The organism is Robbsia sp. KACC 23696 (genome assembly GCF_039852015.1).
Classification (GTDB): domain Bacteria; phylum Pseudomonadota; class Gammaproteobacteria; order Burkholderiales; family Burkholderiaceae; genus Robbsia.
Genome location: NZ_CP156626.1, coordinates 3,343,787 through 3,518,780, shown reverse-complemented (window position 1 = coordinate 3,518,780; position 174,994 = coordinate 3,343,787). Strand labels below are relative to the sequence as shown.

General features: G+C 62.0%; 149 protein-coding genes, 8 tRNA genes, 6 rRNA genes and 4 pseudogenes. 115 read left to right on the top strand and 52 right to left on the bottom strand.

Translation table 11 applies throughout. The annotated features are described in order from the left end of the window. Positions 1-542: 542 nt before the first annotated feature. The 8 genes and pseudogenes from rpmH to fetB all read left to right on the top strand — a co-directional run bounded on the left by rpmH (position 543) and on the right by fetB (position 7,450). Positions 543-677 carry a 50S ribosomal protein L34 gene (rpmH, locus tag ABEG21_RS14880; RefSeq protein ID WP_091908010.1) on the top strand — a complete coding sequence of 45 codons (135 nt, stop codon included), beginning with the start codon at positions 543-545 and terminating at the stop codon, positions 675-677. A gap of 13 nt (positions 678-690) precedes the next feature. Next, a complete protein-coding gene (locus ABEG21_RS14875) occupies positions 691-1,233 on the top strand; it encodes a ribonuclease P protein component (protein ID WP_347555270.1) in 543 nt (180 codons plus the stop codon). Between the two features lie 5 nt (positions 1,234-1,238). Beyond that, a complete protein-coding gene (yidD, locus tag ABEG21_RS14870; protein WP_347555269.1) occupies positions 1,239-1,607 on the top strand; it encodes a membrane protein insertion efficiency factor YidD in 369 nt (122 codons plus the stop codon). A 124-nt stretch (positions 1,608-1,731) separates the two neighbouring features. After that, a pseudogene (gene yidC / locus ABEG21_RS14865) lies at positions 1,732-3,408 on the top strand (membrane protein insertase YidC); the annotation flags it as partial. Positions 3,409-3,720: 312 nt separating this feature from the next. Next, entirely contained in the window at positions 3,721-5,154 is a 1,434-nt protein-coding gene (gene mnmE / locus ABEG21_RS14860; RefSeq protein ID WP_347555268.1) for a tRNA uridine-5-carboxymethylaminomethyl(34) synthesis GTPase MnmE, read from the top strand. A 284-nt stretch (positions 5,155-5,438) separates the two neighbouring features. Then, positions 5,439-5,843 carry a hypothetical protein gene (locus ABEG21_RS14855; RefSeq protein WP_347555267.1) on the top strand — a complete coding sequence of 135 codons (405 nt, stop codon included), beginning with the start codon at positions 5,439-5,441 and terminating at the stop codon, positions 5,841-5,843. 43 nt (positions 5,844-5,886) lie between these two features. Beyond that, positions 5,887-6,579, top strand: a complete 693-nt coding sequence (locus ABEG21_RS14850) for an ATP-binding cassette domain-containing protein (protein WP_347555266.1) — start codon at positions 5,887-5,889, stop codon at positions 6,577-6,579. A gap of 31 nt (positions 6,580-6,610) precedes the next feature. After that, positions 6,611-7,450: an iron export ABC transporter permease subunit FetB gene (gene fetB, locus ABEG21_RS14845; protein ID WP_347555265.1), complete on the top strand. Its 840-nt coding sequence runs from the start codon at positions 6,611-6,613 to the stop codon at positions 7,448-7,450. A gap of 96 nt (positions 7,451-7,546) precedes the next feature. Here fetB and ABEG21_RS14840 read toward each other — a convergent pair whose 3' ends face one another. After that, positions 7,547-8,839, bottom strand: a complete 1,293-nt coding sequence (locus ABEG21_RS14840) for an MFS transporter (protein WP_347555264.1) — start codon at positions 8,837-8,839, stop codon at positions 7,547-7,549. Between the two features lie 227 nt (positions 8,840-9,066). Between ABEG21_RS14840 and ABEG21_RS14835 the strand changes: the two genes are divergently transcribed. Further along, positions 9,067-10,260: a glycosyltransferase gene (locus ABEG21_RS14835; RefSeq protein WP_347555263.1), complete on the top strand. Its 1,194-nt coding sequence runs from the start codon at positions 9,067-9,069 to the stop codon at positions 10,258-10,260. 202 nt (positions 10,261-10,462) lie between these two features. After that, positions 10,463-10,753, top strand: a complete 291-nt coding sequence (locus ABEG21_RS14830; protein WP_347555262.1) for a hypothetical protein — start codon at positions 10,463-10,465, stop codon at positions 10,751-10,753. A gap of 106 nt (positions 10,754-10,859) precedes the next feature. Here ABEG21_RS14830 and ABEG21_RS14825 read toward each other — a convergent pair whose 3' ends face one another. Then, complete coding sequence (locus tag ABEG21_RS14825) at positions 10,860-11,150, bottom strand: PsiF family protein (RefSeq protein ID WP_347556824.1); 291 nt, start codon at positions 11,148-11,150, stop codon at positions 10,860-10,862. A gap of 406 nt (positions 11,151-11,556) precedes the next feature. Between ABEG21_RS14825 and ABEG21_RS14820 the strand changes: the two genes are divergently transcribed. From ABEG21_RS14820 to ABEG21_RS14810, 3 genes are all read left to right on the top strand, one after another. Beyond that, a complete protein-coding gene (locus ABEG21_RS14820; protein ID WP_347555261.1) occupies positions 11,557-12,327 on the top strand; it encodes a hypothetical protein in 771 nt (256 codons plus the stop codon). Between the two features lie 148 nt (positions 12,328-12,475). Continuing rightward, positions 12,476-14,734, top strand: a complete 2,259-nt coding sequence (locus ABEG21_RS14815; RefSeq protein WP_347555260.1) for a site-specific recombinase — start codon at positions 12,476-12,478, stop codon at positions 14,732-14,734. A 185-nt stretch (positions 14,735-14,919) separates the two neighbouring features. Beyond that, a complete protein-coding gene (locus ABEG21_RS14810) occupies positions 14,920-15,945 on the top strand; it encodes a LysR family transcriptional regulator (protein WP_347555259.1) in 1,026 nt (341 codons plus the stop codon). A 184-nt stretch (positions 15,946-16,129) separates the two neighbouring features. On the opposite strand, the gene ABEG21_RS14805 is transcribed toward ABEG21_RS14810, so the two are convergent. Next, the gene (locus tag ABEG21_RS14805; RefSeq protein WP_347555258.1) at positions 16,130-16,378 is read right to left on the bottom strand and encodes a hypothetical protein; all 249 of its coding nucleotides are present in this window, start codon (positions 16,376-16,378) and stop codon (positions 16,130-16,132) included. A gap of 210 nt (positions 16,379-16,588) precedes the next feature. After that, positions 16,589-17,605, bottom strand: coding sequence for a bile acid:sodium symporter family protein (locus ABEG21_RS14800; RefSeq protein ID WP_347555257.1), 1,017 nt, complete (start codon positions 17,603-17,605; stop codon positions 16,589-16,591). A gap of 603 nt (positions 17,606-18,208) precedes the next feature. Between ABEG21_RS14800 and ABEG21_RS14795 the strand changes: the two genes are divergently transcribed. Continuing rightward, positions 18,209-18,733 carry a hypothetical protein gene (locus ABEG21_RS14795; RefSeq protein WP_347555256.1) on the top strand — a complete coding sequence of 175 codons (525 nt, stop codon included), beginning with the start codon at positions 18,209-18,211 and terminating at the stop codon, positions 18,731-18,733. A 50-nt stretch (positions 18,734-18,783) separates the two neighbouring features. On the opposite strand, the gene ABEG21_RS14790 is transcribed toward ABEG21_RS14795, so the two are convergent. From ABEG21_RS14790 to can, 5 genes are all read right to left on the bottom strand, one after another. After that, a complete protein-coding gene (locus tag ABEG21_RS14790) occupies positions 18,784-19,740 on the bottom strand; it encodes a nitronate monooxygenase family protein (protein ID WP_347555255.1) in 957 nt (318 codons plus the stop codon). A 353-nt stretch (positions 19,741-20,093) separates the two neighbouring features. Beyond that, positions 20,094-20,549 carry a MaoC family dehydratase gene (locus ABEG21_RS14785; protein WP_347555254.1) on the bottom strand — a complete coding sequence of 152 codons (456 nt, stop codon included), beginning with the start codon at positions 20,547-20,549 and terminating at the stop codon, positions 20,094-20,096. A 327-nt stretch (positions 20,550-20,876) separates the two neighbouring features. Next, positions 20,877-21,398 carry a YbaK/EbsC family protein gene (locus ABEG21_RS14780; protein WP_347556823.1) on the bottom strand — a complete coding sequence of 174 codons (522 nt, stop codon included), beginning with the start codon at positions 21,396-21,398 and terminating at the stop codon, positions 20,877-20,879. A 276-nt stretch (positions 21,399-21,674) separates the two neighbouring features. Then, a complete protein-coding gene (locus ABEG21_RS14775; protein WP_347555253.1) occupies positions 21,675-23,255 on the bottom strand; it encodes a CocE/NonD family hydrolase in 1,581 nt (526 codons plus the stop codon). Positions 23,256-23,280: 25 nt separating this feature from the next. Then, positions 23,281-24,150: a carbonate dehydratase gene (gene can / locus ABEG21_RS14770; protein ID WP_347555252.1), complete on the bottom strand. Its 870-nt coding sequence runs from the start codon at positions 24,148-24,150 to the stop codon at positions 23,281-23,283. A gap of 182 nt (positions 24,151-24,332) precedes the next feature. Here can and ABEG21_RS14765 point away from each other — a divergent pair, with 182 nt between their 5' ends. After that, entirely contained in the window at positions 24,333-25,448 is a 1,116-nt protein-coding gene (locus tag ABEG21_RS14765) for an MBL fold metallo-hydrolase (RefSeq protein ID WP_347555251.1), read from the top strand. A 147-nt stretch (positions 25,449-25,595) separates the two neighbouring features. Here the strand turns inward: ABEG21_RS14765 and ABEG21_RS14760 are convergent, their stop codons facing one another. From ABEG21_RS14760 to argS, 5 genes are all read right to left on the bottom strand, one after another. Continuing rightward, positions 25,596-27,197: an ABC transporter substrate-binding protein gene (locus ABEG21_RS14760; protein WP_347555250.1), complete on the bottom strand. Its 1,602-nt coding sequence runs from the start codon at positions 27,195-27,197 to the stop codon at positions 25,596-25,598. Between the two features lie 184 nt (positions 27,198-27,381). Next, positions 27,382-28,386, bottom strand: a complete 1,005-nt coding sequence (locus tag ABEG21_RS14755; RefSeq protein WP_347555249.1) for an SDR family oxidoreductase — start codon at positions 28,384-28,386, stop codon at positions 27,382-27,384. A 67-nt stretch (positions 28,387-28,453) separates the two neighbouring features. Then, positions 28,454-29,089 (bottom strand): thiol:disulfide interchange protein DsbA/DsbL, encoded by a 636-nt coding sequence (locus ABEG21_RS14750; protein WP_347555248.1) that lies wholly within the window; start codon positions 29,087-29,089, stop codon positions 28,454-28,456. 198 nt (positions 29,090-29,287) lie between these two features. Further along, positions 29,288-29,989 carry an SPOR domain-containing protein gene (locus ABEG21_RS14745; RefSeq protein WP_347555247.1) on the bottom strand — a complete coding sequence of 234 codons (702 nt, stop codon included), beginning with the start codon at positions 29,987-29,989 and terminating at the stop codon, positions 29,288-29,290. 81 nt (positions 29,990-30,070) lie between these two features. Next, the gene (argS, locus tag ABEG21_RS14740) at positions 30,071-31,900 is read right to left on the bottom strand and encodes an arginine--tRNA ligase (protein WP_347555246.1); all 1,830 of its coding nucleotides are present in this window, start codon (positions 31,898-31,900) and stop codon (positions 30,071-30,073) included. 281 nt (positions 31,901-32,181) lie between these two features. Here argS and ABEG21_RS14735 point away from each other — a divergent pair, with 281 nt between their 5' ends. Further along, a complete protein-coding gene (locus ABEG21_RS14735; protein ID WP_347555245.1) occupies positions 32,182-32,505 on the top strand; it encodes a DUF1840 domain-containing protein in 324 nt (107 codons plus the stop codon). A 78-nt stretch (positions 32,506-32,583) separates the two neighbouring features. Here the strand turns inward: ABEG21_RS14735 and metH are convergent, their stop codons facing one another. From metH to ABEG21_RS14715, 4 genes are all read right to left on the bottom strand, one after another. Beyond that, on the bottom strand, positions 32,584-35,319 hold the full coding sequence (metH, locus tag ABEG21_RS14730) for a methionine synthase (RefSeq protein ID WP_347555244.1): 2,736 nt from the start codon (positions 35,317-35,319) through the stop codon (positions 32,584-32,586). Between the two features lie 92 nt (positions 35,320-35,411). Then, positions 35,412-36,521, bottom strand: coding sequence for a homocysteine S-methyltransferase family protein (locus tag ABEG21_RS14725; RefSeq protein ID WP_347555243.1), 1,110 nt, complete (start codon positions 36,519-36,521; stop codon positions 35,412-35,414). Positions 36,522-36,803: 282 nt separating this feature from the next. Then, positions 36,804-37,058, bottom strand: coding sequence for a DUF3567 domain-containing protein (locus tag ABEG21_RS14720; protein WP_347555242.1), 255 nt, complete (start codon positions 37,056-37,058; stop codon positions 36,804-36,806). 390 nt (positions 37,059-37,448) lie between these two features. Beyond that, a complete protein-coding gene (locus ABEG21_RS14715) occupies positions 37,449-39,059 on the bottom strand; it encodes a DUF3108 domain-containing protein (RefSeq protein ID WP_347555241.1) in 1,611 nt (536 codons plus the stop codon). Positions 39,060-39,146: 87 nt separating this feature from the next. On the opposite strand from ABEG21_RS14715, the gene ABEG21_RS14710 reads away from it, so the two are divergent. Continuing rightward, positions 39,147-40,097, top strand: coding sequence for a fumarylacetoacetate hydrolase (locus ABEG21_RS14710; RefSeq protein WP_347555240.1), 951 nt, complete (start codon positions 39,147-39,149; stop codon positions 40,095-40,097). Between the two features lie 255 nt (positions 40,098-40,352). After that, a complete protein-coding gene (locus ABEG21_RS14705) occupies positions 40,353-41,519 on the top strand; it encodes a PhaM family polyhydroxyalkanoate granule multifunctional regulatory protein (protein ID WP_347555239.1) in 1,167 nt (388 codons plus the stop codon). Between the two features lie 32 nt (positions 41,520-41,551). Here the strand turns inward: ABEG21_RS14705 and ABEG21_RS14700 are convergent, their stop codons facing one another. Further along, positions 41,552-42,094 (bottom strand): chalcone isomerase family protein, encoded by a 543-nt coding sequence (locus ABEG21_RS14700; RefSeq protein ID WP_347555238.1) that lies wholly within the window; start codon positions 42,092-42,094, stop codon positions 41,552-41,554. Positions 42,095-42,465: 371 nt separating this feature from the next. Here ABEG21_RS14700 and ABEG21_RS14695 point away from each other — a divergent pair, with 371 nt between their 5' ends. Both ABEG21_RS14695 and rfaE2 read left to right on the top strand, forming a co-directional pair. Further along, positions 42,466-43,350 (top strand): ferritin-like domain-containing protein, encoded by an 885-nt coding sequence (locus ABEG21_RS14695; RefSeq protein WP_347555237.1) that lies wholly within the window; start codon positions 42,466-42,468, stop codon positions 43,348-43,350. Between the two features lie 17 nt (positions 43,351-43,367). Next, the gene (gene rfaE2 / locus ABEG21_RS14690) at positions 43,368-43,904 is read left to right on the top strand and encodes a D-glycero-beta-D-manno-heptose 1-phosphate adenylyltransferase (protein ID WP_347555236.1); all 537 of its coding nucleotides are present in this window, start codon (positions 43,368-43,370) and stop codon (positions 43,902-43,904) included. 49 nt (positions 43,905-43,953) lie between these two features. Here the strand turns inward: rfaE2 and ABEG21_RS14685 are convergent, their stop codons facing one another. After that, a complete protein-coding gene (locus ABEG21_RS14685) occupies positions 43,954-45,948 on the bottom strand; it encodes a biotin--[acetyl-CoA-carboxylase] ligase (RefSeq protein WP_347555234.1) in 1,995 nt (664 codons plus the stop codon). Positions 45,949-46,120: 172 nt separating this feature from the next. On the opposite strand from ABEG21_RS14685, the gene ABEG21_RS14680 reads away from it, so the two are divergent. From ABEG21_RS14680 to ABEG21_RS14640, 9 genes are all read left to right on the top strand, one after another. Then, on the top strand, positions 46,121-47,323 hold the full coding sequence (locus ABEG21_RS14680; protein ID WP_347555233.1) for an ABC transporter permease: 1,203 nt from the start codon (positions 46,121-46,123) through the stop codon (positions 47,321-47,323). A gap of 10 nt (positions 47,324-47,333) precedes the next feature. Continuing rightward, entirely contained in the window at positions 47,334-48,191 is an 858-nt protein-coding gene (locus ABEG21_RS14675) for an ATP-binding cassette domain-containing protein (protein WP_347555232.1), read from the top strand. 30 nt (positions 48,192-48,221) lie between these two features. Further along, complete coding sequence (locus ABEG21_RS14670; RefSeq protein WP_347555231.1) at positions 48,222-49,412, top strand: MlaD family protein; 1,191 nt, start codon at positions 48,222-48,224, stop codon at positions 49,410-49,412. Continuing rightward, positions 49,409-50,302, top strand: a complete 894-nt coding sequence (locus tag ABEG21_RS14665; protein ID WP_347555230.1) for an ABC-type transport auxiliary lipoprotein family protein — start codon at positions 49,409-49,411, stop codon at positions 50,300-50,302. Before ABEG21_RS14670 ends, ABEG21_RS14665 begins: the two co-directional genes overlap by 4 nt. Positions 50,303-50,399: 97 nt before the next feature. Further along, complete coding sequence (locus ABEG21_RS14660) at positions 50,400-51,629, top strand: VanZ family protein (protein ID WP_347555229.1); 1,230 nt, start codon at positions 50,400-50,402, stop codon at positions 51,627-51,629. A gap of 100 nt (positions 51,630-51,729) precedes the next feature. After that, positions 51,730-52,083, top strand: coding sequence for a (2Fe-2S) ferredoxin domain-containing protein (locus tag ABEG21_RS14655; protein ID WP_347555228.1), 354 nt, complete (start codon positions 51,730-51,732; stop codon positions 52,081-52,083). 55 nt (positions 52,084-52,138) lie between these two features. Continuing rightward, on the top strand, positions 52,139-52,810 hold the full coding sequence (locus tag ABEG21_RS14650) for a CocE/NonD family hydrolase (protein WP_347555227.1): 672 nt from the start codon (positions 52,139-52,141) through the stop codon (positions 52,808-52,810). Positions 52,811-52,908: 98 nt separating this feature from the next. Beyond that, entirely contained in the window at positions 52,909-54,096 is a 1,188-nt protein-coding gene (locus ABEG21_RS14645; RefSeq protein ID WP_347555226.1) for a D-alanyl-D-alanine carboxypeptidase family protein, read from the top strand. A gap of 111 nt (positions 54,097-54,207) precedes the next feature. Then, on the top strand, positions 54,208-54,528 hold the full coding sequence (locus ABEG21_RS14640; protein WP_347555225.1) for a DUF493 family protein: 321 nt from the start codon (positions 54,208-54,210) through the stop codon (positions 54,526-54,528). Here ABEG21_RS14640 and ABEG21_RS14635 read toward each other — a convergent pair. After that, a complete protein-coding gene (locus ABEG21_RS14635; protein ID WP_347555224.1) occupies positions 54,512-55,486 on the bottom strand; it encodes a transcriptional regulator GcvA in 975 nt (324 codons plus the stop codon). The two genes, ABEG21_RS14640 and ABEG21_RS14635, sit on opposite strands and share 17 nt — an antisense overlap. 130 nt (positions 55,487-55,616) lie before the next feature. Between ABEG21_RS14635 and ABEG21_RS14630 the strand changes: the two genes are divergently transcribed. From ABEG21_RS14630 to lipA, 3 genes are all read left to right on the top strand, one after another. Continuing rightward, positions 55,617-55,937 carry a DUF2917 domain-containing protein gene (locus ABEG21_RS14630; RefSeq protein ID WP_347555223.1) on the top strand — a complete coding sequence of 107 codons (321 nt, stop codon included), beginning with the start codon at positions 55,617-55,619 and terminating at the stop codon, positions 55,935-55,937. Positions 55,938-56,005: 68 nt separating this feature from the next. Next, on the top strand, positions 56,006-56,686 hold the full coding sequence (gene lipB, locus ABEG21_RS14625) for a lipoyl(octanoyl) transferase LipB (protein ID WP_347556822.1): 681 nt from the start codon (positions 56,006-56,008) through the stop codon (positions 56,684-56,686). A 1-nt stretch (position 56,687) separates the two neighbouring features. Beyond that, positions 56,688-57,719 (top strand): lipoyl synthase, encoded by a 1,032-nt coding sequence (gene lipA / locus ABEG21_RS14620; protein ID WP_347555222.1) that lies wholly within the window; start codon positions 56,688-56,690, stop codon positions 57,717-57,719. 80 nt (positions 57,720-57,799) lie between these two features. Here the strand turns inward: lipA and ABEG21_RS14615 are convergent, their stop codons facing one another. After that, the gene (locus tag ABEG21_RS14615; RefSeq protein ID WP_347555221.1) at positions 57,800-58,669 is read right to left on the bottom strand and encodes a DUF3658 domain-containing protein; all 870 of its coding nucleotides are present in this window, start codon (positions 58,667-58,669) and stop codon (positions 57,800-57,802) included. Positions 58,670-58,885: 216 nt separating this feature from the next. Here ABEG21_RS14615 and cobU point away from each other — a divergent pair, with 216 nt between their 5' ends. Both cobU and ABEG21_RS14605 read left to right on the top strand, forming a co-directional pair. Then, entirely contained in the window at positions 58,886-59,545 is a 660-nt protein-coding gene (gene cobU / locus ABEG21_RS14610) for a bifunctional adenosylcobinamide kinase/adenosylcobinamide-phosphate guanylyltransferase (protein ID WP_347555220.1), read from the top strand. 95 nt (positions 59,546-59,640) lie between these two features. Continuing rightward, positions 59,641-60,636 carry a cobalamin-binding protein gene (locus tag ABEG21_RS14605; protein ID WP_347555219.1) on the top strand — a complete coding sequence of 332 codons (996 nt, stop codon included), beginning with the start codon at positions 59,641-59,643 and terminating at the stop codon, positions 60,634-60,636. Between the two features lie 82 nt (positions 60,637-60,718). On the opposite strand, the gene ABEG21_RS14600 is transcribed toward ABEG21_RS14605, so the two are convergent. The 3 genes from ABEG21_RS14600 to cobT are packed head-to-tail and all read right to left on the bottom strand — an operon-like array spanning position 60,719 to position 63,710. Continuing rightward, the gene (locus ABEG21_RS14600; protein WP_347555218.1) at positions 60,719-61,597 is read right to left on the bottom strand and encodes a histidine phosphatase family protein; all 879 of its coding nucleotides are present in this window, start codon (positions 61,595-61,597) and stop codon (positions 60,719-60,721) included. Beyond that, entirely contained in the window at positions 61,582-62,541 is a 960-nt protein-coding gene (locus ABEG21_RS14595) for an adenosylcobinamide-GDP ribazoletransferase (protein ID WP_347555217.1), read from the bottom strand. Before ABEG21_RS14595 ends, ABEG21_RS14600 begins: the two co-directional genes overlap by 16 nt. Continuing rightward, on the bottom strand, positions 62,538-63,710 hold the full coding sequence (cobT, locus tag ABEG21_RS14590; RefSeq protein WP_347555216.1) for a nicotinate-nucleotide--dimethylbenzimidazole phosphoribosyltransferase: 1,173 nt from the start codon (positions 63,708-63,710) through the stop codon (positions 62,538-62,540). The genes ABEG21_RS14595 and cobT overlap by 4 nt, the downstream gene beginning before the upstream one ends. A gap of 209 nt (positions 63,711-63,919) precedes the next feature. Between cobT and ABEG21_RS14585 the strand changes: the two genes are divergently transcribed. The 6 genes from ABEG21_RS14585 (at position 63,920) to rrf (ABEG21_RS14560) (ending at position 69,951) form a co-directional block, all read left to right on the top strand. After that, positions 63,920-64,300 carry a hypothetical protein gene (locus ABEG21_RS14585; RefSeq protein WP_347555215.1) on the top strand — a complete coding sequence of 127 codons (381 nt, stop codon included), beginning with the start codon at positions 63,920-63,922 and terminating at the stop codon, positions 64,298-64,300. A gap of 333 nt (positions 64,301-64,633) precedes the next feature. Continuing rightward, positions 64,634-66,164, top strand: a 16S ribosomal RNA gene (locus tag ABEG21_RS14580). Positions 66,165-66,227: 63 nt separating this feature from the next. After that, positions 66,228-66,304, top strand: a tRNA-Ile gene (locus tag ABEG21_RS14575). A 71-nt stretch (positions 66,305-66,375) separates the two neighbouring features. Continuing rightward, a tRNA-Ala gene (locus tag ABEG21_RS14570) sits at positions 66,376-66,451 on the top strand. Positions 66,452-66,778: 327 nt separating this feature from the next. After that, positions 66,779-69,661: ribosomal RNA gene (locus tag ABEG21_RS14565) — 23S ribosomal RNA — on the top strand. 176 nt (positions 69,662-69,837) lie between these two features. Next, a 5S ribosomal RNA gene (gene rrf, locus ABEG21_RS14560) occupies positions 69,838-69,951 on the top strand. Together the 16S, 23S and 5S rRNA genes with 2 tRNA genes alongside form the textbook arrangement of a ribosomal RNA operon. Before the next feature lie 251 nt (positions 69,952-70,202). Here the strand turns inward: rrf (ABEG21_RS14560) and ABEG21_RS14555 are convergent. The 3 genes from ABEG21_RS14555 to ABEG21_RS14545 all read right to left on the bottom strand — a co-directional run bounded on the left by ABEG21_RS14555 (position 70,203) and on the right by ABEG21_RS14545 (position 72,843). Then, positions 70,203-70,733 carry a hypothetical protein gene (locus ABEG21_RS14555; RefSeq protein WP_347555214.1) on the bottom strand — a complete coding sequence of 177 codons (531 nt, stop codon included), beginning with the start codon at positions 70,731-70,733 and terminating at the stop codon, positions 70,203-70,205. 225 nt (positions 70,734-70,958) lie between these two features. Next, a complete protein-coding gene (locus ABEG21_RS14550) occupies positions 70,959-71,615 on the bottom strand; it encodes a DsbA family oxidoreductase (protein ID WP_347555213.1) in 657 nt (218 codons plus the stop codon). Positions 71,616-71,847: 232 nt separating this feature from the next. Then, a complete protein-coding gene (locus tag ABEG21_RS14545; protein WP_347555212.1) occupies positions 71,848-72,843 on the bottom strand; it encodes a YadA-like family protein in 996 nt (331 codons plus the stop codon). A 558-nt stretch (positions 72,844-73,401) separates the two neighbouring features. On the opposite strand from ABEG21_RS14545, the gene ABEG21_RS14540 reads away from it, so the two are divergent. From ABEG21_RS14540 to ABEG21_RS14525, 4 genes and pseudogenes are all read left to right on the top strand, one after another. Next, positions 73,402-74,643, top strand: a complete 1,242-nt coding sequence (locus ABEG21_RS14540) for an MFS transporter (RefSeq protein WP_347556821.1) — start codon at positions 73,402-73,404, stop codon at positions 74,641-74,643. 48 nt (positions 74,644-74,691) lie between these two features. After that, the gene (locus ABEG21_RS14535; RefSeq protein WP_347555211.1) at positions 74,692-75,093 is read left to right on the top strand and encodes a DUF423 domain-containing protein; all 402 of its coding nucleotides are present in this window, start codon (positions 74,692-74,694) and stop codon (positions 75,091-75,093) included. Between the two features lie 21 nt (positions 75,094-75,114). Next, positions 75,115-76,296 (top strand): annotated as a pseudogene (locus ABEG21_RS14530) (monovalent cation:proton antiporter-2 (CPA2) family protein); the annotation flags it as partial. A gap of 54 nt (positions 76,297-76,350) precedes the next feature. After that, a complete protein-coding gene (locus ABEG21_RS14525) occupies positions 76,351-77,337 on the top strand; it encodes an NAD(P)-binding protein (RefSeq protein ID WP_347556820.1) in 987 nt (328 codons plus the stop codon). A 131-nt stretch (positions 77,338-77,468) separates the two neighbouring features. Here ABEG21_RS14525 and pxpA read toward each other — a convergent pair whose 3' ends face one another. From pxpA to pxpB, 3 genes and pseudogenes are all read right to left on the bottom strand, one after another. Beyond that, on the bottom strand, positions 77,469-78,203 hold the full coding sequence (gene pxpA, locus ABEG21_RS14520; RefSeq protein ID WP_347556819.1) for a 5-oxoprolinase subunit PxpA: 735 nt from the start codon (positions 78,201-78,203) through the stop codon (positions 77,469-77,471). A gap of 469 nt (positions 78,204-78,672) precedes the next feature. Next, positions 78,673-79,701: pseudogene (locus tag ABEG21_RS14515) on the bottom strand (biotin-dependent carboxyltransferase family protein); the annotation flags it as partial. Further along, the gene (gene pxpB, locus ABEG21_RS14510) at positions 79,698-80,354 is read right to left on the bottom strand and encodes a 5-oxoprolinase subunit PxpB (RefSeq protein ID WP_347555210.1); all 657 of its coding nucleotides are present in this window, start codon (positions 80,352-80,354) and stop codon (positions 79,698-79,700) included. The pseudogene ABEG21_RS14515 and the gene pxpB, both read right to left, overlap by 4 nt. Positions 80,355-80,590: 236 nt before the next feature. Between pxpB and ABEG21_RS14505 the strand changes: the two genes are divergently transcribed. Next, complete coding sequence (locus ABEG21_RS14505) at positions 80,591-81,103, top strand: winged helix DNA-binding protein (protein ID WP_347555209.1); 513 nt, start codon at positions 80,591-80,593, stop codon at positions 81,101-81,103. Positions 81,104-81,365: 262 nt separating this feature from the next. Here the strand turns inward: ABEG21_RS14505 and leuA are convergent, their stop codons facing one another. After that, entirely contained in the window at positions 81,366-83,087 is a 1,722-nt protein-coding gene (gene leuA / locus ABEG21_RS14500) for a 2-isopropylmalate synthase (RefSeq protein ID WP_347555208.1), read from the bottom strand. Between the two features lie 451 nt (positions 83,088-83,538). After that, positions 83,539-85,053 (bottom strand): MFS transporter, encoded by a 1,515-nt coding sequence (locus tag ABEG21_RS14495; RefSeq protein ID WP_347555207.1) that lies wholly within the window; start codon positions 85,051-85,053, stop codon positions 83,539-83,541. 365 nt (positions 85,054-85,418) lie between these two features. On the opposite strand from ABEG21_RS14495, the gene ABEG21_RS14490 reads away from it, so the two are divergent. Continuing rightward, positions 85,419-86,681, top strand: coding sequence for an Hsp70 family protein (locus ABEG21_RS14490; RefSeq protein ID WP_347555206.1), 1,263 nt, complete (start codon positions 85,419-85,421; stop codon positions 86,679-86,681). Positions 86,682-86,841: 160 nt separating this feature from the next. Here the strand turns inward: ABEG21_RS14490 and ABEG21_RS14485 are convergent, their stop codons facing one another. The 5 genes from ABEG21_RS14485 to hemA all read right to left on the bottom strand — a co-directional run bounded on the left by ABEG21_RS14485 (position 86,842) and on the right by hemA (position 91,565). Then, on the bottom strand, positions 86,842-87,045 hold the full coding sequence (locus ABEG21_RS14485) for a cold-shock protein (protein WP_347555205.1): 204 nt from the start codon (positions 87,043-87,045) through the stop codon (positions 86,842-86,844). Positions 87,046-87,465: 420 nt separating this feature from the next. Continuing rightward, positions 87,466-87,777 (bottom strand): Grx4 family monothiol glutaredoxin, encoded by a 312-nt coding sequence (gene grxD, locus ABEG21_RS14480; RefSeq protein ID WP_347555204.1) that lies wholly within the window; start codon positions 87,775-87,777, stop codon positions 87,466-87,468. A gap of 174 nt (positions 87,778-87,951) precedes the next feature. Further along, positions 87,952-88,845 carry a peptide chain release factor N(5)-glutamine methyltransferase gene (prmC, locus tag ABEG21_RS14475; protein ID WP_347556818.1) on the bottom strand — a complete coding sequence of 298 codons (894 nt, stop codon included), beginning with the start codon at positions 88,843-88,845 and terminating at the stop codon, positions 87,952-87,954. 35 nt (positions 88,846-88,880) lie between these two features. After that, positions 88,881-89,966, bottom strand: coding sequence for a peptide chain release factor 1 (gene prfA / locus ABEG21_RS14470; protein WP_347555203.1), 1,086 nt, complete (start codon positions 89,964-89,966; stop codon positions 88,881-88,883). Between the two features lie 279 nt (positions 89,967-90,245). Further along, positions 90,246-91,565, bottom strand: coding sequence for a glutamyl-tRNA reductase (gene hemA / locus ABEG21_RS14465; RefSeq protein ID WP_347555202.1), 1,320 nt, complete (start codon positions 91,563-91,565; stop codon positions 90,246-90,248). 297 nt (positions 91,566-91,862) lie between these two features. Between hemA and ABEG21_RS14460 the strand changes: the two genes are divergently transcribed. Beyond that, a complete protein-coding gene (locus ABEG21_RS14460; RefSeq protein ID WP_347555201.1) occupies positions 91,863-92,129 on the top strand; it encodes a hypothetical protein in 267 nt (88 codons plus the stop codon). Positions 92,130-92,145: 16 nt separating this feature from the next. Beyond that, the gene (locus ABEG21_RS14455; RefSeq protein ID WP_347555200.1) at positions 92,146-94,113 is read left to right on the top strand and encodes an aminopeptidase P family protein; all 1,968 of its coding nucleotides are present in this window, start codon (positions 92,146-92,148) and stop codon (positions 94,111-94,113) included. Positions 94,114-94,173: 60 nt separating this feature from the next. Here ABEG21_RS14455 and ABEG21_RS14450 read toward each other — a convergent pair whose 3' ends face one another. Together ABEG21_RS14450 and ettA are read right to left on the bottom strand one after the other, a co-directional pair. Continuing rightward, the gene (locus ABEG21_RS14450; protein WP_347555199.1) at positions 94,174-95,472 is read right to left on the bottom strand and encodes a DUF748 domain-containing protein; all 1,299 of its coding nucleotides are present in this window, start codon (positions 95,470-95,472) and stop codon (positions 94,174-94,176) included. A 124-nt stretch (positions 95,473-95,596) separates the two neighbouring features. Continuing rightward, the gene (gene ettA, locus ABEG21_RS14445; RefSeq protein ID WP_347555198.1) at positions 95,597-97,264 is read right to left on the bottom strand and encodes an energy-dependent translational throttle protein EttA; all 1,668 of its coding nucleotides are present in this window, start codon (positions 97,262-97,264) and stop codon (positions 95,597-95,599) included. Between the two features lie 303 nt (positions 97,265-97,567). On the opposite strand from ettA, the gene ABEG21_RS14440 reads away from it, so the two are divergent. Next, a complete protein-coding gene (locus ABEG21_RS14440; RefSeq protein WP_347555197.1) occupies positions 97,568-98,263 on the top strand; it encodes an outer membrane beta-barrel protein in 696 nt (231 codons plus the stop codon). A gap of 39 nt (positions 98,264-98,302) precedes the next feature. On the opposite strand, the gene ABEG21_RS14435 is transcribed toward ABEG21_RS14440, so the two are convergent. Beyond that, positions 98,303-98,551 carry a hypothetical protein gene (locus ABEG21_RS14435; protein ID WP_347555196.1) on the bottom strand — a complete coding sequence of 83 codons (249 nt, stop codon included), beginning with the start codon at positions 98,549-98,551 and terminating at the stop codon, positions 98,303-98,305. 347 nt (positions 98,552-98,898) lie between these two features. Between ABEG21_RS14435 and ABEG21_RS14430 the strand changes: the two genes are divergently transcribed. Together ABEG21_RS14430 and ABEG21_RS14425 are read left to right on the top strand one after the other, a co-directional pair. Next, the gene (locus ABEG21_RS14430; protein WP_347555195.1) at positions 98,899-100,869 is read left to right on the top strand and encodes a glycosyltransferase family 9 protein; all 1,971 of its coding nucleotides are present in this window, start codon (positions 98,899-98,901) and stop codon (positions 100,867-100,869) included. 13 nt (positions 100,870-100,882) lie between these two features. Further along, positions 100,883-101,551 carry a DUF2939 domain-containing protein gene (locus ABEG21_RS14425; protein ID WP_347555194.1) on the top strand — a complete coding sequence of 223 codons (669 nt, stop codon included), beginning with the start codon at positions 100,883-100,885 and terminating at the stop codon, positions 101,549-101,551. A 51-nt stretch (positions 101,552-101,602) separates the two neighbouring features. Here ABEG21_RS14425 and ychF read toward each other — a convergent pair whose 3' ends face one another. Then, positions 101,603-102,697, bottom strand: a complete 1,095-nt coding sequence (gene ychF, locus ABEG21_RS14420; RefSeq protein WP_347555193.1) for a redox-regulated ATPase YchF — start codon at positions 102,695-102,697, stop codon at positions 101,603-101,605. Between the two features lie 215 nt (positions 102,698-102,912). Here ychF and ABEG21_RS14415 point away from each other — a divergent pair, with 215 nt between their 5' ends. From ABEG21_RS14415 to ABEG21_RS14405, 3 genes and pseudogenes are all read left to right on the top strand, one after another. Next, the gene (locus ABEG21_RS14415; RefSeq protein ID WP_347555192.1) at positions 102,913-104,133 is read left to right on the top strand and encodes a UbiH/UbiF family hydroxylase; all 1,221 of its coding nucleotides are present in this window, start codon (positions 102,913-102,915) and stop codon (positions 104,131-104,133) included. Positions 104,134-104,199: 66 nt separating this feature from the next. Beyond that, complete coding sequence (locus ABEG21_RS14410; RefSeq protein ID WP_347555191.1) at positions 104,200-104,973, top strand: DsbC family protein; 774 nt, start codon at positions 104,200-104,202, stop codon at positions 104,971-104,973. 102 nt (positions 104,974-105,075) lie between these two features. Continuing rightward, positions 105,076-106,881: pseudogene (locus tag ABEG21_RS14405) on the top strand (PDZ domain-containing protein); the annotation flags it as partial. A gap of 150 nt (positions 106,882-107,031) precedes the next feature. Here the strand turns inward: ABEG21_RS14405 and ABEG21_RS14400 are convergent. Continuing rightward, entirely contained in the window at positions 107,032-108,252 is a 1,221-nt protein-coding gene (locus tag ABEG21_RS14400) for a LysR family transcriptional regulator (protein WP_347555190.1), read from the bottom strand. A gap of 211 nt (positions 108,253-108,463) precedes the next feature. On the opposite strand from ABEG21_RS14400, the gene ABEG21_RS14395 reads away from it, so the two are divergent. Next, on the top strand, positions 108,464-109,063 hold the full coding sequence (locus ABEG21_RS14395) for an NAD(P)H-dependent oxidoreductase (protein WP_347555189.1): 600 nt from the start codon (positions 108,464-108,466) through the stop codon (positions 109,061-109,063). 86 nt (positions 109,064-109,149) lie between these two features. On the opposite strand, the gene ABEG21_RS14390 is transcribed toward ABEG21_RS14395, so the two are convergent. The 8 genes from ABEG21_RS14390 to rpe all read right to left on the bottom strand — a co-directional run bounded on the left by ABEG21_RS14390 (position 109,150) and on the right by rpe (position 116,806). Then, complete coding sequence (locus ABEG21_RS14390) at positions 109,150-109,899, bottom strand: uracil-DNA glycosylase (RefSeq protein WP_347555188.1); 750 nt, start codon at positions 109,897-109,899, stop codon at positions 109,150-109,152. Further along, complete coding sequence (locus tag ABEG21_RS14385; RefSeq protein WP_347555187.1) at positions 109,896-110,660, bottom strand: CYTH domain-containing protein; 765 nt, start codon at positions 110,658-110,660, stop codon at positions 109,896-109,898. The genes ABEG21_RS14390 and ABEG21_RS14385 overlap by 4 nt, the downstream gene beginning before the upstream one ends. 16 nt (positions 110,661-110,676) lie before the next feature. Beyond that, positions 110,677-111,483, bottom strand: a complete 807-nt coding sequence (gene trpC / locus ABEG21_RS14380) for an indole-3-glycerol phosphate synthase TrpC (protein ID WP_347555186.1) — start codon at positions 111,481-111,483, stop codon at positions 110,677-110,679. A gap of 7 nt (positions 111,484-111,490) precedes the next feature. Continuing rightward, the gene (gene trpD, locus ABEG21_RS14375; RefSeq protein ID WP_347555185.1) at positions 111,491-112,543 is read right to left on the bottom strand and encodes an anthranilate phosphoribosyltransferase; all 1,053 of its coding nucleotides are present in this window, start codon (positions 112,541-112,543) and stop codon (positions 111,491-111,493) included. A gap of 78 nt (positions 112,544-112,621) precedes the next feature. Beyond that, the gene (locus ABEG21_RS14370) at positions 112,622-113,185 is read right to left on the bottom strand and encodes an aminodeoxychorismate/anthranilate synthase component II (RefSeq protein ID WP_347555184.1); all 564 of its coding nucleotides are present in this window, start codon (positions 113,183-113,185) and stop codon (positions 112,622-112,624) included. A gap of 1 nt (position 113,186) precedes the next feature. Beyond that, positions 113,187-114,683, bottom strand: a complete 1,497-nt coding sequence (gene trpE / locus ABEG21_RS14365) for an anthranilate synthase component I (protein ID WP_347555183.1) — start codon at positions 114,681-114,683, stop codon at positions 113,187-113,189. Between the two features lie 652 nt (positions 114,684-115,335). Further along, positions 115,336-116,112, bottom strand: a complete 777-nt coding sequence (gph, locus tag ABEG21_RS14360) for a phosphoglycolate phosphatase (RefSeq protein WP_347555182.1) — start codon at positions 116,110-116,112, stop codon at positions 115,336-115,338. Next, positions 116,099-116,806, bottom strand: a complete 708-nt coding sequence (rpe, locus tag ABEG21_RS14355; protein ID WP_347555181.1) for a ribulose-phosphate 3-epimerase — start codon at positions 116,804-116,806, stop codon at positions 116,099-116,101. Before rpe ends, gph begins: the two co-directional genes overlap by 14 nt. A gap of 450 nt (positions 116,807-117,256) precedes the next feature. Here rpe and apaG point away from each other — a divergent pair, with 450 nt between their 5' ends. From apaG to ABEG21_RS14165, 38 genes are all read left to right on the top strand, one after another. After that, complete coding sequence (apaG, locus tag ABEG21_RS14350) at positions 117,257-117,631, top strand: Co2+/Mg2+ efflux protein ApaG (RefSeq protein ID WP_347556817.1); 375 nt, start codon at positions 117,257-117,259, stop codon at positions 117,629-117,631. A 17-nt stretch (positions 117,632-117,648) separates the two neighbouring features. Next, positions 117,649-118,830, top strand: a complete 1,182-nt coding sequence (locus ABEG21_RS14345) for an MltA domain-containing protein (RefSeq protein WP_347555180.1) — start codon at positions 117,649-117,651, stop codon at positions 118,828-118,830. Further along, positions 118,806-119,126, top strand: a complete 321-nt coding sequence (locus tag ABEG21_RS14340) for a hypothetical protein (protein ID WP_347555179.1) — start codon at positions 118,806-118,808, stop codon at positions 119,124-119,126. Before ABEG21_RS14345 ends, ABEG21_RS14340 begins: the two co-directional genes overlap by 25 nt. Before the next feature lie 333 nt (positions 119,127-119,459). Then, positions 119,460-120,990, top strand: a 16S ribosomal RNA gene (locus ABEG21_RS14335). Between the two features lie 63 nt (positions 120,991-121,053). Further along, positions 121,054-121,130: transfer RNA gene (locus ABEG21_RS14330), tRNA-Ile, on the top strand. Positions 121,131-121,201: 71 nt separating this feature from the next. After that, positions 121,202-121,277: transfer RNA gene (locus ABEG21_RS14325), tRNA-Ala, on the top strand. Between the two features lie 327 nt (positions 121,278-121,604). After that, a 23S ribosomal RNA gene (locus tag ABEG21_RS14320) occupies positions 121,605-124,487 on the top strand. Between the two features lie 176 nt (positions 124,488-124,663). Next, positions 124,664-124,777, top strand: a 5S ribosomal RNA gene (gene rrf, locus ABEG21_RS14315). Between the two features lie 1,180 nt (positions 124,778-125,957). Next, positions 125,958-126,413, top strand: a complete 456-nt coding sequence (locus tag ABEG21_RS14310; protein WP_347555178.1) for a hypothetical protein — start codon at positions 125,958-125,960, stop codon at positions 126,411-126,413. An 82-nt stretch (positions 126,414-126,495) separates the two neighbouring features. Further along, positions 126,496-127,086, top strand: coding sequence for a hypothetical protein (locus ABEG21_RS14305; RefSeq protein WP_347555177.1), 591 nt, complete (start codon positions 126,496-126,498; stop codon positions 127,084-127,086). Between the two features lie 4 nt (positions 127,087-127,090). Continuing rightward, a complete protein-coding gene (locus ABEG21_RS14300) occupies positions 127,091-127,939 on the top strand; it encodes a hypothetical protein (protein ID WP_347555176.1) in 849 nt (282 codons plus the stop codon). A 27-nt stretch (positions 127,940-127,966) separates the two neighbouring features. Continuing rightward, a complete protein-coding gene (locus ABEG21_RS14295; RefSeq protein WP_347556816.1) occupies positions 127,967-129,271 on the top strand; it encodes an FAD-binding oxidoreductase in 1,305 nt (434 codons plus the stop codon). Positions 129,272-129,418: 147 nt separating this feature from the next. Next, positions 129,419-130,279, top strand: coding sequence for a 2OG-Fe(II) oxygenase (locus ABEG21_RS14290; protein WP_347555175.1), 861 nt, complete (start codon positions 129,419-129,421; stop codon positions 130,277-130,279). 163 nt (positions 130,280-130,442) lie between these two features. After that, positions 130,443-130,528, top strand: a tRNA-Tyr gene (locus tag ABEG21_RS14285). Positions 130,529-130,662: 134 nt separating this feature from the next. Continuing rightward, positions 130,663-130,736 (top strand) — tRNA-Gly (locus ABEG21_RS14280). 39 nt (positions 130,737-130,775) lie between these two features. After that, positions 130,776-130,850: transfer RNA gene (locus ABEG21_RS14275), tRNA-Thr, on the top strand. A 68-nt stretch (positions 130,851-130,918) separates the two neighbouring features. Then, positions 130,919-132,109: an elongation factor Tu gene (gene tuf / locus ABEG21_RS14270; RefSeq protein ID WP_347555160.1), complete on the top strand. Its 1,191-nt coding sequence runs from the start codon at positions 130,919-130,921 to the stop codon at positions 132,107-132,109. A gap of 130 nt (positions 132,110-132,239) precedes the next feature. Further along, positions 132,240-132,315, top strand: a tRNA-Trp gene (locus ABEG21_RS14265). A gap of 42 nt (positions 132,316-132,357) precedes the next feature. Further along, positions 132,358-132,738 (top strand): preprotein translocase subunit SecE, encoded by a 381-nt coding sequence (gene secE / locus ABEG21_RS14260; protein WP_347555174.1) that lies wholly within the window; start codon positions 132,358-132,360, stop codon positions 132,736-132,738. Position 132,739: 1 nt separating this feature from the next. Further along, a complete protein-coding gene (gene nusG, locus ABEG21_RS14255; protein WP_347555173.1) occupies positions 132,740-133,318 on the top strand; it encodes a transcription termination/antitermination protein NusG in 579 nt (192 codons plus the stop codon). A gap of 205 nt (positions 133,319-133,523) precedes the next feature. Beyond that, positions 133,524-133,955 (top strand): 50S ribosomal protein L11, encoded by a 432-nt coding sequence (rplK, locus tag ABEG21_RS14250; protein ID WP_347555172.1) that lies wholly within the window; start codon positions 133,524-133,526, stop codon positions 133,953-133,955. Further along, positions 133,956-134,654, top strand: a complete 699-nt coding sequence (gene rplA / locus ABEG21_RS14245; protein ID WP_347555171.1) for a 50S ribosomal protein L1 — start codon at positions 133,956-133,958, stop codon at positions 134,652-134,654. A gap of 248 nt (positions 134,655-134,902) precedes the next feature. After that, on the top strand, positions 134,903-135,511 hold the full coding sequence (gene rplJ / locus ABEG21_RS14240) for a 50S ribosomal protein L10 (RefSeq protein ID WP_347555170.1): 609 nt from the start codon (positions 134,903-134,905) through the stop codon (positions 135,509-135,511). 126 nt (positions 135,512-135,637) lie between these two features. Further along, positions 135,638-136,012, top strand: coding sequence for a 50S ribosomal protein L7/L12 (gene rplL / locus ABEG21_RS14235; RefSeq protein WP_347555169.1), 375 nt, complete (start codon positions 135,638-135,640; stop codon positions 136,010-136,012). A gap of 506 nt (positions 136,013-136,518) precedes the next feature. After that, entirely contained in the window at positions 136,519-140,625 is a 4,107-nt protein-coding gene (rpoB, locus tag ABEG21_RS14230) for a DNA-directed RNA polymerase subunit beta (RefSeq protein ID WP_347555168.1), read from the top strand. A gap of 20 nt (positions 140,626-140,645) precedes the next feature. Continuing rightward, positions 140,646-144,896, top strand: coding sequence for a DNA-directed RNA polymerase subunit beta' (gene rpoC / locus ABEG21_RS14225; RefSeq protein WP_347555167.1), 4,251 nt, complete (start codon positions 140,646-140,648; stop codon positions 144,894-144,896). A 222-nt stretch (positions 144,897-145,118) separates the two neighbouring features. Further along, entirely contained in the window at positions 145,119-146,069 is a 951-nt protein-coding gene (locus tag ABEG21_RS14220) for a cation transporter (protein WP_347555166.1), read from the top strand. Positions 146,070-146,232: 163 nt separating this feature from the next. Then, on the top strand, positions 146,233-147,177 hold the full coding sequence (locus tag ABEG21_RS14215) for a cation transporter (RefSeq protein WP_347555165.1): 945 nt from the start codon (positions 146,233-146,235) through the stop codon (positions 147,175-147,177). A gap of 4 nt (positions 147,178-147,181) precedes the next feature. Further along, entirely contained in the window at positions 147,182-147,517 is a 336-nt protein-coding gene (locus ABEG21_RS14210; RefSeq protein WP_347555164.1) for a hypothetical protein, read from the top strand. An 81-nt stretch (positions 147,518-147,598) separates the two neighbouring features. Further along, positions 147,599-149,443 carry a DNA helicase RecQ gene (recQ, locus tag ABEG21_RS14205; RefSeq protein ID WP_347555163.1) on the top strand — a complete coding sequence of 615 codons (1,845 nt, stop codon included), beginning with the start codon at positions 147,599-147,601 and terminating at the stop codon, positions 149,441-149,443. 247 nt (positions 149,444-149,690) lie between these two features. Continuing rightward, positions 149,691-151,349: an amidase family protein gene (locus ABEG21_RS14200; RefSeq protein ID WP_347555162.1), complete on the top strand. Its 1,659-nt coding sequence runs from the start codon at positions 149,691-149,693 to the stop codon at positions 151,347-151,349. A gap of 163 nt (positions 151,350-151,512) precedes the next feature. Further along, positions 151,513-151,890, top strand: coding sequence for a 30S ribosomal protein S12 (gene rpsL / locus ABEG21_RS14195; RefSeq protein WP_024906040.1), 378 nt, complete (start codon positions 151,513-151,515; stop codon positions 151,888-151,890). Positions 151,891-152,120: 230 nt separating this feature from the next. Continuing rightward, positions 152,121-152,591 carry a 30S ribosomal protein S7 gene (gene rpsG / locus ABEG21_RS14190; RefSeq protein WP_024906039.1) on the top strand — a complete coding sequence of 157 codons (471 nt, stop codon included), beginning with the start codon at positions 152,121-152,123 and terminating at the stop codon, positions 152,589-152,591. Positions 152,592-152,784: 193 nt separating this feature from the next. Beyond that, positions 152,785-154,887: an elongation factor G gene (gene fusA / locus ABEG21_RS14185; protein ID WP_347555161.1), complete on the top strand. Its 2,103-nt coding sequence runs from the start codon at positions 152,785-152,787 to the stop codon at positions 154,885-154,887. A 125-nt stretch (positions 154,888-155,012) separates the two neighbouring features. After that, the gene (tuf, locus tag ABEG21_RS14180; RefSeq protein WP_347555160.1) at positions 155,013-156,203 is read left to right on the top strand and encodes an elongation factor Tu; all 1,191 of its coding nucleotides are present in this window, start codon (positions 155,013-155,015) and stop codon (positions 156,201-156,203) included. A gap of 252 nt (positions 156,204-156,455) precedes the next feature. After that, positions 156,456-156,773, top strand: coding sequence for a 30S ribosomal protein S10 (gene rpsJ / locus ABEG21_RS14175; protein WP_347555159.1), 318 nt, complete (start codon positions 156,456-156,458; stop codon positions 156,771-156,773). Positions 156,774-157,325: 552 nt separating this feature from the next. After that, complete coding sequence (locus ABEG21_RS14170) at positions 157,326-158,960, top strand: hypothetical protein (RefSeq protein ID WP_347555158.1); 1,635 nt, start codon at positions 157,326-157,328, stop codon at positions 158,958-158,960. A gap of 462 nt (positions 158,961-159,422) precedes the next feature. Further along, the gene (locus tag ABEG21_RS14165; protein WP_347555157.1) at positions 159,423-161,291 is read left to right on the top strand and encodes a hypothetical protein; all 1,869 of its coding nucleotides are present in this window, start codon (positions 159,423-159,425) and stop codon (positions 161,289-161,291) included. Here the strand turns inward: ABEG21_RS14165 and ABEG21_RS14160 are convergent. Then, on the bottom strand, positions 161,288-162,049 hold the full coding sequence (locus tag ABEG21_RS14160) for a hypothetical protein (protein ID WP_347555156.1): 762 nt from the start codon (positions 162,047-162,049) through the stop codon (positions 161,288-161,290). The two genes, ABEG21_RS14165 and ABEG21_RS14160, sit on opposite strands and share 4 nt — an antisense overlap. A 329-nt stretch (positions 162,050-162,378) precedes the next feature. Here ABEG21_RS14160 and ABEG21_RS14155 point away from each other — a divergent pair, with 329 nt between their 5' ends. From ABEG21_RS14155 to secY, 22 genes are all read left to right on the top strand, one after another. Continuing rightward, entirely contained in the window at positions 162,379-163,986 is a 1,608-nt protein-coding gene (locus ABEG21_RS14155; protein ID WP_347555155.1) for an NAD(P)/FAD-dependent oxidoreductase, read from the top strand. Between the two features lie 326 nt (positions 163,987-164,312). Beyond that, the gene (gene rplC / locus ABEG21_RS14150; RefSeq protein ID WP_347555154.1) at positions 164,313-164,975 is read left to right on the top strand and encodes a 50S ribosomal protein L3; all 663 of its coding nucleotides are present in this window, start codon (positions 164,313-164,315) and stop codon (positions 164,973-164,975) included. A gap of 2 nt (positions 164,976-164,977) precedes the next feature. Further along, positions 164,978-165,598 (top strand): 50S ribosomal protein L4, encoded by a 621-nt coding sequence (rplD, locus tag ABEG21_RS14145; RefSeq protein ID WP_347555153.1) that lies wholly within the window; start codon positions 164,978-164,980, stop codon positions 165,596-165,598. Further along, positions 165,595-165,912 (top strand): 50S ribosomal protein L23, encoded by a 318-nt coding sequence (gene rplW, locus ABEG21_RS14140; RefSeq protein ID WP_347555152.1) that lies wholly within the window; start codon positions 165,595-165,597, stop codon positions 165,910-165,912. Before rplD ends, rplW begins: the two co-directional genes overlap by 4 nt. A 2-nt stretch (positions 165,913-165,914) precedes the next feature. Beyond that, entirely contained in the window at positions 165,915-166,745 is an 831-nt protein-coding gene (gene rplB / locus ABEG21_RS14135) for a 50S ribosomal protein L2 (RefSeq protein WP_347555151.1), read from the top strand. A 9-nt stretch (positions 166,746-166,754) separates the two neighbouring features. Further along, complete coding sequence (rpsS, locus tag ABEG21_RS14130) at positions 166,755-167,030, top strand: 30S ribosomal protein S19 (protein ID WP_024902004.1); 276 nt, start codon at positions 166,755-166,757, stop codon at positions 167,028-167,030. 12 nt (positions 167,031-167,042) lie between these two features. Further along, positions 167,043-167,372 carry a 50S ribosomal protein L22 gene (gene rplV / locus ABEG21_RS14125; protein ID WP_347555150.1) on the top strand — a complete coding sequence of 110 codons (330 nt, stop codon included), beginning with the start codon at positions 167,043-167,045 and terminating at the stop codon, positions 167,370-167,372. Between the two features lie 10 nt (positions 167,373-167,382). Beyond that, positions 167,383-168,159: a 30S ribosomal protein S3 gene (gene rpsC, locus ABEG21_RS14120; RefSeq protein WP_347555148.1), complete on the top strand. Its 777-nt coding sequence runs from the start codon at positions 167,383-167,385 to the stop codon at positions 168,157-168,159. A 2-nt stretch (positions 168,160-168,161) separates the two neighbouring features. After that, positions 168,162-168,578 (top strand): 50S ribosomal protein L16, encoded by a 417-nt coding sequence (gene rplP, locus ABEG21_RS14115; RefSeq protein ID WP_347555147.1) that lies wholly within the window; start codon positions 168,162-168,164, stop codon positions 168,576-168,578. Between the two features lie 13 nt (positions 168,579-168,591). Further along, the gene (rpmC, locus tag ABEG21_RS14110; protein WP_024902000.1) at positions 168,592-168,786 is read left to right on the top strand and encodes a 50S ribosomal protein L29; all 195 of its coding nucleotides are present in this window, start codon (positions 168,592-168,594) and stop codon (positions 168,784-168,786) included. Continuing rightward, positions 168,783-169,055, top strand: coding sequence for a 30S ribosomal protein S17 (rpsQ, locus tag ABEG21_RS14105; RefSeq protein WP_347555146.1), 273 nt, complete (start codon positions 168,783-168,785; stop codon positions 169,053-169,055). Before rpmC ends, rpsQ begins: the two co-directional genes overlap by 4 nt. A 407-nt stretch (positions 169,056-169,462) precedes the next feature. Next, on the top strand, positions 169,463-169,831 hold the full coding sequence (gene rplN, locus ABEG21_RS14100; RefSeq protein WP_347555145.1) for a 50S ribosomal protein L14: 369 nt from the start codon (positions 169,463-169,465) through the stop codon (positions 169,829-169,831). A gap of 9 nt (positions 169,832-169,840) precedes the next feature. Then, the gene (gene rplX, locus ABEG21_RS14095) at positions 169,841-170,149 is read left to right on the top strand and encodes a 50S ribosomal protein L24 (RefSeq protein ID WP_024901997.1); all 309 of its coding nucleotides are present in this window, start codon (positions 169,841-169,843) and stop codon (positions 170,147-170,149) included. 15 nt (positions 170,150-170,164) lie between these two features. Beyond that, positions 170,165-170,704 (top strand): 50S ribosomal protein L5, encoded by a 540-nt coding sequence (gene rplE, locus ABEG21_RS14090; protein ID WP_347555144.1) that lies wholly within the window; start codon positions 170,165-170,167, stop codon positions 170,702-170,704. Positions 170,705-170,711: 7 nt separating this feature from the next. Further along, a complete protein-coding gene (rpsN, locus tag ABEG21_RS14085; RefSeq protein WP_347555143.1) occupies positions 170,712-171,017 on the top strand; it encodes a 30S ribosomal protein S14 in 306 nt (101 codons plus the stop codon). A 13-nt stretch (positions 171,018-171,030) separates the two neighbouring features. Beyond that, positions 171,031-171,426 (top strand): 30S ribosomal protein S8, encoded by a 396-nt coding sequence (gene rpsH / locus ABEG21_RS14080; protein ID WP_347555142.1) that lies wholly within the window; start codon positions 171,031-171,033, stop codon positions 171,424-171,426. Positions 171,427-171,442: 16 nt separating this feature from the next. Next, a complete protein-coding gene (gene rplF / locus ABEG21_RS14075; RefSeq protein WP_347555141.1) occupies positions 171,443-171,976 on the top strand; it encodes a 50S ribosomal protein L6 in 534 nt (177 codons plus the stop codon). A 10-nt stretch (positions 171,977-171,986) separates the two neighbouring features. After that, positions 171,987-172,352: a 50S ribosomal protein L18 gene (gene rplR / locus ABEG21_RS14070; RefSeq protein WP_347555140.1), complete on the top strand. Its 366-nt coding sequence runs from the start codon at positions 171,987-171,989 to the stop codon at positions 172,350-172,352. A 9-nt stretch (positions 172,353-172,361) separates the two neighbouring features. After that, positions 172,362-172,877, top strand: coding sequence for a 30S ribosomal protein S5 (gene rpsE, locus ABEG21_RS14065; RefSeq protein WP_347555139.1), 516 nt, complete (start codon positions 172,362-172,364; stop codon positions 172,875-172,877). A gap of 11 nt (positions 172,878-172,888) precedes the next feature. Further along, positions 172,889-173,074: a 50S ribosomal protein L30 gene (gene rpmD / locus ABEG21_RS14060; protein ID WP_347555138.1), complete on the top strand. Its 186-nt coding sequence runs from the start codon at positions 172,889-172,891 to the stop codon at positions 173,072-173,074. A 14-nt stretch (positions 173,075-173,088) separates the two neighbouring features. Further along, positions 173,089-173,523, top strand: coding sequence for a 50S ribosomal protein L15 (gene rplO, locus ABEG21_RS14055; RefSeq protein WP_347555137.1), 435 nt, complete (start codon positions 173,089-173,091; stop codon positions 173,521-173,523). A 134-nt stretch (positions 173,524-173,657) separates the two neighbouring features. Continuing rightward, positions 173,658-174,986 (top strand): preprotein translocase subunit SecY, encoded by a 1,329-nt coding sequence (gene secY / locus ABEG21_RS14050; RefSeq protein ID WP_347555136.1) that lies wholly within the window; start codon positions 173,658-173,660, stop codon positions 174,984-174,986. The last annotated feature ends 8 nt before the right edge of the window (positions 174,987-174,994 follow it).

Below are 174,994 nucleotides of genomic sequence, written 5' to 3'. Positions count from 1 at the left end.
CGAAGGCTTCGGTCGACGACCGGCGCGAATGCGACGCCCGCCATCCCGGTGGCGCTTCACGGGATGACAGGAGGGGCACGGCGAGGGACGCCAGACGACGCTGCCCGGCCGGAGCCGGCAACGCCGCGATGTCAAAAGGATGCAGTGCAAACGCCACGCCGTCGCACCTTTCAGGAGCGACGCGCGTCGGCGGTTGTGTCTGGGATGGTGGATTTTACGCTAAACGAAAGCCGCGTGAGTGAGTAAAAGACCCTATCGAAGGGACTTATCCACAATCTATCCACTGCGCATCCTACCATAAACGATTGACACGTTTGCAAAATCCCGATCTAATAGCTGGTTCCGCAAAACCGATTCCCTGGTACTGTCGTTGCGGCGAGCGTCATCGTGGCTGTTTTCAGGCCGATGCGCCGTCTCGATGCACATGACCGCTGGTGTGCTGCGCCCGTGCTTCGGTCGTTCTTCGGTCGACATCGAAGGCGTCTGGCTGGGCATGAATAGACAGGAATGGGCACGGCAACCCCTGTGATAACGAGATCGACATGAAACGTACATACCAACCTTCCGTGACGCGCCGTAAGCGCACCCATGGCTTCCGCGTTCGCATGAAGACCGTTGGCGGCCGCAAGGTCATCAACGCTCGCCGTGCGAAGGGTCGCAAGCGCCTCGCAGTATAAGCGAGTGCCAGGCGTGCCCTCGCAACATGAGGGCGATGCGCGCAGCCGGTCCGCCGGCGCGGCAGATGAAGCGGTCCGGGAGAGCAATGCCTGCTTTCCGCGGGCCGTTCGTCTATTAAAGGCCGATGAATTTGCCGCGTTGTTCAAGATGCGGCCCGTTCGTCGTTCCCCGCATTTCGTCGTCTACCTTCGCGCCCGCGAACCGCAGGCGCCGGGGCGGTTCGGCGTCGTGTTGGGCAAAAAGTTCGCGCCACGGGCAGCGACGCGCAATATGGCGCGCCGCACGCTGCGCGAGACGTTTCGGCTGCGTCGCCCGGAGTTCGTTGGTTGGGATGTGCTGGTGCGCTTGCACCAGCGTTTCGATCGGCAACAGTTTCCGGGCGCGGCTCCGCCGGCGCTGAAGCGACTGTGCCGTGCCGAGGTGCAGGCACTGTTCGATGCGGTGCTGCAGCAGGCCGCGCGACAACAGCGTCGTGCTTCGTCCGGCGCGCCATCGCAGCGTGGCGTCGCGCCAACAGCGACGCCGGCTTCCACCGAGGCGTCGCAGCAAGGATGAGCACCATGGCGGACGATGATCTGGCAAGTGCGTGGTCACGTGTGCTTCGCGTGGCCGGATCCGCTGTCCGCCTCGTTTTGCTGGGCTTGCTGCGCTTCTACAAGCTGGGTATCAGCCCGTTGTTGGGCAACCGCTGTCGATTTTATCCGTCCTGCTCGGATTACGCGAAAGACGCAATCCAGTATCATGGCGCCGCACGCGGCTCATATCTGGCGTTTCGCCGGGTCTGCCGCTGCCATCCGTTTTCCGCGGGCGGCCTCGATCCGGTGCCGCCCGCGCCCGGTCAGCGTGGGAATCCCCATGCTGATGCCGAAACCGATGCCGGACAGTCCGCCAGGCCGGACCGTTCCAGCGATTCGGGCGCGGAACGGTGATGGACATAAAAAGTTGTTGTCGCCGCGGCCCGTCCGCGGATGACGTTGCAGGATTGCACGCCCGCTGCCGCGTGGCTGACATCGTGCCGCGAGGTGCGAACGAGTTGAGGGTTAGAGACCAGGCATGGATATAAAACGTACCATTTTGTGGGTGATCTTCGCCGTATCGGCGGTATTGCTCGTCGACAATTGGCAGCGGTCGCACGGTCATCCGTCGATGTTCGATCCTGGCGCGACGCAGCTCGAGCACCCGGCGGCCACGGCCGCCAATGGCGCGAGCGACGCGACCAAGTCCGACGTGCCGAATGCCGGTGGCGTGGCGGTAGGTTCGCCGGCCGGCGCGGCGCCGGGCACGCAGACGGCCACGCAAGGCCAGAAGATCCATTTCAAGACCGATCTCTACGACGGCGAAATCGATACGCAGGGTGGCACCTTGTCGCTGTTGAAGCTCGTCAAGGAAGGCGACGGCAAGCAGCCCGACCTGTTCGTGACGCTGTTCGACCAGACCAAGGACCACACCTATCTGGCGCGTACGGGGCTGATCGGCGGCGATTTCCCGAACCACAACTCGGTCTTCACGCTGGCATCGTCGGACAACACGACGATGGGCGCCGACGGCAAGTTGCAGTTGCGCTTCGAGTCGCCGGTTGTCGGTGGCGTGCGTTTGATCAAGACCTACACGTTCACGCGTGGCAGCTACGTGATCAACGTCGACCAGCGCGTGGAAAACACCGGCACCGCGCCGGTGAGCCCGACGCTGTACATGGAGCTGGTGCGTGACGATCAAGCGGTGGAAACGCCACGCTTCTCGCACACCTTCATCGGACCGGCCGTGTACTCGTCGGAGCATCATTTCCAGAAGATCAGCTTCAGCGACATCGACAAGAACAAGGCCGATTTCACGCCGTCGTCGAACAACGGCTGGATCGCGATGGTGCAGCATTACTTCGCATCGGCCTGGATTCCGCCGGAAACGGCGCAGCGCGACATCTACGTCAACAAGTTCGACAACAAGCTGTATCGCGTGGGTGTGAAGGTGCCGGTCGGCACGATCGCCCCGGGCGCGTCGGCCGACGTGGATTCGCGTCTGTTCGCTGGCCCGGAAGAAGAGCGGATGTTGGAGAAGGTCGCGCCTGGCCTGGATCTGGTCAAGGACTACGGCATGGTGACGATCATCGCCAAGCCCTTGTTCTGGCTGCTGGAAAAGATCCACTCCTTCGTCGGGAACTGGGGCTGGTCGATCATTCTGCTGACGCTGTTGATCAAGGCCGTGTTCTTCCCGCTGTCGGCTGCAAGCTACAAGTCGATGGCGCGGATGAAGGAAGTCTCGCCCCGCATGACGGCGTTGCGTGAACGCTTCAAGGGCGATCCGCAGAAGCTGAATGCGGCGATGATGGAGATGTACAAGACCGAGAAGATCAATCCGGTGGGCGGTTGCCTCCCGGTGGTGATCCAGATCCCGGTGTTCATCTCGCTGTACTGGGTGCTGTTGTCGTCGGTGGAAATGCGTGGCGCGCCGTGGCTCGGCTGGATTCAGGATTTGTCGCAACCCGACCGGTTCTACATTCTGCCGGTGTTGATGGCGGCGTCCATGTTCCTGCAGACGCGTCTGAACCCGACGCCGCCGGATCCGATGCAAGCGAAGATGATGATGTTCATGCCGCTGGCGTTCTCGGTCATGTTCTTCTTCTTCCCGTCGGGCCTGGTGCTGTACTACGTGGTCAACAACCTGTTGTCGATCAGCCAGCAGTACTACATCACCCGCGTGATGGGTGGGCGAGCGAAGGCGGCCAAGGCGGCGAAGGCCACCACGGTCAAAGCCACGCCAGTCGTGACGCGCGAAGCGGCAAACGACGCGAAGCCGAAGAAGGACTAAGCAGGACGGTGTGCAAGCAGGGCGTGCGGTGTATCCGAAAGGACCCGGCCGGCGCCCGACAGAGGGGCAAGACAGGGGGCCGCTTCGACGGCCGGCCTGTCGAATCGATACGGCGGGGTGGCGCGAGTCATCCCGCCGTATTGTTTTTCCGGGCTGGCTTTCGCATCGTGGGCTGATTAAGCTGGGGGGGCGTGGGTGCGACCGCGCGGGCTGTTTGTTGAAAGGAGCAAATCTGACATGCATGCATCCGATCGGGATCCGATTGTTGCCATCGCCACCGCGTCCGGTCGGGGCGGGATCGGCGTCGTCCGTGCGTCGTTCGGCATGGGCGAGGCGGCCGCGCAGGCAGCGCGCGCGGTGCTTCTTGCGGTCTCGGGTCAAGTGCCTGCGCCGCGGCATGCGGCTTATCTGCCCTTTCTCGACGCGGCGGGCCAGGCGATCGATCGGGGCATCGTGCTGCATTTTCCGGCGCCGCACTCGTACACCGGCGATCACGTGGTGGAGTGGCAGGGGCACGGCGGACCTATCGTGATGCAACTGTTGTTGCAGCGCGTGTTGGAAGCGGGGATCGCGCAGGGGATGCGACTTGCCGAGCCTGGCGAATTTACGCGGCGCGCGTTTTTGAACGACAAGCTGGACCTCGCGCAGGCGGAAGCGGTGGCCGATTTGATCGAGGCCTCGACCGAAGCGGCTGCGCGGTCGGCCGGACGATCGTTGGAGGGTGTTTTCTCGCAAGCGATTCATGCCTTGGTCGAGGACGTGATCACGTTGCGGATGCTGGTGGAAGCGACGCTGGATTTCCCCGAGGAAGAGATCGATTTCCTGGAGGCGGCCGATGCGCGCGGGAAGTTGACATCGATTCGCGCCAAGCTGCGGCAGATCCAGATCGATGCGAAGCAGGGCGCGCTATTACGGGATGGCTTGCAGGTGGTGCTGGCGGGCCAGCCGAACGTCGGCAAGTCGTCGTTGCTGAATGCCTTGGCGGGGGCCGAGTTGGCGATCGTCACACCGATTGCCGGCACGACGCGCGACAAGGTCCAGCAGACGATTCAGATCGACGGAATTCCGCTGAACATCATCGACACGGCCGGTTTGCGCGAGACGCAGGACGAGGTCGAGCGGATCGGCATCGCGCGCTCATGGGAGGAGATCGGCCGCGCCGATGTGGTGCTGCATTTATTGGATGCGGCCGAGGCGTTGGGGCCGGAGGATCAGGCGATCGCGCAGCGCTTTCCGATGAAGGTACCGGTGATCCGCGTCTTGAACAAGACGGACCTGACGAACGAGCCTGCCGGAACGCGTGTGCTGGATGCAGGGATGGGAACCGAAGGCGAGGCCGTCGCGCTCGATCGGCAAGTGCGGGAGATTCGCCTGTCCGCGAAGCGGGGCGATGGGATCGATCTGCTGCGCCAGGCATTGCTGGCGGTGACCGGTGCGCAAGCGGGTTCGCAGAGCGTGTATATCGCACGGGAGCGCCATTTGATCGCGCTGCACGCGGCGTCGGGGCATCTGGCGGAAGCGGCGGCGCATGCGGATTGCGCGGCGCAGTCGCTGGATCTGTTCGCCGAGGAGTTGCGGCTGGCGCAGGAAAGGCTGAATTCGATCACCGGCGAGTTCAGCAGCGATGATTTGCTGGGCGTGATCTTCAGTCGGTTTTGTATTGGGAAATAGTGCTCGTCAGAATCTCATCCTGGGCCAAACGTTTCGCGTTCTTCAGGGAATCGTGTAACCCATTGGCAGCGAAGTTAACCGAGGGCGCGTTCCCTTTGGCATCGTTACCCCTCGTCGGTATAAGCTAGCCCAGCACCGAGATTTTTCGACTATGGCGGAGGGAGCGTCGCGGTTACTACGGTCACGCTCCCAATCAGGATCTCCACCCCCCCTTGAAAGCAAACCTTAACTCACGCGGAAGCCGGTTCCCTTAGAATAGCGTTCAAGGCGCTCCAGGACTTCTCATGACCACCCGCATCACATCCCAAGTGTTCCCGCATCGTGCGGTGTTCGCAAAAACCGTCGCCACCGCGCTGGCAACGGCCGGCACGGCATTGCTCACGTTCGCGACCCCGGTCGCTCACGCCGAGCCGGTGTTGACGAACAACTGCCCGGCCGTCGGCGATTTGTCGGCCCAGATGGCCGGCTGGCGCAATCGCGGCAAGACGCAGGACCAGGCACTCGCCCAGGTCGACAAGTACTACAGCGATCCGGCCGACCGGCAAATGCTGCATCGGGTCGTCGAGCTCGTCTATCTGGATCCGCACAAGCGTCTGGTGCCGGAGCAGGTGAGCGTGCAGATCACCTCGCAATGCCTGACACAGCAGGCCGATCAAGAGAAAGCCGCGAAGCAGGCAACGCACCCCTGATCAGCGTCTAAAAAAAGCGCCTCAGCTAAAGGCGCCCGGATCGATGACCACGCTCGTAGAAACCCACGACCTTTGCGTACGGCTGCGGGCCTATCCCGCCTTGCACGCCGGCGACACCGTACAGCCGATGGATCGCCTGCAGCTGGCGATCTCCGCGGGCGACCATATCGCGTTGCAAGGACCGTCGGGCACTGGCAAAAGTGTCCTGCTACGCACGCTCGCCTTGTTGGATGCGCCGGTGCGCGGCGCGGTGCGCTATCGCGGCGCAGCCATCGCAGCGTCCGCCGTGCCGCGTTATCGCCGTGCCGTCGCCTATCTCCCGCAGCGGCCCACGCTCTCGGGCGACACAGTGCGCGATGCGTTGCAATGGCCCTATACGTTTGCCGCCCATCGCGACCATCGTTACGAGGAGTCCGCCGCCGTGGCGTTGACGGAGCAGGCAGGCAAGCCCGCCGACTTCCTCGACAGCGCCACGGCGACGCTGTCCGGTGGAGAGTCGCAAGTGGCCGCGTTGATTCGTGCGCTTTTGCTCGATCCCGACGTGTTGCTGCTCGACGAACCCACCGCAGCGCTCGATCCCCATAGCGCGCAGATCATCGAGTCCTTGGTGGCGCAATGGGCCAATGCACCCGCGCAGTCGTCTGGTCGCGAACCGCGCGCCTATGTCTGGATCAGCCACGACCCTGCGCAGGCATCGCGCGTCGGCAAACAACAATGGAATCTGGTGCCCGCGTGAAAACGAGACCCTTGACCGACGAGGCTTCCTGATGGACCACGCCGGCTATATCGCCTTGAACGGCTGGCAGTTAGCCGCTGCGGCAGCGCTCGTGCTGGTCAATGGCGCGCTGTCCTTTGCGCTGAAGCTCGATCTGGGCAAATCCCTGTTGATCGCATCGGTGCGCGCGGTTGCGCAACTGCTACTGATCGGCCTGGTGCTCGGCACGGTATTCCGCTTTAGTCATTGGTATGCGGTCGTGCCCGTGATGTTGGTGATGACCAGCATCGCGGCGTTTGCCGCGAACGGTCGCAGCAAGATCGCGTATCCCGGGCGTCTGATGGACAGCTTCATCTCGGTCGCGGTTGGCGGCTGGCTGATCACGATGTTCAGCCTGAGTCTGGTGATGCGCGTGCATCCCTGGTACGACCCGCGCTATGCGATCCCGACCTTGGGGATGGTGCTCGGCACGACGCTGACGGCGGTGGCGCTGGGCATGGAGCGCATTACCGACGCTTTCGCGAACGGCCGCGCCGCGATCGAAGCCCAATTGGCGCTGGGCGCTTCGCGTTGGGAAGCGGCCGCCGAGCCGATTCGCAAGGCGTTGACGGCGGCGATGATTCCGGTGATCAATCAGATGTCGGTGGTCGGCGTCGTCAGCCTGCCGGGCATGATGACCGGGCAGATCCTGGCCGGCGAGGCACCGGGCAATGCGGTGCGTTATCAGATCGTCGTGATGTTCTCGATCGCGGCGGCGTCGGCGATCGGCAGCGGGCTGGCGGTTTTCTTGGCCTATCGGCGCTTGTTCAGCCGCGACCATCGCTTCCTGTTCGAACGCCTCACGACGACCAAGCCCAAGGCCAAGACGCTGATAAAACGCGCCGCCAAATAAATAAACCAGGCGCCGATAAGCGCCTGGTTTATTTAGAGATAGCGGAACGGTGCACCGGACACGCGTATCCGCATGCGCGCACTTGCTATGCCTCCCCTACGCGCCGCCTGCCTTCCTCGCGGGTCCGCGACCGCCACGCCGATACAGCGAGACGCAAAGGGCGCCCCCGCCAATCGCGCCCAGACCGGCGACCAGGTAGATCTCGGAATAGCCCAGGTGGGTGGCGATCAGGCCGGCGATCGGGCCGGTGATACAGAACGCCACATCCAGAAAGACCGAATACGCGGACAACGCCGCACCGCGGCTGGCGGGCGGCACCAAGGCGACTGCCTCGACGGCGAGCGCCGGGAAGATCAGCGAAAAACCAAGGCCGGCCAAACCGGCGCCGATCAAGGCCACGTGCGGCGTCCATGCCAGCCACACCAGCAGCAAGCCCACGGCCTCCACTGCAAACGACACGATCGCCACGCGGAAACCGCCATACGACCGGATCGTATTGGAGAACAACAGGCGGCTACTGACGAACATGATGCCGAACACGCTCAGCGTCAGTTCCGCATGCGGCCAGCGCTGCGAGGCGTAGTACAACGTGATGAACGTCGACAAGGAGCCGAATCCAACCGAGCCGAGTGCGAGGCCGAGCCCGTGTGGCACGACGCGCGTAAACACGCTGAAGAAGGACATGCGTTCGCCGACGACGACCGCCGCATCCGGCGTCCGTTGCGCGAGGAAATAGCCGCCCACCGCCACGACGGTGATCAAGATGCTCAAGGACCAGAGCCCCATCGCACCATCGAGCAAGACGCCGAGCGGCGCCCCGACCGCCAATGCCCCATAGGTCGCCACGCCGTTCCACGAGATGACCTTGGCATTGTTCGACTGTCCGACGCGACCGATGCCCCACAACGTGGCGCCGGTCGAGCCGAAGCTTTCCGCCGCGCCCAGCAACATCCGTCCGATCATCATCGCGATCAGGCTATACAGCGGCCAGCGCGCGAGCAGGGCCGCCAGCAGCAACAGCACGCCGCTCGCGGCACATCCCACCATGCCGATTTGCACCGTCCGTCGCGCGCCGATCGAATCCACGACACGGCCTGCCGATGGACGGGTAATAAAGGTACCGATGTATTGAATGCTGATCGCGAAACCGGCGATGACGGAGCTGAACGCCAGATTGTTGTGCACGAAGCCGGGGATCACGGCCATCGGCACGCCGATCGAGAAATACACGATGAAAGTGAAGACGGCACAGGACAAAATTTGCAGCGTCAACGGCAGGCCGGACTTCGGGGGAGCGGACGCCTTGGGCGTCTGCGAAGGGGGCGACGCTTGCGGTGCGGGCGCTGCTGCCGGCGAGGGAGTCTGCTGCGCGGTAGAAGGTTCGGGCATTGTCTTTCGGGAGCGGGCAATCATCATACTTTTGAGGCGAGCGACAATTATCCGCTCAAAAGTGCAGACGGGATTTCGATTCCACAAAAAAACCGCACCTTTTTAGTGGTTTTGCGGGTTTTTACCCGACATTGACCATTGCCGCAGAACCGGTCCGCATCGGTTAAGCTTGTCACCGGCCGCGCGCCGGTCTTGGCGCGGACCGTACGAGAGAGAAAAGGAGTGGCATGACGGTGGCAACGATAGTGCCCGCATTGCTGGCGGGTGTGACGCTGGTGATCTGGGCCGTGCTGCGCTACGGGCGCGGCGGATTTTGGCAGGTCACGCTGCCGCGAAATAGCCGCGATCTGCCGGCCGACCAGGACTGGCCCGCTGTCGTGGCGATTGTCCCGGCACGCAATGAGGCGGACGTGATCGGCGAAGCGGTGACGTCGCTGTTGAAACAGGACTACCCGGGCACGCTGCGTGTCGTATTGATCGACGATCATAGCGACGACGGCACCGCCGACGTCGCCCGTGCCGCCGCGGCCGCGCTGGGTGAAGAGGCGGTCGCGCGCTTGCAGATCGTGGGCGCCAGAGATCTGCCGCGTGGTTGGAGCGGCAAGGTGTGGGCGCAGTCCGAAGGCATTGCGGCGTCTCACGCTTTCGCGCCCGGTGCCGAATGGGTCTGGCTGACCGATGCCGACATCGCGCATCCGGCGCATGGCCTGCGCGACTTGGTCGTGCGCGGCGAACAGGGCAAGCGCGACATGGTCTCGCTGATGGTACGGTTGCGATGCCACTCCTTCCCGGAGCGGATGCTGATCCCGGCCTTTGTCTTCTTTTTCGCCAAGCTCTATCCGTTCCGCTGGATTGCCGACGACGCCCGCGCGACGGCCGGCGCGGCGGGCGGCTGTATCCTGCTGCGCCATAGTGCATTGGCGCGAATCGGCGGCATGGCGGCGATCAAGGGCGCGCTGATCGACGATTGCGCGCTCGCCGCCGCGGTCAAGCGTTCGGGCGGCGCTGTCCGATTGGACCTGGCGGACGCGGCACGCTCGATCCGGCCGTATGACGGCTGGAACGACATCTGGAATATGATCGCGCGGACGGCCTACACCCAGTTGCACTATTCTCCCTGGATGCTGGCTGGCGCGACGCTGGGCATGGTGCTGACCTATATCGCGCCGCCGGTGCTGGCGATCGCCGGTCTGTCGCAGGGGCAGCCCTGGGGATTTGCCGCGCTGGCAGCTTGGCTGATGATGGTGCGCTGCTATGGACCGATGCTGCGGTACTACAAGCAATCGGAGATCTGGGCGATCGCATTGCCCCTGGTCGCTTGCTTCTATATGGCGGCCACCTTGGATTCGGGGCGGCGTCATATGCTGGGCCGCGGCGGTCACTGGAAGGGCCGCGCGCAGTCGAGCAATGTGACGGACTGAGGAAAGCGGGGCTAACGGACCGTCGGGGCGTGGCATGCCGGGGAACGTCGCTTCGCATGCGGCGACAGAGCAGATAGTCGCCGTGGCGACGACGCGGTAGGCTTATATGCGGACGTGCAGTCAGGCCGAAAATACAAAGCAGGCAAGCGGGGCGCATGACCGATGCGACTCCCGCACAACAAGAGGTCTTACAACGATGGCAATGACAAATACGCGAACGATGCCGGGTGTGGCAAAGGCGCGCGCCGCGGCGATCGCGGCGCTGGCGGTGCTGACGATCAGTGGTTTGGGGGCATGCAGTTCCGCGCCGCCGCTGTTCACGAACGATGGGCGTCCCACGCAACAGATCAGTTGCAACGGTGGCAGCTTTACGGAGTGTCAACGGCGCGCGCAAGTGGCCTGTGGCGACGGCGGCTATGACACGTTGAGCCAGCGCTCGGGCGATCAAAATACGATGGTCATCGCCTGCAAGCAGATCAAGCGCAGCTACTGAACGATTCCGGCAGCCCAACGCAGAGAGGAAGGGGGGGCGTCGGCGCAATGCCGACGCCTAAACGAGTGCTTCGCCATCGCGCCAACCGCGCGGGATGGCCCCCGTCTTAGTGCGCGCTCAGGCAATCCTTCATATAGGCTTTGCGGGCATCGCCGGTCTTGCCCGTGGCACTGGCGTTGCAGCTTTTCATCTTGTCCTGCTGCGTCTGCTTCGGTGCTGCGGGCGACTTCGACGACAGGCAGCTTTTCATGAACGCCTTGCGTTGATCGCCTTTCATGGCGCCGTCCGACGCTTGCTTGTTACACGACGTCATCTTGTTCTGTTGCGAATTCTGCGCAAAGGCCGCCGGCGCGGTACTGGCCAGGCCGAACGCCAAGCTCAGGCCCAATGCCGCCATGGCGATCGCGTGGCGCGATCCGGCGCGGCGTTGCGCGGCGTTATCGGACGAAAACAGTGCATCGTGACGGTGCAGTTTCATGCTGGCTCTCTCCTGGGGATGGGGGTTCGACAACGGTTTGCGAGCATGATACGCCCGCCATATGTCCGCCGGGTAGGCGGGATTGCGTTGAATACGCCGCGCTCGGCGGGCCTATCCACCCGTGGTTCGCTCGCTGCGTCGGCACAGCGCATCGGCGCGGCACGAACGTTGCGCTATGTCAGCATCGTGACAATTGTCAGCTATAAATTCGCGTGCGAACGGTGCGGTCTGCTACCATTTGGTGGGATGCCGCGCCTGTGCGCCTGCTCCCCTGTTTGAACTCGCAGCGAGGCCTTACGGCCTGGCTAAGCTGAACCGCACTCCCATGTCTGTCGTCCATTCCCGCCAAGCCGATACGCCGTTTCCAGCGAGCTCGCGCCCGTCCGGTGCGCGCGGAGCGTCGTTGTCGTGCGCGCGTCGAATGGCTGCGGTGGCCGGCCCGCTCGCCTGCGTCGCCGGGCTGAGCGGCTTGCTGGCGACGTCGGTCGATGCGGCGGCGGCGGAGAGCCGCGCCTCCACGCGATCGCACCCTATCGTCACGCACAAGGCGATGAAGCCATCCCATTCGGGCAAAATCGCGGCTCGGCGCCACGAGACGGTCGAGCATGAAAACGCCCATCGACACACCGCCTCGGCCGCCGCACATCATCCCGCTCGCGAATCCGCCGGCGGCGACAGTGCCGCGACATCGGCCGCGGCGTCGAAGCTGCCCTCCGGAAGCCTGCCGGTCCACGATGCCGTGTCGATCTGCATGGCCTCCTTGAATCGGGATATGCGGCATAACAAGCGTTACGATCGCCTGATCCAGCTCGACCGCTACGTGATCCGTGCCCGCGTCCAGCACGACGATGCCGTGTTCAGCCCGGTGCAACCGGTGCCGGTGGACACGACGGTGATGATCAACGGCTCCGCGCGCGTGCGCGGACAGTGGCAATGGCAGTCGGTCGTTACCCGCTGTGGTCTGCATCATGGCAAGGTCGTCGCCACCTCGATCGAGCCGCGCACCGCACCGGCGCCACTGCCGCCGGGCGAAGAGCGCGAGCGCCGTCCCGGCGTCAATTACGTCGAGCGCACCACGCCGACGCGCCGCGCCTGAGCCGACGGCGCAATGGCGCGTCGGAACCCGCCCGCAACTATCGGTAGAATCCCTAGGTAGCTGACCGCGCATTCGCCTTGAGGATGCCTCGTTTTCACGGGGCGCCAAGGCGGCGCGTGTCATGTCGCTTTGGAGAGTTTGCCGCACCATGCCCCGTTCTTTTTTTCGTCCTTTCGCGTTCTTCCGGCAGTGGCGCGCCGCCCGCCACGAACGCCAATTATTCGAGTTGCTGTCCCATGCCGAGTGGGACGCGCCGCTGGGCGCGCGCAATCAATGGCTGATCGATCTCGTGCGCTGGGTGCGCCGCGCTACGCCGTCGCCTGCTGCCTCGGCGTCTCCATCCGCGTTAGCCCCCGCCCCAGCCGAGCGTTCACCCGACGCAGGCAGCCAAGCGAGCGCCGACGACGATACGATCCGCGGCTGGCCGCAGCACGCACGACTGCGTTTCCTATTGCGTACGCTCGCTCAGCGCCCGGACTGGCGTCAAAACGTCTCGCGCCTGTTGCGGGCGACGCTTGCCGAAGGCGATGCGATTTCGATGTTGTGCGATACCGGGATGCCGACGCACTCCGGGTTCTGGGGCGCCTTGACCGAACGCATCGGCGCATCCTGGATTCCACCGGCGCCGAATACGCGCGACCTGGCGGCGCTCGTCATCTTGATGTTCGGCGACGATCATCCGGCCCGTCAGGCGCGACGCATGCGCAAGGCGGCCGCTGCCCGGCAACCGGCCGCGCCCTGGCATTGGCGCGGCCGCTGGGGCCGACGCGACGATCTCACGGCCTCGCGTCTGGACGACGCGGCGTGGATCGATGCGTTGCCGCCCGAATTGCTGCAGGGCCTCGCTGACTTGTTGCACACCGAGGAGGCACGGGAGGACGAGACGGCGCGCATCGCCTACGCCGATTCACTGCTGGCCGCGATGCATAACCTTTGTTATCAGGTCGGCTCCACCGGCTTGTCGCCCGCCGTGCGTTCCCGTTTGAGCGAGGTCCGGATTCGTGCCTTGCCCTTCTATCAACTGGGGCCGGCCATGCAAGCGGTGGAAGCGGCGGCCGCCGACGGTCAATCGACCGCCTCGACGCTGCTGCTGCAGGAAGTGAACGTGCTGCGGGCGCTGCTCGACGATTGCCATTCGGCGATCACCGAACTCTACGCCCACCTCGATGCCAACGGCGTCAGCGTCGAAGTGGTCTATCAGGTCGAGCGTATGCGTTCGCGTCTGGTCAGACTCGAGCGATTGCTGGATGCCTGGCTTGCGGAAAATCCGCTGGTCGCCCAGGCGAGCCTCTTCGCGGATCTGGTGCGGGCGGTGCGGGCACGCCAGAGTGTCGGCCACCTGATTCGGGTCAACTTCGCTTTGCTGGCGCGCAAGATGATCGAGAGCTGTGCACAGACAGGCGATCACTACATCGCGCGCGATCGTGCCGAGTATCGGAAGATGCTGTGGATGGCGAGCGGCGGCGGTGCGATCACGATGTTCACGGTCTATATCAAATTCTTCGTCACCGGCGCGCATTGGGCGCCGATGGTCGAGGGCATTCTGGCCGGCTTGAACTATGCGATCAGCTTCGTGCTGATGCACTTCCTGCACTTCACGCTGGCGACCAAGCAGCCGGCGATGACGGCACCGGCGATCGCCGCGCGCCTGGAAGAGACGGGGACGCCAGAAGGACGAGATGCCTTTGCGATCGATGTCATCGCGCTGATGCGCACGCAGGCCGCGGCGGTCTTCGGCAATCTGGCGCTGGTGTTCCCGCTGTGCCTGCTGGCGCAGTTGGGATGGGCGCACCTGACGCATGGCGGACAACTGATTTCGCCGGCGAAGGCCGAAGCCACGCTGAAGTCGTTTTCCCTGCTCGGCCCGACGCCGATCTATGCGGCGATGACCGGCGTGTTGCTCTGGTTATCGGGTCTGATCGCGGGATGGGCGGAGAACTGGTTTGCCCTGCATCGGATGGCGGATGTGCTGTATTACAACCGTCGTTTGCGCTCGTTGGCGGGTGAACGGGGTGCGGCGCGTATCGCCGGATTTTGGCGTCGGAATTTCTCGGGTATTGTGAGTAATCTTTCGCTAGGGATGATGCTCGGCGTCGTTCCGGCGATCCTGGGTGCGTTTGCCTTGCCGTTCGAAGTGCGGCACGTCACCTTGTCGACGGGCTCGATCGCGGCGGCGATCGGCGTGCTGGGCCCGAAGGTGCTGCATGACCCGGCGTTGTGGTGGGCGGTGGCCGGTACGGCGGTGATGGCGGTGCTCAACGTGGCTGTCAGCTTTATCCTCGCGTTCCAGATGGCGTTGCGTTCGCGGACCAGCCTTCCTGTGGACAAGGGCGAAATCTATCGGGCGGTGACACGGCACTTGGTGCGTCGGCCTTGGTCGCTGTTTTTCCCGCCAGCGGCGTCTTGAAAAGGGGGTAGGTCACTCGGTGTCGTTCTAGATGGCTGACGCGTTGCAATCGGTAAGCGCCGCGATCGTAAAGATGGTAATTTGCTGAAAGATTATCCGTAGCAACCGCGTCCAGGGCGTGGCTGGACTCGTCTTGGCGACAGACGAGGCGCTCTGGTGACCAAGCCTAACAACAAGAACCGAGCATGGACCTGATTCACGCAATGCGCGTTTTCGCACGCGTAGCCGATGCGCAAAGTTTCACGCGCGCGGCGGAGCAACTCGATGTCTCGGTGCCCGTGGTGACACGGAGCATCGCGGCATTGGAGCAGCATCTGGGGGTAAGGCTATTCCAGCGGACGACACGGCGCGTCTCGCTGACCGATACCGGCCAATCCTATCTGGAAGGATGCCGTGCGGTATTGATGCAGATCGAGGATATCGAGACAACGGTCGCGCGGACATCGAGCGAAACGCGCGGCAGCCTGCGCGTTGTTGCCTCCACGGGCTTTGCGCTGATCTGGTTGGCGCCGGTTTTCGCGGCTTTCCAAAAGCGCTTTCCCGGTATTGCCCTGCAGGTGTCGTTGATGGATCGCCCGGTCGATATCGTCGAAGAGGGCTTCGACGTCGGGCTCGTGATGGATCATATGGTGAAGTCCGAGACGCTGATCATGCGGGAGCTGGCGGCCTTGCCCCGTATCCCCGTCGCGTCGCCGGCCTATCTGGCCCGTGCCGGAACACCGCGTACCCCGCAGGAACTCGAAGCACACGCCTTTCTCGCGCCCAGCAGCGATATGCGCAGCCACCAGTGGACATTTGGTGATGGCAAGGAAACCTGGCGCGTGCATCTGACGCCAACCTTATCGGCAAATTCCGGTATGTTTCTGCACGCCTTGACGCTGGAGGGCATGGGTTTCTCGATCCTGCCGCAGAGTCTTGTCGAGCGTGACTTGCGCAGTGGCGCGCTGCAAAGACTGGTGGCGCCGACGACTGTCGAAGACGGAGGCCTTTCGGTCTTTCTCGTCTATCCCAGCCGACGTTATATCAATCGCCGCGTCAGAACGTTCATCGATCACATCGCTGAAAGTTTCAGCCATTCTCACGACACCGGCGGCCTGCAAAGCGCTATTCGTGGCGATGCCAGGCGTGCCGATGCCGATTCTGACGAAGAGGTAGATCTCGAAGACGATGACGCGCGTACACTGACGGAGCGGCCCGGCCCCAGCAGGTAGCATCGGCCTCGCGTATTTTTGAGATATTTTCCGGTGGCGTCGTGCTAGGTGTCATGCAAAAAGCCCCGATCGCACGAACACGCGTGCAATCGGGGCTTGTCGTTTCCACCATAAGTCGCCGCCACGACTGTCACACGGCGGCGGTGATGCGGAACGCGTGCAACGAAGGGGCTTCTCTGAAGCGTTAACCGCCAAAATACGTATTACAGAAGCTGTTCGGGCCGACGCAACGGCCGCCATAGCTGCTGCTATATCCGTTCGACGTCGTCGTGCTCGGGGAGTTGCCATAGACCTGCGCGCGGGAGTAGGTCTGCGGCGCCGCATTGCCTTGCTGATACATCTGCTCTTGCGCCTGTGCTTGCGGGGCGATCGACAGCGCACCGAGCGAAGCGGCTGCGGTCAAGGAGGCGAGGATCAGTTTCGTGCTTTTCATGAGGTGACTCCTGTCAACGCGATACCCATGCGGGTATCTTGATTTCAGTCATCGAAGGACGGCATGGGAACATCTGGCGCACTTCGTCGGCACCGTTCCCGCGTGCAAAACACGGCACACGGTCCCAAGCCGTATCGCTTGGCACGGATGCCGAATCGGCATCGCGTGTTCCCCTTTCCATTAGCAGGCGGCGTGCCTGCTACGGCAGCGTTATTTCACCGCGGCCGTCGTAGCGGCGGTGCCTTCGTCGTCCAGCGACAGGTCGCGCGCGCCAAAGCGCTGTGCCAGCACCGAGCAGATCATCAACTGGATCTGATGAAAGAGCATCAGCGGCAATACGATCGTACCGGCGCCACCGGCTGCGCCGGCGAACAGCACTTTCGCCATGGGAATGCCGGCCGCCAGGCTCTTTTTCGAGCCGCAGAACATGATCGTGATCTGGTCGGCCTTTGAAAATCCCATCTTGCGCGAGGCGAGGGTCGTCAGACCCAATGCGATGCCCAGCAGTACCAGATTCACCACGACCAGACCACCGATGGCGATGGCCGGAATCTGGTGCCACAAGCCACCGATCACGGCCGCGCTGAAAGCGCTATAGACGGTCAGAATGATCGAGCTGTTATCCACCAGCTTCAGCATCGCGCGGTTGCGGCCGACCCAATCGCCGATCCAGGTCCGCGCGATCTGACCCGCGACAAACGGCACCAGCAGCTCCAGCACGATGCTGCCGATCATGTGCAGCGCATTGCCGCCGCCGCCGTGCGTCTGGAGAATCAGCCCCGCGAGCAGCGGTGTGATGAAAATCCCGAGCACGCTGGACGCCGATGCGGCGCAGACGGCCGCAGGGACGTTGCCCTTTGCAATCGAGGTCAATGCGATGGACGACTGCACCGTCGAGGGCAACATGCTCGTGTACATCACGCCCACATACAGCGCCGGCGTGACCAGCGGCAGCAATACCGGCTTCAGAACGATCGCGAGCAAGGGAAACATGACGAAGGTGCTGCACAGAATGCATAAGTGCAGGCGCCAGTGCGTCATCGCGGCGACCAAGGCTTCGCGCGACAGTTTCGCGCCGTGCAGGAAGAACAGCAGCACGATCGCGGCGGTGGTCAGGTTGCTGAAAATCGGCGCAAAAATACCGCGAGCAGGCAAGAAGCTGGCGAACACGACGGTAGCAACGAGCGACAGCGTGAAATTGTCGGGTAGAAAACGAGGGCGAGCCATGATGTGGAGGGCAGACGAGTAAAGGCGTATTGAAACGCGTGCCGATTAAAATGACAAATTCATTTTTTTGCTCGATTGATGCGATTTTCTACTAAATTCGACGGCGCGGCGCTAGCTGTTGTACGGAAGACGCGCCAAAGGGCGGTGTTACATGCAGTTACAACCGGGCGGCCACACTAACATCTTGAGGCTCGACATCGCTGGGGCGCCCGCTTACATTGAGATCACGTGTCAGGTTGGCTTAATAAACCTGTCATGGTTTTCGGATATTGATGTGCGGGTCGGCGTAGGCGATTCAGACATGCTGTACATGTCCTTGGTCGTAAAAGCGTCGACCTCCGCCAGCCGCCGCCGACGCGGTTGAGTCGGGCTCTCGGTTCAGTTTCAGTATGCCTGGTTATCAAGCCGAAGGCTGAGCCGGTTGTCCGGATGGAAGGCGGTGTAGGCGTGGCAGTGCGCGCGCCTCGCACGCAGTAAATGATTATTTTGAGGTCGGCTTCATTATCGCAGTTTGCTATGCCCACCGCACTTCGCCGCTCGAAATCACTTCCAGCCTTACTCGCTGTATTTGTCGCGCTTGTCGTTATTGCTACGGCTGCCGCGATGTTGATCGGACAGGTGACGCCGGCGCATCGTTCGCAGACGGGCAGTGACAGTGCCGACGATGTGACGGCGGATGTAGGGCGGGCATCGCGTGTCGCCGTGGTGACCTCGCTTCAGCCGAGGCCGACCGCGACGGACGCCACATCGCGCGCCGCGCAGCCCGACAATGGCGCGGCGACGAATGCGGCCGCCGCCTCGCTTTCCACAACCGACATCGCTTCGAATCCGGATCTGAGCGCGGACCCGTCTGCGTCAGCATCGGCGTCGGGCGCGGGCCTGGCCGATGGGAAGCCGGTCGATGCCGGTGCGGCACGTCATCCTCATATGCACGCGGCCGTACACCGGCCGGTACCGCCGGTCGATGCAATGCGGGTGGGCGGGACGTTGCGTGCCGATATCGCGCGCTACAACGCCGAGCGTCGCTCAGGCGGTCGCCCGGCGGTGTTGCGTGCGGCCAGCGTGCCGAACGTCCATTCACTCTGGGACGAAGTGCCGGGCCCGATGTCGGATGTCTATCGGAACTGATCGCGGTTTCGCGCATCGGCTCCGGTCCTCCGCTTCTTCTCGCAGCGCGTCTATTCGCCGATGCCCACCAATCGATCCAAGGTCTGACGGTATTCGGTCGCCATTCGCGTGACTAGCTCCTGCACGGGCGGAATATCGCCGATGGCGGTCACGCCCTGACCGGCGCCCCAGATGTCTTTCCACGCCTTGCCCTGCTCGTTGGACAGGCGCAATGAACCTGGCCCGGCCTGCGTGTCGGCAGGATCGATTCCGGCGCGAACAAGACTGTCCTGAAGGTAGTTGCCGAGTACGCCGGTAACGCGGTCCGTATAGACGATATCGTCGGTCGAGGCCGCGACGATCGCCTGCTTGTATTCGGCTGCCGCGTGCGCCTCCTGCGTGGCGATGAATCGGGTACCGACATAGGCCATATCCGCGCCCATGGCGCGTGCCGCGACAACGGCCCCCCCTGTAGCGATCGCACCCGACAGCACGATCAGCCCGTCCGCATAGAACTTCCGGATCTCGGCCACCAATGAGAAGGGCGACAGCCGGCCGGCATGGCCGCCCGCGCCGCTGGCCACCACGATTAGCCCATCGACGCCCGCGGCCAGCGCTTTCTCCGCATGTTTCGCATGGATCACGTCGTGCAATACGATACCGCCATAGCCATGCACGGCATCGACCAGCTCGCGCGGCGGTGCGCCCAGACTGGTGATCAGGATCTTCACTTTGTGCGCGATGCAGACGGCGGCATCCTCCGCCTGACGTGGATTGGTCTTATGGATTATCAGATTGACCGCGAACGGCGCGCTGGCCTTCACGCCCGGATAGGGTGTGAGCGTTTCCGATTCGATACGCGTTAGCCAGGCGTCCAACTCGGGCTGCGGACGTGCATTCAGTGCAGGAAAGGACCCGACGACGCCCGCACGGCATTGGGCGATGACGAGTTCCGGATAACTGACCGTGAACATCGGCGCACCGATGAGCGGCAATCGCAGGTTCTGCAACAACAAGGGAATGGCCATGACTGCGCTCTCCGTGACCGGTCGTGCCATGTAAATCGATTGCATGAAGCGCGGCGTTCGATGCTGCGATACGCCGGGCAAGACGCGAGATCCGATCTCACACAAAAAGCACGATCGTGCGTTTAATGGGCGTTCGCAGTATAGCGCCGTCGTGGCGGGGTGTCGAAGAGGTCTTGCTCGAATACGGACAGGTCGCGCCGCGAAAAGTGGGGAACTTTTCGCGTATCGTCCGGTCGGAGATGATATCGCATGCTGCGATGACGCTGATCACGTCGAAGATTACGCCGTTCCACTTGGAGCGGCTTTTTTTTGCCTGCGCATCGCGTCATACGCGGTCGATGAGACCGCTTTGATCAGGGGGAGCCGGTGCTATTGCCGAGTTCCGCCGATCGCGGTTTGATCAGGACCTTCGCGGTTGCGCTCAACACCAATTGTTCGCGTTGGTTCATGACCGTGCCTTCCAGCGTGGTCAGGTCGCCGTTCATCTCGTTTTTCCAGAATGCATCCACCACGGTCCAGGTCATCGTCAGCGTATCGCCGGCAATGACGGGGCGCTGCACTTTGATCGAGAAATCCTGTAGCAGCGGCTGCGCGAACTTGGCGAAGTGCGAGTTGATCGCCGCGAGAAAATAGGCCGTGGTTTGCGAACCGGAAGCCAGGATATGGGGAAAGCCGGCGGCCTTGGCCGTCGCTTCGTCGTGATGCAGCGGATGCATGTCGTCGACATGCTCCGCATACAAGCGGATGTCTTGCGGCGCGAGACGCTGGACCTTCGAAAAAGCGTCGCCGATCATGACAATACGTGACATAAGAAGCAGACCTCGATCTGAGTATCGGGAGACCAGGCTAGGGGCAACGCACGCTGGGAAAACCGGCATCCCTGCATTCCATTCTGCGCCGCCGATATCAAACTGGCCAACGAAAATTGGCTAGGCGTTTCACGATCGATCATACGGTTGAGGCAGGAACGCGACAGTCATACGGTATGCCCTGTTTCCGCCGCGTTCCATTGCCGATGCAAAAGCCCTGCACGCGCGATGGGTGATGCATCGAAGACGCAGCGCGTCGTGGCTTGCCTCTTAGACAGGCTGGCGCGCGAAAGCGGATAGCCTGACGGCAGGGTCGTCCGTCGCGGCTTACCGACGTTCGGCGACGTCGATTACCGGTGCGCCGGTCCAGCGCGCCAACGCGGCGCCGTCGAGCTTGAAGACCGCATGCGGGTGACCTGCCGCCGCCCAGATCGTGTCCAGGGCCATCAGATCGGCATCGATCAGCGTCAAGGGCGCTACGACATGACCGATCGGACAGACGCCGCCGATGGCATAGCCGGTGGCATCGCGGACGAATCGGGCATCGGCGCGACCGATCGCGCCGACCTGCGCGGTGACCTTGCTTTCGTCGACTCGATTGATGCCACTCGCGATGACCAATACCGGACGGTCGTCTTCGATGCGTCGGAAGATGATGGACTTGGCGATATTGGCGACTTCGCAACCGAGTGCCGCGGCGGCTTCCGCCGATGTCCGTCCAGTCTGCGGCAACATCACCACCGGATGCGGATGAGACAGCTCTGCGAGCAGCGCCGCCACGCGTTGCGCGGAGGCCGGTAGCGCGCCCGTGTCGGACGCGCCCGCGACAGGCGCGACCGACGTGACAATCGGTGTTTCGGTCGCGCCGCTGGCCAGGATGCTGCGCTGCTTCGTCGGTTCCGCGTTGGAAAGATCGGCCGGTGCGGTGGTCCGGTTGCTGGCCTGTTGCGCTTCCGTGGCCGCCAGCGTCTGGGTACGGCTATCCGTCATTGTGTCTCCTGCCCTGCACACTGCTGTCGTTCGAACTGTCCTCATTGTAGGCGCTAGCGCAGGAGGGCGCAGTAACGCCAATATTGGCAGGGTGATTCCACGGCATCGCCATCGCTTACCGGCGGAGCGGACGCATCAGTGACCGTCGCCGGCCGCGTCGGACGGTTGCCAGACGACGGCATCGTCGATCGCATACAGGCGACAGCGCGTGTCGCTATTGCGCTGGCAGTTGTCCAGGGCAACGCTGATCGGGTCGTCGCCGCCTTCGGCCCAGGACCATGCCCCGGCCGACGAAACCGCGAAGGCGCGGGTCGGGAATTGTTTGAGGAAGGTGCGATAGCCGGTTCGGCCATCCTCATCGAGATAGGGCACGGCATCGGCGTCGTCGAGCGCGGCGAAGTGGCTTGGCGGCGGCTGTTGGACGGCCGGCGCGCGCTCGCGGACGGTATCGGGCAAGCCGATCTGTACGAGGAAACGGTCGACGCTGGGCCACCAGATCGCCACCCCGTCGCGATCGCCGACGAGGCGGTGTGCATTGTCCTTGTAGTCGCCGAAGTCGACGTACTGGATCTTGCCGCCGGCCTCGCGATACGCATCGCGCATTCGCAGGGCCAGGCTGGTCGACCAGTTCCGATCATTGTCACCGTACAACCAAAGCGAAGGCAGCGACCCCGGCTCCCCATAGGCGCGGAAAGCGCCGACGAGGGACTGCTGCCAGGTCGGACATTGCTCCTGCCGCAGTCCGCCCGAGAAATTGATCAGCCCGCGCACCCCGGGGGCAGGATGCATCCCATAGGCCATTGTCGCGAGGCCACCCAATGAGGCGCCCACGACCAGCACACGGCTTGTATCGGCGTCGGGGCGCGTGTGCAGCCAATCGACGGTTGCCGCGACGTCCCGCGCCTGGCTTTCGCCAATCCCTTCGAGGTTGCAGATCTCTTCGGTATAGGTGCCATCCGATTCGGCGAAGCCTTCCCGGTTCGGCACCACGACCAGATAGCCGCGGCGGACGAATTCGCGCGCAAAGGACAGCGGCCGTGCACGCGGTTGTTCGCGCGGATCGACCGGCTCCTTGCCGTGATTGAAGACCACCACCGGGAATGGCCCCTCGCCCTCCGGTTTAAACACCGTCGTTTCGAGCGTCTTTCCGGTATCGCCGACGGGAACGCGAACGACGGCCTCGTTCATGCCGGGTGGCAGCAGCGGCAGCAGCGTTGTCGGGCTGTCGGCATCGGCGACGGCGTTCGGCACGCTGGCCTCGCCGGCCGGTGAGGAGGCTTCCATCGGTACGCTCGCCGCATGGGGCGGGATGGGCGTCATTTCCGGAGCCGGACCGGAGGGCGCGACTGCCGCGCCGGGCCGCCGCACGCCCGCCGCGCTCCGTCCTCGCTCGAAACCGCGTGGCACGGGTCGCAATATCGATCGGAGCGTCGGCATGGTCGTCGACGCCGGCAGCGATTGCTGGGCCTGGGCGAGCAAGGCAATCGGCGGCGTGGGATAGGCTGGCTGGGCCGGCACATCGAATGGCGTCGCATCCGCAGGCGACATTGCTTCCGATCCCGGCTCCGACGTAGCGGCCCGCGCGATACCGGACGCGAGCAACAGGACCGCCAGCGGCAGCAAGGCGCGCGCGACCGTCGGTATCGTCGCCGTTCTCGATGCCGACAGCGCGCCGGCCCGCGATGCAGACCGGCCCTGGGACATATCGGTGCTCATCCGGGAAGCCCTGCTCTGCGGCGCATCACTCCTGGCCGGCGGGCAGGCCCGCGAAATCGACCGATTCGGCCGGACCGCTGCCCAGTCCGCCGATCGTGTGGATGCAGGCATCGTAGTGGGACGCCAGGTCGGCGGGCGACGAGACCGTCATGCCGAGATCGCGCAGACGACCGTCGTGGACGCCATACGTCCAACCGTGCATCGTCAAGGATTGCCCGCGCTGCCAGGCATCCAGCACGATATTCGTATTGCAGACGTGGACGACCTGTTCCAGCGTATTCAGTTCGACGAGCCGACGGTGCCGCGCCGCGCCGATCGGCCAGCGCTCGAGAAGCGCCGCATGCTTGTCGCGCACGTCCTGCACATGCCTTAGCCAGTTGTCGGCCAGGCCGACACGCGCGCCGGTCATCGCGGCTCGCACGCCGGAGCAGCCATAGTGCCCCACGACGACGATATGCCGGATCTTCAGCACATCGACCGCAAACTGGATGACCGACAGGCAATTCAAGTCCGACGGCACGACGACATTGGCGATATTGCGATGCACGAAGACTTCGCCGGGCGGCAAACCGATGATCTCATTGGCAGGCACGCGCGAATCCGAGCAACCGATCCAGAGCAGGTCGGGCGACTGCTGGTCGGCCAGACGGGTAAAGTAGCCCGGGTCGGTCGAGATCATCCGATCGACCCATTCCCGATTGTTCTGGAACAGTGCCGCCAGCGAGGCGTCCGGATTGACCGCGGTGCCGTCATCGGCGACGCAGCAGGCCGGCGTGACGGGAGTAGGCGACGCGGTCGGCACGGTCGTCTGCGTCGCCGTCGTGGGCGCGGCGGCGTCCGGTGTATTGGGACGGCCGGCGGCATCGTTGGCGGCGTCGGGGCGGCGATCTGTCATAGTGTTTCCTGTGCCGCACGATCAAGTGTTAAGGGTAGGGCGTCGACAAATTGTAACGTCATTGGAGACGCTTGCCGATGGCCGCGGGACCGGTCCGATAGACGTCCCGGGCACCGGTCGTTCGGCGGGGCGGCCGGCTTCATCGTCTACAATGCCACAGCAACCTCACACTTCCCTGACGAATGAAACCCAGCGAACGCGAACTAGACTATTGTTTTGGCGATACGCTGCCGGCACCCGGCACGGCTTTCGCGGTGGCACCCGGCATCCATTGGGTTCGGATGCCGCTGCCTTTTGCGCTGGACCATATCAATCTCTGGGTCATCGCCGACCCCTTCGATCCGCGCGATGGTAGGGCGCGCGACGAGGGCGCGACGGACGCCGCGCCGGGCTGGACGATCATCGATGCCGGTATCGGCGGTAACGTCACGCAGGGCTATTGGGAAAGCATTTTCGACAGCCTGCTCGATGGCAAGCCGGTCCACCGCGTGCTGTGCACCCATTTCCATCCGGACCATTTCGGCTCGGCGGACTGGCTCTGCGAGGGCGGGGCCAAGGCGCGCTGGCAAGCACGGCTGTGGATGACGGTGGGCGAATATGCGACGGGCCGTTTGTTGGCGCAGACCGACACCAGCACCGGCAGCGGCGGCGTGGCGGCGGCCGACCATATGCGTCGCCACGGTTTCGACGACGCGGTGGCGCTCGAACAGATTGCGCACCGCGCGGCCTATTATCCGACGCTGGTACCTTCGGTGCCGCCGCGATTCCGTCGCATCCGGGAACACGAGCAGGTCCTGATGAATGGCGTTGATTGGCGCGTGATCATCGGCCAGGGGCATTCCCCCGAGCACGCGGCCTTGTACAGCGATCGGCGCAATATCCTGATTGCCGGAGATATGGTGTTGCCGCGCATCTCGACCAATGTGTCGGTGTTCGATACGGAGCCGGAAGGCGATCCGCTCGGCGACTTCCTGACGTCGCTGACACGCTACGATGATCTGCCGGCCGATACCCTCGTACTGCCGTCGCACGGCAAGCCGTTTCGCGGTCTGCATCCGCGTCTGCGACAACTGCGCGAGCATCATAAGGCGCGCCTGGAAGAAGTCGTGCAGGCCTGCGCGGAGGCGCCGCGCAGTGCCGCCGATATCGTGCCGATCATGTTCCCACGGGAATTGGACACGCACCAGATGACCTTCGCGCTGGGGGAGGCGCTGGCCCATTTGCACTATCTGTGGCTGCGCGGCGAATTGCGTCGCGATGTGGATGCGAACGACGTCTATCGTTTCACGACAGGCTAGAGCCGCAAGCGATACGGGCGCCGGCGAGCGGCGCCTGAAGGGAAAATCACCAACCAGGGAAAATCACCAACCAATCAGCACCGGAGGCAAACCCCGGCGCTGGTCTCGGGCAGCGATGCGGCGTTTCGCGCGCATCGCTGCGACGGATCAGTTCACGCTGACCGTATCGAAGTGCACGCGACCGAAGGGGCTGACCTGATAGCCGCTGACATCGCTGCGGGTGATGGCCGATGCCACCGGATGGCCGAGCGGGATCCACAGTGCTTCGTCGTGGATCTTTTTCTGTGCGTCGACATACAGCTTGGTGCGAGCGGCGAGGTTATCGGTCTTCTTCGCGTCGGCGATATCCTTCTCCAACCCGGCATCGCAGTAGCGGGCGAAGTTGATGCCCGACTGCACCGAGGCGCAACCGAACTGCGGCGTCAGGAAGTTATCCGGATCGCCGTTATCGCCAGCCCAGCCCATGAACAGCAGATCGTGCTGACCTTGCTTGGCGTCACGGATCAGCTCACCCCATTCCACCACCTTGACCTCGGCCTTCACGCCGATCTTTGCCAGATCGGCCTGCAGCAGTTCCGCGCCTACCTTCGGGTTCGGGTTCAGCACGCTGCCGGTGGGGCGCGTCCAGATCGTCGTCGAAAAGCCGTTCGGATAACCCGCTTCGGCGAGCAACTGCTTGGCCTTCGCGATGTCATGCGGATAGGCCTTCAGCTGCTTGTCATAGCTCCACGTGTTCGGCGGATAGGGACCGACAGCCGGCGTGGCCGTATCGTCGAAAACGGTCTTCAGATAGGTCGGGCGATCGAAGGCCATGTTCAACGCTTGCCGCACCTTCGGATTGTCCAGCGGCTTATGCTGCGTGTTCAATGCAACGAAAGCGGTCATGAAGGCCGGCGTCTGCACCACTTTCAGCGCGTGGTCCTTGGCGGCGTCCTGCACATCCTGCGGCTTCGGCGACAGCGCGATCTGACATTCGCCCGCCTTGACCTTCTGCGCGCGCACCGCGGCGTCCGGCGTGATCGAATAGATCAGGCGGTCGATCTTCGGCTTCGTGCCCCAGTACGACTTGTTCACGTCGTAACGGATCACCGCGTCCTTCGTGTAGTTGCGCAACTGGAACGGGCCGGTACCCACCGGCTTCTCGTTCATCTGCGCCGTCTGATTGGCCTTCAGCAACTGGTCCGCATATTCGGCGGAATAGATCGAGGCGAAGCCCATCGTCAGCACCGACAGGAATACGGCGTCCGGTTGGTTCAAGGTAAAGCGCACCGTATGGTCGTCGACCTTGTCGACGGACTTGACCAGCTTATCCAGGCCCATCGAGTGCGCATGCGGGAAACCGCTGGCGCCGGCGACCTTGTGCCAAGGATTGCTGTCGTCGAGCATCCGGGTAAAGGAGAAGACGACGTCGTCGGCATCGAATGCGCGCGTCGGTTTGAACCAATCGGTGGTCTGGAAGGCGACGTTCGACCGCAGATGGAAGGTATAGGTCAGTCCATCCGCGCTCACGTTCCAACTGGTGGCGAGCGCCGGCACCACCTTGTGCTGCGTTTCATCGTATTTGACCAGCCCGTCGAAAACCACGTCCGCCGATGCGTTCGTGGTGGTCAATGCATTGAACTGGACGACATCGAAGCCGTCGGGACTGGCTTCCGTACAGACGGTCAGCGGTTTCGCCGATGCCGCCGCAGGCAGGATCAACGCAGCGGCCAGCAATGCGGCGGGCGCGGCATACGAGAAAAAACGCATACAGACTCCAGGCGGGTAGATAAACGTAACAGTATTCAACCGGACCCGTTTTCGATGCGGCGTGACGCCCCTGCATCGTGCCTCGGCGCGATCGTCAAAACGATACTTGCGCTGGCAATACGGGATTCTCGGAGCTTATTGTCTTACGATTTTATCCATACCGTGAAAGATTATCTCCTTCGGTCTAATGTCCTGGCGGTGGATTGGACGGCGGTGTGGCGGCGGGCGATGCGTCCGTCGAGCCAGTCGAACAGGTCGACGACGCCGCGCCGGGTGGTGCGGGCGGCCGTGGCTGACGGGGTTTGTGCGGGGCGCGGGCGAACAGCGCGTCATAAAGCCAGCGCGGCATGACGTGCAGGATCATCGCCACCAAGCGCATCGGCCAGGGCAGAACGGTGAAGCGGCGCTTTGCAAGCATCGCGTCGACGGCGCCGCGAGCAAAGGCGTCCGGCGCCATCAGAAACGGCATCGGATAGGGATTGCCGTCGGTCATCGGCGTCCGGATATAGCCGGGCGCGATCGTCACCACCGCCACGCCGGCCCGTCGGCACTCGACGCGCAGACTTTCCAGATAGCGTAGGGCCGCCGCCTTCGACGCACTGTAGGCGCCGGCGCCCGGTAAACCGCGCACGCCGGCGACGCTGGCAATGCCGACGAGTGTGCCCTTGCGCGCCAGCCGCATCTTGCTGACGAACGGCTCGAACGTCGCCACCATGCCGAGATAGTTGACGGCCATCACGCGGGCGAACGCATCCAGGTCTCCCATCCCGGTAATCGATCCCTGGCTGATGCCGGCGTTGGCGATGACGAGGTCCGGCAGGCCGAAGCGGGCGATGAAGTCGTCGGCGGCATTCCGTAGTGCCTCGGTGTCCGTCACGTCGAGCACATAGGGCACGACCTGGACGTGCGGATGCGCCTGTGCGAACGCGTCGAGGAGGTCGGCACGACGCGCGACGAGGGCAAGCACCGTTGTCGCGTCAGCCCGGAGGGGGGGAGACGATGGCGTGGCAAACGAGGGAGATGAAGCAGACGAAGCGGCGGCAGCGGTCGGTGAGGCCGACACGGATGCATGCGCGGAAGGGTCGCGCGATACGGCGGGAGCGATGGGTGCAGCGTGGGCGCGGCGAGCGAATTCCTCGGCCAGCGCCCATCCCAACCCGCTCGAAGCGCCGGTGAGGAAGACTTTCATGGGCTAGCGGATCCAGTGAAACGATCCGCGCAAGCTTACCCTTTTCCGAGCAGGTCAGACCGGATGATTACAGCTTCTTTGCACGGATCTGCGCGTCGATCCAATCCATCACCTTGATCGTGCCGTTGAGGCTTTGGGTCTGGGCCGGCGACGTCACGTACTTGCCTTGGATCACGACGGTCGGCACGCCATCGATCTGGTAGTTGTTCATCATGTCCGTGTCACGCTTCAGCGCCGACTGGACCGAGAACGAGTTGTACGTGGCCAGATACTTCTTCGGGTCCACGCCCTGCGTCGCCAGGAACTTCGCCTGCGTTTCCGGCGTCAGCAGATAGTCCTTCTTCACGTGGATCTCGTTGAAGATCTTCGGCGTCAGATCCGGCTCGACGCCCATCGCGACCAGGGTGTGGTACATCAACGAGTGCGGCTTGAACTGATCGCTGAAGGCCACCGGGATACGCTTGAAGACAACGTCGTCGCCCTTCGCCTTCGCCCACTTCTCGATTTCCGGTTCGAATGCGAAGCAATGCGGGCAGCCGTACCAGAAGAATTCAGTGACTTCGATCTTGCCGGCAGGCACATCCACGGGCTGCGGCTTGGACAGTACCGAGTAGTCCTTGTTCAGCACCGGGGTGTCCGCTGCATGCGCGGCAGTGGCGATCAGCCCGACCGACAGAAACAACGCGCCAAGAAGTCTTTTCATCTGAGTCCAGTTCCAAGTTCATGAAGGAAAGGCGACGTCCGTCCCGGACGGGCCGTCAATGCGATGTCGGCGAGTATAGCCAGCGACGCTTAAACGTGCCTGAAACCGCCTTGTACGCTGCGCGCAAGGGCGGACCCGGGACAATCGCTCCACGGCAGCACACGCCGCCAAGGCCGCCGATATCGGCGGCCGGCGTGATTACTGCGCGCTGAAACGGAAGACCGTCGTGTCGAAACCCTGATTCGTCAGCGCGTGGCGGACCTTGTTCGCCTGATCCAGCGTCGAGAACGGACCCACACGCACACGGTAGTAGGTCGTCGATCCACTGACGCCCTTTGATACCGATGCTTCCTGTCCGAGCATCGCCAGATTGGCGCGTTGCTGCTGCGCGGCATCGGCGGTGCGATAGGCGCCTACCTGGAGCATATAACCGGATCCCGGCTGCGCGGGCGTGGCCGATTGCTGTGGCGTGGCGGGCTGCGATGGGGTGGCCGGTGTCGCTGGCGTGGCGGGTGTCGCGGGCTTCGGCGGCTCGCTACCCCAGACGGTCGGCGACTGCTGCGTGGGCGCCGGGCCGGCCGGCGCGGAGGCGGGCGCCGACGGCGAGTTCGGCATTTCGACGATCTTCGGCTCGTCCAGCAGGCCCGTCGACGGGTTGGCCGGTTGGCCCGGTGCCGTATTGGGCGGTGTCGGTTCGGCTGCCGACGGTGTCGGGGCCGTCGCGCTGGCGCCTTGCGCCGGCTGGTTCTTTGCCACGAACGGCGTGGGCGAGCGCGTGATGTAGAGCGCGACCACCACGGCGATCGCCAGACCCACGATCAGACCCAGTATGACGCCCAGGAGAGTGCCGCCGTGCTGCTTGGTCGTTTTCGAGGACGACCGACGTTGCTTGCTTGCCATCTGATATCCCTACAGTGTTGAGCTGGCGGGCCGCTGTACCAAAACGCGCGTGGCGTCGGGACAGCGACTCACCCCGTTCGATTACATCTTCTGCGGTGCCGATACGCCGAGCACCGCGAGGCCCTTGGCCAGAACCGTGCGCGTTGCCGCGAGCAGCGCCAGACGCGCGTGTTTCACCGTCACATCGTCCACCAGCACGCGATCCGTGTTGTAGAACGAATGGAAATCGCCGGCGAGGTCGCGCAGGTAGAAAGCCAGCGCGTGCGGCGCCAGGTCTGCCGCGGCTCGGCTCAGCATATCCGGATATTCGGCCAGGCGTTGCAGCAGATCCTTCGCGCGGTCGCTGTTCAACGGCGCCAGATCGGCCGGCGACAATGCGCTCAAGGCCGCCAGATCGCCGCCGGACTCGGTCCATGTCGTCAGGATCGAGCTGATCCGGGCGTGCGCGTACTGCACGTAATACACCGGGTTCTCGTCATTCTGCTTCAGCGCGAGGTCCACGTCGAATACGAATTCGGTGTCCGCCTTGCGCGAGATCAAGAAGAAGCGGACCGCATCGCGGCCGCGACGGATCACGTCCGCGTCCGTCGTGATGCCGGCGCCGCTCTTGTCGGCGTCGATGCTGACGCCGCCCGACCATTCGATCAGGTCGCGCACGGTCACATAGCTGCCCGCGCGTTTCGAGATCTTCACTTCCTGGCCGTTGCGCATCACGGTGACCATCTTGTGCAGCACATAGTCCGGATAGCCTTGCGGGATGCCGATCGACAGCGCCTGCAGGCCGGCCCGGACGCGTGCGATCGTGCCGTGGTGATCCGAGCCCTGGATATTGATGACCTTCGTGAATCCGCGCTCCCACTTTGCTTCGTGATAGGCGACGTCGGGCAGGAAGTAAGTGTACGTGCCGTCGGTCTTGCGCATCACGCGGTCTTTGTCGTCGCCGTAGTCGGTCGTGCGCAGCCACAGCGCGTCGCCTTCCTCGAACGTCTTGCCGCTGTCGATCAGGCGCTTCACCGTGCGGTCGACACGGCCGTCCGCGTACAGCGACGATTCGAGGTAGTAGTGGTTGAACGAGACGCCGAACGCCTGCAGATCGATGTCCTGCTCATGGCGCAGATAGGCCACGGCAAAACGACGAATCGCGTCCAGGTTGTCGATCTCGCCAACACCCTTGACCGGCTCGCCGTCCTTGGCCGCCACGGTGGCGCCGGCCAGATAGTCGCGCGCGATATCGCCGATATAGTCGCCGTTGTACGCCGACTCCGGCCACTCGGCATCGCCCGGCTTGAAGCCGCGGGCGCGTGCCTGCACCGACAGCGCCAACGTTTGAATCTGCACGCCGGCGTCGTTGTAGTAGAACTCGCGCCAGACATCCCAGCCCTGCGTTTGCATCAGATTCGCCAGCGCATCGCCCAGTGCGGCCTGACGACCATGGCCCACGTGCAGCGGCCCGGTCGGATTCGCCGAAACGAATTCGAGCAGCACGTGCTCGCCGGCGTGCGCGCCGCTGTTGCCGAACGTGTCCGGCGCCTGCAGGACGGCGGTCACCACGGCCTGACGTGCGCTGTCGGCCAGACGGAAATTAATGAAGCCCGGGCCGGCGACGTCGGCGCTGCTCAGCAGCTCGGCCGCGCGCGGGTCCGCCATGACCGCGGCGACGATCCGTTCGGCCAGTTGCCGGGGATTGCTGCGCAAGGGCTTGGCGATCTGCATCGCCACATTGCAGGCGACATCGCCATGTGCCGCCGATTTCGGTCGTTCGAGCACGATGGCCGGGGCCTGGAAGGCGACAGCAGCGCCTTCCGTACCGTCGGCGGCCGCTGCGGCAGCGGCATGGGCGGCGTCGGTGCCGACGCTCGTCGTCGCTTGCGACAGCATGTTTTGAAGCAGAAGTGAGTGTTCGGGCAACATTGTTCGAGTCCTGTGAAGCCGGGCAGCGCGGAGCGTTTTACGGCATTCGCGTTACGGAATATAACGGCGGGCGGGCGGTTCCCGACCTCGCGGGCGCAACGTTTACGTAACGGTTACGGCAAAGACAGCGCTTGGATGCGAGATTTTAGCAGGTGCTATGATGGGTTCCAGGCGCTTCCTGTTCAAGGATGCCGGGGGCGGGATCAACCATGGTCTGAAAAGGCATGGACCAAGGACAGGAAAGCGGTAGTCGAGAAAAGAAAGAATGATGGAGATGAACCATGTTGATAGCTTTCAAATCCCCTGCAGCGCCGGAATTGCTGATGACCGAAACGCTGGCGCAGTATCTGGTCGGTCTGCTCGGTAAGCCTTTGGGCGTACGCGGCGTCATCCACCATGACGAAATGGAAAACGCCATCACGCGCCTGGAATCGGCGATTGCCGTCGACAAGGCCAAGCATGCTGCGCATGAATCGCACTACGCCACGGCGAGCGGCGATCCGCTGCATCACGACGCGGTCCACCTCGCGCAGCGCGCGTTTCCGCTGCTGGACATGATGCGCCACGCGCAGAAGCAAAAAGCCGATATCCTCTGGGGTGTCTGAAGTGTCTGAAAAAAAAGCGGCCTGCGGGCCGCTTTTTTTTATCGCAGTCACCGCAAGCGTCGCGCGATCCGGCGCGGCTTAAGGCAGCAGCGGCGCCAACGCGCGTCGCGCGTCGATATCGGACAGGCCCATGCGCGCGGCAAAGTCGGCCACTTGATCTTCGCCGATCTTGCCCACCGAGAAATACGTGCTCTCCGGATGGGCCAGATAGAAACCGGACACGCTTGCCGCCGGCAGCATGGCCAGCGATTCCGTTAGGCTCATGCCGATGTCCTCGCAATGCATGACGTCGAACATCGCGCGTTTCACCAGGTGGTCCGGGCAGGCCGGATAGCCGGGTGCCGGACGGATCCCTTGATACTTCTCACGGATCAGGTCGTCGTTCGACAGCGTTTCCTGCGCGGCATAGCCCCACAACTCCTTCCGTACGCGCTCGTGCAGATGCTCCGCGAACGCTTCAGCGAAGCGGTCGGCGAGGGCTTTCAACATGATGCTGCTGTAGTCGTCGTGCGCCGCCTCGAATGCTTTCTCGCGCGCCTCAACGCCCAATCCCGCCGTCACCGCGAACAGGCCGATATAGTCGGCCTTGCCGCTGTCCTTCGGCGCGATGAAGTCTGCCAGGCAGCGATTGGGGCGACGTACGCCGTCGACGACAGGCCGCTCGCTTTGCTGGCGCAGACCGCGCCAGGTCAGCGCCACTTCGGTGCGCGTCTCGTCGGTATAGATTTCGATGTCGTCGTCGTGTACGACGTTCGCCGGCAGCAGCATCACGATGCCGTTGGCCGTCAGCCAGCGGTTCTGGATGATCTTCGCCAGCATCGCCTTGCCGTCCGCCATCACCTTGCGCGCGGCGTCGCCGACCACGGCGTCGTCGAGGATCGCGGGATAGGGGCCGGCCAGATCCCAGGTCTGGAAGAAGGGACCCCAATCGATGTATTCGGCGAGCTTCGACAGGTCGTAGTTATTGATGACGCGACGGCCGATGAAGCTCGGCGTCGTCGGCGTGTACTGCGACCAATCGAGCTTGAGCCGGTTCTCGCGCGCCTGCTCCAGCGTCACCATCGGCGTCGCCTTGCGGTTCGCGTGTTGCTGGCGCACGCGCTCGTAGTCGGTTCGAAGGTTTTCGATATAAGCCTTGGCGCCTTCGTCGGACAGCAGGCTCGACGCGACCGATACCGAACGCGACGCATCGGGTACATACACCACCGGACCGTCGTAGAAAGGCGCGATCTTCACGGCAGTGTGGACGCGTGAGGTCGTCGCGCCGCCGATCAACAGCGGCGTCTGCCGGTCGCGGAAATAGTCGTCACGCTGCATCTCGGCGGCCACATAGGCCATTTCTTCCAGGCTCGGCGTGATCAGGCCGGACAGGCCGATGATATCGGCGTTCTCTTCCTTGGCCTTTTTCAGGATATCGGCGCAGGACACCATCACGCCCATATTGACCACTTCGAAGTTATTGCACTGGAGCACGACGGAGACGATGTTCTTGCCGATGTCGTGTACATCGCCCTTGACCGTCGCAATGACGATCTTGCCCTTTGCGCGAACGTCGGCGCCGCTGGCGGCCATCCGGGCTTTTTCTTCCTCGATGAAGGGGATCAGATGCGCGACGGCCTGTTTCATCACGCGCGCGGACTTCACCACCTGCGGCAGGAACATCTTGCCGGCGCCGAACAGGTCGCCAACCACATTCATGCCGTCCATCAGCGGCCCTTCGATCACCTGGATCGGACGGCCGCCGGCGTCGGCGATCTGCTGACGCGCTTCCTCGGTATCTTCGACGATGAAGGTCGTGTTGCCCTGTACCAGCGCGTACGCCAACCGCTCGGCCACCGGTTGCCGGCGCCATTCCAGGTTCTCTTCCTTCTTCGCGGCACCGCCGCCCTTGAAGCGGTCGGCGATTTCGAGCAGGCGCTCGGTGCCGTCTTCGCGTCGGTTCAACACGACGTCTTCGACGCGCTCGCGCAACTCCGGGTCCAGATTCGCGTAGACGCCCAACTGGCCGGCGTTGACGATGCCCATGTCCATGCCCGCGGCAATCGCGTGGTACAGGAACACCGTGTGGATCGCTTCACGCACCGCGTCATTGCCGCGGAACGAGAACGACACGTTCGAGACGCCGCCGCTGACCTTGGCGTAGGGCAGATTCTGCTTGATCCAACGCGTGGCTTCGATGAAGTCGACCGCGTAGTTGTTGTGCTCCTCGATGCCCGTGGCCACCGCGAAAATGTTCGGATCGAAGATGATGTCTTCCGGATCGAAACCGGCATCCTCGACCAGCACCTGATAACTGCGTGCGCAGATCTCGGTCTTGCGCGCAAAGGTGTCGGCCTGGCCCTTCTCGTCGAAGGCCATCACGACCGCGGCGGCGCCATAGCGGCGCACCAGACGGGCGTGATGCAGGAAGGCTTCCTTGCCCTCCTTCAAGGAGATCGAGTTGACGATCGGCTTGCCCTGCACGCACTTCAGGCCCGCCTCGATGACTTCCCACTTCGACGAGTCGATCATGATCGGCACCCGCGCGATGTCGGGTTCCGATGCGATCAGATTCAGAAAGCGGACCATCGCCGCCTTCGAATCCAGCATCGCCTCGTCCATATTGATGTCGATGACCTGGGCGCCGTTCTCGACCTGATGCCGCGCGACCGCGAGCGCCTCGTCGTATTGCTCGTTCAGGATCATCCGCGCGAAAGCGCGCGAGCCGGTCACATTGGTGCGTTCGCCGACGTTGACGAACAGCGCGCCGGCGCCGATGTTGAAGGGTTCGAGGCCGGACAGGCGCATCGGGCGAGCGATCGGGGTGTCGGACATACGGGTGCGGTCGGTCGTTTATCAGGTTCAGCGCGCGGCAGGGATGCCGACGCGACAGGGAATGCGTTTCAGGAGCTCAGACGAACCCAACCTCAGGCGGCGACGTCCTCGTCGCGATGCTGGTATTGCGAGGGCCAGCGTCGCGGCCCCACCTGGCTCAAGGCCTGGGCGATCGCGGCGATATGGTCCGGCGTCGTGCCGCAGCAGCCGCCGGCGATATTCACCAGACCCGATGTCGCGAACTCCTTCACGAGGCGCGACGTGACATCCGGCGTCTCGTCGAAGCCCGTGTCGCTCATCGGATTCGGCAGGCCGGCGTTCGGGTAGCAGGACACGCCGCAATCGCACAGCTTCGCCAGTTCGGCGATATACGGGCGCATCAAGGTCGCGCCCAATGCGCAATTCAGCCCGAACGTGAAAGGACGGGCATGTCGCAGCGAATTCCAGAATGCTTCGACCGTTTGGCCGGAGAGGATGCGCCCGGACGCGTCGGTCACCGTTCCCGAGATCATGATCGGCAGGCGCTCGCCGCTATCCTCGAAGAGTTGGTCCAGCGCGAACAACGCGGCCTTCGCATTTAGCGTATCGAAGATGGTCTCCACCAGGAATAGATCGGAGCCGCCCTCCATCAACGCCTTCGCCTGCTCGTAATACGACTGCCGCAGCTCCTCGAAAGAGACATTGCGCGCGCCCGGATCGTTGACATCCGGCGATATGCTGGCGGTCTTCGGCGTCGGTCCGATGGCGCCGGCGACAAAGCGCGGCTTGTCCGGCGTCGACGCCGCGTCGCACGCTTCCCGCGCCAGCTTGGCCGAGGCCAGATTCATTTCATACGCCAGCGCGTCCATCTTGTAGTCGTCCTGCGCGACGCGCGTCGCGCCGAACGTGTTCGTCTCGATAATGTCGGCGCCGGCAGCCAGGTACTGGTCGTGGATTTCGCGGATCACCTGCGGCTGCGTCAGCGACAACAATTCGTTGTTGCCTTTGACGTCCTGCGTGATATCGGCGAAACGCGTGCCCCGATAAGCGGCCTCGTCCAGCTTATAGCGCTGGATCATCGTTCCCATCGCACCGTCGAGAATTAGGATGCGCTGCGCCAGTAACGCGGGCAGTTGCGCGCCCCGCGTATAGGCGCGAACGGGCGCAATGGCAGCGGAGGGGGCCGACGCGACGGGGGAGGAAACCGTAGTGGACGAGGACATAGTGGCAGCTGGATGCGGTTCGTGGCACGGCGCGATCGCGCGCGCTGGCCCGCGTGGGCGGGAAGAGGCGACCGGGACCGGCACATTTACCAAAGACACGATTCTAGCCGATCGGCGACCTGCCGGTTCGGCTGACGCGTCCTGCAACGCCTAAACGTCATATGGCCCGCGAATGCGCGGCGCATCGATGTGCAGGCGAGGCGGGGGGAAGTGGATGCGCCGTAGACAGCCTACGGCGATGGGGCCCGGGCCCGCTGCGGCCCGGGTTGCAGGACGGTGGCCCTAGTGCAGGATGACGGGGTGCAGCATCAAGCTGTCGAAACGGCCCAGGAACTCGTCGACTTCTTCCAGAGATGGCTCCTGCTCGATCAGCTTTTGGACATGCTCGCGGAACTGCATGGCGAGAATGCCGTCGATATACCACTCACGCTGTAGATTTTTGTCGACGATCTCATAGCCGCCAGCGGTCAGGCGTGCTTCGCCTTCGGCCGCAAATTCGACGACGCAATAGTTCGGGCTGTTGTAGATCATTTGCATGGCGACACTCCAGTGAGTCCTGCTCCAGACGAACAGCCGATGTCGCGGATGCCAGGCGGTCGGGCGGGCAGGCAGGCCATGCCGTAAAACAGGCGGGAGAGCGTCGATGGCGCCGGGACGATGGCACCGCTCCTGCGGAGAAGCTCGGTATGGACAAGCGTTGCATCGTCAAACGTATCAAGGACGGCCAGCGTTTGCGTCCTTGGGCATCCGGTTCCAGATTGGCTGATTTCTCACGAATCGTAAAGTGCGCGATCACCGATGCGGGGTGCGATATGTTGCGCTCGCGCATCGGCCGATCCGTCGAGGCGTCCGGCTAGGGAACGTAGATGGGGCAGTGCCTACGGAAATCAAGCAGGCTGTTGCAAGGGGCGTGCCCGGGGGCTGACCTCAGGGGCCGTCCTGGTGCGCCGAAACCGCGGCCGTGGCGGCATCGCGGTCGTCGACGGCGTCATGCGTTGCGTCCGACGCCGCGTCGTTGCCCGCGGCGGGCGACCCAGCGGGCGACAGGCGCGCGTGAAAAACCAGCTCGATCTGCGTGCCGTTGGGTTCGGTTTGCATGATTCGCACCGGAATCCAGTTCATCGAGGGCGCGAGCCAGACGTCGATACGGCGCTTGTCGCCGGGTTTGCGGGGCAGGCGCATGAAGTGCAGCGTCGCGACCTGCCGGTTGCCGAGCAGCGTCTGATCGGGGCCGATCGTCTGAATCGGCCAGGTCTCGGCGCTGTTGCTGTCGATGACATCGAACGCCCGGGTCACGCCGGGCGTGTAGCGTGACGGGTCGGCGCGCACCAGGCTTGCAAGCTGAAAGATCATACTGAATCGATCCTGCGTGCCGGCAGCCAGCGGCACGTCGTTCGGACTCCGAGTGAACGACACATGCGGTGCGCCGCCGTCGCGGACGAATCGCGAGACCGACTCGCCGCGCCTGCCGCGTGTCTCGGTATACGTGTCCGGGGCGATGCCGTAGTCGTCGATATGGCCCTCGCTGTGATAGCTGAAGGTGCCGATAAAAGGCACCGGCATCGAGACGAGCAGCGAGTAGTGTTGGCCGTCGGTGCGCCAGTGCAGGGTGCCGCTCTGGTTTTGCGCGCCGTTGTAGAAGGTGTCGTAGACCAGGTCGCTGGACGGCATCAGCGCGAATCGCACGCCTTTCTGCGCGGCACCGGGCGTGGTGTTGCCGGGCGGTACGCCTGCCGGGGCCGGCGCGCCTCCCGGCGCACTGGCGGTGCGCGATGCGGCCGTGCCTGCTGTTGCCGCAGTGGCCGCCGCCGAGGCCGCCGCTGCGCCACGCGCGCCCTCCTGTGCGCTCGACGTTGCGCTTCCGGGCGACGCAGGCGCCGCCTGGGCGCTCGCGGACGCGGCGGTGACGCCTGCAGCCAAGGCAAGTCGTGCAGCGCTGGCTTCGATGTCCTCCGCCGATCGCGGACTGTGGGCAACGCTGGAGTCTGAGGGAGCGGCGGCCGCGGCGCCATGCGCGGGCGCACCGTCTGCATCGGCATTCACCGCATGGGCGCGGCCGGCATGCTTGCTCGGGCGTACCGGGCCGCTCGACGGGTGGGGTGCCTGGGCGCTCTGCGCAACAGCAGCGTTTTGCGGCGGGGGGGGAGCGATCAACAAAGGCTGAAACGCCTCTCTCTCGCGCGGTTTCTCGGTGTCCTCCGCAGGGTTCTCTGCGGAATGGCGCGCGTCCGCATGTTTGCCGTCGCGCGCGATTCGCGTCGTCTGGAGCAGGGCGACCACTGCGTGCGCCTTCGCGGCCGGTTCGAGGCCGTGGGACGCGCCGAGGAAGCCGGAAAGCACCGCCCCCGCGACAGCAAGATGCGCGATGGCGGCCGCCGCGATGACCATCGCCGCCCGCCGCCGTCGTCGGCGCAGGCCACGATGTAACGCGGCCCAGGCACCACGTTCGTCGTCGCGCCTCGTGGCGCGCGAGGCGGCCTTGCCGGCAGGGGGGATCGAAGGAGAAGGGGCGTCACGCATGGCCGCATTGTCGCGCATTGCGCGTTCCTATGTGCGATGCGGCGCGCGGTACCGGGCGAGTCACGTAAAATGGCGCTCCGCCCTGCCTTACTTTTCCGGTCATAGATGAAGCTCGCCACATTGAAGGATGGCACCCGCGACGGTCAGTTGATCGTGGTGTCCCGGGATTTGCAAACCGCGGCGATCGCCGATGCAATCGCGCCAACCTTGCAGCGCGTGCTGGAGGACTGGCATTTTTACGCGCCGCAGCTGCGGACGCTGTATGAGTCGCTGAACGGCGGTCGCGTGCGCCGGTCGTTCAAATTCGATGCCAAGGCCTGCATGGCGCCGTTGCCGCGCGCTTGGCGCTGTATCGACGCCACGCATCCGGTGAAAGAGGCGGTCGGCGGCGAGTGGTTTGCCATCCGCCGTGCGGATGTATTGGGCGGTGCGCGAGAGGACATTCTGGTTGCCGACGACACGCGGCAGTTGACCTTGCGCAGCGGGGTGGCGGCGCTGTTGAGCGACGTCGCGCCGGGCGCGGTGCCGATGGAGGCCGTCGCGTCGGTACGTTTGCTCACGCTCTTCGCCTCGTTCCGCGCGCCCGCCTCGGATGCCGCGGCGGTCATGGACGCGTTCGACGAGCGACCGGTTCCGGGGGCATTCGATGCCACCGCCTACGAGGCGCTCGCATTTGCGGCGCTAGCCGTTACGCCCGATGTATTCGGCGACGATTGGCATCACGGCGTGCTGCGCCGACGCGTCGACGTCAAACTGAACGGCCAGCGGCTGAGCGACGGCGGCGCGTCCGCGAAGGACGACGTCCCGGGCAGCGAGACAGCGCGCCTGCGCGCCGACATCGGCGGTTTCGCGACGGTGAACGCCTTGCTGGCACGGACGCAGGGGATCAGCGCCGGTACGATCGTATTGGGCGCGCCAGGCTATGCCGGTCCGGATACGCGGCTGCTGTCGGTGGGCGATCGCATCGCCATCGACCTGCGCGATGACCGTGGCACGACGTATTGCGGTCCGATCGAGACCAGCCTCTCGCCCCGCGGCGAAGCGACCGCCGACTGAAGACGCTCGCGCCGCGCATCGGTGCGATGTGCGCCGTTGTCCGTTAATACCCGCGGCACCGCCACAGCGCCGCGGCGCCGCTGTAAGATGGATTCATGTACAAGCAGGCGGTGCGGGCCGAGGTCGGTCGAAACCCTGCCGACACACGCCAGGGTGCGCCGTCGCCGTCGCGATGGCTGTCCCGTGTGCCGCTCGAATGACTCGGATCGTTCCAGGTCCACGCGAGGCCGCACCGCCGTTTAGCGGAGAGAAGCGATGTCTGAACAAGGCGGACCTGAAGCGTGGCAGAAGTTGTGGTCGATGTGGATGCCCTCGGCCACCGACGCGCCAGGCGGTGCGATGCCGGGTGCCGATGCCGGCAGTCTCTGGCCACAGGGCGCGGCATCGCCTTTCCCGCCAATGCCGGCGGGTTTCCCGGACGCTTTATCCGGCGCCTTCCCCGGCGCCTTTCCGCAGTCCCTCGCCGGGGCGATACCCGGATTGCCGACGGGCTTCCCCGGATTCCCTGGCGCACCCGGTAGCGCGCCAGGCGCCGCCGCCGCCTTTCCTTTCGGCGGTCTAAACGCTTGGGGGCCGATGGCCGCGCTTGCCGCGATGACGCCGGGCGCTGCAGGCATGCCGGGGACTGCAGCGGGTGCCTCTACCCCCTCGGACCCACTGGCCGCCGTGTTCAACGCGCCGTTTGCCGGGCTGTCCCCGTCCTTGTCGATGATGTCCGAGATGATCGCGCCGCTGACGCAGGTGGACGAACTCGATAAACGCATCGCCGACCTGCGCGCGGTCGAGCATTGGCTGAAATTGAATTTGCAGATGTTGCAATCCACCACGCAAGCGCTGGAAGTGCAGCGCGCGACCCTGGCCACCTTGCGTGCCTTCGGCGCGGCGAGCGCGGCAGTCGGCGAGGCGGCGGCAAAATCGATGCGGGAGGGCCCTGGTGCCTCCGGCGCGGCGTCGACGAGCGATGCTTCAGCCGAGGCCGCTGGCGAAGCAATGGCGGCGAGCCTGGGCGCGGGCATGGCGGCGGTGCCGGCGCTCGATCCGCAGCGCTGGTGGGCTATGTTGAACGATCAGTTCCAGCAAATGGCCGCCGCGGCGGCGTCGGTCGCGCCGTCCGATGGCAAGACGACGGCGCCGGCTGGTACGGCACCGGCTCAGGCAACGCGGACGCCAGCGAGCGCTTCGGAGGCGGGCGCAGCGTCGACTGCGAAGCGAGGAGAGGCGGCACCGTCCCGCTCGGCCGCGGGCCGGACGTCCACGACGGCAAAGCAGCCGACGAAGCCGGTCTCAAAACGGGCGGCGCCGCGTCCGGCAACGGTGTCGAAGACCGCGAAGGGCGCGTCGTCGAGCACGGCCTCCGGGGGCCGTGCCACCGGCGCGCGGGCAAGCGTCGGGCGGAAGCCGCGCGCGTCGACCGACGCGTGACATCGCGAGGCGCCGGGCGTGCGACCCGGCAGTCAGCCCGCGCCTTTCAGGAGCCGCGCCCGTAGATCGGGCATCGTCGTCGTGCTGTCGAGCCAGATGCCGAAGAATGCCCGGCAGAAATCGTTGCCGGCGATCAGTCCGACCGGATTGCCGTTGAGGAAGAATCGCGTGCCTTCGCGGGGGTGAAAGACGGCCGTCAGATGCTGGCTGGCCTGAACGGACGGCAGAAACTGCGCAAGCTGCTTGTGCCAGGCGCGGATCTGGGCACCGGTCGCGATCCCCTCGTCGGCCATTTGACCGGTGAAGGCGCTGGCGATCTCGGCGCCGCTGAGGGCGCTTTTATATTCCAGGTCCAGGGCGAAGGATTCGCGCGACAAATCGTCGGCCGAAAACGTGCCCAGATCGACGAAAAGTTTGATGCCATACGCAGGACGCCCGTACCGTCGCATCACCGCGCTGCCGTACAGGCGGGCGGCCGCCACCTGGTCCGGCACGAATTCGAGCGGATCGTAGGCCCAGGCCGGTTTGGGCGACAGGAGGCCCGCGCCACTGCATGTTAGAACGATCGCCGCCACGGCAATGTGGACCGTGCGGCGAGGAAAGATGTGGGAAGGCGCTGAAAACAAGCGCAATGTAGTGGCGGAAAACGTCGCGCCGACTCGACAGCATGTCCCTATCGATTTGACGATATTCGGTTTTTTGATCCTGCGCATGAGAAGATGAGAATCAGGTGGTTGCCTGGTCGAGGGCAAAAGTCCGCATGTTATGATGCGGCCCGACAGTTGTAAGCTACGCTCCGTGCGCCGCCTTAAGCGGGCGCGATGACCGGCCGTCTGGTGGATTGGCCGCGTTTGAGGTCATTGGGGTGGGGCTTGCAGCCCGTCCGTCCGCCGCGTACGCCGGTGCCGAACGTCGTCGTGGCCTATCCGATGAGGTTAGAGGAAAAATGAACGGTATGCTTTACCCCGAACTCTACAGATCGCTTGAGTCGGTTCGCTGGGATATGGATAAGGATATCCCCTGGGATAAGTTCGACGCGTCGATGCTGTCGGACGAACAAGCGAAAACGGTCAAGATGAACGCGATCACCGAGTGGTCCGCGTTGCCTGCCACCGAAATGTTCCTGCGCGACAATCGTCACGACAGTGACTTTTCGGCGTTCATGAGCGTCTGGTTCTTCGAGGAACAGAAGCATTCGCTGGTTCTGATGGAGTACCTGCGCCGGTTCCGTCCTGAAATGGTGCCCAGCGAGAAGGAACTGCACGAAGTGCGCTTTCCGTTCGACCCGGCGCCGCCGCTCGAAACGCTGATGCTGCATTTCTGCGGGGAAATTCGCCTGAACCATTGGTATCGTCGTGCTGCCGAATGGCACACCGAGCCCGTCATCAAGGCGATCTACGAAACGATCTCGCGTGACGAAGCACGTCATGGTGGTGCGTATCTGCGCTACATGAAGCGTGCGCTGGCCCAAACCGGTGACGTCGCGCGTGCCGCGTTCGCAAAGATCGGCGTCTTGATGGCGTCCGCGCGTCGCACGGAAAAGCCGCTGCATCCGACCAATCTGCACGTGAATCAGGATCTGTTCCCGCGCGATACGGTGCAGTCGCGCCTGCCGGACCCGGATTGGCTCGAGCATTGGCTGGATGAGCAGATCAAGTTCGATGCCGTCTGGGAAACCAAGGTCGTCGAGCGGATCCTGCACAATCTGTCGATTCTGTTCGAGCGCCCGTTTGCGTCGGTCCAGGAACTGAACCGCTACCGCAAGGAAGTGGTTCAGCGCATGCAAGCCGCCACCGGCGGCGAAGCGGCTCCCGCGCCAGCAGGCGCTTGAGCAAGGGGCCGGCTACCATGAGCGAGTCGTCCCTGTCCGGTGCGGCGACGTCGCCCACCGGCTCGCCGTCCCATGCGCCTGGCTTCGAGCGCAAGATCGTGACGCTTGAAACGCTGCTCGCGCGGCGTGCGGACCTGCCAGAGCCGGTCGTGTTCACGAATGGCGTGTTCGATATCCTGCATCGGGGACATGTCACGTATCTGGCGCGTGCTCGGGCACTGGGCGCCTTCCTGATCGTCGGCGTGAACAGCGACGCGTCGGTGCGGACGCTCGGGAAAGGAGACGATCGTCCGATCAACGCCGAGGCGGACCGCATGGCCCTGCTGGCTGCGTTGGTCGATGTCGACGCCGTCATCGGTTTCAGCGAATCGACGCCGGTCGAACTGATCCGCGCCTTGCGTCCCGACGTGTTGGTGAAGGGCGGCGACTACGACATGGACGCGCTGCCCGAATCGGCATTGGTACGTGGCTGGGGCGGCCGTGCATTGGCGATCCCTTTCGAGCATCAGCGCTCGACCACCGCTTTGCTTCGCAAGGTGCGCGCCGCTTCCTGAGCGGTGCCCCGGCGTCTCGACGCTACACCGTGACGCCGGGGCGTCGTCCTTAGCCCGCTTCCGGGCTTTGGGCGATGCGTGACAGGCCGTGCAGAACCAGGTCGTCATGTCGCGTGACCGCGACCGGCAGCGCCGGCACGATCTCATTGGCGGCACCGCCTGCGACGATGCAACGACGCGGCGCCTCTTCGTCTTTTGTGGCATCGCACCAATTGCGCCATGCCGAGAGGATCATTCCCGCCTGCGCCTGACGACACCCTTCGATAATGGCTTCGCGCGTCGTGCGTCCGAACGCCGTGTCCTTGCCGGCATGCGCTTGCGCATCGTTGAGCATCGGCAATTGCGCGGTGTTTTGACCGAGCGATTGCAGCATCACACGCCAACCGGGTGCAATCCAGCCGCCGACGAATTCTCCTGCGGCGGTGATCGTATCGATCGTCGTCGCAGTGCCGAATGTGGCGATCAGCAACGCTTCCCCGGGATAGGCCGCGCGCGCGGCGATCATGCCGGCCCATCGATCACTTCCCAAGCGCTCTGCTTCCAGGTAACCGTTGACCAAGCCGCACTGTGTCCGCTGCGCGCGAATCACATGTCGCGGGGCCGCGGGCCATAAAGCGTCGCATTCCGCGGCGATCAGGGCCGCGATGCTCTCGCCGGCAACATTCGATATCCAGATTTCATCGGGCGGCGTCAAGATACGCCACGCCGCGCGCAGATCCCGGAGCGGTGGACTGATCGACGCAGCGGCGTTGCTTGTCAAGTCGCCGGCGTCATGCGCGTTGCGGGCTGAGACGCCACTGCTTCCCGCCTTCGCGGCATCTGCCGCCCCTGTTGCGTCCTCGGCATCGGCCTTGTCTGCCGTGCCCTGTGCCAGCCATTTGCCTGCGGCATCGGTCAGCGTCCATTTGAGCCGGCTATTGCCCGAATCGATCAGCAAGCGATGGCGCACATGGGTGTTGTCGGCGAGGCGCAGTGAGACATCGCCGGCTTGCACCGGAATCCATGTCGCGCGTGCTGCCGACGTGTCGTCCGACGAATCGAATTGGGATCGCGCATCGGGCGCCAGTGGCTTGCCGTGCGCACTGTCGTCATCGGGCGTCCCTGACGACGGGGCGATCAGCAGTTGGCCGCGCGGATCGACGCCCGCCGCCATGCCGCTGAGTTTTTCCACGCCCCCATCCAGGATACGGACTGCTCGTCCAGCGAAGCGATGCACCCGCCACCACGCGTCCCGCATCGGTTCGAATCCGGCGGCCGAAAATGCCGACAGCGTGCGGGACAGCGCCGCGGTGATGGCGCAGAGGACGGCACCCCGCCAAACATCGTGTCGAGCCGCACTGTCGTCCTCGTGCCGAGCGGGGTCCGGTTCCGGCAACAGCATCGCGAGGCAGGCCGGCGGCAAGCCGGGCGGCGCTGCCGTAACGGTGTTGCCGGCCACGCTCGCGCCGCGGTTCTTCGCCACGGCCGACGGTGCCACTGGCGTGCCGCGCAGATTCAGGCCGATGCCGATCACGACGGCGCAGGCGTGCGGGCCGTGGCCACTCGTCTCGATCAAGACGCCGCCGAGCTTGGCGTCGTCCAGGAGGATATCGTTCGGCCATTTCAGACCAATACGTTCGGCCTTCTCCGGCGTGATGCCCGGCAGTGTCCGCAAGCCTTCGACGATCCCCAATCCGACGGCCAGACTCAATCCGGACAGCGCGTCCAGGGAGCAGGGCAACACGACGGCAATCGAAAACAGCAGTCCTTCGCCCGGAACGGTGCGCCATGGCCGACCTTGACGTCCCCGTCCGGCCGTTTGCTCGTCCGCCACGCGCACTACCGGGGGAAAGGTCGCGCTGGCCGTCGCCCAGTCGAGCGGGCCCTGCAGCGCACGCAACGACGCCTTGATCGGCTGGCCATCCGGCGGCGCGCCGGCCCAGCGCGTCAGCAGGTCGGCATTGGTCGAACCGGTGCGGTCGACATAGTCCAGCTGCCAGTTGTCGGGAAGCCGGGCCGCGACGTCGCGGCTGTCCAGGGCACCATAGGGGCGGGTCGTATTCATTCGCGCATTGTAGCGTTGTGCGCGTCGATGTCCTGGCTGCCCCCTTACCTGAATCACGGGCGGTAATGGAAAATGGCTAGCGCATTGCGACGGTGGGCCGTCGTAGTGCGCCCGCACTCGATACAATGGAAGCCGATGCCGTGGATGTATGGAGATGCAGTGTGGAGATGCCGTGCCTTTGAATCTGGATGCGCCCCCTTCGCTGACGGTCGACGAGGACCCTTCGGCGCAGCCGGGACGGGCGGGGCCTCTCGACGCCGATGCATTGGCTGCCGAGCCGCGTTTGCGCGGCGTGTCGGGCCGTACCGCACGCCTTTCCGGGCAATGGACGGCGCTCGCGCTCGCTTCGGACCGTGATCACGCGGGCGCATTGCTGCGCCGTGCGCGCGAGCGGCCCTTGGCCGCCTGGGATCTGACCGCGATCGATCGCCTGGACCACGCCGGCGGGCAATTGCTTTGGCGTACCTGGGGTCGAAAACTACCGGATGCCGTCGCGCTGACGGATACGCAACGCGGCATCTTCGATCGCATCGCCCTGCTCGACGCGCAACCGCACGAGCCGCCCGAGGAAGCACCGCGGATCGATCCGATCACGCGTTTCGGACTCGCGATTTTCGGTTTCAGCGCCCATCTGCGCAGCGGCATCACGCTGTTTGGCGGCTTCGTGCAAGACCTCGGCACGGTGATCGCGCATCCGTCGCGGATGCCGTGGCGTGCCTTGTCGGCGCAAATTTTCGTGATGGGCGCGCAGGCGCTGGGCATTACCGCGTTGGTCGCGTTTCTGATCGGCATCGTGCTCGGTTATCTGTCTGCGCAGCAGCTCTCGGCATTCGGCGCGAACGCCTTTATCGTCAATATCCTGGGCCTGTCGATCATTCGCGAACTCGGTCCCGTGCTGGCGGCGATTCTGGTCGCGGGGCGGTCCGGCTCGGCGATCACCGCGCAACTAGGCGTGATGCGTCTGACCGAAGAGCTGGATGCGATGCGGGTGATGGGCATATCGCACGGCATCCGTCTGGTGCTGCCTCGCGTGTTGGCGTTGGCCATCGCCATGCCCTTGCTGATCATGTGGACCGATGCCATCGCGTTGATGGGCGGCATGGTGGCGGCGCGCTTTGGCCTCGGTATCGACTTTGCGCTGTTCCTGCAGAACTTGCGGCATGCGGTGCCGATCGTCAATTTCTGGATCGGATTGGGCAAGGGCGTCGTCTTCGGCACGCTGATTGCGTTGACGGCCTGCCACTTCGGCTTCCGGATCAAGGCCAATTCACAGAGTCTCGGTGCCGGCACGACTTCGTCGGTGGTCAGCGCCATCACGGTCGTGATCTTTGCCGATGCCGTGTTTGCGATCGCTTTCCAGGGGATCGGGTTATGAGAATCGGTCTATGACGCGCAGTGCTTTCGAGAAATCGGCGCGAACGGCCCCGCGTCCGCCGGTCGGCGAGCCCGTGATCGAGATCCGCGACCTCTGTACGCGCTTTGATGAGACGGTGGTGCACGACATGGTCGACATGACGGTCAATCGTGGTGAGATCGTGTCCTTGGTAGGGGGCTCCGGCTCAGGCAAGACCACCTTGGTCCGGCAGATGCTCGGCCTCGAACGTCCCACTAGCGGCGCGGTCCGGGTATTCGGCGAGGATCCGGCTCGACCGGCATCGGGCAGCCGGATGATGCGCAATCGATCGGGCATGCTATTTCAACGCGGAGCCCTGTTCTCGTCGCTCAGCGTGTTCGACAACGTCGCGCAGCCGATCCGTGAATTTGGGCGCATTCCGGACGACCTGCTGCGCGACGTCGTCATGTTGAAGTTGGAAATGGTCGGACTGTCGTTCCGACACGCCAACAAGCTGCCGTCCGAATTGTCCGGCGGCATGATCAAGCGCGTCGGGATCGCGCGGGCGCTGGCGCTCGAACCGGAGCTGTTGTATCTGGACGAGCCGACCGCGGGACTCGATCCCACCGCATCGGATGGTTTCGTCGACTTGATCGCCAGTCTGCATCGGGCGCTCGGTCTGACGGTGGTGATGGTGACGCATGACCTCGACACGATGGTGTCGTTGTCGACGCGCGTGGCGGTGCTGGCGGATCGGCATATCATCGCCGCCGCGCCGGTGGAGGAGGTGGCCGGCGTCGCGCACCCTTTCATCGAAGAGTATTTTCTGGGCGAGCGCGGTAGGCGAGCGCTGGCGGCGCTGCCGCCCGAGCGACGCGCGTTGCTCCCGGATGGCGCACACTGGGACTAAATACGCCGCAAGGCGAAGAGTGGAGTTGGCATGGAAAACAAGTCGCACGCGTTTGCGACCGGGCTGTTCACGATCCTGTTGGGGGCGGCGATCATCGTCACGCTGCTGTGGTTGCGGCGCGATACGACCGAGCGCGTTCCGTACGATGTCGTCACGCATGGCGCAGTCACCGGGCTGGCTGCAAACGCGCCGGTGCGCTATCGCGGCCTGCTCGTCGGCCGCGTGCAGCGGATCGGTTTCGATCCGTCCGGTAATGGCGATATCGATATCCGGATCATGGTCGATGCGAAAACCCCGATCACGCATGCCACCGAAGCCTCGCTCGGCCTGCAGGGGGTGACCGGTCTCGCGTTCGTGCAGCTCAGCGAGCGCAGCGACGACGCACTATCGGGCGGTACGACCGGTACGGCGGCGAGCGGCACGTCGGGCACGTCGAACGCCGCGGGCGTGGCGGTTTCAGCGGCAACGACGGACGCCACCGCTGCCGCGACGCCCCTCGATCACAGCCCCATGTCGACCTCGGCGGATCATGTGGCGCGCATTCCGATGCGTGCCGGACTGATCGAACAGTTGGAGCATCGCGGGCAGGCCTTGTTGACGCAGATGGCGAAGATCAGCGATAACCTGGGCCGCTGGACCAATGACGGCACGCGGATGCAATTCATGGAGACGATGGCCAGCATCCGGCATGCCGCCAACCATGTCGATGCGCTGGCCTTGCACGCCGATCCGGTCGTGCAGAAGCTGCCGCAGACGATGGCGCATCTCGATCAGACGGTGCAATCGGCCAATCGATTGATGACCACGCTGAATCGCCCGGACGGCCCGTTGATCGGCAATCTGAACCGTATCGGCACGGCCGCGCAGCGCACCGGCGACGCGCTCGCCGATATATCGGCGAAGGTCCGCTACGACACGCTGCCGCGTTTGGACGCGCTGTCCGACAACGTCCGCGTGGCGAGTCGCAGTATCAGCCGGGCGGCGGATCTCGTTGCCGATCACCCGCGCAGCCTGTTGTTCGGCACGCCTGCACCAAGACCGGGCCCGGGCGAGGCCGGATTCGGCTGGCCATCGGCGTCGCGCGGCCATGCCGACGCGCCCCCGCATCACACCGACGACAGCAACGGCTCGGCCGCCGATCCAGGCATCGACCCGGGATCGCACGACGCCGACGCGCAAGACGCCTTGCGCGCCATCGCGCCAAAAGGAGAGGGAGAATGAGGGGCAGTCTGTATCTCGGTCTATCGACCGCAGCGATGTCGCGCCGCACGGTGGGCGTCGTATGCCTCGTCGGCAGCGCCATGATGTTGGCCGCTTGCTCGACGCCCAAGCCGATGGTCAGCAGCCGCATGGCGCGGTATGACCTCGGCCCGTCCGCCGCGCTGCCGATGCCGCAAGGCGACGCCGCGTCCGGCGTGCAGACACAAGCGCCCACGTCGGTTCCGGCCACGCCCTCGCCGGGCCGTCCGCTGCTGAAGCTGTCGCCGGTTGCCGCGTCCGCGTCGCTCGACGACGATCGGATTCGCTACCGCCTCGACTATGCCGACATTCGCGAAGCGCGGACCTATGCCAACAGTCGTTGGGCCGGCACGCCCTCGCAGCTGCTGACGGAACGTCTGCGGGAGCGTCTGGCGCCCCGCGCGGAAATGCTGCAAGGCGGCGATCCGGAGCGTGCGCCCCAACTGCGGATCGAGCTGATCGATTTCTCGCAGCGCTTCGTTTCCGCGCGTCATGGTGTCGGCGTTGTCAGCGTGCGGGCATCGCTGCGTGCTCCCTGGCCCGATGCGGTGACGACCGATGGGGGCGACGCCGCGAACGGTGGCGGCGCCTCCGAGAAAGCCGCCGTTGGCGCGTCGCGCACTCAGCCGGCGCGTACCGGACTCGCCGCCACGCTTCGCGGGGCGATGATGGGGACGTCGACGCACGGTGGCGCGGCAAACCAGTGGATCGCGCAGCGTGAGTTCACCGTCAGCGTCGTCTGTCCGACGCCGGACGCGGCCGGCGCCGCTGCCGCGATCGCCGATGCCAGCGATCGGCTGGCCGGCGAACTTGGCAACTGGGTCATCACCGCATTGCAGGCGCATCCGACGGCGCGCGAACAGGTACAGTGACGGCTGGCACGCTAGCGCGCCCACTTAGCCCTTTCGTCACCGAACCGTCCGTCGCATGTCGCGCCTTCCTCCTCCATCGCCTCGTCCGCCCCGACCCGTGCGGACCAGCAAGCCGGTCACCGCGAAACCGCCGGTGGTGTCGCCCGAGCACCTGGCGGACAAGCCATGGCGCCGGCGCGCATCGCCATTGGCGCGGCAGGCGCTGGCGTGGTGGATCGCGCTGGTGGTCTACGGCAGTCTCTATCCGATGTCCGGGTGGACCGATATCGGCGTCGGGCCGTTCGCCTATCTGGCCGCGCCGATCCCTCGCTGGCTGACCTTGTTCGACCTCGTAACGAATGTGCTGGGCTATGTGCCCCTGGGCGTGTTCGTCGTTCTGGCCGTCTATCCCCGGCTGCGGGGCGCCTCCGCGATCCTCGTCGCGCTGCTCGCCGGCATCCTGCTCTCGGGCACGATGGAGGCGGTGCAGACCTATCTACCGACGCGGGTGGCATCGAACCTGGACCTGGCGACCAATGCGCTCGGCGCGCTGATCGGCGGCTTTATCACGGTGCCGTTCGTCGGCGCGTTGCTGGACCGGGGCTGGTTGCGTCGCAAACGCTTCCAATGGTTCGAGCGTCACGCGGGAAAGGCCATCGCCTTGCTGCTGCTCTGGCCGGTGGCGCAGATGTATCCGCAGCCCTTCCTGTTCGGCATCGGTGACTGGCCTCGTCGCATTTGGGATTTGGCCGACCCGACGACCACGGGCGCCATCCTCGATTTCATTCCTGGATTGAATGCGCTCGCCGATGCCTTGCCCGATACGCTGGCGTCCTGGACCGATTCGCATGTCTGGGAAGCCATCATCACGACGCTCGGGGTACTCGGCGCCGGCGCTTTCGCCTCGCTGCCGATCCGCGCGACCGCACCCCGACACCGCTTGATCTACGCGATGCTCTGCAGCGCGGTCATCATCAAGACGGTCGTCAACGGCCTGCAATCAGCGGGGGACTGGCGTAATTGGTTCGATTGGATGACCGACGGGGCGGTCGCCGGACTGCTGGCTGGCGGCTTGATCTTGCCGGTGATATTGCGGTTTGGCATGCGCATTCGGGCGGTCTGTGCGTTCATCGCGCTGCTGCTATCCCTGCTTCTGGTCAATCTGCTGCCCTTGAATCCGTACTGGCCGGGCGTGCAGATCGGCTGGCAGCAAGGGCAATACCGCCATTTGAACGATCTCGCGCAATGGCTGTCGGGCGTCTGGCCCTATGCGGCGCTCCTCTGGCTGGCCGCGTCGGCCGAGCGCGCCTGGCTTTCAGGCCAGGCCCGGCGTCGGCGGCCACGCTGATCTGTCGGCGCAGATCGCTATAATGAATTGCATCGTGGACCGGCCAGCACCGGTTCCGCTTCCTCGCAAAACCGTCTTTAGCCAAAGCAGGCCGATCACCATGTCCGAATCCTCTTCCGCGGCGTCGTCTTTCTACAAGCATCATGTCTTTTTCTGCCTGAACCAGCGTGCCGAAGGCGCCTCGCGGCCCAGTTGCGCCGGTTGCGGCGCGGCCGAGATGCAGCAACACGCGAAGAAACGCATCAAATCCCTCGGTCTCGCCGGCGAGGGGCAAGTCCGGATCAACCAGGCCGGTTGCCTGGACCGATGCGAACTCGGTCCGGTGCTGGTCGTGTATCCGTCGGCGACCTGGTACACCTATGTCGACGCGTCGGATATCGACGAAATCATCGACAGCCATCTGGTGGGAGGCAAGGTCGTCGAACGACTGCTCGTCGATCAACCAGCCGCATGAGCATCCCCACGTATCAGCCTAAAAAAATGCAAAGCAGCACAGGAGGCGCGACAGCGTGCAACGTTATCTGATCGACGGCCCGACCGGGCGTCTTGAAATTGCGATCGAGGAAGCCGATGCGCGAACGGACGGCACTGCCGCCGCGCCGCGCGGGCTGGCCTTCGTGGCCCATCCCCATCCACTGTTCCAGGGCACGATGGACAACAAAGTGGCCACAACGCTGGCGCGGACCTTTGTCCAACTGGGCTATCGAACCGCGCGGTTGAATTTCCGCGGTGTCGGCGACAGCGAAGGGACGCATGACAAGGGCATTGGCGAGCAGGACGACATGCTGGCCTTGATCGCGCATCTGCGCGCCGGGGGCCAACACGCCGATGCCGATACCTCAGCCGCGGCAGCGGCCTTGCCGATCGTGCTGGCGGGATTTTCTTTCGGTGCCTTTGTCGCGAGCGCGGTCGCGAAGACGCTGGCGGAGCGCGAGCCGGATCTCGTCATCCAGCGCCTGGTGGCGGTGGGCACGCCGGCCGGAAACTGGGATGTCCCGACGGTGCGCGACGACACGATCGCGATCCACGGCGAGCTGGATGAAACGATCCCGCTCGCCAATGTATTCGAGTGGGCGCGTCCCCAGGAGTTGCCGATCACGGTGATCCCGGGAGCGGACCACTTTTTCCATCGCAAGCTGCATATCCTGAAGCGCTTGGTTACCGAATCGTGGCGCGTATAATACTTGCGGTCGCCCGAAATCCCCGTCTTGCGACCGCCTTGCTTGCGGCTTACGCCCGGCTCTCCTAACTGTTGCTTTCAGCCTTTCTCGACTCTTCTATGCGTTTCCCCGCTTTTGCTCCCCGTGCCGTCCTGATCGCGGCACTTGGGATTGCCGTACCGTCGTTACCGCTTATCGCGCATGCTCAGGTTGCGCCGCCCGCCGTGCAGGCGAACGCCTGGTTGCTGGTGGATGCCACCAGCAACCAGATCCTTGCATCGAGCAATGCCGATCAGCGCGTCGAACCGGCGTCGCTGACGAAGCTGCTGACCACCTACATCGTGTTTCAGGCGCTGAAGGACAAGCGCATCACGCTGGAACAGACCGTGATCCCAAGCGAGGCGGTCCGAACTGTCGGCACCGACGAATCGCGAATGTTCATCGAAGCCGGCAAGCCGGTGTCGGTCAACGACCTGCTGCACGGCATGGTCACGCAATCCGGCAATGACGCGGCCATCGCGCTCTCCGAGCTGATCGGTGGCAGCCAGTCTGGTTTCGTGACGATGATGAACGCGGAAGCGGCCAAGCTGGGCATGAAGCACAGCCATTTCGCCGATGTGAACGGCATGCCCAATCCGGACCACTACACGTCGGCCGGCGACCTGGCGCTGGTCGCCACGCACCTGATCCGTGACTTCCCCGAGTACTACCCGATCTTCTCGGAGCGGGAGTTCACGTATAACCACATTCGTCAGCCGAACCGGAACCGCCTGTTGTGGCTGGATCCGACCGTCGATGGTCTGAAAACCGGGCATACGAAGGCGGCCGGTTATTGCCTGATCGCCTCGGCCAAGCGGCCGTTGGACGGCACCCCGGGCGCGAGCCGTCGTCTCGTGACGGTCATGATGGGTGAGCCGAAGGAAGCGCTGCGCGTCACCGACAGCCTGAAGATGCTGAACTACGGCTATCAGGCGTATGACGGCGTGCGCCTGTACGCCGCCAATCAGACGATCCAGACGGCGCGTGTGTGGCAAGGCCAGGCGCATGACGTGAAGATCGGCGTGAAGTCGGATCAATACATCACGGTGCCGAGCGGAACGAAGGACAAGATCAAGCCGATGTTGGTGCTGAACGATCCGATCGTCGCCCCGATCGCCGACGGCCAGCAACTGGGCGTCGTGAAGATCATGGCCGACGGCAAGGAACTGACGGAGTTCCCGGTGGTCGCCCTGTCCGGCGTGCCGCAGGCGGGCTTTGCCGGCCGCATGTGGGATATGCTGATGATGAAGTTCCAGAGCAAGAAGTAATCATCGTGGCGCGGGCCTGACGCCGGCCTGCATCGTTCGCGCCGCACGCGGTGCCGACGGATGCGGATGGGGCGTGCGCCAGGCTGCAGCCGATAAAGACGGAGAAACTAGATGAGCGACGCAGAGAAGGACACCGCGCCGGTCCAGCAGAAAAACAGCGCGAGCGAAGACGGCAAGGAAGAAATCTTCGAATTCCCCTGTGATTTCCCGTTGAAGGTCATGGGACTCGCCAGCGCGGAATTCCAGGAAACCATCACGAAGGTCGTCGAGCAGTTCGATCCGACACTGGATCGCTCGCGTATCGAAGTCCGACCGTCGAGCAGCGGCAACTACACCGGCCTGACGTTGAATATTCACGCGCAGAGTCGCGCGCAACTCGACGACATCTACCGCGCGGTCACCGCGCATCCGATGGTCAAGTTTGTGTTGTAGTCTGGCTCGACGTCTGAACCGACGTTTGCACGACCGCTGCGCCTAGCGGCACGGGGGCCGGAGTGGCTTCCGGGTCTCGGACCTCGTCGCGCAGCCAGGTCAGAAACGCCGCGACGCGCGGCGTGCTTTTCAATGAGGGCGGGCACACGACCGAAGTGATCGCCCCGTCGCTCGCATCGACATCGAACAGCCGCACCAGGCGGCCGTCACGCAGATCGTCCAGCGCCAGCGACGAACGGACCAGCGCGATGCCCTGGCCGCGAATCGCGGCATCCAGCAAATGGCTCGAATCCAGATAGCGCGGTCCGTGTTGCGGCTCGGGCACATCATGCATGCCTGCGGCATCGAACCAGAGCCGCCATGGCTCGTCGCCGGACGATTGCAATAGCCTGTACGACAGGATGTCGCGCGGGTGGGTCGGCAGGCGGCCGCCTTTCAGCAGCGGGCTGCAGGCCGGAAAATACACGTCGCGGATCAGCGTTTCCGTATACAGGCCGGGATAAGGCCCCTTCCCGTGCCGTAGGCCGATATCGACCTCGCCACGCGAGAAATCGGCGTATTCGCCCGACGCCCGCACTTCGATATCGATATCCGGATGCCGTTCGATGAAGCGGCCGATCCGCGGCATCAGCCAGCGCGAGGCCAATGAGGGCAACACACTGACGACCAAGCGCTGGCCGCGGCCGCCATTCCGGACGTTGGCGGTCGCCTCGATCAGGTTGCGCAGCGCATCGCGCACCTGCAACGCGTAGCGTTCCCCGGCCTCGGTCAGCACCACGCGCTTGCCGGTGCGTGCAAACAGGGTTGTTTGAAGCTCTTCTTCGAGCCCGCGGATCTGATGACTGACCGCGCCGTGGGTTACATACAACTCATCGGCCGCCTTCGAAAAACTTTGATGGCGTGCTGCGGCCTCGAAAGCCCGTAGCGCGGTCAGGTTTGGCAGGCGATGAGCATCCAACGGTGAAAATTCCTCACATGGAGTAGCTGAATTTATCGTTTTTCCTCGTCTCAGACAATTCTTATTATGCAATCACAGTCAAGTCAGGGTAAGTCCTGGCGCGGTGCACGATCAAATACGAGGCGTAACGATGAAAACCTTGAAGAAGCTGGCGGTTCAGACCCTATTCGCCGTACCGGCGGGACAGGCGCAATTGTGGGAAGTCGCAACGCGGGGCCGTGTCGCGGCGCGCGCCGGCCGGATCTGGGTCACACGGGAAGGCGATCCGGCAGACTACTGGCTTGAGCAAGGGCTCACATTACAAGTCGCGGCCGGAGATCGCTTGTGGGTAGCCGTGGACGGCGACCGTGAAGCGTGCCTGTCGCTATCGAGCGACAGTGCCGACCCGCGTTGGAATCGTCGTTTGTTGAGCCTGTTCTCGCCGAGCGCATCGCACGGCCAGGCTGCCTGACGGACGACGTTGGCCGCAATACCGCAGTGGGGGGCTGGGTTTTCGAATTCCAGTACACTGGCGCCATGATGACGACGCTCCCGGTTTCCCCCGATCCGACGGCACAGACGCACAACGGCATTGCCGTCCTGTGGCGCGGCGAGATTGACTACGCAAGCTGTTTCGACGCGATGCGCGCCTTTACGGATAGCCGCACCGCCGAGACGCCCGACGCGATGTGGCTGGTTGCCCACCCGCCGGTCTACACGCTGGGCCTAGCCGGCGATCCCGCGCATCTGTTGCGCCGGGACGCCACGATTCCGCTCGTCAAGACCGATCGGGGCGGCCAGATTACCTATCACGGGCCGGGCCAGGTCATCGCCTATCTGCTGATCGACCTGCGCCGCCGTGGCCTGATGGTCAAGGAATATGTGCGCCGCATCGAGCAGGCCGTCATCGACACGCTGGCGGCGTATAATCTGCCGAGCGAACGTCATCCGGGCGCGCCGGGCATCTATCTGGCGGACGGGCCCCTGGCGGGCGCGAAAATCGCCGCACTCGGGCTGAAGATCCGGCAGGGGTGCAGCTACCATGGGGTCAGTCTGAATGTCGGAATGGACTTGCGTCCTTTCGACGATATCAATCCGTGCGGTTACGCTGGGTTGAAGACCACCGATATGGCCAGCGTGGGCGTGCAGGCCGAGTGGCGCGATGTTGCCGCCCGTCTTGCCGACTGCCTGGCGGCGAATCTCCCCGAACGGAATCCTTGAGATGAGCACAGTTCAAAACGGCGCTGAAACAGTGCCGAACGGCGGAACGGCCGCCGCAAACGTTGTGACGGCTGCCGCCGCGACGCCCGTGTACGATGCCACGCAGAAGCAAAAAGCGCAGGCAAAAACCTCGCGTATCCCGATCAAGGTCATTCCGATCGAGAAGTTGAAGAAGCCCGAGTGGATCCGGGTGAAAGCCGCTACCGGCAGTTCGCGCTTCAATGAGATCAAGCAGATCCTGCGCGAGCATCAATTGCACACGGTGTGCGAGGAAGCCAGTTGCCCGAATATCGGCGAATGCTTCGGTAAGGGCACGGCCACCTTCATGATCATGGGCGACAAGTGCACGCGGCGTTGCCCGTTCTGCGACGTCGGTCATGGCCGCCCGGATCCGCTCGATGTCAACGAGCCGGCAAACCTCGCCCGGACGATCGCGGCGCTGAAGTTGCGCTATGTCGTGATCACCAGCGTGGACCGTGACGACCTGCGTGACGGCGGTGCCGCGCATTTCGTCGAATGCATCGAGCAGACACGGGCCTTGTCGCCGGCGACGCGCATCGAGATTCTGACGCCGGACTTCCGCGGTCGCCTGGACCGCGCATTGGGCATCTTGAATGCCGCACCGCCGGACGTGATGAACCACAATCTCGAAACGGTGCCGCGTCTGTATAAGGAAGCGCGGCCGGGTTCCGATTACGCGCACTCGCTCAAGCTGCTGAAGGATTTCAAGGCGCTCCACCCGGAAGTCCAGACGAAGTCGGGCCTGATGGTCGGCCTGGGCGAGACCGAGGAAGAGATCCTGCAGGTCATGCGGGATATGCGCGAGCATAATGTCGACATGTTGACCATCGGTCAGTATCTGCAGCCGTCGGAGCACCATCTGCCGGTTCGCGAATACGTCCATCCGGATACCTTCAAGCGCTATGAAGCGGCGGCCTACGAAATGGGCTTCAGCCATGCCGCGGTCGGGGCGATGGTCCGTTCGAGCTACCACGCCGATGTGCAGGCGCACGAAGCCGGTCTGGTCTTCTGACGGAACGCTTCAGTGTCGCGCGACAGCCAGCGCGCAGGCGCGCTTGCCGTCACCCACGGGTCCGGCGCTGCCCGTTTTTTTTAGACGCAGCGCCGGACCCGTGTTGCTTTTACGAGCACCGGATCGTCGTCGAGCGCGAGCCGGCCATTGACCGCCAGCTCCCGGCAGCGCCAGCCGACAATCGCGTCGCTGGCGGAAAAACAGGCATGGCGGCGTACACGCGCCGCAACCTCGAGGTACGGTGTCCACGCGACGCCGGCCTCTTCGAGAATCACCGCATCGATCTCGGCGAACGTGCCGCTGATGAAAGTATTGTCGCGCCAGCGACGCACCTCGTTATCCAGTGACTTCAATTCCTGCCATTCGAGCGCCAGCCGGCTGATGCGCAATATCGAGATGGGGGCAATTGCGCGCAGGCCGGTATTGACCCGCGTCAACGCGGCGGCGTGGGCTGCAGCGATGATCTCGCTATCGCGCGCAACGTCGTCGGGCGGGTTCTCGTTCTCGTTCGAGGATCCGTGCGAGCCGTGCTCGGGAAGCTCGCCGATGGGATGGTCCACCGGGATCGCCATTTCATTGATGCGTTGTGGCATCGTCCGCAGCCGGTAGGCAATGCGGCGCAACAGCAGTTGATCGGCCGCATGCCGTGTGTGCCACAGCACCACTTCGTGTGCGTCGTCGATGACCAGTTTCCGCAGCGTGTTGTCGTTGATCGCGAACGCATCGCTGATTGTTTGCGAGATGCCGCGCTCGCCCGCCCCCAGGACCTTTTGCCAGAAACCGATCCGTGCGGCCGCGGAATCGTCGATCTGACGAAGCGGGCCGACGGTCAGGTCGTCATGGAGGACGACGATCGTGTCGTCGCGCCGATCCGCATTGCCCGGCAGCGCGAGCGCCTCGTCGAGCAAGGTGGCGGCGCGGTCGCCGTTGACTATATGGGTGAACACCATTGCACTTGTCTGCCTTGCTTACGTTGCACATTCCTGCCTGTCGGCCACGCCGGAGCGATGCTTTGCTTATCCTGGCGACATCGATCGGTCGGGCGGACGGCCCCGGGCGTTCGGCGTTGTCGCTCTAGTCTAGGCGATCATGCGCTATCGGACGATGACAGCACGGCGATCGCCGTGAATGCTAGAGTGCTCGGCATGAAGAAAAAAGGATACGCCATGTCTGTCAGTCCGGTTTCGCACACGTCGCATGATGCCGTCTGCCGCGATAGCGGCGCGAGCGCTGCGAACGCGACGGGGCGGCCACGCACGACGTTCGTGTTGGGCGGCGCCCGCTCGGGCAAGAGCCGCTTCGCCGAGGAAGTGATCGCCACGCTGGCGGCGACTTCGGATGCGATCACCTACATCGCGACATCGGCGGTGGTGCCGGGCGATGCCGCGTTTGCGGAGCGCATTGCCTTGCATCGTGCGCGTCGGCCCGCCGCGTGGGGCCTGATCGAGGCCGACCATGATCTGGCTGGCGCTTTGCGCGCTGCCGACACGGGCCCGGACGCGATTGTCTTGATCGATTGCCTTACCTTGTGGCTGACCCGCCTGCTCTGTCCGATGGACGCCGACGCCCCGCGCGCGGACTGGCAGACGTGCCTGAGCGATTTTCATGATGCGCTGACGCAAAGCCGCGGCAGGATCGTGCTCGTCAGCAATGAAATTGGTCTGGGTGTCATCCCGATGGGGGCGTTAACGCGGTTGTTCGTCGACGAGATGGGGCGCTTGAATCAACGGGTTGCCGCAGCATGCGATCGCGTCGTGTTGACGGTTGCCGGTCTACCGCTCGAACTGAAGGGAGGCGCGGTGCACTCGCCGGCGACAAATCGATGAAGTGGCGAGCGTCGACGCGAGTCCCGCGCCGCTTGCGCGCGCGTCTTCAGCGATTGCCCGTTTCGCCGTCGACCGTCTTGCCGTCGAGGGCGACCGTGCCCCGCAGCCCTGGCGGCGGGCGGGCGGCACGATATGCCGCGCTGCTGACCGTATGGGCGCTCCCCGCTTATGCGCAGCCGGCGCCGCTCCACGAAAGTGCTCGATCGGACCGTGCCCCCGACACCGTCGCGGCCTGCGCGGCGACTGATCGTTGGTGCGTCCGCGACGACGGCGGTCAGATCGTCCGGCTGCCGCATGCGGCGCACCGCGTCGTCAGCCTCGCGCCGCATATTACCGAGTTGGTGTACGCGGCTGGCGGCGGGAGCGCCCTCGTGGGCGTGGTCAACTACAGTGACTATCCTGCGGCGGCCCGCACGCTGCCGAGCGTCGGCAGCTATATGTCGGCCGATGTCGAGCGCATCGCTGCATTGCATCCGGATCTGGTGCTGGCGTGGGGCCAGGGCCGGCCGCAACCGCAGTGGGCGGCCCTGGCGGCGTTGGGGATACCGGTCTATATCGATGCGCCGGCGCGCGTCGACAATATCGGCGCGTCACTACGGCGTCTGGGGGTGTTATTCGGCACATCGCCGCAAGCCGATCGGGAAGCGACGCGCCTCGATACCGGCTTCGCTGCATTGCGCGCGGAATATGCGGAGCGGCCGCGCGTCGCCGTGTTCTATCAAGTATGGTCGCATCCGTTGATGACCTTGAGCGGACGTCAGATCACCAGCGACGTCATTGCCCTATGCGGCGGCCGCAATGTGTTTGCAGACCTTCCCGGGCTGGCGCCGACGATCTCGACGGAAGCCGTTATCGCGGCGGCGCCGCAGGCCATCGTCACGCCGGCGCTGGGCGCGACGCATCGCGCAGACGCGTCGGCGATGGCGAATGCGAATAGCTGGAAAGCGTGGCCATCGTTACCGGCTGTGGCGGCTGGCAATCTGTTTTCGATCGATGGTGATTTGATCAGTCGCCCCGGCCCCCGTCTCTTGGAAGGCGCGCGCCTGTTATGCGACGATCTGGATCAGGCGCGGCGGCGGCTCGCGCAGTAAACGCAAGGCGTCGCGTCGCGCGTCCGATCGCGGCGGATGGCAGCGGCACGCCTGCGCAAGGCTATCGGATCGCGTCAGTGCGTCAGCCGTTCCATTGGCGCAGGGTCCATGCGGCCGATAGCCGTGCCCCCGGTGTCCGGCGCGCGGCGGATGCGGCGTGGGCCGCCGATGCCTCGGTCGCGCTTGCGAACGCGTGTGAACGCCTGTCACGTCGCAGCGTGACGATGCCCCCGAAGTCCAACGGCCATTGCAGCGTCGCCATCAACGGCATGCCGAGCGCCAGTGCGGTCAGGAGACGGATCGGCCCGGCATGCCCGATGACCACAACGCACGCTCGCGTCGTATCGTCGTCACAGGCGGGTGCGGCAGCGGTCTGGCTGTCGAACTGCAAGGACAGATCATGCAGCCAGGACCCGCAGCGCTCGGCCAGCATGTGGGCGCTTTCGCCGTGATGGGGCCGCTCATGCAGGACATCGGCGGCCCAGCGGTCGATCTGATCACGCGGGATGTCATCCCAGCGCTGCATTTCCCACTGTCCGAAGTCGATTTCCGAGAGTCTCGGATCGATGACCGGCGCGGCGGGGAAGCGCGCGTGCTCGGCTGGGCGCGCTTCGGATCGGGTTGCGGTGCCGGTGTCTGTGACTGCGCCGCTTCCGGTGCCCGTGCCGGTGTTTGTGTCCGCGCCGGTTAGCGCGTGCGCGACGTCGGCGCACCGTCGCAATGGGCTGGCGAAGCACGCAAGCACGGGCCCGCGTTGCTGAAAGTGCTGCTTGATCGATGCGACCGTTCGCGTCAGCGAATCCATGCCGGGTGCCGCAATCGAAGGCGCCCGTCTATCTGCCTCGGCGGCGAGGTCGGTCACCTGCGTCCCAACATCGCGGCGCAGCGCCAGGTCGGTCTGCCCGTAGCAGACGCCCGATGGCACGTCGACGGGGGGGTGGCGAATTAGGACGAGATCCATCCAAGCACCACCAGATAAATACCGACTTCGAATAATTGCTGCGCAAGACCCAGGCAGTCGCCGGTGTAGCCGCCAATTCGACGCTGCCACCAACGGCCGAGCATCCAATGGACGGCGGCGCCCGCGCCGATCAGCACCAGGCCGAGGCCGATGCCGTGCCAGAACAGACCGGGCAGTCCGAGCAGCAGTGCGATTGCCACGCCGTCACGCGTCGACGTGTCGCGCGACCCCGCACCGCCGTTGCGCTGAAAAGGACGCGCCTTTGCGTCGCTAGTGGCGTCTTGTATGGTGTCGCCGGATGACGCCGCCTGTGCCGCGTGGGAATCGTTTGCCGATCTCGGTTGCCCACCGGACTCGACCTCGGCTGCGCCGTTCGCGTTCGCGGCGCCAGTGGCCGCTTCGACGGGGGATCGGGCGTAATCGAGCGTTGCCGTAAAGACGATGGCGCCGGCGCGGCTGGCGGCGTGGGCGATGATCATCCAGGCACAGACGACGCCGGGTCCCCCTATGGTGAGCCCGAGCAAAGCCTGCCATTTCAGGGTCAATGTGACGATTAGTCCGACGGCGCCGAACACGCCGATCCGCGAATCCTTCAGGATGCGCAAGACGTCGGCACGGCGGTAAGCGCCACCGAACGCATCGCAGCAATCGGCCAAGCCGTCCTCGTGCAGCGCGCCGGTCGCGAGCAAGGTCGCTGCCATCGACAGCAATAGGGCGACCGATAGCGGCCAGAAGTGGCTGCCGATAGCGAACACCAGCGCACCGAGCGCGCCGACGACGGCGCCCACGAGGGGAAAGTAGCGCCCGGAACGCGCCAGCCTGGCATCGGAATACCCGACGCCGTGCGGTACTGGAAAGCGCGTGAAATAGCCGAACGCGATCGCGATCGTCTGGACTTCCTCGCGCCAGGCGGGATGGGCGCGTTTCTCCGGCGAGTCGGTCATGCCGTGCGGTCGTCGACGCCTGCCGACGCGAAGCTCGCCATATCGCAAAGCATCGCGCATGCCGCGCGGAGCAGCGGCACTGCCAGCGCAGCGCCGGTGCCTTCGCCCAATCGCAAGCCGAGGTGCAGCAGCGGCCGCGCGCTGAAATGGTCGAGCATGGCCTGATGGCCTCGTTCTTCCGAGCGATGCGCAAACACGCAATACTGGCGCGTCGCCGGCGCCAGCGCGCAGGCGGCCAGCAAGGCGGACGACACCACGAAGCCATCGACAACGATGGTCATGCGCCGCGACGCCGCGGCGAGGAAGGCACCGGTCATGGCCGCCACCTCGAAACCGCCGAAGGTCGCGAGCGTGTGTGCCGCCCGTTCGATCGGATCGGCGGTGCCGTCGAGGGTGTCGCGGTGACGATCGATCGCGCCCGCGAGCACGGCGCGCTTGTGTGCCAGCCCCGCCTCGTCGAGTCCGGTGCCGCGACCGACACAATCCGCAAGCGCTGCCCCGGTAAAGCGCTGCATCAGGCAGGCGGCCGACGAGGTATTGGCGATTCCCATTTCACCGAAGGCGATCGTGTTGCACCCCCGGGCCGCATGCCTTTCGACCACGGCAGCGCCGACGTGCATCGCGCGGCGCAATTGGTCGAGGGTCATCGCTGGCGTGCTTGAGAAATCTGCGGTGCCTGGTGCCACGGGATCCCGCTTCAATAGCGTCCGAGCGGGTTCGGCATGGGTATCGAGGCCTTCCGGCAGTGCATGCGCGATCCCGACATCGACGATTTCGCATTGCACATCCGACGCCTGACAGAACGCGTTGATCGCCGCACCGCCGGTCACGAAGTTGGCGACCATCTGGGCGGTCACCGACTGCGGATACGGACTGACGCCGCGCGTAGCAATGCCGTGATCTGCGGCAAAGACGATCAGGGCGGGCGATTGCACGCGAGGCGTGTCGCTGCCCTGGATCAAGGCGAGGTCCATCGCGAGCGACTCGATCTCGCCGAGACTCCCGGGCGGCTTCGTCTTGTGATCGATGATCGACTGCACGTGAGCGCGTCGGCTTTGATCGACGGGGTGGACCTGCAATAGCCGATCGAGCGTCGCGGCGAATGAATCGGTGGAAACGGGGGGGAATGAGGCAGCGCGATCCGAGGCGCCGGAGGGTTCTTTCGACATAGTGAGGGAATGCGTGAGGAGTCTATCGTCGGGCACGCGATGTGCGCGACATACGGCGCGAGGGCGTACAGCCTGATACGCACCGCGTTGCCATTGCGTGGCACCGTACCGTCGGTCTGAGCGGGCTCGGACCGGGCATTGGAGAGGATTCTCTCATATGCCTGTGAGCGGGAGCGCATAGGGGATTCGCACCGTAAGGCGGCACGACGATGGCAGCTTCTCTATATATAGGATCGCGGCGCTCTACACAGCCGCTTCGAGCGCGGCGATACGAGGCGCGGCAGAAGTCGCTAGCCGGCAATTTTTGCGAAAGTGTGAAAATGTTGAAAAAGGGCTTGCGCGATTCCTGGGGGCGATCTATTATTCGCCTCCCCGCTGCAAACAACGCAGCGCAAGCAGCGAAGCGGCGGGGGGTGGTGGCAAGAAAGGTGCTTGTTTTTAAGGGTGCTTTCTTATTGCCAGGAAGTAGCGGTGGCTTTGTTCTTGGGTGTGTTTCTGAGGGTGAAGTGGTCGAGCAGCTTTTTGCCGATTGGGATGTTTCTTGGGTGGATCTAGAAATATCGCAAACGAGTCTGCAAAAAAGTGCTTGACGAAGCGAGGAGTGCGGTACATAATCTCGCTTCTGTTCTGCAGCAAAGCAACGCTGCGAACGACGAAGCAAAGTAGTATAGCAGTAATCGACGGGTCGCCTAGTGCGAGGAAATGTCCAGCCAGTCGTTAAACGGTTCTTTAAAAATTTACAGCCGATAAGTGTGGGCGCTTGATGGAGTTGCAGGTCCGGTGATTCGTCACGGGATTCAAGCAAAAGTATCAAGAGCTCGCACAAGAGAAGAAAGTAAGTCGTACGAACTTCGGTTTGTACTTCTTGTTGATTCTTGAGTTGAGCGACCTATTCGGAAGAATAGAAAACAGTAACAGAGATTAAACTTAAGAGTTTGATCCTGGCTCAGATTGAACGCTGGCGGCATGCCTTACACATGCAAGTCGAACGGTAACAGGGAGCTTGCTCCGCTGACGAGTGGCGAACGGGTGAGTAATACATCGGAACGTGTCCTGTAGTGGGGGATAGCCCGGCGAAAGCCGGATTAATACCGCATACGATCTACGGATGAAAGCGGGGGATCTTCGGACCTCGCGCTATAGGGGCGGCCGATGGCAGATTAGCTAGTTGGTGGGGTAAAGGCCTACCAAGGCGACGATCTGTAGCTGGTCTGAGAGGACGACCAGCCACACTGGGACTGAGACACGGCCCAGACTCCTACGGGAGGCAGCAGTGGGGAATTTTGGACAATGGGCGAAAGCCTGATCCAGCAATGCCGCGTGTGTGAAGAAGGCCTTCGGGTTGTAAAGCACTTTTGTTCGGGAAGAAAAGGACTGGGCTAATATCCTGGTCTGATGACGGTACCGGAAGAATAAGCACCGGCTAACTACGTGCCAGCAGCCGCGGTAATACGTAGGGTGCAAGCGTTAATCGGAATTACTGGGCGTAAAGCGTGCGCAGGCGGTTTGTTAAGACAGATGTGAAATCCCCGGGCTCAACCTGGGAACTGCATTTGTGACTGGCAAGCTAGAGTCTGGCAGAGGGGGGTGGAATTCCGCGTGTAGCAGTGAAATGCGTAGATATGCGGAGGAACACCGATGGCGAAGGCAGCCCCCTGGGCCAACACTGACGCTCATGCACGAAAGCGTGGGGAGCAAACAGGATTAGATACCCTGGTAGTCCACGCCCTAAACGATGTCAACTAGTTGTTGGGGATTCATTTCCTTAGTAACGTAGCTAACGCGTGAAGTTGACCGCCTGGGGAGTACGGTCGCAAGATTAAAACTCAAAGGAATTGACGGGGACCCGCACAAGCGGTGGATGATGTGGATTAATTCGATGCAACGCGAAAAACCTTACCTACCCTTGACATGGTCGGAACCCCTGAGAGATTAGGGGGTGCTCGAAAGAGAACCGATACACAGGTGCTGCATGGCTGTCGTCAGCTCGTGTCGTGAGATGTTGGGTTAAGTCCCGCAACGAGCGCAACCCTTGTCCTTAGTTGCTACGCAAGGGCACTCTAAGGAGACTGCCGGTGACAAACCGGAGGAAGGTGGGGATGACGTCAAGTCCTCATGGCCCTTATGGGTAGGGCTTCACACGTCATACAATGGTCGGTACAGAGGGTTGCCAAGCCGCGAGGTGGAGCTAATCCCAGAAAACCGATCGTAGTCCGGATTGCACTCTGCAACTCGAGTGCATGAAGTTGGAATCGCTAGTAATCGCGGATCAGCATGCCGCGGTGAATACGTTCCCGGGTCTTGTACACACCGCCCGTCACACCATGGGAGCGGGTTTCACCAGAAGTAGGTAGCTTAACCGCAAGGAGGGCGCTTACCACGGTGGGATTCGTGACTGGGGTGAAGTCGTAACAAGGTAGCCGTATCGGAAGGTGCGGCTGGATCACCTCCTTTCTCGAGCTTAACGCAACGTAAGTTAAGCGCTCACGCTTATCGGCTGTCATACGACAGGCTGTAGGGTCTGTAGCTCAGTCGGTTAGAGCACCGTCTTGATAAGGCGGGGGTCGTTGGTTCGAATCCAACCAGACCCACCATCTAGTCTTTGGTTGCTCGGGCTCGACTGTAGTTCCAGCAGCTGGAGAGATGTACCTACAGTAGCAATATTGGGGGCTTAGCTCAGCTGGGAGAGCATCTGCTTTGCAAGCAGAGGGTCAACGGTTCGATCCCGTTAGCCTCCACCAAACCTTAAGCTAAAAGATATTTGGCGATGTTGCGGTTGAACATCGATGAGTGTGTTTTAGCTTAGGCTTGGCCTAACACTGACTTGGTAGAGATACCAAAATCGGCTGTCGTTCTTTAACAATTTGGAAGAAGTTCAATTCAATCGTGATGCGATGCACATTAGAGATGGTGTGTGTGGTGTCACAAAATTTGGGTTGAGATTGTATCGAGAAGTATCTCAAAGCAGTGTGTCTTGAGAGAGGCACACAAGAATTTGGAATACGGCACAAATACCGATACTCACCTATAGCGCGACGTGTGCAGCGATGCAGACGTACTCGTTATAGGGTCAAGCGAATAAGTGCATGTGGTGGATGCCTTGGCGATTACAGGCGATGAAGGACGCGGTAGCCTGCGAAAAGCTTCGGGGAGCTGGCAAACAAGCTTTGATCCGGAGATGTCCGAATGGGGAAACCCACTCCTAATGGAGTACCCATGACTGAATACATAGGTCATGTGGGGCGAACGCAGTGAACTGAAACATCTAAGTAGCTGCAGGAAAAGAAATCAACCGAGATTCCCAAAGTAGTGGCGAGCGAAATGGGAAGAGCCTTGTACCTTTTAGCATGACAGTTAGCAGAACGCTCTGGAAAGTGCGGCCGTAGCAGGTGATAGCCCTGTATGCGAAAACTGATGTGTGGAACTAGGGGTACGACAAGTAGGGCGGGACACGTGAAATCCTGTCTGAATATGGGGGGACCATCCTCCAAGGCTAAATACTCGTAATCGACCGATAGTGAACCAGTACCGTGAGGGAAAGGCGAAAAGAACCCCGGGAGGGGAGTGAAATAGATCCTGAAACCGCATGCATACAAACAGTAGGAGCCTCCTTGTGGGGTGACTGCGTACCTTTTGTATAATGGGTCAGCGACTTACGTTCAGTAGCAAGCTTAACCGACTAGGGAAGGCGTAGCGAAAGCGAGTCCGAATAGGGCGCTTTAGTTGCTGGGCGTAGACCCGAAACCAGACGATCTATCCATGGCCAGGATGAAGGTGCGGTAACACGTACTGGAGGTCCGAACCCACTAATGTTGAAAAATTAGGGGATGAGCTGTGGATAGGGGTGAAAGGCTAAACAAGTCTGGAAATAGCTGGTTCTCTCCGAAAACTATTTAGGTAGTGCCTCGTGTATCACCTTCGGGGGTAGAGCACTGTAATGATTGTTGGGTCCATTGCGGATTACTTCGTCATAGCAAACTCCGAATACCGAAGAGTGCAATCACGGGAGACAGACATCGGGTGCTAACGTCCGGTGTCAAGAGGGAAACAACCCAGACCGCCAGCTAAGGTCCCCAAATATAGCTAAGTGGGAAACGAAGTGGGAAGGCTAAAACAGTCAGGAGGTTGGCTTAGAAGCAGCCATCCTTTAAAGAAAGCGTAATAGCTCACTGATCGAGTCGTCCTGCGCGGAAGATGTAACGGGGCTAAGCTATATACCGAAGCTGCGGATGCACAATTTATTGTGCATGGTAGGAGAGCGTTCTGTAAGCCTGTGAAGGTGTCTTGAGAAGGATGCTGGAGGTATCAGAAGTGCGAATGCTGACATGAGTAGCGATAAAGGGGGTGAAAAGCCCCCTCGCCGTAAGCCCAAGGTTTCCTACGCAACGTTCATCGGCGTAGGGTGAGTCGGCCCCTAAGGCGAGGCAGAAATGCGTAGCTGATGGGAAGCAGGTTAATATTCCTGCACCATTGTTAAATGCGATGGGGGGACGGATCGCGGAAGGTTGTCCGGGTGTTGGAAGTCCCGGTCCTTGTATTGGAGAAGGCGCTTAGGCAAATCCGGGCGCGGAATTCAAGGGTACGAGGCGAGCGCTTAGGCGCGAAGCAATTGGAAGTGGTCCCAAGAAAAGCCTCTAAGCTTCAGTTTAACAAGACCGTACCGCAAACCGACACAGGTGGGCGAGATGAGTATTCTAAGGCGCTTGAGAGAACTCGGGAGAAGGAACTCGGCAAATTGGTACCGTAACTTCGGGATAAGGTACGCCCTTGTAGCTTGACTGGCCTGCGCCAGGAGGGTGAAGGGGTTGCAATAAACTGGTGGCTGCGACTGTTTAATAAAAACACAGCACTCTGCAAACACGAAAGTGGACGTATAGGGTGTGACGCCTGCCCGGTGCCGGAAGATTAAATGATGGGGTGCAAGCTCTTGATTGAAGTCCCGGTAAACGGCGGCCGTAACTATAACGGTCCTAAGGTAGCGAAATTCCTTGTCGGGTAAGTTCCGACCTGCACGAATGGCGTAACGATGGCCACACTGTCTCCTCCCGAGACTCAGCGAAGTTGAAGTGTTTGTGATGATGCAATCTCCCCGCGGCTAGACGGAAAGACCCCATGAACCTTTACTGTAGCTTTGCATTGGATTGTGAACAAATCTGTGTAGGATAGGTGGGAGGCTATGAAGACGGGACGCCAGTTCTGTTGGAGCCAACCTTGAAATACCACCCTGGTTTGTTTGCGGTTCTAACCTTGGTCCCTGAATCGGGATTGGGAACAGTGCATGGTAGGCAGTTTGACTGGGGCGGTCTCCTCCCAAAGTGTAACGGAGGAGTACGAAGGTACGCTAAGTACGGTCGGAAATCGTGCTCATAGTGCAATGGCATAAGCGTGCTTAACTGCGAGACCCACAAGTCGAGCAGGTGCGAAAGCAGGTCATAGTGATCCGGTGGTTCTGTATGGAAGGGCCATCGCTCAACGGATAAAAGGTACTCTGGGGATAACAGGCTGATACCGCCCAAGAGTTCATATCGACGGCGGTGTTTGGCACCTCGATGTCGGCTCATCTCATCCTGGGGCTGTAGCCGGTCCCAAGGGTATGGCTGTTCGCCATTTAAAGAGGTACGTGAGCTGGGTTTAAAACGTCGTGAGACAGTTTGGTCCCTATCTGCCGTGGGCGTTGGATATTTGAAGGGGGCTGCTCCTAGTACGAGAGGACCGGAGTGGACGAACCTCTGGTGTACCGGTTGTCACGCCAGTGGCATCGCCGGGTAGCTATGTTCGGAAGAGATAACCGCTGAAAGCATCTAAGCGGGAAACTCGCCTTAAGATGAGATATCCCTGGGAACTTGATTCCCCTGTAGGGTCGTTCGAGACCAGGACGTTGATAGGCTGGGTGTGTACGGACAGTAATGTCCTTAGCTAACCAGTACTAATTGCCCGTGAGGCTTGATCCTATAACCAGTACGTTTGGACGTGAGACGGCACATGTGAAGTGTGACGCAGCCAGACGCGCTAGGTGAGATTATCGGTGAATGTGCCCGATACACGCTCAACCCAAGAGTCGTACCGAGATGAACTTCTTCCAGATTGGTGTTGTTGAGCTTTAAACGTCAGCAGCACAACCCCTTTGCCTGATGACCATAGCGAGTCGGTCCCACCCCTTCCCATCCCGAACAGGACCGTGAAACGACTCCACGCCAATGATAGTGCGGATTGCCCGTGTGAAAGTAGGTAATCGTCAGGCTCCCTACGCTGTAACCAGACGCCCCGTGACACCTTAACCCGTGCACGGGGCGTTTGGCTTTGTACTACGCCACACGCCACCACCTTACCCGCCTCGCGCGACCCGACGTCAGCGCAGCGCGCGGCGCTTACGGCGCGTGTTTAGCCTATACCCCAGCACCCACCTCCGAAAAGCAAAGCCAAAAGCAAAAGCAACAACCAAAACCAAAGCAAAAAACGACAGGCCCGGCAAGCCGGGCCTGTCGGTCCATCTCAATACCCGCCTCGACCTAAGAATTGGGTGCCGATGGCGCATTTACCGCAGTCCTGGCAGCTCTTTGCCGCATCGAGAAAGGCATTTCGATCGCTTTCCGACAGCGCGGCGAGTTTCCCCGGATCGACGCCATGCTGTGTGATGACCTGGGGCGTGACCGAACCGGCGCGCATGGCTTTTTCATAAAGGCCGCGGCAACTGCTATCGATATAGCAAAAGCCGTCGTGAACGGCGACATATTTGCTGTCGTCACCCATATCCTTCATGGCCTGCTTACATCCGACGGTGGCAGACGACAAGAAGCTGTTCATCTGGCAAGTGCCGCTTTTGCAGCTTAAACCGGACGCACAGGTCGCAACGATGCCGCTGTCTTCCCCGCACGCGCCGCCCAATTGCCGCGTCACTTCTTTCTTTGCCTGCACCGCGCCGGCGCATAGCGTCAGTGCGCTCGTTAACACGAGCAGTATCCACTTTTTCATATCGCAGTCCTCAATAAAGAGATGTCGTTGGCGCGAAAGAAGCGGTGGCACGTCCCTTGAGAATGACCGTCTCCTGTCCCGCCAGATCATCTGATCATGGTTCGGTCGATTGAAGTGCTTACGGGAATTGGCGTGAGGCCAGCGGAAGATCGCCGCGGGTCGTGCCGACGGGGCGTGCTCCCGAATGCCGCGAGAAGAAGCGCCCGTCAGCGACGGCGCTGTAGCTAGGGGACAAGACTGTCAGCGCGCGTTGCATCACGTGGCAGTCGAAATCGGTCAGTCCCCTGGAAAACCGTCCGGGAAGAGGCGATGCACCGCGGCTTCGAAATGCTCGATTGGCGCGGCGCCGCGCAAGGCGATGGGGGGAGGCGGCGCTTCCTGGTCGGGCGCGGCGTCACGCGACAACACGATGAAAGGCACGCTCGTGATGCCTAACTGCTTGGCGAAGTCCTCGTCTTCCTGCACCGATGCCGCAAAGCGGTCCTCCCGCAACGCTTCGTCCAATGCCTCAGGGTCCAGGCCGACCGTGCTGCCGATATCGATCAGCACATCGGTATCGCCAATGTCCAGGCTGTCTTCGAAGTAGGCCTTGAACAGCGCCTGATGCATGACATCGAAGGCGCCGGCTTCTTGCGAGAACCGTGCGGCTTCGAGCGCCTTGCGGCTGCGCGTATTGATCGATGGCAAACGCATCGTCAGCATGCGTTCTGTCGCCATCGGATAGATATTGTCTTCCCAGCTATCGATCACGCTTTCGTCATCTGCCTCGGGAATCGCAACAGGCTCCGGGCGCAGTTCGAAGGCATGCCAGCGCACTTCCACTGAATCGCCGTAGATCTCACGGAATTCGTTCAGGACGGGCAATTCGAGATAGCAGAAAGGACAGACATAGTCGGACCAGACGTCGAGGTAGAGAGTCGCTCCGCGAGCCATGGGGGTTTTCTCGGCAAAAAGCGCGTGCTGGGCGCACGCGCAAATGAAAGGCAAGGGAAAAATACGGACCCGTCGTCGGCCGACTTCTTACGTGCGGAACCCGATTGGACAGTTTACGTATTTGCGCACGGTCGTGCGCGCGCGTTTGAATCGACGCGCCAGTCCTTAATGGTAGCGCGTTGTTGCTTCCTGTTGCCAGTTTTGCCGATGGATTGGACCGACGCCGCGCGGTTTAGAACTCGTAGCCTACGTGCGCACGGAAGGCGGGATCCCCGCGAGACGTGACCGCGACGGCAGCGTGCACGAGCCAGGCGCCGCAACGGCTACGATAGGTCGCGCCGGCTGCAAAAGCCGAGCGACCGAGGTAGGACGCCCCGCCCGCTGCGACGATGACCTTACCGGGTTCGCGCGGCGTTAAATTCGGCATGGCCATCGCGGCCGCAATACCGGCATAGGCACGGTTTTCCACGCGATCGATCGCCTTGTGCGTCAAGCTGAACCGACTATCCATTTCGGTTCGCAGATTTGCCAGTTGCTCGGTGTGTGCCGTGGCGGCTTGAAAAATGCCCCCCTTCATTGCGGCCAGCTCGGGATCTGACGGGTGGAGACGCATGTAGGGCGCAGCGGCAAGATCGTCTGCCGATGTGCAAGGGAGGGCAGGCGCTGGGATCGACGTATCGCGCCGCGCCGGAGCCGAGGCCTCTACAGTGGCGTCCGCGCCCGTTGCTGAGTGCGTTGCGGCAGTCGTCTCGGGAACAGTCGTTTCCAGCGCAGTCGTCACGCCCGAACCGGATCTTGCACCATTTGTCGTCTTTTTGATGCGCGGCGCGGAGGCGCGTTCCTTTTCAGGGGGCGGACTATAAGGCTCTGCCACTCTGGTGTCTTCGGGCAGTTTTTTGACCGGCAGTGCCGCTGCCTCACCGGTATGCTGCTCAATGAGCATCTGCCGGACCCTGTTGTGCCTCGGATCGTTTTTCACCGCCGTCTTGCCCCAGTCAAAATCCTTTCCTCTTTGGCTCGGCGAAACGAAACTCGAAACATCCTCCGCCGTTTTTGTTTGTCTCGATCGTTCTGGTGTCTTCGGAGGATAGTCTAGCTTCGATGTGGGCAGGACGATGCCCGCGGTCGGCCTCGTTGGCAATCTTGGCGGGGCTTTCCTTGTCCCTTTGGCCATCGGTGCGTCCGGGTTCTCGCTGGCGTTGAGCTCCGCCATCAAATTACGGTTCACGGGAGGCGTCGTTACCGTAACGGACGGCACTGATGTACCAAAGGTCGCGCCAGATGGCTGCGCAAACGACAGCGCGGAAAAGCCGAGCGTCAGTACACAAACAGTACCGCGCAATATAAAAGGATGAAATGAACTGGGCATCTTGGAGAGAACGGCAGCGGTGTCAGGGAGTGGCCGGCGCGGCGAGACAACGCCTGGCGCGAATAGGGCTGTAGGAGCTGAGAACGTCATGGTCTTAGCCTCGCCAGACCGTCGCGATGCGTGTCGTCGTAACGAGATCCGAAGGAACAATAGCGACATTCGTCTCATGCCTCATCGGCGCACGCGAACATCCGACCTGTGCAAAGAAGTGGGCGCGGAGAAGGGCGCGGTATCATAGGGCCGCGCGATGATCTCGGCCCCTTTCCTGCGTGTCAGACGGGGCAAAACCCGCCGGCCGTCAGGCCGCTACCCTCGTTTCCGGAAGCTCGATTCATGTCCGATCACTCTCCGCCTCCCGACGCTGCATCCCGCCACTCAGACGCGCCGCGCATCGGCCGTTTGCATTACGGCTGGATCATGATGGGTGTCACCTTTCTCGTGCTCCTCGCCGGTGCCGGCGTGCGGGCAACGCCCGGGGTACTGATTCGGCCATTGGAAAGCGCTTTCGGTTGGAGTACCGGGCAGATTTCCTTCGCGATTTCCATCAATCTCGTGCTCTACGGCTTGATGGGGCCGTTCGCGGCAGCATTGATGCAAACCATCGGCGTGCGACGCGTGGCCTGCATCGCCTTGGCCTTGCTGGCCAGTGGCGCTTTTCTGAGCCTGACGATGTCCTCGACGGCGATGTTGACGCTGACGTGGGGCTTGATGGTCGGGACCGGTTCGGGCATGGCGGCGCTGACGCTGGGCGCCACCGTCGCCAACCGCTGGTTTATAAAACATCGCGGCCTTGCGATGGGGCTAATGACCGCCAGTTCGGCCACCGGCCAATTGGTGTTCCTGCCGCTGATGGCGGCCTTGGTGACAAGCTATGGTTGGCGCGGCGCGGTATGGACATCCGGAATCGGCGCCCTGGTCATGCTGCCCCTGGCATGGATCGCCATGCGCGAGTCGCCCGCGGCGCTAGGCTTGGCGCCTATCGGCGGTCATCTGCCTGCGGAGGGTGCGCCGGCCGGCCCAACGCCTGCCCGCGTCAATCCGTTTGCGAATGCACTGAATGCGCTGCGCGAAGGGATGCGACACAAGGGCTTCTGGCTGTTGGCCGGCAGTTTCTTCATCTGCGGCGCCAGCACCAACGGGTTTATCGGCACGCATTTCATCTCGATGTGCCTTGATCACGGTATCTCGGAGGTACACAGCGCCAGTCTGCTGGCGACGATGGGCATCTTCGACTTGATGGGCACCACCGCGTCCGGCTGGCTCAGCGACCGCTTCGACAATCGCAAGCTGCTTTTCTGGTACTACGGACTGCGCGGTCTGTCCTTGCTGTTTTTACCGTTTGCATTTGGTTTCGATTTTTACGGCTTGCCGATTTTCGCCGTCTTCTACGGCCTCGATTGGATCGCGACCGTGCCGCCGACCGTGCGCCTGACGACCGATATCTTCGGGCGGGAGCGCGGGCCGATCGTGTTCGGCTGGATTGTTGCCGGACATCAGATCGGTGCCGCGTTCGCGACCCTTGCGGCCGGTATGATGCGCGCATCGCTCGGCAATTATCAATTGGCCACGTATTGTTCCGGCACCTTGTGCATACTGGGCGCAGTGCTCGTTCTGCGCGTCCGCAACCGCGCTAAGACACTCGGTCCTGCCGCGGCTTGATCGCGGGATGCAATTCGATTCACGATTCATTGCACAGAAGATGAAACCATGAAGGACCGGCAGTTACTGGTGGCAGGTGCCGTCAATATGTTTATCGCGGTCGCCGCCGGCGCGTTCGGCGCGCACGGTTTGCGCAGTATCGTCTCGCCGCTGATGTTGAGCGTCTGGGAGACGGGCGTCACCTATCACCTGATTCACGCAATGGCTTTGCTATTGATTGCCCTGGCGATGCCGCGTCTTGGCGAAAAGGCGTTATCGTGGTGCGGCACCTTGATGCTGGCCGGTATCGTGCTGTTCAGCGGCAGCCTGTACCTGCTGGTATTGACGGGCGCTCGCTGGGTCGGCGTCATCACGCCCATCGGCGGGGTTGCGTTCCTGGCCGCCTGGGCGTCGTTCGCCTGGGCCGCCTGGCGTGCGCCGGAACGCAATCTGCAAATACGCGACGATTGATTTTTTCCATAAGGACAGCCGATGCCCCATGCCACGCCGCTGATTGCGACCATCGTCGCCGGCCTTTGTATCGCCTTCGTCTTCGGCGCGATCGCGAATCGTTTCAAGATTCCGCCGCTCGCGGGATATCTGCTCGCGGGCATCATCGTCGGGCCGTTCACGCCGGGCTATGTGGCCGACCAGCATATCGCGCCGGAATTGGCCGAGATCGGTGTGATTCTGTTGATGTTCGGCGTCGGCTTGCATTTCTCGCTGAAGGACCTGTTGGCGGTCAAGCGTATCGCCGTTCCCGGCGCCTTGGTCCAGATCGCTTTCGCCACCCTGCTGGGATGGGGCGCGGCGCGGGTATTCGGCTGGAGTAGCGGTGCCGGCATCGTTTTCGGCTTGTCCCTGTCGGTCGCCAGTACCGTCGTGCTATTGCGCGCCTTGCAGGATCTCCGTCTGCTCGATACCGATCAAGGGCGCATTGCCGTCGGTTGGTTGATCGTCGAGGATTTGGTGATGGTCCTTGCGCTGGTCTTGCTGCCGCCCTTGGCGGGGTTGCTGGGCGGCAGCGACGATAGCGTCGCCGGCCAGACCGCCCAGGCGGCGTCCACCGGTTCGCTGCTGTGGACCTTGGCCCTGACGTTGGCAAAGGTCGTCGCCTTCATCGCCGTGATGCTGGTCGTGGGGCGCCGTGTGATTCCCTGGGTCCTGAGCCAGATCGTGAAAACCGGCTCGAAAGAGCTCTTCACGCTCGGCGTGCTGGCCATTGCGCTGGGCGTGGCATTCGGCTCCGCGTCTATCTTCGGTGTGTCGTTCGCCTTGGGCGCCTTTTTCGCCGGGATGATCCTGGGCGAGTCCGAGATGAGTCATGACGCCGCCGAGGATATCCTGCCCTTGCGCGACGCCTTCTCGGTGCTGTTCTTCGTGTCGGTCGGCATGCTGTTCGACTTCCACGTGCTGATCGAACGGCCCATCCAGGTGCTGGTCACCTGCCTGATCATCATCGTCGGCAAATCGCTGGCTGCCCTCGGAATCGTCAAGCTGTTCAAGCGCTCGACGGAAACCGCGTTCACGATCGCCGCCAGTCTCGCTCAAATCGGTGAGTTTTCGTTCATCCTGGCCGGCCTGGGCGTCAGCCTGCATCTGTTGCCCGAAAGCGGGCGCGATCTCGTTCTCGCCGGCGCCATCCTGTCGATCATCCTGAATCCGTTCGTCTTCGTGGTGGCACGCCGCCTGACTGCCTGGGGCGGCCGCGCGGCGCCGATTGAACGGATGGCCGGCGTGCCGATGGACATGCCGCGCGACGAGCGCGAGGGCGCCGATGCAGTCGGGGGGGCGACAAGTCGCACGGCCAGCCGTCCGGCGAACCGAACCGCAACGGAAACCGGTGCGACATCGGGGGATACGGTGACCGCCGTATCGTCCGATGTCTATGCGGCCAGTGCGCTTGGCATGGTGTCGACGGAGTGGATTGATGACGCCGGCGTGCACTCCGGTGATCATGCCGCACGCGCCGCGTCGGCGGCGGATGCCCAGGCGGCATCGAATGCCGGGCGTCGCGGGCTGGATCTGCATGCGGCAACCGATGCGAGCGGTACGGCGGTGAATCGGGCAAGCAATACGCAAACCGACATCGCCGGCGGCCACCTGAGCGGCGTGCCGGTGGATCAGCAGGGGACGCTCCCGTTCGGTATGACGGACGAGCGCGGTGTAGGAATGGGCGCCGGCGACGTGCGGGGCCAAGTCGGTGCGCGCGACGACGCATTGATCGACACCGAAGCGGGGGGCACCGCCGCCGCCGGTGGGGCGATCGATGCAAGCGCGCAGGACGGATTGCCGGATGCACGGGGCGTGGACGTGATCGTCGTCGGATACGGACGCGTGGGACGAGAGGTCGTGCGCACACTGACGGCCAGTGGCCCGCGTAATATCGTCGTCATCGAAGACCGGCCGGATATGCATGCCCGTCTGCGCGACGTGCATGTACGCAGCGTCTGCGGCAACGCGGTCCAAGCGGATGTGCTGCTACGAGCCGGTCTGGCTGACGCCCGCCATTTGATCGTCGCGATTCCGAATGCATTCGAGGCGGCCGAGGTGATTCGCCAGGCGCGCCATCTGGCGCCGAATGTCCGGATTCTTGCGCGCGCCGGCAATACCGCCGAGGTGCAACATCTCGAGGCGCATGGCGCGCATGCGGTCGTTATCGAGAAACACGAGATCGCGCGAGGACTGGCGCGGGAGCTGTACGACGTGGCGTGAAGCTGTATCGATTCGCGGCGTGCCTCGCGGCCGATCGGCCGGGGCGTGTCACGCACACACGCACACACGCGCACACGCAAGCCGCTGCGCATGCATCCCAAGCGCTTCCGCACCCGGGACGGCAGGATTTCTTAAGCGGCCACTTTGATCTGCTGCGCGTCCAGCGCCTTGCGGATGCGCTGTGCGAACGCCACCGCATGCGCCCCGTCACCATGCAGACAGAGCGTTTCCGCGTTCAAATCGCACCACTGACCATCGATTGACTGGACGCGTCGGTTGACGATCATGTCGAGGATGCGCGTGATCATCGTGTCCTCGTCTTCGATCAATGCCCCGGGTGTGCCCCGCGGAACCAGCGCGCCGTTGGATTGATAGCCGCGGTCCGCGAAGGCTTCCTCGGTCGTACGCATGCCGGCTTCCCGTGCCGCGGCGACCAGCGCACCACCGGCCAGACCGACGATGACGACGTTCGGATCGAACTCGCGGATGGTCGAGACGACTAGGCGAGCCAGTTCCGGATCGCGTGCGGCCTGGTTGTAAAGCGCACCGTGCGGCTTCACGTGCACGATCTTGCCGCCTTCTTCGTGGACGATCCCGCGCAGCGTTTGCAGTTGTTCCAGCAGCGATTCCCGCAGATCGGTCGGGATCTGCGCCATTTCGGTACGCCCGAAGTTCGCGCGGTCCGCAAAGCTGGGATGGGCGCCGATCGAGACGCCTTTGGCGACGGCCCACCGGGCACACGCACGCATCGTATCGGCATCGCCGGCATGTCCGCCGCATGCGATATTGGCGGAGCTGACGAGCGCCAGCAATGCTTCGTCGTTGTCGCAACCTTCTCCGAGGTCCGCGTTCAAGTCGATAGTCAATTCGGTATTCATGGTCGAACTCAAAATGAGAGGAGACGCCGCGTGAAAGGCCGTTACGACGCGGCAGACTGAGACCTGGCGTGGATGCCGCGTCGCCCTTCGGCAATGGGCGCGCGACGCGGCATCGTGCGAGGACTTACTCGTGGAGCACGCCGGACAACAGCGTCGATACCAGTTCCGACAGGGGCAATTCGGCATCGTCGTCCGATAACGCCATGATCCGCTCGCCAATATTGCCGAGCGCCGGCGCATCGGGCGGCGGCAGTGCGTCCGCGCCCTTTTTATCTTTCTTGTCCTTGCCGCCGGTTTTCATCGGCTTTGCCGCGCTGTCGGCTGTGGGATTCGAAGGGGCGGCTGCCGCGACCGTCGGCGTCAGGCTGGGCGATGGCGTCGCCGTCTTCACGGCGGCGGGCGGCTGCGCTGCCACGACCGGCGCGCGTTTGGTTTCGCGTTGCACCGGACGTTGGGCGATCGCGATATCGACTTGCGACAGATAGCGCAGCACGGCACGTTGCGCTTCCAGCGCGTCTTCCCGCGTGCATTCCACGAATCGGATCGTCGTATTCAGGCGCGCCTGCGCAAGGAGCCAGAGGTCGGCGGTGATGACGGCGCCGATCTTCGGATAGCCGCCGGCCGTTTGCGCATCGCCCATCAGCAAAATCGGCTGTCCGTTCGGCGGCACCTGGATCGTCCCTGGCAGCACCGCGTGCGACAGGAGGTCGATCCCGGTCGCTTCGGCCGTGCGTGCCAATGTCGGCCCCGACAGCCGATATCCCATCCGATTGCTATTCGGTGTGATGGTCCATTCGGCTTGCCACAAGGCGTGCTGCGCCGCCGTGTCGAACATCGCGTATTCGCTCGATCGGATCACGCGGACGACCATCGGCTCGGCGCCGTTGCCGCGCGCGGTCTTGGCGTCGCTGTTGGCCGGGGGTAAGGCGCCCGCATAGGCGAGGCGGCACCACGCCGGTGACTTCACGCCGAATGCGGGTCGGGCGGACAGCGTTGCCATGACGTCGCTGGACGTCGCGACCTCGCCGATCGACAGCTTGTCGCCTTCGGCCAGCGCGCGGCCTTCGGCGCCACCGAATACGGATTTCAGATCGGTACTGCGCGAGCCCAGCAAGGCGGGCACATCCAGACCGCCGGCGACCGCCAGATAGGCGCGCATCGCTTGTGTCGAGGTCTGTAACGACAATGTCTGCCCTGCCGCGACAGGCACGCTCCACCACGCGTGAATCGGCGTGCCGTCGAGCGTGGCGCCGCAGTCGGCGCCCGTCAGCGCGATACGGGCCGCCCGGTGGAACGTCACGCTGAAGGGCAGGCCGACGGTGATTTCGATCGCCGCTGCATCGTCGTCATTGCCGACCAGGCGGTTTGCGACGCGCAGAGCCAGTTGATCGAGCGCGCCCGCACTGATCACGCCCAAATGCCGCGAGCCGGTGCGCCCCAGGTCTTGGACCGAGCTCAACAATCCCGCTTTAAGAATCTCGATCATGCCGTCACGCTCGCTAAGGTGAAACGAATCTGGTCGCCGGGCTGCATCAGGCTCGACGGTTCACGGGTCGGATCGAACAACACGACATCGGAATGGCCGATCAGGTTCCAGCCGCCCGGCGATTCGCTCGGATAGATGCCGGTCTGCTCGCCGCCGATCGCGACCGATCCTGCCGGGACCTTCATGCGCGGCTCCGCGCGGCGCGGCGTGTGCAAGGCGGCATCCAAGCCGCCCAGGTAGGAGAAGCCGGCTTGAAAGCCCAGGAAGTAGACGGTGTAGAGGCCGGCCGCGTGCCGCCGCGCGAAGGCGTCGGCGGACATGCCCTTGGCGTCTGCTATTTCCGCGAGGTCGGGACCCGCCGTGCCGCCGTAATGCACCGGGATCTCGATCACCCGGGATTCGGTCATCGTATCGGCGGTGGGCGCTTGCCAAGCCGCCAGCAGTTGCGCCTGCAGCGCGTGCGGGTCGGCCCGCAACGGATCGAAGACGAGTGTCAGGTTATTCATGCCCGGCACCACGTCGATGACGTGATCCCAGCGGCGTGCGGCGAGGGCGAGCGCCCAAATGCGCTTCTGACACGCAAGCGAGGCGGGCGGCGGACAGTCGAGGACAAGCGCACTGTCGCCGAACCACTGAATTCGATGATCGGACATGGGGCAGGGCTGGGGCTGGCTATGTGCGGCTCGCGGACTGGAACAGCCTCCCGCAAGGACGCAACGAGGTTATCGATGGAGTAATTCTACAATGACAATAAAATGTCGATAAATTATCTTTGTTTTTGCGTTTTTGACTCGGTGTATCCTATCGATATCGCCCCGTATTGGTGTTTTTTTGGTGACATCCGGGTCTGCCCTGATGGACGTTCCACCTCTTTTTTTGCTGAGCGCATATGCCCAACTCGAATACGCCCATCGTTTCCTCGGTGCACTTGCTGTCGCCGGTCAGCGCCGAATTATCGGAACTCGAATACGGGCTGATCATGACGAGCAACGCGTTCAATAAGTGGATGTCGCGCTGCATGGCTGCAGCCGGTGTCGACGATATGACCGCGCTGGAGGTCTCGCTGCTGCACCATGTGAATCATCGCGAGCGCAAGAAGAAGCTGGCGGACATTTGCTTCGTCCTGAACATCGAAGATACGCATGTGGCGAGCTACAGCTTGAAAAAGCTGGTGAGTCGCGGCTACGTGACGACGGAGAAGAGTGGCAAGGAGGTGTTGTTCTCCACCACCGAGGAAGGGCGGGAGCTGTGCGCGAAATACCGCGGTATCCGCGAGACGTGCCTGATGTCGACGTTGCCCGAGTCGGGGCTGACCAATCAACAGATCAGCGAGGCGGCGCAATTACTGCGCAATGTGTCCGGTATCTACGATACCGCGGCGCGTGTCGCCGCTTCGCTGTAAACGAAAAATGCGACGCCGTTGCCCGTCGGCGCCGATCACTCGGCGGCCTCTACAGGGCAGGGCATCGCGGGGAAACCTCCGGTCCGATGAAGGGCATGGCCTCGATAAGGCATGCCGCCGACAGGCGCTCCTGACGCCGTGTTGAGATGTCGCATACGGTCCGCCGTATTCTGCACGCGCGGATGGCCGGATCGGCCGGACGACGATATCGTCCGCACCGTCATTCAGGGTAAAACCAAGATTTTGCCGATGCGTGATCGAATCAGGCGGTGACGGCGGCGGCTGCCTTGTTCTTTGCAAGGGCGGCAAAGAACGTTGCGCGAACGGCATCATCGGCGCGCGCATAGGTGCGGTTGATGCCGCTGATCGCGGAGCGGATCGACGCCGTGGTCAGGTTCACGTTGATGCCGACACCGAAGACGCTGCCCGGCACGCCGTCGCAGGTCATTTCGGCGAACGCGACGGCCGTGGCATCCGCGCCCTGACCGGTGGCACGCTCTTCATAGTGTTGAATCCGGACCGGCGTTTGCAATGCGTGCATCAAGGCGTCCAGCGGACCGTTACCTGCGCCATTCAGCACATGCGTCTCACCGGCGATCTTGACCGTCAGCGTAATGGTTTCCTGCTCGCCCTGATCGTCCAGATGATGCTTCACATATTCGATCGGCGTCGTCACGCGGATGTATTCCTGCTGGAACGCTTCCCACAGGTTTTCCGCGGTGACTTCGCTGCCGTTCGCGTCGGTGATCTTCTGGACCGCACTGCTGAATTCCACCTGCAAACGACGCGGCATGGCCAGGCCATAGCGGTTTTCCAGCAGGTAGGCGATACCGCCCTTGCCGGACTGACTGTTCACGCGGATGACCGAATCGTAGGTGCGGCCGACATCGCTCGGATCGATCGGCAAGTACGGCACTTCCCACAGGCTGTCCGCTTTCTGTACTTCAAAGCCCTTTTTGATCGCATCCTGGTGCGAGCCGGAGAATGCGGTGAAGACCAGGTCGCCGACGTAGGGGTGACGCGGGTGAATCGGCAACTGATTGCATTCCTCCACGACGCGCGCGACATCGTTGATCTGCGAAAAGTCGAGGCCGGGATGCACGCCCTGCGAGTACAGATTCAGGGCCAGGGTCACCAGGTCGACATTGCCGGTACGCTCGCCATTGCCGAACAGGCAACCTTCAATCCGATCCGCGCCGGCGAGTACGGCCAACTCGGCCGCGGCGATCGCCGTGCCGCGGTCGTTATGCGGGTGCACGCTGATCAAGACGCTGTCGCGACGCGCGAGGTTGCGGTGCATCCACTCGACCTGATCCGCGTAGTGATTTGGCGTCGCCACCTCGACCGTTGCCGGGAGGTTGATGATCATCTTCTTTTCCGGCGTCGGGCCCCACGCCTCGGTCACCGCGTTACAGATTTCCTTGGCGAAATCGAGTTCGGTCGCGGTGAAGCATTCCGGGCTGTATTGGAAGGTCCATTCCGTCTCCGGATGCTGATCCGCGATTTCGCGAATCATCCTCGTGCCTTTCAAGGCCAGCGCCTTCACGGCGTCCTTGTCCATCTTGAACACGATATTGCGCCAGGCCGGTGCCGTCGCGTTGTACAAGTGGACGATCGCGCGCTTCGCACCTTGCACCGACTCCATCGTGCGGCGGATCAGGTCTTCACGCGACTGCGTCAACACTTCGATCGTCACGTCGTCGGGAATGTGCCCGTCGGTGATCAAGGTGCGCACGAAATCGAAATCGGTCTGCGAGGCGGACGGAAAGGCCACTTCGATTTCCTTCAGGCCAACCTGCACGAGCGTCTTGAACATCTTCATCTTGCGCTCGCCGTCCATCGGCTCGAACAGCGACTGGTTGCCGTCACGCAGATCGGTACTCATCCAGATGGGCGGACGGGTCAGCGTCTTCGTCGGCCAGGTGCGGTCGGGAATATCGACGGGCGCTACGGGACGGTACTTGATGGACGGGTTGTTCAACATGATCGGTTAGCTCGCTTAGACGTGTTCGAAAGAGGTTCGTGCATCCTGTCTGCTTTCCCCTCCAACACGGTTTCGGCGCATTCCGATCTGCCAGCGATGCGATCATCCAGGGCCACAGTGCGGTAAAGCGCGCACGACCGAGATGCCATCTTGCAGATTGACAAACAACATGCCGACTGGTGAAACCGTACTGCGAAACTGCGATTGGGGAGAGAAAGCGGTAATACAAAAACGGAAGGGGTCAGGCGTTGGCGCAGCTAAAGTCGTTACTGGCTGGTTGTCGATTCGATCGTTTCGTCGTCGACAGACCGGACTTTAGATGCGCGCTAGTAGGCCTAGCCGATCTAGTCGGGCTAGTAGTAGTGCGGAAAGAAGGGGGGTCTTGAATGCAGACATGCGTAAAGTATCGTCAACCATGCGACACTTTGTCAAGGGTAAATTGCATCCGATTTCAATCTTCCTGTGCCGACAAGGGTTTAGCGATGCTTTCGAGGGACTTGCCTTCCGCCGCGATACCCCAGCGCAGATGCACGGCCGCCGCCGCGATCATCCATACGGCACCGAACACATAGCCGCCGAAGACATTGAGACGGTTGTGCGTATCGATCAACCAGCCGAACAAGGCCGGGCCGGCGATCCCGCCCATGCCGGTCCCCACGGCGTAGAAAAAGGCGATGGCAAGCGCACGGATCTCCAGCGGAAAGGTCTCACTGACGGTCAGATAGGCCGCGCTGGCCGCCGACGAGGCGAAGAAAAAGATGACGCTCCAGGCAATCGTCTGCGTACGCGCATCCAGCACGCCGATCGAGAAGAGATAGCCGGATACGGTCAGCAGAATGCCGGACATCGCATAGGTGAACGCGATCATCGGCCGTCGACCGATGACATCGAACAGCCGTCCTAGCAGCACGGGGCCGGCGAAATTCCCCAGCGCGAACGGCAGGATGAACCAGCCGACGTGGGCGGCCGGGACGCCGTAGAAATCGGTCAGGACCAGCGCGTAGGTGAAGAAAATGGCGTTGTAGAAAAACGCCTGCGCCGACATCAACATCAGCCCGACCCAGGCGCGCTGGCGGTGCTGCACGAACAGCGCGTGGGCCACTTCGCGCAGACTGGTGTGGCCGCGCCGTCGCAGTTTGATTTTCGGCAGAGGGGTGTCGTCATGCGGCGTTCCGCCGACGACATCCTTTTCGATCGCCTCGACGATCTCGCGCGCCTCGGCCTCACGGTTATGCGTCAGCAGCCAGCGCGGGCTTTCCGGAAGATGGCGCCGGAAGAAGACGATGATCAGGCCGAGCAGGCCGCCGATGCCGAAGCAGACGCGCCAGCCGACATCGACGGCGAGCCAGGCCGGGTCGAGCAGAACGATCGATCCGGCGGCGCCCAGGCCCGCGCCAAGCCAGAAACTGCCGTTTATCACGAGGTCGGTCCAGCCGCGCACACGCGCCGGCGTCAACTCCTGGATCGTCGAATTGACCGCAGTGTATTCGCCGCCGATCCCGGCGCCGGTCAGAAAGCGGAAGACGATGAAACTGGTCAGGTTCCACGAGCACGCGGTCGCCAGCGTGGCCGCCACGTAGAGCAATAGCGTGATGAAGAACAGCTTGCGTCGCCCCAGCCGGTCTGTCAGCCAGCCGAAGCCCAGCGCACCAAGCACGGCGCCGGCCAGATAGGCGCTGCTGGCGATGCCGATGTCCGCATTGTCGAAATGAAGCGACCCAGGCGATTTCAAGGCACCGGCGACGGCACCAGCCAAGGTTACCTCCAAGCCGTCCAGTAGCCAGGTAATGCCGAGCGAAAACACGAGCAGGGTATGGAAGCGCCGCCAGGGAAGCCGGTCCAAGCGGGCCGGCAGATCGGTTTCGATCAGTGTGCCCTCGTCGGCGCCGGGATGCGCTCCCGTGTGCCGGCCGGCCTGGGCGGCGCTGTCGGGCGGCGTCGGAGAGGGCGTGTGAGTCGCGGACATCGGCTGATCGGGCATGCGATTCGCGTGAAAAAGAGAAAGAGTCGCCGTGCGCGCGGGTCGAGCGTCTGGGCGGTCGAGAGACACCCCACACAGGCTGCCCCGGCCTCACCGCTCCGTTCGCGGCATCGACGCAACAGATGCCGACAGAGGGCCACGGCGCCGACGAATGTAACGGCTTTCAGTCATGTTAAGGCAATTGCTGCAGTGTCACAGGCGCATAACAGCGTGCCGAGTGGCGTCTTCCTGCCGCGTGATTTCCGCAAACGGCGCAGGATGTGCTAAAAAACAAGATTCTCTTGCATGCGCGTCGTCTTGGCCGAATGTCCGGCTTGGGCAAGCGTGCATGCGCAGCGGACACGACGAACATGACTTACTGCGCGATCGATTTCGGCACGTCCAATTCCGCGTTGGCCTTGGCCCGGCCCGGTACGCCCGAGGTGCCCCGCCTGATCCCGTTGGAAGGGTCCAACCTGACCCTGCCCACCGCCGTTTTCTTCAATACGGACGAACATCGTCAGGTCTTCGGACGCCAGGCGATTGCCGAATATATCGACGGATACGACGGGCGCCTGATGCGATCGTTGAAAAGTATCCTCGGAACGCATCTCGCCGACGCGTCGACCGAAATCGGTGACGGTGCGTCCATGCCTTTCACCGAAATCATCGGTCTCTTCCTGCGGCACCTGCTGCAAGCGGCGCAGCGCGAGGCCGGTGGGCCCGTGACTCAGGCCGTCATGGGGCGCCCGGTATTCTTCGTCGATGACGATCCGAAGGCCGACGCCGCGGCGCAGTCGCAGTTGGAAGCGGCCGCTCGGTCGGTGGGATTACGCGACATCGTCTTCCAGTACGAGCCGATCGCCGCGGCCTTCGATTATGAATCGACGCTCGATCACGAAGAAGTGGTACTGGTCGTCGATATCGGCGGGGGCACGTCCGACTTCTCGCTGGTCCGCGTGGGGCCCGAACGCGTCCGGCAGGCGGAGCGGCATGACGACGTGCTCGGTCACTACGGCGTTCACGTGGCAGGGACCGATATCGACAAGCGTGTCGCATTGGCCAGCGTGATGCGGGAATTGGGTTACCAGGCGCTCGACACGCTAGGACGTGAGATTCCGAATCGCGTCTACTTCGATCTTTCCACCTGGCATCTGGTCAACGCGCTCTACAGTCCGAAGCGGATGTCGGAATTCGAGCAGATGAAACATCTCTACGTGGATCCGAAGCATCCGACGCGTATGGCGCGGGTGCTGCGCGATCGCCTGGGGCACGGCTTGATCGGGGTGTCGGAGAAAGCGAAGATCGCGGTGTCGAATGGCGGTGACACGCTGGTCGACATGTCGGTGGTCGAGTCGGATCTGAGCATGGCCTTCGACGAGGCGACGATGGCGCGCGCGGCGGCGGAAGATGCGGCACGTATCGTCGCGGCCGCCCGCGAAACCACGCGGCAGGCCGGCGTGCGCGAGCACGATGTGGCCGCCGTGTACTTCACCGGCGGTTCGACCGGCCTGCGCTTCCTGGCCGATGCGATCGCCACCGCGTTTCCGAACGCTACGGCGGTCCGTGGCGACCCGCTGGCCAGCGTGGCCAAGGGCCTGGGCATCTACGCCCAGCGGCTGTTCGGCGGCTAGACGTCCGAAACGCAGACGTAAAAAAACCGCGCTCGTCGAGCGCGGTTTTTATTTCACCGTGCCGGTTAGGGCACAGTGCTTACCGAATTTTGTGATCCGTTAAGCAGAGAACCTAGTCAAAACTGACTTAGGTGACTGGGCGGTGAAGCCCAATGCTTACTTAGAGCGGCTGGATGTTCGAAGCTTGCTGACCCTTCGGGCCTTGCTTTGCTTCGTAGCTAACCTTTTGGTTCTCTTGCAGCGTCTTGAAGCCTTCGCTGCGAATTTCCGAGAAGTGAGCGAACAGATCGTCACCGCCGCCATCCGGCGTGATGAAACCGAAGCCCTTTGCGTCGTTGAACCACTTGACGGTACCAGTTGCCATTACGTACTTTCCTAACTATTGGTGTTGAAGTGGGCGAGAACGCCCGGATTGCATGATATCAAGGAGGTAGAAATGACGACAGAATTACCGTGTTGAGGCAACTACGTGCGGACAAATGCTCACGCTTGAAAATCTTGCTCAATCTTTATACGGCGAAAACGTAAAGACGTCAACCCCCTCAACACACATCATACACAGATAAGTGCCCTTGTGTGAAGTGTGCGACGGTTTCCGAAAAAGATCTGACTAATCATATGGTTGAATCGCGCCAGCGAGGCGTTTTTTTTGGCGCGCGACCCTGCGCCGGCCAAAAAAATCGCTTCGATGTGACGAAATTCGTTTCGTGCGGCTGCGGCAAAACGCTGCGGCCCCCTCCGACGCGGTGTTGCAGAAACGTCGGACGGGCAAGGTTACGACCGCTCAGGCCGCGGTGAAAACGCCTTGCAGTTCACCGGATTGGTACATCTCGGTCATGATGTCCGAGCCGCCGATGAACTCACCCTTGACGTACAGTTGCGGGATGGTCGGCCAGCTCGAGAATTCCTTGATGCCCTGACGGATCTCCGGATCGTCCAGCACGTTCACGGTGAACGGCTTGTCGACGCCGCAGGCCTTCAGAATCTGAATGGCGCGACCGGAGAAGCCGCACATCGGGAACTGTGCGGTCCCTTTCATGAAAAGCACCACCGGGTGCTCATCGACCAATTGTTGGATGCGAGCTTGCGTGTCCATGACGAAAAACCTGAAAAACAAGGGAGGGGGACGGCGCGCGCTTTCACGCCGGGGTCGAAGCCTCGGCGCGGCGAGCGAAACGCCACGTTATTGCGCAGATGATAGCGGATTCCGCGTTTTCCTTGGCGCCCGACACCGCTGGCATGACGGAATAGCGCCGGCATCCGCTCGGCGCTATCGGTTCGGCCAGCGGCCGCCGGTGACACGCTCCTGGCCGCCCAGATCCCGTGTCGTTTGCATGTCACACCAGCCGGCATCGTGGAACAGGGCACGGGCAGCCGCACCTTGATCATAGCCATGCTCGACCAGGAGGGCTGGGTGAGGCGCGCCGACGGCGTGACGCAGCCAGTGGGTCGCCTGCGACGTCAGAATCCGGATCGGCCCGAGGCCGTCGGCCTCATCGGTCAGCGCACCGCGCGGTTCGAAGCGCAAGTCACCTTCCGATAAGTGCGCGTCATCGCGGTGAATATACGGCGGGTTACTGACAATCAGATCGAAGGACGCCGGGGCGAGCTGTGCGGTAGAGAGCGCCTCGAACCAATCGCCTGCCAGAAAACGAATCGCGTGCATCGTGCGGCCATCGAGCAACGCGTCTGCGTTCGCGCGCGCCACCTGCAGGGCCGCGAGGCTGCGATCGGTCGCCACCACCTCGATGCCGGGCCGTTCCGCCGCCAACGTCACCGCAATGGCGCCACTGCCGGTGCCCAGATCGAGTACGCGCATCGGGCCGCGATCGCTGCCGGCCTGGCTGCGGAACGCGTCGACGATGGCGATGGCCTGCTCGACCAGCAATTCGGTGTCCGGGCGCGGGATCAGCACATCGGGCGTGACCTGAAAATCGCGGCCATAGAATTCCCGCTTGCCCACCAGTTGCGCGACCGGCTCGCCGGCGCGTCTGCGTGCGGCGAGTGTCAGGAAGGTTCGGAGCGCATCGGGTTGCGTCGCGTCCAAGGGCTCGTCGGCGCGTGTGATCAGCGACGATCGCGGCCAGTTCAACGCATGGCATAGCAGCACGCGCGCATCCAGGGCATCGAGCCCGGCTTCGCGCAGCGCACGGGCCACGCTCATGCCGACGGCCCCCGCCTCGTGTGGTTCGTCCGGCATCAAGCGTCCGCCTCGCCGAGTGCGGCCAACTGATCGGCTTGGTATTCGGAGGACAGCGCGCCGATCGTTTCGTCGAGGTCGCCGTCCATGATCGCGTCGAGCCGATACAACGTCAGGTTGATACGGTGGTCGGTCATCCGACCCTGCGGAAAATTGTAGGTCCGGATGCGCTCGGAACGATCGCCGGAACCGATCAGACTCTTCCGGGTAGCGGCTTCCGCCGCATGCGCGGCCTGATCCTGCTTATCCTTGATCCGCGCGGCAAGCACCTTCAGCGCGCGATCCTTGTTCTTGTGCTGCGAGCGATCGTCCTGGCATTCGACGACGATGCCGGTGGGCAAGTGCGTGATACGAACGGCGGAGTCGGTCTTGTTGATGTGCTGACCGCCGGCGCCCGACGCGCGGAACGTATCGATGCGCAGGTCCGCCGGATTCAGCGTCACTTCCGCTACTTCGTCCGCTTCCGGCATGATCGCGACCGTGCAGGCGGAAGTATGGATGCGTCCCTGGGATTCCGTGGCCGGGACGCGCTGCACGCGATGGCCACCCGATTCGAACTTCAGCTTCGAATACGCGCCCTGTCCCACGAGGCGAACGATGACTTCACGATAGCCGCCAAGGTCGGATGCGTTTTCGGACATGGTTTCCACCTGCCAGCGTTGCCGCTCGGCATAGCGGAGATACATGCGCAGCAGATCGCCGGCAAACAGGGCGCTCTCATCGCCGCCGGTGCCCGCGCGGATTTCGAGGAAGATGTTGCGATCGTCGTTCGGATCCTTCGGCAGCAGCATCGTCTGCAGTTCGCGTTCGAGCAATGCCATCCGTTCTCTTGCCTGATGCACCTCTTCTTCCGCGAAGGCCTTCATCGACGGGTCGGACAGCATTTCCTGCGCGTCACGTTCGTCGCTGGCGGCGCCGCGCCATAGGCCGTATTGTGCGACCACCGGTGTCAGCTCGGCGTGTTCACGACTCAGTCGGCGGTATTGCGTCATATCGGAGGCAATGTCCTCGCTGCCGAGCATGAACGTCAACTCGTCGAGGCGGCTGACCAACTGGTCGAGCTTGTCTTGCATGCTTGCTTTCATCGATGCGGACCTTGCTGTGGCGTCTGCGGCGCGGCGGCGACAGACGCGATTCGTTCGGGGTGCCCGGCGGATGCGGCATGTCCCGCCGCGGAGGCAACGGGATCACGCGGGAAACGAGGGCAGGGAGCGCGGCAGATGCCGCAGCGGGGGAGCCCGCGGACATCACGAGCGGACCGGCACCATGATGTGTTTGCGGACCTGCCCATCGGCGAAACCGTTATGGCCAGGCGGCGGTGCTCGGTCAGGCGCGATGCCTGACGATGGGGGACGTGAGCGGCGCTAACGTTCGGGCGGCGCGTGACGGAACAGGTCCGGCAGCAATTGCACCAGATGTTCGCGGTCGGGGCCGATGGCTTGATTCAACGCCTGCGTCGGGCCGTGCATGAACTTTTTCGTCAACGATTGCGAGAGGGCGTCGAGAACGGCCATCGGATCGTCTCCCCGCGCCAGCATTTTCTGCGCGCGTTCGAGTTCGGCCCGTCGCATCGTGTCGGCCTGCTGGTGGATGGAGCGGATTACCGGCACGATCGTGCGCGTTTCGATCCACTGCATGAAATTCGCCACACGGGCTTCGATAATCTTTTCGGCTTCGGCCACCGCGGCCTGACGGGCGGCATTGCCTTGTCGGACCACGTCGCCCAGATCGTCGACGGTGTAGAGGAACACGTCTTCCATCTGCGCCACTTCGGGCTCGATGTCACGCGGTACCGCCAGATCCACCATGAAGATCGGTCGACGGCGGCGCGCTTTGATCGCCCGCTCCACCGCGCCCAGACCGATCAACGGCAATGTACTGGCGGTGCAGGACACGACGATGTCGAAGTCCTGCAGGCGCGTCGGCAGATCGGCCAGCGCGATCGAGCGACCGTTGAAACGGGCCGCCAGGCGCTCGCCGCGTTCGGCGCTGCGGTTGGCGATCACCAGTTCGCGCGGCGCCCGTGCGGCGAAATGCGCCGCGCACAGCTCGATCATCTCGCCGGCACCGATGAACAGCACGCGCTGGTCTTGAATGCGCTCGAAGATCCGCTCGGCCAAACGGACCGCGGCGGCGGCCATCGACACCGAATGCGCGCCGATCTCGGTCTGGCCCCGTACTTCCTTGGCCACCGAGAAAGTACGCTGAAACAACTGGTTCAGATAGGTACCCAAGGCGCCGGCTTCGGCTGCCGTGCGCACTGCATCTTTCAATTGCCCGAGAATCTGCGTCTCGCCAAGCACCATCGAATCGAGACCGCTGGCAACACGGAAGGCATGTCGCACCGCATCCGATTGCGGCAGGGCGTAGACGTGCGGCGCGAGTTCGTCGACCGGAACATTATGGTATTCGGCCAGCCATTGCACGGCGAGATCCTGTCCCGCTCGGTCATTGGTCGCGCAATAGAGTTCGGTGCGATTGCACGTCGAGAGAATCGCCGCTTCGGGCAGCGCCGAATTGCCGGGCGGCGCGAGCAGCGCCATCGGGCCGGTGGTCGAGCGACCGAGCCAGATGGACTTAAACGTCTGCAAGGCCGGTTTTATCTGCTCGATCGGGAACGCCACACGTTCGCGCAATGCGACCGGCGCCGTATGATGGTTGATCCCGATGGTGAGCAGTTGCATTTTTTATGACTCGCTGATAGGCCGACATTATAGTCCGTTCTCCGCAATGCTTCCTGATTGGCCTGACGCGCACCGTCCGAGATTGATTTTGCGGGGAAAAATGACGTACCGGCGCAACAATGCATGCCATGGCAGCTATCTGCGGTGCCGCGATGCTTCGCGAACGATGAGAGGCAGCGCGGAAAGCGTGATGGCGGCGCGATGCAGGCCTGGGGAGCGTTTTTTTAGCGCGGCGCGCAGTGTCGCGCAAGGTCGCCGATAATGCGATGTGAATAGCGGCAGGGCAGGAGAGCGGTCATGGGATGGTTCGGAACGATATTTGTCGGCGCGGTGCTGGGCTGGTGGGGCGCGCGGGGCGGCCGAAGCCGGCAGGCGCCGTGGCTCGTGGCATTGGCCTGCGCGCTGGCGGCGATGGTGATCAAGATGCTGGGCAATATCGTCGGCGTATTCGACGATGGCAGCGTGATCGAGTGGCTGTGTTCCGTCGGTGCGGCAGTGATCATGCTCGCCGTCATGCAGAAGCTGCCGGCGGGGCGGATCCGAAATACACGCGGGAATGCATGACGGATAAGGAGGCGGCATGAGCAGTGAAGGGCGAGGCAGGAGCGATGGCGTGCGTGTTGCGGACAGGGCATCGGCAGGACCGGTGGCATCGGGCGCGATCGAGGCCGCGGCCGATCGTGTCGCAACGATTCAGGGGCGGATCGCCGCCTTGCGCGCGACGATGGCGGCAGCCGGGCTAGCAGCGTATATCGTGCCCTCATCGGACCCGCATCTGTCTGAATATCCGCCTGCCCGCTGGCTCGGTCGCGCCTGGCTTTCTGGTTTTACCGGTTCGGCCGGTACGCTCGTGGTGACGGCGACGCATGCGGCGGTCTGGGCAGACTCGCGCTACTGGGTACAGGCCGAGTCGCAATTAGCCGGCACCGGCATCGTTCTGGCGAAGCTGCAGGGCGGGCAGGCGGCGCCCCATATCGCCTGGCTTGCGGAAAATCTGGCACCGGGCGACCAGGTCGGCATCGACGCGCACGTCGTGGCGCTGGGTGCCGCGCAGGCCATGGTCACGCAGCTTGGCGAGAAAGGCCTGACCTTGCGTACCGATCGCGATCTGCTGGAGACGATCTGGCTGGTCCGTCCGCGGTTACCCGAGACACCGATCTACGAACACGAAGCGCCCTTCGCGCCGCGTTCTCGCGCGGACAAGCTCGCGGCGGTACGGGAGGCGATGGCGGCCCACGATGCGCAATGGCATTGGGTGTCGACGCTCGACGACTTGGCCTGGCTGTTGAATCTGCGAGGTGCCGACGTCAGTTACAACCCGGTTTTCCTCGGTCATGCGCTTGTCGGTCGCGGCACGCCGGACGCGGGGCACGGTTCCACCGGTTCGTCCGGCGTCACCTTGTTCGTCGATCCGAGCAAGGTCAATGCCGCGCTGGCGGCGGCGTTGCAAGCGGACGGCGTCACGCTCGCGCCGTATGCCGAGGCCGAGTCGACGCTGCGCGGCCTGCCGTCGGGCGTGCGTTTGATGATCGATCCGCGACGCGCCACGCTCGGCATGGCGCAGGCGGCACGCGATGCGGGGGTGGTGTTGGTCGAGGCGGCGAATCCGTCCACGCTCGCGAAAGCCTGCAAGCAGCCGGCCGAGGTCGCGCATATCCGCGAAACGATGGCCCACGACGGTGCGGCGCTGTGCACGTTCTTTGCCTGGCTCGAGCGCGCGCTGGCTGCACGGGAGGCTGGCGACACGGCGCAGGATCCGATCGACGAATTGACCATCGATACCGTATTGCGCGCGGCACGCGAGCAGCAGCCGGGTTATGTCTGCGAGAGTTTTGCGACGATTGCCGGATTCAACGCAAACGGGGCCATGCCGCATTACCGGGCGACGCCGGAGGCGTTCTCGGTGATCGAAGGCGATGGCCTGCTGTTGATCGATTCCGGTGGCCAGTATCTGGGCGGCACGACCGACATCACGCGTGTGGTGCCGGTCGGCACGCCTTCGGCGGCACAGAAGCGCGATTACACGACGGTGCTGAAGGGCATGATTTCACTGTCACGTGCCCGGTTCCCGTATGGCATACGCGGCCCGATGCTCGACGCGATCGCCCGTGCGCCGATGTGGGCGGAGGGCATCGACTTCGGTCATGGCACCGGGCACGGCGTCGGGTATTTTCTGAACGTGCATGAAGGGCCGCAAGTGATTTCGCACTATGCGAATGCCGATGCCGCCACGGCGATGCTGCCGGGCATGATCACGTCGATCGAACCGGGCGTCTATCGTGCAGGGCAGTGGGGCGTGCGTATCGAGAATCTGGTGATCAACCAGCCGGCTCCCGCGACGGACGAGGGCGAGACCTTCGGCCGCTTCCTCGCCTTCGAAACGCTGACCTTGTGTCCGATCGATACGCGCTGCATCCAGGCCGAACGTTTGACGCCGGAAGAACGCGCGTGGCTCGATGCGTATCATCGGACCGTACGCGAGCGCGTGGCACCGCTGGTCGAGGGCGATGCACTGGCTTGGCTGGAACAGCGCACGCAGCCGCTTTAACAGGCGACCAGCGGCCGCCAGTTGTCGTCGCGCTCCCGCTAGGGCGCGGGGTCGCGGGACTTATTTGCCGAGCAGGCCGCGCAGCGCTTCACCGAGTCCCTTCGTCGTATCGCCCACGCTGCGGGCCACGCCCTCGGCATTGACACCGAGCACTTTCGCCAGCCCGGCGACGATACGCGTCGACAGCGTTTCATCCAGCGAAAACGCCGGATCCGACAAATTGCCGGACAGCGTGAAGTCCAGCGATATCCGACCCTTCCGATCTTGCAAGGCCGTCAATACCGCCTCGCGCGTGAAGGTTTGCAGCGCGGAAGCCGGACCATGGCCACGCGCCACCTCGATCTGTTCGAGCGTCAGACTGCCATTCGCCTGAAGCTGTCGATTCTGCACCGTCGAATGCGCGCTAAGCGCCGCGCGCCCGCTCTCGAACGCGATCGTGCCATGCGGATCGAGATACGGCGTCAAGGTGCGCACATCCACATTGGAGAAGCGGGTATGGATATCGGACTGCTGCGTTGCCAGAACGATCCAACCGTCCAAATGGACAGGACTGCCGGTGGCGGAGGGCGACGTCGGGGCGGTGGCGTCCGCGCCCGCCGGCTTTTCCGCATCCCGGGCATTGGCCGAGATCGAGAACACCGTTCGCGCGTCGATCGCCGGGAACTGCAGCGGGCCGAGACTCGCCTGTAGATGATCGAATGTCAGCCGATACGGCGCCGCTGCCTGCCCCGCACCGTTGGTCGGTGTATCGATCCGCGCCTGCAAGGACACTCGCCGATCGAAGAAATCCAGCGTCCCGTCTTGAATCGTCACCTTTTCCAACGTTACCGGATAGCGGTTCGGTGACGTATCGCCGGAGGGTGTCGAGGGGGCCATGCCGGCGCTCGTCACCGTGTCGGGCGTCGCGGCGCGGGTTGGCGCGACGCTGCTCGTGGACGGCGTGCTGCTGCCCGCTGGCGGCGTGCCATCCGGTGCTTGCCGCGCTTGCAGATTGGGCAACAGGGCGATGCGCCGGTCGGTTCCCCGAACGAGCGAGAGATAGGGCGTATCGAAAGCGGCGTCGCGAATGACGACCTGATGATGCAGCAGGGCGAGCGGCGCGAGCGTCAGCGTGATCCTTTTTGCCCTGAGCGTCTGCGGGGCGGGCCAGCCGGGTGGGCCGCCGATGGCGACATCGTCGAGGACGATCTGGCGCAACGACACGTCGATATGGGCTGCGTGGCCGGTGGGGCCGAGCAGCGCGACCACCTGCTTGCGCAGGGCATTCGTCGCCCACTGTGTCGCGACCAACGAGCCGATTGCGATTAAGGCGACGACGATGACGCCGCCGAACACGCGACGGGCCTGGCGTGAGTGCATCCGGCGCTCCGGTGGTTACCGGCCCCGTAAGGGCCGTCTCGGGAGAAAAGGGCGAGCGGGACAGAGGACGGCGGCGGGACACCCCCTACGTCCTATGACGCCGCCCGCTATCCGACGTGCGCGATCAGCGCGTGATCGGGCGATAGCGCAGGCGCTTCGGCCGGCTGGCCTCTTCACCCAGGCGCGCACGCCGATCCGCTTCATATTCCTGATAGTTGCCGTTGAAGAACGTGACTTGCGAGTCGCCTTCGAACGCCATGATGTGCGTCGCGATCCGATCCAGGAACCAGCGATCGTGCGAGATCACCATGACGCAGCCGGCAAATTCGAGCAGGGCATCTTCGAGCGCGCGCAACGTTTCGACGTCGAGATCGTTCGACGGTTCATCCAGCAGCAGCAAATTGCCGCCGGCGGACAGGGTCTTCGCCATATGCAGACGCCCGCGTTCGCCGCCGGACAGCGTATCGACGCGCTTCTGTTGATCGCCGCCCTTGAAGTTGAAACGCCCGAGATAGGCGCGCGCCGGCGTTTCGAAGCGGCCGACGGTAATCAGGTCGGCACCGTTGGCGATCGATTCGAATACCGTCTTGTCGCCTTCCAGATCTTCGCGGCTCTGACCCACATAGGCCATCTTGACCGTCGAGCCGATCTTGATCGCGCCGCTATCCGGCGTTTCCTTGCCGGTCAGCATGCGGAACAGCGTCGACTTACCGGCACCGTTCGGTCCGATCACGCCGACGATCGCGCCCGGCGGCAGCGTGAAATTCAGATTGTCGATCAACAGCCGATCGCCATAGGCCTTGCTGACATTCTCGAAAGTCACCACTTCATTACCGAGGCGTTCCGCCACCGGGATGAAGATTTCCTGGGTTTCGTTACGCTTCTGGTATTCCTGGCTGTTCAATTCCTCGAAGCGGGCCAGACGGGCCTTCGACTTTGCCTGACGTCCCTTCGGATTCTGCCGCACCCATTCCAATTCCTGCTTCAGCGCCTTCTGACGCGCCGATTCGGTCGACTCTTCCTGCTTGAGGCGATCCTGTTTCTGGTCGAGCCAGCTGCTGTAATTGCCCTTCCAGGGGATACCATGGCCGCGGTCCAGCTCCAGGATCCACTCGGCGGCATTGTCGAGGAAGTAGCGATCGTGGGTCACCGCCACCACGGTACCGGGGAAGCGCAACAGGAATTGCTCCAGCCAATCGACCGATTCCGCATCCAAGTGGTTGGTCGGTTCGTCGAGCAGCAGCATGTCCGGCTTCGACAGCAACAGGCGACACAAAGCGACGCGGCGCTTCTCGCCACCGGACAGATTGCCGATGACCGCATCCCATGCCGGCAGGCGCAGCGCGTCGGCGGCGACTTCCAATTGTTGCTCGGGGTTGGCGCCGTCGGATGCCGCGATGATCGCCTCGAAGCGGGCCTGCTCCGCCGCGAGCGCATCGAAATCGGCGTCCGGCTCGGCGTAGGCCGCATAGATCTCTTCCAGCTTTGCCTGCGCAGTGAACACCTCGCCCAAGCCTTCCTCGACGGCCTGACGCACGGTCTGGCTGTCGTCCAGCTTCGGCTCCTGCTCCAGATAGCCGATCGTCAGATTCGGCATCGGCGTGGCTTCGCCTTCGATCTCTTTGTCCGCGCCGGCCATGATCTTCAGCAGCGTGGATTTGCCCGACCCGTTCAGCCCGAGCACGCCGATCTTGGCGCCGGGAAAGAACGACAGGGAGATGTCCTTCAGGATGTGACGCTTGGGCGGAACGATCTTGCCCACGCGGTTCATGGTGAAAACGTACTGTGCCATTTTTCAATAGGGCGCGAAACGGCGCCGGAATTCGGAAGGGTTGACGAAGCAAAACGTGCAGCAAACGCCGTTCGGGTGCAATCCGGCCGAAATCAATCGGATTTGCCCGAAACGATTTGCCGACCGTTTGACGGAAGGCGGTCGCCGGAAGGGCGTCATCGCCTGTGCTTACCTCGCATTCTACGGGAACTCGGGAGAAGGGCGAGCCGCCATCATTTGGGACCTTTGCGACGGGTCCAATAGGCGGCGTTTCGGGGACCGTAAAGAATGGCTGCTCGTATGTTCACCTGGAGCTTGTCATACATGAAGTCTCTTCGTTTCACATCGCCTGCAGGCTTGCTGGTCGCTTCTTCTCTTGTTTGTGGCGCAATGTGGTCGGTTTCGGCAAGCGCTTCTGCGGCGGATTCGCCTATCTATATCTTTGGCATGGGCACCATCGATCCATCGCGGGTAAGCGCTAGCCGTACCGGGGTGACGGGGGGAGCGAATACAGCGCAAGGACCGCGCGGCACGTTCGGCGGCGAATTGGGCCTGGGCTATCGGTTCTCGCCGAATTTGGCGACCGAAGTGAGCGTCACCGGCGGGATGTCGCGAACGGGCCGGTTCGCAGCGGGCCAGGACTTCCGTAGCAACGCGCTTGGCGTGCGCGCCGGCGTGCTGGGTATCTTGCCCTTGACGTCGAATTTCGAAGCCTTCGTGAAGACCTCGGTCGGCTATGAAATGCGTCAGTCGCGTTTCAATTTAGGCGATGGCGCGTCGGGTCGCGTCCGTCAGGGGCGTTTCTCGCCGGCGATCGGTATCGGCGCCTCGTATTACATTACGCCGCAACTGGCGTTGCGGGTCGAATATGAATACCGCATCGAAACCGGCCGCCGCGGACGCGATGGTCAGACCTATCGCCTCAACGGCCTGGCCGCAGAGCGGAGCAACGTTTCCAGCGTCGTGACGCGTCGGCAAAACCTCGGCATGATCAAACTGGGCTTGCAATACGCCTTCTGACGCGCCTTCTGACGCACCTTCCGGCAGCGGTGACGGAATTCAGTTGCCGCACTTCAAATTACAGCCGTTCGGATCCCCGTCGTCCGCACGCTTGCGGGCTTCCGTAGGCTTGTCGCCCTGATACTTCGCGGACGGCGCCGACGCCGCGAACGGCATGTCGGGGTGCTGGTTTATCTGGAATTTGTAGTCGAGAATCCCGCCGGGCACGCCGGGCGAATTTTGAGCGAAGCTGGCCGAGCTTAACAAGGCGGCGCACAGCGTGGCGCCGGCGAGGGCGATCTGGGGCATGACGCGACGCGCACGACCGGCCGAGTGACGGGAGGGCGTGGAAGGGCGTGCAACGGGGAGAGCGGAGCGGGACATGACAGTGTGGCTAGGAGACGTCGGAAATCGCAATGTAACGCAAGTTGCGATGCGCTGCGTCGCAAACTCCCCCCGTCTGTGTTGCAAATGCTTACGGCAAGCAAGGTGACGGCAAGGGCGCATTGCCGTGGCGTACCGAATGGCTTTTGCGTCGTTGCGCGGGCGCAAACCGTTACCGCATCTTGCGTTACGGGCCCGTCGACGATAGGCAGGAGAGGCTTTTCCGGGTTACATTTCGGCAGCAAGATGGGCGTTTGGCCCATGGTCTCCGAATGGCGAATCTCGCTATTTTCGAGAAGATAGCCACTACCGGAATTGCAACCTTGGAATTGGATGTCTTAAGCGCGGGCCTGTCACCGTTGCCACGGGACTGGACGGCACAACGCGTCGCCGTCTTGTTGTCGCCCGCTTTAGGCGACTCGTTGGTCACGATGATCGTGGCGAACAATCTCGCGCGGGCCGGCGCGCACGTGACCGTGTTCGGCAGTCAGACCATCGCCTTGCGCGATTGGTTCGCCGACGTGCCCCGCCTGACGATCGCACCGTGCGCGTTACCGACGGCGCCGGGGTCTGCGCTGGCCGAATTCGATATTTTGGTACAGCTGCATCAGCAGAAGCCGGTGGCGGATCTGGCAAGTATGCATCGTGGCGCCGTTGTTCTGGAACGGGTCTTCGATGTGCGTACCGAAGCGGCGATGGTCGATCGGATGCAGGCAGTGTGTCGTACGATCTTCGGCTGTGCCGATGCCACGCGCGACAACGGCTTGCGGGCGCCTGCGGGACTGCAAGCCCGTCGCGACCGGCGTCGCGTCGCGATGCATCCGATGGCGAGTACCGCCGACAAATGCTGGTTGCCCGAGCGTTTTCTCGCCTTGGCGACGCGCCTTCGTGCGGACGGTTTCAGCCCTGCGATGATCCTCGCGCCGGAGGAACGGGCGGAATGGGCGCCGCGTCTTGCGCGGACCGGCGTGCCGATGGTCGAGGCCGATTCGCTGTCGGCGCTGGCCGCCTGGATATATGAGAGTGGCTGGTTCATCGGCAATGACTCCGGTATCGGGCATTTGGCCTCGAATCTCGGCGTGCCCACCTTGTCGCTGTTCATGCGCAAGGGGATTGCCCGTACGTGGCGCCCGTCCTGGGGTGTCGGACGCATACTGATCGGCAGCGAGGGAATTCCTACCGGCAAGTTGAAAGAGCGCCTCTGGAAGTATGCGCTGACCGTTGGCAGGGTACGGCAGGCGTTCGCGGCATTGCGTGAGCAGGCGTCCGACGGGCGGGCGGGTCCCGATGGCAATATTGTCCCGCCAGGCGACGGCGACCGCGATCTCACGGCGGCGACACGGTGCGGCGATTGTCCGCCTGGACCGATCGCGGTCGCGATGTCGAATGCGATCGGCGACACGCTGGTGATGATGGTTGTCGTGCGCAATCTGCTTCGACACGGGATTCCGGTGACCGTATTTGGCCGCACCGCCCACGCATTGCGCCAACTGTTCCCGGATGTCGATATCGTTCTGCCGCCGGACGACAAGGCGGCCTTTGTCGCGGCGTTGGCGGCCTATCCTACCGTGCTGCAGATGCATGATCATCAGCCGATCGACGGGCTGGCGGATTTGCTGCCCACGGCGCGGACCCTGCGGGAAACCGAATATGGGAAGCAGGGCGGCTGTATGGCGGAACGTTTCGAGATATATGCGCGAAAGACGTTTAATCTGGCAAACGCCAGCATCGATAACGGCCTTACGCCGCCGAAGGACAAGCATTTCCGTTTGCATCGGACGCGCGTGGTCATTCATCCCGAGGCGAGTACCGACGACAAGCGCTGGGGCAATGCGCGCTTTGTCCGTCTCGCATCCTTGCTGCGCAAGCAGGGATATGAACCTTACTTCGTGCTGGCACCGCACGAGCGCGCGCGCTGGCCGGAGCTGGACGCCCGCGGTATCGCGGCGCCGCAGTTCGAGACGTTGCAGGCGCTGGCGGAATGGATTTACGAGTCGGGATGGTTCATCGGCAACGACTCCGGAATCGGGCATCTGGCATCGAATCTGGGTATTCCCACTTTGAGTCTGTTTCGGCGACGGGGCTCGGCACAACGCTGGCGGCCGGCGTGGGGACGGGGGCAGGTGGCGCTCGGGTGGCAGTGGCTTCCTGGTGCATCGATGAAGGAAAAGTACTGGCGTCAGACTTTGCATTGCCGTCGCGTGTTGCGGCAGTTTCGCGCGGTGGTGAAAAACGATCGGTAAAAGGGAGTGCGGTTTGACGGGGAATCAACGGAGAGGGCAGCGACGAATCTCGCAGCGTGGCGCGTCGCGGCTGACGGTCTGGTTGACGGCGACGCTGGTCGTTTTGTTCATTGCGAGCGTCTACGCGAGTCCGTGGTGGACCTTGTCGCAGATGCGGCGTGCCGTGCAAGCGCGCGACGCGGATGCGTTTTCGTCGTATGTCGACTATCCGGCATTGCGTGACAGCGTGCGCGCGCAGATGTTTCCGGATGCGGAAACCCCACCGAGCAACAATGTGCTCGGTCGTCTGGGGCAGATGCTGGGACGTCAGGTGGGTGGCGCAGTCGTGAGCGTGGCGGTAACGCCGGAAACGGTCATGTGGGTGATGGCGCACGCACAGCCGCTGCCGGGCGTCCCGACGCCGCCAGGCGCGCCGGTATCCGATGCCGCGGCGGGCGCGGCAGCCGGGAGCGGCTCTGGGAAGGGGGCAGCGTCGACGGGTTCGGACGAGTCCTCTGATCGCGACGTGCGCAGCGACGACAACATTGTCGATGGCAAACCGCTTCATTACGCCGTGCGGTATCGGGATCTGTCGACGGTTGCGGCGTCGGTGCAGCGGGGCGACGATCGCCCGGTGGTTTTCGTATTCCGACGCGCAGGCCTATGGTCCTGGCGTCTTGCGGGTCTGGAAATGGTGCATTGAAGCGGGCTGATTGCGGCCCGCTGTCAGGCGCTTGAAAAGGAATAGATCCGTTTAGACGTTAAACAAGAAATTCAGCACGTCGCCGTCCTTGACGACATATTCCTTGCCTTCGGCGCGCATCTTGCCGGCTTCCTTGGCGCCTTGCTCACCCTTGAAGCTGATGTAGTCGTCATAGCCGATCGTCTGGGCGCGAATGAAGCCGCGTTCGAAATCGGTATGGATCACGCCGGCCGCTTGCGGCGCGGTGTCGCCCACGTGGATCGTCCAGGCGCGGACTTCTTTCACGCCGGCCGTGAAATACGTCTGCAGGCCCAGCAAGCTGTACGCGGCACGGATCACGCGATTCAGGCCCGGCTCTTCCATACCCATATCGGCCAGGAATTCCTTCGCATCCTCTTCCGGCAGATCGGCGATTTCCGCTTCCACGGCGGCGCAGACCGAGACCACCGGTGCTTTTTCCGCGGCGGCGTAGGCTTTCACCGCATCCAGCAGCGGATTGTTCTCGAAACCGTCGTCCTTGACGTTGGCCACATACATCACAGGCTTGGACGTGATCAGGCAGAACGGCTTCAGCAATGCGATTTCGTCGTCCGACAGGTCCAGCGCGCGCACCGGCTTCGCTTCGTTCAATTGCGCTGCGGCCTTTTCCATCACGGCGACCAGCTTGCCTGCTTCCTTGTCGTTGCCGGACTTGGCGGCCTTCGAATAGCGCGAGAGCGCCTTTTCGACAGTCGCCATATCGGACAGCGCGAGTTCGGTGTTGATCACTTCGATGTCGGCGATCGGATCCACGCGGCCCGACACGTGAATCACGTTTTCGTCCTGGAAGCAGCGCACAACGTGCGTGATTGCGTCGGTCTCACGGATGTTGGCGAGGAATTTGTTGCCCAGGCCTTCACCAGTCGACGCGCCAGCGACCAGACCGGCGATGTCGACGAATTCGACCACGGCCGGCACGATGCGCTCCGGCGAGACGATGGCGCTCAGGCCCGCCAGACGCGGATCCGGCACTTCGACGATGCCGACGTTCGGCTCGATCGTACAGAAGGGGTAGTTTTCAGCCGCGATGCCGGCTTTCGTCAGCGCGTTGAACAGGGTGGACTTGCCGACGTTCGGCAAGCCGACGATGCCGCATTGGAGGCTCATGGAGGACCTTCGGTAATCTGGGAAATGGCCGCGCGGCAGGGCCTGCGCGCGCAAACCGCAATTGTACCCCGAGCCTTGCCCCGTTCCGCCGCGACCGTACCCTCAAACCCTTCTTTGTAGCCGTCGCCACCACACCAATTGAACGGGCAACGATGCAGATCCCTTACAGGGGCGACGGTATAATGCCGTGATCCCTTCGTTCCTCAGGCAAGCCGATGTCAGTTCAGACGCCGCACTCCAGCTCCCACGCCGCGTCTCGCAAGTCGGCGCCGCATCACGCGATCGTCGTCGGGGGCGGTCTGGTTGGCAAGGCGGCCGCGCTGGCGCTGAGCCAGGCAGGCATGCGCGTGGCCCTGCTCGCGCCACAAGCAACGCCGCTTCCGCCCGGCCAGCCGTTCGATCAGCGCGTGTATGCATTGTCGGCCAGTTCGCAGGCTTTGCTGGCGCGTCTGCGTGTCTGGCAGGCGCTGGATCCGGCGCGGCTCGGTCCGGTAGCGGACATGCGCGTCCTCGGCGACGCAACGGGGAAATTGCACTTTTCGGCGTTCCAGGCGGCCGTGCCGCAGCTGGCGCATATCGTCGAATCACTGCAAGTGGAAACGGCACTCGACGCGGCGCTGCGTTTCCAGCCGCAACTGAACTGGCTCAACGCCCGCGCCCAGGGCCTGTCGATCGATGCCGCCGCGCCGGACCGTCCGGCCGTGTTGACCTTGGATGACGGCCGGACCCTGGAGGCCGAGCTGATCGTCGGTGCCGACGGCGCACACTCCTGGGTACGCTCGCAAATCGATGCGACCGTCGATCGGCGCGATTATGCCCAGACTGGCGTTGTAGCCAATTTCCGGATTTCCGAGCCACACGCCGAAACCGCTTGGCAATGGTTCCGCGATGGCGAGATCATTGCCCTGTTGCCCATGGCCGGCCCCTACGTCTCACTGGTCTGGTCGGCAACGAGCGAGCATGCGCAACGCCTGGTGGCGCAGGGGGGCGATGCCTTGGCTGCCGAACTCGAACGGATTGCCGGGGCGACGCACGGTACGTTCGAATGCGTGACGCCGCCGGCGGGTTTCCCGCTGGCCTTGCAGCGCGTCGATCGATTGATCGCGCCGCGCGTGGCATTGGTGGGCGATGCCGCGCATCTGATCCATCCGCTGGCGGGGCAGGGCGTCAATCTCGGTTTGCGCGATGTGGCGGCCCTGACCGACGTGTTGCGCGAAAAGGAAACGTTCCGCGATCTGGGCGACCGGGTGCTGTTGCGCCGATATGAACGGTCGCGCAGCGAGGACATCGCGTCGCTGACACTGGCGACCGATGGCCTGCAACGGCTGTTCGCCTTGCCGGGGACCGTGGCGCAGGGCATACGCAATGCCGGGATGTCGCTTGTCTCGGCCCAGCCTTTCGTCAAGCGCTGGTTGGTGGAGCACGCATTAGGCTGAGAAAGCGCGACGACGCTGCGTTCTTGCATCACGTCGTTTCGAATTAATCGTTAAGGAAGGTGCGCGATGACTGTTTTGATCCCAGGCCGAATGGCTGCCCGTCGAGTGGGCGCTGCCCTGATCCTGGCTTTGGCGACGGGGCTGTCGCTAAACGCGCACGCCGATACCGACGCCAAGGCCGATGCGCTGCTGAAAACCTTGCAGCAGCGTTTGGGGCCACAAGCCAAAATCAGCGATATTCGAAAGGCGCCGATTCAGGGCTTGTACGAGGTGACCGTCGACAAGCAGATTCTGTATAGCGACCCCACCGGGCAGTATGTGCTGCTGGGCTCGATCCGCGATACGACCACCGGCGCGGACCTGACCCAGGCACGCATGGATCAGATCAATCGCATCGACTTCGCGTCTTTGCCGCTGCAGGACGCGGTGAAAGTCGTGCACGGCAACGGCGCGCGCAAAATCGCGGTGTTCTCCGATCCGCATTGCCCGTATTGTCATAAGCTGGAAGAGACGTTGCAGAAGGTCGACAACGTGACCGTCTATACCTTCCTATTCCCGATTCTGTCGCCCGATTCGATCGCGAAATCGAAGTCGATCTGGTGCGCGAAGGATCGTGGCGCAGCCTGGGAAAACTGGATGCTGCGTAAGCAGGCGCCGACGAATGACGGCAGTTGCGATGTGGCCGCGCTGCAACGCAATCTTGTCATCGGCCAGTCGATGAACGTGACCGGTACGCCGACCGTCTTCCTCGTCGACGGCAACCGTCTGCCGGGCGCCGTCGAAAGCGGCGATCTGGAAAAGGCACTGAAGGCGGCGCAGGCCAGCACGAAGAAAGGCTGACGCCACGCTGCACGGGTAGCGTCAACGCCGACCGGGCGCCTGCGCATCACATCGCCTAGTGCCGCGCTCGCCGAATTTCCAGGTGCGGGCTATCATGCTTTTATGAGCACGATACGTTACGGCATCCGCGCGGACCACGCCGCCGCGCACCTGTTCGACGTCACATTGACGATCGCCGATCCAGATCCTGCAGGGCAGGCGGTCTATCTGCCGGCGTGGATTCCCGGTAGCTATATGATCCGCGAGTTCGCGCGGAACATCGTCACGCTGCGCGCGGAAGACGACAGCGGCGCGACCGTGCCCATCACGCAAACCCGCAAGGATCGCTGGCAATGCGCGCCGCAGGCGCCGGGGCGCAGCGTGACGCTGCATTACCAGATCTATGCCTGGGACCTCTCGGTCCGAAGCGCCCATCTCGACCAGCACGTTGGTTTCTTCAACGGCACCAGCGTGTTTCTGGCGGTCGAAGGGCGCGAATCGGCGCGCTGTCTCGTCGAGATCATCCGGCCGCAGGGCGCGGCATCCAGCACGACCGCATCCGATGGCACACGGGTATCGCAAGCGTCTTCTTCTGTCGTGGCGTCCGTCGCCGATCCCTTCGCCAACTGGCGCGTGGCCACCGCCCTACGCGAAGCCGAGGGGACGGCTCGCTACGGATTCGGTCTATATGAGGCCGATGACTACGACGAACTGGTCGATCATCCGGTGACGCTGGGCGAATTCGATCTGGCCAGTTTCGATGCGCATGGCGTGTCACACGACGTCGTGATCAGCGGTGGCGTGCCGCGTCTCGATATGGATCGACTGACGCACGATTTGACCCGCATCTGCGAAGCGCAGATTGCCCTGTTCGAGCCTGAAACCCGCCGCGCGCCGATGTCTCGCTATGTCTTCATGACAATGGCCACGGCAGATGGCTATGGCGGCTTGGAACACCGCGCCTCCACCGCGCTGGTGGCCAAACGCAGCGACTTTCCGGTCGTCGACGAACCGTCGGATGCGCCGATGTCGGACGGCTATCGCACCTATCTCGGACTGTGCAGCCACGAGTATTTCCACACCTGGAACGTCAAGCGCATCAAACCCGACGTTTTCGCGCCGTATGACCTGCACGAAGAGTGCTATACGCCGCTGCTCTGGCTGTTCGAGGGTTTCACGTCCTACTACGATGACCTGATGTTGGTCCGCGCTGGCGTGATCGGAGACGAGGACTATCTGAAGCTCGTCGGCAAGACCGTCGGCGGCGTGCTGCGCAATAGCGGACGGCTGAAGCAAAGCGTCGCGCAAAGTTCTTTCGATGCCTGGACCAAGTACTACCGGCAAGACGAAAACGCAGCCAACGCGATCGTCAGCTACTACACGAAGGGATCGCTGGTGGCGCTGGCTTTCGACTTGACGATCCGTCTGCACAGTGAGGGCGCGCATTCGCTAGACGATGTAATGCGCCTGCTCTGGCAGCGCTATGGCCAGGCCTTTTATACGAAAGAAGGCGGCCGGGGCGTGCGCCCCGACGAGATCGTACCGTTGATCGAGGAAGCCACGGGCGTCGATCTGAGCGAACTCCATGCCTTTGCGGTCGAAGGGACCGAAGACTTGCCGCTGGCGGCACTCCTGAAGCCGTTCGGTGTGACGCTCTCGCCGGTGAAGGGGAAGCAGTCGGTGTCGATCGGCGCCCGGGTCAAGGGCGGCGGAGACGCCACGCTGGCGGTGGTCCATGATGGTGGCGCCGCGCGCAATGCCGGCCTGTCGGCAGGTGATGTGTTGATCGCGCTCGACGGCTATCGCGTCACCGGCTCGAACCTGGAAGCGCTGCTGTCACGCTACCGCCCTGGCGTCACGGTGACGCTACACGCATTCCGGCGCGATCAATTACGGGTCTGCGAACTGACGCTCGACGCGCCGGAGGTCACCGAATACGCGCTGCAGCGCACGAAGCCGTCAAGCGACAAGGCTGGCAAGGTCGCGGACGACATTACGGCAGAAGCGGCTGAAACCGCAACCGACGTCGCAACCGACGTCGATCACGCGGCAGCGGCTCGGCAACGCTTCGATGCCTGGCTAGGGAAGGTCGTCACCGACGTCGGCAACGTCGACTGAGCGTTCCCCGGCCTGCGATACTTGCGGTGCTTGTCGAACGTGCCCGGTTTCAGCGTCCGAGGACGCTCCGGCGATCAACGCGTCGCCACCGAAGTCCGGCATCGTGCGGCGGTGAAACGGCGACTTGCCAACGTCGTCGCACGACAGTCCCGCGATCGCCGCGGCGCCTTTGAGATCGGTGACGGCATCGAGGACCGGATAGGGCGGGGCGGGATCCGATGAACGCGGCGCAGCGTTCTCCGGCGACGTCACCGGCTGCCCGAGGCTCGCCCGCTCGATGGCGCGGCACATCGGTTCGATCTCGGTGATGTATTCGATGAAAGCCTGCGTCTTGCGCGGCACGAAGCGTCGCGACGGCGTCACCAGATACACGGGCGTGCTGGGCAGTTGCCAATCGGGCAGCACGCGTTCCAATTCATGCCGCTGCCGTTGCTCTCCCGTCATGGCGTCGGGAAGCACTGAAATACCGGCCCCTGCGGCCACCAGCTCCCGAACCATCGTCAGGCTGTTTGCCTCCACGCGGCCGCGCATTTTCAGTTCGGCCGTCTGCCGGCCACGCGTCAACGTATCGCGGTCATGGACCTTGCGCGCGCCGCGCAGCAACACGAAGCGATGGCGCGCCAGATCGTCGGGTGTTTCCGGGCGCCCTTCCCGTTCCAGATAGGCCCGGCTCGCATACAGGGAGCGCGTCATCAGGCCCAACTGGCGCGCGATCAAGGTGGAGTCCGTCAGATGCCCGGCACGAATCGCGATATCGATACGCTCACCAATCAGATCGACGTGACGCGCACTAAGGTCGAATTCCAGCGTCACTTCCGGATAGCGCGTGCTGAAACCGGCCAACGGTCCCGCCAACCAATGCTCCGAGAAGTCCGGCGGTGCGGAAATACGCAGCAGCCCCCGCGGTCGCTGCGCCAGTTGCGAGGCGAAATCGCGCGCCGTTTCCACATCTTCGAGAATGGGCAGGCAATGTTCGAGATAGGCTTCGCCGACCTCGGTCAATTCGAGGCGGCGCGTCGTCTTGTCCAGCAGGCGGGTGCCGAGGCGCTGCTCCAGCTTTGCCAGGCGCCGGCTGACGGTGGTTTTGGGCATGCCCAGCACGGCGCCGGCGGCGGTCAGGCTACCGGCGCGCGCCACCTCGGCGAACACCAACATGTCGTTCAAATCGTCCATGAGGGCCATCGGCGAGCTCCTTGGCTGTTGTCCCAAAAACAGGACAATGTTACCCAAATTTTCGACTTGTGCCAAAAACGGCAAGCCCTACAATGGGCAACATCACGATTTGCCGCGGGCGCACGGCGCGCCGCCATCCCATAAAGGGCCGCGGCGGGCGCACTGCGCAACCGGCGATCGATCTCCCCGTATGACGTGCACCTTTTGGAAGGGAAACATCATGACCACGATTCTGCAAATTAACGGCGCAGCCCGCTCGCAAGGCGCCAACTCGACGCTGTTGGCCACGGAAGCCACCGCACATCTGCAAAAGAAGCACGCTGGCGCGAACGTCGTCGTGCGCGATCTGCTGTCGACGAACCTGCCGGTTTTGAGCGACGCCATCCTCGGCGCTTTTTTCACGCCGGCCGAGTCGCGTAACGACGCGCAGAAGGAAATCATCGCGCGCAGCGACGCACTGATCGAAGAGCTGCAAGCCGCCGACGTCGTCGTGATCGGCGCGCCGCTGTATAACTTCGCCGATTCGACACAGCTGAAGGGCTATTTCGACTTTATCGCGCGTGCTGGCGTGACTTTCCGCTACACGACCGAAGGCACGCCGGAAGGTTTGGTCAAGGGCAAGAAGGTCTATATCGTTGCCGCGCGCGGCGGCAAATACACGGGTACGCCGATGGACGTGCAGACGCCGTACCTGAAGATGTTCCTGGGTTTCCTGGGCATGACCGATGTGACCTTCGTCTACGCGGAAGGCTTCGCGATGGGCCCGGACGCGGCAGCGCTGGCACTGTCGAGCGCGCGTGAGGCGATCGCGGCGCTGTAAGGGAAGGGTATAACCGGGTTTGCCCGGCGGTACGGCACAGCGGGGTTTCCTATGGGGAATTCCGCTGTGCCGTTTTCGTTTCCGCGTCAGAACAAGGCGCCGTTGCTTTCCACTGCGGGAATCGACCAATCGATCGGGGCCAGGCCGTGCTCGGTCAGGAAGCGATTCGCCTCCCCAAAGTGGCCGCATCCCAGAAATCCCCGATGTGCCGATAGCGGCGAGGGGTGCGGTGCTTCCAATACCAGATGCTGTGCATGTCGCGCCAGCAGCGCGCGCTTCGCTTGCGCATGGGCGCCCCACAGCAGGAAGACCAAGGGTGTCGGGCTCGCGCCGAGATGCGCGATCAGGGCATCGGTGCATTGCTCCCAGCCGCGTTTCGCATGACTCGCGGCATTGGCCTTTTCCACCGTCAACACCGTGTTCAGCAACAGGACGCCTTGGCGTGCCCAATGGTCCAGGCAACCTTGCTTTGGCGGCGGGTGACCGAACTCCGCACTGATTTCCTTGCAGATATTGCGCAGGGATGGCGGCGGACGCACCCCGGGCGGTACCGAGAACGCCAAGCCATGCGCTTGCGGGATGCCGTGGTCTTCTCCGTGATACGGGTCCTGCCCCAGAATCACGACACGCACCTGATCGGCGCCCATCAAGGTCAAGGCGCGAAACGGATCGGCGGGATAGATTGTCTTTCCGGCAGCGCGTTCGCCATCGACGAACTGGCAGAGGCGCGGGTAAGCGTCACTGGCGAGAAAATCCGCGAGACAGGCCCGCCATCCCGCCGGTAGCGCGTCGAATTGCGTCGCAAGCGGCGTCGGTTCGAGGACGTCCTGCATCATGCCGCTCCGCCTGTGTGCTTGCCGCTTTCGTCGCGCGCCAAGGAGGCGGACGTCGTTTGCCGCGCTGCTTGAACCGATGCGAACAAGGTATAACCGCGCGCGGCTTTCGACGTGTCGTCCGCGCGCAAGCTCGGGAACGCCGCTCTTAGCCGATCGGCAAAACCGATCAAGGCTGCTTCGTTCTCGCTATCGTTACCGTCACCACCTTGCAATTCGAGCTCGATTTCGTCGATGGCGGTTTCGGCATCGGCACCGGCGTCCGGCACGAAGACTTTCCCTTGATCCAAAGCCACTTCGATGCGCGCGCCGCCGCTCCGGACGTGCCAGACGGTCCGGTTGAAATCGGTGCGGAACACCGGGATCAATGGGATTCCTGCATCGTGGAAGGCCTGCAGGGCGGAAAGCGCTTCGGGGTCGTCGCAAGCGGCGCGCAATGCGTCGAGATCGAGTGCGGGCCCTGCCACCGGCATTTCCCATTCGCCCCGTGCGTGCAAACCGTCAACCGATTTGCCAGCCGTCTTCAGCGTCTGCAGCCAGCCGCGTGGCGCCAAACGCAAGCGTAAGGCAATGCGCGTGCGGGCGAGATCCAGCGCTGGCGTGTCGTAATAAATGTTTTGCAGCGGGAAGCTGGCGGAGCCGTCCGCTGCCCCCTGCGACGCGTCCGTCGCCGCGCCTTCCACCACCACCTGGCGCAGCCACTGTGCCAGTGCTTCCGGCTGGGCGCCACCCAGCGCCAGCTTCATTTCTTTTTCGATCGCCATCCGGCCAGTCGTCCCGTCAGTGTTGCGATGCAAAGAACAGGCGCGCCAGTTCGACGCCCGGTTCCGGCGCGCGCATGAACGCTTCGCCGATCAGGAATCCCGGGACACCGCTGTTTCGCAGCAGCGTGACGTCGTCATGATTCGCGATACCCGACTCGGTGATCACCAGCCGGTCTTCCGGCAAATCAGCAAGCATGTCCAAGGTCGTACGCAACGACACGTCGAAGGTGCGCAGATCGCGGTTGTTGATGCCGAGCAGCGGCGTCTTCAAGGTCAGCGCGGCGGCCAACTCGTCGCGGCCGTGAATCTCGACGAGCACCGCGAGACCGAGCGACAGGGCCAGCGCCTCCAGATCCTGCATCTGTTCGGCGCTGAGGATCGCGGCGATCAACAGGATGCAGTCCGCGCCCATCGCTTTCGCTTCCAGCACCTGGTAGGCGTCGACGATGAAATCCTTACGCAGTACGGGCAGGTTGCACGCGGCGCGCGCCTGTTTCAGGTAGGGCATTCCTCCCTGAAAGAATTGCACATCGGTCAGCACGGACAGACAGGCGGCCCCATTCGATGCATAGGATCGCGCGATATCGGCGGGAACGAAATGCTCGCGGATCACGCCTTTCGACGGACTGGCCTTCTTGACTTCGGCGATGATCGCCGGGAGACCGGCGGCCTGTTTCGCGCGTAATGCACCGACGAAGTCGCGGGCGTCGGCCGGATCGCGCGATTCGGCCGTCAGGCGCAGTTCGGCGAAGGGCACGCTCGCCTGGGCGGCCGCGATTTCCTCGCGTTTGACGGCAACGATTTTTTCAAGAATGTTCGACATTGTGCTTTCAGCCTTTGCAGGATTGCGTGAAGTCCACCAGTGCCTGGACCTTACGTAGTGCGGCGCCGCTCGACAGCGCTTCACGCGCGCGATCGATGCCTTCGGAAATCGACACCGCCACGCCGGCCGCATAGAGCGCGGCGCCGGCATTGAGCAAGACGATATCGCGCGCCGCACCTGGCGTATCGGCCAGAGCCTGTCGCAACATCGTCTGCGATTCTGCCGCGCTACCGACACGAATCGATCGGTTCGACGTCATCTGCAGCCCGAAGTCCTCGGGGTGAATCTCATATTCGCGGATTTCATCGTCGATCAGTTCACCGACCAGCGTCGGGGCGCCCAATGAGATCTCGTCCATGCCGTCACGACTGTGTACCACCAGCACGTGCTTGGCACCCAGCCTTTGCATGACGCGCACCTGGATGCCGACCAGGTCTTGATGAAACACCCCCATCAACTGGTTGGGTGCGTCGGCCGGGTTTGTCAGCGGGCCGAGGATATTGAAGATCGTTCGCACGCCCAGGACCTTGCGCACCGGCGCGATGTTCTTCATCGCCGGATGGTGGTTCGGCGCGAACATGAAGCCGATGCCGGTCGCTGCGATCGATTGTGCGACCTGTTCCGGGTTCAGATGGAGGTTGACGCCGAGCGCTTCGAGGACATCGGCGCTGCCGGAGGTGCTCGATACGCTGCGATTGCCATGCTTGGCCACCTTCGCGCCGGCAGCGGCCACGACGAACATCGATGCCGTCGAGATGTTGAAGGTATGCACGCCATCGCCGCCGGTACCGACGATGTCGACGAAATGCGATTTATCGTCGACCTTCACGTGATGCGCCAGTTCGCGCATCACGGTGGCGGCGGCGGTGATTTCGCCGATGGTTTCTTTTTTGACGCGCAGCCCGGTCAAGAGCGCGGCGCACATTTCGGGCGCGATCTCGCCGCGCATGATCAGGCGCATCAAATGCACCATCTCGTCGAAGAACAGCTCGCGGTGTTCGATCGTACGCTGCAGCGCTTCGTGCGGACTGATGGCGGTGGCAGTGGAGGCGTCGTTCATGCGATGTCTATTCCGAATTCAAAGTGGCATTGCGCCGCGCACGCCCCGGCGTCGGGGCGGACGTCGGCGGCGAGGCGGTCAGCGCTGCACGAAATTACGCAGCAAGGCGTGGCCATGTTCGCTCAGGATGGATTCCGGATGGAATTGCACGCCTTCCACCGGAAGCGACTTGTGTCGCACACCCATGATTTCGCCATCGGCGGTCTCGGCGCTGATCGCCAGACAATCGGGCAGCGTTTCGCGTTCGATCGCCAGAGAATGATAGCGGGTGACGATAAAGCGCTTCGGCAGCGCGGTGAAGACGCCTTGCTGATCGGTTTCGATTTCGCTGACCTTGCCGTGCATCACGGTCTTGGCGCGAATCACCTTGCCGCCGAACGCCTCGCCGATCGCCTGGTGACCCAGGCAGACACCGAGGATCGGCAGCTTGCCGGCAAACTCGTGCAGCACGTTCAAAGTGACGCCGGCGTGCTTGGGATCGCTCGGGCCCGGCGAAAGGCAGATCTGGTCGGGCGCCATCTCGGCGATTTCGCCGAGCGTGATCTCGTCGTTTCGGACCGTGCGGACGTCCACGCCCAGCTCACCGAAGTACTGCACGAGGTTGTACGTAAAAGAATCGTAGTTGTCGATCATCAGCAGCATGTCAGTACTCCCCGTCCAATCCGTCCTGCACCCGTTCGGCCGCGCGCAACACCGCGCGTGCTTTGTTCTCCGTCTCCAGCCATTCGGATTCGGCAATCGAGTCCGCGACCACGCCGGCTGCCGCCTGAACATAGAGATTGCCGTCCTTGATGATGCCGGTGCGAATGGCGATGGCGAGGTCCATTTCGCCGGAGAACGACAGATAGCCGACGGCGCCGCCGTACAGCCCCCGCTTGACCGGTTCGAGGGCGTCGATCATTTCCATCGCGCGAACCTTCGGCGCACCGCTCAAAGTCCCGGCCGGGAACGTCGCCCGCAGCACGTCGAGATTCGACAGGCCCGGTTTCAGCGTGCCTTCCACGGCGCTGACGATATGCTGCACGTGCGAATATTTCTCGATCTGCATCTTGTCGACGACTTGCACCGATCCGGTCTGGGCGATGCGACCCACATCGTTCCGAGCCAGATCGATCAGCATCACGTGCTCGGCGATCTCCTTCGGATCGGCGAGCAATTCCGTTGCCAGTTGCGCATCGGCTTCCGGTGTGGCGCCGCGCGGCCGCGTTCCGGCGAGCGGTCTGATCGTCACGATCCTTTCGTCGTTGCGGGGCTCCTGACGCACCAGAATCTCCGGCGAAGCGCCCACCACGTGGAAGTCGCCGAAGTTGTAGTAATACATATACGGCGACGGGTTCAGCGAACGCAGCGCGCGGTACAGCGACAGCGGTGAATCGCGGAACGGCTTCACGAGGCGTTGGCCGACCTGGACCTGCATCAATTCGCCTGCCTCGATTTCTTCCTTCGCGCGATGGACGGCCGCCAGATAATCGGTCTTTGCAAATTCGCGATGGATTTCGGTGCGGACCGATGCCGATGTGACCGGCGCCTGTACCGGTTCCCGCAGGCGCTCGCGTAGTTCACGCAGGCGCCGACGACCATTGGTATAGGCATCCGGTCGCGCCGGATCGACGTGCACGATCAGATAGAGCTTGCCGGCAAGGTTGTCGATGACCGCGACTTCCTCGGTCAGCAGCAACAGGATGTCCGGCATATTCAGCGGGTCCGACGCGGGCGCCGAGTGCGCGAGCTTGCGCTCCATATAACGCACCGCATCGTAGGCGAAGTAGCCGGCCAGGCCGCCGACGAAGCGCGGCAGGCCGGGGCGCGGGGCCACGTTGAACCGTTTCTGGAAAGTTTCGATGAAATCGAGCGGATTCGCGTCCGATGTCTCTACGACTTGGCCATCGGTGACGACTTCGACCTGCGTGCCGCTGGTGCGCAACAGCGTACGCGCGGGCAGGCCGATAAACGAATAGCGCCCGAAGCGTTCGCCGCCGACGACTGATTCGAGCAGATAGGAATTGGCGCCGTGGCGTTCGCGCTGGGCAAGCTTCAGGTAGACGGATAGCGGCGTTTCCAGGTCGGCAAGCGCCTCGGCGACCATCGGAATGCGGTTATAGCCTGCGGCGGCCAGCGATTGGAATTCGATTTCGGTCATGGTGTCAGGTCTCTTTGTCCGGCATCGCCACACACTCGTGCCGTCTCCGGATGCGGCGATTCCGGAGACGCGACAACGAGTCATGCGGCGGCGACGTATCGGTCGGACGCAAAGCAGCATGCGGACGGGCAGTGCACGGAGGTGAAGACACGGTGTGCGGGCCGAACGGCCGGCAACGTGGCGTCACGTCACGCGTGCTGCGCGAGACACGTCGGACAGATCGCGAGGAATGTGCGCGCCACGATGGTTCGCGCCTACGGCAGCATCAGGTCAATCGGTCAGACTGCACCGATCACGGCCTGCTATGCCATCATTCCTGCACGACTTGAACGATGTGCCGCGATGCAGGGCTTCGCGTACCGGCCTTGGCCGGCGGCAACGTCAAGATACAGCTTTAAGGGGACAGCAAAAAACGGAAGCCGAAGCAGGGGGTGCTTCAGCAGCCTCGGGGCGAAATCACCAAGACAAGCGACGCCAGGGCCATGCCCCCCGGTCAATGCCGCCATGACTCCGTTTTTTGTTCAGAAACATTGCAATCGATCGAAATCGTTCGAATCGTCAGGAAAAGCGCCAGAATCGTTGATCAGGCGCCATCGTCATTACGCTGCCGTTTTCCGTTTCACGGCCTGCCCGGCAGAACGTCCTACCTTGCTTAGCGGGCGTCTACGGACTGAAATCCGAGCAGCCGCGCCGCCGCGAGCAGCGTTGGAACTATAGCATCGGTTGCCAGTTCCTGCACGGATTTACCGTGGTTATAGCCATACGGCAAGGTGATGCTGGCGATGCCGGCGGCGCGCGCGGCAATCAGGTCGTTTTCCGAGTCGCCGATCGCCACCGTCTCCTGCGGGCTTGCTGCCATCCGTTCGCAGGCGGTCAACATCGGCAGCGGATCCGGCTTCTTGCGCGGCAAGGAGTCGCCGCCGATAACGATCGGAAAGAAGGGGAGTAGATCGTGGCGCGCCAGTAAGCCGCGTGCGAATCGCTCCGGTTTGTTCGTCACGCAGGCCAGGCGCAGCCCCAGTGCCTGCAGGGCGCCCAACCCGGCGGCGACATCGGGGTAGAGGCTGGCATAGAGGCCGTTGATCTGTTCGTAGGCATCGTGATAGGCCCCCAGCGCGACGTCGAAGCAGGCGTGGGCCTCGCCTTCGGGCAAGCGTGCCGCCAGGACGTCGCGGATCAGTTTTTCGGTGCCTTTGCCGATGTAATGCACCACTTCTTCGCGTGTCACGGCGCGCAAGGGCGTCGGCAGCGCACGCAGGGTGATGTTGAGGGCCGCCGTGAAATCGTCTGCGGTATCGGCCATCGTGCCGTCCAGATCGACGATCGCTGCTACCAGCGGGCGCCCCAGGAATACGGCCGCGCTGCTGCCGCGCGGCTTGGCGGCGTACGTTGTCGCGGGGGACGGGGTCGACGGATCAAGGGTGGGCATGAGCGGCAGCTTCCTCGGATTGGGTTGCCAACTCGGCGCGCATTGCGGTGATGATTTCGGCGTAGTTGCCGTGTCCGAAGATCGCGGAGCCCGCGACGAAGGTGTCGGCGCCCGCGGCGGCGATTTCGGCGATATTCCCGGTTTTAACGCCGCCGTCCACTTCCAGTCGGATTTTCCGGCCGGTGCGCGCGGTGTAGGCGTCGATACGCTTTCTCGCTTCTCGGAGCTTGTTCAGCGCTTCCGGAATGAAGGATTGGCCGCCAAATCCGGGATTGACCGACATGATCAAGATCACGTCGACCTTGTCCATCACATGATCCAGGTAGGAGAGGGACGTGGCGGGATTGAAGACCAGGCCAGCCGTGCACCCGTGTTCGCGAATCAGGCCGAGTGTCCGATCGATATGCTCCGACGCTTCCGGATGGAAACTGATGTTGTTCGCACCGGCCTTGGCAAAGGCCGCGGCCAGCGGATCCACCGGCTTCACCATCAGATGTACGTCGATCGGAACCGATGTGTGCGGGCGCAGCGCTTCGCAGAACATCGGCCCCATCGTCAGATTGGGGACGTAGTGATTGTCCATCACGTCGAAATGGATCCAGTCCGCGCCGGCTGCCACGACGCTGCTGACTTCTTCGCCAAGGCGCAGGAAGTCGGCCGACAAAATACTAGGGGCGATCACATAGTCTTTCATGATGGTCCGTGAGAGGGGTGAAGGGGCGCTCGATGTCGGCGCCCTGCCGTGGCCGGGTAGGCCGAAATGTGCGTTTGCGCCCGGCAGGGAAGCGCCGTGTCATCCGCCGCAGCGCATTTCTGCCGGTTTCCTATATAGGGATGCCTATATCGGTTTGCCTATATCGGTATTCTACCGAATCGGCCTGGCTGCGCCGCTGGAACGATCTCGATGTTTCCGCAGGCGGTCGGGAAGGCGCGGGTGGCGTACCGGGCAGGGCCAGCCTCGCGCCGCCGCGACGATGTGCGGCAGCGGATGTCTTTCATTCAGTTGCGGCGGGCCGGGGCTTGCTTCAGAATGTTCGACGATCCGTTCGTCGTCTGCATCTGCTGGCGGCCTGGGACCTACCGAGTTGCCTTTCTCCATGGAAGGCGGCTGCCGCTCCTTACTTCTTTGCGAATTTCCCGCCGAATGAGCCAGTATCAGATGACGGTAACGGTGTCGCCGCGCTTTTTGCGGGACCAGTCCGAGCCGGCGCAGCGCCAATATGCGTTCGCTTACACAATCACGATTCGCAACACGGGAAGTGTGGCCTCGCAACTGATCTCCCGGCATTGGGTCATCACGGACGGTGAGGGGGATGTGCAGGAGGTGAAAGGCTTGGGTGTCGTCGGCAACCAGCCCTTGCTGGCGCCGGGTCAGCAATTCGAATATACGAGTTGGGCGATGATCGCGACGCCGATCGGAACGATGCGTGGTTCGTTTTTCTGCGTGGCGGAGGATGGCGAGCGCTTCGACGCGCCGGTTGCGGAGTTCACGCTGGCGATGCCGCGGACGCTCCATTGAGGAAAGGCGAACGGTCGATGAAGCGTGTGTTGGCAGAGCTGCGACGTCTATCGTCGCGGCGTGGTGCGGTGGCTGTAGCGGCAGCGTGTGCGTTGGCGGCGGTTTTGGCCGCCTGCTCGTCCGGGCCGTCGCCGTCGCGGAGCGGCGTCGCTCCAGGCGCCGGTTATGCGACGCGCGGGACGTTGTCGCCCTTGTCGATGCCGCGCGTATCGGAAATCATCGCGGCCGACCGACTGACCCCGGTGGGGTGGGACGCCGTGCAGGGGTGGAGCGCAGACTCCCTATTGGGTGCCACGGCGTCGTTGCGCCAGACGTGCCTGCGTCTGCGAACCGCGCCTGATTGGCGTGTGGCGTGCGCCGCATCGCTACAGCTCGACGAATTGGATGAGAGTGCCACGCGCTCCTACTTCCAGCAGTACTTTCAGCCTTACCAACTGGCGAATCGGAATGGCTCGGTGGACGGCTTGATCACCGGCTATTACGAGCCTCTGCTGCATGGCTCACGTGTGCGGCATGCGCCCTATCTCTATCCGCTGTACCGTTGGCCGATGGGCGTTCGGCGCGGTGCGCCGTTGCCGGCGCGCCCTGCCTTGGAGCGTGCGGGCGTGCTCGAGGGTAACGAGCTTGTCTATGTAGACGACCCCATCGAGGCATTCTTCCTGCAGGTCCAGGGGTCGGGGCGGATCGTGTTGGACGATGGGTCGATCATGCGAGTCGGTTTTGGCGGAACCAATAACCAACCGTACGAGTCGATCGGTAGCTGGCTCTTGCGGCAGCGCGAAATCACCCCGGCGCAGGCTACGATGCAAGGCATCAAGGCATGGGCGCGGGCCAACCCGTCGCGGGTACCGGCGCTATTGGATGTGAACCCGCGCTTCGTGTTTTTCAAAGAGATGCCACCGGTCGCCGGCGATGACGCCGATGGACCCTTGGGCGCCTTGGGTGTGCCGCTCACGCCGGAACGGTCGATCGCCGTGGACCCGACATCCATTCCTTTGGGCGTGCCCGTGTTTCTATCGACGACGCGTCCGTTCAGCGATGCGCCGCTGAACCGGCTGGTGTTTGCCCAGGACACCGGCTCGGCGATTCGCGGTGGCGTCCGTGCCGATTACTTCTGGGGGCATGGCGACGATGCCGGCGATTTGGCGGGACGGATGAAGCAGTCGGGCCGGATGTGGCTGCTGTTACCAAGGCGCTAGCCGGCAATTTTTGCGAAAGTGTGAAAATGTTGAAAAAGGGCTTGCGCGATTCCTGGGGGCGATCTATTATTCGCCTCCCCGCTGCAAACAACGCAGCGCAAGCAGCGAAGCGGCGGGGGGTGGTGGCAAGAAAGGTGCTTGTTTTTAAGGGTGCTTTCTTATTGCCAGGAAGTAGCGGTGGCTTTGTTCTTGGGTGTGTTTCTGAGGGTGAAGTGGTCGAGCAGCTTTTTGCCGATTGGGATGTTTCTTGGGTGGATCTAGAAATATCGCAAACGAGTCTGCAAAAAAGTGCTTGACGAAGCGAGGAGTGCGGTACATAATCTCGCTTCTGTTCTGCAGCAAAGCAACGCTGCGAACGACGAAGCAAAGTAGTATAGCAGTAATCGACGGGTCGCCTAGTGCGAGGAAATGTCCAGCCAGTCGTTAAACGGTTCTTTAAAAATTTACAGCCGATAAGTGTGGGCGCTTGATGGAGTTGCAGGTCCGGTGATTCGTCACGGGATTCAAGCAAAAGTATCAAGAGCTCGCACAAGAGAAGAAAGTAAGTCGTACGAACTTCGGTTTGTACTTCTTGTTGATTCTTGAGTTGAGCGACCTATTCGGAAGAATAGAAAACAGTAACAGAGATTAAACTTAAGAGTTTGATCCTGGCTCAGATTGAACGCTGGCGGCATGCCTTACACATGCAAGTCGAACGGTAACAGGGAGCTTGCTCCGCTGACGAGTGGCGAACGGGTGAGTAATACATCGGAACGTGTCCTGTAGTGGGGGATAGCCCGGCGAAAGCCGGATTAATACCGCATACGATCTACGGATGAAAGCGGGGGATCTTCGGACCTCGCGCTATAGGGGCGGCCGATGGCAGATTAGCTAGTTGGTGGGGTAAAGGCCTACCAAGGCGACGATCTGTAGCTGGTCTGAGAGGACGACCAGCCACACTGGGACTGAGACACGGCCCAGACTCCTACGGGAGGCAGCAGTGGGGAATTTTGGACAATGGGCGAAAGCCTGATCCAGCAATGCCGCGTGTGTGAAGAAGGCCTTCGGGTTGTAAAGCACTTTTGTTCGGGAAGAAAAGGACTGGGCTAATATCCTGGTCTGATGACGGTACCGGAAGAATAAGCACCGGCTAACTACGTGCCAGCAGCCGCGGTAATACGTAGGGTGCAAGCGTTAATCGGAATTACTGGGCGTAAAGCGTGCGCAGGCGGTTTGTTAAGACAGATGTGAAATCCCCGGGCTCAACCTGGGAACTGCATTTGTGACTGGCAAGCTAGAGTCTGGCAGAGGGGGGTGGAATTCCGCGTGTAGCAGTGAAATGCGTAGATATGCGGAGGAACACCGATGGCGAAGGCAGCCCCCTGGGCCAACACTGACGCTCATGCACGAAAGCGTGGGGAGCAAACAGGATTAGATACCCTGGTAGTCCACGCCCTAAACGATGTCAACTAGTTGTTGGGGATTCATTTCCTTAGTAACGTAGCTAACGCGTGAAGTTGACCGCCTGGGGAGTACGGTCGCAAGATTAAAACTCAAAGGAATTGACGGGGACCCGCACAAGCGGTGGATGATGTGGATTAATTCGATGCAACGCGAAAAACCTTACCTACCCTTGACATGGTCGGAACCCCTGAGAGATTAGGGGGTGCTCGAAAGAGAACCGATACACAGGTGCTGCATGGCTGTCGTCAGCTCGTGTCGTGAGATGTTGGGTTAAGTCCCGCAACGAGCGCAACCCTTGTCCTTAGTTGCTACGCAAGGGCACTCTAAGGAGACTGCCGGTGACAAACCGGAGGAAGGTGGGGATGACGTCAAGTCCTCATGGCCCTTATGGGTAGGGCTTCACACGTCATACAATGGTCGGTACAGAGGGTTGCCAAGCCGCGAGGTGGAGCTAATCCCAGAAAACCGATCGTAGTCCGGATTGCACTCTGCAACTCGAGTGCATGAAGTTGGAATCGCTAGTAATCGCGGATCAGCATGCCGCGGTGAATACGTTCCCGGGTCTTGTACACACCGCCCGTCACACCATGGGAGCGGGTTTCACCAGAAGTAGGTAGCTTAACCGCAAGGAGGGCGCTTACCACGGTGGGATTCGTGACTGGGGTGAAGTCGTAACAAGGTAGCCGTATCGGAAGGTGCGGCTGGATCACCTCCTTTCTCGAGCTTAACGCAACGTAAGTTAAGCGCTCACGCTTATCGGCTGTCATACGACAGGCTGTAGGGTCTGTAGCTCAGTCGGTTAGAGCACCGTCTTGATAAGGCGGGGGTCGTTGGTTCGAATCCAACCAGACCCACCATCTAGTCTTTGGTTGCTCGGGCTCGACTGTAGTTCCAGCAGCTGGAGAGATGTACCTACAGTAGCAATATTGGGGGCTTAGCTCAGCTGGGAGAGCATCTGCTTTGCAAGCAGAGGGTCAACGGTTCGATCCCGTTAGCCTCCACCAAACCTTAAGCTAAAAGATATTTGGCGATGTTGCGGTTGAACATCGATGAGTGTGTTTTAGCTTAGGCTTGGCCTAACACTGACTTGGTAGAGATACCAAAATCGGCTGTCGTTCTTTAACAATTTGGAAGAAGTTCAATTCAATCGTGATGCGATGCACATTAGAGATGGTGTGTGTGGTGTCACAAAATTTGGGTTGAGATTGTATCGAGAAGTATCTCAAAGCAGTGTGTCTTGAGAGAGGCACACAAGAATTTGGAATACGGCACAAATACCGATACTCACCTATAGCGCGACGTGTGCAGCGATGCAGACGTACTCGTTATAGGGTCAAGCGAATAAGTGCATGTGGTGGATGCCTTGGCGATTACAGGCGATGAAGGACGCGGTAGCCTGCGAAAAGCTTCGGGGAGCTGGCAAACAAGCTTTGATCCGGAGATGTCCGAATGGGGAAACCCACTCCTAATGGAGTACCCATGACTGAATACATAGGTCATGTGGGGCGAACGCAGTGAACTGAAACATCTAAGTAGCTGCAGGAAAAGAAATCAACCGAGATTCCCAAAGTAGTGGCGAGCGAAATGGGAAGAGCCTTGTACCTTTTAGCATGACAGTTAGCAGAACGCTCTGGAAAGTGCGGCCGTAGCAGGTGATAGCCCTGTATGCGAAAACTGATGTGTGGAACTAGGGGTACGACAAGTAGGGCGGGACACGTGAAATCCTGTCTGAATATGGGGGGACCATCCTCCAAGGCTAAATACTCGTAATCGACCGATAGTGAACCAGTACCGTGAGGGAAAGGCGAAAAGAACCCCGGGAGGGGAGTGAAATAGATCCTGAAACCGCATGCATACAAACAGTAGGAGCCTCCTTGTGGGGTGACTGCGTACCTTTTGTATAATGGGTCAGCGACTTACGTTCAGTAGCAAGCTTAACCGACTAGGGAAGGCGTAGCGAAAGCGAGTCCGAATAGGGCGCTTTAGTTGCTGGGCGTAGACCCGAAACCAGACGATCTATCCATGGCCAGGATGAAGGTGCGGTAACACGTACTGGAGGTCCGAACCCACTAATGTTGAAAAATTAGGGGATGAGCTGTGGATAGGGGTGAAAGGCTAAACAAGTCTGGAAATAGCTGGTTCTCTCCGAAAACTATTTAGGTAGTGCCTCGTGTATCACCTTCGGGGGTAGAGCACTGTAATGATTGTTGGGTCCATTGCGGATTACTTCGTCATAGCAAACTCCGAATACCGAAGAGTGCAATCACGGGAGACAGACATCGGGTGCTAACGTCCGGTGTCAAGAGGGAAACAACCCAGACCGCCAGCTAAGGTCCCCAAATATAGCTAAGTGGGAAACGAAGTGGGAAGGCTAAAACAGTCAGGAGGTTGGCTTAGAAGCAGCCATCCTTTAAAGAAAGCGTAATAGCTCACTGATCGAGTCGTCCTGCGCGGAAGATGTAACGGGGCTAAGCTATATACCGAAGCTGCGGATGCACAATTTATTGTGCATGGTAGGAGAGCGTTCTGTAAGCCTGTGAAGGTGTCTTGAGAAGGATGCTGGAGGTATCAGAAGTGCGAATGCTGACATGAGTAGCGATAAAGGGGGTGAAAAGCCCCCTCGCCGTAAGCCCAAGGTTTCCTACGCAACGTTCATCGGCGTAGGGTGAGTCGGCCCCTAAGGCGAGGCAGAAATGCGTAGCTGATGGGAAGCAGGTTAATATTCCTGCACCATTGTTAAATGCGATGGGGGGACGGATCGCGGAAGGTTGTCCGGGTGTTGGAAGTCCCGGTCCTTGTATTGGAGAAGGCGCTTAGGCAAATCCGGGCGCGGAATTCAAGGGTACGAGGCGAGCGCTTAGGCGCGAAGCAATTGGAAGTGGTCCCAAGAAAAGCCTCTAAGCTTCAGTTTAACAAGACCGTACCGCAAACCGACACAGGTGGGCGAGATGAGTATTCTAAGGCGCTTGAGAGAACTCGGGAGAAGGAACTCGGCAAATTGGTACCGTAACTTCGGGATAAGGTACGCCCTTGTAGCTTGACTGGCCTGCGCCAGGAGGGTGAAGGGGTTGCAATAAACTGGTGGCTGCGACTGTTTAATAAAAACACAGCACTCTGCAAACACGAAAGTGGACGTATAGGGTGTGACGCCTGCCCGGTGCCGGAAGATTAAATGATGGGGTGCAAGCTCTTGATTGAAGTCCCGGTAAACGGCGGCCGTAACTATAACGGTCCTAAGGTAGCGAAATTCCTTGTCGGGTAAGTTCCGACCTGCACGAATGGCGTAACGATGGCCACACTGTCTCCTCCCGAGACTCAGCGAAGTTGAAGTGTTTGTGATGATGCAATCTCCCCGCGGCTAGACGGAAAGACCCCATGAACCTTTACTGTAGCTTTGCATTGGATTGTGAACAAATCTGTGTAGGATAGGTGGGAGGCTATGAAGACGGGACGCCAGTTCTGTTGGAGCCAACCTTGAAATACCACCCTGGTTTGTTTGCGGTTCTAACCTTGGTCCCTGAATCGGGATTGGGAACAGTGCATGGTAGGCAGTTTGACTGGGGCGGTCTCCTCCCAAAGTGTAACGGAGGAGTACGAAGGTACGCTAAGTACGGTCGGAAATCGTGCTCATAGTGCAATGGCATAAGCGTGCTTAACTGCGAGACCCACAAGTCGAGCAGGTGCGAAAGCAGGTCATAGTGATCCGGTGGTTCTGTATGGAAGGGCCATCGCTCAACGGATAAAAGGTACTCTGGGGATAACAGGCTGATACCGCCCAAGAGTTCATATCGACGGCGGTGTTTGGCACCTCGATGTCGGCTCATCTCATCCTGGGGCTGTAGCCGGTCCCAAGGGTATGGCTGTTCGCCATTTAAAGAGGTACGTGAGCTGGGTTTAAAACGTCGTGAGACAGTTTGGTCCCTATCTGCCGTGGGCGTTGGATATTTGAAGGGGGCTGCTCCTAGTACGAGAGGACCGGAGTGGACGAACCTCTGGTGTACCGGTTGTCACGCCAGTGGCATCGCCGGGTAGCTATGTTCGGAAGAGATAACCGCTGAAAGCATCTAAGCGGGAAACTCGCCTTAAGATGAGATATCCCTGGGAACTTGATTCCCCTGTAGGGTCGTTCGAGACCAGGACGTTGATAGGCTGGGTGTGTACGGACAGTAATGTCCTTAGCTAACCAGTACTAATTGCCCGTGAGGCTTGATCCTATAACCAGTACGTTTGGACGTGAGACGGCACATGTGAAGTGTGACGCAGCCAGACGCGCTAGGTGAGATTATCGGTGAATGTGCCCGATACACGCTCAACCCAAGAGTCGTACCGAGATGAACTTCTTCCAGATTGGTGTTGTTGAGCTTTAAACGTCAGCAGCACAACCCCTTTGCCTGATGACCATAGCGAGTCGGTCCCACCCCTTCCCATCCCGAACAGGACCGTGAAACGACTCCACGCCAATGATAGTGCGGATTGCCCGTGTGAAAGTAGGTAATCGTCAGGCTCCCTACGCTGTAACCAGACGCCCCGTGACACCTTAACCCGTGCACGGGGCGTTTGGCTTTGTACTACGCCACACGCCACCACCTTACCCGCCTCGCGCGACCCGACGTCAGCGCGGCGCGCGGCGCTTACGCACCGCGTTTAGCCAAAACATCGGCCAGTATCTCGCGCTGCGGTCGCTGTGCGCAAGTGGCTTGTCATCAGTCAAGCGCGCGATGCGGCTTAATCGGCCCGGTGGCGCCCTCGCACACGAAGGGATGCGTCAAAGTACCAATGCTTTCGCGTCCCCCTCTCTCGCCCCTTAAAAGCGTTCCTGAATGCTTTGGCTAGACCACCCTCTCGCCGCGACCTCGCGCGCATTGGAAATTCCTGCGTGAGGGTGCTTCGTTCCTAGTCGATTCGAGCGGGAATACGCGGTACGTGTCCGCGCGAAGCCATCGCTTGAACACTGCGGCTTGTTAGATCCGACCTACTCGTAAGTCTCAGCGCACTTCTGACGCACTGAAGACGCGCGTGCGGCGGATAGAGCGGTGACATCGCATCGGATCACATCGTTGATATCGACGCTAGCCCCATGGCACAACAGATCACATGAAAACGGCGGCGCTTCATTTCCGGGGGCGTATCGCCGCACGCCCAGCACCGCGCCCGTACCGTGCGACTCCAAGGCAACGGTTGCTGCCGAAATTGATGTCGGCGGCCCGCACAGTTTGTCGTCTGCGCCATTTTCGAAGAATACAATTTGGGCATTGATGACATACGGAGTGCGGGATGTCTCTCGAGCGTCGTCTCCTACTCCAATCGTGCTTTGCCACCTGCGCGATGGCGCTATTCGAGATGTGGTTCGGGTACACCCGGCAATTGAGCGCCGTTCGCGTAGATGGCTTGATCAATGGGTGCGACGTGGCGTTGATATTGGCGTCTTTTTACGTCGCAGGGTTCATCCGTCGTCCCGCAAGTCGTCGTTTTCAATAGTCCGATTTTGCGTTTCGCGCGGCGCTACTGGATGCCGCCGTGGTCGGGGTGTGGTCGCAGGGATGGTGCCGCTATATGGCGCACCAGAACCGCACCGTGCGCTCCGCGCTCGTCGAGGTGGATGTGTGGAGTTGGAACGTCTCTTCAACGCTTAATCTTGGTTTGCTGTTTGCTGCTTGCTGCTTGCTGCGTTGCTGATCGCTGGCATGCACATTTGGGGAACGCGATCCGAAGGCTTGTTCGACTGGGTCATCGGGAGGATGGACGCGCTGCTCACGCTGGTGCTGACAGTCTGGCTAGGAAAGAGTCTGTGCCGCGTGTTGTGCGGCATGGGAGGCCCTCTTATCGGTGTGACGCCGGTCGCGCTCGACGATCGGGTGCGGAGCGCGCTTCGTGGCGTGGCCCCGCACGGTATGTCAGGCATGCACTATCGCGCGCAGTTACGCGGACGGTGCGTTTTCGTTGACGTTTATGTGGCCAGCCCGGCCCTGGGGCAGCCCGGCAGCCCGATCGATCCGCGGGCATTTCACGCCCACATTTCGAACGCGCTAGCGCAAACGAACCAGGCGATGAGCGTCACCGCGACGTTCGTCGCGTGCGGTACCGATCTGAATGGACTTCAGTCCATCGACAATGCATCTGGACTCGACAGACCGGGTTGACCTCATGCCTGTGGCTGTGCTCCGTCGTGTGAGTTCGAGGCAATATTTCTTCGTCGTTTGACGTTCACCGTGAGAGCCGTCCATGTTCGGTCCGAGAAGCCAACGCGGGACAGTCAAGGAGGCGCAAGCCTTCATGGTGGCGCATCCCGACATTAAATGGATCGAACTATTCGTCATCGACGCCAATGGCGTGCCGCGCGGAAAGCTGTTGCATCGCGACGAATTAATGGCGGTGTACGAGTCGGGCCGGCCGCTCCCAAGCACGTTGTTTGGCTTGACGCTGTGGGGCGACAACGTCGATGCGTCGGGACTGGCTTGGGAGATCGGCGACGCCGACGTATCGGTCTATCCCTTGCAGGGCGCCCTATGGCGGATGCCCTCGTCGCGAAGACCCTTGGAGGTCGATGCCAGTGCGCGCGCGCCACACGCGCGAGCCGCCATCGACGAGTTGACCTGCGCGTCGGTACAGGTCGCGCTCGATCGTGAGGGGGCTTCGGAGATGTGTCATGCAGACCCCCGTTATCTTCTGACCGAAATCATCGCGCGGCTGCAGCAGCGCGGGGTCTTTCCGGTGATGGCTGCAGAACTCGAATTCTATCCTCGATCCTATTGCCGATGCCCGTGGCGCACCGCTGCCCGCGCGCCACGCCAACGGTCGACGCCCCGAGGATAGCGAGGTGTATGGCATAAGGGAGTTGCATCAAATCGAGCCTTTCCTCGCATCGTTGTACGCGGCATGTGAGGCGCAACAGGTGCCGGCTCGCGCGACGATTTCAGAAGGCGCGCCGGGCCAGATGGAGATCGCGCTGGCGCATGGCGACGCGCTGACGGCGATCGATCAGGCCATCCGGTATAAGCGCTTGGTCAAGCTCGTCGCGCAGCAGCATGGCATGGAGGCCACGTTCATGGCCAAGCCGTTTGCGAAGCAGGCAGGGTCGGGGTTGCATATGTATGTCAGCTTGGTCGATAACGCTGGGAACAATCTTTTCGCCGACCCGGATCCCGCCGGGTCGCCACTACTTCGACATGCCGTCGCGGGCCTGTTGGACAAGCTGGGCGAAGCCTTCCTGGTGTTTTGTCCCAATGCCAATTCCTACGCGCGCTTCAAGCCGATGAGCTTCGTTCCGACGGCCGCGACGTGGGGAATCAATAACCGCACCGTGGCGGTACGCGTACCGGCAGGGCCTGCGCTTAGCCGCCATATCGAGCATCCCGTTTCCGGCGCCGATGCGAATCCGTACTTGGTCGCGGCGGCAGTATTAGCGGGGATGTTGTCGGGCCTGGAGGCGGGAGAACTGCCTTGTATGCCGGTCGAAGGGAACGCGCAGACTACTGCACAGGACGCGCCGGCGCTACCGATGGATTGGGCGTCGGCGCTCGATAAATGGCATCGCTCTCAATGGGCCCGCAGCATGTTCGGCGATCGATTCGTGGACTTGTATCACGCGATCAAAACGGCCGAGCGGCAAGCCTATCACGACGAGGTATCGGAAAAAGACTGGCGTCGTTACCTGGTGCAGGCCTGACCGCGTCATGACCCAGAGCCGGATGTGATGCGCCCCGTGCCCGCAGAGCCGACAAACGGCACGTTCTACGATGCCACGCGCAACGAAGTCGAGCATGCGCCGCCCGCGCCGTTGCGCGGTGACGTTCGCACCGATGTCGTTGTCGTCGGCGCGGGCTTCACAGGACTGTCGGTCGCGATCGAATTGGCGGAGCGCGGCATGCGCGTCGTTCTCGTCGAACAAGGGCGTGTGGGCGCAGGTGCGAGTGGCCGCAACGGCGGGCAGGTGACGGGTTGCCTGTCGGGCGATGCCGCAATGCGTCGGCAAATGGCGCGGCACCTCGGCAGTGAGTTCGACCCATTCATGCGCGATATACGGTGGCGTGGACATCAGCTCATCGAACAGCGCATCGCACGCTACGGCATTGCGTGTGACCTCAAATACGGGCACTTGATGCTCGCCTATCGACCTGCCGACAAAGCCGCGCTCGCGCGAGCCTACACGCAGGCGCAGCGAGACGGCCTGGGCGACAGCGTAAAGCTTCTCGATCGGGACGATGTGCACGCGCGAATCGCAACGCCGCGATTTCACGGCGGATTGCTGAATCGCCGCAATATGCACTTGCATCCGCTGAATCTGTGCCTCGGAGAGGCGCGGGCGGCCCGCTCGCTCGGCGTGGATATTCGGGAGGTTTCTCCGGTTCGAGATATCCTCGCCGGCCCGCAACCCGAGGTGGTGTTGGATGGCGCGCGGATCCGATGCGATCACGTCGTGGTCGCCAGCGATGTCGCGCATCGCTTGCTGCCGCGCCAACTGCGAGGAATGATCTTTCCGGTGTACGGCGGAATCGTCGCCAGTGCGCCATTGGGGCCCCTGGCTGCGCGGATCAATCCCGAGGATTTGAGTCTATACGACACCCGTTTAGTCCTCGACTATCATCGACTGTCCACCGACGGCAGACTCGTATTCGGCGGTGGTGCGCATTATCTCGGGGACGCGCGGTTCGACGTTGCCGAGGAATTACGGTCGCATATCACGGCGACCTATCCCCTGCTGCGCAAGGTGGCGCTGCCTTACGCGTGGCGCTGCGCCATGGGGGGCGTGCTCAATCGCATACCGCAGCTTGGCCGCGTTGGCGGCAATGTCTGGTATTGCCAGGGTTATTCCGGCCACGGCATTGCCTCATCCCATGTTCTGGCCGAGATCGTCGCCCACGCGATATATGGCCAGATGACGCGATTCGACGCGTTCGCCCAATGCCGGCATTGGCGTTTGCCCTGTCCCGATCTGCTTGCCGGTCCGGTGCTGGCCGCCGGGGCCCTGTTTTACCAACTGCGAGAGCGGTTGGGTTAGGGCGGCCCGCCGGGCGGCATCGCGGTGCGCCAATGCATCCGCGCGGAACGGAGCGGTCGCGCTGCGCCATTTCGAGATGCTTTGTATGATTGGCGATCGTGTCCGATTTCCGATCGGTCCAGGCAGCGAACGAGGAGGGGCGGTTTCGTGTCCGATTTCTTTAACGACGGTGTGTTGGATGGCTTCGATGCAGGCGCTTTCTCAAATAGAGCGCCGTTTCCCTGGCAGGCTTTAGAGCACGTCTTGCGGCCGGAGCGGTTTGCCGCATTGCTTGAAACGTTTCCATCGGTTGCGCTTTTCGACGCGCATCGCGGAATCGAACGGGCCGATCACCAGCGCCCGCATGACCGGTATTACCTGGCCTTCGAGCGAAATATCTACCGCGGCGAGACGGCCACCCCGGGCGTATACGGCCTGGATGCCGGCGATAGCGAAATGGCGCCGGGGGATGCGCCGCCGCCCGCCAACGCGCTGCAAAATGCCGGAACGTCGCAGCGGGAGCGTCGCCCTGGCGTCGTCGATCTGCCCGATCTCCCGGAGCCTTGGCAAGCCTTCATAGAGGAGATACGCGCGAGCCAGTGCTACCAGGCCTTCGTCGAGCGCGCATTTGGCGCGCAAGCAATGACGGTGCGTTTCGCGTGGCACGTGGGCTTCGAGGGCTCGGAAGTGTCGCCGCACCGAGACACGGACAAGAAGCTCGGCACGCACATTTTCTACTTCAATACGTCGGAGGACTGGTCCCCCGAATGGGGCGGCAGCATCCTTGTGCTCGGCGACAAAAAGGTCAAACGGAAAAATCCCGATATTGCCGACTTCGGTACGGTGACGGACGTCGACATTCGCGACAATCGCAGTTTTCTCTTTAAAAATACGGCCGAGGCGTGGCACGGCGTGGAAGCCCTGCGCTGCCCGCCACAGCGCTATCGCCGGCTCTTCAACGTCATTTTCGAGCGCGTGGGGCCGCGACCGCGCCGGACGTTATTCCAGCGACTGACGGGGCAACGCTGACTGCGGGCGATGCCGATGCGTGATGCGCCGCTCCTTGCGGGCGAATCATGCATCGGCGCGCCCTGACGTGTCCCGCAATGTGGGCCGAAAAGCCGATTAACGGATTAGGGCAGAAAACTGTTGACAACCCCTCGAAGCATCTCCATAATCTCGAATTCTCTGCGGAGGGGTGCCCGAGTGGCTAAAGGGGGCAGACTGTAAATCTGTTGGCTTACGCCTACATTGGTTCGAATCCAATCTCCTCCACCAGAATTCAAGTCGATTCACCGGAATGGCCCGGCGGATGGCGCGAAAAGAAGTCTCGCGACATGTGTCGAAGTCGTTCCGTGTGGCTCGCAGCGCAGCAGTAAAGCAGGCGAAGGAATTCAAGAAGTACTGAATCCGCGGGTGTAGCTCAATGGTAGAGCAGAAGCCTTCCAAGCTTACGACGAGGGTTCGATTCCCTTCACCCGCTCCAGGTGTTGTGCGTTTTTAGTTTTTGTTTTGTGCCGGTTTCGCCCATGTGGCTCAGTGGCAGAGCACTCCCTTGGTAAGGGAGAGGTCGGCAGTTCGATCCTGCCCATGGGCACCAGTAAAGTAAGCTGATCAGTGTGTTTGCGCGCGGCGCAACGGATGAATAGTCCTGTTTAGGAGTCGACAATGGCTAAAGGCAAGTTTGAACGTACCAAGCCGCACGTGAACGTGGGCACGATCGGTCACGTTGACCACGGCAAGACGACGCTGACGGCGGCGATTGCAACGGTTCTGTCGAAGAAGTTTGGTGGTGAGGCGAAGGCCTACGACCAGATCGACGCGGCACCGGAAGAAAAGGCACGTGGTATCACGATCAACACGGCGCACGTCGAGTACGAAACGGCTAACCGCCACTACGCACACGTTGACTGCCCGGGCCACGCCGACTACGTGAAGAACATGATCACGGGCGCAGCGCAGATGGACGGCGCGATCCTGGTGTGTTCGGCCGCGGACGGTCCGATGCCGCAAACGCGTGAGCACATTCTGCTGTCGCGTCAGGTTGGCGTGCCGTACATCATCGTCTTCCTGAACAAGGCAGACATGGTTGACGACGCCGAGCTGCTCGAGCTGGTGGAAATGGAAGTGCGCGAGTTGCTCTCGAAGTACGACTTCCCGGGCGACGACACGCCGATCATCAAGGGTTCGGCAAAGCTGGCGCTGGAAGGCGACACGGGCGAGCTGGGCGAAGTGGCGATTCTGGCATTGGCAGAAGCGCTGGACACGTACATCCCGCAACCGGAGCGTGCGATTGACGGTACGTTCCTGATGCCGGTGGAAGACGTGTTCTCGATCTCGGGTCGCGGTACGGTGGTGACGGGTCGTGTTGAGCGCGGCATCATCAAGGTTGGCGAAGAAGTCGAAATCGTTGGTCTGCGCGATACGCAAAAGACGACGGTGACGGGCGTTGAAATGTTCCGCAAGCTGCTGGACCAAGGTCAAGCAGGCGACAACGTTGGCGTGCTGGTGCGTGGTACGAAGCGCGAAGACGTGCAGCGCGGTCAAGTTCTGGCGAAGCCGGGCTCGATCAAGCCGCACACGGACTTCACGGCAGAAGTGTACGTGTTGAGCAAGGACGAAGGCGGCCGTCACACGCCGTTCTTCAACAACTACCGTCCGCAGTTCTACTTCCGTACGACGGACGTGACGGGCTCGATTTCGCTGCCGGAAGGTAAGGAAATGGTCATGCCGGGCGACAACGTGTCGATCTCGGTGAAGTTGATCGCTCCGATCGCGATGGAAGAAGGTCTGCGTTTCGCAATCCGCGAAGGCGGCCGTACCGTCGGCGCCGGCGTTGTGGCGACGATCACGAAGTAAATCTCGATTCTCGCGAAAGCGGGATTGCCAGAGGGGTGGTAACGCCACCCTGTCGAGATCGCTTCGGTGGTTCGGGCTGTGAAAGCGTAGTTTCAGGGGCGGGCTTGCAAGGTCTGCCCTGTATGGTTTTAGGGGTATAGCTCAACTGGCAGAGCGTCGGTCTCCAAAACCGAAGGTTGGGGGTTCGATTCCCTCTGCCCCTGCCACATTCGTGCACTCGCCCTTCTGGCGAGTGCCACCAAGGTCTTATGGCGAATCCTCCCGTGGAAACGGTCAATACGACCAGCGACAAGCTGATGCTGGCGCTGGCTGTCGTATTGGTCCTCGTCGGCATTGCGGCATTTTATTTGCTCGGCAGCCAGAATCTCGCTATCCGTACAATCGTTCTGCTGGTGTTGATCGCCGGGGGCGCGGTTGCAGCGTCGTTCTCCGGACTGGGCAAAACGTTTGTCGGTTTCTCGAAAGATGCCTATCGTGAAGTGCGCAAGGTCGTGTGGCCGTCGCGCAAGGAAGCAGGGCAGACCACACTGATCGTATTCGGTTTTGTCGTTGTCATGGCGATTTACCTCTGGTGTACCGACAAGACGATAGAATGGCTGATTTTTTCAGTGATTCTTGGGTGGAGATGAGATGAGCGAAACGACAACGCCCGAAGGGGGTGCCGCTGCGGCCAGCTCCAAGAAGCGCTGGTACACGGTCCAAGTCTATTCCAGCATGGAAAAGACCGTGCAGCGCGCGCTGCAAGAGCGGGTCGAGCAGCAAGGTATGAGCGACAAGTTCGGGCGCACGTTGGTGCCGACCGAAAATGTGTCGGAAACGAAGGACGGCAAGAAGATGGTCGTCCAGCGTCGTTTGTTCCCCAGCTATATCTTCGTCGAGATGGAAATGGACGACGAGACATGGCATTTGGTGAAGAACACGCAAAAGGTCACCGGCTTCATCGGTGGGACGGGCAACAAGCCGATGGCGCTGCCGCAGCGTGAAGTCGACAAGTTGCTGGCTCTGGTGCAAGAAGGTTCCGAGCACACGCGTCCCAAGGTGTTGTTCGAGATCGGCGAAACGGTGCGTGTCAAAGACGGTCCTTTCACGGACTTCAATGGCACCGTCGAAGATGTCAACGGCGAAAAAGCGCGTGTGCGCGTCTCTGTTACCATCTTCGGCCGCGCGACGCCGGTCGAGTTGGAATTCGGGCAAGTCGAGAAGGTCTAAGCAGTATCGGGCGCTCGGCGGGTCCCACGTCCCTCGCAGTAGATGTCGAGGGGCAAAGCAGGAGCGGTGCCTGGCACCGCTTCATCGAGGAGCGCCGCGTCGATGCGCAGCGGAAAGGGGCGGCCAGTACCGCTCCTTAACCGTTTGTGCGGTGCGCGGCGCGTTATCACTCACGGGTGGCAATGCCGCCCTTATGAGGTAAGAAATGGCAAAGAAGATCATTGGCTTTATCAAGCTGCAGATCCCTGCAGGCAAGGCCAACCCGTCGCCGCCCGTCGGTCCGGCATTGGGCCAACGCGGCCTGAACATCATGGAATTCTGCAAGGCGTTCAATGCCGCCACGCAGGGTTTGGAGCCGGGTCTGCCGACGCCGGTCGTCATCACGGCCTTCGCGGACAAGAGCTTCACGTTCGTTCTGAAGACGCCGCCGGCGACTGTGCTGATCAAGAAGGCAGCTGGCGTGCAAAAGGGTTCCCCGAAGCCGCATACCGACAAGGTAGGCTCGATCACCCGCGCACAAGCAGAAGAAATCGCAAAGACCAAGTCGCCCGACCTGACCGCAGCCGATCTGGATGCGGCCGTGCGTACGGTGGCTGGCAGCGCCCGTTCGATGGGCATCACGGTGGAGGGTCTGTAAATGGCTAAGATCTCGAAGCGTCAACAGGCTCTCGCGAAGCTGATCGACCGTACCAAGGCCTACCCGATCGGCGAAGCGCTGGATCTGGTCAAGAAGACAGCGACGTCGAAGTTCGACGAGTCCGTCGACGTGGCAGTGCAGTTGGGCGTGGACGCGAAGAAGTCGGACCAAGTGGTTCGCGGCGCAGTCGTGCTGCCGGCTGGTACCGGTAAGTCGGTCCGCGTAGCGGTGTTCGCACAAGGCGAAAAGGCCGAGCAAGCTAAGGCTGCTGGTGCCGACATCGTCGGTGCGGAAGACCTGGCCGAGCAAATCAAGGGCGGCGTCATGGATTTCGACGTCGTCATCGCCTCGCCGGACATGATGCGTATCGTCGGTACCCTGGGTCAGATCCTGGGACCGCGCGGCTTGATGCCGAACCCGAAGGTGGGTACGGTGACGCCGGACGTCGTAACGGCAGTCAAGAATGCAAAGGCTGGTCAAGTCCAGTTCCGCGTCGACAAGGCAGGCATCATTCACGGTACGATCGGCCGCGCGTCGTTCGAACCGGCTGCGCTGAAGCAAAACTTGCTGGCCCTGCTGGACGGCCTGCAAAAGCTGAAGCCGGCAACGAGCAAGGGTATCTATGTCCGTAAGGTTGCGTTGTCGAGCACCCAAGGCGGCGGTATCCGCGTTGACCAGTCGACTTTGACTGCGCAGTAAAATAAGGATTGCCGGGACTGCATGTTGGGTGCGGTCACGGTTTTAGAGCTTTGGGGCGGATTTCGGACGGAAAGACTGTTTGAAATCCGGTTGTCAAAGACCGTTGGTGGCCCTAGTCCCTGTAAGGATATAGGCCTTAATCCCCAACGCAGATGGCGAACCCGAAACGTTTTGCAGGATGGATTGCGGATGTCGTGTTGTTGAGCGGCCCGTTTGAAATGCTCCTAACCGCCGGACGCCGTTGTTGAATGCCTCCAAGGCCGGGGAAACCCGGTTGGCGGTGGTGTATCGAATCAGGAGTTTTAACCGTGCCACTCAATAGGGAAGATAAGCAAGCCGTTGTGGCTGAAGTCGTCGCACAAGTTGCGAAGGCTCAGTCCATCGTGCTGGCTGAATATCGCGGCATTGCGGTTGGCGATCTGACGAAGCTGCGCGCGCAAGCGCGGGAGCAAAAGGTTTACCTGCGCGTGTTGAAGAACACGTTGGCGCGCCGCGCCGTCGAAGGTACGCCGTTCGCTCCGCTGGCTGAGCAGATGACGGGTCCGCTGATTTATAGCGTATCCGAAGATGCCGTAGCCGCTGCGAAGGTCATCAGTGACTTCGCAAAGAGCAATGACAAGTTGGTGATCCGCTCGGGTTCGTTCGAGGGTCAAGTGCTGGATAAGGCGGGCGTGCAAGCGCTGGCCGCTATCCCGAGCCGCGAAGTTCTGCTGGCTCAGTTGTTGGGTGTCATGCAAGCGCCGGTTTCGGCATTTGCACGTGGCCTGGCAGCACTGGCTGCGAAGAACGCCGAAGGCGCGCCGGCAGCTGCGGAAGCAGCAGCCGACACCCCGGCCGAAGCTCCGGCTGCCGAATAAGGCATCGGAACGACATTGTTCAGGCGCGCCGGGTCTCGTCGAGATCCAGGCGTTACCGCAGTGATCCATGGTGTGGTCTAACCCGCACCGTATTTCGCACAATCCATTCAAAAGGTTTTACGTATCATGGCAATCTCGAAAGAAGACATCCTCGAAGCCGTTGGTAATCTGACGGTTCTGGAACTGAACGACCTGGTCAAGGCGTTCGAAGAGAAGTTCGGCGTGTCGGCAGCTGCGATGGCAGTGGCTGGCCCGGCAGGCGGCGGTGCAGCTGCTGTTGCTGAAGAGCAAACCGAATTCGACGTTATCCTGAAGGCAGCTGGCGCAAACAAGGTTAGCGCCATTAAGGCAGTCCGTGAAATCACGGGTCTGGGCCTGAAGGAAGCGAAGGACCTGGTTGACGGCGCACCGAAGCCGGTTAAGGAAGGCGTGTCGAAGGCTGACGCAGACGGTTTCGCTAAGAAGCTGATCGAAGCCGGCGCAGAAGTCGAAGTCAAGTAATAGACTGCGATAGCGCTGTAGGCTGGCGGGGATTCCCCGTCAGCCTTTTTGCGCTTACGAACGAAGAAATTCATCGTCAGCGCAATGCCGGGTGGCAAGCAAGGTTTTGCGGGCAGTTAACGCTAAATGCTGAGAATTGTCGGAAGTTTTCGTAAGTTACGAAAACGGGGCTTGACGAAACCCATTCGTTTGTGCGGTGTAAGAGCACAAAGAAAAGCTGTTGCAGGTATTCTTGCCGTGCGACAGCCTTTTTTTGTCTTCTGAAGCGACTGCAGAAGGCAAGTTTGGTCGGGTAGGGGATGGTGTGCGGACGGCGTTGGTCCGCACGGCGTGCTTTACCGTCAGCCATGGTTGGTAGCGGCCAACCACCAAGCTTCTATATCCGTGACCGAGGCGTTTCCGTGAGGGAACCGTCGGGAGCGGATTTCGGGCCTCAGTCGGTGAACACCCGGATGTCGGCAACGCGAAACGCGCATTATGCCGACCGGCAGTGATCTGGAGATAGTATGCAATATTCCTTCACCGAGAAAAAGCGCATCCGCAAGAGTTTTGCGAAGCGCACCAACGTTCACCCGGTTCCCTACCTCTTGTCGACTCAGCTTGAGTCGTTCAGCCAATTCCTGCAACAAGATGCCACACCCGATGTCCGTAAGCCAGAAGGCCTGCAGGCGGCGTTCACGTCGGTTTTCCCGATCGTGTCGCACAATGGTTTCGCACGTCTGGAATTCGTGCGTTACATGTTGTCCCCCCCGGCATTCGACGTCACCGAATGCCAACAGCGTGGATTGACTTTCTGCTCGCAACTGCGTGCCGTCGTGCAATTGGTGATTCTGGACAAGGAATCGCCGAATAAGCCGGTCGTCAAGGAAGTGAAGGAGCAGGAAGTCTACATGGGCGAAATGCCCCTGATGACGCAAAACGGCTCGTTCGTGATCAACGGTACCGAACGGGTTATCGTCTCGCAGCTGCATCGTTCGCCTGGCGTGTTCTTCGAACACGACAAGGGCAAGACGCACAGCTCGGGCAAACTGCTGTTCTCGGCACGCGTGATTCCTTACCGCGGTTCGTGGCTCGATTTCGAGTTCGACCCGAAGGACGTCCTGTATTTCCGCGTCGACCGTCGGCGGAAGATGCCGGTGACGATCCTGCTGAAGGCCATCGGCCTGACGCCGGAACAGATCCTGGCGAACTTCTTCGTGTTCGACAACTTCACGTTGATGGGCGAAGGCGCACAGGTCGAGTTCGTGCCGGAGCGTCTGCGCGGCGAAGTCGCGCGCTTCGACATCATGGATCGTGATGGCAATGTCGTCGTGGCCAAGGAAAAGCGGATCAATGCGAAGCATATCCGCGACTTGGAAAACGCGAAGACGAAGTTCATCTCGGTGCCGGAAGACTATCTGCTCGGCCGCGTGTTGGCGAAGAACGTCATCGATCCGGATACCGGAGAAGTCATCGCGTCCGCAAACGACGAGTTGACCGAAGGCGTGCTGGAAAAGCTGCGTGCTTCCAGCGTCAAGGACATCCAGACGCTGTACACGAACGACCTGGATCAAGGTCCGTACATCTCGCAGACGCTGCGTATCGACGAAACGGCGGATAAGACCGCCGCGCGTATCGCGATCTATCGGATGATGCGTCCGGGCGAACCGCCGACGGAAGAAGCGGTCGAAGCGCTGTTCAATCGCTTGTTCTATAGCGAAGACGCGTACGACCTGTCGAAGGTCGGCCGTATGAAGTTCAACCGTCGTGTGGGCCGCGAAGAAATCATCGGGCCGATGACGCTGCAGGATGACGACATCCTCGCAACGATCAAGATCCTGGTCGAGCTGCGCAACGGTAAGGGCGAAGTCGACGACATCGATCACTTGGGTAACCGTCGTGTGCGTTGCGTCGGCGAACTGGCGGAAAACCAATTCCGTGCCGGTCTCGTGCGTGTCGAGCGTGCGGTCAAGGAACGTCTGGGTCAGGCAGAAAGCGAAAACCTGATGCCGCACGACTTGATCAACAGCAAGCCGATCTCGTCCGCGATCCGTGAGTTCTTCGGTTCGTCGCAGCTGTCGCAGTTCATGGACCAGACCAACCCGCTGTCGGAAATCACGCACAAGCGACGTGTTTCCGCACTGGGCCCGGGCGGTTTGACCCGTGAGCGCGCAGGCTTCGAAGTCCGCGACGTGCACCCGACCCACTACGGCCGCGTGTGCCCGATTGAAACGCCGGAAGGTCCGAACATCGGCCTGATCAACTCGCTCGCGCTGTTCGCGCACCTGAACGAGTACGGCTTCCTTGAAACGCCGTACCGCAAGGTCGTCGATGGCAAGGTGACGGATCAGATCGACTACCTGTCGGCAATCGAAGAAGGTCGTTACCTGATCGCTCAGGCAAACGCCGCGGTGTCGGAAGACGGCACGCTGACCGATGAATTGGTCTCCGCGCGTGAAATGGGCGAAACGCTGATGGCCACGCCGGATCGCGTTCAGTACATGGACGTGGCGCCGTCGCAGATCGTGTCGGTGGCGGCATCGTTGATTCCGTTCCTGGAGCACGATGACGCGAACCGTGCATTGATGGGTTCGAACATGCAACGTCAGGCGGTACCTTGCCTGCGTCCGGAAAAGCCGCTGGTCGGTACCGGTGTAGAACGCACGGTGGCGGTCGACTCGGGTACGACGGTTCAGGCAGTCCGCGGCGGTCACGTCGACTACGTCGATGCCGGCCGTGTCGTGATTCGCGTGAACGATGACGAAGCTGTGGCCGGGGAAGTGGGTGTCGACATCTACAACCTGACCAAGTACACGCGTTCGAACCAGAACACGAACATCAACCAACGTCCGATCGTCAAGGTGGGCGACCGTGTCGCACGTGGCGACGTGATCGCCGACGGCGCATCGACGGACCTGGGTGAGCTCGCGTTGGGCCAGAACATGCTGGTCGCGTTCATGCCGTGGAACGGCTACAACTTCGAAGACTCGATCCTGATCTCCGAGAAGGTGGTGGCGGACGACCGTTACACGTCGATCCACATCGAAGAGCTGAACGTGGTCGCGCGCGACACGAAGCTCGGACCGGAAGAAATCACCCGCGACATCTCGAACCTGGCAGAAGTGCAGCTGGGTCGTCTGGATGAATCGGGCATCGTCTACATCGGCGCCGAAGTGGAAGCCGGTGACGTGATGGTGGGTAAGGTCACGCCGAAGGGTGAGACGCAACTGACGCCGGAAGAGAAGCTGCTGCGCGCGATCTTCGGTGAGAAGGCGTCGGACGTGAAGGATACGTCGCTGCGCGTGCCGTCCGGCATGAGCGGTACCGTGATCGACGTTCAAGTCTTCACGCGTGAAGGCATCCAGCGCGACAAGCGCGCCCAACAGATCATCGACGATGAACTGAAGCGCTATCGCCTGGACTTGAACGACCAGTTGCGGATCGTGGAAGGCGATGCTTTCCAACGTCTGGAACGGATGCTGATCGGCAAGGCTGTCAACGGTGGTCCGAAGAAGCTGGCGAAGGGTGCCGAGCTGGATAAGGAATACCTGGCCGATCTGGATCATTACCACTGGTTCGATATCCGTCTGGCTGATGAAGCCGCGGCGAACCAACTGGTTGCGATCAAGGAATCGATCGAGCAGAAGCGTCACCAATTCGATCTGGCTTTCGAAGAGAAGCGCAAGAAGCTGACGCAAGGCGACGAACTGCCGCCGGGCGTGCTGAAGATGGTCAAGGTGTACCTGGCCGTCAAGCGTCGCCTGCAGCCGGGTGACAAGATGGCGGGTCGTCACGGTAACAAGGGTGTGGTTTCGCGGATCGTTCCGATCGAAGACATGCCGTACATGGCGGACGGTACGCCGTGCGACATCGTGCTGAACCCGCTGGGTGTGCCGTCGCGGATGAACGTGGGTCAGATTCTGGAAGTCCATCTGGGATGGGCGGCAAAGGGTCTGGGTCATCGGATCAACGAGATGCTGCGTGCGCAGGCGAAGGCGACCGAAGTGCGCGGTTTCCTCGAGAAGATCTACAACGAGCACGGCCATAAGGAAGACCTCGCCAACCTCAGCGACGACGAAGTGCTGCACCTCGCCTCGAACCTGAAGGAAGGCGTGCCTTACGCGACGCCGGTGTTCGATGGTGCGACCGAGGAAGAAATGTCGCGTGCGTTGGATCTGGCTTACCCGGACGACATCGCCGCGAATCTCGGCATGACGCCGTCGAAGAACCAGGTGCGTCTGCGCGACGGCCGCACGGGCGAAGAGTTCGAGCGGACCGTGACGGTGGGCTACATGCACTACCTGAAGCTGCACCATTTGGTCGACGACAAGATGCACGCACGTTCGACCGGCCCGTACTCCTTGGTCACGCAGCAGCCGCTGGGTGGTAAGGCACAGTTCGGTGGTCAGCGTTTCGGGGAAATGGAAGTGTGGGCGCTGGAAGCGTATGGCGCCTCGTATGTGTTGCAGGAAATGTTGACCGTGAAGTCGGACGACGTGGCGGGCCGGACCAAGGTCTATGAAAACCTGGTCAAGGGTGACCACGTGATCGATGCGGGCATGCCCGAGTCGTTCAACGTGCTGGTGAAGGAAATCCGCTCGTTGGGTATCGACATCGATCTGGATCGGAACTAATCGGACTACGGAGAGAAGCAATGAAAGCGCTGCTCGATCTATTCAAGCAAGTCCAGCAAGAAGAAGTATTTGACGCGATCAAAATTGGTCTCGCGTCGCCCGAGAAGATCCGGTCCTGGTCTTTCGGCGAAGTCAAAAAGCCGGAAACGATCAACTACCGTACGTTCAAGCCGGAACGGGATGGCCTGTTCTGCGCGAAGATCTTCGGGCCGATCAAGGACTATGAGTGCCTGTGCGGCAAGTACAAGCGCCTGAAGCACCGTGGCGTGATCTGCGAGAAGTGCGGCGTTGAAGTGACGCTGGCGAAGGTGCGTCGCGAACGGATGGGCCATATCGAATTGGCCTCGCCGGTCGCGCACATCTGGTTCCTGAAGTCGTTGCCGTCGCGTCTGGGCATGGTCCTGGACATGACGCTGCGCGACATCGAACGCGTGCTGTACTTCGAAGCGTTCGTCGTGATCGAACCGGGCATGACGCCGCTGAAGCGCGGCCAGATCATGACCGAGGAAGATTACTACGCGAAGGTCGAGGAATACGGCGACGAATTCCGTGCCGAAATGGGTGCGGAAGGCGTCCGTGAACTGTTGCGTTCGATCGACATCGACGCGCAGGCAGAAATGCTGCGCGCCGAGTTGAAGGCCACAGGTTCCGAAGCCAAGATCAAGAAGTTCGCGCGTCGTCTGAAGGTTCTGGAAGCATTCCAACGGTCGGGCATCAAGCCGGACTGGATGGTCATGGAAGTGCTGCCGGTGCTGCCGCCGGAACTGCGTCCGCTCGTCCCGTTGGACGGTGGCCGTTTCGCGACCTCGGACCTGAACGACCTGTACCGCCGCGTCATCAACCGGAACAACCGGTTGAAGCGTCTGCTCGAGCTGAAGGCCCCTGAAATCATCGTCCGCAACGAAAAGCGGATGCTGCAGGAAGCCGTCGACTCGCTGCTGGATAACGGTCGCCGCGGTAAGGCAATGCAAGGCCCGAACAAGCGCGTGCTGAAGTCGCTGACCGAAAGCATCAAGGGTAAGGGCGGTCGTTTCCGTCAGAACTTGCTGGGTAAGCGCGTCGACTATTCCGGTCGTTCGGTCATCGTCGTGGGCCCGACGCTGAAGTTGCATCAGTGCGGTTTGCCGAAGTTGATGGCGCTTGAGTTGTTCAAGCCCTTCATCTTCAACAAGCTCGAATTGATGGGCGTCGCGACCACGATCAAGGCCGCGAAGAAGGAAGTCGAAAGCCAAACGCCGGTGGTGTGGGACATCCTCGAAGAGGTGATCCGCGAGCACCCGGTGATGCTGAACCGCGCGCCGACGCTGCACCGTCTGGGCATCCAGGCGTTCGAGCCGGTGCTGATCGAAGGGAAGGCTATTCAGCTGCACCCGCTGGTCTGCGCAGCGTTCAACGCCGACTTCGACGGTGACCAGATGGCCGTTCACGTGCCGCTGTCGCTGGAAGCGCAGATGGAAGCGCGCACGTTGATGCTGGCATCGAACAACATCCTGTTCCCGGCCAACGGCGATCCGTCGATCGTGCCGTCGCAGGATATTGTGTTGGGTCTGTATTACGCGACGCGTGAAGCAGTGAACGCCAAGGGCGAAGGCCTGACGTTCACGGGCGTGTCCGAAGTGATCCGCGCGTACGAAAACAAGGAAGTCGAATTGGCTTCCCGCGTCAACGTCCGCATCACGGAGCAAGTCGCTAATCCGGATACCAGCGAAGGTGCGCCGGCATTCGTGCCTAAGATCTCGCTGTACGCGACGACCATCGGCCGCGCGATCCTGTCGGAAATTCTGCCGCCGGGGCTGCCGTTCTCGGTGCTGAACAAGCCGCTGAAGAAGAAGGAAATTTCGCGTTTGATCAATACGGCTTTCCGTCGTTGCGGTCTGCGTGAAACGGTGATCTTCGCCGATGCGCTGATGCAGTCGGGTTTCCGTCTGGCAACGCGTGCCGGTATCTCGATTTGCGTCGACGACATGCTCGTGCCGCCGCAGAAAGAGACGATCGTCGGCGACGCTGCAAAGAAGGTGAAGGAATACGATCGCCAGTACATGTCGGGTCTGGTGACGTCGCAGGAACGCTATAACAACGTCGTCGACATTTGGTCGGCAACGTCGGAAGCGGTGGGTAAGGCGATGATGGAGCAGTTGGCGACCGAAACGGTTGTCGACCGCGATGGCAATACCATCCAGCAGGAGTCGTTCAACTCGATCTACATGATGGCGGACTCCGGTGCACGGGGTTCGGCGGTGCAGATTCGTCAGTTGGCCGGTATGCGCGGCCTGATGGCCAAGCCGGACGGCTCGATCATCGAGACGCCAATTACCGCGAACTTCCGCGAAGGCCTGAACGTGTTGCAGTACTTCATCTCCACCCACGGTGCGCGTAAGGGCCTGGCGGATACGGCGTTGAAGACGGCAAACTCCGGTTACCTGACGCGTCGTCTGGTCGACGTGACGCAGGATCTGGTGGTGGTCGAGGACGATTGCGGCACGTCGAACGGCGTCGCGATGAAGGCCTTGGTCGAAGGCGGTGAAGTCGTGGAAGCGCTGCGTGACCGTATCCTGGGTCGCGTGGTCGTGTCCGAGGTCGTGAATCCGGAAACGCAGGAAACGCTGTACGAAGTCGGCAACCTGCTGGACGAAGACGCGGTCGAGGAAATCGAACGTCTGGGTATCGACGAAGTGCGCGTGCGCACCCCGTTGAGCTGCGAAACGCGTTTCGGCCTGTGCGCACTGTGCTATGGCCGCGACCTGGGCCGTGGCTATCGCGTGAACGTCGGCGAAGCGGTTGGTGTGATCGCGGCGCAGTCGATCGGTGAGCCGGGTACGCAGTTGACGATGCGGACCTTCCACATCGGCGGTGCGGCATCGCGTGCGGCAGTGGCGTCGAGCATCGAAGCGAAGTCGAACGGTACCGTTCGCTTCACGGCGACGATGCGCTACGTGACGAACGGAAAGGGCGAGCAGATCGTCATCTCCCGTTCGGGTGAAGTCATGATCACGGACGATCTCGGCCGTGAGCGTGAGCGTCACAAGGTGCCGTACGGCGCGACGCTGCTGCAGTTGGACGGCGCGCAGATCAAGGCCGGTACGCAGTTGGCGACGTGGGATCCGATGACGCGCCCGATCATCACCGAGCATGGCGGTACGGTGAAGTTCGAGAACGTCGAGGAAGGCGTGACGGTGGCGAAGCAGATCGACGACGTGACGGGTCTTTCGACCTTGGTTGCGATCGATTCGAAGCGTCGCAGCGCGCAGGCTGGCAAGACCCTGCGTCCGCAGGTCAAGCTGCTCGATGAGAAGGGCGCTGAAGTGAAGATCCCGGGCACCGATCACTCGGTGACCGTGAGCTTCCAGGTTGGCGCGCTGATCACCGTGAAGGATGGCCAGCAGGTGCACGTGGGTGAAGTGCTCGCACGGATCCCGACCGAAGCGCAGAAGACGCGTGACATTACCGGCGGTCTGCCGCGGGTGGCGGAACTGTTCGAAGCGCGTTCGCCGAAGGATGCTGGCATCCTGGCCGAAGTGACCGGTACCGTTTCGTTCGGTAAGGACACGAAGGGCAAGCAGCGTCTGGTGATTACGGACCTCGACGGTAACCCGCACGAGTTCCTGATCGCGAAGGAAAAGCAGGTTCTGGTGCATGACGGCCAGGTCCTGAACAAGGGTGAAATGGTCGTTGACGGCCCGGCCGATCCGCACGACATCCTGCGTCTGCAGGGTATCGAAGCGTTGTCGCGCTACATCGTCGACGAAGTGCAGGACGTGTACCGTCTGCAGGGCGTGAAGATCAATGACAAGCACATTGAAGTGATCGTTCGTCAGATGCTGCGTCGTGTGCAGATCGTCGATGCCGGCGATACCCGTTTCATCCCGGGCGAGCAGGTCGAGCGTTCGGACATGCTGGACGAGAACGACAAGATGGTCGCGGAAGACAAGCGTCCTTGCGTCTACGACAACGTGCTGTTGGGTATTACGAAGGCATCTTTGTCGACGGACTCGTTCATCTCGGCCGCATCGTTCCAGGAAACCACGCGCGTGCTGACGGAAGCCGCGATCATGGGCAAGCGGGACGATCTGCGTGGTCTGAAGGAAAACGTGATCGTCGGTCGTCTGATTCCGGCCGGTACGGGCCTCGCGTTCCACAAGGCACGCAAGGCGAAGGAAGCAGCCGATCGCGAGCGTCACGACCAGATCGCCGCAGCGGATGCCTACGAGTATCCGTCTGCCGACGACGTGGCGCCGGTCGAATCGTCGACGACGCAACCGTCGGAAGGGTGATGTACTGAGGCGTGCGCCGGCTGGCAGGACGTGCCGGCGTGTTCCTTTGATCATTTCGACAGTCGTAAAAAACCGCTCTTCGGAGCGGTTTTTTTTTGCCTCGTTTTCTTGCAGGTCCGCGCAAGCGATCTTCCCGTTTGCACGGAACTTCGCCTGGCGCAGGCCTACTCATGCTGCAAGCGATCAACGATGAAGGGTCGCAGCCCTTCCCGGAGATGTGCCATGCCTGCCCCGTCGTTACGGACGCCCCGATTGCTGTTTGCGATACTCCGCGCGCCGACGGAGCCGCACGTTCTCGCCATTTCGATCGTGGCGACGTTCACGATGGCAGCATTAGGCATCCTGTTGGGCATCGTCGCGAACTCGCAGGCGATCATCTTCGATGGCATCTTCGCCGTCATCGATGCGTCGATGACCATCCTCTCTTTCTTCGTGGCACGGCTGCTGCTGCGCGACGGCAGTCGCCGCTTCCAATACGGTTTCTGGCATTTCGAGCCGCTGGTGGCGGCCTTCAACGGTTCGATTCTGCTGATGCTTTGTTTGTACGCGATCGTCGATGCGATTCGCGGCCTGCTGGCGGGAGGTGGCCAGGAGGTTGCGCTAGGCGTGACCGCGGTATATTCCGCGATCGTCTGCGTGATCTGCGTGGTGCTCTATCTGTTTCAGCTGCACGCAAACCGGGTACTGCGCTCCGCGCTGATTCGGGTCGATATGCAAAGTTTTCTGATGTCCGGCTGCATCACGATCGCGCTGTTCGGCGGCTTCGGCCTGGCGGCGCTGGTGGCGCAATGGGGTTATCCGGAAATCGGTCGTTATGCGGACCCCTTGGTGTTGCTGCTGCTGGCGCTGGGCCTATTGCCGATCCCGGTGCGCATCGTCCGCGATGCGATGCGTGAGGTATTTCTCGTGGCCCCAAAGGGCGTGAACGACCATGTCCGCACCGCGGTCGCAACGGTGATCTTGCGCCATCAACTGCTCGATTTCGCCAGTTATGTCGCGAAGAGCGGGCGAATGTATCTGGTCGAGATCCACATCCTCGTGCCGCCTAATTACCACGTCTCCGTCGATCTCTATGATGCAATTCGCGGCGAGATCGCCGACGCCTTGGGTCCGGCGTATAACCTGCGCCAGTGGCTGTCGATCGCTTTTACCGCGCGTCGGGAATGGATCTGAACCGGTGATGTCCCGCTTCACGCCGTGCGTATCCCCTGGTCAGATAAGCGCCGACGGCAACGATCCAAGGCGCGTTCCCGTTTTTAAGACTGCACTCTCTGTCTAATAGCTGATCGTCGGCGACCGTGGCAGGATGGGGGATCCCCATCAACCGGTTCGCCCCATGGTGTTTGGAAAGCTCGCGCAGAGCCTGAAGCACTACTGGTTGCGGCCGACGGAGGCGCAGCTACTGCAGTTTTCCCTTGTATCGACGCTCCCGATGGCAGCGTTCGGCCTGATCATGGGGCTCCGCGGTGGTTCGCAAGCCATTCTCTTCGACGCGTTGTTTGCCGTCATCGATGCCGGGATGACCCTGTTGTCGTTATGCGTCGCCCGTTTGATCGAGAAAAGCGGCAGCCGCCGCTTCCAATACGGCTATTGGCATCTCGAACCGCTCGTTGCCGTATTGAACGGCTCGATCCTGTTGTTGCTGTGCGTCTACGCCTTCGTCAATGCGGTACGGGGGTTGATCACCGGTGGGGGGACCGATGTCACGCTGGCGTTCGCGATGTCTTATGGGATCGTGGTGTTCTGTGCTTGCATGGCCTTGTATTTTTATCTATGGCGAGTGAACCGACGCCTGAAGTCGGTGTTGATTCGCATCGACATGCGCAGTTTCTTGATGTCCGCGTCGATTTCAGCCGCCCTAGTCCTTGGCTTTGCGCTTGCGGAGGGCGTCGCGGCGTTAGGCTATCCGGCGTTTCGCGCCTATGCCGACTCGCTGGTGCTGGCGCTGCTGGTACTGGGACTGATGCCCGCGCCGCTGCGTATCATCCGGGCTGCCGCGCGTGAGGTTTTCTTGATCGCGCCGGAAGCCTTCCATCGGCGTGTTCGGGACGTCATGACCGATGTCGTCACGCGTCATGGCTATCTGGACTTTCGTAGCTATGTCGCCAAGACCGGCCGGGTGCATGTCGTCGACGTCGTGATCCTCGTGCCTTCCTCGCTCGTGACATCGATCGTCGCCCTCGATGGGGTGCGCGAAGAAATTGCCTTGGCCTTGGGCACGCAGGTCCGTCTGGACCAGTGGCTGTCGATCGCCTTCACCACGCGCGCCGAATGGATCTGAGGCGATGAGGAAGCACACGTCGTGGGGGGCCTCGATTGCCTGGGCGCATCGATGGCTGGGGCGGTGGACAGCGCTGGTCGTCCGAGAGGGTAATCGGCGTTTCCATAACAGCTACGCAGCGAAAACCGGGCGCTTGAACCGTATCGAAATCCATATCGTCGTGCCGCCAGGATGGTGTCATCGTATCGAGACGCACGATGCGATTCGGCGCGAAGTCGCGGCGGAATTGCTGGCGGATGCCCGTTTGGATGCGTGGCTCTCCGTGTCTTTTACCGCTGAGCCAACATGGTGCGGAAAGGGGGAGACACGCCGCAAACCTAGGCCGAACGGACAGTTTTAGCAGATGCGCATGGTCCGGGAACGCTGCAAGCGGTAAACTGCGTACGTTGGCGCTGTCGCGCAGTCCGATGTACGAGCTTCCATGTCCCGTTGTCTTGAAATTCTCCAGGAAACCTTTGGTTATCCCGCATTTCGCGGGCCACAGGCGGAGATCGTCGAGCATGTGGCTGCCGGCGGCGATGCGCTGGTTCTGATGCCCACGGGCGGCGGCAAGTCGCTGTGCTATCAGATACCGTCCCTGGTCCGCGCGCAGGCAGGACAGGGCGCCGGCATCGTCGTATCGCCGCTGATCGCGTTGATGCAGGACCAAGTGGCCGCGATGCGCGAGGTTGGGGTGCGTGCGGCGTGCTTGAATTCCGCGATGGAAGGCCGTGACGCCTTTGCAACCGAACGCGCATTCGAGAACGGCGAGATCGATCTGCTGTATGTCGCTCCCGAGCGATTGATGACGCCACGGTTCCAGGACCTGCTGAACAGGTCGCGCGTGGGGCTGTTTGCGATCGACGAGGCGCACTGCGTATCGCAGTGGGGACATGACTTCCGCCCAGAGTATATTCAGCTCTCGGTGTTGCACGAGCGCTTTCCCACGGTGCCGCGTATCGCGCTGACCGCGACCGCGGATCAGGTGACGCGCGAGGAGATTGTCCGCCGTTTGGCATTGACCGATGCCCGCATCTTTATATCTAGCTTCGACCGGCCAAATATCCGGTACGGCATTGTCGAAAAAGACAATGCACGGACGCAACTGCTTGATTTCATTCGTGCCGAGCATATGCGCAAGGACGGTAGTTCTGATGCCGGGGTGATTTACTGTCTGTCGCGGCGCAAAGTGGACGAGACCGCGGAGTGGCTTGTCGGTAAAGGGATTCGCGCCTTGGGCTATCACGCCGGCATGGATGCGGACGTCCGACAGCGGCATCAGGCGATGTTCAAGCAGGAGGAGGGCATCGTCATGGTGGCGACCATCGCCTTCGGCATGGGCATCGATAAGCCGGATGTCCGTTTTGTCGCGCATCTCGACCTTCCGAAGAGCGTGGAGGGGTATTACCAGGAAACCGGACGGGCAGGCCGCGACGGCTTGCCGGCCAACGCCTGGATGGCATACGGCCTCGCGGACGTCGTCCAGCAGAAACGGATGATCGACGAATCGCCGGCGGACGACGCCCACAAGCGCTCGATGTCGGCGAAGTTGGATGCGTTGCTCGGGCTGTGCGAAACAGCGCATTGTCGTCGCCAGCGACTGCTGTCGTATTTTGGTGAGGAAAGCGCGCCGTGCGGTAACTGCGACACGTGTCTGGAGCCGCCTGCGACGTGGGATGGATCTCGCGAGGCGCAAATGGCGTTGTCATGCGTTTTTCGAGCCAGTCAAGCTGGCGGTATTCGGTACGGCGCCGGTCACTTGATCGATATCCTGCGCGGCGTCGCCACGGAGCGGGTGCAGGAGCGAGGGCATCAATCCTTGTCGACATTCGGCATCGGCAGCGCCTTGTCCGAGCCGGAGTGGCGAGCGATCTTCCGGCAGTTGGTGGCGGCGGGCCTGCTGACGGTCGATCACGAAGGACACGGCGCGCTCATGCTGACGGAAAGCAGTCGCGCGGTTCTGAAAGGCGAAACCAAAGTCACGTTGCGGCGCTACGTCAAGAAGGCGCGACAGCGGATCGCCGAAGGTCGTGCCACGGCCGTGGCCGATCGGACGGCCAATATGGACCTCGCCGAACTAGGTCGCTGGGAACGGCTGCGCGCCTGGCGCACCGAGACGGCAAAAACCGATGGCGTACCGGCCTATCTGATTTTCCACGATGCGACGCTCGCGGAAATCGCGACGCGGGCGCCGGGTTCAGTGGATGCCTTGAAGGACATTCCGGGCATCGGCGCGCGGAAACTCGAACGCTTCGGTGAGGAGTTGATTCGCGTCGTCGGCGGTTGAAAAGCGAGGAAGCGGTACGTTCGGGCGGTATTCGGCATCGCGACGCGAAGGTCGCGTGAGCCGCCGGCGGTGCGCCGATGCATCGCCGCGCTGGGCGATTGGGCTAGTGGAGATCTGACCCGTCTGAAACCGAGCAACTTGTCCCGGCGACGCATTGTGCTTCCGGTGCTTCACATCAATGATCAGGTGGCGAGACAGCAAAACGCTGACTCATTTCGCTTTTGTTGATATGGAGTGCAGATGAAAAATGCATAAAATCGCTTGGCCGCGCAGGCATGTTTTGGGTGCGTTGGCGGCGGTTCCTTTTGCGGGAACGGTCGTGGCAGGCGCCACGACGGGATTGCTGTCTGCGTGCGGCGCCGGCAGCAAAACGCCGCCGAAGCTGCGTGATGCGCAGATCGTCGAGGCGTCGATCGCCTCACTGCAGCAAGGCATGACGCGCGGAACCTTTAGCGCGCGCAGCGTGGTGCTGGCGTATCTCGATCGCATTGCCGCAATCGACAAGAGCGGGCCGACCTTGTCGTCGATCATCGAAACGAATCCGGATGCGCTGGCGATCGCTGACGCGCTTGACGCCGAGCGACGTCGCAAGGGCCCACGCGGGCCGCTGCATGGCATTCCGCTGCTGCTGAAAGACAATATCGACACCGATGACAGGATGGCGACGACTGCCGGTTCCCTGGCGCTACTGGACTCGCGGCCCGCGCGAGACGCGGAGGTCGCGCGGCGGTTGCGGGAGGCCGGCGCCATCCTGTTGGGCAAGGCCAATCTGAGCGAGTGGTCTAATTATCGTTCCGGCAGCGCCGAGGGCGGCAGGAGCCGGAGCGGTTGGAGCGCGCGTGGCGGCGCCACGTTGAATCCCTATTGCCTCGATGCCGATCCGATGGGGTCGAGCGCGGGCTCTGCGGTCGCCGTATCGGCCAATCTTGCTGCGGCGTTCCTGGGCACGGAGACCTCCGGCTCAATCCTGTCTCCGGCCGCGGTCAGTGGTATCGTGGGGCTCAAGCCGACGGTCGGGCTGACGAGTCGTGCCGGTGTGATTCCGATAAGCGCGGTCATGGACAGCGTCGGCCCGATGGCGCGGACGGTCGAGGATGCCGCGATCTTGCTCGGTGCCATCGCCGGCATCGACGCGCGGGATAGCGCGACGCAGCGCGCCGGCAAGCGGCCTGCCGACTATCGCGTCTTCCTCGATCCGAACGGGCTGCGCGGTGCCGTGATTGGCGTGGCCGCCGATGCCCCGCTTCCCCCGTCTATCGCCGCGCACGTGACGGGGGCCGGCGCACGTCTCGTGGAGATCGACTCGACGCGGATCGAGGCGTTGCATCAGCGGGCGCTGGCGTCTTTGCCTGCCGAGGACGAGGTACGCATGTTCGATATCGGGACGACGCTGCGTTACGAGTTCAAGGAAGCCATCGCGACGTATCTGGCGAGTCGCCGACCGATCGCGGACCGTGCGCCGGCCGGGGCGGTACGGACGCTCGCCGACCTGATCGCCTTCAACGTCCGTACGCCCGCCGAACGGCTGGATCGGCACGATCAGCGGCTATTCGAGGAGGCCGAGGCGAGCAGCGGCCTGACGACCCCAGAGTACGTCGCGCAGCATCGATATAATGATGGAGTCGCGCGCGCGATCCTCGACGGCTTGCTGGGCGAACTCCGTCTCGACGCAATCGTCTCAAACGGTCCGAACGACAGCTGGGGTACGCTGGCGGCCGCGATCGGTTATCCGCAACTGACGCTGCCCTACTGGCCCTCGTCGACGACGAAGATGCCAGAACGTGTTGTTTTTACGGCAAAACCTTTCGGTGAACCGGCGCTGCTCGGGCTCGCTTACGCGCTGGAGCAGGTGCTCCGGCGGGCAGGCATGCAACGGCAAGTGCCCCGGTATCTCGCCTCCTGCTGACAAAATGTGGCATGGTTCCCGCATCCACCCCATGCAAATGATTGCCAAACTTGCGCTTTTCTGTTAACCCGGTATAGAATCCTGGGTTCCGTTTGCTAAAAATGGAATGTGGCCGCTTGCCCGGCCACAGACATCGACAGAAACACTTTTCCGCAGGAAAAACATGCCAACCATTAATCAATTGGTTCGCAAGGCCCGTACTTCAGAAGTCGTGAAGAGCAAGAGCCCGGCCTTGCAGGACTGCCCCCAACGTCGCGGCGTGTGCACTCGTGTGTACACGACCACGCCGAAGAAGCCTAACTCCGCACTGCGTAAGGTTGCGAAGGTTCGTCTGACGAACGGCTTCGAAGTCATTTCGTATATCGGTGGTGAAGGCCACAACCTGCAGGAACACTCGGTCGTGCTGATTCGCGGCGGCCGGGTCAAGGACTTGCCAGGTGTGCGTTACCACATGGTTCGTGGCTCGCTGGATACCCAGGGCGTCAAGGATCGTAAGCAGTCGCGTTCGAAGTACGGCGCAAAGCGTCCGAAGAACAAGTAAGACCTGATTGCCGTCGCGCAGGCCGGAATACTCCGGTGAGCGTTGGTTGGAGTCAGTGTCTGCGGCACGTCCGCTGCAGTGACGGTCCTAGACGTCGATTGAGACGCGCAGGTCGCCAACTGTTGAGTAAGTGTTGCCCCGGGCATGTGGTCTCAATGTCGAGATCCTCCGTTGGTGCAACCCGGGTAAGTCTTTATGACGGCCCGAACTGAAAAGGTTAGAGGAAAGAAATGCCACGTCGTCGCGAAGTCCCCAAGCGGGAAGTGTTGCCGGATCCGAAGTTCGGCAATGTCGATGTCACCAAATTCATGAACGTCCTGATGTTGGACGGTAAAAAGGCAGTTGCTGAGCGCATCGTGTACGGCGCGTTCGAGCAAATCCAGACGAAGGGCGGCAAGGACCCTCTGGAAGTCTTCACGACTGCCATGAACAACGTGAAGCCGGTGGTTGAAGTGAAGAGCCGTCGCGTCGGTGGTGCAAACTACCAGGTGCCGGTTGAAGTGCGTCCGTCGCGCCGTATGGCGTTGGCCATGCGTTGGCTGCGTGAAGCGGCTAAGAAGCGTAGCGAGAAGTCGATGGCGCTGCGTCTGGCTGGCGAATTGCAAGAAGCGGCTGAAGGCCGTGGCGCTGCAATGAAGAAGCGCGACGAAGTGCACCGCATGGCGGAAGCGAACAAGGCGTTCTCGCACTTCCGCTTCTAATGCCGCAGCTGTTCCGCGGCGACCGGCTGGAAAGCCGGAGACGCCCAGGAGCAGTCAGCCGGTATGTCGGCGTACTCCGGGCGGGAGCGCGAATGCGCCTCGCCCGTTTGTGTTAGGGCGCGCGGGAAAATGTCGGTCAGATGACAACCTGTCAGCCCTTTTTTCCGCGTTACCAGAGAGATAGAGGATAACCGTGGCACGCAAGACACCCATCGAGCGCTACCGCAATATCGGCATCAGCGCTCACATCGATGCTGGCAAGACGACCACCACCGAACGGATCCTGTTCTACACCGGCGTCAATCACAAGATTGGCGAAGTGCACGACGGCGCCGCAACGATGGACTGGATGGCGCAAGAGCAAGAGCGCGGCATCACCATCACCTCCGCTGCGACCACCGCCTTCTGGAAGGGCATGGGCGGCAACTATCCGGAACACCGGATCAACATCATCGACACCCCGGGCCACGTCGACTTCACGATCGAAGTCGAACGCTCGATGCGCGTGCTCGACGGCGCCTGCATGGTCTACTGTGCAGTCGGCGGCGTGCAGCCGCAGTCGGAAACGGTGTGGCGTCAGGCGAACAAGTACAACGTGCCCCGTCTCGCGTTCGTCAACAAGATGGACCGTACCGGCGCGAACTTCTTCAAGGTGTACGAGCAGATGCGTACCCGCCTGAAGGCGAACCCGATTCCTATCCAGGTACCTATCGGCGCGGAAGAAAACTTCCAAGGCGTGATCGACCTGGTGAAGATGAAGGCCATCGTGTGGGATGACGCCGCACAAGGCACGAAGTTCGAATACAAGGACATTCCGGCCGAGCTGCAAGGCGTTGCCGACGAATGGCGCGAGAAGATGGTCGAAGCCGCTGCTGAAGCGTCGGAAGACCTGATGAACAAGTACCTGGAAGAAGGCACGCTGTCCGAAGCCGAGCTGATGCTCTCGCTGCGTACGCGTACCATCGCCGGCGAAATCGTCCCGATGATGTGCGGTACGGCGTTCAAGAACAAGGGCGTGCAGGCGATGCTGGATGCCGTCATCGACTACATGCCGTCGCCGGTCGACATTCCGCCGGTCAAGGGCTTGCTCGAAAACGACGAGCCGACGACGCGTGAAGCATCGGACGAAGAGAAGTTCTCGGCGCTCGCCTTCAAGATCATGACGGACCCGTTCGTCGGTCAGCTGGCGTTCTTCCGCGTGTATTCGGGTCTGGTCAACGCAGGCGACACCGTCTATAACTCCGTTAAGGAGCAGAAGGAACGTCTGGGCCGGATTCTGCAGATGCACGCGAATCAGCGCGAAGAAATCAAGGAAGTGCGCGCGGGCGACATCGCCGCTGCCGTTGGCCTGAAGGCCGTGACGACGGGCGATACGCTGTGCGATCCGAACGCGATCATCGTGCTCGAACGCATGGTTTTCCCGGAGCCGGTGATTTCGCAGGCAGTCGAGCCGAAGACGAAGGCCGACCAGGAAAAGATGGGCCTGGCGCTGAACCGTCTGGCACAAGAAGATCCGTCGTTCCGCGTGAAGACCGACGAAGAATCGGGTCAAACCATTATTTCGGGTATGGGCGAGCTGCACCTGGAAATTCTGGTCGACCGGATGAAGCGCGAGTTCAACGTCGAAGCGACGGTGGGTAAGCCGCAGGTCGCGTACCGCGAAACGATCCGCAAGATCGCCGCGGACGTGGACGGCAAGTTCGTCAAGCAGTCGGGCGGTCGTGGTCAGTACGGCCACGTCGTCATCACGCTCGAGCCGAACGAACAAGGCAAGGGCTACGAGTTCCTGGACGAAATCAAGGGCGGTGTGGTGCCCCGTGAATTCATCCCGGCAGTCGATAAGGGTATCCAGGACACGTTGAAGGCGGGTGTGGTTGCAGGCTACCCGGTGGAAGACGTGAAGGTGCGCCTCGTGTTCGGTTCGTACCACGATGTGGACTCGAACGAAAACGCGTTCCGGATGGCTGGTTCGATGGCCTTCAAGGAAGCGATGCGCAAGGCGAGCCCGGTGCTGCTCGAGCCGATGATGGCGGTCGAAGTCGAAACGCCGGAAGACTATGCCGGTAACGTGATGGGCGACTTGTCGTCGCGTCGCGGTATGCTGCAAGGCATGGACGACATGGTCGGCGGTGGTAAGCAGATCAAGGCTGAAGTGCCGCTGTCGGAAATGTTTGGTTACTCCACGTCGTTGCGTTCGGCGACTCAAGGTCGTGCGACGTACACGATGGAGTTCAAGCACTACGCGGAAGCACCGAAGAACGTCGTCGAGGCGATTGTCGCCGCGAAGGGCAAGTAAGCAAAAAACGACTCACCGCGCATTCGTGAGTACGGGTGCGCGGACGTGCTGTCGGGCCGGGCGAAAAGCTGGCGGCCCGGCAGCGCAGATCCCGAATATTGATCCTTTTTTGAAAGCATACTGACATGGCTAAAGGCAAGTTTGAACGTACCAAGCCGCACGTGAACGTGGGCACGATCGGTCACGTTGACCACGGCAAGACGACGCTGACGGCGGCGATTGCAACGGTTCTGTCGAAGAAGTTTGGTGGTGAGGCGAAGGCCTACGACCAGATCGACGCGGCACCGGAAGAAAAGGCACGTGGTATCACGATCAACACGGCGCACGTCGAGTACGAAACGGCTAACCGCCACTACGCACACGTTGACTGCCCGGGCCACGCCGACTACGTGAAGAACATGATCACGGGCGCAGCGCAGATGGACGGCGCGATCCTGGTGTGTTCGGCCGCGGACGGTCCGATGCCGCAAACGCGTGAGCACATTCTGCTGTCGCGTCAGGTTGGCGTGCCGTACATCATCGTCTTCCTGAACAAGGCAGACATGGTTGACGACGCCGAGCTGCTCGAGCTGGTGGAAATGGAAGTGCGCGAGTTGCTCTCGAAGTACGACTTCCCGGGCGACGACACGCCGATCATCAAGGGTTCGGCAAAGCTGGCGCTGGAAGGCGACACGGGCGAGCTGGGCGAAGTGGCGATTCTGGCATTGGCAGAAGCGCTGGACACGTACATCCCGCAACCGGAGCGTGCGATTGACGGTACGTTCCTGATGCCGGTGGAAGACGTGTTCTCGATCTCGGGTCGCGGTACGGTGGTGACGGGTCGTGTTGAGCGCGGCATCATCAAGGTTGGCGAAGAAGTCGAAATCGTTGGTCTGCGCGATACGCAAAAGACGACGGTGACGGGCGTTGAAATGTTCCGCAAGCTGCTGGACCAAGGTCAAGCAGGCGACAACGTTGGCGTGCTGGTGCGTGGTACGAAGCGCGAAGACGTGCAGCGCGGTCAAGTTCTGGCGAAGCCGGGCTCGATCAAGCCGCACACGGACTTCACGGCAGAAGTGTACGTGTTGAGCAAGGACGAAGGCGGCCGTCACACGCCGTTCTTCAACAACTACCGTCCGCAGTTCTACTTCCGTACGACGGACGTGACGGGCTCGATTTCGCTGCCGGAAGGTAAGGAAATGGTCATGCCGGGCGACAACGTGTCGATCTCGGTGAAGTTGATCGCTCCGATCGCGATGGAAGAAGGTCTGCGTTTCGCAATCCGCGAAGGCGGCCGTACCGTCGGCGCCGGCGTTGTGGCGACGATCACGAAGTAATAGCCGTACCGAGCGGAGTGCGGGTTGGGCGGTTTCCCCGTCCGACCTTCCGCGACACCGCCGCCGTGCCGTTGTCGATGGGTGTGTTGTTTCGACACCGATTTCCCCCGTCCGGACGTGGGCAAGCGGCGCGGCGGCAGGTGCTGCTGTATATTTCGGATGGCGCGCGTCAGTCCCGAGGGACTTGCCGCGCGATCCTTCGCTCTTTATTTTGATGGCGGATCCAGCCGCCTCGTTCTTTAGGGAAACATCATGGCAAGCCAAAACATCCGTATTCGCCTGAAGGCATTCGACTACCGTCTGATCGATCAGTCGGCGCTCGAAATCGTTGAAACGGCAAAGCGCACGGGTGCACTCGTTCGTGGTCCGGTACCGCTGCCGACGGGCATCGAGCGTTTCGACGTTCTGCGTTCGCCGCACGTGAACAAGACCTCGCGCGATCAGTTCGAAATCCGTACGCACAAGCGTCTGATCGACATCATCGAGCCGACCGAAAAGACGGTCGACGCGCTGATGAAGCTCGATCTGGCTGCTGGCTGCCACGTGGACATCACGCTGAAGGCATCCTGATCGCGTAAGATCAGGCAAGTCTGGCGCGACCGTGACATGACGGTCGCGCGGGCTGCGTCAGAAAAAACCGACCTTTCGAGGTCGGTTTTTTTTTGCGGATCGGGCCGAGCAGTGTCGGCATCCTATGCCCGGATCGTACCGAACGGCTTATAGGCGCGATCCGTCGTGGCTCGTATGATGTAGGCATAAACACATTGATCAATCGCATTCCTAAATATTGTCGGGAGACGGTTGATGCCTTTCCAGCGCCTGAACGATTTAAGCGCGAATCGCGCGACAGGCCCCAATATATCGGGTGGGGATGTCGGCGCGTCGGCTCGGTCCGACGCGTCACCGCACGCCGGGTCGCAGTCCGCGGCAGCGCGGCAACATGCGGCAACCGTCTCGGATGGATTGCAAGCGGCGCGCCGCGGCACCAAGCGCTCACATCGCTCACATACCTGCGATTCCGGCGCGGGATCGTCGTTGCGGGCGTCTACCGCGAGTGCGCAGCCGGTCCCGTCGACATCGTTGCGCGCCCCCGACCCAGATCAGGCGAGACCGTTACCATCCGTGTCCCCTGAGGTGCAGATCATCGGTGAATTCCGGATTCGCCCGCAGGGCGTCATCGTTGCGCGCGAGCCGCACTTCAGCTGGTTACAGGAGATGCGCAGCCGATTGGCGCGGGCGAACCCCGGCGCGGCGTCCGAGCAACGTGGGGGGACGCTTGTACTCGACGAGGCCGATCACCCCCATCCGTCGACCGAGGCGCAGCGGACGACGGACTTGAGCCGGTTTGTCGTGCCGGCGCAGCGAAGCGAGGCGGAGTTCATCGAGGTCTTATTGCGCGATGTGACGATCGAGACGTCGGAATGCCGCATATTGGCGCATATTGCCACGGCATCGGCCATCCCGGCGCCGATAGGCGCGGCAGCGGTGTCGGTACTCCGATACTTGGCGTCCACGCCCGACGAGCGCGGCACGTTAGCGGGGCGCGTCTATCGCTGGATCGGCGGCGAAAGAAATCGGCATGATGGGGAGGATCAGTCGTTTTCGCGCCTGGCGGGTTTGCATTTGCTCCGCGACATTCTAATCCGGGAGGCCGGTGACATCGAGCCGGCCCCAAGCGTGTATCCCGATCTCCCTTGGTGCCCGAATCCCGAGCGTTACGTGCTCCCGGAAGCGACGCGACACTACCTCGGCTCCCGCAGCGTGACGACATCGGGGTGGGGGCATAATGCGCGCGTCCGTGACCCGAAGACGGAACGGGAAATTGCGAGGATGTATTTGCGATCGGCTGTTCGCGCGAGCGCCTTTTCAGAGCACAGTAGCGTGACCGACAACGTCAGGCGCTGGTGCGGCGTACTGCTGCGCCACTATGAACAACGGTATGGCGACGTATTACTGCAGCATCTCGCGCTTGTTCCGCCCCGCTTTCTCCCCGCGCCGCAGACGGCAGCAATGAGCGATAGAGCGCCCAGATCGATCTTTACGCCGACCGAAACCGGTGGAGAGCCGCTGTCGGTGTCGCTGCCGCAGCGGGAGGCAGGTGGAGAAGAAGCCGCAGTGTCCTCGGCGGTCAGCGCCGTGGACGAAGAATCGGCGATGGATGTCCTTTTGGAGAGCGTGCCGGTGGGGTTTGCGGAGATCCGTCTGCTGATGCATATCGGCTCCGTTGCGTCGGTGCCGGATGAGGTTACGTGGGCGGCGCGTGCAGTCCTTCGGCGGCTCGCGGGAAGCCGGCATATCCTGCATTCGCAAGCGCGACGCGCGGAGGTCCGAACACGCGCCACGACGGTCCGCAGCCGCGCTGGCGAGGAACGCTTCACGCGCCTCGCGGCGATCGCCTTGATCAAGGATCTGATGACGCGCCGGCGTGACGATATCGACCCAGCGGGAGAGGGCTGGCGTTCGACAAACCGAGGCGTTTCATTTCCCGCGGCATTCCGGGCACTTCTGGACGAACCGAGCGGGCACGACAATTTGAACGGTCCCGCGCGATACAGGGCGCTGGAGGAGCGCGGGAATCGCGTCGCCAGGATGTATTTCCGCGCGGGCATTCCGCTTGTCGATGTCGTGGCGGCGGGCGCTGCGAAGCGGAGCATCATCACCTGGACGCTTGCGCTGCAGCATCAGGCGGAGCGACGCCTGGGTGAACGGATGGTCGGGATGCTTAGCCGGATCCGTCTGCAGGACAGGATCGGCTAGCGTTCCCGCTGCGGCGCTAACCCCGCGTCAGGCCCCATCCGCCGAATGGGCTAATAGGCTGGGACCCGGGTAAACCGTATGCTATCGCCATAAGACCGGGCTCCCTTTCGGCGTTGCGCACGTTACGGACGCGGTCAAGGGCGGCACAAAACATGCACCTAGCCGTTCTGGCGTGCCATGGGCGTCAGCGCGCACAGTGACTGGAGATGGGCGCGAGTAATAGATCGTATTCCTTACTATATGGGTGAGAGGGCAGTGAATTTCCAACACCTGATCGAACAGACCATTGAGCACACGATGCACTCGAACTTGCCGACGCGCGAAGCAGGATCTGGGTGTCAGGATGACGTCATCGCGCGCGATACCGTGCAAGAGGACGCCTCAGCTCGGAGAGTTGCCGATATATCAGGCGGCTTGGAGATTGCGCGCCGGTCGAGCAGGGAATCCCGACGTTGCGACGCGGTGTCATCCGCCGCAGGCAGCGCGCCGATCCTATTCGACGCCTTGCGCTCCTCCGGGGCGCCCTGTCGTGTCATGACCGATGCGCTGGCGGATCGGGTGCCTACGGCGATCATCGATCAAATGGCGTCGATCCATGCCGGCGATCCGAAGTGCTTTCTCGACGATGCAAGTGCGGCGTCGCTTCTCGACGCGCTTGCCGATGGCGAGCCGCCGCGCGTCGATTCGCCTGAGATCGAAGTACTGGCACATTTCCAAAGGCAGCGGGAGCCGGAAGTCATTCAGGTGAGCGACACGGAGAGCCGGTCGCCGATGCGCAAACGCGTGCGACGGAGCGTGACGGAAGGGCGCGACGCTGTCGTGACTGACGCGGCGTTAGCACCGAACGCGGCCAAGGTGACAGTGGCAGACTGGGCCGATTGGGCGCCGACCGTAGTGATCGAGCGGATGCTGTCGAGCGGTCGCCGGGACCCGCAGGAATTTCTCGACCCGAATGGGACCACGGCCGTCTTCGATGCGCTGGAAGACATGGCCGCCGCAAGCGACGCAGAACGATCGCGTGACCTGATGCGCTTCATCATTCCGGCGACGCGCGTGGATGTTTCGTTCATGAATACCTTGCTGATCGATGTGCCGGTCGCAACCGCAGAGCTTCGGATCTTGGCGCATATCGCCACCGCGGCGGCGATACCCTCCGCGATCGCGTCCGCTGCGACCGATGTGCTCCGGCATTTGGCTTATGCGCAGGCCGGTCAGCCGTCGCCCCCGGTCCACGCGTATGACTGGGTCAATGTCATGCGTCGGCGGCAGACCTATGTGGCCGATCCGTTTTCTCAGCTTGCATGCTTGCATTTGATCAAGGACATCCTTCTGAGAAAAGACGGTGATATCGAACCCGCTGCCAGCACGAACCCCCAAGTGCCCTGGCGTCCGAATCCCGGGCGTGATGCCGTCCCGGCGGAAACGGCGGCTTATCTTGCCGGTCGTCGCTTGTCTACGCTTGATTGGGGCGACGGACCCCGCGGCGGGAATGTCGACGCGGTGCTCATATTGGCGAGGATGTATCTGCGCTCGGCTGTATTGGCCGCCGCATTTACCCGCTACGGCGGCGCGCCTGACAATTTCCGGCGATGGGCCGGGGTGATGCAGCGTCACTATGAAAGACGATATGGCGAGAAACTGCTCGATCATGTCGACAACGCGCCGCCAGGCTCGCCGATGCGATCGGCGAACTTGACCACCGACGAAGACGTCGCGATCAACGCCGTGTGGCAAAGCGCGGTCGTCGGATTGCCGGAGGTCCGAATGCTGGCGCATATCGGTTCCGCGGCATCGATTCCCGACGAGCTGACATGGGCGGCGCGCGCGGTGCTGCGACGCGTCGCCCAAGGGCCGCATTACCTGCATCGCCAGGCGCGGCTGGCAGAGTCAAGGGCGCATGGCGCCCAGGTTCACAGCATGGAAGGGGTGCATCGTTTCACGCGACTCGCGGTAATGGCCTTGCTTCAAGACGTGTTGACGCGGCAGAGCGACGATATCGACACCGCGGGTCAGGGATGGCGTCCGGCACGGTCCGGACAAGTGTTGCCAGAAGCGTTTCGACTGCTTCTGGCAGGGCGCCCGCGCTGGCATCCGGACGATGCCGATGAAGCCGCGCTGACGCGTGGTGACAAGGCGTTGCGCGTCGCCCGCGCGTATCTGCGCGCTGGTATCCCGCTCGTTGACCTCCTGAACGCCGGCGCCGCGAAGCGAACCCTCGTCACCTGGGTGCAGGGTCTGCAACAACGATCGGAGCAGCAGTTAGGGGAGCGTCTGTTACAGGCAATCCTCGCAGCCGGCCCGCCACATGGCGCGGACATCGGGCCTGACTAGAACACGTAGCCGATCCCGGCTGAGACGACCGTCTGGCCGTTGTTATATAGGCCGCGTGCGCGCAAGCCACTTTGGAACGGTGTGAGCCTGCTGACTTCGACACCCCCGGAAAAATGTCGAGAAAACGGAACGCGGAGGCCGACGCCGAGCGAGATGACGGGCTCGTATTGCGTACCGGTTCCGCGACGCCCGGTATGGTTGCTTGTCGGGAATGTCACCGTCGTTCTCATCACGCCGGCGCCGCCGATCAGCGCCAGGTCCACGCGCTTCGGGATGATCGGAAACAGATACATCCCTTCGACACCGAGGAAGCGCGACGCAACCCCGGAGCGGCTGACATTGGTTTGTCCATCGATTGCGAGCGTCGGCTGTGTGCCGAGCGCCAGATAACGTAGCCGTACGCCGGCGCGGTCGAACATATAGCCGACCGCCGCGCCATAGCCGAAGCGGCCGTCATTGGCCAAGCTGAACACCGTGTTGCCGCCGCCACTGCCGACGAGTCGATTGGCCATGGAAACCTGGCTCGCGCCAATCGACAGCGTCCCGTCGGCTTGAATATAAAACCCTTTCGTGGCGGCCGAAACGGGGGCCGCAGCCAATAGCGACGCCATGCAGAACAACGCTGCCGTCGCAGCGTGCCGGCGCGGTCGCGCCTTGAGGCTGGCGGCACGGCGGGGCTGGGAAGCGACGGCGCGCCGATGACCGCGCGTGTCGTGGTCGAATAAAGGCGGGGCGCTCAGGGCGGGAAGAGAGGGCATAGTGCTGCTCCGATGATCGAACGAAAGACATCTCGGGAATGGGACGCACCGAGCTGTCTACGCCCCCCGCTCAAAGTACCTAGGGGCACGATGGCGGACGATCGGATCGGTCCGAAAGACATGCTTGAACGATCTCACTTGCCCGGAGGCTGGCGGCCGCTTCGAAAGAGCGTGCGTGGGTTTGGTCGATGGCGGCGAAGGGAGCGGGGCGGCCACGCCTGTTGGGTGATTGCCACGCAAGCACCGGCGCAAGGCGCTGTCTCAGCCTCGATTTGCGCGGTAAAATCGCGCTTTGGCGGATAAAAAGCGCCCTCTGCAAATGGACCATCATGTTACGAATCAGTGAAATCAAGCTTCCGCTTGACCACACCGAAGACGCACTCGCGTCGGCGATTCACGCGCGACTTGCCGCGCTTCACGTTCCCCCGGAAGACCTGCTTCGCTACACGGTGTATCGACGTGCGCATGACGCGCGTAAGCGCTCCGATATCAAGTTGACCTATATCGTCGACGTCGATATCAAGCACGAGGCCGCCGCGCTGCAGCATCTGAAAGATCAGCCGCACGTCGTCGTGACGCCCGATATGCGCTACAAATTCGTCGCGAAGGCCGCGCCGGACAGCGTGGCGTTACGCCCGGTCGTTATCGGGATGGGCCCGTGCGGACTGTTCGCCGGTCTGATCCTGGCGCAGATGGGCTTTCGCCCGATCATCCTGGAGCGGGGCAAGGCGGTTCGCGAGCGGACGAAGGACACCTGGGGCCTGTGGCGGAAGAACGTCCTCCACCCCGAATCGAACGTGCAGTTCGGCGAGGGTGGTGCCGGCACCTTCTCCGACGGCAAGCTCTACAGCCAGATCAAGGATCCGAAATTCTACGGACGCAAGGTCCTCGAGGAATTCGTGCTGGCCGGCGCGCCGGAAGACATCCTGTTTCTGAGCCGTCCGCACATCGGCACCTTCCGCCTGGTGAGCATGGTCGAGAAGATGCGCGCGACGATTCACGCTTTGGGTGGCGAGGTCCGTTTCGAATCGCGTGTCGACGATATTCAGATCGAGGACGGCGTCGTGCGCGGTTTGGTGCTGTCCACCGGCGAGACGCTACGCTGCGATCACGTCGTCTTGTCGGTCGGACACAGCGCGCGCGATACCTTCGAAATGCTCCATGGTCGGGGCGTTTTCATGGAGTCGAAGCCGTTTTCGCTGGGATTCCGTATCGAGCATCCGCAGGGCGTGATCGATCGCAGTCAATTCGGCAGTTTCGCCGGCCATAAACTGCTGGGCGCGGCCGATTACAAGGTCGTGCATCATTGCAGCAATGGGCGCGCGGTCTACAGTTTCTGTATGTGCCCGGGCGGCACCGTTGTCGCCGCGGCGTCGGAGCCTGGTCGCGTCGTCACCAATGGCATGAGCCAGTATTCGCGCAACGAACGGAATGCGAACGCAGGCATCGTCGTCGGCATTACCCCGGAAGATTTCCCCGGTGGTCCGCTGGCGGGCATTGCCTTCCAGCGCCAATGGGAGGCGCGTGCCTTCGAATTGGGAGGCCGGGACTACCGCGCCCCGGCGCAGCGGGTCGGGGATTTTCTGGCGCGTCGTCCGTCGACGAAACTGGGCAGCGTGGAACCGTCGTATAAGCCGGGCGTGAATCTGACCGATCTGAGCACCGCGCTCCCCGATTACGTCATCGAGGCGATCCGCGAGGCATTGCCGCAAATCGACAAGAAATTGCCCGGGTTCGCGATGGCCGACGCGATTCTGACTGGGGTCGAAACGCGGACGTCCTCGCCGATCCGCGTGCGTCGTAACGATGCCTACGAAAGCATCAACGTCAAAGGCCTTTACCCGGCCGGCGAGGGCGCCGGCTATGCGGGCGGCATCTACTCGGCCGCGATCGACGGCATCAAGGTCGCCGAAGCACTGGCCGCCCATCTGACCTGACGGCTCAGCCCGAGGGGGGGGGGCGCCGGCGTTCGGCCGATGCTCCCCGGGCGCACGATGTCTTTCTGCAACGACACCCGCATTTATCCTTCCCGATCAGATAGATGGCTTGCACACCCTATTTCCCTAGGGTATAGTGATGAGCTTTTCGTCGTTATGACGATTTGATTTTCTGTTCAAACGCCGCTTCCAGCGGAAAGTGATCAGGAAATTCGCGCCAAGCCTACCGCCTGATTAAGGGGTGTGTGGGCGTTTTCCGCTGAGATTTCGCACCCTTTTGGGTGTATTTAAGCCCCGGCCAATCGCAGTCGGGAATGGAGAAAACAATGAGCCTTGGACTCGTGGGTCGCAAGGTTGGGATGACCCGTATCTTTACGGCTGATGGGGATTCGATTCCTGTCACCGTGCTGGACGTGTCGAACAACCGTGTAACGCAGATCAAGACGCTGGAAACCGATGGCTACACCGCGGTCCAGTTGACGTACGGCGATCGTCGCCGCTCGCGCGTGACGAAGCCGGAAGCTGGTCATCTGGCCAAAGCCGGTGTTGAGCCGGGCGTCGTCCTGAAGGAATTCCGTGTCGACGTGGAGCGTGCAGCTTCGCTGGCACTGGGTGCTGTGGTCGATGTCGACCTGTTCGCGGACGGCCAAAAGGTCGACGTGCAGGGCGTGTCGATCGGTAAGGGCTATGCCGGTACCATCAAGCGCTACAACTTCGCATCCGGCCGTGCATCACACGGTAACTCGCGTTCGCACAATGTGCCGGGCTCGATCGGTATGGCGCAGGATCCGGGTCGTGTGTTCCCGGGTAAGCGGATGACTGGTCATCTGGGTGATGTCACCACCACCACGCAAAACCTGCAGATCGCGCGTATCGATGCCGATCGCAAGCTGATCTTCGTCCGCGGCGCAGTGCCGGGCGCGAAGAACGGCGTCGTGTTCGTGACGCCGGCAGTGAAGGCGCGCGTTACTGTCGCGCAAGGAGCCTGATCATGGAACTGAAGCTCCTGAATGAGCAAGGTCAAGCGGGCGAGGCAGTGAATGCGTCGGACGCCGTTTTCGGTCGCGATTACAACGAAGCGCTGATTCACCAAATCGTCGTCGCTTACCAAGCGAATGCACGTAGCGGTAACCGCGCACAGAAGGATCGTGAGCAAGTCAATCACTCCACGAAGAAGCCGTGGCGCCAGAAGGGTACGGGTAATGCTCGTGCCGGTATGCGCTCCAGCCCGCTGTGGCGTGGGGGTGGTCGGATTTTCCCGAATTCGCCCGAAGAAAACTTCACGCAGAAGGTCAACAAGAAGATGTTCCGTGCGGGCATCTCGTCGATCTACTCGCAACTGGTTCGTGAAGGCCGCCTGTCCGTGATCGAGCCGATCGCGCTGGAAGCCCCGAAGACGAAGCTGCTCGCAGCCAAGTTCAAGAGCCTGGGTCTGGAATCCGTTCTGATCATCACCGATGAGCTGGACGAGAACCTGTACCTGGCATCGCGTAACTTGCCTGGCGTCGCTATTGTCGAGCCGCGTTATGCCGACCCGCTGTCGCTGATCTATTTCAAGAACGTTCTGGTCACGAAGGCGGCGGTTGCCCAGATCGAGGAGTTGCTGTCATGACGGACGTTCGCAAAAACGATCATCGTTTGCTGCAGGTCCTGCTCGCGCCGGTAGTCTCCGAAAAGGCGACGTTCGTGGCGGAAAAGAACGAGCAGGTCGTGTTCGAGGTCGCTAAGACGGCGACCAAGCCTGAAATCAAGGCGGCTGTTGAGCTGCTGTTCAAGGTTGAAGTCGAATCGGTCCAAGTCCTGAACCGTAAGGGTAAGGAAAAGCGTTTCGGTCGTTTCATGGGTCGCCGCGCACACGTGCGCCGTGCCTATGTCTCGCTGAAGCCGGGCCAAGAGATCAACTTTGAATCGACGGAGGCCAAGTAATCATGGCGCTCGTTAAAGTCAAACCGACATCCCCGGGTCGCCGCGGGATGGTCAAGGTCGTCAATGCCGATCTCTACAAGGGCCGTCCGTTCGCGGCGCTCACGGAGAGTGAAAGCAAGACGGCTGGCCGTAACAACAACGGCCGCATCACGACGCGTCACAAGGGCGGTGGTCACAAGCAGCAATACCGTCTGATCGACTTCAAGCGTGATAAGGACGGCATTCCGGCAAAGGTCGAGCGTATCGAATACGACCCGAACCGTAGCGCGAACATCGCTCTGGCGCTGTATGCGGATGGTGAGCGTCGTTACATCATCGCCACGAAGGGCATGGTTGTCGGCCAAGCGCTTATGTCCGGCTCCGAAGCGCCGATCCGTTCGGGTAACACGTTGCCGATCCGGAATATTCCGGTCGGTACGACGATCCACTGCATCGAAATGTTGCCGGGCAAGGGCGCGCAGATCGCGCGTTCGGCTGGCACCTCGGCGATGTTGCTGGCGCGTGAAGGGATCTACGCTCAGGTTCGTCTGCGTTCGGGCGAAATCCGTCGCGTGCACATCGAGTGCCGTGCGACGGTCGGCGAAGTCGGCAACGAAGAGCACAGCCTCCGTCAAATCGGTAAGGCCGGTGCAATGCGTTGGCGCGGTGTCCGTCCGACGGTTCGCGGTGTCGCGATGAACCCGGTGGACCACCCGCACGGTGGTGGTGAAGGTAAGACTGCTGCTGGTCGTGATCCGGTCTCCCCGTGGGGCCAGAAGACCAAGGGCTTCCGCACCCGTCGCAACAAGCGCACGACCAATATGATCGTGCAGCGCCGCAACAAGAAGCGTTAAGGAGCCGACATGGCACGTTCTCTTAAGAAAGGTCCGTTCTGCGACGCCCACTTGCTGAAGAAGGTTGAAGCGGCGGCGTCCTCGCGTGACAAGAAGCCGATCAAAACTTGGTCGCGTCGTTCCACGATCCTGCCCGATTTCATCGGTCTGACGATCGCGGTCCACAACGGTCGCCAACACGTTCCGGTGTACATTTCGGACAACATGGTAGGCCACAAGCTTGGCGAATTCGCTCTGACCCGTACGTTCAAGGGTCATGCAGCGGATAAAAAGGCCAAGCGGTAAGGGGCGATAGAGATGGAAGCTAAAGCAATTCATCGCGGGGCCCGGATGTCGGCCCAGAAGACCCGCCTGGTCGCTGACCAGATCCGTGGTCTGCCTGTTGGCCGTGCGCTGGACGTTCTGACGTTCTCGCCGAAGGCTGCCGCCGTAGTGGTAAAGAAGGTCGTGTTGTCGGCTATCGCGAATGCGGAGCACAACGAAGGCGCTGATATCGACGAGTTGAAGATCAAGACGATCTATGTCGATAAAGCGGGTTCGTTGAAGCGCTTCACGCAGCGCGCGAAGGGCCGCGGTAACAAGATCGAAAAGCAGACCTGTCACATCTTTGTGGCAGTCGGGGACTAAGGGGTCGACGATGGGACAAAAAATTCATCCGACCGGCTTCCGGCTGGCCGTAACGCGGGACTGGTCGTCGCGCTGGTACGCGGGCAACGATAACTTTGCGGACATGCTGTCGCAAGATATCAAGGTTCGCGAATACCTGAAGAAGAAGCTGAAGAACGCTTCGGTAGGTCGTGTGCTGATCGAACGTCCGGCGAAGAATGCCCGGATCACGATTTTCAGCTCGCGTCCTGGCGTCGTCATCGGTAAGAAGGGTGAGGATATCGAACTGTTGAAGTCGGACCTGCAACGTCTGTTGGGCGTTCCGGTTCACGTCAACATCGAAGAAATCCGTAAGCCGGAAATCGATGCTCAGCTGATCGGCGATTCGATCACGCAACAGCTCGAGCGCCGTATCGCTTTCCGTCGCGCAATGAAGCGCGCGATGGCAAACGCGATGCGTCTGGGTGCCCAAGGCATCAAGATCATGAGCTCGGGCCGTTTGAACGGTATCGAAATCGCACGTACCGAATGGTATCGCGAAGGCCGCGTGCCGCTGCACACGCTGCGCGCCAACATCGACTACGCGACTTCGGAAGCGCAGACGACGTATGGTCGTATCGGTGTCAAGGTGTGGGTCTATAAGGGCGACCACCTGGGTCCGAACGAAGCGCCGGCAGTGGAAGAAGCACCGGCGGAAGACAAGCGTAACCGTCGCAATGCACGTCCGGGCGATCGTCGCCCGCGTCGTGACGGCGAAGGCGGTGGTCCGGGTGCGCGTCGTGGTGCGCCGCGCCGCACTGGAGGGTAATCATGCTGCAACCGAAGCGTAGAAAGTATCGTAAGGAGCAGAAGGGCCGTAACACCGGCGTAGCGACCCGCGGTAACGCGGTGTCGTTCGGTGAGTTCGGTCTGAAGGCTGTTGGCCGTGGTCGCCTGACCGCTCGCCAGATTGAAGCGGCGCGTCGTGCTATGACGCGTCACATCAAGCGCGGCGGCCGGATCTGGATTCGGATTTTCCCGGACAAGCCGATCTCGCAAAAGCCGGCGGAAGTGCGGATGGGTAACGGTAAGGGTAACCCTGAGTACTACGTCGCGGAGATTCAACCGGGCAAGATGTTGTACGAAATGGATGGTGTACCCGTTGAAACGGCGCGCGAAGCGTTCCGTCTGGCACAGGCAAAGTTGCCGATCCAGACGACCTTCGTCGTTCGTCACATCGGCGCCTGAGGGAGATGAAGCGATGAAAGCATCCGAACTTCGCAGTAAGGACGAAGCGGCGCTCAACCAGGAACTCAGCGATTTGCTGAAGGCCCAGTTTGGCCTGCGCATGCAGCTGGGTACTCAGCAGCTGAGCAACACCAGCCAAATCAAGAAGGTTCGTCGCGATATCGCTCGCGTTCGTACCCTCTTGACGGAAAAGGCGAGCCAGAAATGAACGATACCGCTATCAAGACCGTAAAGCGCACGCTGTCCGGCACCGTCACCAGCAACAAGATGGACAAGACGGTTACCGTACTGGTCGAGCACCGCGTGAAACACCCGATCTACGGCAAGTACGTCGTCCGGTCGAAGAAGTACCACGCGCATGACGAAAGCAACACGTTTAACGAAGGTGATCTCGTTGAGATTCAGGAGTCGCGTCCTATCTCGAAGACCAAGGCGTGGACAGTGTCCCGTCTGATCACCGCCGCACGCGTGATCTAATTGCTTAAACGCCCCTCGGACTTCGGTCCGGGGCGGTGATCAAAGAGCCGGCCCGCCTAAGGCCGGTTTTTTTATCACCGCGGTGCATCATGCATCGTGTTGTGAAACGGTGACGGGGAGGGCTAAAAATCCCCGTCGCCGTGAATGTCTTGCTGTTGAAGCAAAAGCGGGCTATACTCTCGCTCTTTGCTTCAATTTGGATTCGCCCGCAAGGGCGTTTTGGTGCCGATTATCATTCGCCGGGCGGTTTGTGCAGGCTTCGGCGGGTGGCAAGCAGTATCAGGGTGATAGTGGTCCTTCAGCTGTCGCCTGCCGTTCACGCCCAAACAGCCGGCTGGCTGACGGGACCAAGACTGACCGATGGCGCTATGGTGGCGTTCTCGGATTAAGTTGGGAAAAGTTAAATCATGATCCAGACCGAATCTCGGCTCGAAGTAGCCGACAACACCGGTGCGCGCGAAGTGCTGTGCATCAAGGTGCTAGGCGGCTCCCGGCGGCGTTACGCAGCTATTGGCGACATCATCAAGGTGACCGTGAAAGAAGCGACACCGCGTGGACGCGTCAAAAAAGGCGAAATCTATAACGCTGTCGTGGTCCGTACCGCAAAGGGCGTGCGCCGTGCAGACGGCTCGCTGATCAAGTTCGACGGCAATGCCGCCGTGCTTTTGAATAACAAGCTCGAGCCGATCGGCACCCGTATTTTCGGGCCGGTGACGCGTGAGCTGCGCAGCGAACGCTTCATGAAGATCGTTTCGCTGGCGCCGGAAGTGCTGTAAGGAGCCGCGATGGAAAAGATTCGCAAAGGCGATGAGATCATCGTCATTACCGGTAAAGACAAGGGCAAGCGCGGCACCGTGCTGCTGGTGGCAGAAGATCACGTTGTGGTCGAAGGCCTGAATCTGGTGAAGAAGCACGTCAAGCCGAACCCGATGAAGGGTACGACGGGCGGCGTCGAAGCCAAGGCTATGCCGCTGCAGAAGTCGAATGTGGCGCTGGTGGATGCGAACGGCAAGCCGTCGCGTGTGGGCATCAAGGTCGAAGACGGAAAGAAGGTTCGTTTCCTGAAGTCGACCGGTGCGACGATCAGCGCTTGACGCTTGGAGTGACAAATGACTCGTCTGCAAGAGATTTATAAAGAAAAAGTCGTCCCCGAGTTGACCGAAAAGTTCGGTTACAAGTCGGTGATGGAAGTGCCGCGCCTGGTCAAGATCACGTTGAATATGGGTCTTGGTGAAGCCGTCGCGGACAAGAAAGTGATCGAACACGCTGTTGGCGATCTGACGAAGATTGCCGGTCAAAAGCCGGTGGTTACGAAGGCTCGCAAAGCTATCGCAGGTTTCAAGATCCGTGAGCAGTATCCGGTCGGTGCGATGGTGACGCTGCGTCAAGAACGTATGTGGGAATTCCTGGACCGCTTCATCACCATCGCTTTGCCGCGTGTGCGTGACTTCCGAGGTGTGTCGGGCCGTGCGTTCGATGGTCGTGGCAACTACAACATCGGTGTGAAAGAGCAGATCATTTTCCCCGAAATCGAATACGAGAAGATCGACGCGCTGCGTGGGCTGAATATCAGCATCACGACCACCGCGAAGACCGATGAAGAAGCGAAGGCGCTGCTCGCCAGCTTCAAGTTCCCGTTCAGAAACTGAGGTTAACGTGGCTAAAAAGGCACTGATCGAACGTGAAGACAAGCGGACGCGCCTGGTTGCAAAGTTCTCGGCCAAGCGCGCAGCATTGAAGACGATCATCGACGACTCGCAAAAGTCGGACGAAGAGCGTTATGAAGCACGCCTGGCGCTGCAACAGCTGCCGCGCAATGCGAATCCGACGCGTCAACGTAATCGTTGTTCCATCACGGGTCGTCCCCGTGGCACTTTCCGTAAATTTGGTCTCGCCCGTAACAAGCTGCGCGAGTTGGCTTTCCGCGGCGAAATCCCGGGCCTGACCAAGGCCAGCTGGTAATAGGAGAAACGATATGAGTATGAGTGATCCTATCGCCGATATGCTGACCCGCGTCCGTAACGGACACCAAGTCGGGAAGACGTCGGTTGTGATGCCGTCGTCGAAGTTGAAGGTCGCGATTGCCAAGGTCCTCAAGGACGAAGGTTACATCGAGAGCTTCAACGTGACGACCGACGGTGCGAAGGCATCGCTGGACATCACGCTGAAGTACTACGCCGGCCGTCCGGTCATCGAGCGCATCGAACGCGTCTCGAAGCCGGGTCTGCGTGTGTACAAGGGTCGTGACGACATTCCGCGCGTGATGAACGGGCTGGGCGTCGCCATTGTTTCCACCCCGCGCGGTGTGATGACCGATCGTGCAGCTCGCGCCGCAGGCGTGGGCGGCGAAGTCATCTGCTACGTCGCCTGACGTCAGGGAGAGAACAATGTCTCGAGTTGGTAAAAGCCCGATCACCGTGCCGGCAGGCGTGGAAGTAACGATCGGCGCGGAACAAATCGTGGTCAAGGGCCCGAATGGCTCGGTGTCGCTGGACGCGCAATCGAAGGTAAAGGTTGCGTTGGACAACGGCGTGCTGACCTTCGCAGTCGCGGACGATAGCCGGGAAGCGAATGCGCTGTCCGGTACGATGCGCGCTCTGGCAAACAACGCGGTTATCGGTGTGACGAAGGGTTTCGAGCGCAAGCTGAACCTGGTCGGCGTCGGTTATCGTGCGCAAGTGCAAGGCGACAAGATCAATCTGTCGCTGGGTTTCTCGCATCCGGTCGTGCACCAGTTGCCGGCTGGCGTGACGGCTACCATGCCGACACAGACCGAGATCGTCATCAAGGGGATCAATAAGCAACACGTCGGTCAGGAAGCTGCGAAAGTTCGCGGCTACCGTCCGCCTGAGCCATACAAGGGCAAGGGTGTTCGGTACTCCGACGAGGTTGTGATCCTCAAGGAAACCAAGAAGAAGTAAGGTGCCCACCATGGATAAGAAACAAGCTCGTGCGCGCCGTGCGCGCAAGACGCGGATCCTCATCGCGGACCGCGGCATCCACCGCCTGGCGGTGCACCGTACGAATCTGCACATCTACGCGCAAGTGTTCTCGCCGTGCGGCACGCAAGTGCTCGCCAGCGCGTCCACCGTTGAAGCGGAAGTGCGTACGGAATTGGCTGGTAAAACCGGCGTCGGCGGCAACGTTTCCGCCGCCACGCTGATCGGTCAACGCATTGCAGCACGCGCCAAAGCAGCAGGCGTAGAGTCGGTGGCGTTCGATCGTTCTGGTTTCCGGTATCACGGTCGGGTCAAGGCGTTGGCCGAAGCCGCCCGTGAAGCCGGTCTCAAGTTCTAAGGGGTCGTCATGGCAAAAACTCAAGTACGCACTCAGACTGAGAGCGAAGACGGCCTGATCGAAAAGCCGATCGCCGTCGTCCGCACCACGAAGGTCGCCAAAGGCGGTCGCGTGATGTCGTTCTCGGTGATTTCCGTTGTTGGCGATGGCGATGGCCGCGTCGGCATGGGTAAGGGTAAGGCGAAGGAAGTCCCGGCTGCTATGCAGAAGGCGATGGAAAGCGCACGCCGCAATATGTTCAAGGTCGACCTGAAGAAGGGTACGCTGCAACACGAAACGAAGGGCCGTCACGGCGCTTCGAAGGTGATGCTGGCGCCTGCTAAGGAAGGTACGGGCGTTATCGCTGGTGGCCCGATGCGTGCGGTGTTCGAAGCGGTTGGCGTGCATAACGTCGTCGCGAAGAGCTTCGGCTCGACGAACCCGTACAACCTGGTCCGTGCGACCCTGGATGGCCTGAAGAAGCAAGTGACGCCGGCAGAAGTCGCGGCGAAGCGTGGCCTGTCCGTCGAAGATATTCTCGGCTAAGGATGCTCACCATGTCAGATAAAACCATCAAGGTTCAGCTCGTCAAGAGCTTGATCGGCACGCGTGAATCGCATCGTGGTACGGTTCGCGGTCTCGGTCTGCGCCGTATCAACTCGGTCAGCGTGTTGGAAGACACGCCGGCAGTGCGCGGCATGATCAACAAGGTTTCGTACCTTGTGAAAGTCATCGGCTCTTAAGCCTGGGGACAGATATGCAACTCAATACCATCAAGCCCGCAGAAGGCTCGACCCATGCCAAGCGCCGTGTAGGCCGTGGTATCGGCTCCGGCCTGGGCAAGACCGCTGGTCGCGGTCACAAGGGTCAGAAGTCGCGTTCGGGCGGCTTCCACAAGGTTGGTTTCGAAGGCGGCCAGATGCCTCTGCATCGTCGTCTGCCGAAGCGCGGGTTCTCCTCGCTGACGAAGGAATTCGTTGGTGAAGTGCGCCTGAGCGACCTGGAAAAGCTGGGTCTCGACGAAGTCGACCTGCTCGTTCTGAAGAAGGCTAAGCTGGTTGGCCAACTGATCGAACGCGTGAAGGTCATCGCAACGGGCGAACTGAAGCGCAAGGTCGTGCTGAAAGGCATGACGGCGACGAAGGGTGCACGTGCGGCGATCGAAGCAGCGGGCGGCTCGCTGAGCGAGTAAGTTTGATCGATGGGCAATGCCGCAAGGTATTGCCCATTGCGGCAGTGATGAGCGCGGTGGTTAAGCCGTTTTAACCGCCCAAAACGTGGCGAATCGTGGCAGGCAGAATGGCCACGGCTGCATCGGAGAAGGTTTTGGCTACCAGCCCAAGTCTTGCGAAATCCGGAAAGACGGCGCCGAAGTACGGTGACCTGCGCCGGCGGCTGATTTTCCTGCTGCTGGCGTTGATCGTTTATCGGATCGGTGCACATATTCCGGTGCCGGGGATTGATCCGGACCAACTGGCCAAGTTGTTCCAAAGCCAGGCGGGCGGCATTCTCGGGATGTTCAATATGTTCTCCGGGGGCGCGTTGTCGCGTTTTTCGGTGTTCGCATTGGGCATCATGCCTTACATCTCGGCGTCGATCATCATGCAGTTGTTGGCGATCGTCTCGCCGCAGCTCGAGGCGCTGAAGAAGGAAGGGCAGGCGGGTCAACGGAAGATCACGCAGTACACGCGGTATTTCACCGTGGTGCTCGCGACCTTTCAGGCCTTCGGTATTGCGGTGGCGTTGAGCGGTCAGCCAGGCTTGGTGATCGATCCGGGCCTCGCGTTCCGCCTGACGACGGTCGTAACGTTGGTGACCGGGACGATGTTCCTGATGTGGCTGGGTGAGCAGATCACCGAGCGCGGTTTGGGCAACGGTATCTCGATCATCATCTTCGCCGGTATCGCGGCGGGGCTGCCGAATGCGGTGGCAGGGTTGTTCGAGCTGGTGCGTACCGGTTCGATGAGCATCATCTCGGCGATTATCATCGTCGCGTTGATTGCGGGGGTGACGTATCTGGTGGTGTTCATCGAACGCGGCCAGCGCAAGATCCTCGTGAACTACGCGAAGCGCCAGGTGGGCAACAAGATCTACGGTGGACAGTCGTCCCATCTGCCGTTGAAGCTGAACATGGCGGGAGTGATTCCGCCGATTTTTGCCTCGTCGATCATTCTGTTCCCGGCGACGATCGCAAATTGGTTCAGCACGCGGATGCCGTGGTTGCATAACATCGCAAACACGCTGTCCCCGGGTCAGCCGCCGTATGTGATTTTGTACGCGTTGGCCATCGTTTTCTTCTGCTTCTTCTACACCGCGTTGGTGTTCAACAGCAGGGAAACGGCGGACAACCTGAAGAAGAGCGGGGCGTTCGTACCGGGTATTCGACCGGGCGACCAAACCGCGCGCTACATCGACCGGATTCTTACGCGGCTGACGTTGGCGGGTGCGATTTACATCGTGTTCGTTTGTCTGTTGCCTGAATTCCTGGTGTTGCGCTGGAATGTGCCGTTCTACTTCGGCGGTACGTCGCTGTTGATCATCGTGGTGATCACGATGGATTTCATGGCGCAGGTCCAGTCGTACGTGATGTCGCAACAATATGAATCGCTGCTCCGGAAAGCTAATTTCAAGGGCGGCAATACGATGATGCGTTGAGCACGAGA

Excerpts from the sequence above, each read along its gene's own strand:
- ABEG21_RS14550 (WP_347555213.1), bottom strand. The coding sequence starts at position 71,615 with ATGGCTCGCGGAGCGACTCTCTACCTCGACGTCTGGTCCGACTATGTC.
- recQ (WP_347555163.1), top strand. The coding sequence starts at position 147,599 with ATGTCCCGTTGTCTTGAAATTCTCCAGGAAACCTTTGGTTATCCCGCA.
- ABEG21_RS14805 (WP_347555258.1), bottom strand. The coding sequence starts at position 16,378 with ATGAAAAGCACGAAACTGATCCTCGCCTCCTTGACCGCAGCCGCTTCG.
- ABEG21_RS14485 (WP_347555205.1), bottom strand. The coding sequence starts at position 87,045 with ATGGCAACTGGTACCGTCAAGTGGTTCAACGACGCAAAGGGCTTCGGT.
- ABEG21_RS14785 (WP_347555254.1), bottom strand. The coding sequence starts at position 20,549 with ATGTCACGTATTGTCATGATCGGCGACGCTTTTTCGAAGGTCCAGCGT.
- fetB (WP_347555265.1), top strand. The coding sequence starts at position 6,611 with ATGGACCACGCCGGCTATATCGCCTTGAACGGCTGGCAGTTAGCCGCT.
- ABEG21_RS14685 (WP_347555234.1), bottom strand. The coding sequence starts at position 45,948 with ATGAATACGACCCGCCCCTATGGTGCCCTGGACAGCCGCGACGTCGCG.
- ABEG21_RS14525 (WP_347556820.1), top strand. The coding sequence starts at position 76,351 with ATGGCCGGCGTGCCGATGGACATGCCGCGCGACGAGCGCGAGGGCGCC.
- rplL (WP_347555169.1), top strand. The coding sequence starts at position 135,638 with ATGGCAATCTCGAAAGAAGACATCCTCGAAGCCGTTGGTAATCTGACG.
- trpC (WP_347555186.1), bottom strand. The coding sequence starts at position 111,483 with ATGTCGAACATTCTTGAAAAAATCGTTGCCGTCAAACGCGAGGAAATC.
- ABEG21_RS14410 (WP_347555191.1), top strand. The coding sequence starts at position 104,200 with ATGACTGTTTTGATCCCAGGCCGAATGGCTGCCCGTCGAGTGGGCGCT.
- prmC (WP_347556818.1), bottom strand. The coding sequence starts at position 88,845 with ATGAGCGTGGCCCGTGCGCTGCGCGAAGCCGGGCTCGATGCCCTGGAT.
- ABEG21_RS14715 (WP_347555241.1), bottom strand. The coding sequence starts at position 39,059 with ATGCGCGACAATGCGGCCATGCGTGACGCCCCTTCTCCTTCGATCCCC.
- ABEG21_RS14750 (WP_347555248.1), bottom strand. The coding sequence starts at position 29,089 with ATGAAAAGACTTCTTGGCGCGTTGTTTCTGTCGGTCGGGCTGATCGCC.
- rpsG (WP_024906039.1), top strand. The coding sequence starts at position 152,121 with ATGCCACGTCGTCGCGAAGTCCCCAAGCGGGAAGTGTTGCCGGATCCG.
- can (WP_347555252.1), bottom strand. The coding sequence starts at position 24,150 with ATGACAGATCGCCGCCCCGACGCCGCCAACGATGCCGCCGGCCGTCCC.
- leuA (WP_347555208.1), bottom strand. The coding sequence starts at position 83,087 with ATGTTGAACAACCCGTCCATCAAGTACCGTCCCGTAGCGCCCGTCGAT.
- ABEG21_RS14295 (WP_347556816.1), top strand. The coding sequence starts at position 127,967 with ATGCGCCCCGTGCCCGCAGAGCCGACAAACGGCACGTTCTACGATGCC.
- rpsL (WP_024906040.1), top strand. The coding sequence starts at position 151,513 with ATGCCAACCATTAATCAATTGGTTCGCAAGGCCCGTACTTCAGAAGTC.
- grxD (WP_347555204.1), bottom strand. The coding sequence starts at position 87,777 with ATGGACACGCAAGCTCGCATCCAACAATTGGTCGATGAGCACCCGGTG.
- ABEG21_RS14825 (WP_347556824.1), bottom strand. The coding sequence starts at position 11,150 with ATGGCGGCATTGGGCCTGAGCTTGGCGTTCGGCCTGGCCAGTACCGCG.
- ABEG21_RS14155 (WP_347555155.1), top strand. The coding sequence starts at position 162,379 with ATGTTACGAATCAGTGAAATCAAGCTTCCGCTTGACCACACCGAAGAC.
- rplX (WP_024901997.1), top strand. The coding sequence starts at position 169,841 with ATGGAAAAGATTCGCAAAGGCGATGAGATCATCGTCATTACCGGTAAA.
- ABEG21_RS14705 (WP_347555239.1), top strand. The coding sequence starts at position 40,353 with ATGTCTGAACAAGGCGGACCTGAAGCGTGGCAGAAGTTGTGGTCGATG.
- ABEG21_RS14665 (WP_347555230.1), top strand. The coding sequence starts at position 49,409 with ATGAGGGGCAGTCTGTATCTCGGTCTATCGACCGCAGCGATGTCGCGC.
- ABEG21_RS14790 (WP_347555255.1), bottom strand. The coding sequence starts at position 19,740 with ATGGCCATTCCCTTGTTGTTGCAGAACCTGCGATTGCCGCTCATCGGT.
- ABEG21_RS14395 (WP_347555189.1), top strand. The coding sequence starts at position 108,464 with ATGACCACGATTCTGCAAATTAACGGCGCAGCCCGCTCGCAAGGCGCC.
- ABEG21_RS14670 (WP_347555231.1), top strand. The coding sequence starts at position 48,222 with ATGGAAAACAAGTCGCACGCGTTTGCGACCGGGCTGTTCACGATCCTG.
- rpe (WP_347555181.1), bottom strand. The coding sequence starts at position 116,806 with ATGAAAGACTATGTGATCGCCCCTAGTATTTTGTCGGCCGACTTCCTG.
- ABEG21_RS14800 (WP_347555257.1), bottom strand. The coding sequence starts at position 17,605 with ATGGCTCGCCCTCGTTTTCTACCCGACAATTTCACGCTGTCGCTCGTT.
- lipA (WP_347555222.1), top strand. The coding sequence starts at position 56,688 with ATGAGCACAGTTCAAAACGGCGCTGAAACAGTGCCGAACGGCGGAACG.
- ABEG21_RS14220 (WP_347555166.1), top strand. The coding sequence starts at position 145,119 with ATGCCTGCCCCGTCGTTACGGACGCCCCGATTGCTGTTTGCGATACTC.
- ABEG21_RS14615 (WP_347555221.1), bottom strand. The coding sequence starts at position 58,669 with ATGGTGTTCACCCATATAGTCAACGGCGACCGCGCCGCCACCTTGCTC.
- ABEG21_RS14710 (WP_347555240.1), top strand. The coding sequence starts at position 39,147 with ATGAAGCTCGCCACATTGAAGGATGGCACCCGCGACGGTCAGTTGATC.
- ABEG21_RS14795 (WP_347555256.1), top strand. The coding sequence starts at position 18,209 with ATGTTGATCGGACAGGTGACGCCGGCGCATCGTTCGCAGACGGGCAGT.
- ABEG21_RS14400 (WP_347555190.1), bottom strand. The coding sequence starts at position 108,252 with ATGGCCCTCATGGACGATTTGAACGACATGTTGGTGTTCGCCGAGGTG.
- rplV (WP_347555150.1), top strand. The coding sequence starts at position 167,043 with ATGGAAGCTAAAGCAATTCATCGCGGGGCCCGGATGTCGGCCCAGAAG.
- rplE (WP_347555144.1), top strand. The coding sequence starts at position 170,165 with ATGACTCGTCTGCAAGAGATTTATAAAGAAAAAGTCGTCCCCGAGTTG.
- ABEG21_RS14600 (WP_347555218.1), bottom strand. The coding sequence starts at position 61,597 with ATGGATCTCGTCCTAATTCGCCACCCCCCCGTCGACGTGCCATCGGGC.
- ABEG21_RS14725 (WP_347555243.1), bottom strand. The coding sequence starts at position 36,521 with ATGTCCTCGTCCACTACGGTTTCCTCCCCCGTCGCGTCGGCCCCCTCC.
- rplB (WP_347555151.1), top strand. The coding sequence starts at position 165,915 with ATGGCGCTCGTTAAAGTCAAACCGACATCCCCGGGTCGCCGCGGGATG.
- ABEG21_RS14645 (WP_347555226.1), top strand. The coding sequence starts at position 52,909 with ATGCGTTTCCCCGCTTTTGCTCCCCGTGCCGTCCTGATCGCGGCACTT.
- ABEG21_RS14840 (WP_347555264.1), bottom strand. The coding sequence starts at position 8,839 with ATGCCCGAACCTTCTACCGCGCAGCAGACTCCCTCGCCGGCAGCAGCG.
- rplA (WP_347555171.1), top strand. The coding sequence starts at position 133,956 with ATGGCTAAGATCTCGAAGCGTCAACAGGCTCTCGCGAAGCTGATCGAC.
- ABEG21_RS14385 (WP_347555187.1), bottom strand. The coding sequence starts at position 110,660 with ATGGCGATCGAAAAAGAAATGAAGCTGGCGCTGGGTGGCGCCCAGCCG.
- ABEG21_RS14460 (WP_347555201.1), top strand. The coding sequence starts at position 91,863 with ATGGGATGGTTCGGAACGATATTTGTCGGCGCGGTGCTGGGCTGGTGG.
- ABEG21_RS14440 (WP_347555197.1), top strand. The coding sequence starts at position 97,568 with ATGAAGTCTCTTCGTTTCACATCGCCTGCAGGCTTGCTGGTCGCTTCT.
- ABEG21_RS14585 (WP_347555215.1), top strand. The coding sequence starts at position 63,920 with ATGGCAGCTTCTCTATATATAGGATCGCGGCGCTCTACACAGCCGCTT.
- ABEG21_RS14210 (WP_347555164.1), top strand. The coding sequence starts at position 147,182 with ATGAGGAAGCACACGTCGTGGGGGGCCTCGATTGCCTGGGCGCATCGA.
- rpsE (WP_347555139.1), top strand. The coding sequence starts at position 172,362 with ATGGCAAAAACTCAAGTACGCACTCAGACTGAGAGCGAAGACGGCCTG.
- ABEG21_RS14215 (WP_347555165.1), top strand. The coding sequence starts at position 146,233 with ATGGTGTTTGGAAAGCTCGCGCAGAGCCTGAAGCACTACTGGTTGCGG.
- ABEG21_RS14390 (WP_347555188.1), bottom strand. The coding sequence starts at position 109,899 with ATGATGCAGGACGTCCTCGAACCGACGCCGCTTGCGACGCAATTCGAC.
- rplR (WP_347555140.1), top strand. The coding sequence starts at position 171,987 with ATGGATAAGAAACAAGCTCGTGCGCGCCGTGCGCGCAAGACGCGGATC.
- tuf (WP_347555160.1), top strand. The coding sequence starts at position 130,919 with ATGGCTAAAGGCAAGTTTGAACGTACCAAGCCGCACGTGAACGTGGGC.
- ABEG21_RS14640 (WP_347555225.1), top strand. The coding sequence starts at position 54,208 with ATGAGCGACGCAGAGAAGGACACCGCGCCGGTCCAGCAGAAAAACAGC.
- ABEG21_RS14755 (WP_347555249.1), bottom strand. The coding sequence starts at position 28,386 with ATGAAAGTCTTCCTCACCGGCGCTTCGAGCGGGTTGGGATGGGCGCTG.
- ABEG21_RS14450 (WP_347555199.1), bottom strand. The coding sequence starts at position 95,472 with ATGCACTCACGCCAGGCCCGTCGCGTGTTCGGCGGCGTCATCGTCGTC.
- ABEG21_RS14675 (WP_347555232.1), top strand. The coding sequence starts at position 47,334 with ATGACGCGCAGTGCTTTCGAGAAATCGGCGCGAACGGCCCCGCGTCCG.
- apaG (WP_347556817.1), top strand. The coding sequence starts at position 117,257 with ATGAGCCAGTATCAGATGACGGTAACGGTGTCGCCGCGCTTTTTGCGG.
- rpsJ (WP_347555159.1), top strand. The coding sequence starts at position 156,456 with ATGGCAAGCCAAAACATCCGTATTCGCCTGAAGGCATTCGACTACCGT.
- cobT (WP_347555216.1), bottom strand. The coding sequence starts at position 63,710 with ATGTCGAAAGAACCCTCCGGCGCCTCGGATCGCGCTGCCTCATTCCCC.
- nusG (WP_347555173.1), top strand. The coding sequence starts at position 132,740 with ATGAGCGAAACGACAACGCCCGAAGGGGGTGCCGCTGCGGCCAGCTCC.
- ABEG21_RS14200 (WP_347555162.1), top strand. The coding sequence starts at position 149,691 with ATGCATAAAATCGCTTGGCCGCGCAGGCATGTTTTGGGTGCGTTGGCG.
- ABEG21_RS14415 (WP_347555192.1), top strand. The coding sequence starts at position 102,913 with ATGTCAGTTCAGACGCCGCACTCCAGCTCCCACGCCGCGTCTCGCAAG.
- yidD (WP_347555269.1), top strand. The coding sequence starts at position 1,239 with ATGGCGGACGATGATCTGGCAAGTGCGTGGTCACGTGTGCTTCGCGTG.
- ABEG21_RS14810 (WP_347555259.1), top strand. The coding sequence starts at position 14,920 with ATGGACCTGATTCACGCAATGCGCGTTTTCGCACGCGTAGCCGATGCG.
- ychF (WP_347555193.1), bottom strand. The coding sequence starts at position 102,697 with ATGAGCCTCCAATGCGGCATCGTCGGCTTGCCGAACGTCGGCAAGTCC.
- rplW (WP_347555152.1), top strand. The coding sequence starts at position 165,595 with ATGACGGACGTTCGCAAAAACGATCATCGTTTGCTGCAGGTCCTGCTC.
- ABEG21_RS14775 (WP_347555253.1), bottom strand. The coding sequence starts at position 23,255 with ATGAGCACCGATATGTCCCAGGGCCGGTCTGCATCGCGGGCCGGCGCG.
- ettA (WP_347555198.1), bottom strand. The coding sequence starts at position 97,264 with ATGGCACAGTACGTTTTCACCATGAACCGCGTGGGCAAGATCGTTCCG.
- rpsS (WP_024902004.1), top strand. The coding sequence starts at position 166,755 with ATGGCACGTTCTCTTAAGAAAGGTCCGTTCTGCGACGCCCACTTGCTG.
- rplD (WP_347555153.1), top strand. The coding sequence starts at position 164,978 with ATGGAACTGAAGCTCCTGAATGAGCAAGGTCAAGCGGGCGAGGCAGTG.
- ABEG21_RS14765 (WP_347555251.1), top strand. The coding sequence starts at position 24,333 with ATGAAACCCAGCGAACGCGAACTAGACTATTGTTTTGGCGATACGCTG.
- rplK (WP_347555172.1), top strand. The coding sequence starts at position 133,524 with ATGGCAAAGAAGATCATTGGCTTTATCAAGCTGCAGATCCCTGCAGGC.
- cobU (WP_347555220.1), top strand. The coding sequence starts at position 58,886 with ATGTCTGTCAGTCCGGTTTCGCACACGTCGCATGATGCCGTCTGCCGC.
- rpmC (WP_024902000.1), top strand. The coding sequence starts at position 168,592 with ATGAAAGCATCCGAACTTCGCAGTAAGGACGAAGCGGCGCTCAACCAG.
- ABEG21_RS14490 (WP_347555206.1), top strand. The coding sequence starts at position 85,419 with ATGACTTACTGCGCGATCGATTTCGGCACGTCCAATTCCGCGTTGGCC.
- tuf (WP_347555160.1), top strand. The coding sequence starts at position 155,013 with ATGGCTAAAGGCAAGTTTGAACGTACCAAGCCGCACGTGAACGTGGGC.
- ABEG21_RS14835 (WP_347555263.1), top strand. The coding sequence starts at position 9,067 with ATGACGGTGGCAACGATAGTGCCCGCATTGCTGGCGGGTGTGACGCTG.
- ABEG21_RS14495 (WP_347555207.1), bottom strand. The coding sequence starts at position 85,053 with ATGTCCGCGACTCACACGCCCTCTCCGACGCCGCCCGACAGCGCCGCC.
- rpsQ (WP_347555146.1), top strand. The coding sequence starts at position 168,783 with ATGAACGATACCGCTATCAAGACCGTAAAGCGCACGCTGTCCGGCACC.
- secE (WP_347555174.1), top strand. The coding sequence starts at position 132,358 with ATGGCGAATCCTCCCGTGGAAACGGTCAATACGACCAGCGACAAGCTG.
- rpmH (WP_091908010.1), top strand. The coding sequence starts at position 543 with ATGAAACGTACATACCAACCTTCCGTGACGCGCCGTAAGCGCACCCAT.
- rplF (WP_347555141.1), top strand. The coding sequence starts at position 171,443 with ATGTCTCGAGTTGGTAAAAGCCCGATCACCGTGCCGGCAGGCGTGGAA.
- ABEG21_RS14820 (WP_347555261.1), top strand. The coding sequence starts at position 11,557 with ATGTCTGTCGTCCATTCCCGCCAAGCCGATACGCCGTTTCCAGCGAGC.
- trpD (WP_347555185.1), bottom strand. The coding sequence starts at position 112,543 with ATGAACGACGCCTCCACTGCCACCGCCATCAGTCCGCACGAAGCGCTG.
- rplP (WP_347555147.1), top strand. The coding sequence starts at position 168,162 with ATGCTGCAACCGAAGCGTAGAAAGTATCGTAAGGAGCAGAAGGGCCGT.
- gph (WP_347555182.1), bottom strand. The coding sequence starts at position 116,112 with ATGCCCACCCTTGATCCGTCGACCCCGTCCCCCGCGACAACGTACGCC.
- prfA (WP_347555203.1), bottom strand. The coding sequence starts at position 89,966 with ATGAAAGCAAGCATGCAAGACAAGCTCGACCAGTTGGTCAGCCGCCTC.
- trpE (WP_347555183.1), bottom strand. The coding sequence starts at position 114,683 with ATGACCGAAATCGAATTCCAATCGCTGGCCGCCGCAGGCTATAACCGC.
- ABEG21_RS14535 (WP_347555211.1), top strand. The coding sequence starts at position 74,692 with ATGAAGGACCGGCAGTTACTGGTGGCAGGTGCCGTCAATATGTTTATC.
- ABEG21_RS14305 (WP_347555177.1), top strand. The coding sequence starts at position 126,496 with ATGTTCGGTCCGAGAAGCCAACGCGGGACAGTCAAGGAGGCGCAAGCC.
- ABEG21_RS14345 (WP_347555180.1), top strand. The coding sequence starts at position 117,649 with ATGAAGCGTGTGTTGGCAGAGCTGCGACGTCTATCGTCGCGGCGTGGT.
- ABEG21_RS14595 (WP_347555217.1), bottom strand. The coding sequence starts at position 62,541 with ATGACCGACTCGCCGGAGAAACGCGCCCATCCCGCCTGGCGCGAGGAA.
- rpoC (WP_347555167.1), top strand. The coding sequence starts at position 140,646 with ATGAAAGCGCTGCTCGATCTATTCAAGCAAGTCCAGCAAGAAGAAGTA.
- rplN (WP_347555145.1), top strand. The coding sequence starts at position 169,463 with ATGATCCAGACCGAATCTCGGCTCGAAGTAGCCGACAACACCGGTGCG.
- lipB (WP_347556822.1), top strand. The coding sequence starts at position 56,006 with ATGACGACGCTCCCGGTTTCCCCCGATCCGACGGCACAGACGCACAAC.
- pxpB (WP_347555210.1), bottom strand. The coding sequence starts at position 80,354 with ATGTCCGATCATCGAATTCAGTGGTTCGGCGACAGTGCGCTTGTCCTC.
- metH (WP_347555244.1), bottom strand. The coding sequence starts at position 35,319 with ATGTCCGACACCCCGATCGCTCGCCCGATGCGCCTGTCCGGCCTCGAA.
- rfaE2 (WP_347555236.1), top strand. The coding sequence starts at position 43,368 with ATGAGCGAGTCGTCCCTGTCCGGTGCGGCGACGTCGCCCACCGGCTCG.
- rplC (WP_347555154.1), top strand. The coding sequence starts at position 164,313 with ATGAGCCTTGGACTCGTGGGTCGCAAGGTTGGGATGACCCGTATCTTT.
- ABEG21_RS14655 (WP_347555228.1), top strand. The coding sequence starts at position 51,730 with ATGTCCGAATCCTCTTCCGCGGCGTCGTCTTTCTACAAGCATCATGTC.
- ABEG21_RS14505 (WP_347555209.1), top strand. The coding sequence starts at position 80,591 with ATGCCCAACTCGAATACGCCCATCGTTTCCTCGGTGCACTTGCTGTCG.
- rpoB (WP_347555168.1), top strand. The coding sequence starts at position 136,519 with ATGCAATATTCCTTCACCGAGAAAAAGCGCATCCGCAAGAGTTTTGCG.
- ABEG21_RS14435 (WP_347555196.1), bottom strand. The coding sequence starts at position 98,551 with ATGCCCCAGATCGCCCTCGCCGGCGCCACGCTGTGCGCCGCCTTGTTA.
- argS (WP_347555246.1), bottom strand. The coding sequence starts at position 31,900 with ATGTTGCCCGAACACTCACTTCTGCTTCAAAACATGCTGTCGCAAGCG.
- ABEG21_RS14310 (WP_347555178.1), top strand. The coding sequence starts at position 125,958 with ATGCACATTTGGGGAACGCGATCCGAAGGCTTGTTCGACTGGGTCATC.
- ABEG21_RS14370 (WP_347555184.1), bottom strand. The coding sequence starts at position 113,185 with ATGCTGCTGATGATCGACAACTACGATTCTTTTACGTACAACCTCGTG.
- ABEG21_RS14695 (WP_347555237.1), top strand. The coding sequence starts at position 42,466 with ATGAACGGTATGCTTTACCCCGAACTCTACAGATCGCTTGAGTCGGTT.
- rpsC (WP_347555148.1), top strand. The coding sequence starts at position 167,383 with ATGGGACAAAAAATTCATCCGACCGGCTTCCGGCTGGCCGTAACGCGG.
- rpmD (WP_347555138.1), top strand. The coding sequence starts at position 172,889 with ATGTCAGATAAAACCATCAAGGTTCAGCTCGTCAAGAGCTTGATCGGC.
- ABEG21_RS14830 (WP_347555262.1), top strand. The coding sequence starts at position 10,463 with ATGACAAATACGCGAACGATGCCGGGTGTGGCAAAGGCGCGCGCCGCG.
- ABEG21_RS14745 (WP_347555247.1), bottom strand. The coding sequence starts at position 29,989 with ATGGCAAGCAAGCAACGTCGGTCGTCCTCGAAAACGACCAAGCAGCAC.
- ABEG21_RS14815 (WP_347555260.1), top strand. The coding sequence starts at position 12,476 with ATGCCCCGTTCTTTTTTTCGTCCTTTCGCGTTCTTCCGGCAGTGGCGC.
- ABEG21_RS14760 (WP_347555250.1), bottom strand. The coding sequence starts at position 27,197 with ATGCGTTTTTTCTCGTATGCCGCGCCCGCCGCATTGCTGGCCGCTGCG.
- ABEG21_RS14855 (WP_347555267.1), top strand. The coding sequence starts at position 5,439 with ATGACCACCCGCATCACATCCCAAGTGTTCCCGCATCGTGCGGTGTTC.
- ABEG21_RS14455 (WP_347555200.1), top strand. The coding sequence starts at position 92,146 with ATGAGCAGTGAAGGGCGAGGCAGGAGCGATGGCGTGCGTGTTGCGGAC.
- ABEG21_RS14160 (WP_347555156.1), bottom strand. The coding sequence starts at position 162,049 with ATGCCCTCTCTTCCCGCCCTGAGCGCCCCGCCTTTATTCGACCACGAC.
- mnmE (WP_347555268.1), top strand. The coding sequence starts at position 3,721 with ATGCATGCATCCGATCGGGATCCGATTGTTGCCATCGCCACCGCGTCC.
- ABEG21_RS14630 (WP_347555223.1), top strand. The coding sequence starts at position 55,617 with ATGAAAACCTTGAAGAAGCTGGCGGTTCAGACCCTATTCGCCGTACCG.
- ABEG21_RS14850 (WP_347555266.1), top strand. The coding sequence starts at position 5,887 with ATGACCACGCTCGTAGAAACCCACGACCTTTGCGTACGGCTGCGGGCC.
- hemA (WP_347555202.1), bottom strand. The coding sequence starts at position 91,565 with ATGCAACTGCTCACCATCGGGATCAACCATCATACGGCGCCGGTCGCA.
- rpsH (WP_347555142.1), top strand. The coding sequence starts at position 171,031 with ATGAGTATGAGTGATCCTATCGCCGATATGCTGACCCGCGTCCGTAAC.
- ABEG21_RS14735 (WP_347555245.1), top strand. The coding sequence starts at position 32,182 with ATGTTGATAGCTTTCAAATCCCCTGCAGCGCCGGAATTGCTGATGACC.
- ABEG21_RS14540 (WP_347556821.1), top strand. The coding sequence starts at position 73,402 with ATGATGGGTGTCACCTTTCTCGTGCTCCTCGCCGGTGCCGGCGTGCGG.
- ABEG21_RS14430 (WP_347555195.1), top strand. The coding sequence starts at position 98,899 with ATGGCGAATCTCGCTATTTTCGAGAAGATAGCCACTACCGGAATTGCA.
- ABEG21_RS14720 (WP_347555242.1), bottom strand. The coding sequence starts at position 37,058 with ATGCAAATGATCTACAACAGCCCGAACTATTGCGTCGTCGAATTTGCG.
- rplJ (WP_347555170.1), top strand. The coding sequence starts at position 134,903 with ATGCCTCCAAGGCCGGGGAAACCCGGTTGGCGGTGGTGTATCGAATCA.
- rplO (WP_347555137.1), top strand. The coding sequence starts at position 173,089 with ATGCAACTCAATACCATCAAGCCCGCAGAAGGCTCGACCCATGCCAAG.